Below are 226846 nucleotides of genomic sequence, written 5' to 3'. Positions count from 1 at the left end.
CGCCAGGCCGTGGACCTGTACGTCCACCCGCGGACGACGAGCCTCGACGGCCTCTCGCTCGGCCACCTGCGCGACCTCGAGGGCCTGCCGGCGCAGCACCTGTCCCGCGACGACGTGTCGTTCCACGCCCTGCGCGAATACCAGCCGGGCGATGACCTCCGGCATGTGCACTGGAAGTCGACGGCCCGGGTCGGCGAGGTCATGGTCCGCCAGTACGAGGAGACCCGTCGCTCGCACTTCGTCGTCGGCCTGTCGACGCACCCCGACGAGTACCGCGACCCGGAGGAGTTCGAGGTCGCGATCTCCGCCGCGGCGTCGGTGGGTCTGCGGGCGCTGCGCGACTCCCGCATCCTCGATGCGCGCACGCAGCACGGTCCCGTCCGCTCGATCACGGCGCGGCGCTTCCTCGACGAGCTGTCGATGCTCGAGCATTCACGTCCGCGCTCCGGCGGCGTCGTCGCGCTCGCCGGCTCGATCGCCGCGCACGCCCCGCAGGCGGCGGTCGTCGTGCTCGTGACCGGATCGAAGACGGATGCCGCGGACCTGCGCCTGGCGTGCTCGCGGCTGCCGCTGGGCGTGCGCGCGCTCGCGATCGTCGCGGACTCCCGCGTGGACGCGCCGGCCCTCAAGCGCATCGGCGAGGCCGACGTCGTCACGATCGGCGACCTCGACCAGCTCCCGCGTGCCGTGCGGAAGGTGCTGTCGTGAGAGCCGCCGCCCGCTCGACCCGCATCGTGCTGGTCGACCTGGCCGCCGCCGCGCTGATGCTGCTCGTGTCGGTCATCGGCTTCGCGCCCACGTTCGACTCGCCCCAGTACCTCGTGGCCGCCCTCGGCGGCCTCGCGCTGGGTCTCGCGCTGGCGTGGCTGGGCGCCCGTCAGCGGTGGGGGATCCTGAGCCTCGCCGGTGCGACGGTGGGCGCGTACATCGTCTTCGGCGGCGCGCTCGCGCTGCCCCACACCGCGCTCCTGGGCATCGTGCCCACCCTCGACACCCTGCAGCAGCTGGCGATCGGCACCGTCACGTCCTGGAAGCAGTTGCTGACCACGGTGCCGCCGGTCGCGGCAGCCGACGGTCACCTCATCGTCCCCTTCATCCTCACCCTCGTCGGGGGCGTGCTGACGGGCTCGCTCGCGCTGCGCGCGCGCCACGCCGCGTGGGCCCTGCTGCCGGCGGTCGTCGTGCTGGTGGCGACGATCCTGCTGGGCGTGGCGCAGCCGGCGGCGCCGATCGTGCAGGGCGTGCTCCTCGCCGTCGTCGCCATCGTCTGGCTCGCGCTGCGTCGCTCGTGGGAGCACGACCGCGCCGCCGTCCGCGTCGAGTCGGCAGGGGCGTCGGATGCCGAGTCGGTGCGGAGCTCCCGCACGCGCCGCCTCGTGGCCGCCGGTGCCGTGCTGGCCGTCGCGACCGGCGTCGGCGTCACGACCGCCGCCGTCGCCGCGCCGCCGGTGCCGCGCTACATCCTGCGCGACTTCGTCGTGCCGCCGTTCGACATCACGCAGTACCCGAGCCCGCTGCAGAGTTTCCGCGGCTACGTCCGCGACGACGCCGACACCACCCTGTTCACCGTGACCGGGCTCCCCGAGGACGGCCGGGTGCGGCTGGCGACGATGGACGCGTACGACGGCATCGTCTACAACGTCTCCGACGACGGCGCCGGCTCGTCCAGCGCCTTCACCCCGATCCGCTCGAACATGTCGCCGGCCGCGGAGGGCACACCCGCCACGGTGCGCGTCGAGATCGGCGAGCTCGCCGGCGTGTGGGTGCCCGATGTCGGGTCGGTCCGTTCGTTCGCCTTCGACGGTCCGCGCGCCGCGGAGCTGGCCCGCACGACGCACTTCAACGACGCGACCGGCACCGCCGTGGCCCCCGGCGGCCTCGCCGCCGGCGACGCGTACACGATGACCACCGTCGTGCCCGAGCAGCCGTCCGACGCGGCACTGGCCGACGTGCCGTTCGCCGCGCTGAAGATGCCCAAGCAGACCGGCATTCCGGAGAAGATCGCCGATCTCGCGTCGAAGGCGGTCGCCGACGCCGAGACGCCCATCGAGCGGGCGCGGGCGCTGGAGAGCTGGCTGCACACCGACGGGTTCTTCAGCCACGGTCTCGCCGACGACGTGCTCTCGCTCTCGGGGCACGGGGCGAGCCGCATCACGACGCTCTTCGGCGGCGACCAGATGATCGGCGACGACGAGCAGTACGCCGTCGCGATGGCGCTCATGGCGACCCAGCTCGGCATACCGGCGCGCGTCGTGATGGGGTGGCACCCGGGTGAGGACGGCCAGGGCGGCGCCGTCTTCACGGCCACCGGCGACAACCTGCACGCCTGGGTCGAGATCGCGTTCGAGAACGTCGGGTGGGTCACGTTCGACCCGACGCCCGACGAAGACAACCAGCCCAACGACCAGACCACGAAGCCGCGGGCCAACCCGAAGCCGCAGGTGCTGCAGCCGCCGCCGCCCGCGCAGGAGCCCGCCGACCTGCCGCCCGCGATCGCGGAGGACCGCGAGCAGGAGGACGACGAAGCCGCCGGCATCGACTGGCTCGGCCCGGTGCTGCTGTACGGCGGAATCGGCCTGGGCGTGCTGCTGCTGCTTGCCGCCCCCTTCATCGTGATGGGCGTCGTCAAGGGCGCCCGCCGCGCCCGCCGACGCAGCGCCGCACGCACCGCCGACCGCATCTCGGGCGGCTGGGACGAGCTCGTCGACTCGGCCGTCGACCTGCGTGCCCCCGTCGTCGCCGGGGCGACTCGTAGCGAGAGCGCCGCCGTCGTGGGGGCGGCGTTCGCCCAGCCGCGGGTCACCGAGCTCGCCACCCGCGCCGATCTCGACGTCTACGGTCCGGGCGATCCCGCGCCCGAGGACGTGGAGGCGTTCTGGCGCGAGGTGGACGATATCGTCGGTGAGATGAGAGGGTCCACGTCGCTGTGGCAGCGCCTGCGCGCGCGGCTGAGCCTGCGGTCGCTGCGCCGCGGTGGCACGGCGGGTGGACCGGCCGCGCTGTGGCGCGCGGCGGGGAGCGGCATCGGCGGGGCGATCGGGAGCCTCCGCACCCGCGTGCAGGGGACGTGGGCGGCGCGGAAGGGCAGCCGATGAGCGCGGCGCCGGATCTCGCACGCCGCCCGGCCCTGCTCGGCCGGCGGATCGGGGCGTACCTCATCGACGGTGCGGTGGCCCTCATCGTGCTGCTGGTGGCGGCCGCCGTGCTCGGCGGCATCTCGCTGGGCACCGAGGGCGGATTCCCGCTCATCGCCGCCAGCATCGGCGCCTACGCCGTCGCGATCGGCTGGTTCTTCGTCTACTCGCTGATGCAGGGCGGCGGCGGGTCGATCGGCATGCGGGCGCTCGGCCTGCGTCTCGTGCGCGACAGCGACGACGCCCCGCTCGGGTTCAGCCGTGCCCTGCTGCGCAACGTCATCTGGGGCCTCGGCTCCGCCATCATCGTGGGCATGTTCTCGCCGCTGTTCGACCCGACGCCCTGGCGTCGCGGCTGGCACGATCAGGTCTCCGGCGCCGTCATGGCCGACATCGCCGGTCACGGCGCGGTGGTCGCGGCGCCGGCGACGACGGCGAGCGGAGCGGGAGCGACGACGGATGCCGGGGCCACCCCGCGCACCGGCATCCCTGGTCCCCTGGGAAAGCCCGCCTCGTACCCGGCGCCGTACCCCGCCCCGGCGATCGCAGCGGATCCCGCGGCCGAGCCCGACGAGCGCACCGTCATCAGTCCCGCCACGGCCGCCGCCGCACCCCCGGCCGGTGTCATCTCGTTCGTGCCGGGCGTCACCTCGCCGGGACGGCCGGCGGCGGTGCCCGGCGCGGCCGTGCCCGGCGCGGCAGGGTCCGGTGCGGCAGGGCCCGTCGTCCCGACGGTGTCGGCTCCCGCCGCGACACCCCCGGCGGCGCCCGTCCCGCCGGCTCCCGCCCCGGCATCCGCCCGGCACCCCTCGGTCCTGCCGGATCTCGTCGACCAGACGCGCTTGTCCACGGGCGAGAAGGTCCTCGCGCGACTGGCGTGGGACGACGGCGCGACGCAGGCCGTCTACGGTCGCACGCTGTTCGGCCGCAACCCCGTGCCCGAAACCGGCGCCATGGTCTGTCCGATCCGCGACGAGACGCTGTCGCTGTCGAAGACGCACTTCGAGCTCCTCCCCGCGCCCGACGGCGACGTCGATCCGGCGCTGTGGGTCATCGACCGTCACTCCACGAACGGCGTCGTCGTGCGCCGCGGCGCCGAGCGTCGGCCGGCCGTGCCGGGTGAGCCCACCCGGGTGCGGATGGGCGATGTGCTCGAGTTCGGCGACCGGCAGGTGCGGATCGAGGTCGCCCCATGATCGATGCGCCCATCCACGTGCGCGCTGCCGCCGCCTCGCACACCGGGCTCCGGCGCCGCGTCAATGAGGACTCCTTCCTCGCCGACGCCCCGCTGTTCCTCGTCGCCGACGGCATGGGCGGACACGACGCGGGGGACCGGGCCAGCGCTGCGGTCGTCGCGGAGTTCGCGCAGCTCGTGGGTGCGCCGAGCCTCGGCATCGACCAGGTGCGCGCGGCGCTGCGCCGGTCGCGCGTCCGCGTCGAGGCGATTGCGAGCGACGGGCGAGCCGCCGGCACGACCCTCACCGGTGTCGCCATCGCCGAGGTCGGCGGCGTCGGATACTGGCTCACGGTCAACGTGGGCGACTCCCGCACGTACCGATTCGCGAACGGCCTGCTGGAGCAGATCAGCGTCGACCACTCCGTCGTGCAGGAACTGCTCGACGCGGGGCTCCTCTCCGGAGAGGATGCCGTCACCGACAGTCGGCGCAACGAGATCACCCGGGCGATCGGGGCGGGCAGCGACGGGCAGGCGGACTACTGGATGGTCCCCGCCGAGCCCGGCGACCGCATCCTGGTGTGCTCCGACGGTCTGTCCGGCGAGCTGTCGGCCGCGCGGCTGCGCGACATCCTCGCCGACGAGGCCGACCCGGCCGATGCGGCCACCCGGCTGATCCACGAGGCGCTCGTGCACGGCGGCCGCGACAACATCACGGCGGTCGTCGTCGACGCGCTCGCCGTCACCGGCTACGACGACGTGTTCGACACGGCTCCCGCCGGTGCACGCCGCGGCGACGCCGACAGCGACACCCGGCCGCGCGCCGGGACGAGGGGAGACGGTCGATGACCGAGCGAACGCTGGTGCGCTACCGCCCGGCCGCGACCGGATGGTGGGTCGCCGCCGAGAACGGCGCGGTCGCGGTGCTCGCCCCGGCGGTGTCGGCGGGGACAGCGACGGCGGTGTGGCGCAAGGTCGGCGGAGGTGGCATCGGCGCGGTGATCGAAGCCCTCACCGGAGCGTTCGGCACGTCGCTCAGCGCGATCCCGCCGTTCGCGCTGGCCGTCGCCGAAGCCGGCGGCGTGCGCGTCGCGGTCCGCGGCGCCGTCGAGGTGGTCGTCGAGGGCGACGGCGGAGCCGAGTCGGTCTCCGGCGAAGGCGTCGCGACGTGGACGGAGCGGTTCCTTCCCGGCGCGACGCGCATCACGATCGTCCCTGAGCCCGCGGCCGACGCGGGCGGGGACGCGGGCGTGGGCGGGGGCGCCGACGCGGCCGATGAGAACGTGCCGCTGCGCTCCGGCGTCGTCCGCGCCGTCATGATCGTCGCGGACCTGCCCGCGGTACCGGCCGGGGCGGGCGCGACGGGTGCGGGCGCGAGCGCGTCGTCGGCGGACGGGACGTCGGCGTCTGCGCCGCGCGACGCAGAGGTGCCGGCGGATGCTGCGGTGGCGGCCGATGCCGCAGGGGCGGATGCCGCCGTGCCGGCGGATGCCGCAGCAGCGGCGGACGCCGCGACGCCCGAGGGCGAGACCACGACGGAGACCCTGAGTCAGACGCAGGATGCCGCCGACACGCTCCTGCCCATGGCGACCCAGCAGCCGAGCGACGCCGCCGATGATGAGCGCGTGCTGTGGAGCGAGACCGTCGCCCGGCCGTCCGCGGTCCTGCCCGCCGCCCTGCCCGACGACGGCGGCGACCATGACGATCAGGTCGGCCTCGATGACGGCGACCACGACGGCGAGACCATCGCGGCATCGGGCCGTCCGCGCGGCCTTCCGCCGGCCCCCGTCTACGCCGCATCCGCCCCCGCACCTGCGCCGGTGTCCGCGCCGGCGCCGCCGTCCGCGGGGAGCGTGCTGGGCGACCACGACGGCGAGACCATCGCGGTCGCCGACATGCGGGCGATGCGCGCCGCGGAGCCCGACCGCTACGAGTCCACCGACAGCGTTCCCGCCCGGCATCCCGCGCGCGGCCGCATCCGGCTGTCGACCGGGCGGGTCGTCGAACTGGAGCGCCCCGTCATCATCGGTCGCCGCCCCAAGTCGACGCGGACCTCGGGTTCCGACCTTCCGACGCTCGTCGCCGTCGACAGCCCGGAGCAGGACATCTCGCGCAGTCACGTCGAGATCCGCGCCGAGGGCGAGCACGTGCTCGTCACCGACCTCGACACGACGAACGGCACAGTGCTGCTGCGCGGCGGTCAGGAGCCGGTGCGGCTGCATCCGGGGGAGCCGACCATGGTGATCACCGGGGACGTGCTCGACCTCGGCGACGGCGTCACGGTCGCCTTCGAGGATCTGCCGTGAGTGCCGCGAAGCGTCCGCCCGCGCCGCCGCCGGCACTCGCGGGTTTCACGTACCTCGACGTTCTCGGGTCCGGCGGCTTCGCCGACGTCTACCTCTACGAGCAGCATCTGCCGCGGCGCCGCGTCGCGGTGAAGGTCATGCTCGAGGGACGCATGGCGGGAGGCGCGGCAGAGCAGTTCGCCGCCGAGGCGAACGTGATGGCGCTGCTGTCGACGCATCCGGCGATCGTCACGATCTATCAGGCAGGGGTCTCCGACGACGGCCGGCCGTACCTCGTGATGGAGTACTGCCCGCGCCCGAACCTGCAGGTGCGCTCGCGCGCCGCGGCGTTCTCGGTGGCCGAGGCGCTCCGCGTCGGGGTGCAGGTCGCGGCGGCCGTCGAGACGGCGCATCGCGCCGGCATCCTGCATCGCGACATCAAACCGGCGAACATTCTCGTCACGGAATACAACCGTCCCGCGCTCACGGACTTCGGCATCGCAACCACGGCGGATGCCGTGGAGTCGTCGGCCGGCATGTCGATCCCCTGGTCGCCGCCGGAGTCGTTCACCGACCAGCCGGAGTCGGGCGTCGCGACCGACGTCTACGCCCTCGGCGCGACGGTGTACACCCTGCTGGCCGGCCGGTCGCCGTTCGAGCAGCCCGGCGGCCGCAACGGCGGCGCCGATCTCATCCAGCGGATCGAAAGCCAGCCGGTGCCGCGCCTGGAGCGCGCCGACGCCCCGGCGTCGCTGCAGGCGGTGCTCGAGCGAGCGATGGCCAAGCGCCCCGGCGACCGCTTCGAGTCCGCCGTCGCGTTCGCCCGCGCCCTGCAGCGCGTGCAGATCGAGCTCGCGCACTCCGTCACCCCGATCGACATCCTCGACGACGCTCCGGACGAGGACACCCAGGACCCGGATGTCGACGGCGAGCTGACCCGCGTCCGCGGCATCGTCTCGATCGAACCGCAGACCGGTCCGGCCGCGGGCCCTACCCGGCGGCGCGACCACCCCGATGCCCACGCCGCCGCGACGGCATCGTGGGCGCCGCCCGTGACCGACGCCGGCGACACGGCCGACCCGACGGTCCTGCGCGGTCCGGTCTCGATCGTGCCGGAGGCGACCGTCGCGGACACCGGGTTCGCTCCCACCTCCGCGGCCACCGACGCCGTCGACACCGCGACGGTCCGCCGCCGGCCGATGGAGACGCCGCAGGCCCCGGCGACCCCGGCCGCGCCCGGCGGCCCGGCAGCCGGCGGTGCCGGCGCCCCGGGTGCGCCGACCGTTCCGCCGGCCCACGGCGGTGACGCCGCGGGCGGGTCCGCGGGCGGAGGCCCCGCGGGCGGGCCGGCCGCGCCGCGGTCGCGTCGCGGCCTGTGGATCGGCGCGGGCATCGCCGCCGCCGTCGTCGTGGTCGGCGGCATCGCGCTCGGCGCGAGCCTCATCGCCCCGGCGGTGCAGGAGCCGGTCGAGAGCCCCCCGGCATCCGTCGCCCCGCAAGACCCCATCGGCGACGTCGTGCCGGCCGTCGCCGATCTCACCGGCTCGGTGCAGGGCGCCGACGCCGTGTTCACCTGGACGAACCCCGATCCGCAGGAGGGTGACGCCTACCTCTGGCACGTCGTCACGCTCACCGGCAACGGGCAGGACGAGCGCGTCGAGGCGACGACGGTCACCCTGCCCGCCGACCCCGGCGGCACCACCTGCATCGAGGTCACCCTGCTTCGTTCGACCGGGCGCGCCGGCCCGGTGACCCGGGAGTGCACATCGTGACCGACGTCGAAGACACCGTTCCCCCCGCAGGCGTCGCCGAGCCCGGTCCCGGCAAGACCGACGTGACCGTCGAGTTCGCCGGCGAGTACGTCACGGTCCCCTCCGGCACCCGGTTCACGATCGGTCGCGAGGGCGACCTCGCGATCGACGACAACCGGTTCCTGCATCGTCACTTCCTCTCCCTCGAGCAGGCCGGCGGGCTGTGGTGGCTGATCAACATCGGCGCGCGACTGTCGGCGACCGTCACCGACACCGAGGGGCGCGTGCAGGCGCAGCTCGCGCCGGGCGCGCGGCTGCCGATCGTCTTCGGCGTGACGACGGTGGTCTTCTCCGCCGGCGCGACGACCTACGAGTTGTCGGTGCACTCCGCGCAGCCGGCGTTCCGCGAGACGCCGCGCCAGGTCGACGACGGCGGGCTGTCCACCATCGGGGCGGTGCCGCTGACGCCGAGTCAGAAGCTGCTCATCGTGGCGCTCGCCGAGCCGGTGCTGCGGCGCGAGGGCACCGGCATGAGCGAGCTGCCGACCTCGGCCGCGGCGGCGCAGCGCCTGGGGTGGAGCATCACCCGCTTCAACCGCAAGCTCGACAACGTCTGCGACAAGCTCGACCGTCAGGGCGTGCCGGGGCTCCGCGGCGGCGTCACGTCGTCGGCGACCAACCGCCGCGTGCGCCTGGTGGAGCACGCCGTGTCCTCGCGTCTGGTGACCCGCAACGACCTCGTGATGCTCGACGATCCGGAGCGCTACGCCTCCGAGACCCCCGCCGCCTGCCGCCCCTGACCCGCGCCCGTCGCCCCTCGCCCCGCTGACCCCGCGCCTCTCTTCTTCGCCGAGTGCGCCCATTCCCGCCGAGAGGGCCCGGTGCAGACCGTCCATAGCGGGCGCACTGGGCGACAACGGGCCCGCTCGGCGGGACCCGCGACCGCGAGGCCGCGCACCCCAGCCCCGCACCCTTCTTCTTCGAGTGCGCCCTTTCCCGCCGAGAGGGCCCGGTGCAGACCGTCCATAACGGGCGCACTGGGCGACAATGGGCCCGGTCGGCGAGACCCGCGAGCGCGAGACCCGCGCAGCGCGCCAGCCGCGCAACCCGCGAGCCCGCGCACCCCAGCGCCGCACCCGTCAGCCGCGGGAGTGGCCGAGCACCTTGACGATGATGCCGCGGCGGCGCAGCTCCGCGATGGCGTGCGTCTCCTCGTCCACGGTGCGCCCCAGCGCGTGCTTGTCGGCGACGACCACGACATCGCCGGCGGTCAGGCGGCCGAACAGGCGGGTGAGGCGCTCGGACCACGTCTCGCCGGTTTCCGGGGCCGGATGCCGGAACCCCTCGATCGGCACCCCGAACCCCGCGAGAGCGTCGCGCTGCGCGATGACCGAGGGCAGGTCGTCGCGCGCGACGACGAGGCCGACCAGGCGCGATCCGGCGGGGCGAGCCGCCCACCAGTCGTTCTCCGACACGATGACCGGAACGGCCTCGGTCGTCGCCGGCAGCGCGACCGATTCGGCGTAGTCCGCCGGTGCGCGGCCCCCGGCATCCGCTGCAGGGGACGTCGAGACTGGTCCATCGGTCATGAAAGCTCCTTCGCCCGGGATCCCATTCTGACCTATGCCCCGTCGTCGTCGCGCAGGCGCAGCTCGAGGCTCAGCTGGTCGGCGTCGAGCTCGGCCATGCGGTGGCGGAGCGCCGCCGTGCTGAAGGTCCCGCCCGTCGAGACCGCGATCAGCCGCGTGCGCATGACCTCGATGACCGCGAGCTGCAGCTCGAGCAGCTCGCGGGCGTGCGCGCTCCAGTCCTCGCTGGGCGGCTCGGCGTAACGCAGCCCCGTCTGCTGCAGCAGTTCAGCGTCGAAGGGCGTCCCGTCGCGCCGCGGGAGGTGCGCCCCCGTCGCGACGGCCGCGGCCGCCGCGGTGCGCAGCTCGTCATCGAGCCGCTCACGCTCGTCGCTGTCGGACGCCTCGGCGGGGTCGCTCAGCCGCAGCTTGCGCACGACCCACGGGAGCGTGAAGCCCTGCAGCATGAGACTGACCAGTGCGACGACGAAGGCGATGTAGATGAGCTCGGGACGCGATTCGACCGTCCGCGGGATGGTCTGCGCGGCCGCGAGGGTGACGACCCCGCGCATCCCCGCCCACACGATGACGGTGCCGTGCTTCCAGCCGAGCGGCGACGACTGGTAGTAGTCCAGGTCGGCGAGGGCCCGCGACACGCGCCCCCGCATCGAGGTGAGCCGGCGCTCGGCCTGCTGCGGGCTCGGCGTCTTGCGCAGGCGTCCGCGGGGTGCCGGGCGCTCCGGCCACCCCTCCTCCGCGATCTGATCGAGGCGCGCATCGAAGCTCTCCAGCCGCGAGCGGTCGGCGCGCTGTCCGACAGGCGCTGCTCGGGGGTGAACCAGCGCTGCGCGCCCTGACCGGCGACGAGCCCCGCGACGACGGCGGCGACCAGGCCCGACCCGTTCAGGTGCTCCACGGGAAGGTACGCCACGAACGGCACCGTGAAGCCGATGGCGGTGGATGCCGGGGAGTTGCGCACCCACGAGCGCAGCCGCATCGCGAGCCACCCGATGACCGCGCCGATGGTCACGGCGATGAACACCGCCCACGCGAACGCGCCCACGGCCGAGCCGAACGAGAATACCCCGGCGGCGACGGCCAGCAGGGCCGTCCGCAGCAGCACGAGGGCCGTGGCGTCGTTCAGCAGGCTCTCGCCCTCGAGCATCGTGACGACGCGCGGCGCGATGCCGAGGCGTTTCGCGATCCCTGTGGCCACGGCATCCGTCGGACTGAGGATGGCGCCGAGGGCGATGCCGAGCGCGAACCCGACTCCCGGCAGCAGCAAGGAGAAGAAGAGGCCGAGGACGAGCGAGGTGACGACGACGAGAACGACGGCGAGTCCCGCGATCGGCGTGAAGTCGCGCCGGAACTCGATCGCCGGGAGGCGCACCGCCGCGGCGTACAGCAGCGGTGGGAGCACGCCGACGAGGATCCACTCCGGGTCGATCTCGGGGACGTCGATGAACGGCACGAGCCCGATCGCGAGCCCCAGCGCGACGAGCAGCAGGGGGCCGGCGACGCCGAGCCGCTGCGCGAGGGTCGTGACGACGGCGACCGCGACCACGCCGACGAGGATGACCAGCAGCAGGTCCATCGGGTCAGATCACGCCCAACTCGCGCACGGCGTCGCGCTCCGCGAGGAGCTCGGCGACCGACGCGTCGATGCGGGCGCGGGCACGGGCGTCGATCTCCAGCCCGTCGACGATGCGGTATCCGCCGCCGTCACTCGTCACCGGGAAGGACGAGTACACGCCCTCCGCGACGCCGTACTCGCCGTGCGAGAGCACGGCGGCGCTCGTCCAGCCCGCACCCGTGCCGAGCACGCTGTCGCGGACGTGGGCGATGGCCGCGTTCGCCGCCGACGCCGCGGACGACGACCCGCGGACGGCGATGATCTCCGCGCCGCGCTTCGCGACCCGGGGGACGAACTCGTCATCGAGCCAGGATGCCGCGGCATCCGCCCCGCCGAAACGCTCGGCGAGCGCGTCGGGCACCGGCCGTCCGTCGACGGTCGCGTGCGACACGTCGGGGAACTGCGTGGCGGAGTGGTTGCCCCAGATCGTGACGTTCTGAATGCCGGCGCTCGCGGCGCCGAGGGCGGCGGAGAGCTGTCCGACGGCGCGGTCGTGGTCAAGGCGTGTGAGGGCGGCGAAGCGGTCGCCCGGGATGTCGGGGGCCGCCGCCGCGGCGATCAACGCGTTCGTGTTGGCGGGATTGCCGACCACGACGACGCGGATGTCGTCTGCGGCATGTGCGTTCAGCGCGGCGCCCTGCGGGCCGAAGATGCCGGCGTTGGCGGCGAGCAGGTCGGCGCGCTCCATGCCGGCGGTGCGGGGGCGCGCGCCGACGAGCATCGCGATGTTCGCGCCGTCGAAGGCGGTGGCCGCGTCGTCGGTGATCTCGACGGACTGCAGCAGCGGGAACGCGCAGTCCTGCAATTCGAGCGCGGCGCCCTCGGCCGCCTTGAGTCCCTGCGGGATCTCCAGCAGGCGCAGCCGCACCGGACGATCGGCTCCGAGCATGTCGCCGGCGGCGATGCGGAACAGCAGCGCGTAGCCGATCTGGCCGCCCGCGCCGGTGACGGTGATTGTCGTGGCATCCATGGATCCGAGCCTACGGCCGTGCTGTCACAGGCGGTACGGTGAGCGTATGACGTTCAACAGCAACGCCGACGTGAGCGGGAGCGGCGCGAAGCGGCGCGGCCCCGGCGGCGGAGCGATCGCCGGCGGCGTCGGCGGGCTCGGCGCGATCGCCGTCATCCTCCTGCAGCTGTTCACCAGCGGTGACTTCACCAGCCTGCTGGGAGGGTTCGGCGGGCAGGCCGCGCCGTCGCAGGAAACCGAGCTGACGAACTGCGAGACCGGAGCCGACGCCAACGCCGACGATGCGTGTCGCCTCGCGGCCGGCTCGAAGTCGATCAACACGTTCTGGTCGTCGGTCGTGCAGGGCTATCGGCCCCCGCAGCTGATCATCGTCGACGGCTCGACCCCGACATCTTGCGGCACGGCCTCCAACGCGACGGGCCCGTTCTACTGCCCGCCGGAGGAGACCGTCTACATCGACCCGACGTTCTTCGACGTGCTCGAGCAGCAGTTCGGCGACGAGACGGGGCCGCTCGCGCAGCTGTACGTGCTGGCCCACGAGTACGGCCACCACATCCAGCAGATCACCGGCACCTTCGACCAGTACCCGAACAACGGCACCGGACCGACGAGCAACGGCGTCCGCACCGAACTGCAGGCGGACTGCTTCGCCGGCGCTTGGGTCGCCAATGCCGCGCAGACGACGGATGCCGAGGGTGTGCCGTTCTTGCAGGCACCCACCGAGGATCAGATCCGTGACGCGCTCGAGGCGGCTGCCACCGTCGGCGACGATCACATCCAGGCGCAGTCCGGTCAGGTGAACCCGGAGAGCTGGACGCACGGCTCCAGCGAGCAGCGGCAGCGCTGGTTCGCGACCGGCTACAAGAGCGGCGTCTATGCCTGCGACACCTTCGCAGTGGGGAGCAACCTGTGAGCTCATCCTCCGGACCGGCGCACCTCGACGGCATCCTCTATCCCGAGATCGAACCGTACGAGACCGGCTTCCTCCTCGCCGGCGACGGGCAGCGGGTGTACTGGGAGCAGTCCGGCAACCCCGACGGCAAGCCGGTGGTGTTCCTGCATGGCGGACCGGGCGGGGCACGTCGCCGTGGCAGCGGCGGTTCTTCGACCCGGAGCGCTACCGGATCGTGCTGTTCGACCAGCGCGGCTGCGGCCGCTCGACGCCGCACATGAGCGCGCCCGACGCCGACCTGCGCTTCAACACGACGTGGCATCTCGTCGCCGACATCGAGCTGCTGCGGCGCAACCTCGGGATCGAGCGGTGGCAGGTGTTCGGCGGGTCGTGGGGCTCGACCCTGGCCCTCGCGTACGCGCAGAGCCACCCCGAGGCCGTCACCGAGCTCGTGCTGCGCGGGATCTTCACCCTGCGCCGGCACGAGCTGGAGTGGTTCTACGAGGGTGGTGCGGCGGCCCTGTACCCCGACCTGTGGGAGGACTACCTCGCCCCGATCCCCGTGCTCGAGCGGTCGCGTCTCATCGAGGCGTATCACCGCCGGCTGTCCGACCCCGATCCGGCGGTGCATGAGCCCGCGGCGGTCGCCTGGACGACGTGGGAGGCCTCGACGCTCACCCTGCTGCCCGATCCGGAGCTCGTCGCCTCGATGGCCGAGCCGACGGCTGCGGTCGCGTTCGCCCGAATCGAGAACCACTACTTCATGCACGGCGGGTGGCTCCGCGAGGGGCAGCTCATCGAGGAGGTGGGGGCGATCCGCGGCATCCCGGCGGTCATCGTGCAGGGCCGCTACGACGTGTGCACCCCGATCATGACCGCGTGGGACCTGCACCGGGCGTGGCCGGAGGCCGAGTTCGTCGTCGTGCCCGACGCCTCGCACTCGGCGACCGAGCCCGGGATCGCCCGCGCGCTGCGCGCGGCGACCGACCGCTTCGCCTCCTGACCGCCGCTGCGCCCCTCAGGTCCCGCCGAATCCTCACGTCTCGGCCGACCCCTCATCTCTGTGCGCGCGTGGACGCGAGGGTTCGGCGCAGGGATGAGGGCTCGGCGACCTGGGACCGCCGTGCCCGCCCGGCACGCTAGACTGGACGGACTTGCCGCACCGATTCCGGTGCGCTCGCGTCGTAGAGCGCTTCCCTCGCCGCCCGGCCCCGTCCGGATGATCGGCTGACATTCCTTGTACGGCGACCCTGTGCGCATCCGCGCAGAGGCCACCGATCCGGGCACTCCTGCCCAGAAATCCCCTTATGTCTGACATCACTTTCGGCGCGCTCGGCGTGCCCGCCCCCCTCCTCGACGTCCTCGCGAAGGACGGCAAGGCCACGGCCTTCCCGATCCAGGTCGACACCCTGCCCGACACGCTCGCCGGACGCGACGTGCTCGGCCGCGGCAAGACCGGCTCGGGCAAGACGCTCGCCTTCTCCATCCCCATGGCCGCGCGCCTCGGCGGCGCTCTCGCCGGCGGGTCGCGCCGCGCCGGCCGCATCCTCGGTCTCGTCCTCGCCCCGACCCGCGAGCTCGCGACGCAGATCAATGCGACCCTCGAGCCGCTCGCCGCGGCGTATGGCCTCAAGACCACCACGGTCTTCGGCGGCGTCAACCAGAACCGCCAGGTCGCCGCCCTGAAGGACGGCGTCGACATCGTCGTCGCGTGCCCGGGGCGGCTGGAAGACCTCATGAAGCAGGGCTTCGTGAAGCTGGATGCCGTGGAGATCACCGTCATCGACGAGGCCGACCACATGGCCGACCTCGGCTTCCTCCCGTCGGTCACGCGCATCCTCGACAAGACCCCGCAGGGCGGTCAGCGCCTGCTGTTCAGCGCCACGCTGGACAACGGCGTCGACAAGCTCGTGGGCCGCTTCCTGCAGAACGAGGTGCTGCACTCCGTCGACGAGGCCAACTCTCCCGTCGCCGCGATGACCCACCACGTCTTCCACGTCGCGGGAGCCGACGAGAAGAAGGAGCTCGTCCGCACGCTCGCGTCGGGCACGAGCCGCCGCATCCTCTTCATGCGCACGAAGCACCACGCCAAGAAGCTCGCCCAGCAGCTGACGGCGCAGGGGATTCCCGCGGTCGATCTGCACGGCAACCTGTCGCAGCCGGCGCGCGACCGCAACCTCGCCGCGTTCAGTTCGGGCGCCGCGAAGGTGCTCGTCGCGACCGATGTCGCCGCCCGCGGTGTGCACGTCGACGACGTCGAGCTCGTCATCCACGTCGACCCGCCCATGGAGCACAAGGCGTACCTGCACCGCTCGGGCCGCACCGCGCGTGCCGGCGCCGAGGGCTCGGTCGTGACGATCGTCATGCCCGGCCAGGAGAAGGACGTCAAGGACCTGCTCCGCAAGGCCGCCATCTCGGTGGCCCCGGTGCGGGTGTCGGCGACCTCGTCCGAGGTGACCGAGCTCGTCGGCGAGGTCGCCGCGTACGTCAAGCCCGCCCCCAAGGTCGAGCAGCCCGCTCGCGGTCAGGGCGGCGGCCGCAGCCAGGGTGCGAACGCCCAGCGCAAGCGCGCCGCGCGCGAGGGCCAGGGTGCCGCCCGCGGCGGTCAGGGCGCCGGCCGCGGCGGTCAGGGCGCCGGCCGCGGCGGTCCGTCCGCGCAGCGCGCCGACCGCTCGGGTCGCCCCGCCGCCGCTCGCGACCAGGTGCGCCACGACGGCTCCGGTCGTCCCGCCGACCGCACGCACGGCTCGGGCCGCGCCGCGGCGCAGCCCGCCGCCGGCAACGCCCGCACCACCGGCCGCCGCGCCTCGCACGGCGGCGCATCGGGCGGCAAGCTCATGGTCGGCTCGGTCGTCCGCACCAACGGCGGAGGCCAGCGCCGGGGGCGCTGACCCCGGCCCGGCCGCCGGCTGACCCCGGCGCGCGCGCCGGCCGACCCCGCCCCGGCCGGCGGCTGACCCGGCCCGGGCGCCGGCTGACCCCGCCCCGGCCGCCGGCCGACCGGACCGCCCGCCGAAACTCCACGGATCTGTGCCGCGCCGCCCGGATTCCGGGCGCTCCGCGCCGTTCCGACCGCGGATCCGTGGAGTTTCTGCGCGTCACCGACGCGAGCGAGCGAGCAGCCGGGGCGATCAGGCACCGAACGCCTTCATGAGCGTGACCGCCATCTTCGCCCAGTCGCCGTCGATGCGAAATCGCGTGAACCCCTCGCACACCGCCGCGCCGGTCCGAGACGTGACGAACCACGGCGGCTTCGGCAGCACCGAGCCCTGCGACAGCGCGCGGCCGCCGATCATCGACGACACCGACCGCGGGAACGGTCGGAAGGGACCGCGGACCACCGTGCGCTCCACGCCATCGAGTAGGAAGGCGTTGTGGACGACGCCCATGCCGCTCGGGGCATGTTCCAGCGTGCCGCCGGGGTAGGCGCCCCATGTGGCGGTCGGGGTGAGGAAGCCGAACGCGGTCCAGGCGTTCAGGGCGACGGTCCCGTAGCGCAGTTCAGCGATCGCATGCTCCACGCCGTCGCCGAGCGCGGCCTGCGTGACCGGGTCGATCAGGACGTTCGCGCCCAGCGTCCCGGTCAGCCGGTCGTTGGCGTGGTGGACCGCCGCGTCGAGGAACTCCTGCCCCGTGCCCGGCAGGGTCACAACTCCCAGCACCGGCGCAAAGTACTCGGTGGTCTCCAGGTCGGCGGCGTCGGTCTCGGTGGTCTCCACGAGCGCGCGCGTCCCGCCGCCGCACCACGCGGCATCCGGATACGAGGCGCGCGCGGCGTCGAGCCGGCTCTGGCTGTGCGGGTACCAGACCGGGCGCGAGGGGGCCCGGTCGTACGCGGTGCGCAGCTCATGCAGGAACTCCCGCCGCTGCGGCCAGTCCGCCGAGATCAGCACGACCTGGCCGGCGATGCAGTTGTGCCCGCTGTTGTGCAGACGCATCGTCACGATGTGCTCGGCCTGGAAGCGCAGGTCGGCACGCGACCACGATCCGGGCACCACGATGATGGGCGAGACGCCGCCGAGCTCCGCCGAGATGGGCGCCTTCAGCAGGGGTCGCCCCTCCCGCCGCCGACGGGTCGCCGCGCCGCCGGTTCCCCAGACGATGGCGCGGAAGGTCGCCTCCGATCCGGTGATGTGCACGTGCGAGATCGACGGATGCTGCGTGAGATAGGCGCCGACGTCGCCGCCGCCGCGAACGATGCGCAGGAACCCCGGCTCGATGAGCGGCGCGAGCGCCCGCTCGAAGATCGGCACCATCGCGTCCTGCGTCGGGTTCACCTTGAGGATCGACACGCGGTTGAAGGCGACCAGCTCGTACAGCACGTCGAGGTACGGGATCGAGGTGATGTTGCCGGCCCCGAGCACGAGGCCCACGCCGCCGGAGGCGGCGGGCTCGCGCTGTCCGAGCCCGGCGGTGCGTCGCGCCTCGGCGGCCGTGACGCCCGGCTGCAGCCAGACCTCGGTGGAGTAGCCCGACAGCAGCAGCCGGTCGGTCGCCGTCAGCGGCGACGTGTGGACGACCGTGCGCCCGCCGGGGGCGGTGCCGAGCCGTGCCTTCTCGATCGGCGAGCGGCCCGCCGCGAGGGCGCCGAGCGTGTCGGCATACGCGTCGAGCGCGACGAGCGCCGCGTACGGCCCCGACAGCCACTCCTCGCCGCGCAGCGGATGTCCGGGGGCGAGTCCCTTGGACGTCGCCGCGGTATCGACCCACTCCGCGGCGACGGCCCCAGTGGACACACGCAGCCGCTGCATCAGCGTGCGGCGCTGCCCGAGGCTCAGCAGGCTCCAGGCGCGGGCGCCGGTCCGCAGCTCGGTGATCGCGGCGTCCAGGGGTGCGCGCACGTCGGCCGCGAGTCCCTCGTCCGCCGCGGACTGGGGTGCCTTCGTCGTGTGTCCGCTCGTGGCCACGGCTTCTCCTTCGATTCCGTTCGCGCCGCTGCCGGCGCGCTCAGTCTATGTCGGCGGCACGCCGTGTCAGCCGGCGTGCGACTCGATGTCGTCCCGCCGCAGCCGGTACCGGGCGAGGGGGATGAGGCTCAGCAGCACGAGGGCGGCCGGCAGCACGCTGAAACTCAGCACGATGCCCGCGACCGCGGCATCCGGCTGGGTCACGTTCTCGCCCGCGGTCCGCTCGACGTAGCCGGACGCCGCCAGCACGACGGCGAGGACGGTCGCGCCGAGCGCGAACCCGGTCGTCTCGCCCGCCGTCCACACCCCGCCGAACGCCCCCGCCCGACCCGGGCCGTGCAGGCGCGCGTCGTGGCTGATGACGTCGGGGAGCATCGCCATCGGCAGCGACTGCATGCCCGCGTAGGCGATGCCGGCGACGGCGACCGACGCGTAGAGCCACGTCCCCGGCGCCCACAGCGCGACGACCGTGGAGCCCGCCGCGACGAGGAAGAGCGTCGCCGCGAGCGCGAACGCGCGCTCCTTGCCGATACGGCGCGCGAGCACGCCCCACGCCGGAGCGGCCACGAGTGCCGGCGCGATGAGCGCGACGAACAGCAGCGTGACGGCGTCTTCGCTGCGCAGCACCCACGTCGCCAGATACTGCGCCCCGGCGAGCATGAGACCGGTGGCGAGCGCCTGCAGGACGAAGGTCAGCAGCAGCGCACGGAAGGGCTGACTGCGGCGCAGCGTCTCGAAGGCGGCGCGGAAGTTATCGCGGATGCCGCCACCCGGCGTCGAGGCATCGCGCCCGATCGGGTGCACCGGGGGCTCCCCGACGCTGTCCGCGACGAGGCTCGCCTGCTCGGCGGCGCTCGTGCCGGCGGCGGCCATCGCGGAGCGGGCACGGAGCCCGCGCCGGGCGACCGCGGTGGCCACCAGCATCCCGAGCCCGATCGTGACGCCCGCGACGACGCCCATCAGCAGGTATCCGGTCGTCGGGTCGCCGGTCGCCTTGCGCAGGAGCGGGCCGCCCGCGCCGAACAGCAGGATGGCGAAGGTCAGCACCACGACGCGCCAGGTGAGCAGCCGGGTGCGCTCGTCGTAGCGGTCGGTGAGCTCGGCCGGCAAGGCGATGTAGGGCACCTGGAACAGGCTGAACGCCGTCGCGGTGAGGACGAACGCCACGAGCACCCAGACGGCGCCGGCGGCCGGGGCGAGGGCGGGCGGCACCGCGAAGGTGAGGGCGAAGAGCACCGGCAGGCTGATCGCGCCGACGAGCATGAGGCGCCGGCGAGAGCCGTGCCGGGCGAGGTCGGCGTCGGACAGCGCGCCGACGACGGGGTCGATGACGACGTCCCAGACCTTCGCGACGGTCACGATGACGCCGGCCATGAGGGCGGCGACGCCGAGGCTGTCCGTCAGGTAATAGGTGAGGACGAGGCCGGGCAGGGTCGCGAACCCGCCGGTGCCGATCGAGCCCGCGGCGTAGGTCGAGATGGTCGCGCGCGAGAGCCTGCCCCCGCGCAGGACCGGTGCATCGATGCCCATGCGGCCACCCTAACGGTCACCGCGCGGGCCGCCGCGGTCAGATGAGGGAGAGCTCCCGCAGCTTCGCCTCGACGTCGGCGTTGGTCGGCTCGACGTGGTGCGACGCGTCGGGGTACACGACGACGGGGATGTTGGTGCGCCCGGAGATCTCGCGTGCGACGTCGGCGGCGGCCGGCTCGGCGACGAGGTCGACGTACGTGTAGGCGATGCCCAGGTCGTCGAGCTGCTTCTTGGTGCGGATGCAGTCGCGGCACCAGTCCGCGCCGAACATCGTGATGGGGGTGTCGGAGGTCATGACTCCAGCGTACGTCCGCCCGCCTGGGCGACGGCCGGTTCGGCGGCCGCGACCGCCGCCATGCGCTTGGGGGCGTAGACGACGAGGGCGTGGAAGACGAAGCGGACGACGAACGCGGCGAGGAGTGTCAGGGCGGCGGCCAGGACGCTCGGCACGTGCGCGCTCTCGACGAGGACGCTCATCACCGGGATGCGCACGAGGGCCTCGATGTTGTTGAACGTGAACGACTTGATGAACCGCGACCGCATGCGACCGGACTCGGCGCGCATGTCGGCGAAGACGAGGTACTCCAGCAGCAGGAAGTTCGCGATGATCGTGATCTCGCTCGCGATGATCGCCGCGACGACGTACTCCATGCCGAGGCGGATGAGCCCCCACATGATGATGAGGTTGGCGATCGCCCCGACGCCGCCGACGAGCGCGAATGCCGACATGCGGCCGAACCGGAGCATCGCGAGCTGCGTGAGGAAGCGGATGCCCTGCCTGAACGACGCCTTCGACTCGCCGGCGAACCGGGTCGCGAACGCGAAGGGGATCTCGCCGACGCGCATCTGCCGGCGGGCGAGGATCTCCAGCAGGATCTTGAACCCGCGCGGGCGCAGCTGATCCAGCTCCACCGCGTCGCGGTCGACGAGGAAGAACCCCGTCATCGGGTCGGAGCAGCCGTGCAGCTTCCGCGGGAACATCGACTTCGTCAGCGCCGTCGAGGCGCGCGAGACCGCCGTGCGGGTGGCGCCGGCGAGGCCCCCCGAGGTGCCGCCGGCGATGTAGCGGCTGGCGACGACGACGTCGACGTCGCCGCGGGCGGCGCGGTCGACCATGCGGGGGATGTCCTCGGGCGGATGCTGCAGGTCGCCGTCCATGACCAGGCACCACCGCGCCCGCGCGGCCTGGAAGCCCTCCAGGACGGCTCCGCCGAGGCCCGCGTCGGGGGCATCGCGGTGGATGAGCCGGACCGAGAAGTCCGCGGCATCCGCCACCTGAGCGATGACATCGGGGGTCTCATCGGTGGAGTCGTCGACGAAGACGATCTCGAAGTCCGTCCCGGCCAGGGCCGCTCCGATGCGACGGACCAGCTCGGCGACGTTCGGCCCCTCGTTGAAGGTGGGGACGATGACGGACAGTTCCATGTCGGCGGCTCACGATCGTCTGGGGGACGGGATCGTCTCAGCGTAACGGCCGGTCTTACGGCCTGTCCTGTGTGTGATCTGTCAGTTCGTTATGCGACATACAGGTGTCACGTGTCGTTCACCCACGGCCGCGGCGGGTGCCGCGGCTCACCCGATGAGGTCCTTCAGAGCGGCCACGCCCATGCCGAAGTTGATGCGCACGCACGGCAGCGCGAGCTTGTCGGAGCCGACCGAGACGTAGCCCTGCTCGATCGTCCGCGCCATCTCGAACCCGGCCATCGTGAGGCCCTGCTTGGATCGGTCGTCGTAGTGCCCGTACGGGTAGGCCATGATCTCGGTCGCGCCGGCGGTGACGCCGATGCCGCGCAGCGCCTCGGCGGAGGCGGTCATGTCGGCGGCGATCTCCTCGGGGGTGAGGTTGACCATCTGGCCTTTGCCGTTGGCGCCGGCGGTGTGCATGTTGTTCGTGTGCGAGCGGGGCAGGATGAACCGGTTCTGCGGCACGGCCCCGTCGCCGGTGATGTCGAAGGAGGTCGCCATCACCTGGAGCTGCTCGTTGATGGGCGAGGCCATCGTGAGCCACGTGGGGTCGGCGTCGTCGTCGGTGATGATGACGGAGTGGTCGGGCAGGTACAGGGCGCCGTCGATGAACGCGCTCAGCTCGTCCCACGTCGGGAGGTAGAACGCGGAGTCCTTGATGTACTGCATCGAGGCGCGGTAGTCCTCGATGTAGGAGTAGTTGCCGCGCAGCCATCCGCTCTCGCCCTCGGGCTTGTCGGTGAACTGGTGGTACATGAGGATCGGGATCCGCGCCTTCGCCGCGGTCACCGCGTCCGGCGTCGTCCACGCGCCGTACAGCGTCACCTGCTGATCGGTGCACGCAACGAGGTCGGAGCCGTTGACGCGCGTGGCGGGGTTGCCGGCGCCGGTGGCGGGGTCGGCGGATGCCGCGGCCGCCGTCGCCGCATCGGCGTACCAGCCGGCGAAGGCGCGCCCGTCGGCGCGGGGGATCGGCAGGTGGTCGTAGAGCCGGTCCTGGATCTGCAGCTGCGGGTCGAGGGTTGCCCCGTCGAGCGTGAAGCTCACGGCGCACGCCCCGGGTGTGGCGGCGTTGTCGGCGAGCAGCTGCTCGACGGGGGTCAGCGGCGTCGGGGTCGGGGTCGGCGCCTCGGACGGGGTCTGCGTCGAGGCATCCGTCGTCGCTCCTGCCGTGCCGCAGGCCGTCATCGTCGTCGCGGCGACGACGATGAGCGCCGCCCATGCGGTGCGCGTCCACGGCGTGAGGTGTCCGCGACGTGTGCCCATGTTCGTCCCCCGGTTCGCGGCGCATGCGGGCGCCGCGCTCATCATAGGGGTCGGGGGCGACGAATCACCGTCAGGCCGGGGGGTTCCTCACGTTCGTTGATTCAGGATGCCTCGCCGGAATCGCCCGTGTCGGCAGCGCCGGTCAGGGGACGAGGACGATCTTTCCGGGGTGGATCGCGGCGCACAGGGCGTCGACCGCCTGCGCCGCCTGCGCGAACGTGTACGTCGCGGTGCGGGTCGAGCGGAGGGTACCGCCCCCGAGAGCAACGGCGGCGATGTCGTCGCCGTTGCTCGTCGCCACGAGCGTGGTGGCCTTGAGCCCCCTCGTGAACGGGGCCTGCAGGGAGCGTGCCAAGGGGCCGAGCACGGGGCCGCCGTTCTCCGCCCCGCCGAGGACGAGCCGTCCGCCCGGCGTGATGCCGCGCCGCCAGCGCGTGAGGGGGAGGCCTCCGGCGAAGTCGAGGACGGCGTCGAAGTGCCGCGTAGCGCGGCCCGGATCGGTGGGGTCGGTCGTCGTGTAGTCGATGACCTCGTGGGCGCCGAGGTCGCGCACGAACTCCGCCTTCGCGGCGCTGCAGACGGCCGTGACGTGGGCGCCGCGCGCTGCCGCCAGCTGGACGGCGTACGAACCGACGCCGCCGCCCGCGCCGGTGATGGCGACCGATCGACCTTCGACGTCACCCACCGCCCGGAGTGCCTGGAGGGCCGTGTAGCCCGACATCGGCACCGCCGCCGCCTGCTCGAAGCTCGTCGCCGGCGGGAGGGGCTGCAGGAGGTCGGCGTTCGCGGCGGCGCGCTCTGCCCACGATCCTTTCGCCGAACCGAAGACCGCGTCGCCGACGGCGAACCGTGTGACGCCTTCGCCGACGTCGCTCACGACGCCCGCGACATCCTGCCCCAGCACCGGTAGTTTCGGGCGGCGGATGCCGAGGGCGAGGCGTGCGACGCTCGGCCGCCCCGCCATGAGGTGCCATTCGGCCATGTTCACGCCGGCCGCGGCGACGTCGATGATGACGTGGCCCGGCTCGAGGGCGGGTTCGGCGACGTCTTCGACGTGGAGGACGGAGGTGTCACCGTACTCCCGGCGGACGACTGCTCTCATTTCGGGGTCTCCTGATCGTGGGGGTTCGGGCCGTAGTGGAAGACGTCGTCGAGGCCCACGCCGAAGACCTGGGCGATCTGGAACGCCACCTCGAGCGAGGGCGAGTACTTGCCCTGCTCGATCGCGTTGACGGTCTGTCGGGTGACGCCGATGCGGTCGGCGAGCTCAGCTTGGGTCAGCTCGCCCGCTGCGGCGCGGAGGGCGCGAATGCGATTGCTCACTCGTGTCGGTTTGACCACGTCAGAATCCCCTGCGGTAGATCACGATCTTCGTGGTCGTCTCGAGGATCGCGGCGAGCACGAAGCCGAGGTAGAGCGTGTTGGCGATCAGGACGTGCGGCGCGTCGACGAAGCACAGGATGAGCGCGCCGATGCCGCCGATGACGATGAACGAGTTGCCGACGCGCGAGCCGGCCCAGCCGATCTCTCGGTCGCGCCGGTCGCTCATCGTCGCTCCGCGTCGCATCGAGCCGCCGCTCGCCATGCCGATCAGGATGCCGGCGACGATACCCGCGACGATTCCGCCGCCGATCGCCCACACCATCGGCCACATGTAGGTGTCCGGGTCGAGAGGGCCGTCGCCGACGACGAACGCCATGACGAGGTACGCCGCGTAGCCGAGCACGGCGATGATGCCGAGCGACCACGTGTTCTTCTCTTCGTACGACATGAGCCCTCCTCCGTGTGTCAAGTTTTCTTGACATGGCTAAGGTAGGGCAGGTGATCGAGACGTGTCAAGAATCTTTGACAAGCGCAGTTGCCGCGCGGTCGTGATCGCGGGCTCTCGTGCCACGATCGGTGCATGGCCTTCACGATCCGAGCTCCCCGCGCGGCCGACGCGCCGGTCATCGCCGACCTTCACGTCGCGACGTGGAAGGAGGCCTACGCGCATCTGCTCCCCGCGGACTACTTCTCCGAGGAGTACGTCGCGCGACGGCACCGCATGTGGCAGCACGTGCTGGCCGACCGGCGAGACGAGATGACGATCCGGGTGGCGGAGGTCGACGGCACCATCGTCGGGTTCGCGTGGTCGGGGTCGGGCGAGGGGCGCGAGGGTGAGGGGCCCCACGCGACCGTCTGCTGTACGCGATCTACGTTCTGGCCTCGCAGTACGGGTCGGGTGTCGGTCAGGCGCTGCTCGACGAGGTGCTCGGCACGGAACCCGCGATGCTGTGGGTCGCGAAGGAGAACCCGCGCGCGACGGCGTTCTATCTGCGCAACGGGTTCCGGTTCGACGGCGTCGAGCAGACCGATCCGCATGCGCCGCTGATCACCGACGCCCGGATGGTGAGGTAGCGCGCCGGTCGGCGTGGCGGCTCAGCTCGCGCGGCGCTCGGCGAGGAGGGCGCCGACGTCGCGGTGACCGCGCTCGGTGCGCCGGTGCGTCTCGACGATGTCGAAGCCGGCGGCACCCAGAGCTGCGCTCAGTTCGCCCGCGGGCCAGCGGTACGCGCGCACGACGGCGTGGTCGAAGGGTTCGATCGCGGCGCCGTCGAAGTAGCCGAGCAACAGCGTGCCGCCGGGGCGGAGGACGCGCGCGAACTCGGTCAGGGGAACGTGGATCCGCTCCGGCTCGTGATGGATCGTCGAGAACCAGGCCAGGATGCCGCCGAGAGACCCGTCGCGCTCGCCGATCGCGTCGATGTCACCGCGCTCGAAGGTGGCGTCCGGATAAGTGGCGCGGGCATGATCGACGAACTCCGGCGCGAGGTCGATGCCGCTCGAGTCATAGCTGGCGCCGGACAGCACGTGTGCTTCCCTCACCGGGGCAGTGCCCGTTCAGGGATCCCTGCGTGCACTGTGCACGGAGGGATCGTCGGCGTCGCTGGGAGGCTCCGCGCGACGCTGCTAGGCGACGACGAGGGGCTGGACGTCGTGGGGCTTGTCGTCGAGTTCGCGGGCGAGGTCGTAACTGGTCTGCATCGCCATCCAGGCGCGGGCCGTACCGACGCCAGCACGCTCGAGGCGGATCGCGAGGTTCGGGCTCACTCCGGCGTGCCCGTGGATGACTCGGCTGAGAGTGACTCGAGAGACGCCGAGTCGTGCTGCGGCCTCGGCGACGGTGAGCCCCAGTTCGCCGAGCACGTCCTTCCCGATGATCTCGCCGGGGTGCGGGGGGTTGTTCATCATGGTCAGCTCCTCATTCAGTGATCGTCCTGATGATCGACGAGTTCGACATCTTGCCCGACGAATCGGAAGGTCACCCGCCAGTTCCCGTTCACCCAGATCGACCAATGGCCGGCGAGGTCACCCTTCAACTCATGCGTGCGAAATCCCGGGATCGTGAGATCGGCCGGTCCCTGTGCGACGTCAAGGAGACCCAGAATGCGGGTGAGTTTCGGGACGTGCGCCGGCTGCACGCCCTTCTTCGATCCCGTCTCATACAGAGCCTGGAGGCCCTTGTGTCGGAAGCTCACGATCACCACGAGAGTGTATCGCGTATCGCATCACGATACAAGCGCATCCGCGGAGCTCGTCATGAGGACAGCGGCCCGTGACGTGTGAGGCGTTGCGATTCCCGCAAGACCCCGTTGGCATCCGATAGCGACGTTTCGTCTCGCTGCGCTCGCTCAACGGCCGGGACTGGAAAACAGCCGCTCACCGGGGCAAAGCAAAACCCTCGCCATGTAGAAGCTAGTGTGTTGCACCGCTAATTCATTTCTAGTTTTGTAGAATGGAGTATGTCGCGACGAGGACCTGTGCTTCCCGAGCTGACCCTCTCGGATGTGGAGCGTGATCAGCTGGAGCGGTGGGTGCGTCGCCGCAAGTCGGCGCAGGATCTCGCTCTGCGTTCGAGGATCGTGCTGGAATGCGCGACGGGCAGCTCCAACTCCGAGGTATCCAGGCGGCTGTTGGTGTCATTGCCCACGGTGCGCAAGTGGCGGACCCGGTTCCTTGAGCAGCGTCTCGATGGGCTCGTCGACGAGCCGCGGCCGGGACGGCCGCCGCTGATCGGAGTGGACCGGGTTGAGCAGGTCATCGTCGACACTCTGGAATCGACCCCGAAGAATGCGACGCACTGGTCGAGGGCGAAGATGGCCGAACGTTCCGGGCTGTCGCGCTCGACGGTGGGGCGGATCTGGAAGGCATTCGGACTCAAGCCCCATCTGGAGGAGGGTTTCAAGCTCTCCAACGACCCATTGTTCACGGAGAAGGTCTACGACATCGTCGGGCTCTACCTGAACCCGCCGGAGTCTGCCGTCGTGCTCAGCGTCGACGAGAAGAGCCAGGTGCAGGCGTTGGCCCGCTCGCAGCCCGCGTTCCCGCTGATGCCGGGCGTCCCCGAGCGGCGCACGCACGACTATGTCCGGCATGGCACGACGAGCCTGTTCGCCGCGATGAACGTCGCCGACGGCACGGTGATCTCCTCGGTGCATCGCAAGCACCGCTCGGTTGAGTTCAAGAAGTTCCTGACCAAGATCGACAAGAACGTTCCCGAACACCTCGACGTGCACGTCGTCTGCGACAACTACTCCACGCACAAACATCCGACTGTGAAGGCGTGGCTGGAGAAGCATCCCCGGTTCCACATGCACTTCACCCCGACGTACTCCTCCTGGATCAACCAGGTCGAGCGGCTCTTCGCCGAAGTCACCCGCGACCTGTTGCAACGCTCCGACCACCGCAACGTTCAGTCCCTGGAGAGAGACCTCCGCGACTGGGTGAAAGCCTGGAACGAGAACCCGAAACCATTCATCTGGACCAAGACCGCCGAAGACATCCTCGACTCCATCGCCCGATACCTGAAACGAATTAACGGATCAGGACACTAGGCGAGGGTTTCTGGGACCGTTGTAACGACGGTCCGTGTGGCTCCGACGGGCGTCGATCCCGTGACCTCACGATTTTCAGTTGTATGCGCCGAGTCGGTGGGTGCTCACGAGTGCTCGTTTGCCGCGTGATTCCGCGGAAGTCGTGCTCGTTGGTGATGGCTGGTCGTGGGTGGTTTCAGCCGGACTCCCGGCCCGGGACCGGCCCATACGGCGCGACTAGATACCTTCGACGAGCCGCTCGGGCGGTACTCCGTCGGCTTCAGTGCAGAGAGTTCGTAGTTCGTCCGAAATGAAGAATCGGCCGGAGTAGGACTGCACCATGTGGGGCGCCCGTCGGAGGATGACCCCTAGGACGGCGCTCGTCGGATCCAGTGAGTTGGCTCCAACTAGATCGGGGTTGGTGGTCAATGCATCGTTCAAGTCGTCACTCGAAAGGCCGCCGGCGCGTAGCCATCCGTGGATAGTATCAGCAAGCCGTCGCCGATCCTCGGGCAACCTGCTCTCGAAGTGATTCTCGAGTACCTCGAGCACCGACCCCGCTTCAATCATGGGTTGCGGAGTAGCCACGGTCCGATCATCGGGTAGCGCGACTGAATCGATGTCGTCAATCGTGCGATCGATCATCTCCAGAATCCCGCGCAGCTGTGCTACTAGCCGGAAGTTGCTCCATGAGTAATTCCGGCCCTTGTAATCGAAGTCATGCGTTGCCACATCAAGCGCATGTTGGAGCACTGTCGTGAACTGCACCTCGCACTCCTGGACAAGAAGCGGGTGCCGCTCGAGATAGCCGGATGGCGGCCGGACAAAGATCTTCGGCTCGTGGTAGCGGAAATCGCTAGGGCTAACTTCGATCGGTCCCGGGTCGTCCACGTTGAGTTCGCTCGACTTCAGCAGTTCAATTGCGGCTGGAATCTCGTGGCGATACAGCACGACGACCGTAAACCCAAGCAGATCGCGAATGCCATCCGCCGAGGAAATCTTGCCGGTCTGAAGCTTTTGGTGGATGCTCTTGGCTTGCTTCTTCCGAAAGGTAATTCCCTCGACATTGAGGCCCTGGAGCGCCGCGCGCAGTTTCGGTTCAATAACCTCTCGGAGCGTATCGAGGTCTTGCTCCAAGTTCGCGCGCCAGATCGTGACTTTCGCGGGAATCATGCTGGTTGCGACATGACCTGTGCGAGAGTCTTGGCTCGCGCAGTTCGATTGGCCGCTTTATTGGATCCCTGTCGCGCCGATAGAACGTACTGCACTGCCCGCTCGGATTCGCCGCGTTCGAGCTCGGCGGCGAACTCGGAGAGCCGCCCGGCTGTCACCGAAGCACCAGGAAGCGCGTCCCGGTCTCGGAGATCGATCAGCGCCGACCAGAGTGAGTAGAAGTCGGCCACGTTAGAGAATCGAGTCGAGGCTAGCGGGAGAAACTTGTCGAGTTCCACAAGGTAGGCGAGCGTGTCCGCGAACCGCTTGTTGACTCGACGCGCCTCGGGTATCTCCTCATCCCATGCCGCGTACTTCTCGTCCAGGTAGTCCTTACCGTCTTGAATGCCGGCCGCGGCGACGATATAGAACTCCGATACGTACTCCACGTCGAGCATGCGCCGTCGCCGGGCGTCGGTTACGAGACCGATCTGCTCCCAGAATGAGTCCTCGGCGAGTTCTTCCACCTTTCTGATGAATGCTCCGTCGAACTGCGCGTGCCGTAGCTCTTGCTTGTTGAGTCGTGCGACGTTGCGGTTGAGTCGATCGAACGCTTGATTCAGTTCTGCCGATGTGGTGTTCGTGACCATCTCGACGGTGAACAGGTACTCGAGAATTCGTAGCTTGTCTTCCTTTGGAAAGTCCTCGTAGTACTTTCCTGCCAGGCCCATGTCTTCGAGCGAGTCCGGTGCAGCGAACTCATTCCGCACGAAGAGCAATATCGTGGTGAGACGTTGCTTTCCATCCAGGACCCGATACTCGGTGGGCCGATCGGGATCGACCACTCGATCGATGAATATCGATTGAGTGGGGTAGTTGCGAAGTACGGAGTCGATGAAGAAGCGTCGGTACTGCGAACTCCAGACGCTGCGGCGTTGATAGGGGGGATCGAGATTGAGTCGTCCTGCGTCCGCCAGGTCCAGAAACCAACTGACGGTCTGAGGGCTTGGGGTGCGTTCAAATCGCTTGGTGGTCATTCGGGTGCCTCTTGCTAGTGTCCAGCCGCTGTTAACCTCCACTATGGCGTAGGACTGACGACGGGGCGGAAGTGGTGCCTGGAGTCATATACGCGGCTCTGACCTGGATCGTGTCACCGTCGGGTGATTTCGCGGGTTGAGGATCGTTGAGGCTTGATTTTCCGGGGGTGTTGGTGCCTCGTGCGGGGCACTAACGGCGTCGATCTAGACTCGCTCGGTGGGGTGGTTCGTGCGGAAGGTGCGCACCGCGTCGGGTGCGACGGCGGTGCAGATCGCGTCGAAGACCCGTGGTGTGCGGACGATCGTGGAGCACCTCGGCTCCGCGCACGACGATGAGCAGCTCGCGGTGCTGGTCGCGATCGCGCGGGAGCGGATCGCGGAGCTGGCCGGGCATGTCCCGTTCGATCTGGACGGGCTGGGCGCGACGCCGCCGGCCACGACCGCGCCGACGGTGACCGGGTCGAGGTCCAGGTTGTTGTGGGATGTCCTCGAGGACGCCTACGCCCGTCTCGGGTTCGACGCGGTCGGCAACGACACATTCAAGAAGCTGGTCCTGGCCCGCGTCGTCGAGCCGACCAGCAAGGCGGACACGCTGCGGGTGTGGGACGAGCTCGGTGTCCCGGGTGCGCCGTCGCTGTCGACCGTGTGGCGGACCCTCGCCCGCAGCGTTGAGCAGGACTGGCGGTCGAAGATCGCCGCCGCAGCCTACGCGCATGCGACCCGATCTGGCCCGCTCACCGTCGTGCTCTACGACGTCACCACCCTCTACTTCGAGGCGGAGCGTGAAGACAAGCTCCGCAAGGTCGGGATGAGCAAAGAGCGCCGCGTCGACCCGCAGATCCTCGTCGGCCTCCTCGTGGACCAGGGCGGGTTCCCCCTCGAAGTCCACGAGTTCGCGGGCAACAGGGGCGAGACTCTCACCCTGCTGCCCGTCCTCGACCAGTTCCGCGAACGTCACTCCGCGACCGAGGTCGTGGTCGTCGCGGACGCCGGCATGCTGTCCGCAGCGAACCTGAACCGGCTGGAGGACGCCGGGTTCGGTTTCATCGTCGGCTCCCGCACCTCCTCCGCGCCATACGATCTCGCCGAGCACTACGCGACCGTCGGGAACATCGTCACCGATGGGGAGACGGTCGAGACCACCCGAACCATGGGTGCGGGTGTGAACGCGCGGGAGCGGCGAGTGGTGTGGCAGTACTCCCACAAGCGGAAGATCCGCGACAACATCACGTTGAACAAGCAGATCGAACGCGCCGAGCAGATCGCTGCCGGCACCCGCCCGGCGAAGAAGGACCGGTTCGTCACCCTCGGCACCAAGCCCGGCGTGAACTGGGCAAGAGTCGAGAAGGCCCGCGAATACATCGGCCTCAAGGGGTACGTCACCAACCTCAGCACCGCGACGGCTTCCGCTGCAGAGATCGTGGCGGCCTACCATGACCTGTTCCAGGTCGAGGCGACGTTCCGGATGGCAAAGACCGACCTGCGGGCGAGGCCGATGTTCGCGTCGACCGCGGACTCGATCCACGCGCACCTCACCGTCGTGTTCTGCGCTCTCGCGATCAGCCGGCACCTCTACAAGACCACCGGCGTGACGGTCCGCCGTATCGTCCGCGCGCTGCGCCCGCTGCGTGACGTCACGATCACCATCGACGGACACGAACTCACCGCGACCACCCCGCCAACGGGGGAAGCCGCCGACATCATCGCCGCACTCCGGCCGGGCGTGGGGCACTAAACTGACACGATCCAGGTCTGATGACCCGGGCGCCGCATAGTCTCAACCGCGGCAAGACGACGAGTGGGACGAGCTTCGCCAACGACCAGCCGCTGTCGGACGAGTCAGGGGCTGAGGTCGAGGTCAGCGAATGTCAGCCCACGCCCCGAGCTGAACAGCTCTCGAAGCTCCGAGTGCGAGTACGGCCGCGACTTGCTCCGCTCGACCATCCGGATGATGTCGCGGGCGGTGATCGCTGAGCCCGCCACGCCGGCCTCGCCTTGGATGGCCTGCAGTTGGCCGGTCAAAGTGGTCTTGAACTCACTCACGACGTAGGCGAAGAACGCGAGAGGATTGTCGTCGATCGCGTACGACGGATAGTTCTTGATGTAGGCAATCATGCGGTTGCGGTGATCATGCGATGCGGAGTAGCTCTCGCCGTACGCCTTGGCATCGATGATCCCGGCATAGGCGTCGCTCTTCGACGAGATCACTACGTCCGGACGGATGCCCTGTTGCCCGATGTGCTTGGTCTTGAAGCCGAAGACGTCCCTGAATATCGACTCAGTTGCCTTCTCGAACTCCGTGGCGCGGTCGCGCGACCCGAATGCCAGCACTGCGTACTCGGTCATGAAGGTGTCGATGCCACCTGCAGGGAACTTGCGGGCGAGGATGCGATCGACGACCGTCTCTGGCAGGCCCGTCGATGTGGCGATAGCAGACGTCACCTGGGGGGTGATGCTCGTGATTATCTCGGACGTAGAGAGCGTCAGGAACGCCGTGAGGATTTGCCGTTCGGCGATGGCGGATCCGGTCACGCTCCGTGCGAGTGGATCCAGCGCGCGCGTGTCCTTCTGCTTGCCCGGCGGGAGCCCGAATCGGCGCTGATACTTCTCCTCGTCCTCGTGGTCGCGAAGAAGTGGTTTAGCCGAGTACTCGTCGATCGCGTCCTGAACGCTCTGCTCGGCGCCGGGGGCTATCTCCCAGCGGCCGCCTCGAAGCACGGTCACGAGTTGCGTGAAGCTGAGCTGGTTTCCGAACGTATTCGCGATATCGCCGAAGTTCGCCACCACCGCGTCGAAGGAGTTGGCTTTCATGCGACTCGACTTGAACATGTGCACGTAGTCGGAGGGAAGCGAGTCGTCGCCGGATGCGCGATGAGCAAGAATTCGCTCCACAACCGAGTCAACGCAGCTTTGCGCGTTGCTCTCGCCGTAGCAGATGACGATCTTGGCGATCTCCTCGGTTTCATCCAGGTAGCCGTCGAGGCGGGGGTCTGCCAGCAGTTGCAACAGGAAGACGAAGGGGCGCACTCGGAAACGCGGGTGCACGGCGGACGCCCCCGAGCCGCTGAACGCAGACGGGAACTGCGTCGACAGCACAAGCTTCGACATGATCGGCAGAGGGGGCTCTCCCTGCAGAATCGCGTCGCCGGCAAGCGTGGGCCACAGGCGGTCCTGATCATCCATGAAGATGAGGCCCAAGGACTTGAGCCATGCCCGATAGGTGCGAGCCCCGCCGCCTCGGCCGTCGCGACGCTTGCCAGGCCGCTTCAGGCCGGCGTCCTCCAACCCGGATTCGATTGCAAGCTCAATCCGCTTGTCGGGGTAGCTCCATTTTCGTGCCTCAGCATGGGTGGAGACGACTGAGAGGATCGACGCCAGTCCGCGGATGTCTCGCTTGGGCCGCGTGGCCCACCAGGTGTTGATCAAGTTGCTGACGCTCTCATGTCGGGACACTCTGCTACGAGGCTATGGGATGGCCTCCTGGAGTTCCGCAAGCTGACGCTCAATCTGGTCGGCGACGTCGTCCGGTGCCTGGTGCTCCCAGAATCGCATGACCGTCCATCCGGCGTCACTCAACGCACGATCCGTCACGCGGTCACGGGCTACGTTGCCTTCGATCTTCGGACCCCAATACCCGGAGTTGGTCTTCGGCGCGACGAAGTGCTGTGGACAACCGTGCCAGAAACAGCCGTCCATGAAGACCACAACCTTGAGGCGCGTGAAGGCAATGTCGGCCGTGCGTCTCAGCCCCGGCACGGGTCGATAGTGCGTGCGGTAGCGGCGACCGCGAGTGTGAAGGAGTGAGCGGACCGCAATCTCTGGGCCCGTGTCGCGTGCTCGGTTGGCGCGCATGGTGAGCCGGGCGTGCTCGCTGGAGGCCCAGGAATCGGGCATGTTCTGGATGCTAGGCGATTGGGGTCGGACGGGCCAATGCCATCGAACACCAACTAGCACATTTGTACGACTCATTGGAAGCATTGTCGGCAACACGCCGTAAGGTTCGATTATCTCCGGGATGCGACGCCTAGTCTCATCCCAGAAGCATCAACCGAGAGGCCGAACAGCGTGGCAGACATCGAATCCGACCAGACCGTCTTCCGACTCGGAGAGCTGTTCAGCGGCCCGGGGGGCATTGCTGCAGGCGCTCGGGAAGCGTCCAAGTCCGTGCCTGGTTACTCCATCGCTCATGCCTGGGCCACCGACTACGACAAGGACACCTGCGCGACCTACAAGCACAACTTCCAGGGCGCTAACGTCATCCACGAGGACGTCCGAAAGCTTGACATCAAGAAGCAGCTGGGTCCGATTGACGGTCTCGCCTTCGGCTTTCCCTGCAACGACTTCTCTGTGGTCGGTGAGCGGAAGGGCATCGACGGCACCTTCGGCCCGCTCTATGAGTACGGCGCACGAGTGATTGATGAGTATGCCCCGCAGTGGTTTGTGGCTGAGAACGTGGGCGGGCTGAGGAACTCGAACGACGGTATGGCGTTCGAGATGATTCTCGATCGCCTCCAGCACGCGGGAGGTCAGCGGGGCGGGTACAAGCTCTACCCTCACCTCTACAAGTTCGAGGAGTACGGGATTCCTCAGCGCCGGCATCGCATCCTCATCGTCGGTATCCGAGACGATATCGATCTCGAGTTCACGGTGCCTTCGCCTGAGCCGTATCGCGATGCGGACAACTCTGTGGAGACCGCGCTCGCCGGAATTCCGGGGTGGGCCGAGAACCAGGAGCGCACGAAGCAGAGCGACGACGTCGTCAGACGACTCAAGCACATCCTTCCCGGTCAGAATGCATTCACGGCCGACATTCCCGCGGAGCTCCAGCTCAACGTTGGTGGTGCCAAGATCAGCCAGATCTACAAGAGGCTCGAGGCGAAGAAGCCGTCCTACACGATCACGGGATCAGGTGGCGGTGGGACGCATGTCTACCACTGGGAGGAGCACCGCGCGTTGACGAATCGCGAACGTGCTCGTATTCAGACGTTCCCTGACACGTTCGAGTTCAAGGGCGGCAAGGAGAGCGTGCGTAAGCAGATCGGGATGGCGGTTCCGGTCGAGGGCGCGCGAATCGTGTTCGAGGCGGTCCTACGTACGTTCGCGCGTATCCCTTACGAGGGGATCGAGCCCAACCTGCAGCACATCGTGCCGGCTCGTCGCGTTGAGGAGGAGCGGCTGAGGGGCGCCACGGCCTAAGGTCGAGGCGTGGGAGGATCCGCGCTTCATTCCGGTCAACTGTTCGACACGGTGCTCGCCCGTTACATCGATGCGGGTGCTGACGAGATCCGCATCGTTTCGGGTTATGCCTCTCCGGAGATGTGCACGCGGTTGCTGTTGGCCGCCCGTGACCGAGGCCGGGAGATCACCATCCGATTGGTGGTCGGCATGACTGGTTACGAGGGCGTCACCCTCGACACGCATCAGGGGTTCCTCAGCGTTCAGGCCGCGCCGCCCGACGGATCGGGGCGACTGGGCGTGCAGTACGTCACTGGCGGGGTTAGCGTGCACTCCAAGCTCTTTGTCTGGATGAGGGGTCGCGACCCGCTCGATGCCTGGATGGGATCCGCCAATTTCACACAGAACGGCTTCGGCGTCGGCTTCCGAGCGGGTCGTCACCACGAGATCATGATTCCGACTGATGTCGAATCGGCGCTTCGCTACTTCGATGAGATCGAGTCGCAGTCGCTGTCGATCGATCATCCTGAAGTCGAGAACGAGATCGCTATTCACAATCGGCCGCTTCCGACATCGATCTCAATTGCGTCGTCCGAAGGGGCACAGGAGCCAGACGAAATCGAGAGGGAGTCCGTCGTGCTTCCGCTCGTCGCGCTCCGAGCGAGTCCCGAAACGAAGCGGGGTGAGGTCCATCGGCGCAGCGGACTGAATTGGGGGCAGCGGCCGGAGTACAACCGCGAACCCAATCAGGCGTATATCCCAGTGCCCGCGCAGGTCCGTCGGATGGACTTCTTCCCGCCAAAGGGAGTCGTCTTCCGAGTCAGCACGACCGACAATAAGCAGTTCCTGATGACGGTCGCGCAGGACAACAGCAAAGCTCTGGAGACTCCTCAGAACAACGCGTTCATCGGTGAGTACTTCCGTATGCGACTCGGCGTCGCGAACGGGGCGCCAGTGGGCCCGATCGATCTGTCCAACTTCGGATCTCGCTTTGTGGTGTTCTACCGCGTTGACGACGGGGATGAGGAGCCGACCTACATCATGGACTACTCGCCGGAGCACGATGCTCGGGGCGCGGAGTTCTACAACCTGTAGTCGCGCCGGGCCACGACTGACTTCCTACGTCGTGACTGCCGCGCGAACGCCGAGGAGCGCCCGGACCGGAGCGAAGCGAGGACCGGACGCACCGCAGAGCGGGCGCCCGGCAGTCACGCGCCGGCCGGAGGCCGGCCTTGAACGAGTAAAGAAAGTTCTCACAGCTCGGCGCCGCGGATGCCCTCGCCAACGTGCGGCTCGACGTTGAGGGCCTCTAGCGACGCGATCATTGTGACGCCACGCGCACCAATCCCGATACTGCTACCGGTTACCTGAATCGCGATGACGGAATCGACTATCGGTCGATTGTCTCTTCGCTAATCGGAAGCACCCGCGTCGCAGCGGAGTGGACTACCGCACGTTCTCAGGCTTTCGAACCGCGGGAATCCGCGGTTGCACCAACAGATCCTGGTTCTTTGATGGCCGCAGCGGGTGCTCGTTGCCCCGACGAGACCCTGATCGTGTCGTGGCCGCGCCGGAACCTGATGTCATCGCCCGGATCCACCGGGCCAGGACACAGGAGTTGGCAATGGCACTTCAGACAGCAATCCCGGTGAGCTTCGAGGCGTACTTCCCGCGCGGAGCGTTCGCGGTCGGCTCGGTCGAGCCCGTCGTCAAGTGGTCGGATGACGGCGAGAGGCAGGGACAGGATCTCGACAAGAACTCGGGTCATCCGCTCTGGCAGGTCCGGGTGATCGACGCCGACCCGGATGCGAAGAAGGGCCAAGGCGAGGTCACCGTCAAGATCGCGAGCATCTCGGAGCCGGTTCTGCCGCCCGAGGCAAACGGGCTACCGTTCCGGCCGGTCTACTTCGAGGGCCTGTCCGTGATCCCCTACGTCAAGGAGGGAGCTGGTCGGCCCCGCGTCGCGTACTCGCTCCGCGCAACAGAGATGAAGCCGGCTGCCAAGTCCCGCGGGGCCGAGTGATGTCGACCAATCGCGTCCCGCTCACCTGGATGGAGCTGGGTGGCCTCATTCTCAAGCGTTGGTGGTGGATGGGGCTCCTCGTGGTGCCGTTCGCTGCGATGACGCTGGCGGTTGCTCTTCAGAACCCCTCCGTCGCTGATTGGCTGGTCCTCCTGCTGGTCGGTGGGATCGTCGTCGACACGGTGCGCCTCGCACGTCATCTGCCGTCGACTTCGACTCAGCGATGGCAACGCGCGGTCGACCGTCATATCGCCGACTCGTGGCCGTCGGTCGCGCAGCATCTCGGCCTCACGGTGCGTTCAGATGGCGGAGCCGTTGCCGTAGCCGGCATCAGCCCGACGGCCTGGCAGGGGTCCACATGTGCGTTGACGGTGCGGCTTCCGGTCGGCCTTGGCCGTGACCACCTCGTCGCCCAGGCGTCTCTCATCGCTGAGGCTTTCGGAGCGCTCAGAGCGACGGTCACCGGCACCCGTATCGACGCGCTCACGTTGCGCCTCGACTATGCCGACCCGCTCGCGGAACCGTTCTCCCTCACGCCCGGCGCGAGCTGGGATGGCCGCAGTGTTCTCATGGGCCGCACCGGCGACGGGCAATCCTGGCGTCTGCGACTGGGCCCGCACACCCTCGTCGCCGGCTCGTCGGGAAGCGGCAAAGCTTCCCTTGTCTGGGGACTGCTCCTTGGGCTCGCCGACCCCATCCATCGTGGGCTGGTCGAGGTGCACGGCATCGACCGCAAAGGAGGGATGGAGCTGGCGATGGGTCGTGATCTCCTCACCCGATTTGCGACCGACGCCCCGACATCCGTTCAGCTACTCGAAGAAGCGGTCAGCGCGATGCAGGAGCGCGCCCGGGCGCTGGCAGGGACGACGCGTCAGCACGTCGCGACGTCGGACTCGCCACACATTGTGGTGCTCATCGACGAGCTCGCGGCACTCACCGCCTACGAGACAGATCGCGAGATGCTTCGGCGCGCGAACTCTGCCATCGCAACGCTCGCATCACAGGGCCGTGCTGTCGGTTACACGGTGTTCGCCTGCCTCCAGGATCCTCGGAAGGAGACGATCCCTTCTCGAGGACTCTTCACTCAGACAGTCGCGCTTCGCCTTCGGGACGCGATTGAGACAGCGATGGTGCTCGGGGAGGGGTCGGTTGCCAACGGGGCCGCCTGTCATGCGATCACTGCGTCGACGCCCGGTGTGGCCTACGTCCTACCCGATGAGGGCGGGATGCCCGTCCGCGTCCGTGCCGGCCTCGTGAGTGACCAGATGATCCGGGATGCCGCAAGCCGCTACGCGGCACCTCGTCACATCGCGGTGACCGTACCCGCAGCCCCGGAAGAAGCCCCGTCTCGAGCATCGACCCCGCGCCGCCCGCGGCGCACTACAAGAAAGGAAGCAACGTCATGAACGCTCGAACCGTTACCGCGGCCATCGTCACGGTCGCACTCACCTCGCTCACCGCGTGCACCGCCGCGTCGACCGGAGGCGCTGTGGGGAGCCAGTCTGCGCGGCCCGACGCCGCAGCGGCCAGCTGCAATCTGACGTTGGAGTGGGATCCCGGTCTGGCGCGGTATGAGGCCGGCTATGTCCCGACCGTCACGTTCCTCTCCGCGGATGATCTGCCTCGAACTCGGTACGTCGCGAGCGACGCGTGCGATCTCGCCGACATCGTCCGCTGGACGGAACTCCGCGCGGCGCGCTCTCAGCCAAGCGACGTCTGCCAGTTCGCGTGGCGGTACGACGAACTCGGCCAGGTCGACGTGTTCGCCTGCGTTACCGTCCAGAGGGTGTCATGACCTACGCCGAGGCGGCGGCTCGACGGCTGCGCAGCCCGGAGTTCGACCGATGGATGCGGGGCGCCGCGTCTACGGGCTTCTGCCACAACCCGGTACGCCTCGTCGGCGCGTCGACGACCCTCCGTCAGGACACGGGCGAGGTGCTCGGCCAGTACGCCTCAGCGAGCGAGCCCGATGGACTGACGTTCACCCGTTGCGGCAACCGCCGTGCCACGCGCTGTGCGTCCTGCAGTCATGAGTACAAGGGCGACACCTGGCACATGATCATGGCCGGCGCCGCGGGAGGGATGAAGGACGTTCCCGAGGACGTCGCCGAGCATCCCATGGTCTTCCTTACGCTGACGGCGCCGTCCTTTGGTGCGGTCCATTCGATGACCAAGGGCCGGCGCTCTGGCCGTTGTGCGCACGGCGTGCCTCTCGCCTGCCGCTGCGGGCATGACGCCGGCGACGGATGCCTCGGTGACGCCGTTTGCCCCGAGTGCTACGACTATCGCGGCCACGTCGTATGGCAGTACTACGCGCCAGAGCTGTGGCGCAGGTTCACGATCCGGCTTCGCCGCGAACTGGCACGCAGCATGGGCATGACCCAGCGGGCCGCATCCTGCATCGTCAAAGTCCAGTTCGCGAAGGTCGCCGAGTTCCAACGCCGCGGAATCGTGCACTTCCACGCGATCATCCGTCTCGACGGCGTCGACCTCGACCGTTCATACCCGGCACCACCGGCGACCGTCACGGTCGACCACCTCACGGTCGCGATCCGTGCTGCTGTTAATCGAACGTCGACTCTCGCGGAGCCACTCCCGGGGGAGCGCGAGCGACGACTCCTCACCTGGGGGCGCCAGTTCGATGTGCGGGACATCGTGCGACGCGAAGGACTCGACGGCTCCCTCTCGGATCGCGCCGTTGCCGCCTACATCGCGAAGTACGCGACCAAAGCGACGGAGGAACTAGAACCCACTGGCGGCGGTCGCGAGCACATCGCGCGCATCAAGTCCACGGTTCGGGAGTTGGCAGCTGACGTCGATCCCGACGGAGCATTCGGTCAGCTGCACCGCTGGGACGGGATGCTCGGCTTCCGCGGGCACTTCTCCACGAAGTCGCGGCGCTACTCCGTCACCCTCGGCTCGCTTCGCGGCGCTCGCCGTGCATGGCGAGTCCGTCGCCTCTTGGAGAGGGCCGCGCCGATGGACGACCTCCAAGAAGACAGCATCCTCGTCATCGGCTCGTGGGCGTATGCCGGCATGGGCTGGCTCAACGAGGGTGACCGAGCCCTCGCGACGGGGGCCGCCGACGCGGCACGTCAGTGGAGAGAAGACCGCACCCGAGATCGCAGAATCCAACCCACCGAAAGGAGTACATCATGACCATCCACGATCAGCTCGAGATCGAGCCCGCGAACGCTGACACCGAGGCGCTCGACTACCTCACGCGCCGGGAGGCTGCCGCGCTGTGCCGCGTACCGTTGTCCACCTTCGACAGCTTGCGCCGGCAGAACCGGTTCCCGTTCCCCGACGCACACATGGGCAAGCACATGCTGTGGCGTTCGGCTACCGTCCACGCGTTCCTGCAAGCGGGTGGCACTCGTGTCGCCTGAAGAGCCGCGGCGTGCCCGGATCGACCCGAAGACGCGTCGTCAGCTGCCTGAGGGCGTGCGCTTCCGTGCCGACCGCGGCAAGTATCAGGTGCGCGTCTGGGCCGTCGGCCAGAACGGCGAGTGGCGCGAGCGCAGCTTCTACGTCGAGACACTCGCCGAGGCCAAGAAGCTGAGATCTGAGACGCTCGCACGCCGATTCCCGGAGGGCAGCACGACTCTGACCGATTGGCACGCGAAGCACTGGCCCGTGATCGCGGGTAGCGTCCGCCCATCGACCGCGCGTGCGTACGAGCGAGGGTGGCGCCTCAGGGTGAAGCCGTGGCTGGGCCACGTCAAGCTCGAGAAGCTCACCGCCGGCGTGATCGAGGAAGCGATGTCGGAGTGGTCCGGGAACACCTCGACCCGGATCGACGCCTTGTCTGTCCTCAGCCGGCTCCTCGACGGAGCGGTGAGAGCGCGAATCGTCCCACTCAATCAGGCGCGGCTTGCCCGCCGACCGAGAGTCGAGTCGTCGTCGAGTCTTCGATCTCGGGCGCTGACCGCTTCAGAAGTGCAGCTTCTTCTCGCATCCGTAGAGGACGCGCACTACCGTCGGTATGTCGCCGGCCTCGTCTACACCGGAATGCGCGCCAACGAGGCGACCGCACTGCGCATCGAGGACGTCGATCTCGACCACCGCACGATCCACGTTCGACGCGCGTACAGCATCGGGGCCGACGGGAGGGGAGTGGAATTGACACCCAAAAGTCACAAGGAGCGGGATGTACCGATTCCCACGCCGCTCGTTGTGCCCCTCGTCGAAGCGATGGCGGGGAAAGCGCGGGGAGAGCTCGTCTTCACGGGTCCGCGTGGTGGGCGGATCAATGCCTCCAATGTGCGCCGCGCCCTCGACTGGAACACGCTGCGCAAGAAGCTCCGCCGTGACGACTTGCGGCTGCACGATCTGAGGCACACCCTGGCCACCCTCCTGTTCGATGCCGGCGCGTCTGCCAACGATGTCCAGGCGATCCTCGGGCACTCCAGCATGCAGATGACGGAGCGGTACAGCCGAGCGCGGTCAGACGTCGCTAAACGTGCGGCCGCGGCGATCGACTCACTCTTCGGTGGGGGTGATTCGCGGTGAGCAATACGAAATCACTCCATGAGCTGCTCGTGAGCCCGGAACACTACGCCGTCCTCGATGGCGCCCTCAGCGAGTATCGCGCGCTCGTCCTCGGGCACTGCGACGCCTTCGCGGATATGCACGAGGTCGCGTACTTCGAGCGCATGATTCGCATCGTCGACGAGCTGCGCGCGGCGCTCGAGGAAGGCTGAGGAGCCTACAGTGACCGTCGTCATTGAACGCAGGGCAGATGGAGAGTGGATCGCGCTCCGAGCGGATCGGCTGCCATCGACCGTCTGGGGCTCGAACCTTCGGGCATTCCTTCCTCGCGCGGGTTGGCAGTCGCTCAGCCGGCAGACCACCGAGCGTGCTGGGCGACAATGCGAGGTGTGCGGAATGCAGGCACCTGCGGCGCGAACCTTGGACTGCAACGAGCTGTGGTCCTTCGACGCCGAGACATCGACCCAAAGTCTGGTCGGGGGCATCGCGCTCTGCGAGTGGTGCCACCTCACCCAGCACTCCGGCCGCGCTGCCAATCTAGGCCGAGCAGAGCACGTCATCGACGTTCTCGCCCATATCAACAGATGGTCGCGTCAGCGCGCGTGGCGGGACTTCGACGAATCCGCTGAGCGTTTCCGTTCTATGTCGCGCATCGAGTGGGACCTCGATGTATCACTGCTGGCGGGTTGGATCTCTCTGGCTGAGTTTCCGGATCTCCACGTTCCAACCAGGGATAGGCGCCGCCTGGGCAACTCCTTCAACAAACAGCGCCCTTTGACGCCCGTCGAGATCGTGGGCGATACGCCCGCCGTGATCTGGGATTGGGACTCTCGCGTCGAGGTGATCGACGATTGCTGACTGGACGTGACCTGACCGCAATTGGGCAACGGGCTGTTGCGCAATTGGCTGGATGCCAATCGTCCAACGCTCCATTGGGCAATTCCGGCGGCTCTCCAACGATCACGGTCGAATCTGATGCGATGGTGATCGTCGAGCGGCCTGCTGGACAATTGTGCAACGGCCCGTTGCACATGGATCCCTCCGGCTCGACTCGCGGTGTCGGGAGCCGGCGGTAGCGTCTCAAGTGAGGGGGTCGAGCGTATGGATGCCTCGCGTTCTGAATCCGGTCAGCTGCACGCGGGCGGCGACCCTGTGCTCGTCGTCGCTCGTCAATGGGAGCGCGGTTGGGAGCTGTTCCTCGATCGCCGCGTCGTGACACAAGTGGCCAGTCTCGGCAGCGCCGAACAGCAGATCCGGGACTATCTCGACACCGTCGATCCCGAGGCTGATCACGCTCACTGGGAGATCACCGTCGCCGTCGAGAGCCATCCCAAGGGAGGCGTCGATGATCGAGCTTGAGCGACTCATGAAGCAACTCCATCGGGAGGCCAACCCTGACGCGATCTCGCGCTCCACGTCCGATGTCGAACGGGTGCGTCTTGCCCAGTCTCGAGACCTCGCCAGCGAACGCGGGGAAGCGCTGCTTCGGCGCCTCAATATCGCTGCCACCGCTGGTGCCGCCGAAGTCACGCAGGCTCACCTTGACGAGTGCCAGCTTCACCTCGATGCTGCCCGAGGTTTCGGCGAGCTGATCGGTGATATCGATGAAGCTGCGGGCTAAACCACGCAGGCATCGAGCTCGGCGAGCTGGTCGCTGATCTTCATGACTCTACGGAGTTCCAGGTACACGCCGAAGAGCGAGATCAAGACCGCCGCACCCGCCGCGACCACGCCGAAGAGGCTCCTGATATTCATTGACAGCGTGAAGAGCGTGATGACGATTGCGATCAGCGCGATTCCCGGCCCATAAAGCGCTCTCGCGTTCGCCAGGTCTCGCTCACGGACGTTGCGAACGTAGTTCAGATCGTCCGCAGATGGTGTGCCGGAACAGAGCCACTCACGCGTCAGCTTGAGGCGCTTGCCCGAGCCGGCCCGCGCGAAGTCGCGACGGTTGAGTGTGGTGTGGGGTGCGGGTTTCCGAGTGCGCATGCGCCGAACGTAGAGGTCGCTTGTCAACGGCCAGTAGGAATTGCCCATAGGCGGCCAGCGGAAGTGCCCGCTGGTGGCCAGTGGAACTGCCCATTCGCGGCCAGGAGTTCTGCCCACCGGGTTGTGGTGGCCCTGGCCGCGTGAGGCAGTCCCGCCGGGTCAGGTCATGGGGGTCACCCCCGTGCCGGCGAGGGCCTGCGCGAGGCGGATGGACTCGCCGGTGGTCTGCGCGAGGTGGGCATGGTGGAGGAGCCGGTCGACGGTCGCGGTCGCGAGGGTCTTGGGCATGAGCTCGTCGAACCCGGAGGGGTGCAGGTTCGAGCTGATCGCGATCGATCGTTTCTCGTAGGCGGCGTCGACGAGCCGGTAGAGGCCTTCCGCGGCGTCGTCGCCGACGCCGAGTAGACCGATGTCGTCAACGACGACGAGGTCGGCGCGGAGGATCCGGGCGACGGTGCGGGTGACGGTGTCGTCGACGCGGTGCGCGCGGATCAGCGCGCCGAGGTCCTCGAGCCGGAACCACGCGACGCGGAGGCCTTGTTCGACGGCGTGCTGGCCGAGCGCTTCGAGGAAGAACGTCTTCCCTGTCCCGGCGGGCCCGCAGATCACGAGGTTCTCCCGCCGGTGCACCCATTCCAGGGTCCGCAACGCCTGCTGGGTCGGCGCCGGGATCGTCGACAGGGACTGGTCCCAGGAGTCGAAGGTCTTCCCGGTGGGGAACCCGGCGGCCTTGCGGCGGGCGGCGAGCATGGACCGGGACCGGCCGGCGATCTCGGCGTCGAGGAGTGCTTTGACAACCTCCGCGGGTTCCCAGCGTTGTGCCCTTGCGGTCGCGAACACGTCGGGTGCGATGCCGCGGGCGTAGGGCATCTTCAGCTGCCGCATGGTCTGCTCCAACTCGGCCGGGATCGGCGGGGCGGCAGGGGTCGCGACGCTCACAGCTCGTCCTCCTCGTCCGTCGCGATGATCTCGACGACGGGGACGATCACACCCCGCGGCTGGCCGATCGCGGCCCACCCGGACGTGCCCTGCGCGAGCGACCGGGTCTCCGACGCCGCCCTCGCCGGCGTCGCGGTGATCCGGCTGCCGAGGATCGACGTGAGATCACCGGTATCGAACCGGCCATACGCGGCTGCGGTGCCGAGGGTTTCGTCGACGACCTCGATCCCGTGGATCCGGGCGAGCTGGACGGCTTCCCGCATCTTCTGGTTCATCCGCTGCGTCCCGGCCGCTGCGGCCTCGAGCAGCCAGGCCGCGGCGCCGTGACCGATACCGAGGAACTCCGCCTCCTCGGTGCTGCGGGCCTTGATCGTGTAGTCGCCGGGAACCTTCACCCCGGCTGGGCGGGGAAGTGGGCGTCGTCGATCCTGGGGGTCCCGGGGCGGGCGCGGTCGTGTCGGGCGACCTCGACGGGCCCGTCGATGCCGTGGTGGACGATCACGACCCGCTCGGAGTCAGCGGCGCCCTGGACACGGACGAACACCTCCGCGCCCATCAGCAGGTGCGGGACGGAATACTGCCCGTTCTCGAACGCGACCATCGGCGTGTTCTCCCCGACCCGCCGGGACACTCCGAACGCGATGGTGTGAGCACGACCCGGGACCGGGTGCAGCCGCTGCTGCTCCTCAGCGAGCATCTCGACCGGGCGCCGCTTGGTGACCCGGTGCTCCCGCCCGTTGACGTCGTCCATGAACGCGTCGCAGGCCGCCTCGAGTTCGCCGAATGAGGCGTACTGGTCGCGGAGGTTCGCATCGGTGGGCACCAGGTCCGCTTTCGCGAGCTTCACCGACGCTTCCGCGCCACCCTTCGAGGCCGGGTCCGCGGGCTGACAGGTCAGCACCGTGACCCCGTAATGCGCGGCGAACGACACCGTCTGCGCGTTGCGGACCGGGACCCCCGCGATATGCATCGTGGTGACCGTCTTCTCGTTGTCGGTGAGGACATACGTCGGCGCGCCCCCGACCGCCCGGAACGTCCGATCCAACGCGGCGAACACGCTCGGGAGGGTCTTGTCGCGGATCGGGATCACCACCCGGAACCGACTGAACGCGAGCCAGGCGACGAACAGCACCGTCTTCACCCCGCCGACCACGGGCCCGTCGCCGAAGTCGTACTGCAACCACAGCCCCGGCTCGGTGACCCACGGCCGATGCACCCGACGGTTCCCCGCCCGCCACGACGCCTTCACCGCAGCGACCGCCCGCCTGGTCGACCGCTCCGACCCTTCGAACCCGATCGAGGTCAGCACCTCGTGGACCTTGTCGGCCCGAACCTTGCCCTTCGTCTTCTCGACCAACTCCTCGACCTTCGGCAGGAACTCGTCGATGACGCGCGGCCTGCGCGCCGCAGCGCCGACAGGCCGGCCCGCGTCCCGCGCCGCGACATACGCGGCGACCGTGTGATGAGAGCAACCCGCGAGCTGCCCCGCAGCCCGATACGACCCCGTCGCATCGAACGCTTCCAGAATCTCCATGACTTCTCCGTCAGACTTCAACACAGCCCCTTCCCGGGCGACGACGACCTAAGCACCCGTCATCGAACCGGGAAGGGGCCCCACCATCGCGACGACGCGCGGGGCGGAACCATCAGACGTGGGCAGAACTCATGGCCACCAACGGGCAGTTCTCCTGGCCACCTACGGGCAGGTCTCGTGACCGCCTACGGGCAGTTTCCCATGGCCACCGACAGTCGCTTCGGACATCGGAATCGCGGACTCCCGGCCCATTCCCGGCCCAACGGCGTCGCGAGCGAAGGTCGTTGGCATCCGCCACAGCCGTTTCGACTCGCTGCGCTCGCTCAACGACCAGGCGATCGAGGCCGGACGCAGGAGCAGAAAAACCTCCCCTCATCAGGGCAAAGCAAAACCCCCGCCATGTAGAAGCTAGGCGAGGGTTTCTGGGACCGTTGTAACGACGGTCCGTGTGGCTCCGACGGGCGTCGATCCCGTGACCTCACGATTTTCAGTCGTGCGCTCTACCAACTGAGCTACAGAGCCGCATGGCGAGAGCCATGTCCTAGACGAAAGGCCCTCTTCAAAGAAAGGGCCCGTCGCTTCAGAGCGACCCTGACGGGACTTGAACCCGCGACCTCCGCCGTGACAGGGCGGCACGCTAACCAACTGCGCTACAGGGCCATGCATATTCAATTGTGTGTCGGAGAGTGACCCCAACGGGATTCGAACCCGTGCTACCGCCGTGAAAGGGCGGCGTCCTAGGCCGCTAAACGATGGGGCCGAGCGAACCCGGAGGCTCATTCTTACCGACGCTCAAGCATACGAGATAGTCCACTGATTCGGAAATCGAGGGCGTGGGATGCCGGTGGAGAGACAACCGGCGACGAGGATGGCCAGGCGGATGCCCCGTGCCGCCGCCCGAATCGACCCTGGGCGGACGTGACGAATGTTGTTAGTGTGGCGTGTGTTGTCCGTGTGACAAGTGCGACCCGACACCGCGACGAGAGGGAGCGACGACGTGCAGCTCGACGAGCAGATTTCGCCCGAGGACTGCGGCTGCGCGCCCACCCCCCGTGAACAGCGCGCCCTCCGCAACCCGATGAGCCGCCGCATGGCGCTCGGCCTGGGTGGCGTCGGCATCCTGAGCCTCGGTGCGCTGGGACTCACCGTCGCGCCCACCGCGTTCGCCGCCGACTACCCCTCGTGGGACGACGTGCAGCGCGCCAAGAACAACGAGGCCGCGAAGGCCAGCGAAGTCTCCCGCATCGAAGGGCTCATCGCCTCGCTGCAGGCCGACGTCGCCGCCAAGCAGGCCGAAGCCGAGCGCCTCGCCGGCGAATACCTCGCCGCCCAGGAGGCGTACGAGACCGCCGCCGCCCAGGCCGAAGAACTCCAGGCCCAGGCCGACGCCGAAGACGCCCGCGCGAAGGAGACCGCCGGCAAGCTCGGCCGCCTCGCCGCGCAGCAGTACCGCTCCGGCGGCGACGACGCCGCCCTCGAGCTCTTCTTCTCCGGTTCCGCGGCGACCGCCGACGACCTCCTCGCCAAGCTCGGCACCATGGACCGCCTCGTCGCCGCCAACCAGGGCGTCTACGCCGACGCCGTGGGCGCGCGCGACAACGCCAAGAACCTCAGCAACCAGGCCCAGGTCGCCCGCGACGAGCGCGACCGGCTGCAGAAGGAAGCCGAGCAGAAGATGCTCGCCGCGCAGGATGCCGCGGTCGCAGCCCAAGCCGCACTCGACGCCCAGAACGCCAACCTCGATACCCTGCAGGCGCAGCTCGCGGCCCTGAAGGACACCACCGCCAAGACGATCGCCGACTACCAGACCGGCGTCGAGGTGCGTCGTCGCGAAGAAGAGGCCCGCAAGGCCGCCGCCGCAGCGGCCGCCAAGAAGGCCGCCGAAGAGGCCGCGGCGGCAGCCGCCGCGGCTGCCGCAGCCGGTGGCGGTGGCGGCGGCGGAAGCAGCGGCGGATCGGGCGGCCAGGCCGGCACCAGCGGCTGGGTGCGCCCGGCATCCGGATACATCAGCTCCTGGTTCGGCAACCGCGGCACCATCTGCGGCAACGGCTACTGCACCACCGGTCACCGCGGCATAGACTTCGCGACCAGCTGCTGGTCGCCGATCTATGCGGCCGCCTCGGGCCGGGTCATCGTGGCGCAGAAGCTCAGTTCGTGGGGCAACTACGTCAAGATCCAGCACGGCGACGGCACCGTCACCGCCTACGCGCACATCGCCGACGGCGGCTACAACGTCGGCGTCGGCCAGTCGGTCGGCGCGGGCCAGGTCATCGCCTACGTCGGCAACACCGGCGCGTCCAGCGGCTGCCACCTGCACTTCGAGGTGTGGATCGGCGCGGACCGCATCGACCCGGCACCGTTCCTGCGCGCCCGCGGCATCTCCGTCTAGGCCCGGCGCCTGGGCGCATCCCCGCTTGCCGCCCGAGAAACGACGAAGGGCGGATGCCACGGCATCCGCCCTTCGCGTCGACGTGACGTCAGATGGTCTTCGGTGCGTGGCCCTCACCCTGCGTGGCGGTCTGCGCGCCCTCGGCCTGGAAGCGCTCGAACGCTTCCGACACGAGACGCTCCGCCTCGGCGGCCCCGGCCCACTGGTCCACCTTGACCCACTTGCCCGGCTCGAGGTCCTTGTAGTGCTCGAAGAAGTGGTTGATCTCGCCCTTGGTCCACTCGTCGAGGTCGTCGACGTCCTGGATGTGCGCCCACCGCGGGTCCTTCGCCAGCACCGCGACGACCTTGTCGTCGCCGCCGGCCTCATCGAGCATCTTCAGCACGGCGACTGGACGGACCTTCGCCATGACGCCCGGGTACAGGTCGCGGTCGAGCAGCAGCAGCACATCGAGCGGGTCGCCATCCTCGCCCAGAGTGTCCTCGAAGAAGCCGTAGTTGGCGGGGTAGCCCATCGGCGTGAAGAGCACGCGGTCCAGGAACACCCGTCCGGTGCCGTGGTCGACCTCGTACTTGACGCGGCTGCCGCGCGGAATCTCGATGACGGCGTCGTATGCGCCCATGCTGGTGCTCCTTCGGAAGAACGGGTGGATGCCGGGAATAGCCTAGTCGCGGCGCCCGCGCGGGCCGTATTCAGTCTGGCCGCGTGCGGGGGCGCGCGCCGGCCGCGTGGTTCCGGGGTCGCCGCGCCGCCGGGCCCGCGTCCAGACTGAGTTACGCCCGCCCGCCCGCGCCGCCCGCCGCCAGCCCGTCGCCGTTACGCCCGCCCGCACCGCGGCACTTGCCGGTAGCTCGCGCCGCCGCCGCACCCCCGCGCACCCCCGCGCACCCACCGGTAGCCCAGCCCGCCCCGCCCCGCGCACCCGCCGGTAGCCCACCCGCCGCCGGTACCGTGGAGGTATGGACCACCGCCCGAGCCTCGACCCCGCCGTCGCTGCGATCCGCCGGGCGGTGCGCGCGGCTCTCGCCACCGTCGAGGGACCGGTCCTCGTGGGGCTGTCGGGGGGAGCGGACTCGCTCGCGCTCGCGGCGGCCGTCGCCTTCGAAGCGCCGAAGGTAGGGCTCCCGGCATCCGCCGCGGTCATCGACCACGCCCTGCAACCCGGCTCGCACCGCGTCGCCGAGCGGGCCGCCGAGGCGGCGGAGTCGCTGGGGCTTCCCGCCCGCATCATCCGCGTCGACGTCGGCACGGAGGGCGGGCCCGAAGCCGCCGCCCGCGCCGCCCGCCGGGTCGCGCTTCTCGACGCCGCCCGTGACGCCGGCGCCGAGGCGGTGCTCCTCGCGCACACGCTCGACGACCAGGCCGAGACCGTCCTCATCGGCCTCGCGCGCGGATCCGGCGCCGCGAGCCTCGGCGGCATGGCCCCCGACCGCACCGAGGACGGCATCCGCATCCTCCGTCCCCTCCTCGACGTGCGTCGCGCCGCGACCCGCGCGGCCTGCCTCGCCCAGGGTCTGCCGCCGTGGAGCGATCCGCACAACCTGGACCGGCGGTTCCTCAGGGTGCGCGTCCGTCAGGACGTGCTGCCGGTCCTCGAGGCCGAGCTCGGCCCCGGCGTCGCGGAGGCGCTCGCGCGCACCGCGGACCAGTTGCGGGAGGATGCCGAGGCCTTCGCCGACATGATCGACGAGACCATCGAGGACATCGTCGAGCACGCCGAGGCCGGCATCGCCGTCTCCGTGCCCGCCCTCGCCGCCAACCCGCCGGCGCTGCGGCACCGCATCATCCGCCACGTCGTCGCCAGCGAGTTCGGCGAGAGTCTGAGCCGCGCGCAGACCCTCGAGGTCGCGCGCCTCGCGACCGACTGGCACGGCCAGGGACCGATCGACCTGCCCGGATGCCGCGCGCACCGTGCCGGCGCTCGCATCGTCTTCGCGGCTCGCTGACGGCGTCGGGCAGGCGATGCCTCGCCTAGACTCTGTGCATGCGCGCCGCCGAGATCTCGGACCAGCTGACCACCGTCCTCGTCACCGAGGAGCAGATCCACGCGAAGCTCGAGGCGCTCGCCCGCCAGGTCGAGAGCGACTACGACGGCAAAGAGCTGCTGCTGGTCGGGGTGCTCAAGGGAGCGGTCATGGTCATGGCCGACTTCGCCCGGCAGCTCAAGCGCGAGGTCACCATGGACTGGATGGCTGTCTCGTCCTACGGCGCCGGCACGAAGTCGAGCGGCGTCGTGCAGATCCGCAAAGACCTCGACACCGACCTCACCGGCAAGCACGTCCTGATCGTCGAGGACATCATCGACTCCGGCCTCACGCTCTCGTGGCTGCTCGAGAACTTCGCCTCCCGCGGTGCGGAGTCGATCGAGATCCTGGCGCTGCTGCGCAAGCCCGAGGCCGCAAAGGTCGAGATCGACTGCCGCTACGTCGGCTTCGACATCCCCACCGACTTCGTCGTCGGCTACGGGCTCGACTACAACGAGCGCTACCGCAACCTGCGCGATGTCGCGGTGCTCGCCCCGCACATTTACAGCTGACGCTGGGCGGTCCCTGAGCTTGTCGAAGGGCGGTCCCTGAGCCTGTCGAAGGGCGGTCCCTGAGCCTGTCGAAGGGCGGTCCCTGAGCCTGTCGAAGGGTTCGCCTGTGGCGAATGCACAGACCCCACATAGTCGCGCCGCGATAGCCTGAGCGGATCATGGACTTCAAGAAGCTCACGCGCAACCCGTTCCTGTACGTGTTGCTCATCGGCGCCCTCCTGCTGATCGGCATGTCGCTGATCTCGACGCTCACCGGCGCGAAGCAGATCACGACGCAGGAGGGTCTCACGCTCCTCAAGGGCGGGACCGTCACCGAGGTCACCAACACCGACGGCGATCAGCGGGTGGACATGACGCTCTCCGACGCGTACGAGGGCGCGACGCAGGTGCAGTTCTACTACGTCGGCGCCCGCGCCGACGAGGTGCTCTCCGCGATCGACGCGGCGGCCCCCACGGACGGCTTCAACGACGTCGTGCCGCGGACGACCTTCTTCGAGTCGCTGCTGTCGCTGCTCATCCCGATCCTGCTGCTGGGCGTGCTGTTCTGGTTCTTCTTCTCGGCCGCGCAGGGCGGCAACAGCAAGGTCATGCAGTTCGGCAAGTCGCGCGCGAAACTCGTCACGAAGGAGACCCCGACGGTCACCTTCGGCGACGTGGCCGGTGCCGACGAGGCCATCGAGGAGATGCAGGAGATCAAGGACTTCCTGAAGGATCCCGCGAAGTTCCAGGCCGTCGGCGCCCGCATCCCGAAGGGCGTGCTGCTGTACGGCCCTCCCGGAACCGGCAAGACCCTGCTCGCCCGCGCCGTCGCAGGCGAAGCAGGCGTGCCGTTCTACTCGATCTCGGGCTCCGACTTCGTCGAGATGTTCGTCGGCGTCGGCGCCAGCCGCGTGCGTGACCTGTTCAATCAGGCCAAGGAGAACGCCCCGGCGATCATCTTCATCGACGAGATCGACGCCGTCGGCCGCCACCGCGGCGCCGGCATGGGCGGCGGCCACGACGAGCGGGAGCAGACGCTCAACCAGATGCTCGTCGAAATGGACGGCTTCGACCCCAAGGCATCCGTCCTCGTCATCGCGGCGACGAACCGTCCCGACATCCTCGACCCGGCGCTGCTGCGCCCCGGCCGTTTCGACCGCCAGATCGGCGTCGACGCGCCGGATCTGAAGGGCCGCCAGAAGATCCTCGAGGTGCACGGCCGCGGCAAGCCGCTCTCGCCCTCGGTCGACCTCTCGGTCATCGCCCGCAAGACCCCGGGCTTCACCGGCGCCGACCTCGCCAACGTCCTCAACGAGGCGGCGCTGCTGACGGCCCGCTCCAATGCGCAGCTGATCGACATGCGCGCGCTCGACGAGGCCATCGACCGCGTCATCGCCGGTCCGCAGCGCCGGACCCGCGTGATGAAGGACAAGGAGAAGCTCATCACCGCCTACCACGAGGGCGGCCACGCCCTCGTCGCGGCGGCGATGAACCACTCCGACCCGGTCACCAAGATCACGATCCTGCCGCGCGGCAAGGCCCTCGGCTACACGATGGTCATGCCGCTGGAGGACAAGTACTCCGTCACCCGCAACGAGCTGCAGGACCAGCTCGCGTGGGCGATGGGCGGCCGCGTCGCCGAGGAGATCGTCTTCCACGACCCCACCACCGGTGCCAGCAACGACATCGAGAAGGCCACCGGCATCGCCCGCAAGATGGTCACCGAGTACGGCATGACCACCGAGGTCGGGCCCGTCAAGCTCGGCCAGTCCTCCGGTGAGGTGTTCATGGGCCGCGACATGGGTCATGGCCGTGACTTCAGCGAGCGCGTCGCCGAGCGCGTCGACCAGCAGGTGCGCGACCTCATCGAACAGGCGCACAACGAGGCGTACGAGGTGCTCAACGCCAACCGCGACATCCTCGACAAGCTCGCCCTCGCGCTGCTCGAGAAGGAGACGCTCGACCACCTCGAGATCGCCGAGATCTTCACCGACGTCACGAAGCTGCCGCCACGCCCGCAGTGGCTCTCGAGCCAGGAACGCCCGGTGTCGATGCTGCCCCCGGTCGACGTGCCGCGTCGCCACGAAGCGGGGCTGGCCGCCGCATCCGTCGCCGATCCGGCTCCGCAGCCGGAATCCGCGCCGCAGCGGCGCCCGAGCGGGCAGGCGCGACCCGCGACCGCCTAGGCTCGAGACGTGGCCGTCGATCGAGACCGCGTCGCCGCAGCCGTGCGCGACATCCTCGCGGCGATCGGGGAGGACCCCGATCGTCCGGGGTTGAAGGCGACCCCGCAGCGCGTCGCGGACGCGTACGCGGAGTTCTTCGCGGGGGTGGGGGAGGATGCCGCGGCCCCACTCGCGCACACGATCTCCGTCTCCCGCGGGCCGGCGCCGGACACGCTGCCCTCCGGCGCGGTGCTGCTGCGAGACATCCGCTTCCGCTCGGTGTGCGAGCACCACCTGCTGCCGTTCGCGGGCCGGGCGCACATCGCGTACCTCCCGGGTGAACAGGTCGTCGGGCTCGGCGCGCTGCCGAAGGTGGTCGACACCCTCGCATCCCGCCCGCAGGTGCAGGAGCGCCTCGGCGAGCAGGTCGCCGACACCATCGCCGGCGCGCTCGACGCGCGCGGGGTGCTCGTGGTGCTCAGCGCCCACCACGAGTGCGTCACAATGCGGGGCGGACGTCAGCCGGATGCCGCGACCGTCACGATCGCCGCACGCGGCGACCTGGCCGAACCCGCCGCCCGCGCCGAGATCATGATGCTCCTGACCGGAGCCGGGTCATGACGGCGGTGCGACCGTGACGCTCATCATGGGCATCGTCAACGTCACCCCCGACTCGTTCAGCGACGGCGGACGCTACCTCGACGCGGATGCCGCGGTCGCCCACGGCCGCGCGCTGCGCGCCGCGGGGGCCGACCTCCTCGACGTCGGCGGGGAGTCCACGCGCCCGGGCGCGGCGCGCGTCGACCCCGACATCGAGCGCGCGCGGGTGCTCCCGGTGGTCGCCGCGCTCGCCGCCGACGGCGCCGTGGTCAGCATCGACACGATGAACGCCGCCACCGCCCGCGCGGCGGTCGACGCGGGCGCACGCATCGTCAACGACGTGTCAGGCGGACTCGCCGACGCCGACATGCTGCCGGTGGTCGCGGCTTCCGGCGCCGACGTCGTGCTGCAGCACTGGCGCGGGCGCTCCGCCGACATGTACGCCGATGCCGACTACGGCGACGTCGCGCGAGATCTCACCGTCGAGCTCGGCAATCGGATCCGCACGGCGGCCGCCGCCGGGATCTCACCCGACCGGGTGATCCTCGATCCGGGCATCGGCTTCGGCAAACGCGGCCCCCAGAACTGGCAGGCGCTGCGGGGACTTGACCGCATCGTCGCGCTCGGGCCGCGGGTGCTCGTCGGCACGAGCCGCAAGCGCTTCCTCGCGGAGGCTCTCGACTCCGACCCCGCCGCGGTGTCGCGCGAGCGGCGCGACCTCGCGACCGCCGTGACGAGCGTGCTCGCGGCGCAGGCCGGGGCGTGGGCGGTGCGCGTGCACGATGTCGCCGCGACCCGCGACGCGCTGCGGATCGCCCGCGCCTGGCGAGAGGGAGGGGAGTGAGCGATGGATGCCGCCGATGAGATCACGCTGACGGGGGTGCGGGCCTTCGGGTACCACGGCGTCTACGACGAGGAGCGTCGGCAGGGGCAGGAGTTCACCGTCGACGCGACGCTGCACCTCAGCACGACGCGCGCTGCCGAGACCGACGACGTGGCCGACACGATCCACTACGGCGAGGCGGCCGAGCGGATCGCGGCCATCGTCTCGGGCGCGCCCGTCAACCTCCTCGAGACCCTCGCCCAGCGCATCGCCGACGAGCTGCTGAGCCGCGACATCGTGCGCATGGTCACCGTCACCGTCCACAAGCCCCAGGCGCCCATCCCGGTGCCGTTCGGCGACGTGTCCGTCACGATCCGCCGCGCGCGGCCCGCGGCGCCGTCCGCTCCGATCGGGGCTGCCCGGTGAGCCGCCGCCTCGCGCAGGGTTACCACGGCGTCGCCCCGGCATCCGCCCCCGTCGAGACCGTCGCCGTCGTCGCGCTGGGCGCGAACCTCGGCGACCGGGCCGCCACGCTCGACGCCGCCGTCGCCGACCTCGCGCGGATGCCGCTGACCACCGGCATCCGCGTCGCCGAGCCGATCGAGACGGTCGCCCTCACGCCGTCGGGGCCGGATGCCGCCGCGCCCGCCTACCTCAACACCGTCGCTCTCGTCACGACGCGGCTCGCGCCGTCGGTGCTGCTGTCGTTCCTCCACGCGATCGAGGAGCGCCACGGCCGTCCGCCGCGCCGCGCCGGCGATGCGCGCTGGCAGGACCGCACCCTCGACCTCGACCTCATCGCCTACGGCGACGTCCGCTCCGACGATCCCGCGCTGACCCTGCCGCACCCCCGCGCGGCGGAGCGCGACTTCGTGCTGGAGCCGTGGCTGCGTGTCGACCCCGACGCGGTGCTCCCCAGCGCCGGGCGGGTCGCCGACCTGCGCGCGCGCCTGGCCGGTCACGACGAACCGAGGTCCTCGTGAAGCGCACGGGTGCGGGGGTCCTGATCGCCGCCGTCGCGATCGGGGTCATCGTCGGCTTCGGCATCGACCAGCTGCTCACCGCGGTCGGCCGGCCGACGTTCACGCCGTCGCTGCTGCTGCCGGTGCTCCTCGTGCTGCTCGGCGTCGCCCTCGTGCTGTTCGCCCTGCCGATCCGCCGCGCCATCGTCGGCACCCACACGCGACCGCTCGACCCGTTCCGCGCCGTGCGCGTCGCGATGCTCGCGAAGGCCTCGAGCATCGTCGGCGGCATCGTCGCGGGTGTCGCCGGCGGGCTGCTGGCGTTCCTGCTGACGCGGCCGGTCGCCCCCTCGTTAGGCTCGACGGGTGCCGTGATCGCGGCGATCGTCGGCGGCCTCGTGCTCGTGGCCGCCGGGCTCTATGCCGAGCACCTGTGCACCATTCGGAAGGACGACGATGACGACCAGCCCGGACCTCCCTCACCCCCCGAGCCCGGACTCGGCCTCTCCCACCACGACTGACGCGCTGGAGACGGCGCCCGACGCCGCGGGCGCCGCGACGGCGCTGGATGCCGGGACGTACGACACGATCCTCGAGCCGCGCGGTGCGGGACGTCTGCCGCTCGGAGACGGGGTCTGGCACCAGATCTCGCGCAACTACGTCATCGTCCAGCTCATCTCGACGGTCGCCTTCCTCGCGCTGATCGTCGCCGTCGCGCTCGTCGTCGGCCTCGTGCTGCATCAGCCGTGGGTGTGGATCCCCGCCGGCGTCGTCGCCGTCATCACGCTGTGGACGCTCGCGATCCTGCCGCGTCAGGCGCGCTCGATCGGATACCAGCTGCGCGAGGACGACCTGGTCTTCCGCCGCGGCATCCTCTGGCAGCGCATGGTCGCCGTCCCGTACGGCCGCATGCAGCTGGTCGACATCACGCACGGCCCGCTGGATCGCGGGTTCGGGATCGCGCAGCTCAAGCTCGTCACCGCCGCCGCCGCGACCGGCGTCACCATCCCGGGCCTCACCCAGGCCGCGGCCGAACAGCTGCGCGACACGCTCATCGCGGTGGCCGAGACCCGACGGACCGGGCTGTGACCGACCCGTCGGCCGTCGCCGACGTCCGCTCGCCGCTCAGCGACGGCGAGTGGCACCGCCTGCACCCGCTCACCCCGGTGCTGCGCGGGGGACTGTTCCTCGTCGTCGTGATCGGCATCGTCATCGCGAACCTGCGCGACCGGGTGATCGGGTGGCTCATCCCCGGCTTCAGCGACTTCGAGCAGTACGAGGGCGACCCGGTGGACTACGTCGTGTCCAACAACCTGATCGTCGTGGCGGGGCTCGTGATCCTCGCGGTGCTCGCGCTGCTGCTCGGCTGGTTCTACGTCTCGTGGCGATTCCACACGTTCCGCATCACCGGTGACGACGTGGAGGTGCGCACCGGCATCCTGTTCCGCACGCATCGCCGGGCTCCGCTGGATCGTGTGCAGGGCGTCAACCTCACCCGCCCGATGATCGCGCGACTGCTCGGCGCGGCCAAGCTCGAGGTCGTCGGGGCGGGGCTCGACGCGAACGTCAAGCTCGAGTACCTCTCCACGCCCAACGCCGAGGCGGTGCGCGCCGACATTCTGCGCCTCGCCTCGGGCCGCCAGCTCGCCCAGGCCCAGGCCGCGCACGAGTCCGGCGCGCTGCCGCGCACGCGTGCCGCCGCTGCGGCCGTGACCGCGGGCCTCACCGGGCTGATCGATGGCGCCGAGCAGCCGGTCGAAGAGCCGGCATCCGTCGTGCACATCCCGCCGGGACGGCTGATCGCCTCGCACCTGCTGTCGGGCGCCACGATCGGGCTGCTCGTGCTGATCACGATCGTCATCGTCGGCGCGGTCGTCGGAACGCCCTGGGTGCTCTTCACCATCGTCCCGACCATCATCGGTTTCGGTGCGTACTGGTTCCGCTCGATCACGCGGTCGCTGCGGTACTCGATCGCCCCGACCTCGTCGGGCGTGCGCATCACGTTCGGCCTGTTCACGACGATCACCGAGACGTTGCCGCCGGGCCGTGTGCACGCGTTCGAGATCCGTCAGCCGGTGATGTGGCGCGGCTTCGGATGGTGGTCGATCCGCGTCAACCGGCTGTCGGGACGGTCGGCGACCGACACGCAGTCGCAGCAGTTCGCCGAGGTGCTGCCCGTCGGCACGCAGGCCGATGTGGAGCGGGTGCTGCGTCTGTTCCTGCCGGGGATCTCGCCCGAGCAGTGGCAGGAGCTCGTGACCAACGGACTGCTGGGGCCGGCGGCGGGCGACCCGTACACCACGACGCCGCGACGCGCGCGCTGGCTGCGGCCGCTGTCGTGGCGGCGCAACGGGTTCCTCCTCACCCCCGACGCGCTGCTGCTGCGTCACGGCGTGTTCTGGCGGTCGCTGGTCATCCTGCCGCTCGCGCGACTGCAGTCGGTGCGGATCTCGCAGGGGCCGGTCGATCGCGCTCTGCGGGTCGCGAACCTCACCGGCCACACGGTGCTGGGCCAGGTCTCGGGCACGCTCGGGATCGTCGACCGCGACGACGCGTACGCGGTGTGGCAGCAGGTGGCGAAGGATGCCGTGGCCGCCGCGGCCGGCGACCGCTCGCACCGCTGGGACGCGGAGGTGGAGGTCGGCGCGGATGCGGCGGCTGCGGGGGTTGCGGGGGTTGCGGGTGCGGCGGGGGTTGCGGGAGCGGATGCCGTGGACTCCGGAGCGGGCGCATGAGCGGGGCGAGCCGGCTCGGGGTCGGGGTCATCGGCGCGGGACGCGTGGGACCCGTGATCGGTGCGGCGCTCGCGGGCGCGGGCCACGCCCTGCTGGGCATCACAGCGGGATCCGACCCGGAGCGGGTCGCGGCGATCCTGCCCGGGGTGCCGGTGCTCGACGCGGACGAGATCGTCCGCCGCAGCGAGCTGGTCGTCATCGCGGTGCCGCATGACGAGCTGCCGGGGCTCGTGGCGGGCCTCGCCGAACTCGACCAGTGGCAGACCGGTCAGCTGGTGCTGCACACCGACCCGTCGTGGGGGACGGACGTCCTCGCGCCGGCGGCGCGGCGAGGGGCGATTCCGCTGGCGGTGCACCCCGCGGTGACCTTCACGGGAACGAGCATCGATCTGCGCCAGCTGCACGACGCCTTCGCCGCGGTCACCGCGCCGCCGGCCGTGCTGCCGATCGCCCAGGCGCTCGCCGTCGAACTCGGATGCGAGCCCGTCGTGATCGCCGAGGCCGACCGCCCCGCCTACGGCGAAGCCATCGCCACGGCGGCCGAGTTCTCGGCATCCATCGTCCGCCAGTCCACCGCGCTACTGCGTCAGGCCGGAGTGGAGGAACCGGGGCGATACCTCTCCGCGCTCGTCCACTCCGCCGTGGACCGCGCGCTGCAGGACGGCGCCCCGCCCGTCCCCGACGTCTGACTCGGCGGCGCGTGAGGGGCGTGCAGGCCCGCTCGGTAGAATCGAACGTCGATTCCGAGGAGCCCCCGTCACCATGAGCGAGACCACGTCAGCAGTGTCCAGCGAACAGGCGGGCGACCTCGCCGCCGAGGACGTGCACGAGCAGAAGGCCGTGCGGCTGGCCAAGCGCGAACGGCTGCTGGCCGAGAGGGCGGATGCCGCCGGTGGCGCCTATCCCGTCGCGGTCCCCGTGACCGACACGATCGCCCAACTGCGCACCCGCTACGCGGAGCTGGAACCGGGCGCCGAGACGGGTGTCACCGCCTCCGTCGCGGGACGCGTCGTCTTCAGCCGCAACACCGGTAAGCTCTGCTTCGCATCGCTGCAGGCGGGCGACGGCAACCGCATCCAGGCCATGGTGTCCCTCGCCGAGGTCGGTGAGGAGTCGCTGCAGGCGTGGAAGGACCTCGTGGACCTCGGCGACCACGTCTCGGTCACCGGCCAGGTCATCTCCAGCCGCCGCGGCGAGCTGTCGATCATGGTCACCGACTGGGCCATCGCGTCGAAGGCGCTGCTGCCGCTGCCGAACCTCTACACCGAGCTCAGCGAGGAGAGCCGGGTCCGCTCGCGCTTCCTCGACCTCATCGCCCGCGATCAGGCCCGCGACACCGTGATCGCCCGCGCCAAGGTCAACGCGAGCCTCCGGCAGACCTTCGCCGCGCACGGCTTCCTCGAGGTCGAGACGCCCATGCTGCAGGTGCAGCACGGCGGCGCGGCGGCGCGTCCGTTCGTCACGCACTCCAACGCCTTCGACGCCGACCTCTACCTCCGTATCGCGCCCGAGCTGTTCCTCAAGCGCGCCGTCGTGGGCGGCATCGACCGGGTCTTCGAGATCAACCGCAACTTCCGCAACGAGGGCGCCGACTCCACCCACAGCCCCGAGTTCGCGATGCTGGAGGCCTACCAGGCGTACTCCGACTACAACGGCATCGCCGACCTCACGCAGGAACTCATCCAGCAGGCCGCCGTCGCCGTCGCCGGGTCGACCACCGTCACATGGGCCGACGGCGCCGAGTTCGACCTCGGCGGCGAGTGGGACCGCATCTCGATGTACGACTCGCTGTCCGCGGCATCCGGTCGCATCATCGCGCCGGAGACGTCGATCGACGAGCTGCGCGCGCTCGCCGCCGAGGTCGGCGTAGAGGTCCCCGAGAAGGTCGCGACGCACGGCAAGTACGTCGAAGAGCTGTGGGAGCACTTCGTCAAGGACGGGCTCGAGCGCCCGACGTTCGTCATGGACTTCCCGCTCGACACCAGCCCGCTCGTCCGTGAGCACCGCTCGATCCCGGGCGTCGTGGAGAAGTGGGACCTCTACGTCCGCGGCTTCGAGCTCGCCACCGGCTACTCCGAACTCGTCGACCCGGTGATCCAGCGGGAGCGGTTCGTCGAGCAGGCGAAGCTCGCCGCGCGCGGCGACGACGAGGCCATGCGCGTGGACGAGGAGTTCCTGCGCGCGCTCGAGCACGGCATGCCGCCCACGGGTGGCATGGGGATGGGCATCGACCGGCTGCTCATGGCGATCACGGGCCTCGGCATTCGGGAGACCATCCTCTTCCCCCTCGTGAAATAGCCGCGGGTGGCGTTCTCGCTCTGGCTCACGCTGGTGCTGGCGTGCGTCGTCATCAGCTTCACGCCGGGCGCCGGTGCCATCAACACGATGGGCAACGCCCTGACGCACGGGTTCCGCCGCGCGATCTGGGGGATTCTGGGGCAGCAGGCCGCGCTCGTCGTGCTGATCGCCGTCGTCGCGCTCGGCGTCGGCGTGCTCGTGGCCTCATCGCCGCTGCTGTTCGCCATCATCCGGTACGCCGGCGCGGCGTATCTGGCCTACCTCGGTCTGCGCCTGTTGCTGCGCCGTCCCGTCGTGGCGGTGGCGGATGCCGGCGACGCACCCGCCCCGGCCGAGTCGCGCTGGTCGATGTTCCGGCGCGGATTCTGGGTCAACCTCCTCAACCCGAAGGCGATCGTCTTCTTCCTGGCGTTCCTCCCGCAGTTCATCCGCCCGGGTCAGCCGCTGCTGCCCCAGTACGCGACCGTCGTCGTCACCGTCGTGGCCGTCGACATCGCCGTCATGTGGGGCTTCTTCGCCGTCGCGGCGCATGGATTCCGTCGCTTCACGCGCACGCCGCGCGGGCAGCGCGTGGTCGATCGCGTGTTCGGGAGTCTGTTCGTCGGGGTCGCGCTCCTCCTCGCCTTCATCCACTGACGGCGGTCGCCGCTCGGTCTCACTCGGGCCGGAATGCCCAGTCCGGCAGGTGCCCGGCCGCGACGAACGACCGCACGATCTCGGCGAGTCCGTGGCGGCGCTCGATGCGCAGCGCCTGCGCCGCATAGCGGTCGGCGTGGGTGGAGCGACCGAGCGCCCACGCCAGCCAGCCGCACACCGCCAGCGCGCCGGCGCGCCGAGCCTTGGGCAGCAGCGCCGCGACCACGCGGGCGAGCTCCAGCGCCCCCTCCAGGCGCTGCGGGTAGGGACGCCGCCCCTCACCCCACATCACCGAGGCGAGATCCGACGGATACTCCGCGCCGTCCTCCCACTTGCGCTGCGCGTCCATCGCGACATCGCCGCCCGCCTGGTCGCTCGCCCACTGCACCAGTGCGACATCCCGCAGGGCGGGCCGGCCCAGGCACCAGCCGATCATCGCGGCGCGCATCGGCGCGAGCGACACCGGGTTCCACTCCAGCGCCTGCTCGAACAGCGAGGGCAGGTCGTCCAGCTCGCACGCCGCTTCCAGCGCCGCCGGGTCGATGCGCGGCGACGCGGAGCGACTCGCCGCCGCGGACGGCGCGATCCCGCAGATCGCCGTCAGCGCCGCGTCGAGAGCGCGCGCCGCCTGCGCGACCGCCGCGCGTGCGGCGCCGTCCGGCTTCGGCAGCGCCGCGCCGCTCGCCTGGTCACCGACCGGTGCGGCGGTGCCGCCCGGTCGGTCGTGCGTGACGAGCTCCGTCAGCGGTCGGCCGCCGGGCACGAGGTCCCGGTCGAGGTAGGACCCCCACCCGTCCGCCGCGACGACGAGGGCATCGGCGATCAGCAGCCCGCAGGCGTCGGCGCGGTCGCACAGCGACTGAACGAGCGCGCGATGGGGCAGGATGCCGGTGACCGCGGCATCCGTGTACACCACCACCATCGCGCCGTCGGCATCCGCGATGCGGCACGCCATCCCGACGACGGTCGCGGCGACCGCGTCGGAGGCTGCGCCGGCCGGGTCGGCGGGCAGATCCACGCGCATCGCGCCGAGGCTGCGTCCGCGGCACATCGGCACGACGACAAGGCTGCGTGACGGGACGAACCCGAGCAGGTGCGGGACGAGGGACAGGAACTGGGCCGCGTCGGCGGCTCTGACGATGGTCGGCATGACGAGATCCTGCTCGCGTCGGCGGAGCGATGGGAGCCGGGAAGGCCGAACGGTGTACAAGTCGTCGAACCGGCCGCCTGGGGAGAGGGCGATGAACCCCGCGTACCATGGAGGCATGGATGCGTTCTGGACCGCTGCCGCGTGGTCGCTCTTGCCGACCGTCGTCGTGCTGGGTCTGTTCGTGTTCGTGTTGCGCTCGATCCTGCGCATGGACCGCACCGAGCGCCGCGTGTATGCGCGGATCGAGGCCGAGGAGCGCGCCAAGCGCCGTCCGGCGTCGGCGGCGGGCACCGACACCACCGCCTGAGCTCGCCGCGTCGGCGGCACTGGGTACGCTGAACCCGGGGCGACGTGCGCGCCCGGGCTGAGGAGTGCGGGTGCTGAACATCACCGTCGACTGGACGTGGACCTGGTGGGTCGTCCTCGTCATGATCGTCGACATCACGATCCGCGTCCTCGCGGTCATCGTCGTTCCCCGCAATCGGCGCCCGACGGCGGCGATGGCCTGGCTGCTTGCGATCTACTTCATCCCCATCATCGGCGTCCTCCTGTTCGTGATGATCGGCAACCCGCGCCTGCCGCGGGCGCGCCGCAAGAAGCAGGAGCAGCTGAACGACTACATCCGCCGCACCAGCGACGGACTCGACCTCGGCACGCTGCGACCGAACCCGCCCGTGTGGTTCGTGCAGCTCGTGCGTCTGAACCGCAATCTCGGCGCCATGCCGCTGTCGGGCGAGAACGACGCGAAGCTCATCGCCGACTACGAGGACAGCCTCGCCGCCATGGCGCACGCCATCCGACAGGCCCAGCGCTACGTCCACGTCGAGTTCTACATCCTGCAGGCCGACGCGACCACCGACGACTTCTTCCGTGCGCTCGAGGAGGTCGCCGCCCGTGGGGTCACGGTGCGCGTGCTGCTGGACCACTGGGCCAACCGCAGCAAGCCGTTCTACAAGAACACCTGCCGGCGCCTCGACGCGATGGGCGCCCAGTGGCACCTGATGCTGCCGGTGCAGCCGCTCAAGGGCAAGTACCAGCGCCCCGACCTGCGCAACCACCGCAAGCTCCTCGTGGTCGACGGCCACGTCGCGTTCACCGGGTCGCAGAACATCACCGATTCGACGTACAACCTGCGCAAGAACATCAAGCGGGGACTGCACTGGGTGGACATGATGGCGCGCCTGGACGGCCCCGTCGTGGCATCCGTCAACGCGGTGTTCCTCAGCGACTGGTACAGCGAGACCGACGAGGTGATCGAGGGCATCGAGCTGTTCGACGTGCGCACCGGCACGGGCGTCCTCGACTGCCAGGTCATCCCGTCCGGCCCTGGGTTCGAATTCCAGAACAACCTGAAGCTGTTCATGACGCTGCTGTTCGCCGCGCGCGAGAAGATCATCATCGTCTCGCCGTACTTCGTGCCCGACGAGGGGCTGCTGCTGGCGATCCAGACGGCGTGTCAGCGTGGCGTGCACGTCGAGCTGTTCGTCTCGGAAGTGGGCGATCAGGCGATGGTCTACCACGCGCAGCGCAGCTATTACGAGGCCCTGCTGCGCTCGGGCGTGAAGATCTGGATGTACAAGCGGCCGTTCATCCTGCACTCCAAGTCGATGTCGATCGATGACGAGGTCGCCGTCATCGGTTCGAGCAACATGGACATGCGCAGCTTCGGTCTCAACCTCGAGATCTCGCTGCTCGTGCGCGGCGAGGAGTTCGTCTCGCAGCTGCGCTCCGTCGAGGATCACTACCGCGCGCTCAGCCGTGAACTGACCCTCGAGGAATGGATGCAGCAGCCGCTGCGCTCGACGGTGCTCGACAACCTGGCGCGGCTCACCTCTGCGCTGCAGTGACTGCTCCGCAGCAGCGATTCGTTATCGGCGCGTGGTCGGTTCCGCGGGACCTTTCCAGGGCATCGGGGCAGGATGGGCATCATGAGCACCCGTCGCACCCTCGCCCTGTTCGCCCTCATCGGTGCCGGAGCGCTCGCGCTCGCCGGCTGCGCGTCGTCGCCGGCCACGCCCTCCTCGTCGGGATCCGGTGCGCCGGTGGTCGGTGGTGAACTCGAGGTGGATGCCGGGTGGCTCGACGGCGGTCGCATGATCGCCCTCGTGACCCAGGGATCGTCGACCTGTGTCCCGACCGCGACGGACGTCACCCTGCAGGCCGACGGGTCGGTCGCGGTGACGCTCGAGGACCCGGCCGGCAACGTCGCGTGCACGCGCGACTACGTGCCGCGCGCGTCGCTGGTGGCGCTCCCCGACGGGGTGAACGCCGGTGCCGAGCTCGACCTCGTCGTGACCTACGGCGAGGCCCGCGGCGACACCGACCTCGACGCCTACTCCGGTGCCGCGGTGGCGGAGTTCTCGCCGTCGGCAGGCTGGATCGACGACGACCAGTTCGCGATCCTCACCTGGGGTTCGTCCTCGTGCCTGCCGGTCGTGGAGTCGGTCGCGGCAGACACGGCGTCGAGCGCAACGGTGGTCTTCGCCGAGCCGGCCGCCGACCAGGTCTGCACGATGGACATGGCCCCGCGCGTGACCCTCGCGCAGGTCGACGGGGTCGACGATGACAACGCGACGGTGACCCTCACCGGTGGCGGTGCCGAGTTCGCGACCCCCGTCACCATCCCCATCGCCGGCGACTGACCCGCGGCATCCTTCGGGTGCCGGCGGTCCTGCCGGCGACTGCCTGACGCGGCTGCCTCACGCAACTGCAAGGGATTCGCGCCAACACGCCGCATCAGGGCGGTGATCAGCGGCGTGTCGCCCGCGATCCCTTGCAGTTGGCTCCCGCCGGCCCAGCCGTCGTCAGTCGGCGCGCACCAGCAGCTCGCCGACCTCGCAGTCCAGCACGCGGCAGATCGCCGAGAGCGTCGAATAGCGGATCGCGCGGGCGCGGTCGTTCTTCAGGATCGACAAGTTCACGACGGAGACGCCGACGAGCTCGGACAATCGCGCGAGCGTCATCCCACGTTCGGCGAGCAGTTCATCGAGCCGACAGTGGATGCCGGTGGCCTCGTCCTCTTCGGCAGGCGTCACACGAGCCCCTCGGTCTCGCGCTGCAGCGCCTCGGTCTGGTGTTGCAGGGCAGAGCCGTAGCGGAACACGACAGCGAGGGCTGCGAGGGCGAGCGCGACCGCGGCCGGCCACAGCGGAACGGTCAGATAGAAGATGCCCTGTGTCGTCAGTTTGCCACCCTCTTCGGGAGCAGGAAGCACCTCGAACGCCGCGAGGGCGCGCCCGATGCCGACGACGAGGTCAGTGACCGTCCCGAGCACGAGGATGCCGACCGCCGCCCACGCGAACGACCGTGCGGCGACGCGGCTGAACGGCGAGCCCTTCCGCGCCTGCCCCACCAGCACCACGATCAGGACGGCGGGAAGCGCCATCAGCAAGACCCCGAGCAGCTGCCCGAGCGCCATCACGACGCGCGTGCCGAGCGTCAGGTGCGCGACCGTCGCGTCGACCGAGTCGGCCGTGGCGCACAGGAGGACGGGTGTGTCGCCGCCGGGGTCGTCGCATCCGGGGGTGCCGATGCCCGGCCAGTTCGCAAGCGCCACGGGCATCCCCGAGACCGAGATCTCGGTCTGTGTGAACCACTGCCAGATCGTGAGCCCGAGGCCGAGCGCCATGAGGAAGAGCCATCCCTGTGCGACCGAACTCGCGGCATCCAGCGCCACTGTCGTGCTGCCGCGGCGGCGTGCGATCCATACGGTCACGGCGCACAGCACGGCGACCACGGCGACAAAGACGCCGATCCACAGCAGGCCCTCGCCGAGGTTCTGGGTTCCGATGCTCACGACATCCTCCATATCGAGAATCGTTGTTATCGACAAACGATATGTATTCCGCCGGCTGGTTGTCAACGTTGGCGCCGGCGCGCGTTCCGAAAGCAGGCTCGATCGCCCGTTTCGGGTCCGTTGGAGCGCGAACGTATCGATCCAGCCTGCTTTCGGACGAGGAATGACGGTGTCCGCGGCGGGGAGGGGCGCTGCGCGCCGACGCCACCCCATCCATCACGCCGACGGCGAACACGGGCATACCGGCATCCGCGGCTCGTTAGCCTCTACGTAGGCGCCAGAAGACTCGGCGCCGTGAGGAGTTGACGATGTTCGAGAGATTCACGGACCGTGCCCGTCGCGTGGTTGTGCTCGCCCAAGAAGAGGCGAAGATGCTCAACCACAACTACATCGGCACCGAGCACATCCTGCTCGGTCTCATCCACGAGGGCGAGGGTGTCGCCGCCAAGGCGCTCGAGTCGCTCGGCATCTCGCTCGATGCCGTCCGCGAGCAGGTCCAGGACATCATCGGTCAGGGCCAGCAGCAGCCGACCGGGCACATCCCCTTCACGCCCCGCGCGAAGAAGGTGCTCGAGCTGTCGCTGCGCGAAGCGCTGCAGCTCGGCCACAACTACATCGGCACCGAGCACATCCTGCTCGGCCTGATCCGCGAGGGCGAGGGTGTCGCCGCCCAGGTGCTCGTCAAGCTCGGCGCCGACCTGAACAAGGTCCGCCAGCAGGTCATCCAGCTGCTTTCGGGCTACCAGGGCAAGGAGCCCGCGGGCGTCGCCGCCGGTGCCGGTGAGCAGAACGCGCAGTCCGCCCAGGGCGGCTCCGCCGTGCTCGACCAGTTCGGCCGCAACCTCACCCAGGCCGCGCGCGAGAACAAGCTCGACCCCGTCATCGGGCGCGAGAAGGAGATCGAGCGCGTCATGCAGATCCTGTCGCGCCGCTCCAAGAACAACCCCGTCCTGATCGGCGAGCCCGGCGTCGGCAAGACCGCCGTCGTCGAGGGCCTCGCGCAGGCGATCGTGAAGAACGACGTGCCCGAGACGCTCAAGGACAAGCAGGTCTACTCGCTCGACCTCGGCTCGCTCATCGCCGGTTCGCGCTACCGCGGTGACTTCGAGGAGCGCCTGAAGAAGGTCACCAAGGAGATCCGCACGCGCGGCGACATCATCGTCTTCATCGACGAGATCCACACCCTCGTGGGCGCGGGCGCCGCCGAGGGCGCGATCGACGCGGCATCCATTCTGAAGCCCCTCCTCGCGCGTGGCGAGCTGCAGACCATCGGCGCCACGACCCTCGACGAGTACCGCAAGCACTTCGAGAAGGATGCTGCGCTGGAGCGCCGCTTCCAGCCGATCCAGGTCGCCGAGCCGAGCCTGCCCCACGCGATCAACATCCTGAAGGGCCTGCGCGACCGCTACGAGGCGCACCACAAGGTGCAGATCACCGACGGCGCGATCGTCGCGGCGGCGAACCTCGCCGACCGCTACATCAGCGACCGGTTCCTGCCTGACAAGGCGATCGACCTGATCGATGAGGCCGGCGCCCGCCTGCGCCTGTCGATCCTGTCGAGCCCGCCGGAGCTGCGCGAGTTCGACGAGAAGATCGCCAAGGTCCGCGAGCACAAGGAGCTCGCCAGCGAGGAGCAGGACTTCGAGAAGGCCGCGTCGCTGCGCGACGAGGAGAAGTCCCTGCTCGCCGAGCGCCTGCGCCTCGAGAAGCAGTGGCGCTCGGGTGACGTCGCGAGCCACGCGGTCGTCGACGAGGGCCTGATCGCCGAGGTGCTCGCGCAGGCCACGGGCATCCCCGTCTTCAAGCTCACCGAAGAGGAGACCAGCCGCCTGGTCTTCATGGAGAAGGCGCTGCACCAGCGCGTCATCGGACAGGAGGAGGCCATCGCGGCCCTGTCCCGCACGATCCGCCGCCAGCGCGCCGGCCTCAAGGACCCGAAGCGCCCCTCCGGCTCGTTCATCTTCGCCGGCCCCACCGGCGTCGGAAAGACCGAGCTCGCCAAGGCGCTCGCCGAGTTCCTCTTCGATGACGAGGGCGCGCTGATCTCGCTCGACATGAGCGAGTTCGGCGAGAAGCACACCGTCTCGCGGCTGTTCGGTGCCCCTCCCGGGTTCGTCGGCTTCGAAGAGGGCGGCCAGCTCACCGAGAAGGTGCGCCGCAAGCCGTTCTCGGTCGTGCTGTTCGACGAGATCGAGAAGGCCCACCCCGACATCTTCAACTCGCTGCTGCAGATCCTCGAAGAGGGTCGCCTGACCGACGGTCAGGGCCGCGTCGTCGACTTCAAGAACACCGTCATCATCATGACGACCAACCTCGGTTCGCAGGCCATCGCCGGCGGCCCGGTCGGGTTCCAGGTCGAGGGCAACGCGCAGACGACGTACGAGCGGATGAAGGGCAAGGTCGACGAGGAGCTCAAGCGGCATTTCAAGCCCGAGTTCCTCAACCGCGTCGACGACGTCATCGTCTTCCCGCAGCTGAACAAGGAGGAGCTCCGCCAGATCGTCGGCCTCTTCACGAAGCGCCTCAGCGAGCGCCTGCTCGACCGTGACATGACGGTGGAGCTGACGGATGCCGCGAAGGACAAGCTCATCGAGATCGGGTTCGACCCGACGCTGGGTGCCCGGCCGCTGCGCCGCGCCATGCAGCGCGAGGTCGAGGACCAGCTCTCGGAGCGCATCCTGCACGGCGAGCTCAACGCGGGCGACCACGTGAAGGTCGATGCCGAGAACGGGAAGTTCCTGTTCGAGCACGGTCCGCGCGGTGAGAAGGTCGCGGTCGGTGTGGGAGCCGCCGGCGCGATCGAGGCCACGCCCGACATCGTCGCGGGGAGCTGACCCGGTCGGCGGACCACACGGAAGGGCGGATGCTGCGGCATCCGCCCTTCGGTCGTCTGCCCGGCTGGGCGCCCGGCTGGCTGCCCGGCTGGGCGCCCGGCTGGGCGTCCTGCTGGCCGTCGTGCGGCCGGATGCCAACGCCGGGTGTCGGCCGATTCTTGTTGTGAAAGCAGGCTGGATCGCGCGGTCCGGGCCCGCTCGGGCCCGAGAAGGCCGATTGAGCCTGCTTTCAGAACGCCGAACGCCCGGCGGCAGTCAGGGGATCTGGTAGATCCGCACGGTCGAGTTCTGGTGCTCGACGTACAGCGCGTTGGTCAGCTCCCGGTACTCGCCGTCGTAGTTGTGGCTGATGAAGTACACCTTCGGCGGCCCGTCGGGGACGTACTCGACCTTCGACACCGTCATCGTGTGATCCAGGCCCGCCTGCGTCTCACCCCAGCTGAACACGCCGACGTCGCCGACGCGCACGCGGTCGAGGTCAGCCTCGGTCGCGTACGTGAAGCCGAGCTTGTCGAAGTAGGCGGCCATGGGAGCCGTGGCGATCCAGGGCTTGGAGGCCGTCCACATCGCGCCGTCGGAGTACCACGTGCCGTCGGTGTGCCAGCCGCGTGCGATGAGCCCCTGGCTTGCGAAGTTCGTGCAGTCGCCGCCATACGGGTTGTAGTCGCCCCACTCGGCGCTGTTGTAGTCGAAGACGTACTGGTGCAGGTAGGCCATCTGGGCGGCGACATCGCCGCCGGTCGGCTGCGTGTTGGTGCCCGCGGATGCCGCGATCAGCCCGGCCCGGTACGCCTCGGCATCCGCCTTCACCGCCTCGACGGCCTGCTGGGTCGCGGCCATGGCCGCGTCGGCCTCGGCGGCGGTCGTCGCCCCGCGCAGTGTGACCGTGGCCTGGTAGAGCGCGTCCTCGACGGACCGGGCGGCGTCGCTGTACTCGCCGAGCACGGCGAGCGCCTGGTCGGCCGCGGCGCCGGTGTCGAAGCTCGGGCCGTCGGCCGCCGGGGTGGGCTGCGGAGCCGACAGCGCGGCGCCCGCCTCGGGGGCGCTGGACGTGGTCGGATGCGGCCGCTCGCCGAGCGAGCGGACGAAGCCGAAGACGCCGACCGTCAGTGCCGCGATGATGATCACCGAGATCAGCACAGCCGCGCTGCGGCGCCGTCGCATCATCCTGCGGCGCCGTCGCATCATCCTGCGGCGGCGCGCGGCTCGGGTGATCGGCGCGGTGGGCACGGCCCCGAGACTAGCAAGACCGCTGGGAAGCAGCCTGACGCCGGCCCCGACACCCGAAAGACCGCCGCGGCCGGCTCACGCGTCGTGGCGCGGCGCGACGTCGACGGAGACCCGCAGCGTCGAGCGTTTCGCCTTCGTGAAGATGATCCCCTTGACCGGCGACACGTCGCCGTAGTCACGGCCCCACGCCACCGTGACGTAGCGGTCGTCGGCCCACTGGTCGTTGGTGGGGTCGATCGCGAGCCACTGGTCGGTGCCGGGCAGCCACACCGCGAGCCACGCGTGGGAGGCGTCCGCACCGAAGACGCGCTCCTTGCCCGGCGGCGGCTGCGTCGCGAGGTAGCCCGAGACGTAGCGGGCAGCGATCCCGTGCGACCGCAGGCACGCGAGGGCCACATGGGCGAAGTCCTGGCAGACCCCGGCGCGGGCGGCCATGGCGTCGGCGACCGAGCTCGTCACGGTCGTGGCGGTCTTGTCGTAGTGGAAGTCGCGGAAGATCCGCTGCATGAGGTCGGTCGCCGCCTCGCCGATCGGCCGGCCCGGGGTGAGCGAGACGGCGCCGTACTCCGCCGCCGCCGGCACGTGCCGCACGCGGGGCGACTCCAGCGCGTACTCGACCGCCCGCCACGCCCCCGGCGTCTCGGGGTGCAGGATCGGCCGGGCGTCCTCCCACGGACGTGCCAGCGCGTCGGGGTCGTAGGCCGGGTCCTCGACCGTGACCTCGCTCGTCGCCGTGATCGTCAGTGCGTCGTGCGGGTCTGTCAGGTGGAAGAACGTCGCGGCGTTGCCGAACGCGTCGACGTCCGGCGCGATGTCGCCGGGAACGGGGTCGAGCTCGACGGCGGATGCCGACACGCGCTGCCATGGCAGATCGCGGGCGACCAGGTGGAACTGACCGACGCTGTCCTGCACCGGCTTGCTGTAGGTGTAGGCCGTGCGGTGCCACACGCGGTACGACCTCATGCCCGGCTCTCCATCAGCTCGATGAGCGACAGCTCCGACATCGGGACGGCGGGCGGCCCGCTCTCGAAGTGCAGGTGCGTGACCGCGACCGACAGCTGTTCGAGTTGTGCGGTCACCCCGCCCAGGAACTCCACGAGCGCGTCGCGTCGGCCGTCGGAGACCGCCCCCAGGGCGCCGATGTCGGCCGCCGCCAGCTCGGTCTCGAGGTGGTCGAGCAGCCGCTCGGCGCGCGTGGACCCGGTCGAGGCGGGCATGGCCGCCAGGTGATCGCGCAGCGCCGCCAGCGCGAACGCCAGCGAACGCGGGTTGCTGGGGTCCACCAGCAGCAGGTCGAGCACGTCGGCGGCGCGCACCGAGCCCCGGTACCGGCGCCGATGCGTGACGACGCTCTCCGATGCCACCAGCAGCCCCTCCAGCACACTGCGGGTGGCCCGGGCATCCTGCCGCTGAGCCAGACCTGTCGACAGCAGCACGCACAGCTGGAGTCCGCGCTCGAGGAAGCGCCCCGCCTCGATCATGTGCCAGCCGGAATCGCGGATCATGTTCGCCGTCACGCCGTACAGCGACAGCATGGCCGCGAGCATGCGGCCGGCCGACTCGGACGTGCGGTGCGGGTGTGCGGAGGTGCGCAGCGCCCGCAGGGCGCGGTCGATCGTGGCGAACACCCGCCACGTGTCGCCGGACAGCTGGTCGCGCACCCCCTCCATCGCGTCGCGCAGGCGCGCGATGGAGTGCGCCGCCGATCCGGGACGACTGGCGTCCAGCAGCAGCGAGCGGAACTCCGCTTCGGGATCGAGCGAGCGCATGCCCGCCAGGCGCCCCAGCACATCGAGGAGCACGCGGGGGCTTGCCGCCACGGCGCCGGCGGGGCCGTACGCGCCGGGCTGGTCGAGCTCGGCCTGCGCCGTCAGCAGCAGGCGCAGCAGGTCTTCGGTGCGCTCGGCGTAGCGCCCGGTCCAGAACATGTCGGCGTGGGCGCGCGGGGAGAGCGGGGGGATGCTGCGCGCCGCGGGCAGCGGCGCGATCTCGCTGAGGTTCTGATCGGCGTCGTCGGATGCCGCCTTCAGCACCCACACGTCCTTCGTGCGCGGCAGGGCGTCGGTCGATTCGCGCACCGTCGCGAGCCCGCCGACGAGCGGCCGGTAGGCCGAGCCGTAGCGCAGTGTGAACCCCCGCAGGGTGAGCGGCATGGCCGCCGCGCGGGCGCCCACGCCGGTTCCGCCCGCCGCGCCGTTCCACACCGGAGTCTGCGACAGGGGCAGCTGCGTCTGGCCGACGAACCGGTGCGGGGCCGCCTCGATGCGAGCGGTGAGCTCACCCCGGTCGAGGTCGGCGAACGCCTTGCGCGGCTCATCGATCGTGCGCACCAGCAGCGTGTCGTCGCCGGCGCGCAGCCGCGCCTGCACCTCGCGGAGCGCTTCGGGCTCCCCGCACCACAGAGTCGGCACCGAGGGGATGCGCAGCTGTTCGCCGAGCAGCCGCTCGCACGCGGCCGGCAGGTAGGGGAGGAGCCCCGGGTTCTCGAGCACACCGGCGCCGAGCCCGTTCACGAGACGCACGTTCCCCCGGCGGACGGCCTCGACGAGGCCCGCGACGCCGAGCCGCGAATCGCCGCGCAGCTCCAGGGGGTCGCACCACGCGGCATCCACGCGTCGGATGATGACGTCGATGCGGTCGGCGGGCCGGGTGCGGGGCCAGCCGGCCGGCTTCATCCACACGTACCCGTCGCGGACGACGAGGTCGCTGCCCTGCACGAGCGGAAAGCCGAGCGCGTTGGCGAGGAACGCCTGGTCGAACGCCGTTTCGCTGAGGGTGCCGGGCGTGAGGATGACCACCCGGGGGTCGTCGATCGCCTCGTCGACCGAGGAGAGCAGCGCCGCCCGCAGCGCCGAGAAGTACGGGTCGATGCGGTGGAGGTCTCCCTCCTGGAACAGGTCAGGCAGCACCTGCGAGATCACCCGCCGGTTCTCCGCCGCGAAGCCGAGACCCGACGGCGCCTGCACCCGGTCGGCCAGCACGTGCCAGTCGCCCCCGGCGTCGCGGCCGAGGTCGGCCGCCGACAACAGCAGCGGGTGCGGATCGACCGCGCTCGCGCGCGCGAGCGGGCGGGTGAAACCGGAATGGCCGAACACGACGGCCGCCGGCACGATGCCCTCGCTCAGCAGCGACTGCGGGCCGTACAGGTCGACGAGGAGGGCGTTCAGCAGCTCGGCGCGCTGCGCGAGACCGACCTCCAGCGGCGCCCAGGCTGCCGGATCGAGCACGAACGGCACGGGATCGAGCTGCCAGGGCTGTGCCCCCGACTCGCCGCGCACGTACGAGACGCCGTCGTCGGCGAGGAAGCGCGCGATCTCGCCGTCCACGCGGTGCAGGTCGTCGGACGTCAACGACAGCGCGTGCGCGGCGAGGGCCTTCCAGCCCGGACGCAGCGCGCCGTCGGCATCCACGAACTCATCGAACCGGGACACGTCGCCGGCGGCGGCGAACGGCAGCGTCGGCTGCGACATCGTCGCGGCGTAGTCACGCAACACACTCACGCTGGCGTCCCCTCCCGGGTCCAGCGTAGGGGGCAATACAGTGGGTCGGTGACCTACAACGTGCGCGCTGCGCGGACCTCGGACGTGCGCGGCATCCTCGCCCTGCTCGACCCGTGGGTGCAGCGGCGCGTGCTGCTGGGCAAAGAGGTCGTGACGCTCTTCGAAGCGGTGCAGGAGTTCGTGGTCGCCGAGAGCGACGGCGAGCTGATCGGATGCGGTGCCCTCCACGTCATGTGGGAGGACCTCGGCGAGATCCGCACCCTCATCGTCGCCGACGGCTGGCTGCACCACGGCGTGGGGGGCGCGATCGTCGCGAGCCTCGAGGCCCGGGCGCGCGAGCTCGGCCTCACGCGCCTGTTCTGCCTGACCTTCGAGGTCGACTTCTTCGCCCGGCGCGGGTTCTCCCCCATCGGCGAGCAGATCGTCGAACCCGACGTGTACTCGCAGCTGCTGCGCAGCCCCGACGAGGGCGTCGCGGAGTTCCTCGACCTCGCGCACGTGAAGCCCAACACCCTCGGCAATACACGCATGCTCAAGCACCTGTAGCGCCCCGGTCCGCGTGCCACGGGAGTGCCGGCGGCGCCGCGGCCTAGCCTGGAGGGGTGAGCACCCCGAAGCGCCGCTCCTCGCCCGCCGTGTACCGGCGCCGGCGGCTGGTGGCGCTGCTGATCATGCTGGCTGTCGTCGCGGCCGTCGTGCTGGCGGTCTGGCAGCCCTGGAACGGGACGGCGGTGCCCGCGGCATCCGGCACCCCCGGCGCCACGTTGGCGACCTCGGCAGCGCCGGCGACGACGGATGCCGCGGCCACCCCGCAGTCGACCACGCCCGTCGAGACCTCACCCGCGCCGGATCCGTCCGAGGAGACCGAGCCGGTTATCGCCGCGTGCTCGACGGCGGACATCTCGGTGCAGGCCGTCACCGACAAGGACGCCTACGGCTCGGGCGAGCTGCCGCAGCTGTCGATCACGCTGTCCAACGAGGCTGCCGTGCCGTGCCTGATCAACGTCGGCACCGCGAAGCAGTCGTTCGTCATCACGAGCGGCAGCGACACGTGGTGGAGTTCCACGGACTGCCAGAGCGAGTCGAGCGACCAGGTCGTGCAGCTCGCCCCCGGACAGACGGTGTCGAGCGTGACGCCGCTGACGTGGGATCGGACGCGCTCGTCGGTGGACACGTGCGCGAGCGCGCGGCCGCAGGCGCCCGCGGGATACTTCCACCTCTCGGTGTCGATCGGGGGCATCGAAGCGGCCGACACGAAGGTGTTCCAGTTGCGCTGAGTGTCCATTCGGACGTCAGCCGCGGCGCGCTCGCCGGGTGCGTGCGGCTGGTCGCCGAAGGTGGAAGCGGAAATATACCCGCTTCTGAGAGGATTCTCACGATTTGTCCGCCGAGAAGGGGACACAGATCGACAAGATCGTGCGTAACCTTGTAGTCAGCTCCTGAATGCGAGTCCCCCGTCGTCCCCAGCGGCGGTCACCGGCGCCAACCCCAGTGGCACGGTTTTCGGACATTCCGCTCGGTGAGCTTTGGCCCTCTCGATCCTCCCAGTCCCCAATGTGGGGATCGAGAGGGCCCCCCTTTTGGGGCGGTCGGTGGGAGCCGTGCTCGCGGCGGTGATCCGAGTGCGGTTCTAAGCTGGAGCGATGGCCGGTAAGAAGCGCTCGAGGTCGTCGGAGCCCCTGGAGTTCCGCAACACCCAGCTGGCCGATGCGCTGCAGACGCAGGACATGGCCGCGCTGGCGTTCGCGTTGCGGCATGGACCCACCGTCGTTCCGCTGCTGCGTCCCGGGCAGCGCGACGACCCCCGCGACAGTGGCGAGGTGTGGACCTACCGCGACCCGAAGACCGGCGACGTGGCGCTGCTGCTGTTCAGCGACGCGGTGCACAAGCCGGCGGCACTCCCGCCCGCCGTCGCGCTGCAGTCGCCCGCGTGGCTGCGTGCGTTCCTCAGCGCCCACGAGGCGGAGATCACCACGGTCTTCTTCGACATCGCGGGGCCTCACCCGATGCAGGCCACGCCCGCCGACCTCATCGCGGCGCTCGACCTCGACGCCTGACGGCCGCGCCCGTGGCGGCTACTCCGCCGCCACGATGTGGGAATGGGTGGCGCGAACGGTGGGTTCGGGGGGCGCGAGGTGGTCGTTTGCGCCACCTCGATTTGGGCGCCACCGGAGTCGGCGACGCGGGGCCTCGGGCGGCGGGGGCTCAGAACCCTGGCTCGTCCCCGGGGTCGGCCGCATGCCGGCGCGGCAGGTCGCGGAGCGCACCGCTCAGGGTGCGGGATGCCGTGTCGATGACGTTCCGGTATCCCAGTCGCGCCGCCTCGGCCTTGCGCTGATCGTGCTGCGTCACCGCGCGCACCTCGCCCGCGAGGCTGAGTTCGCCGATCGCGACGAGACCGGCAGGATTCGCGCGGTTCGAGACGGCGCTCGCGACCGCGAGGGCGATGGCGAGGTCGGCCGCGGGCTCTACCAGGCGCACCCCGCCCACCGTGGAGACGTAGACGTCCTGATCGGACACCCGGATCTTCGCGCGCTTCTCGAGCACCGCGAGCACCATCGCGACGCGGGCGGCGTCGACGCCGCTGACGATGCGCCGAGGGTTGGGGCTCGCGGGCTGGAGGGTGAGCGCCTGGACCTCCACCGGGAGGGCTCGCCGCCCTTCCAGCGCGATCGTCACGCACGTGCCCGGTTCGCGGGAGCCGTGACCGAGGAACAGCGCGCTGGGGTCGGGCACCTCGACGATGCCGCGGCTGGTCTGCTCGAAGCATCCCACCTCATCGGTCGCGCCGAAGCGGTTCTTCAGCGCACGGACGAACCGCAGCGCCGTCTGCCGGTCGCCCTCGAAGTGGCACACGACGTCGACGAGATGCTCCAGCACGCGGGGACCGGCCACCTGGCCGTCTTTCGTGACATGGCCGACGATGATGACGGGGAGGTTCCGCTCCTTGGCGACGCGGATGAGGGTCGAGGCGACCTCGCGCACCTGGCTGGGGTGGCCGGGAGCCCCGTCGACGAGGCTCGAGGCGACGGTCTGCACCGAGTCGACGATGAGCAGTTCGGGGCGGGTCTCGTCGACGTGGCCGAGGATCGTGGCGAGGTCGGTCTCGCTGGCGAGATAGAGCTCGTCGTGCAGGGCGCCGGTGCGCTCGGCTCGCAGCCGCACCTGTCCGAGTGACTCCTCGGCGCTGACGTACAGGACGCGCCGGCCGGCGCGGGCGCTCTGCGCCGCGACCTCCAGCAGCAGGGTCGACTTGCCGACGCCCGGCTCCCCCGACAGCAGGATCGCGGCCCCCGGCACGATGCCGCCGCCCAGCACCCGGTCGAACTCGCCGACGCCGGTGGTGCGGCGCGGCGTCTCACGGGTGTCGATCGCCGTGATCGGGCGGGCCGAGCGGGCAGGGGCAAGCGGTGTGACGGCGTGCGCGGGCGCGGCGGCCGTCGCCTCGACGACGGTGCCCCACTGCTGGCACTCGCCGCAGCGACCCACCCACTTGGCGCTCGTCCAGCCGCACTCGGTACAGCGATACGCACTCGTGGTCGCCGCGCGCTTGGATGCCATGCCTTCAGGCTAACCGCGGCATCCGACACCCGGCCCCACGGGGCGGTCGCAGCGCCCGGTCAGCGCAACGAGTCGGCGACCTCGCGCAACGCGTCGGCGGAGTGGCGGAACAGCCCCAGCTCCTTCTCGTCGAACGAGGTCGCGCGGATCGGCTCCGCCCCGGCGGCCGACACCACCGACGGCACCGACAGGGCGACGCCGCTCACGCCGTGGAAGCCGTCGAGGACGGTGGAGACCGGCATGACGGCGTGCTCGTCATCGAGGATCGCCTCGACGATGCGCGCGCTCGACAGGCCGATCGCGTAGTTCGTCGCGCCCTTGCCCTGGATGACCTTGTATGCGGCATCCCGCACATCCACCGCGATCTGGTCGAGCTCTGCGACGGTGAACTTCGGCTGGCCGTCCAGCGGCTGCCAGTCGAGGATCGGGACCGTGCCGATCGTCGCGTGCGACCACAGCGGGAACTCGGTGTCGCCGTGCTCACCCACGATGTAGGCGTGCACGCTCGAGATCGACACGCCCGCGCGCTGCGCGATCTTCCAGCGCAGGCGCGAGGTGTCGAGCACCGTTCCGGATGCGAAGATGCGCTCGTACGGCAGATCGGTCGCCTCCTGCGCGAGCACCGTGAGCACGTCGCACGGGTTGGTGACGATGACGAAGACCGCGTCGGGTGAGGCTTCGAGCAGCTGCGGCATCATCGACTTCAGGATGTTCGCGTTGACGCCCGCGAGCTCGATGCGGGTCTGCCCCGGCTTCTGCTTCGCGCCGGCGGTGATGACGACGACGTGCGACCCCGCGGTGACCGAGATGTCGGCCCCGCCGGTGATGTCGCTCGATCCGGTGAACTGGGCGCCGTGGGCGAGGTCGAGCACCTCGGCCTCGGTCTTTTCGGCGGCGATGTCGTAGAGGGCGACGTGGCGGGCGGATTCCCGGATGAGGGCGGCGTACGCGACGGACGACCCGACCGCTCCGGCACCGACGACAGTGAGTTTCGAGTTCTCGATAACGCTCATGGGTTCAGTCTGGCAGTGACCGGATGCCGGGGCTACCGCGGCGGGGAGATCTGGTGCTCGCGCGGATTGCGGATGCCGACGAGCGACACCACGCCGCCGATCGCGAGGAGCACGGCGGTCACGATCGCCGCGCGATGGAAACCGGCGAGGTCGAGCGCACCGCCGGTGATCGCCGCGAGCGCCGCGATCGGCAGCAGCCCGGCGACGCGGGCGACGGCGTTGTTGACGGCCGAGGCGATGCCTGAGCGCGCCGGGTCGGCGGCACCGAGGATCGCGGCTGTGAGCGGCGACACGGTGACCGCGAGGCCCAGGCCGAAGACGATCATCGCGGGCAGCACCTGCCACCAGTAGTCGAAGTCGTCCCCGACGAGCAGGAGCAGGAGGGCGCCGACGGCCATGACGATGGGACCGACCGCCATGAACAGGCGCGGCCCGAACCGGCCGGCGAGGGCGCCGCTGCGCGAGCTGAGTGCGATCATGAGGAGCGTCGTCGGCAGGCTCGCGAGGCCCGCGAGGGTCGCGCTGAGCCCGGCGCCCTGCTGCAGATAGACCGCGAGGACGAAGCCGTTCAGCGACAGGGCCGCGTAGACGAAGAGGGTCGCGAGGTTGCCGGCCGAGAAGTTGCGGCTGCGGAAGAGGTCGAGTGGCAGGATCGGGTGCGCGACGCGGCGCTGTCGCCACACGAAGCCTGCGAGGAGCAGGATGCCGGCGAGTCCCGGCATCCAGATCCACGGCGCTGTCCAGCCGGCGCTCGGCTGCTCGATGAGCGCGAAGACGGCGGCGCCCAGGCCGAGCGTGCACATGAGGGCGCCGAGGATGTCGATGCGGGCGCCGGGCGCACGCTCGTCACGATGCGCGAGGCGGGGCAGCAGCCACAGCGCGAGCGCGATGGGAACGACGTTGATGACGAACGCCCAGCGCCACGACAGGTAATCGACGATGAGCCCGCCCACGAGCGGCCCCACGATCATGGCGCCGGTCGTGGCCGCGGTCCAGATGCCGATCGCGCGGGAGCGCACCGGGTCGCGCATCGTCGCGGTGATGAGGGCGAGCGAGCTCGGCACGAGGAAGGCGCCGGCCGCGCCCTGCATGGCGCGGGCGATGACGAGGAGCAGCGGGTCGGGGGCGAGCGCGACGGCGAGCGAGGCGATGCCGAACCCGATGAGACCGATGCGCAGCACGAGGATGCGGCCGAAGGCGTCGCTGACGGCTCCCGCGACGAGGATGAGTGCGCCGAGCGTGACGAGGTAGGCGTCGACGGTCCACTGCTGCGTCGACAGGCCGCCGCCGAGGTCCCGCGCGATGGCGGGGAGGGCGACATTGACGATCGTGGAGTCGAGGAAGGCGACGAAAGAGCCCAGGATCGCGACCGTCAGCACGAGGCGCTGCGGCGGCGTCATCCGGTCGGTCATCCACCCACGCTACGCGCAGGGTCGGACGCGCGGGCCGTCGGATTCCGAGGAGAAAGCACGATGACGAGGACGGGATGCCGGGTGCGCTCCTCGGCATCCGCCATCTCCTCGGGATCGTGCGCGTGTCGCGGCCGACGGCGATGGTTCGCGGCATCGGTCGGCGTGTCGTAAACTGGACGACGGTGACGTGTCCGAGCGGCCGAAGGTGCAACTCTCGAAAAGTTGTGTAGGGTAACCCCCTACCGTGGGTTCAAATCCCACCGTCACCGCCAGAAAAACACCATATCAGCGCTCCTTTCGAGGGGCGCTGATTGGCGTTTGGGTAAAGAATGGGTATGAATTCTTTACCCATTCCCGCTCGCAGAGGCCCGAGATCGCCGCCGAGGCTTCGCGTATTCCCGCCTGTCACCAGGACTTTCCTACGACTGGCAACCCTCACTTACGGTGGGAATCTCGCCCACGGTAGGTGACGTGCATTCGATCGGCGGTCAAGTCCCCGGTAGTGGATGCTCCTATTGCTGTCAAGCGGCCAGTGGTGGGCCGATCTGTTCCAGGACGGCGGTCGCTCGGGCTTCGAGTTCAGGGTCGGCGCGGGTGCCGATCTCGAGTCGTCGGAGCCGCTGGTAGGGGACGTCGAGAGTGGCGGCGAGAACGCTGATCGGGATGCCGACCGCCTGTCGGCGTGCTCGGAGTTCGCGTCCGATGGGATTGTCGGTGGCGGGGTTGAGCAGGGCGGCGTAGATCTCGTTCGCGACGTGGCGTTTGAGGCAGCGCATGATGTCGCGGTCGGTGAGTTGCTCCGAACGACGCCTCTCGAAGTAGGCCATCGTGCGAGGCTCGCGGTGCCGCATGCGTAAGAGCACGATCCTGTGCAACGCGGCGTTCGCGTGGCGGTTACCGCCGCGGGAGAGCCGGTGCCGGGTGCGTTGCCCGGAGGAGGCGGGGATCGGGGCGACGCCGGCGAGAGCGGCGAAGCTGGCGCGGGTGCCGAGCCGCTCGGGGTTGTCGCCCGCGGCGACGAGGAGCGTCGCCGCGGTGACGGGACCGACGCCGCTCAGCGACAGCAGCGTCGGATTGACCTGTCGGACGAGCACCTCCAGCTGTTGTTCGATGAGGTCGATCTCGGCTTGCATGGTGAGGTGCCGGACCGCGAACCGTCGCAGTGTCTGCCGGGCGACGACCTCAGGATCGGGGGACATGATTGTCCCGGGACGGGTTTTGGCGAGCGTGTTCACCAGACGCTGCCCACTGAGCGCCCGGAACGCCTGTCGCACGAGCTCGGGGGCTGTGATCAGTAGCGCATGGATCTGGTTCATCACTTGCGCCCTGGCCTTGGCCGCTGAGCGGCGCTCTGCGAGGAGGATCCGCATCGACTCGACCGCGCCATCACCGGACTTCGGGATCGCGGTGTCCGTCCCCGCGAGGACAGCGACCGCTGCCTGGTGGGCGTCGAGCGGGTCGGACTTGCCGCGACGACGGCGGGCTTGCCGGTCCTGCCTTGCGACTTCGACGACGGTTAGCCCCGCCGCGGTCAGCGCGCGTGCGAGACCAGCCCCATACGACCCTGTTCCCTCCACCCCGACGCGGACGACATCGCCGTGGGCGTGGAGGAACGTGACGATCTGCGCGTATCCGCGACCGTCGGCGCGGAACTCTCGGTCCGCGACGGGTCTGCCGACGAGATCGAGGATCGCGACGTGATGCGTGTTCTTGTGCGTGTCGACCCCGGCAACCAGCTCGGCGTCTGGTGGTAGCAGGTTGGTGAGCGGCGGGTCGAGTGTCATGCTCGTCATTGACGGGATTCCCTTCCAACGGTGATGAACGTCACCGCGGGTCGGGTGAGTGCAGACAGCACAAAGGTGAGACGACTTCCCGGTCAGGCTCCTATCAAGTCATGTGCCCGCCCGGCCCGCAGCGACCCCGGCGTCGACGGACAGATCCACAAAAAGACAGCCGCGAACGGCGTCCGTGTAATTTCGGGTCACGCCGGCGCCGGAGCCGAATCCATCATCTCTGTGTAGATCTCGGTGCTGAGTGTCACGTCGTTGACGTGGTGAGCCATCGTGCGATGGTCAGTGAGAACCGACTAAAGCTACTCACAGAAAGACACAACGCACGATGGCTCTTGACCAGTCTGCCCTCCTCGAGCTCCTCGGGGAACTGAAACTCACCGACGTCACCGACCGGATTCGGGTCGCGACCGAGACGCTCTATCAGGAACTGATCGACGCGGAAGCTGCCGCGTTCATCGGCGCCGCCCCGTTTGAACGCACCCCTGAGCGGGTGACGCAGCGCAATGGCACCCGCTCGAAGACGGTGTCGACCACGGCCGGGGATCTCGAGCTGCGGATCCCGAAACTGCGGGCGGGGTCGTTCTTCCCATCGTTGTTGGAACGGCGCCGGCGGGTCGATCAGGCCCTGTTCGCGGTCGTGATGGAGGCCTATGTTCACGGCGTCTCGACCCGGAAGGTCGATGACCTCGTGAAAGCGCTCGGTGCGGGCACGGGGATCAGCAAGAGCGAGGTGTCGCGGATCTGCAGCAACCTCGACGAGGACGTCGCCGCGTTCCGTGACCGCCCGCTCGCGGACACCACCTACCCGTATGTGTTCCTCGACGCCACCTACTGCAAAGCAAGGGTCGGCCGGCGGGTCGTCTCCCAAGCGGTCGTCGTCGCGGTCGGGGTCGCCGCGGACGGGCGCCGGGAGGTGCTCGGGTTCGAGGTCGGGGAGACCGAGTCGCAGCCGTTCTGGACGACGTTCCTGCGCTCACTCAAGGCCCGCGGCCTCGGCGGGGTGCGCCTCGTGATCTCCGACGCGCACACCGGGCTCGTCGCCGCGATCCAGACCGTGTTCCAGGGCACGGCCTGGCAGCGGTGCCGGGTCCATTTCATGCGGAACGTGCTCACCGCCGTCCCGAAAACGGCGGGCCCGATGGTCGCGTCGATCATCCGCACGATCTTCGCGCAACCCGACACCGAGCACGTGTTCACCCAGTTCCACGAGGTCGTTCGCATGCTCACCCGCTCGCACCCGAAGGTCGCCAGCATGCTCGAAGACGCCGAGGACGACCTCCTCGCGTTCTGCCACTTCCCGTTCCAGCATTGGCGTCAGATCTGGTCCACGAACCCGCTCGAACGCGTCAACAAGGAGATCAAACGCCGCACCGACGTCGTCGGCACGTTCCCAAATCCCGCGGCCCTGCTCCGCCTGGCCGGCCACGTCCTTATCGAGCAGCACGACGAATGGGACGGCGCCGACCGCCGCTACTTCAGCGAGCACTCCATGGCACTCCTGCTCGCCGAACCCGAGGAGGTGAGCATCCCCGAACTCACTGCGGCATAATCAGAACAACTGACCCGCACGGTGTTGAGAAACTCCACAGAGATGATGGATTCGGCTCCGGCGCCGGCGTGACCCGAAATTACACGGACGCCGTTCGCGGCTGTCTTTTTGTGGATCTGTCCGTCGACGCCGGGGTCGCTGCGGGCCGGGCGGGCACATGACTTGATAGGAGCCTGACCGGGAAGTCGTCTCACCTTTGTGCTGTCTGCACTCACCCGACCCGCGGTGACGTTCATCACCGTTGGAAGGGAATCCCGTCAATGACGAGCATGACACTCGACCCGCCGCTCACCAACCTGCTACCACCAGACGCCGAGCTGGTTGCCGGGGTCGACACGCACAAGAACACGCATCACGTCGCGATCCTCGATCTCGTCGGCAGACCCGTCGCGGACCGAGAGTTCCGCGCCGACGGTCGCGGATACGCGCAGATCGTCACGTTCCTCCACGCCCACGGCGATGTCGTCCGCGTCGGGGTGGAGGGAACAGGGTCGTATGGGGCTGGTCTCGCACGCGCGCTGACCGCGGCGGGGCTAACCGTCGTCGAAGTCGCAAGGCAGGACCGGCAAGCCCGCCGTCGTCGCGGCAAGTCCGACCCGCTCGACGCCCACCAGGCAGCGGTCGCTGTCCTCGCGGGGACGGACACCGCGATCCCGAAGTCCGGTGATGGCGCGGTCGAGTCGATGCGGATCCTCCTCGCAGAGCGCCGCTCAGCGGCCAAGGCCAGGGCGCAAGTGATGAACCAGATCCATGCGCTACTGATCACAGCCCCCGAGCTCGTGCGACAGGCGTTCCGGGCGCTCAGTGGGCAGCGTCTGGTGAACACGCTCGCCAAAACCCGTCCCGGGACAATCATGTCCCCCGATCCTGAGGTCGTCGCCCGGCAGACACTGCGACGGTTCGCGGTCCGGCACCTCACCATGCAAGCCGAGATCGACCTCATCGAACAACAGCTGGAGGTGCTCGTCCGACAGGTCAATCCGACGCTGCTGTCGCTGAGCGGCGTCGGTCCCGTCACCGCGGCGACGCTCCTCGTCGCCGCGGGCGACAACCCCGAGCGGCTCGGCACCCGCGCCAGCTTCGCCGCTCTCGCCGGCGTCGCCCCGATCCCCGCCTCCTCCGGGCAACGCACCCGGCACCGGCTCTCCCGCGGCGGTAACCGCCACGCGAACGCCGCGTTGCACAGGATCGTGCTCTTACGCATGCGGCACCGCGAGCCTCGCACGATGGCCTACTTCGAGAGGCGTCGTTCGGAGCAACTCACCGACCGCGACATCATGCGCTGCCTCAAACGCCACGTCGCGAACGAGATCTACGCCGCCCTGCTCAACCCCGCCACCGACAATCCCATCGGACGCGAACTCCGAGCACGCCGACAGGCGGTCGGCATCCCGATCAGCGTTCTCGCCGCCACTCTCGACGTCCCCTACCAGCGGCTCCGACGACTCGAGATCGGCACCCGCGCCGACCCTGAACTCGAAGCCCGAGCGACCGCCGTCCTGGAACAGATCGGCCCACCACTGGCCGCTTGACAGCAATAGGAGCATCCACTCAGCGGGACGTCACCATGCCGTGCTAAGCAGCGCGGCATTTTCGGCTTCTCACCAGGTGTTTTCTTAGTGCACTTGGGTCGTTCTGGTGAGAAAGAATTGAGAAAGCATTGTTTACTCACTTCTTGCTCACGGAGCGTGGTCGGGTCTCGGAGCTCGAAGAAAAGTCCTGATCGTTGCGAGTTCAGTCGCCGCACTTGCGGTGGGAATCTGCCCCACCGTAACCACTGTGGGTTCCACGGGGATCACTGGTCCCGCAAGTCGGCGGGTCGGCACTACTTCGCGACGATGCCTTCCAGCGCGAGGTCGAAGCCGGCTCGCATTGTCTCGGGGTCGAAAGAGCCTTCCTGGAAAAGGAGCTTGAAGTAGATCGGGGCGTAGATGCGCTCGGCGATCTCATCCGGCGTGCGGTCGCCACGGATCGATCCCTCCTCAATCGCGCGTTCGATCACGCGATTGACGACCTCACGGCGGGGCCGCCAGAACTGCGCCTTGAACTCCTCGAGCGTTGCGGCGTCGTACTGGCTCTCCGCGAGCAGTTGAGCCATGAGGCGTCCCTCGTGCCCTGCGTACACGGCCGCCAGAGCGACGACATGCTCGCGCAGAGCCTCGATGGGCGGCAGATCCTCGCGCATGGATGTCATGAGGATGTGGTTCTCGAGGAACGTGTCGATGATGACCGCCGCCTTGTCAGGCCACCAACGGTAGATCGTGGTCTTGCTCACACCCGCTTCGCGTGCGATGCGCTCGATCGACAGCTGCTGGACCGACATCGAGCCGGGCTCGCGCTCGTCGAGCAGCTTCATCGTCGACTGGAGGATCGCCTGTCGGCTCTGTTCACTGCGTATTGCCATGAGTTGACTCTAGATCTTGTGAATCGATACGAAACGTACACTTTGCGTGTGTCTCATCCGGCGGCATCCGCATAGCCGCGCATTGCACTGAAGCGGTCTCTCGCGAACTGCGCGTAGGTCTGCAGCAGCGCGGGATCATCGACGGCGCCGAGATCCGCGACCGTCTCCAGCGCTGCCCCCTGGAGCATGCGCTTGACGGGCACCTCGAGCTTCTTGCCGGTTCTCGTATGGGGGATGCCGGCCATCACGACGATGTCGTCGGGCAGGTAGCGGGCCGACAGGCTCGTCCGGATCGCGGACTCGATTGCCGCGCGCGCATCGTCGGCATCGGCTCCAGGGGCGAGCGTGACGAAGAGCGGCATGTAGTAGTCCGTCCCCAGTTCGGCGCCGACCACCATGGCCTCCGCGACCTGGGGGAGTGCCTCGACCGCGGTGTAGATGTCGGCGGAACCGAGCCGGATCCCGTTGCGATTGAGCGTCGAATCCGAGCGCCCGTGGATGAGGATGCCGCGACGGCCGAACTCGATGAAGTCGCCATGGCGCCATACCCCCGGGAACGTCTCGAAGTAGCTCGACCGGTATCGTTCCCCGTGGTCGTCGCCCCAGAAGAAGAGCGGCATCGAGGGAATGGCGTCGGTGACGACGAGTTCTCCGCGGCCCAGCGTTGGATCGCCATCGTCATTCCATGACTCGACCCGGACACCCAGTGCCGGGCACTGGATGTAGCCGACGCGCACGGGCAGAGTCGGCACTCCACCCACGAAGATGGATGCGATGTCGGTCCCCCCGCTCTGCGAGGTGAGCCAGACATCGCCGACTCCGCGGTAGACCCATCGGAACCCGTCTGCGGACAGCGGCGAGCCGGTGACGGTGATGGTCCGCAGGGCGCTGAGATCATGAGCCCGACCGGGTTCGAGCTCGGCCTTCGCGCATGCGTGAACGAAGCCCGCGCCCACGCCCAGGACGGCGACGCGCTCCTCGGCGGCAATCCGCCAGACGCGGTCGAGCGACGGGAACGTGGGGTTGCCGTCGATCAGCACCGCGGTCGCTCCGACACCGAGAGCGGCGACCAGGCCGTTCCAGACGACCCAGCTGGTCGAGGCGACCGTCACGACGCGATCGCCGGCGCGGATGTCGTCATGGATGCTGCACAGCTTGAGCTGTTCCAGCAGAGCACCTCCGTGTCCGTGCACGATGCCCTTCGGCATCCCCGTCGTTCCCGAGGAGAACAGCACCCAGAGGGGGTGGCTGAACTCGACATCCGTGAACTCCAGGCGACTGGGAGTGGCGGTTGCCCACGACCAGTCCACCGACGGTACATCCAGAGGAATCGGCTTCGCGTCCGTGTGCGCTGTCACCCACACCACGGTCTGGACCGTGGGAAGAGCGGCGAAGACCTGCGCAAGCTCGGCACCGCGGTCTCGATCCTTGCCTCCGAGGCGATAGCCGGGAGCGGCGATGACGACCTTCGGCTCGAGCTGGCCGAACCGGGAGATGATCGCGCCCGACCCGAATTCGGGTGCGCACACGGACCAGATCGCACCTACGGATGCCGTGGCGAGCAAGGCGACGACCGCTTCGCTGATGTTCGGGAGGATGGCCGCCACGCGATCGCCGTCCTCGACGCCGACCGATCGGAGATAGGCCGCGAAGGCACCCACCTGGGCGCGAAGTTCGGCGAAGGAGAACTCGCCCCGGGCACCGTCCTCGGCGAGGGTGATGAGGGCGACCCCGTCGTGGCCCTCCAGAAGGTGCCGTGCATAGTTCAGCGTGCGTCCGGGGAACCACTGCGTGTGCGGCATGGGGGAGGCAGTGCGAACCGCTCCAGGAGTGCCTCCGAGCCTCACCCCGCAGTACTCCGCCCACAGCGACCAGAACTTCTCCGGCTCATCGACGGACCACTGCCACAAGCCGTCGTATCCATCCTCGGGGTGCACTCCATGACGGCGGACGAAGTCCGAGAACCGCGCGATGTTGGTGGCCGGTTCGAGGTCTGAAGCGAGGTTCCAGATGACCTCGCCTTCGACGGCATCCGGGTCGACGATCATCGCGACGTCCGCAGGGCGAGGTTGCGGCGCTGCTGCGCGATCTCATCGGCCGACATCGGCTCCGTGCCGATGAGGACGAACGCGACACGGGCCACGCGGTCGGTGCGGTTCGACCAGGCGTGGCTGGTCGCCCGCTGGATAGCGACGTCGCCCGCCCTGAGCGTCGCCTCTCCGTCGTCAACGAGAAGCGTGATCTCGCCTTCCAGGACGATGGCGTAGTCGAGGGAGTCCGTGCGGTGGAACCAGAAGTGCTTGCCGTCGGAGTGCTTGGCGCCGTCCGCAGCCTCGGCTCGGCCATCGATCTCGTCGAAGATCGCATCCTTCGCGCCCTCGGGGTACGCGGAGTCGGGGGGGAATTCCGCGATGCGGAACACCGTCTCGCCGGCGCGGGGGAAGGTCGGCACCGGGGATCCCTCACCAACCGGATCGTCGTCGGTGACATGGTCGATCGGATGTCCACTGAGCCAGGGCACGGCCGCACCGAACCCGGGGATTGTCGGTGAGGAGAAGGTGTTTGGTGCGGTGTCGTCGATGAGGATGACGGCGTGCCCGCGGTCATCATGACCGGTGACGACACGGCGGATCTGGGGCCCGTGGGTCACGTGCTACGCCTCCTCGAACGGGAAGGGCTGAGGTTCCGGCCACCAGGTCGGCGTCTCCTTCTCTGCGGCGATCGGGGAGCGCAGGACGCCGACCCGTTCGAGCTCGAGTTCGAGGACGTCGCCGGGCTGGAGGAACCTCTGCAACTCGGCTCCAGCGCCGAACGCCATCGTTCCAGAGCCGATGAGGTCGCCCGGCTGCAGTCCGTCGAACTGTGACACGTAGGAGACGGTTTCCTCCGGCGTCCAGATGAAGTCCTCGACGCGAGTGTTCGACCACACCTCGCCGTTCACCCGTACCTGGCCTTCGAGACCGATCACCGTGGGGATTTCGTCCAGAGTCACGATCCAGGGCCCGATACCGTAGGCGAAGTCCTTGGAGTGCTGGGCACCCATGCCGATGGGGCTCTCCTGCACCTGCACATCACGCAGGCTCCAGTCGTTGAAGATCGTGATGCCGAAGACGTGGTCGAATGCGTTGTCGGGGGTGACGTTGCGGCCGGGCTTGCCGATGATGTACCCGATCTCGAGCTCGTAGTCGAGCTTCTCGGTGATGCTCGGGTAGGGGATGGTCTCGTTCGTGCCGTACAGCGTCGCGGTCGATCCTTTGAAGAATCCCGGGCGCTCGTACACGGCCCGGCTGGGCAGGGTCTTCATCACGTTGCCGAAGAAGTTCTTGATGTGGCCGTTGAAGGTCAGGCTGTCACGGAGGACCGGAGGCTTGATCGCCGCGCGGAATTGCGCTTGCTCGAGGGGGATCGATGCGTCGTCTGCGGCATTCAGCGCCCGATGAGCGGCGTCGAGGAAGAAGTCCCCGGTGGAGATTCCCATCGTGAGATCGCGGAACGTCGCGTGTGCGAGGTGTCGTGAGCCCTCGACGGTGGCCCCGCCTTTCTGCAGTGCGAGCGCATACGCGCGCTTGAGGTCGATCACGCGCCCGTTCTCGGGTTCTGCAGCGATGACTCGCAGCTCTTCGCCGTCTGGGCCGTTGACTGCGATGCGTCCGAGCTTCATTGGGGGCCTTTCCTTCAGTGCGATCAGGTGAGTGCGATGTGGCTTTGGTGGGCGCGGGGTCAGGTGCGGAGCCGCTTGGCGAGCCCGCACCTGACCCTGTGCCGCTTACTCGGGCGACTGCGGGCCGAGTTCGGGGCTGTTGAAGAACTCGGCGATCTGCTCGTCGGTGAAGTAGACGCCGTCCGGCGCGAGGTCGGTGCCGTCTTCGGGAACCCACGAGGGATCGACGATCGACGACAAGTCGTCCGCGGTGACGAGGTACGGCTCCCACACGATGTGGTTCAGCTTCGGGCCGGCGCCGGAAAGCACCTTGACGCCGATCTGCGCCGCGGACTGCGCCATGGGAACCGCAGGTGTCGACGTACCGACGTAGGGGTAGGCGGGGTCAGCCGCAGCCCAAGCCGCGAATCCCTGCGAGGCGCCGATGTCGGCGATGGGCGGTACGGGGATGCCGGACTGCTCGAACGCATCGCGGATCGCCCAGCCCATCGTCCCGGCCTGGAGGACGGCATCGACTCCGGCGGGGTTGGTGGCCAGGTACTGGACGACGGCCTGCTGCGCGACCGGCGGCTGGAACATGCCCTGCGCCTGTCCGGCGACGGTCACATCCGGGCACAGGGCGAGAGCCTTCTCGGTGCCGTCCTCCCAGGCGATCTCGTTCGAAATCCCCGGGATGCCGGTGACCTCGAGGATGCTGCCCTCGCCGCCGATGTTCTGGAGCGTGTAGGCCGCGCCGACCATGGCCTGGAGATTGGCGTTGTACGTGACACTGATCGCGTACGGGCTGTCGATCTGCGACACCATCGAAATCACCGGGATGCCGGCATCGTGGGCCTGTGAGACGAGATCGAGAGCTGCCTCAGGTGCGGCGGCGTTGAAGAAGATGATGTCGGGCTTGAGCGAGAGTGCCTGGCCGAACTGCTGCAGCTGCCCGGGCACGTCGGTTGGGTCGTTGGGCGCGACATTGAGCACGACGTCGACCCCGTACGCCTCGAGGGAGTCAGCGAGCGCACCCTGGTAGGCGGCGATGAACGGAGCGGCAGGTGCCTGCCCGACGATCGCCGCAGTGAAGCCCTCGGTCTTGTCGGGCTTCCAGTCGGACCACGCCGACTCCTGGATCTCATAGGGGTAGGCGTTGTACCCGGTTTGGACGTCACTGCTGAATCCCGACAAGAGGTCTCCCGGATCGATTGCACCGATCTGGGGCACCGACCCGCACCCGTCGGCTGCGGGGGTCTGGCCCGCGTCGGGGGTGTTGTCGGGCGTGCTCGACGTCGCCGAGCAGCCCGCGAGGCTGAGAGCTCCGACGGCCGCCAAGGCCGTTGCTGCGACCCTGATCCGGCGGAAGCGAGTGGACTTCACCATGATTGCTACTCCTCTTTGAGCTCGCGCGAAGTTGCGCGACTACAGACTAGACACATTCGATACGATACGTCTAGTTTGGAATAACCAACGCAGATCTGCGCACGACTCAATGAGGAGCGACGGCATGTCCGAACCCGGGGAGGGCCTCCGGCTGGCCAACGTCAGCAAGCGCTTCGGGGCGACCCGAGCGCTCGTCGACGCGTATCTGCACATCCAGCCGGGCGAGGTGCACACGCTTCTGGGCGAGAACGGCTCGGGCAAGTCGACGCTCGTCAAGATCATCGGCGGTGTGCACCGACCCGACGACGGGGAGTTCACCCTCGACACCGCGGTGGTCGAGCCGCGTGGTCCCCGCCACATGAACACGCTCGGCATCGCCGTGGTCTTCCAAGAGGTGCTCACTGCGGCCAGCCAGTCGGTGCTGGACAACATCTGGCTGGGCTCGGACGGGCTCTTCGCTCGAAACCTCAGCAGGTCGAAGCAGCGCCAGATCGCCGCTGAGACCCTCGGGCGGCTCGTCGACGGCATCGACCTGGATTCCGCCGCCGGGCAGCTGTCGCTCTCGGATCGGCAAGCCGTCTGCATCGTCCGTGCTCTCGTGCGCGAGCCGCGCACTCTGATCCTCGACGAGTCGACCGCCGCCCTCGATGTCCGGACGCGCGATCGACTGTTCGCCGAGATGCGCCGCCTCACAGCTGCGGGTGTCGGCATCCTCTTCATCTCCCACCGCATGGACGAGGTGCAGGAGATATCCGATCGGGTGACCGTGCTGCGCTCCGGCCGCACGATATCCAGCGTCGACCGTGCCGACCTTTCGATCGCGCAGCTCATTGCAGACATGACCGGCACCTCCGGCCACTTCGAGCGCTCGCAGCGAGATCATGCTCTCGGCGATACAACGCTGCGCGCGGGGAAGGTGCGACTGCGTGCCGATGCGGCGCCGATCGATTTCGAGCTGCGTTCCGGCGAGCTCGTCGGACTCGCCGGTCTCGAGGGACAGGGGCAGGATGCGTTCCTCAAGCGCCTGTCGGGGATCACCGGGGGCGCCGGGATGGTCACGCGCGTCCTCGGCCCCGACATCGATGTGCGTCAGGGCAACGGGGCCAAGCTCGGGGTGGCCTATCTGCCACGGGAGCGCCGGGGCGAGTCGCTGTTCGAGTCGATGTCGATCCGCGAGAACTTCGCGTTGCCGACGCTCCGCCAGGATCGGCGCGGCTTCTTCATCAACGCGAAGCGCATGCGCGAACGGTTCGGCGAGTACGTCTCGTCGCTGGGCATCCGCATCGGCAGCCAGGACAATCCGATCTCGAGCTTGTCGGGGGGCAGCCAGCAGAAGGTGCTCCTGGCGCGCTGGCTGGCCACCGACCCGAAGGTGCTGCTGCTCAATGACCCGACGCGCGGCGTCGACATCATGACCAAGCGCGAGATCTACGCGACGTTGGATCGGCTCTGCGCGAACGGCATGAGTGTCGTCATGCTCTCCAGCGAGGTGGAAGAACTCGTCGAACTCGTCGACAGGGTCCTCGTCTTCCGCGACCAAGAGGTCTTCGCCGAGATCCCGCGGGAGCGGCTGAGCACTGAGGCCGTCGTCGCCGCCTACTTCGGCCAGCGAGCGGAGAGTGCGGCATGAACCGGTTCCTTGATCTCCTGCGGCGTCACTCCTGGGCGTTCGCATTCGTGCTGGCGCTTGTGCTGCTTATCGCGAACCTGCTGGTGAGCCCGAACTTCCTGTCGCCGGCGCGACTGCCTGCGACTCTCGCCACACTGGCGCCCTTCGTTCTGGTCGGCTTCGCCTCGACGCCGTCGATCCTCTCCGGCGGGATCGACGTGTCGGTGGGTCCGCTCGCCACGTTCATCAACTGCCTGTTCATCGCAGTCCTCCTCCCCTCTGGATTGGGCGACTGGTACGCGGCCATCCCGATCCTCCTTCTCACCGCGGCGGGCATCGGCGCGGTGACCGGAGTGCTCGTGGGCGTCGTCCGGCTGCATCCCGTCGTCGCATCGACCGGTGTGCTCTTCGTGCTCATCGGACTGTCGATCACGATCTCGAAGTCACCGGTATCGGCGACGCCTAACTGGACCGACCCCCTCGCACAGGCCTTCGGCTGGTTCCCCGGAGCGATCGTCACGATCGGCGTCGTCGCGATCGCGTGGTTCTTCCTCAAGCGCACGGCATTCGTCGCGAACCTGCTCGCAACGGGGGAGAGCGACGTGTCGGCGTACGGCTCCGGCGTGAACGTCACCGCTGTGCGGATCCTCGCCTACGCGCTGGGCGGGCTCTTCGCCGGCGTCGCAGGCATCGCGCTCTCGGCCCTCCTGCAGTCTTCGCAATCATCGCTCGCGACAACCTATGCGCTCCTCGGCCTCGCCGCCGCGGTGCTGGGCGGCACCGCGCTCGGCGGCGGAAAGGGTGGCTTGCTCGGCACGTTCTTCGGCGCCCTCGTCATCTTCCTGCTGCAGCAGCTGCTCACCGCGGCCGGCGTGCAGCCCAGCCTGATCCAGTTCGCCTATGGCCTCGCCCTCGTTGTCGGCGTGCTCGTCGGAGCGACGCTGCTGAGTTCTCGCCGTGTAAGGAGCCGTGCATGACCGAGCCGACCACGGGTGTCACCCGTACACTCACGCTGCCCCAGCCCGGCCCTTCCGGCTGGCCGAAGTTCCGCGCCTGGGCGCTGCGCACGCCGTTCGTCCAGGTCGTGGTGCTGGTCGCGCTCTCGGCCCTCCTCGTCGCGACCATCCCCGCTTTCCTCGTGCGACCCCAGGCGGCGATCGCCGTGATCACGATCGCCGCGCTGCTGGCGCTCGCCTCGATGGGTCAGACCCTCGTCGTGATCATCGGCGGCCTTGACCTCGCCGTCGCCGGATACATCACGTTCGGCGCTATGATCGCCTCCAACGCGACCAGTCGCCTCGGCTGGCCGGTCCCCTTCGCCTTCCTTGTGGTCATGCTCGTGTGCGGAGCGGTCGGGGCGAGCGTCGGCTGGCTCTGCCATCGCTTCCGCATCCAGCCGCTCGTGATGACGCTCGGCGTGGGGGCGATGCTCACCGGCGGGTCGATGTTCCTCGCCAGCGGCGACTACAACGGGCAGCCACCCGCCGAGCTGCGCGCGCTCGCCCAGCTCAACGGCACGACGTTCGGTCTGCCGTTCCCGCCGGTCATCGCGATCGTCGCGGTGCTCGGCGCAGCGCTGTGGCTCTTCCTGGCCAAGACCGCCTCGGGCCGCAGACTCTACGCCACGGGTGTGAACCCCGTCGCGGCGAACTTCGCGCGCGTCAAGACCTCCGTGGTGTGGACGTCGGTGTTCGCGGCATCCGGCGCGCTGGCCGGCCTCGCTGGTGTATTCATCGCTGCCTTCGGAGCGGGATGGTCCCAGGCGGTCGGCGACCCATATCTGTTCGCAGGGCTGGCAGCCGTCCTGGTCGGCGGCACTACGTTCGGCTCCGTGCACGGCGGATTCACCCGCACCGCACTGGGCGCACTCATCCTCACCGTGCTGTCGACGCTCATCGTGAGCCGTGGGCTCTCCGAGGCGCAGGGCAGGATCGTCTACGGCATCATCATCCTGGCCGTCGTCGCACTGTACGGCCGCGAGCGCCACGTGCGGGACCGGTTCTGAGAAGACCGAACCACGGCCAGCGAGCCCTGCTCAGAAGGGCGCGGATCAGGCCAGCGAGATCTCGCGGGTGAGCAGCGCGGCTGATGCCGCCGGGTTCGTGAACCGCAGCTCATCGGGTGCAAGTGTCGAGCGGTAGTAATCGCTTCCGAACTCGGCGCTGAGGGCGTCGAGCGAGGCGAAAGTGATCGCGCCCACCCCGTCGTAGAGCCCGCGCGCGAGGCGAGAGGTCGCGGATGCCGGGGCCGGAGTGTCTTCGAGACGCAGTAGCCGCTCTTTCGTGTGCGGGCCCCCGAGGGCCAGCCGCGAATGCTCGCCGGTCCAGTGTTCGGCGAACTCCTGGAATCGCAAGCGGCGCGCCGCCACCGGCAGGATCAGGACCTTGACCGCGCTCGCGGGGATCGGCTGGTCGCTCTGCCAGATGACTTGCGGGATGCCGCCGATTCCGGTCGGGCGTGCAGCCAGGAGCTCGCGCCTGCGCTGAAGCCAGGCGTCGAACATCGGCGAGACGACCCAGTCGGCCGCGCTGTTCTTCTTGTCCCACCAGGTCTCCACGGCAGCATCGAACGGAGCGGTAGGTGCGTTCGCGATGGGCGAGGCTCCTGCAAGAGGTGCGTCGAACGCGTAGCGCAGCATCCCCGCCGACGAGGCAGGGTATTCGCGTTCGAGCTGCGCCCACGCGTCGGTGAACGCAGCGGGAGAGAGATCGCCGCCAGACTTCACGAGGATGACGAGCTTGTAGCCTGCATCCGCCATGACGGGACCTCCTAATGCTTCGGCTTCGGGGCCGCCTTGGCCGCCTTGTCGGCGATCGCCATCAAGAATGCGTTGCCCGCGGCCCAGACGAACATGTTCTGGAGCGGAGTGGCCCGTTTCGCCTCGGGGTCTTCGTGGCCCATCTCGGGGTTCTTGTGGCACGCCACCGGGATATTCGTCATCAGGCGTCGCAGGCAGGAGTTCGCGTGATCGCACCAGACGATCTCGGCCTCGCGCCCTCCGATGACCTTCTTCGCGTAATCGGGATCTGCCAGTAGTTGCCGGGCCAGCATTGTGGCGTCGGCGTGGCCGGCGGTGATCGCGTCCGCCGCCTGCTGAGGATCGGGCGTGCTGGACAGGAAGAGCGGGATGCCGCCCACCGCGGCCCGGAACGCCTGCGGCTCGCCGTGCGCCAGCATGTTGCCGGACTGCGACGGCACGTTCTGGCCCATCGATTCGTAATTGCCCTCGGTGAGCGAGATGAAATCCACACCTGCCGTGACGATGTGTCGGGCGACCTCGGCGAACCCGTCGGCGCCCTGCCCGCTGGGGAGGTGGTCGTTGACGCTCATGCGGATGCCGACCGGGTAGTCGGGGCCGACCTCGGCGCGTACGGCCGCGACAGCATCGCGGAGGGCGCGTGCGCGGTTCTCAGCGCTTCCGCCGTACTCATCGGTGCGCTGGTTGGCGAGGGGCGAGAGGAACGACGAGTAGAAGTAGCACATGTGCGCGCCGATCTCGACGCCGTCGAAGCCGGCTGCCTTCGCGCGGCGCGCGGCGGAGACCACGTCGGCTTCGACCGCCTTGATATCTGCCGCTGTCGCTGCGTCCGGCGGCGGGGTGACGCGGCCGCCTGGCACGTACACGTGGTCGGGAAAGCCCGTCGCCCCCATCACCACGGGCTTCGCGCTCGCCGCGATGGGATGGGCTCCGTTTCGCGGCACGCCCATTCGGCCGAAGCTCGGGAAGAGCTGTGCGAAGATCGCCGCACCCTCTTCCTGCACCGCGACGACCATGCGAGCGAGGTCGGGAACGAATTCGTCCTTGTCGAATCGGATGTTCGGGAAGAAGGGCGACTCGTTCCATGCGCGCTCGCTCGCCACCGCTCCACCGACGAACACCAGGCCGACGCCCCCCTCGGCGCGTCGTCGGAGGAACGCGATGGACTGGTTGCTCGGTCGTCCGTCGTCGGTCGGTCGCAGGACCGCCATCGGGCCGAGGACGATGCGGTTTTTGATCTCCAGCGAGTTGATTCGCAGGGGCGATCCGAGTACCGCACTCGCACTGGTTTCGGTCTTCATGGACGAACCCTCCTTTGGGTTACTTCGCATTCTAAATATGCGCTACGCACCGTATCGAACAAGAGGTGCGGCGACTACATCATCGAGCTGGCGCCACCGTCGACGTTCAGGTTCACGCCGGTCACCCATTTCGCCTCGTCGGAGGCCAGATAGAGACCGGCGTACGCCACGGCCAGCGGGTCGCCCGGTCGGCCGTCGATCGTGCGCTCGATCACCGGCGTGACCGGTGCGCGGTCGCCGAGCTCCTCGAGCATCGCGAGGACCGGGGGTGTCGCCATGACTCCGGGACTCACGCAATTGATCCGCACTCCGACAGCCACGCCCTCGGCAGCGAGCTGTCGCGTCAGGGCGATCACGGCACCCTTCGCCGCTGCGTGCGCCGCCTGCGGCAGGGAACGCACGCCCTGGATCCCGGCGCCCGAGCCGATATTGACGATCGCTCCGCCGGTCGCCGCGAGGTGGGCCCACGCGACCTGTGACGCGAGCCAGACGAGGTCGAGCTCATTGCGGAGAGTGAACCGGTAGTCCTCGTCGCTCATCTGCCCGAACGGCGCGAAGCGGGGCAGGCTCGCATTGTTGTAGAGGACGTCGATCCGCCCATGCCGCTGCACCGCGTCGCCGATCCAGTGCTCGATCGCCGGGCGGCTGCCCAGATCGACCGGCGCGGTCCAGTCGATCGCGTTGCCCTCCGCCTCGACCATGCGAGCCGTCTCCGCCGCGCTCGCGGCGTCGAGGTCGCAGCCCACCACGACAGCGCCCTCGGCGGCGAACAAGCGCGCGGTCACGCGCCCCATCCCGCCGCCGATTCCCGTCAGCAGGACGACTTTGCCCTCCAGGCGACCTTCAGCCATGACGTGTACTCCGCTCACCTCGTCGTGTCTCTGAGCCGTCATGCAACCACTCCTGGCCAGGCATTCGGCAGTGTCGTCGCGCGGTGGTGCAGTTCGTGCACAGTTCTGTGCCGTGACTGCACGGTCGAGCCCGAAACCACCAGCTGCGGCGAAGGCTGAGCACACATCCCGCATCCAGACCACATCGAAGGAGATGATGACCATGAGCGACACCACTGCGGCCACCCGGCCGCTCCCGCCCGGCGTCCAGGAAGCTGAGCTCGACGACGCGCTTGCGGCGTTCGCCGAGGCGATCGGCGCTGACAAGGTCGCCACCGACGCCGAATCTCTGCAGGACTTCCAGGACCCGTTCCAGGTGCCCGGCGACGCCACCAACCTGCCGTCGGCAGTCGTCAGCCCCACCAGCGTCGAGGACGTGCAGGCGGTCGTCCGCATCGCCAACCAGTTCCGCATCCCGCTGTGGCCTATCAGCCGTGGTAAGAACAACGGCTACGGCGGCGCCGCACCGCAGGTGCGGGGCTCGGTCATGCTGTCATTCCGCAACATGAACAAGGTCCTCGAGATCAACGAGGAGCTCGGCTACGCCATCGTCGAACCGGGCGTAAGCTGGTTCGATCTGCACGACGCGATCGAGGCCGGAGGTCATGACCTGGTCGCCTCGATCGTCGACATCGGCTGGGGCGGCGTCGTCTCCAACACGCTCGAACACGGCCTCACCTACATGCCGTACTCCATCGACCAGGCCGCGCACTGCGGGTTCGAGGTGGTGCTGCCCGATGGTGACCTGATGCGCACCGGCTCCGGCGCCATGGACGACAACCCCACCTGGCCGCTGTACAAGCGCGGTCTGGGCCCGACGTCCACCGAGATGTTCATGCAGTCCAACTTCGGCATCGTCACAAAGATGGGCTACTGGCTCATGCCGAAGCCCGAGGTCTACATGCCGCTCTGGCTGCGGCTGTGGGACGACGCGCAGATGCCGGCCGTGGTCGACGCGCTGCGCGAGCTGATGCTTGCCGGAACGATCGACATGCGCCCTCAGCTGTCGAACACACTGTGCATCGCGTCCATGCTCACCGCTCGCTCCGACTGGTACGACGGAGAGGGCCCCGTGCCCGACGCAATCATCGAGACCATCGGCAAGGAACTCGGCATCGGACGCTGGATGATGCGATTCGCGCTGTACGGCGACGAAGCGATCGTCGATCATAATTTCGCGAAGCTGAAGGCGCGGTTCCTGCAGATCCCCGGTGTCGAGCTGTGGGGCGAGAAGCACGCGGCAGACGCCTGGGAGACGCTCCCGAACCCGCACGAGCGCGTGCAGATTGGCGTGCCGAGCCTCGATCTGTACAAGATGGCCGGCTGGTCGGGCGGCGAGGAAGGCGGTCACGTCGACTTCTCGCCGGTCATTCCGCTGACCTCTCAGCACGCGAAGGCGGCGCAGGACCTGCTCTCCTCGATGTGCGCCGAAGCGGGCCTGGACTACCTCGGCGGGATGCTGCCGATCAACGCGCGGGCGACGACCTTCATCAACGTCATCCCCTTCGACACGAAGAATCCGGCGCAGGTCGACAAGGCCTACAGCGTGGCCAAGCGCATGGTCGCTGAGGCAGGCAAGCGCGGCTACGGCGAGTACCGCGCCCACCTGTCCTTCATGGATCTCGCGGCAGACCAGTTCGGCTTCAACGACCACGCCCTCCGACGCTTCAACGAGACGATCAAGGACACACTCGACCCGAATGGCGTCATCGCCCCGGGCAAGTCCGGCATCTGGGGCACCCGGATGCGTCACGCCGGCTTCCCGCAGTCCTGATGCATGCGAGAGGCGTCCCGTCTGCTCAAGCCGGCGGGGCGCCTCAGGCGGACTGGCGCATGCCGCGGAGTTCCCGCGGCGCGCACCCGTACCGGTCGCGGAAGGCCCTGCTGAAACTCGCGGGGTTGCGGTACCCCCATCGCGCGGCCACGACGGCGATGGCGGTGCCGGGCGATTCACGCAGCTCGGCGGTGGCTCCCTCCAGCCTGCGATCGCGAATCCACTCGGACACGCCTGTGCCCGAGGCCGCGAACAGCTTGTGAACATATCGCGTCGACACGAAGTGGGCTCCCGCGAGCCGCTCCGGTCCGAGATCAGGCTCGTGGAGATGCTCGATCGCGTACCGCTGCATGCGGGCCAGGAGCGCACTCGACGGTGCAAGCGTCTCGGAGGGCGTCTCTTCCCCGAAGACATTGCGCAGCAGCGGCAGGATCATCTCCGCTGCGCCCTCGGACTCGATGCCGGAGAGCCCATCGCCCTCGACGGCCGTGCGGGCGATCCCGGCGAGGAACGGGGCGGCGAGACCGGCGAGTGACGCGCCCGCACGTGCGGGGCGCGTGGCGCTGCGGCGCGCGATGCTCTCCGCGCGCACCCCGATGAACCAGCGTGGGACGCTGAAGATGAGCACCTCGAATGCTTCCTGTCCCTCGAAGGTGGAGGGCTTCGAGGTGTCGTGACAGGCCATGTCTCCCGGGCGCAGCAGGCAACTGCGCTCGTCCTGCTCGAGGCGGACGCTTCCCCGCATGAGGAGGTAGAGCAGGATGCTCTCCGGGTCTGCGACGGCGATCATCTTCTGTGTGCGCACGACCCGGTGCGGGCGACCTTGGATCGCGCCCACGGCGATGGGGCCGACCGCGCCGGACACGAGGCGCGCGTCGAACGACGGGCTGGCACTCGTGTCGACCTGCATGGGGAAGAAGCGCTCGGCGATCCCGGTAGACCAGTAGTCCGGGCGATCCGAGGGCGCGACACGGCGGGTGTCGAGCGCGGTCAGGTGGGACATGTGACTCCTCATCGAGTCGGAAGACGTGACGCCGCCAGGCGCAGCGGTGCGGGGTCGTAAAGATCTTCGAGCCGGATGCCGGGCGGCATGAGCCCGAGATGGGACCGGATCTCGGCAAGCAGGGTCAGCCCGTCGGGATCGACTTCCAGCGTACGCGGGCGGGTCGCCCAGGTCGCCGCGGCTGCCGCGCCGAAGCCGGCGCGCTCGAGCAGTCCCTCGCCCTCGGCATGCGTCATTCGCTCCCCGGCGTCCACAGCCAGACCGAGCGCGTGCAGGTAGGCCGTGAGTTCGTCCGAGCCGATGAGCTCAGATGGCACCATGAGTCCCTGCCCGGGAAATGCGGGCAGCGTCTCGGCCACCGTCGCCAGCAGCGTCGCCCCCGCGTCCCGCGCCGCCGCATCGAACGGCGGCCCGAGCAGGGTGGCGGCCACATCGCCGGCGAGCAGCGAGTCGAGACGTTCTTTGACACCGCCGACCTCGATGTAGTCGACGGTGACGCCTTCGCGGCCGAGCAGGTACCGTGCCACGAGCGAGAAGCCATTGGTGGCGGCATCCACCGCGAACCGGCTTCCCCCGAGATCCGTGAGTCGATCCGCCGCGGGTCTCGCGTAGACGCCGAGCGGGGTGGTCGCCTCCACCTGCGCCACGAGCCGCAGGTCGGCTCCGGCGGCAGTCCACGCGTACAGGTTGTCGATGGAGGTGATCGCGATGTCGATGTCGCCCGCGAGCAGCCCAGTGAGCTGCGCGGGGCTCCCCGTGGTGCGGCTCGTTTCGAGGCCGATGCCGGCGAGTAGTCCGCACTCTCGCGCGACGATGAGCGGCACCGGCGGCACGAACTGGCTCTGTCGGAGGGTCATGGCCGGCCAGCCTGCCACGGGGGAAGCACGCCGCTCGGACTGCGCACGAGGTTGCGCTGGCCTCCGAGGCCCGAGATCGTCGACTCCACGAGGTCACCGCCTCGCAGGAATCGCTTCCAGTGCGAGCCGTTTCCCGCGGGTGACCCGGTGATGAGGATGTCGCCCGGCTGCAGGATCGCGACCGACGACGCGTAGCTCAGCAGAGCGGGCACGTCGAATGCGAGATCGTCGGTGGTGGCATCCTGCATCACCTGCCCGTTCAGCGTGAGTAGCATCTGGAACGCCGTCGGGTCGGGCAGGAACCGCGCGGGCACGAGCAACGGACCGGTGGGGAAGAATCCGGGCTGATTCTTGGCGCGGAACCAGTCCGTGCCGATCTTCGCCATGTCGTTGCGCGGCACGAGCGATCGGGCAGTCAGGTCGTTCACGATCGTGTAGCCGGCCACGTAGTCGAGGGCGTCGTCGACCGACACGCGGTGGGCCGTGCGGCCGATCACCACGCCGAGCTCGAGTTCCCAGTCGACGTCTGTCCCCACGTCGGGCAGCGGGATGTCGTCGTACGCACCCGAGACGGCCGAGGGGATACCGGTCCAGACGTACGGATCACCGGAGCGAACCCGCTCGTCGATTTCCGCCGCCGCTTCGTCTCGCAGCAGTTCGGGCGAGGCGCCGTCGGAGCCGAGGCCGTGAGCGACGCTCATCTGGATGATGTGCTCGCGGTAATTCGCGCCGGCGGCGATGACCTGGCCGACCGGCTGCACGGGGGGCAGCACGCGTGCGGCGACTGACGTCCGCAGTGCTTCGAAGGAGCCCAGAGGCTGCGCTCCGTCGACGATGTGCTCCGCAATCCGGTCCAGGTTCGCGTCCCACTCGGTGAACAGGTCACCGGTTCGATGGACCGCGGGCAGTACATCACGGATGTCGTAAACGTCGTCACCGGCGACGACGACGGGGATCTCGACTCCGTCTAGCTCGAGGGAGGCGATGGCGAAGGAATCCACAGGGGCCGCCGATCAGACCGGGGGGGCGACGTACAGGCTCTTGTTGTCCGAGTCGTTGAACATCTCCTTGGTGATGAACTCGTCCATGTCGCCGCCCGTCCCCCACTGGTCGGAGGTCTCTGGTTCCTGGACGTCGTAGATGTGGGGATGCCAGGTATCCTCTTCGATCGTTTCGAGCTCGGTCGTCATCTCCATCGTGTTGCCGTTCGGGTCGACGAAGTAGGTGAACGTATTGTCGCCGGCGCGGTGGCGCCCCGGTCCCCAGATCTTGCGGTAGCCAGCACGGATGATCCGGCCGCTGCCGCGCATGTACTCGTCGATGCCGCGCAGTTCGAAAGACGCGTGCTGGAGCGATGCGTGCGGTCCGCGGGCGATCGCCATCGAATGGTGCTGCGTGCTGCAGCGCATGAAGTAGAACAGGTCGCCGACGTGCGGGTGGTTGAGGGTGTCGGACAGCCGGAAGCCGAGGTTGCGCTCGTACCAGTCACGCATCTTCTCCGGCTCGGCGGAATTGAGGACGACGTGAGACAGGCGCACAGGAATGGACTCCCGTTCCTCGATCTTGCGGTGCTCTCGGACCTCGACATCGGTCGACACCTCGATCGTGCGCCCTTCGAGGTCGAAGAAGCGGAAACCGTACCCCCCGCCCAGTGTCTGCAGGTCGGTGGGCTCGAAGACGAGCTTGACGCCGGTGCTCGCCAGATTGTGCGCCAGGGTGTCCACCGACTCCCGGTCGGCGGCGCCGAATGCGACGAGGTCGAGGCGCTTGTCGGCCGAGCGGCGCACGCGGGTCACGTACTGCTCGGGCGATCCCTCTGCGGCGAAGTAGACGACGTTGCCGTCATCGTGCTGGACGGTCAGACCCCAGTGGTTCTTGTAGAACTCGACCTGCTTGTCGAAGTCCGGGACGGCGATGTCGAAGTGGCGGATATGGGTGATCGGACGGAATGACATTGCGTACTCCTAGCGCGATTCAGAGGTGAGTTGGGTGGCATGTGCGATCGATGGGATGGTCCCGATGAGACGATCCAGTGCGGTCGCGGAGTCGGCGGTGCCGAGGATGTAGTGATCCGGTCGGAGGACCACCGCGGGGGCGCCGACGCGTGTCAGGAGCTGATCCACCTTCGCGGGATCCAGCAGTGTGACGGTGTCGTCGTCCTCGTCGAGGGCGACTTTGGTCGCGCGCGGAAGGGCCTCGTATACGGAACGGTTCGCGGCGACCAGGAAGTGGGCGCCCACCATGTCGTCCAGGCGGGTTCCGTCCGCGAGGATCGGCTGCGGTCCGAGGTGGCCGGCGCGCGGGTCGGTGCTCCCCGAGTGCAGGCCAGGCCCGAGCGCCGGGGGCGGCGGGACCGCTGTCGCGCCAGGGTTGGCCCTGATGTACTCGTCGCGACCGCGCGCAACATCGGGATCCGTGGTCTGGATGATCACGGCCTGATTGGCGGCCGTCTCCACCCAGGCCGTCGCGTGCGGCTTGCGCTCGTTCTCGTAGGTGTCCAGGAGCGAAGAGTCGGCGATACCGCGGCGTACGAGATCGAGCTTCCAGACGAGGTTGGCGGCATCGCGAATTCCCGCGCAGAGGCCCTGGCCGAACAGTGGGGGCGCCTGGTGGGCCGCGTCACCAGCGAGGAAGATGTCGCCGCTTCGCCACCGCTGCGAGATCCGTCCGCGGAAGGTGTAGATCGCCTGGCGGTCGGGCGTGAACTTGTCGGCGGGCAGCACGCCACGGCTGAGCCGCTCGACCGCGGCCGGAGTGACGATCTCTTCGGGATCGTCGTCGGGCATGAGCATGAACTCCATACGGACGCGGTCGCCGGGGAGCCTCAGCCACAGCGCGGGTCGGGTGTGGCGTCCGAATTGGACCATATCCGCGTCATATCCCGGTGCGTCGACCAGCTGACCGTCGACGACGAGCCACTGGGCGTCCGCTCCGTACTTGTCTGTCGAGATACCGAGCGCGTGCCGGATCTCGGAGCGCCCACCGTCGGCGGCGATCGCCCAGCGTGCGCGCGTCGTGGACTCGATCCCGCGCGCATCGACACTTGTCACCTCCACGCCGCCTTCGACGTTCACCACCGACGTCACGCGCACGCCGCAGCGCAGCTCGATGCCGGGGGTGTCCGAGACGACCTCGCGGATCAGGTGCTCGATGTCGGGCTGGTGGAAACTGATGTGGTCGTTCCAGGCCTGCTCGCCGATCCCTCCGGTCGGAGCATGCACCAAAACCTCGCCGGCCTCATTGACGATCTCGACGTCCTTCATCGGAATGACGACCTCTTGAAAGCGCGACGCGATACCCAGGCCCTGCAGCGTGCGCATGGTCTCGCCGTCGAAGTGGACGGCACGCGCGGTGGGCCACAGGTCGGAATCCTTCTCGAATCCGATTGCGGTGAGCCCTGCCCTGCCGCAGAGAGCCAGTGCGGTGGACCCGACCGGGCCTCCCCCGATCACGACGACGTCGACATCGATGCTCACAAACACTCCTTCGTGTTCAGTACGGTTCGTATCGAATGATACTCCTGCCCGTTCCTCTTCAGCTTGGCCGCCGGCCCGCCATAAAGGAATGGCGAGAATGGCATAGCCTCTATCGGAAATTCAGATGACCTCGGCCGCGACCCGCGTGAGCACCTGCCGGAGCCAGACGTGTTCCGCGTCATGTTCGCGGTCAGCCGACCACCAGAAGGCGTCGTGGACGGGGTCGAGATCGAGCGGGGGGATGACCATTCTCAGACGCGGGTGCATCGTGATCGCGATCACTGCCATGCGCTCCGGCACGATTGCGATCCGATCGGTGCCGAGAACCAGTGACGGCATGACGAAGAAGTGCGGGGTCACCGCTGCGACGGAGATGTCGATGCCGCGGAACTGCAGTTGCGTTCGTGCGGGGTTCATGCCTTCTCGGGCCGCTAGGTTCTGGACCCAGGGCCGCGTGAGCAGTTCGTCTTTCGTGGGCCGTTCGGGAATCCCCGATGCGCCGTCGACCAAGCAGACCCAGCGTTCGACGGGAATGTCAATGTGCGGGAGATCGAAGATGTAGCCGTGTGGCAGGATCACCGCGTCGAGCGCTCGCATCGACTCGGGCAGGCCGCTAACGAGCCGTGCGTCGACCGTGGGGAATTCGAAGCGCACATTCGGCGCTTCACGCTCGACGATTCTCGTCAGGGCGGGCGCGATCCGAGCCACCGCGTAATCCACCCCGGCGATCGAGAAGGACCGAGTGCTGGTCACCGGGTCGAAGCGCGATTGCAGCCGGAAGATCTGGTCGGTCTCCGCGATCACTTGCGGCAGGGCCAGGAGCAGTCGTTCACCGAGGGGCGTCAGGACATGCTGGTTGCCCCGGCGGATGAGGAGCACATCCTGGTAGTGGGCACGCAGACGGGAGAGAAAGCTCGACATCGTCGGCTGCGAGACGTGTAGCCGCGCTGCCGCCCGGGTGACGCTCCGCTCTTCGAGCAGTGCGCGCAGGGGCTTCAACAGGTTGTAATCGGTCGCTGCCATGGGGCCGTCGTCTGCCCCCTCTCGCGCGCCAAGCCGTCACTCTGAACGAACTGCAGTCAGGTTATGCCTTCCAGACCGTCTTGAGATTGCAGAACTCACGTTGCCCCACTGCGGCGAGCTCGCGGCCGAACCCGGAGCGCTTGATGCCACCGAAGGGGAGTTCCTGGTACGACACGGTCATTCCGTTGATGAACACGGCGCCCGCGTCGAGATTCGCGACGAACCATTCCTCCTCTTCGGGGTCATTCGTCCACACCGCGCTCGAGAGGCCAAAGGTGGTCTGGTTCGCGATGCGGAGTGCGTCCGTGTTGTCCGTTGCCCGATAGAGCGAGGCGACGGGGCCGAAAGTCTCCTCCTGGACGAGTCGGGCGTCGTCGGGCAGATCCGCGATCACCGTCGGCTCGTAGTACCAGCCGGGCCGGTCGGGCACCGAGCCACCGGTGAGGATCGTCGCGCCCTTGGCGCGGGCGTCTTCCACGAGCTCGATCAGGTCATTGCGCCCTGACTCGGTGGCGACCGGCCCCACCTCGACGGCAGGGTCGAGGGGGTCGCCCACCCGGAGGGCAGACATCAGGTTCGTGAACTCCGCCGCGAACTCGTCGTAGACGTCGGTGTGAACGATGAAGCGTTTGCCGGCGATGCAAGACTGGCCGTTGTTGTTGATGCGGGCGCGGACGGCGGTTGCCGCGGCGGCCTTGACGTCCCCCGAAGCCAGGACGACGAACGGGTCTGAGCCGCCCAGTTCGAGGACCGCCTTCTTGACGTGATCACCGGCGATCGCCGCCACCGAACGTCCCGCGGGCTCCGAGCCCGTCAGCGTCACCCCCGTGACTCTGGGGTCCGCGATGACCGCTCCGACCTCAGCGCCGCCGATCAGAAGCGCGCGAAATGAGCCCACGGGAAAGCCGGCGCGTTCGAACAGTGTGTCGAGGAACAGTGCGGACTGCGGCACGTTCGAGGCGTGTTTGAGAAGGCCCGCGTTCCCCGCCATGAGCGCGGGTGCCGCGAAGCGGATGACCTGCCACAGGGGGTAGTTCCACGGCATGACCGCGAGCACGACTCCGAGCGGCTCGTAGCGCGTCCAGGCGCGGGATGCGGACACCGTCGACGGGTCTGCCAGCGTCACATCGGCGAGGAACTGCTCCGAATTCTCGGCGTAGAAGCGCATCGCCTTGGCGCACTTGTGCACTTCGGCGACCGATTGCGCGATGGGCTTGCCCATTTCGACCGTGATGAGCTCGCCGAGTCCTTCGGCCTGGTCGTCGAGGATCGCTGCGGCAGCCCGCATCCACTCGGCGCGCTCCGCAAAGCTCGTTTGCCGAAGAAGTTCCGCGGCGGACGCAGCCTCGCTGATCCGCTGGTCGACCTCCTCGCGGCTGTGCGGCTCGATGATCATCTCCGTTTTTCCCGTCGCCGGGTTCACTGTCGCGATCGCCATATCTTCATCTCCTCGTCGAAATGTGTACCGTTCAGGAGTATAGTTAAAAATAGATACGAAACGTACCGTGCAGAATATGTTTCCCCTCGCACGTTCACCACGACGATCACGAAGGAGTGACCTGTGAGCACGGAAGCCGAGCTTCCCGCACGTCTGCCCCTCTTCCTCACCGATGCGGATGTCGCGCAACTGTCCGATCTTCCCCGCGCCATCGCAGCCATTCGCGAGGCCTACTCGGCGCCGGTCGACGACCGACGTAACCCGGGAAGGATCTTCGCCGACAGCACCCGCGAGTGGATGCGGGTCATGCCGTCCGTTCCCGCGAGCGGGAACCTGTTCGGAGCGAAATCGATCAACGGGTCCTTCGCCGACGGCCTGCGTGTCAGCTACCTGATCTCGCTGTTCGATAAGGACACGGCCGACCTCGTCGCGCTCGTCGACGGCAATCGCGTCACGGGCCTGCGTACCGCGGCGACCACCGCGGTCGGCGCCGAGGTCATCGCACCGAAGCGGCCACTCAAGGTCGGCATCATCGGCTCAGGTTTCGAGGCGCAATCCCACACGATCGCGCTTTCCCTCGTGACCCGATTTGCTTCGGTCGCCGTGTTCAGCCCGACGCAGGTGAACCGAGAGTCCTTCGCAGAGTCGTTCTCACAGAGCCTCGGAGTGCCGGTGGATGCCGTCGACTCGGCCGAGCGCGCCGTCCTTGGAGCAGACCTCGTGCTGTGCGCCGCACGGTCGCGGGACGAGAGCCCGACCCTCCAGGCGGACTGGGTCGGCGAGGACGCCACGGTGGTCTCGATCGGCTCGACGACGCCCGCTCAGCGCGAGCTCCCGGCCGAACTCATCGCCCGGGCATCCCTCGTCGTCGTCGACGGCGTTGAGGAGGTGCTGCACGGCAGCGGAGACATGATCGCCGCACGCGCCGCCGGCGTCGACGTCGACAGGCTCACCGCATCGCTGAACGATGTGCTGCTCGGAGACCGCGCCGTGGACCTCGAGCGCGGCATTCGAATCTACAAATCCACCGGCGCGGGCCTGCAGGACATCGTCGTGGCAGAGGCCCTCGTCGACCTCGCCCGTCTGCGCGGCATCGGCACAGAGCTGCCCGTCGGCATTGTCACCACCCGCAAGTAGAGGAGCAAGAATCCCCATGGTCGACTACACGAAGAGCCAAGCCCGCGAATGGGCGAAGGAGCACTGGCAGGGCGCCATTGCGGTGACTATGCCCTCCTATTCGGCGGACTTCGCCCGGATCAACGAGAACGCGATCCGCCACGACATCCTCAAGCTCAAAGAGCTCGGCTTCGCGGGGACGCTGCTCGTCGCCGAGCTGAACATCACGCCGGAGGAGAACGCGCGGGTGACGGCCATCGCCCGCGATGCCGGAGGAGCCGACTTCCAGCTGTTCTTCCACGCGGCGTTCAACACCCTCGAAGAGAACATCCACGCCCTGGCGCTTGCCGAGAACGAGGGCGTCGACAGCGTACTGCTGTCGTACCCGACCGCCTTCTGGCCGACCTCGCTCGACGAGGTGTTCGACTACACGAAGCAGCTCGCCGATTCCACGGATCTCGGCGTCATGCTCTTCGGCCTGCCCGCGTGGGGCTTCGAGCGGATCGACAACGCGGGGATGCCGGTGTCGTGGGTGCGGCACGTGCTCGATGAGATCCCCAACATCGTGGCCATCAAGGCCGAGCAGGGTTACCCCAGCATCGGGGGAATCATGGAGATGTATCACCACTTCGGCGAGGACGTCATCATCTCGTGCCCCATCGAGGGCGAGACGATTCCACTCATGTCGGTTCTGGACTTCCAGTTCTCCGGTACGAGCAACTCGAACTGGATGAGCGACTACTTCCCCCGCGCCTTCCAACTGGCGCGGTCCGGACAGTGGGAGGAAGCCATGAAGCTGTGGTGGCAGGTTGCCCCCGCACGTGCGGCGAACACCGCGATCCTTACCGGTTCTGCAGTAGGCACCACCGTCATCAACCGCACCGGCTGGAAGTATCAGGAGTGGCTCGCCGGCTTTAACGGAGGGGCCCTCCGCGCTCCCGCCCCGCGCATCCCCGATCGCCTGATGAAGCAGGCGCGCCAGGCCCTCGTCGCGTCGGGCCTGCCGGTCACCGACCTGCCTGACAGCGAGTTCGTGAAGGGACGCACGAGGGCCTGATCGTGGTCGTCCGGTCCGGTCGCCTCAGGGAAACCGGACCGGACGCGTCATTGCCGCCGGCCCGCTCGTGCGGTTCCGCGGAACAGGGCGATCGTCCGGTCGCGGCTGGTGACATCCACGTCGATCACGACGCGCCGCTCGTCGCGGAAGGACGTCCGCGCGGTGGCAGTCAAAACGTCGCCCGCATTCGTGGGAGACAGGTACTGGATTGCGGCATCCGCCGTCACGGCGTAGTGCACGACGGTGTTCGCCGCCATGGCGAAGGCCTGATCGGCTACCGCGAACACCACGCCGCCGTGTGTCGCGCGACTCGCGTTGACCTGGTCCGCGCTCACCCTGACCGTCACGACGGCGCTCCCCTCGTGAGCCTGCTCGACATTCAGCCCGAACCAGTCCATCGCGGGCTCATCCGAGATGAGCGAAAGCACGAAGGGGTCGATCATGCCCATCCTCACGCCAGCCGCTCGAGCACGAGAGCCATGCCCTGGCCACCGCCGACGCACAGCGTCGCGAGTCCCAGGCGCCCGCCGCGGTCGTGCAACGCGTTGATCAGCGTGCCGACCAGCCGGGTGCCGGTTGCGCCGAACGGGTGCCCGATTGCGATCGCACCGCCATTCACGTTGACGCGTTCCGGGTCGAGCCCGAGTTGACGCACCACCGGCACCACCTGCGCGGCGAATGCCTCGTTCAGCTCGATGAGATCGATATCGCCGATGCTGAGCTCGAGCCGGGACAGCAGTTTCTGTGTTGCGGTGATCGGCCCCAGGCCCATGACCTCGGGCGAAATCGCGGTGGCTGCCGAACCGAGAATCCGCGCGAGCGGAGTCAGGCCGAGTTCCGAGGCGCGCGAGGCGCTCATCAGGACCACGGCCGAGGCTCCGTCGTTGAGAGGGCTCGCATTTCCCGCGGTCACTGTGCCGCCCTCTCGGAACACGGGCCTCAAGGCGGCGAGCCCTTCCATCGTGGTCCCTCGACGCGGTCCGTCATCGGCGCTCACGCTGCTCCCGTCGCGGCGTGTGTGGGGGGCGATCTCGCGGTCGAAAAACCCGGCGTCAATCGCGGCGGCCGCGCGCGCCTGTGAATGCAGCGCCCATTCGTCTTGCTCGTGACGGGTCGTGCCGGTGAGTCGGGCGACCAGTTCCGCCGTCTTTCCCATCGACACGTAGACGTCTGGCGTGAGTCCCTCCGATCGAGGATCGCTCCATTCTTCGCCGGCCGCGAAGATCGCGTCGACACGGAGGGCAGAAACCTCTGAGCCCGGATAGACGTTCGTCGAGTTCGGGGGAGTCGTGGAAGTCGACTCCATCCCGCCGACGAGGAAGGCGTCGCCGTCTTCCGCGCGGATCGCGCGAGCCGCGCCGGCAATGGCTTGCAGGGAAGAAGCGCAGAAGCGGTTTATCGTCGCGCCCGGCAGGCTGTCGTATCCCGCGTAGACCGCCACACGGCGGGCGGCGTTGTCGCCCTGGGCGCCCTCGGGCAGGGCGGTCCCGAGGTAGAAGTCGTCGAAGTTCGGAGGGTCTGCCTCGGGGATTGATCTGAGCACGGCGCGGACTGCCGTCAGCGCGAGATCCTCCGGTCGTTCACCTGCGAACGAGCCCTTCTGAGCTCTGCCGAAGGCGGTCCGCCGGTAGGCCACCACGACGGCATCATTGGGCGCTATCTCACTGGCCACGGTTCGGGGTCCTCTCGCAGGCGAAGCACCTTATTCAGGTCCGACTCGTATCGTATCGCATTCGGGTCCACGTCTGCCGGGACGCTTGAACTGGACGCTCCACCAATCGCCTTTGCGCAGTCGGGGATGGCGGAATCGATGCCATAGATGGGGATCTAGCCTCCGAGGGCGTGAGTAGCCTACGCACGGACGTTGGAGCCGGAATCACGCGGATTCGGCCGGAAAATCTACCGGGGAATGCGCCCCACCGTAGCCCGTACTGGGCTACGAGTCTTCGGGTGTGGCGATCAGGCGCATGAATGTCTCGAGCAGCGGTAGCGTTTCGCGCGTCGGGTCCAGGAGCGCCTGAATCCGAAGGCCATCCACCATCGGCCTTCCCACTGCGGAGATCGCCGGGCTGGTGGCGATCATCGGGCTCCTCGGCATCGCCGCCGCGGTCATCGGCGCGATCGGCGGCGGATGGCTGTCCGACAAACTCGGACGCCGCAAGCTCTTCGTGGGGATAGGCGCCGGACTGTTCGCCGCCGGCGCGATCGTCGAAGCGACCGCCTATTCGGTCCCCACCCTGATCGTGGGCGCAGTCCTTATGAATCTCGCTCTCGCCGCGTTCGGCGCCGTCGACCAGGCCATCGTCATGGCGATCCTGCCGGACCGCAGCGAAGCAGGCCGCTACATGGCCGTCGTCCAGTTCGCGCAGAAGATCCCCAGCGCGTTCGCGCCGATCCTGGCCGCGGCGATCATCACGATCGGTGCCGCTGAGGGCGTCAAGAACTACACGCTCGGGAATGCTGAGCCTTTGGTTGACTCGTTTCCTTATCCCGCCAGGCAGGCGGGGTGTTTCATGATGGTCTCGAACTCGATGGGCGTCAACTTCCCGAGTCTTCGTTGACGGCGGCATCGGTGGTAGCGTGCCTCGATCCAGTACACGATCGCGAGGCGAAGCTCGTCACGGGTGGTCCACTGCTGCTGGTTGAGGACGTTCTTCTGCAGCAGACTGAACCAGTTCTCCATGGCCGCGTTGTCCGCGCATGCGCCGACTCTGCCCATCGATCCGCGCAGCCCGAAGTGTCGAAGGGCACGCCGGAATCTACGGCTTCGAAATCGACTGCCTCGATCGGAATGCACCGTCACCCCGGCTGGCTTACCGCGCCGGTGGAACGCGTCGGTGAGCGCGTCAACGGCCAGTCGGGCCTTCATCCGGTCGCTGATCGAGTAGCCCACGATCCGGTTGCTGAACACGTCCTTGACCGCGCACAAGTACACCTTGCCCTCACCGGTTCGGTGTTCGGTGATGTCGGTGAGCCACAACTCGTTGGGCCGGTCGGCGGTGAAGTCACGTCTGACATGGTCGTCGTGCACGGCAGGACCCGGCCGGCGATGCTTCCGAGAGCCCTTGCGGCGGTGCGCGGCCGAGAACATGCCCTCCTGCGAGCACACCCGCCACACGCGACGCTCAGACACCTGCCAGCCGTCGTCGACGAGTTCGTCGGAGATGAGCCGGTACCCCTGACAACGGTCCTCATCCCACACGTCCCGGGCAGCGTTGATCAGATGCGCCTCGTCCCAGTCGCGATCGCTGACCGGATTGGCCAGCCACTGGTAGTACGCCTGCTTGGAGAAGCCGAGGACCCTGCACGCCACCGCGACCGACACCCTCACGGGGGCGCCGGCCGCAGCCAGTTCACGGACGAGCGGGAACACTATTTTGGGGACGCAGCACCGATCCGAAGGTTCGCTTGCGAAAGATACGCCGCGGCCTTCCGGAGGATCTCGTTCTCCATCTCCAACTCGCGGATCCGCTTGAGCATCTTCGCCTGCTCACGCTGCCCGTCCCGATCGCTCGACGCCGCCGGCGCGATCCCGCGGCCGGCCAGCTCGACGTTACGCACCCACGCCTGCAACGCCGACTTCGAGATCCCCATATCCGCGCAGACCTGCTTCTGCGACATTCCCTGCGTGAGCACCAGAGCGACCGCGTCGCGCTTGAACTCCTCCGAAAACTTCACCGGCATGACTTCATCCTTCCCGCCCCGAACCTTCAGATCAAAGCAGTCCCAGAGTCAACCAAAGCTTCAGCATTCCCGAAGACCACGATCCCGGACCAGTCCGGACGGAAGTTCCCCGACCTGATCGGGCGGGACTTCAGCACCGGGGAGCCGAACCGCAGGTATGTCGGCGATATCACCTACCTCCCCATCGCGGACGGCAGCAACCTGTATCTGGCGACCTGCATCGACCTCGGGTCGCGCAAGCTCGCCGGCTGGCAGGTCGCCGACCACATGCGCACCGAACTCGTCGAAGGCGCTCTCCGCGGCGCGCACCGCGACCGCGGATCGCTGGCCGGCGCAGTGCTCCACAGCGACCACGGCTCGGTCTACGCGTCGAAAGCCTACGCAGCACTCTGCGAGCAGCTCAAGGTGACCCAGTCCATGGGCGCGGTGGGCACGAGCGCCGACAACTCGCTGGCCGAGAGCTTCAACGCCGCGCTCAAACGCGAGCTCCTCCAAGGCGCGTCGGCGTTCCCCGATCAAGCCACCGCCTACCGGGCCGTGTTCCGGTGGACGAACCGATACAACACGCGCCGACGCCACTCCGCGATCGGCCAGATCACCCCGAACAGCTACGAGAACACCTACGCGGCCGCGAGATCAGCTACCCTCACGGAAGCGGCATAACCGAAATGACACCGTGTCCACGATCCGGGGTCAAGGCCCGTGCTACCCTCCCGGGACTAGTTGTCATTCAGGGTCGGCAAGTCTCGGGTCGAGCGTCCTTGGCGTCGGTGGCGACGATCCAGGTCCCAGGTCTTGCACATCGGGACGTGGAACTTCCCGAGCCTCCTTGCGCGTAGCTTCGCGCCGTCGAACTTGGCGAACCCTCCAGCTCCGCTGACAAACAGATCCTTCTTCGGCCGCCAGAGGTTCAACGTCGTGTGCGTCGTGTAGGCGATTGCTTCGCCCGGGTAGATCGCTGCCCAGTAGTCCGCCGCCGACGTTCGCATCCAACGGCGCGGCATTCCTTCTTTTCGAAGCCACAGCGTCACGGACAGCGCGGGTGCGTCGCCGTGATTCACGACGATCGCCTTCACCCGGACCACGTCAGACTCGCTGTGCCACGCCGAATCATCAATGACGAAGTGGGACAGCTGCAGGTTTGGCTTCGGTCGCTGCAGCCAAGCGAAGAGCGCGGCGAAGAGTGCAATCACAGCAGCGCCCGCCGAAACAAGAGCAGCAATTCCTTCGGGCGTCATGATCGAAACTTACAGTGCGGTTCAGAAGTGGCCGGCGCTCCCGGCGCTCCGTGACCGACGGCGCCGAGCGGCCCCTCGTGATCCTCAAACGAGCAGTGCTCGTAGAGGGGACGTCAGCGCACGGTCGTGAGATCCAGGCGATCATCCCGGACGGCGGCATCGGCGGGCGACTCACCCCCTAGGTTCACGCCACCGAAGTGGCTGAGACGCCACCCCGCGGCGCCTGGGCGACGCGCCACCCACCCACCCCACACCTGCCCGAGTCGGCCACCGCCGAACCGGTTCCCGAATGAGGAAGGAGTAAAGCATGAAGAGCTTCGTCGTAGAGACACTCGACTCGAGCCGCCTCGTCGAGATCGAAGCGCCGGAACCGGCGCCCGCATCCGGGGAGGCCGTCATCGACGTCCGCGCCTCGACGGTCAACCGAGGTGAACTGAGTCTCCTCGCGTCCCGAGACAAGGGGTGGGCGCCCGGTCAGGACGTCGCGGGAGTCGTCATCAGCCAGGCGGCCGACGGATCCGGTCCGCGCATCGGAGAACGGGTGGTCGGCTTGGCGGAGCAGGGATCGTGTACGAGCTATCAGTATCCGCGGGAAGGTGCCATCGGAGGCGATGGGTCAACATGAGACTTAGCGCGGGGTCTCGTAGAGATATCTCAAGCGGGTACACGCGTGGGTAAAGACGAACGCAGATGAAGGGAGGCGAGTGGAACCGGGAACGAGGTCGAACCGCGGGATTATGCGGTCACGGCATTGAAGCGATGGCGACTGCGCTCGCGATACATGGGTTCAAATCCCACCGTCACCGCCACCTGAAACCCCCGCAGATCCCTTGAAAACACTGGGATCGCGGGGGTTCTCTCTTGCCCGAAACGGCCAAACGAGAAAGAATTGAGAAAGAACGTGGTCTCAGCGCGTTTCTCGGGTCTCGAAGTCGAATGCCGGGCGCCTGTATCAGGACATCGGTGACAGTGGTCGCGGGTCGCTGTACGGTGGCCATCGGGCGACCGTACAGCGGGCTCCGCTGATCAGTCCTCCGCGGGCTCGAGTTCCGGCTGCGGCTCGGGGATATCCGATGCCGTGCGCCCTCGATCACTCGGCGACACGTGGGCGACTCCGGATGGGCGAACGCGTTGTCGCTGGATCACCGGTTCGCGGGTGGCTCCGAGGGGCGCCAGTCGCACGAGCGAGGCATCGCGGGAGGTTTCTGGGAATCAGCGGCGCGTCGGCGCGGTTCTCCCGTTCCGCCGTGACGGCGAGCAGTCGGCTCAACGCAGGTAGGATAAATGTCGGACAACTATCTGGGTTGACTGACCAAGTTGGGCAAGTGAGAGGATGCGCAGGCGTGATTTCATCGACTTCGGTGGTCGGCGGCGGGATCGAAGGCGTCATCTTCGACTGCGACGGGGTGCTCGTCGACAGCGAGCCGTTGTCGATGCGGGTCACACAGCGAGTCGTGGCGGATCTCGGTTGGCACGTCGAGCTCGACGTGCTGGGCGAGCTGCTGACGGGATGCTCCCACGAGTTCTACGTCGAGCAGGTCGAGAGGAACATCGGCCGCCGTCTCGAGCCGGGGTGGGACGACCCCTATCGAGGCTGGCTCGAGCGCGAGTTGCATGCGGCGCTGACCGCCGTGCCAGGCATCCACTCCGCTGTCGCCGGAATCGACCTGCCCACTGCTGTCGCTTCGAACAGCACACAGGCGCGGATCCGGCTGAGTCTCGAGATCGTAGGACTGCTTGCGCAGTTGGACGGAAGCATCGTGAGTGCGGACGACGTCGCTGAGGGCAAGCCGGCGCCTGACGTCTACCTGGAGGCGGCAGACCTGATCGGCGTTCCACCGGACAGGTGCGTCGCGATCGACGACAGCCCCTTCGGGGTGCTCGCCGCGCAGCGGGCCGGCATGTTCGTCCTCGCGTTCGCCCGGAGCACGCAGCCCGGCAGGCTCCCGACGGGGGATCGCACTCACGTGTTCGACGACATGAGCCAGTTGCCCGAGCTCCTCCGACGTCTGCGGGTCGGTGGCGGAATCGGGACTTGACCTTCAAGGTCATCCTTCGATAGCGTCCAATCATCAGACAAGTAGTTGAAGAGTCAGATGAGCGGAGTGAGATGAACGGATCCCAGCGCACGCGGGTGCGGGTTCTCGGCAACCTCAACCACGATCTCCTGCTGACCGGTGTCGACGAGCTCCCGCAGTGGGGGCGCGAAACCCTGGGCGAATCGCGCTCGCTTCTCGTGGCGGGCCAGGCAGGCTACATCGCCTCGGCCCTCGGTCACTTGGGTGCGACAGTGGCCGTGTGCGGTGTCGTCGGCGACGATGCCGACGGCGCCCAGCTGCGCGATGAGCTCGGTCGAGTGGGCGTCGACGTTTCCGGCGTCCACGCCGTGCCCGGACGGACAGGACTCACCATCGCCCTCATCCGCGCCGACGGAGAGCGGGCGTTCGTCTCCGACCTCGGTGTCTCGGCACTCGCGACACGCGAGATGTTCCTCGACTTTCTCACCATGACACGTGCGGATTTCACGATTGTGGCGGGAACTTCGAACACTCCCGGACTCACGGCCGCAGATCTCGCCGCCGTCTTCAGCGAAGCCGCCGCGGACTCGCGGGTCGTCTTCGACCCAGGTTGGGATCCCAACGGCTACTCCGCGAAGACTCGTGCGGAGTCGCTCGAGCTGCTCGCACTCGTAGATCTCTACCTTCCCAACGAGGACGAGGCCGTCGCGGTGACGGGCGCCGACCGTGTCGAGGACGCGCTGCGGATGCTCGACGCCGCGACCCGCGGACACGTCGTCGTCAAGCGAGGTGCCGCAGGGTCCGCGACCCTCATCGACGACGCAGTGCACACCGTGCCGACACGTCGGGTCCGCGCGGCGAACGCGGTCGGCGCCGGCGACACCTACGACGCCGCCCTGCTGGTGGCGCTCGGCGAAGGCCGCCCCCTCGCGGGTGCCATGGAGTTCGCTTCGGCCGCCGCCGCACATTTCGTCGAGCGTGCGGAGGACCGCTATCCGCGTCGCTCCGACCTCGTCTGACCCCTTCCCCATATGAGAGGTGCATCTTCATGACCGTGATCGATTTCCGCACGTATCCCGTGCAGACGGAGGAGTTCTTCGAACGCTCTCCGGAGGCTCGGGCTGCCGTCCGTGACGTGTTCGGCTTCTACTGCGCGACCCAGCCTCTGACGACGCTGATCCACCAGCTCGACGAGGCCGGCGTCGATCAGACGGTGCTCTCGACGCTCGACTGCACGAGCGCTCACGGCACGGTGATCGCCCGTAACGAGAGCATCGCTGAGCTCGTCGAGCAGGGGAACGGGCGTCTGCTCGGATTCGCGTCGGTCGACCCTTCGGCCGCGGATGCTGCGGAGCGGCTTCGCACCGCCGTCGAGCAGCTCGGACTCGCGGGACTGAACCTCGACCCGGCGCTGCAGTCGTTCTCGTTCGCTGACGACGCCGTGCTCGATCTGTTCGCCGCGGCGGACGAGCTGCAGATCCCCGTCACGGTGCAGATGGGACTCAACTGGGCGCCGATCGCGCGTACCGGCGCCTCGCGTCCGACCGATCTCGAGGAGATCGTGCAGCGCCACCCTGAGCTCGACGTGGTGATCGCGCACTGCGCCTGGCCGTGGGTCGACGAAGCGCTGGCGATGGCGATCAAGTACCGCAACATCCTGCTGGACACGGCGGTGCTATGGGGCGGGCGGCCGGAATCGTCGGTGCGGCGGGTGTTCGCGGAGCAGATCGGCACCGATGTCGTCGAGGCCAGCCTGCGCGACCAGATCGTCTTCGCATCCGACTACCCGCGGGTCGACCCCAAGCGCGTCGCGCGCGGCATCCGCATGCTCGAGCTGCGCCCGCTGACCGAGCAGAGAATCCTCGGCGGCAATGCCGAGCGGATCATGAACCGAAAGGGCAACCGATGAACTCCATCGTCGTGCGCAAGTCGCTGGACACGCTGCGAGACGTGGAGGTGATCAACATCACTGACGTGGTGCGTGACACCGTCCGCGAGTCGGGCGTGTCGGACGGCATCGTCTACATCACGACGATGCACACCACCAGTGGCATCTCGGTGAACGAGGGTCTTCCGGACGTCGAAGACGACCTCGTCGCGATGCTCGAGCGCCTGGCGCCCGAGATCGGCGACTACCGTCACCAGCGCTTCCTGCCGAGCGACGGCCAGATGGCGGTCAACTCGGTCTCGCACCAGCGCAGCCACCTCACGGGGATGCAGGTGTGCTTCCCGATCGAAAACGGCTCGCTCGTCATGGGCTCGCGTCAGACCATCTACTTCGATGAGTTCGACGGACCCCTGCGCCGCGAGTACGTCATCCACATCCTCGGCGTCTGAGCCGACAGACAGCGGACCGATGGTGATCCCTGTACTCGAGGCGAAAGGAGTCGTGAAGAGCTTCGGCAGCGTCCAGGCTCTTCGCGGCGCCGACTTCGCCGTGAACGAAGGTGAGATCGTCGCCCTGGTGGGCGACAACGGTGCCGGCAAGAGCACCCTCATCAAAACCCTCGCCGGTGTCATCACGCCCGACCAGGGCGAAGTGCTCTTCGACGGCACGCCGGTTCACCCGCACACGCCCGAGCGGCTGCGTGAGCTGGGTGTGGAGACCGTGTACCAGGACCTGGCGCTGGCTCCCACCCTCGATCCGACCGAGAACCTCTTCCTCGGCCGGGAGGTGCGTCGCCCGGGCCTTCTCGGAGCGCTGGGTTTCATCGATCGCAAGACGATGCGCGCAACCAGCGCCGACCTGTTCCGCGATCTCGGAGTGCGCATCCAGGACGTGACCTCCGAGGTCTCGCGGATGTCGGGCGGCCAGCGGCAGGGCATCGCTGTGGCGCGCGCCGCGGCGTGGGCGAGCAGGGTGATCTTCCTCGACGAGCCCACCGCGGCTCTCGGCGTCGTGCAGACGCGGAACGTGCTCGACCTCGTGCGGCGCATCCGCGACAGCGGGATCGGCGTGGTGCTCATCAGCCACAACATGCCGGATGTCTTCTCTGTGTCCGATCGCATCGATGTGCTGCGGCTGGGCTCACGTGTCGCGCAGTTCACCACCGCCACCACGAGGCCCGATCAGGTCATCTCCGCCATGACGGGCGCCGATGTCGCGGGCTTCCAGGACGACGGTCCTCAGACGAAGGAGGAGGGATGACCATGGTCACGACCGACAGTGACGCGCGAGCGTCGAAGTGGTCGATGAGGTCCCTGATGGCGGGACAGTCCATCTGGATCGGGCTGATCTTCGTCGCCCTCGTGATCCTCTTCACGGTGATCTCCGGTGATGCCTTCGCCTCGCTCCCGAATGCGCGGAACATCCTCGCGGGCGTCGCGATCATGATCATCATCTCCCTCGGGCAGATGATGGTCATCCTCACGGCTGGGATCGATCTGTCCATCGGGGGCGTCCTCGTCTTCAGTGGTGTGGTCGCGGCGATGACGATGAACGCGTTCGCCGGATCGATCGCGGGGATCCTCCTCGGACTGCTCGCCGCCATCGTGTCGGGCGCCGTGTGGGGTCTCATCAACGGCTTCCTCGTCACGAAGGCCCGCATCCCTCCCATCATCGCGACGCTCGGAACGCTCGGCATGTCGATGGGCCTCGCTCTCGTGCTCACGAGCGGGATCGATCTGCGCGCGCCGCTGCCCCTGGTCGAGGGACTCGGCTCCAGCACGGTGCTGGGCTTCATCCCGTGGATCGCGATCATCGCGCTCGCGCTTGCCGGAGTAGTCGCGCTGGTGCTCAGCCAGACCGTCTTCGGCCGCCACACCTACGCCATCGGCGCGAGCGCCCCCGCCGCCGAACGTGCGGGCATCAGCGTCACGCGCCACCTGATCACGGTGTACGCCGTCGCCGGCCTCCTCGTCGGTATCGCGAGTTTCGTCTCTCTCGCCCGCTTCGGCACGACGACGCTGTCGGGGCATGCGGAGGACGCGCTGAAGGCGATCACCGCCGTCGTCCTCGGAGGCACCTCCCTCTTCGGCGGAATCGGCGTCGTCCGGGGGGTCGTGCTCGGCGCGTTCATCCCGGTCATCCTGCTCAACGGATTCGTCATCGCCGGTGTGCAGGCTTACTGGCAGCAGTTCGCCATCGGTCTCGTCCTGGTCGTGGCCGTCTACATCGACCGCCGGCGGCACGCCACGACCGGGCCGCGTCGTCGTACGAAGAAGCAGCAGTCCAGCCCCACCCCCATCGATACTCACCAAGGAAGGTGACACTCATGTCGAAGTCCCGAAAGATCACTCTCACTGCAGGCGGATTCCTCGGCGCAGCGCTGCTGCTGGCCGGATGCACATCCTCACCCGGCGCGACGCCCGGCTCGTCGGCCGCCCCGAGCGGCGAGGGCGGTCCCTCGATCACGTTCGTGGCCGGCGTCAAGGGAGACCCGTTCTACATCACCATGGCGTGCGGCGCCGAGAAGGCGGCAGCGGAAGCCGGGGCGTCGTTCGATTTCCAGGCGCCGAACTCGTTCAGTCCCACCGATCAGATCCCCATCGTCGACGGCGTCTCTGCCGCGGCACCCGATGCACTGCTGATCGCGCCCACCGACGTGGAGTCGATGTTCGCACCCATCCAGCGCGTGCGCGACGCCGGCACCAAGGTCGTCCAGGTCGATACGTCCCTCACCGACACGGAGGGGATCAGTGCCTCGATCAAGACAGACGACTACGCCGGCGGCCAGGAGGCCGCGCGGGTGCTCGCTGATCTCGTCGGAGGCGAAGGCGAGGTCCTGCTGCTGAACTTCCAGCCGGGCGTGTCGACGACGGAGGCGCGAGGTCAGGGCTTCGTCGACGAGGCCGAGAAGCTGGGACTCACCGTCGTCGGATCGGAGTACGGCGGCACCGAGGTCGAGAAGAGCGCGCAGATCGTCGATGCGACGCTCCAGCGCCATCCCGAGCTCGCGGGCATCTTCACCACGACGGACTACGGCGCGCAGGGCGCCATCACCTCTCTGCGCAATGCGGCCAAGCTGAAGGATGTCGCACTGGTCGGCTTCGATGCCTCACCCGTCATGGTCGAGGAGCTCCGCGCCGGCAATCTGCAGGCGATCGTGAGCCAGCAGGCGAGCAAGATCGGCCAGCTCGCGGTCGAGGCCGCGCTCCTGGCACTCGAGGGCGAGGAGTCCGGCGAGACGGTCGAGGTTCCGACGATCACGATCCTGCTCGAAGATGTGGACAGCCCGAGCGTTCGAGACGCGCTTCAGACCGACTCCTGCGGCTGACGCCGCAGCCAGGGCGGACTCATCCGACGTATTCAAGATATGGTCGGAGGAGTAGTCGGAGGGGTCCGGCCGTGGGCGGCCGTGTCGTGAAACGGAGGCGATATGCCGAACCAGCGCCCGCCGCGCAAGGCGTCGACGGCGGAGAGGCTCCGTCACAGCATCGAGGCGCTGATCCGCAGCGACGACCTCGCGCCCGGAGACCAGATGCCGACGGAGCAGGTGCTCTCCGAGCGCCTCGGCTTCTCGCGGTCGACGGTGCGCGAGGCCTTGCGCTTGCTGGAGCAGGACGGATTGCTGCGGGCGGAGCAGGGCAGAGGCAGGTTCGTCTCCGGCGCGGGCGCTCTGCGCGTGGAGCGCCCGGTGACCAAGTACGAGAGCATCACCGAGATGCTCGAGGGTCTCGGCTACCGCGTCACGAGCGCGGTCCTCGAGGTCGGCGAGTCCATCGCGACGGCCGAGGAGGCGCAGGCGCTGCAGCTGGAGGAAGGCGATCCTGTCCTGCGTCTCGTGCGTCTGCGATGCGGCGACGACATCCCTCTCGTCTTCAGCGTCAACGTGATCCCCCGTGACTGCCTGCCCGGTCCGGTCGGGCACCGCGACTGGAGCGGCTCCCTCTCGCGCGCGCTCGAGGCGCACGGACGCACGATCGTCTCCTCGGTCGCCCGCATCAGCGCGGTCGACGTGCCCGCCGAGTACGGCGAGCGGTTCTCCTTGTCGCAGTACGATCCGTGGCTGCTGGCGACCGAGACGTGCATCACCACCGACGGATCGCCCGTGGTCTACGCACAGGAGTACCACCGCGGCTCGGAGATCGCTTTCAACGTCCTCCGGCGCTCCTGAAGATCCCGGCCAATGAGCGCGCTCTTCCGCGGTCCCTTCTGATATCGTTATCATCACGAGTCTCAAGGGGGAACCGCCATGACGTTCGTCGCAATCGGCGACAACTGCCTTGATGTCTACATCAGAACGGACCAGACGTTCGTCGGCGGCAACGCCCTCAACGTTGCGGTCAACTGGGCGCGCGCGGGGCGGGGCGCCCGGTATATCGGCGCCGTGGGCGATGATCCGGCCGCGGCGCTTGTCGTCTCCGCGCTCGAGGGTCAGGGTATTGCGTCGTCCGACGTGACGACCCTCGCAGGCCGCACGGGCGTCACCCTCGTCGAGTTGAACGACACCGACCGCCGCTTCGTCCACGAGGAGTTCGGAGTCGGCGCGAACTGGGTACCGACGCAGCTGCAGCTGAACGAACTGACGGATGCGGATTGGGTGCATCTCGCGGGCATCACGCGCAGCGGCGGCATCGTGGAGGAAGTGAAGCGCCGGGGTGCGAGGGTGAGCGTGGACCTGTCGACGCAGGCGGACCTCGCCGGTCTCCACGGCGTCGACGTCTGCTTCGCCTCCGCTCCTGACTCCCTCGATGCGGCGGAGACCCTCGGCCGGCGGATCCGCGCAGCCGGCGCGCGCACCGCTCTCGTCACCGCAGGCGCCGCCGGCTCCGTCGCCGTCGACGCGGAGGGGTCGCGGCGGCAGGCTGCGCAGCCCGTCGCGGTGCTGGACACCTGCGGCGCCGGCGACAGCTACATCGCCGCGACGATCGGTGCCCTCGCGGATGGCCGCGATCTGGGCGACGCCATGCGCGTGGGCACGCGGGCCGCCGCCACCACCTGCACTCACGCGGCGGGCTTCCCGCAGATGCCGACCCGCACGCTTCCCTGGATCATCGACACCTACTACGGCTACGCCGACGCGACAGCCGAGGCCCACGACCGCCGCACTCCGGAGCACACCACATCATGACCAAGACCTACCGCCTGCGCCCTCCCGTCCCGGCCGAGCCGGGGGAGCGGTCCTATTGGATTCAGACGGCCTCCCCCGACGGTGTGAAGCGCCTCCGCGGCCTGGCCAGTGCCGTCACGGCATCCATCGCCATCGTGGGGGGAGGGCTCACGGGACTCTGGACCGCGTGGCGGATCCTCGAGAACGACCCGACCGCCGACGTCGTGATCCTCGAAGCCGACTTCTGCGGATCCGGTGCGTCGGGCCGCAACGGCGGGCAGGTGCACACCTGGTTCGGCAACCTCGACTATCTTCGAGCCGTCACGGGACGCGCCGAGGCGATTCGGCTGGCGCGGGCCACCCGCGACGCCATCGCGGAGATGGCGGAGCTGCAGCGCGATGGCGTGCTCACGATGGATCTGCGCCTCGACGGCTTCGTGAGCTACTCGGCCGCGCCCGCGCATGACGGGAATTGGCGTCCCGCCTTCGCGCTGCTGGCCGAGCACGACGAGACGCCGTACCGCGAGCTCGACGCGCGGGAGATCGTCGAGGTGACGGGAACGGCGACGAGCCGCGGCGGGATGATGGAGCAGGATGCGGGGACGATGAACCCGTTCAAGCTCGTCATGAGCCTGCGGGAGCGGCTCGTCGAGCGCGGTGTGCGCATCTACGAGTCCACGCCGGTCACGTCGATCGTGGCGGGCGAGCCGGCGACGCTGCAGACCCCGGGCGGCTCGGTGACGGCGAAGAAGGTGCTGATCGCGACGAACGCGTGGGCGAGTTCCATCCGCGAGATCAACCGGGTGATGTACGCCGTCGACGGGCAGGTCATCACGACCGAGCCCGTGCCCGACACGCTTGCGGCGACCGGACTGGTCGACGGGAAGGCGCTCGGCGACAGCCAGATGCAGGTGCTGTACTACCAGCGGACGGTCGACGGTCGACTGCTGCTGGGCCAGGGGTCCGGCCTCCCCATCTACCGCGATCGACTGACCCGTCGCTCGAACAGCAATCCGGCGCTCGAGCCGGGTGTCGTCGCGGAGATGGAGCGCATGTATCCGTCGCTGAAGGGCGCTCGCGTGGATTACGCGTGGGTCGGTCCGATCGACATCTCGGCGAGTCACCTGCCCGTCATCGATACCCTGCGCGGGGCGGACAACATCCTCTATTGCGTCGGCTACACAGGCACGGCCCTCGCACAGATACCCGTGGTGGCGCGGATTCTCGCCGCTCAGCTGCAGGGTATCGACGATGAGTGGTCGCGCAGCGCGCTCGGTCACCAGCGCGGACGGATCACGAAGATCTTCCCGGAGCCGTTCCGGTTCATCGGAGCCACGATCGTGCGCCGCGCCGTCATGCGGCGTGTCCGCATGGAGATGGCGGGGCGCCGTGTCGGGCCTCTCACGAAGGGCCTCATCGCCCTCATGCCCCGCTACCGCGGCCCCGGCGACAGCCTCGGCGAGTAGCGGGCATTCCTTCCCTCTGTGTGCACCCCCTGACATCCGTCCATCTCCGAAGAAGGAACTCACGTGCTCTCACTCGCATCGGTCACCGGTACGAACTTCGCCTACCAGCGTTTCCCCCTCGACTATTGGCTGGACGACATGGTCGCCCTGGAACGGCAGCAGCTGGAGATCTGGGGGATGTCTCAGCATGTCGATCTCTTCGAGCTCCGCAAACGCGACGTCGACGCCCTGCGTGGCAAGCTCGAGGACCGTGGGCTGAGCGTGGCGTGCATCACGCCGGAATCGCTGATGTATCCCGTCAACTTCGCGAGCGACGACCCCGTGATCCGGGAGTACACGTTCTCGATGTTCCGCAACGCCGCCGACCTCGCGGCCGACCTGGGTGCGAGCTACGTGTTCGTGACACCGGGCTGGGGATGGGAGAACCAGCCGGTCGCCGACGCCGTGGCGAGGGCCGCAGAAGGCATCCAGGCGCTCTGCGCGTACGCGGACAGGAAGGGACTGCGCTGCGTGCTGGAGGCGCTGCAGCGGCACGAGTCGAACCTCGCCGTCGACGCCGGGCAGCTCGATACCGTCTTCCGGGCCGTGGATGCGCCCAACCTGGGAATCGCGCTCGACACCGTCGCGATGGCGACCGCGGAAGAGAACATGGGCGACTACTTCGACCGTTTCGGAGATCGCGTCTGGCACGTACACCTCGTGGACGGCAACCCGTCGGGGCACAAAGCCTGGGGCGACGGGAACCTGCCGCTGGACGATTACTTGCGGGATCTTCGACGCTTCGGATATGACGGTCTCATGACCGCGGAGATCTTCGGCCGGCCGTACATCTACGAGCCCACGGCCGCCCACCGCAAGAATCTCACTGCGATCGGCGCGGCATTCGATCGGATCGATGCCGTGTCCAGATCGGAACACGCCTCGTGACGCCGTGGCGCTGACGATCAGGGACGTCGCCCAGGCGGCCGGCGTCTCGCAGGCAACGGCTGCGCGTGCGCTCAGCAACTATGGATCCGTGAGCGCGGCAGCGCGCGAGCGCGTTCTCATGGCCGCGGCAGAGATCGGCTATCAGCCCAATCACATCGCGCAGGCCCTCCGCAGCGGCTCGGCGAAGGTCGTGAGCTTCGTGCCGGGGAACATCGACGTCCCCTTCTTCGCGCGGGTGGCTCACGTGATCGCGGACCGCCTCGAGCAGGCGGGGTTCGTCCTCATGATGGCGAGCTCCTACGAGAGTCTCGACAGGGAGCGCGGCATCGTCGAGGCCATGCGGTCGCGTCTGACCTCCGGCCTCGTCATCGCACCGACGTCGTCGATGGAGATCGCGCACCTGGTGTCGCTGCATGAGTCCGGGACGCCCGTCGTCTCGATCGACCGGTCGCTTGCGCAGCACGGCATCGACTCCGTCAGCGTGGACAACCTGGATCTCAGTCGTCAGGCCGTCGGCCACCTCCTCGAGCTCGGCCACCGACGCATCGCGACGCTGTACGACAGCGAGACGATCGAGTCCAGCGCCCAGCGACTGGCCGGCAGCGCGGCGGCGATCGAGGGCGTGGGCGAGCTGGTTCCCGTCCGCGGGGGACTCACGGTCGATGAGGCGGTCGCGGCCGTCTCCGCTGCGCTGAGCGCACGCGATCGGCCCACGGCAGTGTTCGCGGCCGACTCACTCATGACGGAGGCGACGCTGTACAGCGTCCGCCGACTGGGACTTCGCATCCCGGGCGATGTCTCTCTCGTCGGCGTCGACGACCACAGCCTTTCGCCCCTGCTCGACCCGCCGTTGACCCTCGTGTCGCAGCCGGTGGACGAGATCGGCAACGCCGCCGTCGACATCCTGCTCGGACGACTCCAGGGCACGGCGACGGCGCGACCTCGCGATCTCACCCTTGAAGCGACGCTCATCGTCCGAGAGTCCACTGCGCCGCCGCCCGCGCTCTGACGCGGGTCCGGCCGCTTTCAGGCGGGCGCTCCGCATCGGAGCCCGGGCAGCGATCGTGCCGCCGACCCGGGCCTGCCGGGCGGTGTTCGGACGCCACGGCGTCAGAACACCGACGGGAGCCAGATGGTCAGCAGCGGAACGAACGTCACGAGCATGAGCACCGCCACGAGCGCGATGAACAGCGGGATGAAGGCCTTCACGAACGCGGGAATGGAGACGCCCGTGATCGCCGCCACCGTGTAGACGACGGTGCCGACAGGCGGTGTCAGGGCGCCGATCGTGAGGTTGAGCACGATGATCACGCCGAACTGAACGGGGTCGATCCCCGTCATGACGGCGATCGGCGCCAGCACGGGCACGAGGATGATCATGAGGCTCGAGGACTCGAGGAAGATGCCGAGGATGAGCAGGATCACGTTGATCACGAGCACGATCACGACGGGGTTGTCGGAGATCCCGTAGAGGAAGGAGCTGAGCTGGTCGGGGATCCGCTCGTACGCCACCACGATGCCGAAGACACTCGCCGAGGCGATGATGATCATGACGACGGCGGTCGTGAGGACGGCCTCGCGCAGCAGGCGAGGGATGTCCCGCCAGGTGATCTCCTTGAACACGAACAGGCCGAGGACGAGCGCATAGATGACCGCCACCGCGCCCAGCTCGGTCGGGGTGAACACGCCGAGGCGGAGGCCGACGAGAAGCAGGACCGGCATCAGCAGGGCGAAGAAGGCCTTGCGGAAGCTCATCCAGATCTCGCGGAAAGGCGGGAACTTGTCGTTGGCGCGTGGGAAGTTGTGGATGCGCGCGAGGATCCAGACGGTGATCGACAGTGCGACGGCGATGAGGATGCCGGGGATCACGCCCGCGATGAAGAGGTCTCCGATCGAGACGCCTGCGAGCACACCGTAGAGGATGAGGCCGATGCTCGGGGGCAGGATCGGGGAGATCCCGCCGGAGGCGACACTGATGGCGGAGGCGAAGGCGTTGGTGTAGCCCTGCTTGCGCATGATCGGCACGAGGATCTTGGCGTCGATGGCGGCGTCCGCGTTGGCCGATCCCGACATGCCTCCGATGAGGAGGCTGTTGAGGACGTTGACCTGAGCGAGGCCTCCGCGGAAGTGACCGACGAGCGAGGTCGCGAAGGCCATCATGCGCTCGGCGATCCCGCCACCGGCCATGATGATGCCGGCGAAGATGAAGAACGGCACCGCGAGCAGGGGAAAGGAGTCGAGACCACTCGTGAGCCGTTGTACGACCTGCGGTCCGCCGCCACCGCCTTCGAAGAGCATGTAGCCCAGCGAGATGGCGAGCAGCGTGATCCAGACCGGGACCCGGATCGCCAGCAGCACGAGCATGATCAGGATGAGGATCGCGATGGTCATGATCGGTGTCCGTTCTTCCGCTGCGAGCCGCGGTCACCCTTGCGGGGTCGCTTCATGAAGATGGTCGTCGTTACAGGCTCCGCCGGCAGCTGAGGGTGCTCGTCGCGGGGGGTGACGACGTCGTCGTCTTCGACGGCCTCGTGGATGGGGGCATAGATCCCGGTGATCGCGCCCCGTACGGCGAGGAAGAAGTCCCTCAGGCAGTAGAGCGCCATCAGGCAGAATCCGACGAGGAGGGCCATTGTGAGCACACGTCGGCTGACGCCCAGCCCAGGGAGGTCGACGAAGCGGTTCGTGAGGACGGCGACCCAGATCCAGTAGAGGCAGAAGCCGACGACGCCTCCGACGATGAGCTGGACGACGATCTCGCAGGCTGCCTGCCATCGCGGCGAGAAGCGGCCGACCATCACATCGATCGTGATGTTGCGCCCGCGCCGTGCCGCTGCAGCTGCGCCGAGATACGTGAGCCAGACGAAGCACACCATGGCGATCGACGGCGCGCCGGGGATCGGGTGGTGGAACACGTAGCGACCGACGACGTCGGAACACAGCACGACGACGGCAACGGCGAGGAGGATCGCGCTGACGTCTTCCTCGATGAAGATCAGTACCCGCGTCACGGCTCGCCGCAGCCGTCCGGATTCCGGTGGTGCACTCACGTTGATCGTTCCTGTCTGTCCCGCTGGGGAACACGGAAGCCGGCTTCTTCGACCGGCGCCGTAAAGTATGTTTGAGAACGTTACCACTTTGTGGTCCGGGTACGACAGGGTGACTCGCCGGTTTGAGCGGCGTCGCCTTCCGATGGAGGAGGTCCTGCATGAGTTCACCACGTTTCGCATTCCCCGACGCCTCTCCCGACGACGAGGCGCTGCTGGCGCGAGGGCTCGAGGCGGCGGGCGTGGATCGCGACCGGATCGACGTGTCCTACGGAGTCCCGTCCGACGCGGACGAGTGGGTCGAACGGATCGGGGAGGCCGAGGCGACACTGCTCGGCTGGTCGATTCCGAACGAGGCGCTGCGGCGGCTGCCACGCCTGCGTCGCATCTCGTTCCTCGGCACAGGCGCGGCCGACAACGTCGATCTCCGGCTCGCTGAGGAACTCGGCATCGAGGTGCGAACGGTCCGTGGGTATGGCGACGACGCCGTCGCCGAGCACGCTCTCGCCCTCCTGCTGGCGGCGGCTCGCGGCATCCCGCTGCTCGACCGTGAGATGCGCGAGGGCCAGTGGGCGGCGCGCCCCGGCGTGCAGCTGGCGGGCAAGACGCTGGGCATCGTCGGTCTCGGGGGGATCGGCATGCGCATGGCGACGCTCGCTCAGGGGATCGGCATGCGCGTCGTGGGGTGGAATCGCTCGGTGCGCGATGGCGCGACGCAGTACGGATCGATCCCGCTGCTGGATCTCCCGGAGCTCTTCGCCAGGAGCGCCGCAGTCTCTCTCCACCTCGCGCTCACGCCGGAGTCGACGGGAATCATCGACGCCGCCCTCATGGACGCTCTCGCACCGGGCGCCATCCTCGTCAACACCGCGCGGGCGGCCATCGTCGACCGTGAGGCGCTGATGGCGCGATTGCACAGGGGTGACATCGTCGCGGCTCTCGACGTGTTCGATCCCGAGCCGCTGCCGGCCGACGATCCGCTGCGCTCAGCCCCCGGCACCGTGCTCACACCGCACGTCGCGTATGACACCCCCGAGGCCGCGGAAGCCCTCTTCCGCCTCGCCGTCGCCAACCTCGTCGAGTCCGCCCCGTGAGCGGCCGACGCACCGAAAGGAGCGTGCCCGTGGGCACCAGAGCCGGACACCTCGTCGTCGAAGCGCTTCTCGCGCAGGGACTGGACCGCTACACCTGCGTCCCTGGTGAGAGCTTCCTCCCCGTCCTCGACGCGATCGTCGACCACGGCGATCGCGCCGAGATGATCGTCTGCCGCCACGAATCGCCCGCCGCTCACATGGCCGAGGCCTACGGCAAGCTGACAGGCCGTCCCGGAGTCTGCTTCGTGACCCGCGGCCCCGGCGCTCTTCATGCCGCCATCGGCGTGCACACCGCGGACCAGGATGCCACGCCCCTGCTGCTGTTCGTGGGCCAGATCGCACGCAAAGACCGTGGGCGCGGCGCGTTCCAGGAGTTCAACTCGCACGAGGTCTTCGGGTCGATGGCCAAGTGGGTCGCGACGATCGACGAGGCCGCACGGATCCCGGAGACGATCGCGCGCGCGGTCCGCATCGCGACGTCGGGCCGGCCCGGTCCCGTCGTCATCGAGCTCCCAGAGGACATGCTGTACGACACCGTCGAAGACGCGGTGATTCCGGTGGTCGCCGCGCTCTCGACATCCGTCGGCGCGGACGTGGTCCAGCAGGTCGAGGCGGAGCTGCGCGCTGCACAGCGGCCGCTCATCGTCCTCGGTCGCGGCGGGTGGGGTGCGCCGCAGAGCGAGGGCATCCGTGAGTTCGCGGAGGCCAACAGCATCCCGGTCGTGGCGGCGTGGCGGTGCCAGGACCACATTGACAACGACTCCCGGATCTACATCGGCCACCTGAGCCTCTCGACCGAGCCTGATCTCGTGCGCACGCTGGAGGAGTCCGACCTCATCCTGGCGATCGGCGGTCACTTCGGCGACGTCGAGACCGGCGGATACGAGCTGCTCGCTCCCGGCGCGCACCGGCGCGTCATCCACTTCGCCGTCGACGGATTCGATCTCGACCGCTATGTCCATGCCGATTTCGCGGTGCAGGCGGACTCCGCCGCCGCTGTCGACGCACTCGCGCCGCTTCGGGTCGATGGCGCACGATGGGAGGAGCGCACGGCGCGGGCGCGGGCAGCCTACATCGAGCGCTCGACTCCCGCTCCCGACGATGAGCTCGGCACGATGATCGCAGGACTCTCGGCTGCGTTGCCGGCAGATGCCGTCGTCACGAACGGCGCGGGGAACTACGCCGTCTGGGTCCACCGCTTCCACAGGTACCGGCAGTACGGCACGCAGCTGGCGCCCGCAAACGGCGCCATGAGCTACGGGCTCCCGGCAGGCATCATGGCGGCGGCTCTCGACGGCACACGGCCCACGATCGTCTTCGGCGGGGACGGATGTTTCCTCATGAGCTCGATGGAACTCGCCACCGTCGCCGCGCTCGGCGTTCCCGTGGTGATGGTCGTCGTCAACAACTCGTCCTTCGGCACCATCCGCATGCACCAGGAGCGCGAGTTCCCCGGTCGCCAGAGCGCCACGACGCTCGGCAACCCGGACTTCGCGGCCCTGGCGCGAGCGCACGGCATCCCGGGTGCGACCGTCCGCACTGCGGAGGAGTTCCGCCGCGAGTTCGCGGAGGCGGTCGGGTCGGGTGCGCCGCGACTCATCGAGATCGTCACCGACGTCGCGCGGATCTCGCCCACACGGAGGATCACAGAGCAGGGTCTGGTGTGACGGCTCCGTGCTCGGAGCGGTGACAGTGCCCTGACGACATCGCGCCCCCGACGACCGCACGGTCTTCGGGGCGCGATGCGTTCGCGTCGCGCCTCAGCCGTCCGATGCGTCGAGCCTGTGGAGCACGCCCGTCGCCACCTCGACCGCCATGCGCTCGAGCGCCTCGGCCGTCATCGCGGCCATGTGCGGCGTCGCGATGATGCCCGGCGTGTGCAGGATCGCGGCATCCCGCGCCGGTGGCTCCGGGTCGAAGACGTCGACCGCGGCGCCGGCGAGCGACCCCGTCGTGACGGCGTCGATGAGAGCGTCGATGTCGACGAGCTCGCCGCGCGCCGCGTTGATCAGCACGGCCCCGGGCGGCATGAGCGAGAGCCGGTCAGCCGAGAGGATCCCGCGCGCCTCCGGACCGCCCGGCAGATGCAGGCTCACGACATCGCTTCCCGCCAGCAGGGACTCGAGGCTCTCGTGGGCCGTGATGCCCAGCTCGGACATCGCAGCGGCGGAGACGAACGGGTCGTATGCACCGACCGTCATGCCGAGAGCGCTCGCGCGACGGGCGACGGCGCGGCCGATCGCGCCGGCGCCCACGAGCCCGAGACGCAGACCGCTGATCTCCCTTCCGACCAGGCCGAGGCGATCCACCTGGCCCGGGAGCGAGGAACCGGGGGAGAACGCACCCGCTCGCAGTGCACCGCGTACGTCGTCGATGCGCTTCACGAGCTGGAACATCGTGCCGATCACGTACTCGGCCACCGACTCGGTGTTCGATCGGGGAGTGTTGACGACCGCGATGCCGGCGGACTCCGCTGCGACGAGATCGATGTTGTCCAGTCCGGCGCCGTGGCGCCCGATCACGCGCAGGCGCGGGCCTGCTGCGATCAGACCGGCGTCTACTCGCGTCGACCGCACGATCAGGGCATCTGCTTCCGCCACGGCGTGGCGGAGCCGCGGGTCGTCGGTGCCGCCGAGGACTGTCACGTGGGTGACGGCCTCGAGCAGCGCGACACCGGCCGGATGGATCGGCTCGAGGAGGACGACACGGTCCGGAGTCATCAGACTTCACCTGCCACCGTGTAGACGGTCGCCGTCTCGGTGAAGAACTCACGAGCGGCCGTGCCCTGCTCACGGCCGCCGTAGCTCGACGCCTTGGTGCCGCCGAACGGCACGTGGTAGTCGGTGGATGCCGTGGACTTGTTGACGGTGATGATGCCCGCCTGTGCGCGCCGTCCGAAGTCGCGCGCGCGGGCGAGGGAACGCGTGCAGATCCCTGCCGAGAGGCCGTACTCGACCCCGTTCGCGACGGCGACGGCCTCGTCATAATCCGACACCTTGAGCACGGCGGCGACGGGCCCGAAGATCTCCTCCTGGCTGATCCGCATCTCCGGCGCCGCTCCAACGAACAGGGCGGGGCTGAGGTAGTTGCCCTGTCCGCGATCCTGCAGACGCTCGCCGCCGACGGCGAGGCGGGCACCCTCGGACACGCCGACCCCGATGTACTCGAGATCCTGCGCGAGCTGACTCTCGCTGACGACCGGACCCATGGTCGTGCGGACGCCCCGCGCGTCCCCCACCTGGATCTTGTCGACGGCCGCGACCATCCGTTCGACGAACTCGTCATGGATCGCCTCGTGCACGACGAGCCGACTGGACGCCGTGCACCGCTGCCCCGTGCTGCCGAATGCGCCGTCGAGTCCTGCGGCCACGGCGATGTCGAGGTCGGCGTCGTCCATCACGACGAGCGCGTTCTTCCCGCCCATCTCGAGCTGGACGCGCTTGAGGCTGCCTTCCGTTGCAGCGGCGGCTACCTGGCGCCCGACGCCGGTCGATCCGGTGAAGCTGACTGCGTGCACGAGCGGCGAACCGGTCAGACGCTCTCCGACGACGCTTCCCCGACCCATGGCGAGGTTGAAGACCCCCGCCGGCAGACCGGACTCGGCGATGACCTCCGTCATGAGCCACGCTGTTCCGGGAACGATGTCGGCAGGCTTGAGCACGACGGTGTTGCCGTAGGCCAGGGCGGGAGCCGTCTTCCACGCCGGGATGGCGATCGGGAAGTTCCAGGGCGTGATGATGCCCACCACTCCCACGGGCCGCCGCTGCGTCTCGATGGTCATGCCCGACGCGAGCCCGTGGAACGTCTCGCCGTGAGAGGCGAGCACCTGACCTGCGTAGTAGCCGAAGGTCGCGGCCGCCCTGCGCACCTCGCCGAGCGACTCGACGAGCGTCTTGCCCTCCTCGCGCGCGAGCATGTCGGCGATCTCCTGTTCGCGGGCCGTGATGCCCGCGCTGATCCGCTGCAGGACGGCTGCGCGCTCCCCGGCGGATGTCGCGGCCCAGAGCGGCAGCGCCTCAGCCGCAGCCGCGATGGCGTCGTCGACGTCGCCGGCGCTCGCCTGAGCGTATTCACCGATGTGGTCACGGACGTCAGAGGGGTTCGTGTTGGGGCGGTAGTCGTCGGCGGGGACGAAGCGTCCGCCGATGAAGTTGTCGTGCCTGGTCATGCGTGCTCCCGTGTGATTCCATGAGCGATGCGCCTGGGCGGCGACCCGATAGGTCGGCACCCAGGCGCATCGCGGTTCGGCGGTGATTACTTGGCTGCGTCGCGGACGCGGTCCAGAAGGTCGCCGTACTTGTCATAGAAGGGACGCGTCGCCTCCTGGTACGCCTCGATGTCCGCTTCGACGAAGGTCACGCCGGACTCGGACTCCATCTTGGCCATCGTCTCGTCGATGGCCGCCGCATACCGCTTCTGCGCCTCGACGCCGCCGGCGATGAACTCCTCCTCGAGGATCGCCCGCTGTTCGTCGGTCAGTCGCTGCCACAGCACCTCGCTCGTGCCGAAGCCGATGAGCGTGCGGAAGTGCTCCGTGAGGGTGGCGACATTCGCCACTTCGTGCCAGCCGAGCGCGTAGGTGCCGTTGATGGGGCCTTCCGCGGCGTCGACGACGCCCTGTTCCAGTGCGCTGTACGTCTCTGTATTGGCGATCTCGGTGGGGACGGCGCCGAGCAGGGAGAACGTCTCAGTCCACACGTCGACGGGAGGCGTGCGGAAGCGCAGGCCCTCGAGGTCAGACGGCTGGGGGGCTGGCTTCTTGGCCCAGATGTGACGCGGGCCGTCCAGCCAGTTGAACGCGAGGATGCGGATTCCCAGGTCGGATGCCGCCTCCTCCGCCATCTCGGCGAAGACCTCGGACTCGAGGAAGGTGTTCGCCTCGTCGGCGTTGGCGAACAGGAACGGGCCGCCGAGGATGCCGAAGTCCTCGGCGCCGAGCTGGGCGATGATGCTGGCGTCCATGTAGGCGATGATGTCTTCGCCGTTCGCCGCCTGCTGGGCGGTGTCGCCCGTGGTGCCGATCTGGCCGGAAGGGTAGAGCTCGATGACGATCTCGCCGTCGGTGCGCTCCTCGACGGCGGCTGCAACTTCCTCGAGGATCTGCCCGTCGATGCTCGTCGGAGGGTTGACGTAGCTGAGCTTGATCGTCATCGGGTCGGCGGCACCGCCCGAGCCGGCGTTGTCGCCGTTGCCTGCGCCGTTGGCAGAACAGCCGGCGAGGAGGAGGGCCGCGGCCGTGGCGACCACGGCCGTGCGGAGGAGCTTTCGAGGCCTGTTCATGCTGTGCCTTTCTCTGGCGTTCGCGGGACCGGGACTGCGGTGGCTCTCACCTCTGCAGCCACGATGCTGACGGGTTTGGTAACGGTATCACCTGTCATCCGACAATTGAAGAGATAGTTTCCAGATCTTGACATTTCCGTGCGACGTCGGGTGTCACCTCACCGGTGTTGCGGCCCTTCCGGATGCAGAGAAGCGCCCTGGACTGGCGCGAACCGGCTGACGTTGATGACGTCATCGCGTGTGTTCTGATGTGTGAAAGAATCATCAGACAAGTTGAACGGCTGATCGGGCGGCGGACGGCCGTCCTGTGCTCCTCACCCACTGGATACCCTCGACCTGGGACCTGCCGGGTCGATATGGCAGTCGGAGGAGGATCGTGATGGCTGTGTCCGAGGGTCATGCTTCCACTGCGGAACGTCTGCGCGGGGAGATTCTCACGCTCATCGCCGAGCGTGGACTCGTCGCGGGGGACCAGCTTCCCACGGAGCAGGTGCTTTCGGCGCACTTCGGGGTGTCGCGGGCGACCGTTCGCGAAGGGCTGCGGCTGCTGGAGCAGGACGGATCCGTCAGGGCGGTGCAGGGGAGAGGGCGGTTCCTCTCCGCTGTCGGAGATCTGCGCGTCGAACGCCCCGTCACGCGATACGAGAGCATCACGGACATGCTGGAGGGCCTGGGCTACTCCGTCACCAGCGCTGTGCTCGACCTGCAGGAGGCGGCGGCCGATGAGACCGAGGCGGCTGCGCTCGGGATCGCGGTGGGCGATGACGTCATCCGCATCACGCGACTGCGCTGCGGCGACGAACGTCCCCTCGTCGTGAGCGTCGACACGGTGCCCCGACATCTGCTCCCCGGGCCGATCGGCCACCGTGACTGGAGCGGCTCGCTGACCCACGCGCTGAAGATCCAGGGGCACGAGATCGTCTCATCGCTGGCGCAACTCAGCAGCGTCATGATGCCGGAAGGGCTGGCCGATCGTTTCGGCCTGGCCGACTACGACCCGTGGCTCCTCGTCACCGAGACGTGCATGACGGTGGACGGCACGCGGGCGCTGTTCGCGAAGGACTACCACCGGGGCGAGGACATCGCCTTCAACGTGCTGCGTCGCGCGTGAGAGCCACGAAGACGCGGCCCTCGCCGCGGAGCCGCAGGCTCGCTGCTGTGGCGAAGGCGATCTGACCGCGCTCGAGCTGGAGCGAGTCCTCGCAGCTCTCCGCCTCGAATCGTCCCTCGAGACAGAGCGCGATCGCCGGGCCGCTGAGCGAGAGCTCCGTGTCACCCGTCACTTCTACCAGTTCGAACCCGACCTCGTCGGCGGGTGCCGGGGGGCGATAGAGGTTGACGTGCGGTGCGACGGCGACGGGGAGCAGCCGCGGGGGCTCCCCGGGTGTGAGGTCGACCACGGCAGTCAGTTCCGCCACATCGATGTGCTTGGGTGTGAGGCCGCCGCGGAGCACATTGTCGGAGGGGCCCATGATCTCCACCGCTCGACCGGCCTGGTAGGCGTGCAGCACTCCGGCGGCGACCCACAGCGCCTCGCCCGCCTGCAGCGTGAGACGGTTCATCATCGATGCGACGAGGAGCCCGGCGTCGTCGGGGAAGTGTCGACCGATCGTCGCCAGCAGCGGGAAGCTTGCGGCATCCCCGGCTCCCGCTCGGGTGAGGGATGCGGCGGCGGCGCGAGCCGCCGAATCGTCGGACACGGCCCAGCGGAACGCGTCATCGAGACGGTTCTCGGCGACCATCGTCCGCCAGTGCTCCAGTCCCTGGCGTGCGCTGTCGTCCGTTTGCTCGGCTTCGATGAGGCGGTCGATCATCGCGACGGTCGCGGAGATCGGCGCGATGCCGCACAGGGCTTCGAAACCGTCCTCGAGGGCGAGGATCATCTCGGGCTTCGCATGCGGGTCCTTATAGTTCCGGTGTCGCGCGTCAATCGGCACGCCGCGTCGCTCCTCGTCCGTGAAACCCGACCGTGCGCGCGCCGGATCCGGATGCGCCTGGATCGACAGCGGCACAGCGGCGGCGAGCACCTTGAAGAGGAAGGTCAGCGGAGCGTTCGCGGCACTCCAGCTGCGCAGATCCTCCTCGCCGCTCTCGAACCGGCTGGGGGACAGTGGGTGGTCGCCGAGCCACAGCTCCGCCTCCTTCTGCGCTGACGGCTCCCAGCCGAGCAACTCGGAGATCCCGCCGGGGACTCCCCACTGGTAGCTGCGGGGGGTGTTGGTGATGCGTGCGAGCACGATGCGCTCCTTCGAGTCTGCGGCTCTGAGAAGTCTAGGCCGGACCGAGGACGTGCTATTGTCGAGTCACGCAGTCAATTGTCGAACAACTAAGGAAGATGAATGCTCAACTTCGATCCCGAGCGCTATCTCGCCGTCGAGAACGGTGCTGCCCAGCTCGCAGGCCCGATCGACGCGGCCATCAAGGCCGAGCTGGACGCCGGCATGCGCAACATCGCCTTCTGGGGTGCAGGGGGTGTCGCATTCCTGACGCTGCCGGCTGTGCGCCTCCTGCAGACGCGCTCGAGCTTCCCGACCATTCACGACATGGCGGCGGAGGTCGTGCTGACCGACAACGCAAACGTGGGTGAAGGAACCCTCGTCGTCTTTCCGTCGGTCTCCGGCACGACGAAGGAGGCGATCGCCGCCCTCGAGTTCGCAAAGGCGAAGGGCGCGCGTGTGCTGACTCTCACGGGGAAGGCGGGTACGCCGCTCGCCGATCTCGCCGACATCAACTTCCAGAACGACTGTGCCGACCCCACGTCGAGCGAGAACTTCTACCTCCAGACCCTCTTCATCGCGCTGTCGATCATGCATCACCGGGGTGAGCTGCCCGACTACGAGCGCATCGTCGCCGAGGTGCAGTCGCTGCCCGCGCTCCTGGTTGGAGTCAAGGAGCAGTTCGAGTCGCGAGCAGAGTCCTTCGCCGACGAGGTCGCGAACGAGCAGCACCACATCATCACGGGTGCTGGCAACGTCTGGTACGAAGCCTGGTACTACGCGATGTGCATCCTGGAGGAGATGCAGTGGATCTGGACGCGCCCCGTCCACGCGTCCGACTTCTTCCACGGCACGCTCGAGCTCCTCGAGAGCGACACAAGCTTGTGGCTCGTCAAGGGTGAGGACGAGTGCCGTCCGCTCGCCGACCGTGTGGAGCGTTTCGCGCCGACTGTCACATCGAAGCTGCGAGTGTTCGACACCCGCGACTTCGATCTCCCCGGCATCTCCGGCGATGTGCGGGCCCTCGTCAGCCCCATCGTCATCGCGGCGGCCTTCGAGCGTCTGAGCGTGCACCTCGAGCGGGCTCGCAACCACGATCTCACGACGCGCCGGTACTACAAGAAGGGCGACTTCTGACCGACGCCTCCAGGCGGCGGCCGACAGACATGTCGGTCGCCGCCTGCGTTTCCGCCGGTTCGTCCCGTCGGACGGAGGCGGGGCCGCGACGCCCCGTAGCCTAGGCACGTGGAGGTACACCAGGCGCGCGCATTCCTCGCTGTCGCCGAGGAGCTGCACTTCGGCCGCGCCGCGCAGCGTCTGCACATGACTCAGCCCCCGCTGAGCAGGCTGATCCGCGGTCTCGAGGAGGAGCTCGGTGCGGAGCTGTTCGATCGAAGTCCCCGACGTGTCGTGCTCACGCCCGTTGGCGAGGCTCTCGTGGATCCCGCCCGCGAACTCGTCATGCAGTCCGAGCGCATGCCGCTGCTGGCGCGGCGCGCACAGCGCGGCGAGACCGGCCGCGTGCGCGTCGGCTTCTCCGGCGCATCGGTGAACGCGGTCGTCAGCGCATTGGCACGATGTGTGCGTCAGAAGCGTCCTGAGCTCGCCCTCGAACTCTACGGATCCCAGCTGTCGGAGCCGGGCATGGAGCGCTTGCGGTCCGGCGATCTCGATGCGCTCGTGGGCCGCTGGGACCATCTCCCGTCCGGTATCGATTCCTGCGTCATGGCGGAAGAGGAACTGTTCGTCGCGCTCGCGGAGGATCACCCGCTCGCAGCGAAGAGCTCCGTGAGGCCGGCGGATCTCGCGGAGGAGCCGTGGATCGTCCTTCCGGGCGGAACCAGCGCTACGCTCTCGGCGCGACTCCAGCAGCTCGGGCGGGTTGGCGGGTTCGCCCCGCGAGTCGTGCAGGTGGCCGCCGACTCCGCGACGCAGCTTCTCCTCGTTGACGCCGGACTCGGCAGTGCGCTGATCTTCTCCGGAGTCCGCGAGAACTTCCCGGCGCACTCGGTGGTCTTCCGTCCACTCCAGCCCGGCCTGGGCGCGGTGGAGGTTCGCCTGGCGTGGCGACGCGATCACGTCAGCCCTGCTCTTGCAAGCCTCGTGGACATCGCGCAGTGCTTCCCGCGGGCGGGCTCCGCACGAAGCTCAGCAATACCGTAGCGGTATCTTGGGTCGCCAATATCGGAACTTCCCGTCATCGAACGGACTGCGCAGACTGGAGTCATGCTTCCGCTCGAAGGCGTCCTCGTCGCAGACTTCAGCCGTGTCCTGGCCGGTCCCCTCGCGACAGCGACGCTCGCCGATCTCGGCGCCCGAGTCGTCAAGGTCGAGCGCCCCGCCGGGGACGACACCCGCAATTGGGGGCCGCCGTGGACGGAGAACAGTGCTTCCTATTTCGAGAGCGCCAATCGCAATAAGGAGTCGGTGGCACTCGACCTGACCGATCCGGAGGACCAGGCCGCCGCTCGGGAGCTCGCGCGACGGGCTGACGTCGTGGTCGAGAACTTCCGGCCGGGAGCGCTCGATCGGTTCGGTCTCGGCTACGAGCAGGTGAACGAGGCGAACCCCGGCGTCGTGTACTGCTCCGTGACAGGGTTCGGGAGCGACGGCGGTGCGCATCTGCCCGGCTACGACTTCATCGTGCAGGCCGTCGGAGGACTGATGTCGATCACGGGCGACGCCGACGGCGACGGCGGATCGCCGATGAAGGTCGGCGTCGCGCTCGTCGACGTCCTGACAGCGAAGGATGCGACGATCGGAGTCCTCGCGGCACTGGAAGCCCGCCGTGGCACCGGTCGTGGCCAGAGACTCGAGGTCAATCTGCTCTCGAGCCTCCTGGGCGCGCTCGTCAACCAGGCGTCGTCGTATCTCGCCACGGGCGTGTCACCGGGGCGCCTCGGCAACGCACACCCTTCCATCGCGCCGTACGAGTCGCTCCCCTGCGCGGACGGCTCGATCGCGATCGCATGCGGCAATGACGGACAGTTCCGCAAGCTCGCCGCTGTCCTGGGTGACGAGTCGCTGGCAGACGACATCCGCTTCACCACGAACGCCGCACGGGTACGGCACCGGCCGGACCTCGTGACGGCGCTCGCCGCCCGGCTCGCCCACGATGGCGTCGACGCGTGGGTCGAGCGGCTCTCAGCCGTCGGCGTACCCGCGGGCCGCGTCGGCACCATCGCCGACGGATTCGCCCTCGCCGAGAAGCTCGGCCTCGAGCCCGTGGTGGACGTGGGTCCCGGCCGCCCCGCACAGGTGCGCCATCCCATCACCTATTCCGATACACCGATCACCGAGTACGCCGCGCCGCCGCGCCTGGGCGAGCACACCCAGGCGATCCTGCGCTGGTTGCACCAAGAGGAGCCCCGATGAGCCACATCGACCCGATGTCCCTGCCCGCCCCCGACCCCGCCGACCCGGCGGGGCTCGACGATCTCCTGAGCGAGGACGAGAAGGAGGTGCGCTCGGCGGTTCGCCAGATGCTGGATGCATCGGCGGAGCCGTACATCGCCGAGTGGTTCGAGAACGGCGGTATCCCGAACATCCGCGAGCTCACGAAGGAGCTCGGGTCGCTCGGGGTACTGGGAATGCACCTGGAGGGCTACGGGTGCGCGGGCATGTCCGCGGTCGAGTACGGCCTCGCGTGCCTCGAGATCGAGGCGACGGACTCCGGTCTGCGCTCCCTCGTGTCGGTGCAGGGGTCGCTGGCGATGTTCGCGATCTGGCGCTGGGGGTCGGAGGAGCAGAAGCAGGAGTGGCTGCCGCAGATGGCAGCGGGAGACGCGATCGGATGCTTCGGACTGACCGAGCCCGATGTTGGCTCCGACCCGGGCAGCATGCAGACCCGTGCGCGCCGCGACGGCGACGATTGGGTGCTCGATGGTCGGAAGATGTGGATCTCGAACGCTCCGTACGCCGACGTCGCCGTCGTGTGGGCCAAGACCGATGAGGGGGTCCGCGGGTTCATCGTGCCGACCGGAACCCCCGGGTTCTCCGCACCGGAGATCAAGCACAAGCTGTCCCTTCGCGCGTCGGCCACGGGCGAGCTCGTGCTTGACGGCGTGCGACTTCCTGCTTCGGCGATGCTCCCCGAGGCGCGGGGACTGAAGGGGCCCCTGGCGTGTCTCAACGAGGCGCGCTACGGCATCGTGTGGGGATCCCTCGGCGCTGCACGCTCCAGCATGGAGACCGCTCGTCGGTACGCCCGCGAGCGTGTGCAGTTCGGCAAGCCGATCGGCGCCTTCCAGCTCACACAGCAGAAGCTGGCAGACATGTCGCTCGAGTACACGAAGGGCTACCTCCTCGCGCTGCACCTGGGACGTCGCAAGGACTCCGGGCTGCTGCGCCCCGAGCAGGTCAGCATCGGGAAGCTCAACAACGTGCGGGAGGCGATCGAGATCTGCCGCACGGCCCGCACCATCCTCGGGGCGAACGGCATCTCTCTGGAGTACCCGGTGATCCGTCACCAGAACAACCTCGAGTCCGTTCTGACGTACGAGGGAACGGTCGAGATGCACACGCTCGTGCTGGGCCAGCTGCTCACGGGAGAGCCTGCCTTCCGCTGACGCGCCGGAGGGCATCCTGCGGCGACGCCCGCCATCCGTTCCATCTCTCACGCGTGAGGAGCGCAACGGTGTCTCTGACCGCGCGACGCAATGCGCTCTTTCTGCTCTTCGCGCTGCCCGGAGTGACGATCGCATCGTGGATCACTCGCACGCCGGACATCCGGGAACTGCTGGACGCCGGACCAGCGGTCATGGGTCTCGTGCTCGCCGGGTTGTCGATCGGATCGATGGCGGGCATCCTCGTGTCCGGGCCACTCATGTCCCGCTTCGGCACTCGTGCGGTGATCCAGTCGGGCACGGTGGCGGTAGCGCTCGGCGCCGTGGTCGTCGGCGTCGGGTCTGCCGCGGGGCTGGCGTGGGCGGCGTCACTCGGACTCTGCCTGTTCGGGCTCGGAATGGGCGGGGGTGAGATCGCGCTGAACGTGGAGGGCGCGGAGATGGAGGCGCTCTCCGGAAAGTCCACTCTGCCGGCGCTGCATGGCTTCTTCAGCCTCGGAACCGTCGTCGGCGCCCTCGCGGGAATGGTGCTGACTGCCGCGCGGGTTCCCGTGGACATCCACCTCGGGGTGATTGGCGCTCTAGTCTTCGCGGCGCTTCTGCTCGCAATCCGTCACGTGCCTGCGCAATCTCGGGCGGAACGTGCAACGACAGCTGCGGCGGGCCGGCCGAGGGGCGCTCGAGTGTGGCGTGACCCTCGGCTTCTCCTAATCGGATTCGTCGTGCTGGCACTCGCGATGGCCGAAGGCACGGCGAATGACTGGCTTCCGCTGATCATGGTGGATGGCCATGGGTTCTCACCAACGATCGGCTCGGGCGTCTATGTGGCCTTCGCCGCGGCCATGACTGTCGGGCGGCTCTTCGGGGGTACGATCGTCGACCGCTGCGGCGCGGCGATCACCCTCGGCGCGAGTGCGGTGGTGAGCGCCGTCGGCATCCTTCTGGTCTCCGTCATCGACGCCCCGGCCGTCGCTGCCGCCGCCGTTCTGCTCTGGGGGCTGGGGTCAGCCCTGGGGTTTCCCGTCGCCCTGTCCGCTGCCCGTTCTTCGGGAGCGGACTCCTCCGCCCGCGTTTCGCTCGCGGCCACGCTTGGCTATGTTGCGTTCCTGGTCGGTCCACCTGCGCTCGGGTTCATCGGAGAACAAATGGGACTGCGTACTGCACTCCTCTTCGTCCTCGGGTTGGTTGCCGCAGCTGTCCTTGCCTGCCCAGCGGCGGTACAACGAACGGCGACGGCGCGTCGCTAGGGCGAGGCGATCGGATCGGTTTGTCCGTGATCGTAGGGGTGTTGAAGGAGGGCGCCATGGAAACCCAGTCGCAGGACGACGCTGTGAATATCTCGACCGAGGAGGCTCCGACGGATGCTGTGACCGACGAGGTCAAGCGCTCCGAAGTCGATCAGACCTGGCAACTCGAGGCGGCCGAAGAGTTGGCCGAGGAGCAGACCGAGGGATCGGACGAGACGTGAGCGCCGATGTGGTGACCTGGTCCAACCGCGGTCAGTGGGAGGTGGTCGTCGAGGGACGGCCTGAGCTCGACCGCAGGTTCTCGAGTCGCGAAGAGGCCGTCGACCAGGGTCGTGCGCTTGCGGATGAGCTGGGGGTGGCGCACCGGGTCGAGGAGAGCGACGCGACGGGCGTGATCACCGACCCGCAGGAGTGACGCGGATCTACAGCAGCTCGTCGCCGCCCGTTGTCGATCCTGCACGAACGCGCGAGGAACTCGGGCGCACCGTCGCCTGGTGCCGACCACCGCAGTCCCGCCGTACCCGGCCTCAAGGTCCACATCGCGGCGCTGATAGAGGGTCCCGCGGTGGGAACGGTTTGGGAACAGTCGAACGCAGATCAACCGCGGTGAACGTCGCCACGAGTGCATACGAAGCGCGGAATCACGCGGCCAACGCGCCCGTCGGCACCCCAGTGAGCCCCAGATGTTTGAGTTCAAATCCCACCGTCACCGCCAGATCAAAGGCCCCGACTCTCCTAGAAAACACTGGGAAGTCGGGGCCTTCGTCATGCCCGGGGGACGGGTTGCAGTAACGCAGCAGTAACGAAACATCTCGTTGCTCGTGCTAAGCCGTGGAGGAAGGCGGCTCCGACCTGCTCACCCGCGCACGTTTCACCGGCTCAAGAAGGGTGGTCAGTTGAGGGTGTCACCGACGCTGAGTGTCTGCGTGTATGTGGCGTGGGGGTAGAGCTCGACGGCGGGCAGCTCTCTGAGCCGGTCGGGGAGCTGTTCGATGACGGCGGCGACAGCGGCCTGGAGGCCCGCGGCGACCTGGACCGCGAACTCGCGCAGGTGTCCTTCGGGTACCCCGGCGTCCGCTTCGAGGCGGCGGATACTGTCGGCATTGAAGGTGCCGAGAGTGTTCGCCCCATTGACGGCGAAGGCGAGCTCGACGTTGTTGAAGACGGCGGGGTCGTGGGCGAGGATCTGCTCCCGCTGCTTGAACGGGAGCGAACTGTTGAGGTCGTAGAACGGGGCAAGTACGCTCCGACCGGGTACGTGGGTGAGGGAGTAGTTCTTGGAGTGGCCGTCGTTGTGGCCGATGATCCAGGAGAAGACGAGCAGCTTCGCCAACCGCTCTTTGGCGGTCCTGGCGTCGGGGGCACTGAGGTTGCGGTCGAAGACGGCGAAGATGTCGCGGTAGCCGGGGCCGCCGTCGGACTCATACTTCTGGACGTGCGAGGTCCCGGTGGCTTGTGCAAGGTCTTCCTGGTGGAGCCGACCGATGGCACCGTTGTCGTCGAAGCGGTCGAAGCGTTCCACGATGAGGACGTGCTCGCCGTCGAACTCGGCGATCACGGAGGCGGCTGCGTCGATCCCGAGCAGGCGCGCGACGTGCAAGGTGATGTGCTCGGTGACGTCTGAGCCGTACAGCGACTGGATGCCCGGTTTGAAGATGTGTGTCGACGGCTGACGGCCGGACGGCTCGAACCACTGACCGTCGCGGAGGGTGAGCGCGAACTTCCCCTGAGCGCCGCCGAGCGAGAACCCTTCTTCGACGGCGCGGTGCTGGAGCCAGTCCGAGTCGTCTCGACGGATCTGCCGGATCCGGTCGCCTACCTCCTTCTCCGTGAGCGGCGTCAGGTTCTCCTCCTGCTTGGGCGATGCGCCTGCGGGGTAGAACTCGAGTGCGCCGGCGACATCGGCTCCGTAGATGGAGAGCAGGTCGAAGGTGCTGTCGCTGGTCAGCTTTGCTTCCCGCGCCCAACGGGAACGGACATCAGCACGGTCGGGAAGGAGGTTGTCGAGGAACCGCTTGGTGTCGTCATTCCCGAACGGGGTCGTGACGACGGGGAGCGTCACGGAGATAGGGACGGGGTTCTCCGACTCGACGTACTCGGGCAGGTAGCGCAGCTGCAGGTTCTCGCCTCGCCGGGTGATCGTGGCGACGTGGGCGTCGTAGAGGTACACGTCGAGGGCGCGGATCATTCGACACCCCCTGGGGCATCCGGGTCGGCCTCCGCGTCGGCCTCCACGATGGCCGAAGGGCGGGCTTCCACCGCTCGCGGGGGATTGATGAGGACGGAGCCGGGGATGGTGAGGCGCTCGGTGAGTCCGCGGGAGGCTTCGCGGATGGAGGCGAGTCTGGCGGGGTCGAGGTTGGCCTCAACCTGCTTGAGAATGCCAGAGGTGTCGATCTTGGGCAGGAGCGAGGGGTCGATCTCGGGGAGCGAGCCGAGGATCTGCTTGTTGAGCGCTTCAAGGGCGCCCGAGCCGATCAGCGGTGTGATGCGTTTGGCGAGTGCGTCGGCCGCAGCCTGGGCGGCACCCCTTGTGGCGACTGCGGCGGGAGCAGTGTTGCGACGTTCGGTGGTGGCGTCCAGGTGGATGCCGATGTGGTCGAGGATGAGCAGCACCGTGTCGAAGGAGGTGCCACCGTTGCCGCGTTCAAGGCGGGCGAGGGACTGACGGGTGATGCCGACTGCGTCGGCGACGTCCTGCTGTGTGAGGTTCCGCTGGACGCGGGCGTTCTTGACCACGCGGGCGAGGTCTGATGGTGTCTGCAGCTTCACGTCGATCGCCCCTAGTCGTGTTCGAAAGATAGCACCGCAAGGTTCTGTTAGGAAAATCTACCATTACATCGATGTGAGGTAAATAGAACATCAGACCGATGTCAGCAAAATATGACACCGACCAAGTATCTGTGACACCTGCGCGGCCGCGATGGTCGACCGGTCGCACGCCCCCCACTGAAGCTGTCCGTGGAGCTGAAGCTGCAGCGGCTCGACCTGAACCGCTACTGGTTGGCGACCGAAACCGGCTCGTGCCACACATGCCTTCCCGCTCGGGTTGCGGCGGGCCATAATTCGCCTTTCACGTGCCCGGCTTGCCGTCTTCGGAGCTGGGCCTTGACACCCCTGCACCGGGTACCCCCGCATCAGTACCGCACCTGCCGCTGGGCAGTCGATGCATCACCTGTCCGAACGGAATCGACCGGCCCCACGCTGATCACTGCTCCCACACCGCCGAAGCACTTCAACCGATCCGTCACTGCAGCATCATCGAGAAGCCGTCCTCGACACCGGCAGGTCCCGGGCCCGCTGGCTGTGATGTCTTCGCGCTGGCGGCGTCGGCGGGGAGAGGATTTCGCAGTGAGCAGCACCGCTCTTTCCGGGATCGAGGCGACCACCGAATCCGGCCCGCGGTGCTGCACGAAACCTCGGGGGCTCCATCGAGCCAGTGGCAATCCGACCCGTGGTTGCCTCACCATGGAGGGGTGACTGCTGAGCGTAGCCGATCCACCGCCGATCCTGCCGAACCCCTTTCCGATGCCGAGCTGCTCATCGGCCTGGTGGTCTCACCATCCCTGAGTGCGGTGCTCGGCCCCGAGGTCACCACCTCGGTGCGCAAGATGTTGGTGCAGCGGTATCCGGGAGTGCGCTGGCAACTGAAGATGGCCGAAGACCGGCTGGTCGATCCACCCACCGAGACCTTGGACCTGCTGGAGGCGGCCCGAAACCGCGTGCTGGAGGAGAACTGGGATTTGGCCGTGGTGCTCACCGAGATCCCCATGAAGACCGGCCGACGTCCGGTGCTCGCCCAGCTCAGCCCCGTGCACGGGGTAGGACTGGTCTCCGTCCCAACCCTGGGAGCCGTGCACGTGCGGCAGAAGGCGCAAGAGACCACCGTGCACGTGGTCGGGCAGCTCCTGGGCTACGACGCCGAAGACCGCAACGCCCAGCGGGATCTTGCTCGAAGAGCCCACCAGCTGTCCACCGATCTCGACGAACGCCCGGACGACAACGTCGTGCAGTTCACGGCCCGAGTGCTGAGCGGCAACGTGCGGTTGCTGCTGGGCATGATCCGCGCCAACCAGCCTTGGGCCTTCGTGGCCCGGCTCTCCCGGGCGATGGTCGTGGCAGCGGCCACCGGCATGCTGACATTGGTGGCCTCGGACCTATGGGTACTGGCCATGGACTACGGGCCGGTGCGCCTGGTCCTGCTGGCGGTGATGGCGATCGGGGCGGTGAGTGCCACCCTGATCCTGGGAGCCGGCTTGTGGGAGCGCCCACGGCGGCGAGCCCAACGTGAGCAGGTGATCCTGTTCAATTTGGCCACCACCGCGACCGTGGCCATCGGGGTTGTGGTGTTCTACCTCGTCTTATTCATCCTGTCCTGGGCCGGCGCGCTGCTGCTCATCGACGAGCAGGTACTGGCCGATGTCGCCGGTCACCCAGTGAACGCTTTGGACTACGCGAAGATCAGCTGGCTCACCGCCAGCCTGGCCACCGTGGGCGGAGCTCTAGGAGCTGCACTGGAGGACGACGATGTGGTGCGCGCCGCTGCCTACACCCGGTCCAGCACCTGACACAGCCCCAGCACAGAAGAAGTCGGCTGCGGCTTCACCAACATGGACAACTACCGAAGGCGCATCATGGTCCACATCGCCCTCACCCGAGGGCAGAGACCAGCAGCATGAAATCAGCACACGCCCCGCTCAAATGCGGAGAGCCCCGAAACCGAGGCGGAACTGCAGAATGCGCGGGACGACTTCGTGGAGAGGATCGCCCCATCCAAACGGGCCTGTCCGAACGGCGGCGACCACCGTGGCGACTAAGCCGGCGCGTGCGAACGCGTTGAGCGCGAGCGTGGCATCGGCGTCAGCATCAGCATCAGCATCAGCATGAAGATGATGATGAGCAGATCAGCGCCTCTTTTTAGGCGCGCTGATCTGCGCTCGGGGCGTCATCCCGGCCGCTCGTATCCAGATGTCGACCTGCTGCGCGATCCTCGCCGGCGGACTGGATCGACCTCGCCGAGCACCGGCGCGGTCGCGACGCTGGAAGACGTCGTTCCGTAGGGCCTCGACCGTGGATATAGTGCGTCACGTGGGGCCGACGGCGGTCGGCGTCCGAGCGACGAATTGACCAACCTGCGGCATCCACAGACGATGCGGTGCTCGGCCGGGCGGCCGCGACCGGCATCGCGGGGATGCGCGAGGAGGCCCCGATGAAGGTGCTGCTGCTGACAGCCGACTTCGGCGGGAACGTTCCGCCGACCATCGCGGTGGCCGACGCGCTGGCCCGCCGCGGAGCGCAGGTGGAAGTCGCCGGGCTGGCGCCCGGGCGCACCGCGCTGACGCAGGTCCCGTTCCCTCCGGCGACCGCGATCGATGCGCGCGAAGCCGGGAGGGGCCTGCGCAGGGCACGTCCCATGGCGCGCCTGATGCTGGGGCGTTCCACCTCTGAGGCTGCGGTCGCACTGGTCGCCGAGCGGCGGCCGGATGCGGTTGCGGTGGACTGCATGACCCTGGCTCCGCTGCGCGGAGCACTGGAGAGCGGTGTCCCGGTCGCGGTGCTGTTCCACACGTTCAGCACCTTCTGGACGGGCTCGTTCGATCGCGGTGCTGTCGCCGCGCTGTTCAGGATGCTGGGGCTGCGTCCGCACACGCTGTGGGACAGAGCCGCCGCTCGCCTCGTGCTGACCGATGCGGAGCTCGACCCCGGCCGAGACGACCCTGCATCGGCCGGGTTCGAGTGGACGGGTACGACGGAGACGGGCGTCGCCGCGCGGGGTGGAGGCGGTTCTCGGCCGAGGGTCCTGGTCGCGCTCAGCAGCACCGATTGGCCGGGGATGCTGCCGGTGTACCGGCGCATCGTCGAGGCCCTCGGCTCCCTCCCGGTCGACGCGGTCGTCACCACCGCTGGCGTCGACCTCGGCGGCGAGCTCGTCGGCCGCGCCAACGTGGAGGTGCGCGGCTGGGTCGCTCACGAGCAGCTCCTGCCCGAGATCGACCTGGTGATCGGCCATGGCGGGCACTCCACGACGATGAAGGTGCTCGCCCACGGCATCCCCCTGTTGATCCTTCCGATCAATCCGACCGCCGATCAGCACTTCATCGGCGGGCTGATCGAGGATGCCGGACTCGGCCGTCGGCTGGCGAAGTCGGCGAGTCCCGCTCGCATCCGTGAGACGGTGACGGAGATGCTCGGCGACGATGCGATCAGCGCCCGCGCGGCGCAGCTCGGTCGTCGCCTGCGCGCTCAGCCGGCGGGCGCGGACGTGGCCGCGGGGCGGATCCTCGCCATCGGAGGCTGACCCGGTCCGTGCGTCAGAGGGACGCGTTCGCGGGCGTGGCGACGAGGCGAAGGATCATCGCCGCCTCGTTCATCGGCGGACACATCGCTCGATCCTTCGGAGGACGAGGCGGCCAGCGCGTGCAGCACAAGCTCGCCGCCGATCATGACCACGCTGAGCGTGCGCACCAGAGCGGCGCTCGGAGCCGCGATCCCTCCGCGCTCGGCGGCGCGATCGAACAGAGCCGTCGCCCGCCGTGTCGTCGCATCGACGACCTCGTGCCGCAGGATGTCGCGGAGCTCATCATCGTGGCGGGCTTCGGTCAGCAGCGAGAGCAAGCGCGATCGAGTTGCACTCATATTGATCACGTGGTTAATACCTGCCCACGGACTTCTGCCACAGGAACTCCTGCCCCACCCACTCCTGCTCCATCTCTCTGTCCAGCGGTGCGCTTCTGCAGGCGCCACCATCGAAAGGCGAGCACGGTGAACGGGTTCTCTACCAACGCGATCCACGGCGGCTCGTTGCGCGACCAGTACGGATCGCACGTCCTGCCCGTCTACCGCACCGCGGCGTTCGACTGGGAGAGCACCGACGCCGCCGCGCGCACCATGGCGTCGTTCCTCGACGGCAGCAACGCCGGCGAGAGCTACGTGTACTCGCGGGTGTCCAACCCCACCGTCACCGATTTCGAGCACCGGGTCGCCTCCCTGTACGGCGCGGGCGGCGCGGTGGCCTTCGCCTCCGGGATGGGCGCGATCGCGGGACTTCTCTTCTCGGTGCTCAAGGCCGGGGATCACGTCGTCTACGGCGAGTCGCTGTACTCGGCGACGACGCATCTCATCGGCAGCCGCCTTCCTCCCTTCGGGATCGAGACGACGGCCGTCGACACGATGTCGCTGGATGCCGTGCAGCGCGCGATCCGACCGAACACCCGTCTGATCTACTGCGAGACCCCCGCCAATCCGACGATGGGACTGACCGACCTGAGCGGGATCGCGCGGCTTGCGGCCGAGGCGAACGCGCTGAGCGTCGTCGACAACACCTTCGCGACGGCCTTCAACACGCAGCCGCTCGAGCTCGGTATCGACGTCGTGGTGGAAAGCGCCACCAAGTACATCGAGCAGCAGACCGCTGCGCTCGCGGTGCTCCACGGCGCGTAATGGTCGGAGCACATGGCGCCGTCGAAGCCGGCGGCCTCCGCCCGCTGGACGCAGGTCAGCAGGGCGCTCGGTGGCTCTGCTCGTGCGACGCGTGGTAGCCGATGAACATCGTGTCAGGTGTTCCTCTCCTGCGGGTTGTCGTCCCGGTCGTGGTCCTCGTCCTGATCGGCAGCGCGCGCGGCGTGCGGTGCGATCTCGGTCAGCGCCGCGGGGAGTTCCCGCACGAGCTCGCGCGCGAGGAAGCCCAGGCCGAGGCGGGCGCTCAGCCGGTCGCCGGCGCGGCCGTGGCACCACGCGCCGAACACGGCGGCACGCTCCGGCGTCACGCCGCGGGCGGCGAAGCCGGCGATAGCGCCCGCCAGCACGTCGCCGGAGCCGGCCGTGCCGAGGCCCGCGCCACCGACGTCCAGTCGCCACACCTGCCCTGAGGGCGCCGCGACGGCGGAGTAGCAGTGCACCACGGCATCCCATGTCTGCGCGATCTCGACGGCGTCGCGCATCGGGTCGTCCACCTCGCGGCCGAGCACCAGCGCGGCCTCGTCGAGGTTGGCGTTGATGATGAGCGTCTCGGGCAGGCGCCCGCGGTCGATCTCGGGCAGCGCCCCGACGGCGAAGGCGTCGACGACGAGGCAGCGCACCTCGCGAGCGGCGATCGCCTCCAGGCGCGCCCGCGCGTGCGCGGCGTCGTCGAGCCCGGGCCCGACGAGGACCGCGTCGGCGGCGTCGAGCTCAGCCTCCCACCCCCGGGGCGCCCGCTTGGTCCCGGCGGGCCACTCGTACACACCGGCCTCGATGAAGGTCGTGCGCACGACACCCGCGACGTCCGGCGTGGTGGCCACGCCGACCTTGCCCGCACCGACCCGCAGCGCCGCCTCGCCCGACAGGACGACGCCGCCGGGCGAGACCATCGACCCGCCGACGACGAAGCCCCGTCCGCGGGAGTTCTTCGACGCGCCCGGGTCGGGAAGTCCCCAGCCTCGCAGCAGGTCGGGGGTCACGGGCACCGGCTCACTCCGGTTCGACATCGGCGCTCCCGGGATGGACGGTGACCTCGGCGCCCTCGCGCTGCAGGTGTCGCACGTCGGAGAAATCGGCGAGCTCCCACGGGGCGCCGTGGCGCCGCAGCGTCGTCACCGACGCGTTCAGCACCGTGTGCCGCGACGCGAAGTCGAGCAGAGCCTCCTCATCCCACCGCAGCAGCAGCGCGATCAGCAGCATGACGACGGCGTCGTGCGCCACGACGAGCCCGACCTCGGCGGGGGCGTCGGCGGCGTCGCGCAGGAACGAGCGCAGCCGCAGCGCGACATCGGCCCACGACTCGCCGCCCGGCGGCCGGTGGTAGTACTTGCCGAGGTGCGCGCGGCGCTCCGCCTCCTCAGGGTGGCGGGCGGCGACGCCGCGCCGCGTCAGCAGGTCGAGGATGCCGAGTTCGCGATCGCGCAGCCGCTCGTCGCTGACCACGGTGTCGATGACCGGGCCGTCCGCCGTGGCGATGGCGAACGTCTGCTGCGCGCGCAGGTAGGGCGACACCCACGCGATCTGCGGAACCGGATCGGCGTCCCGCAGCCGCGTCGCGAGCGCCTGCGCCTGCTCGACACCGGTGTCCGAGAGCGGCACATCGGCATCGCGGATGCCGAGGGCGATCGCCTCGGCGCCGGCGAGCTCGGCCGCGGTCGCCGCGACGTTGCCGACGCTCTCGCCGTGCCGTACCAGCAGCAACTCCTGCAACGCCATCGTCAACTCTTGTCGATGAGTTCCAGGAGCGCACGCAACGCGTCGCGGATCTCGTCGTGGCCGTACTGGCCGGCACGGCTCTCGCCCGAGATGACGCCCGAACGGTGCACCCGGCGGAAGTCGCCGAAGGGGAACGAATATGCGCCCTTGGTCTCGCGGTTCTCGCTCTTGTCGATCCCGAGGTGCCAGTGGGAGTACTCCGTCCACCCCTTGTCCTCGATGAACGCGTTCTCCTCGTCGGGCGTGGGAGCCGCCTCCGACCACGCGTCGCGCTCGTCGCGGACGACCTTGCCGTCGCGCACCAGGGCGCGCGCATGCTCGAGAGCGGGCTTGTTCAGTTCGATAGCCATGGCGCCACGGTAGGCCGGGCGTGAACCCGCGGACAGGGGGTTGACGCGTGCGGAGCCCGGCGTCTCAGCGTTCGATGCCGACGGCGTCGGAGCAGCGCGAGACCTCGTCATCGGTGAGAACGAGGTCGGCGGCGGCCGCGGAGTCGGTGATGGATGCCGCGCGTCGCGCGCCGGGGATCGGCACGACGACGGGGCTCAGCGCCAGCTCCCACGCCAGCACGACCTGCTGCGGGCTCACCCCGTGCGCGTCGCCGATCTCGCGGAAGACGCCGAACCGCTCGCCGACGGTGCGTCCTCCGCCGCCGGTGCCGCCCAGCGGACTCCACGGCAGGAACGCGATGCCGTGCTCGTCGCAGTAGCGCAATTCCCCGTAGCTTCCCGGATGCCGGGGCGAGAACTCGTTCTGCACGCTGACGAGGTTCCCCTCGCCCAGCACCTCGCGCGCGATGGCGATCTCCTCGACGCTGGCGTTGGAGATGCCGATCGTGCGGATGAGCCCCTCGTCCTGCAGCGTCTTGAGGTTCTGCATGATCTCGCCGTAGACCATCCAGCGGTCGGGTCGGTGGTACTGGTACAGGTCGATGACGTCGACGCCGAGGTTCTCCTGCGACCGCAGCACCGCGGACCGGAGGTAGGCCAGCGACCCGTCGCGCCCGAAGTCCTTCTCGGCGGTGCGCGTGATCCCGCCCTTCGTCCCGACGAGGATGCCGTCGGCATCCCCATTCCACGATGCCAGCGCATCGCGGACGATCCGCTCGTTGTGTCCCATCTCGTCCCACGACGGCGCATAGATGTCGGCCGTGTCGATGAAGGTCACGCCGGCGTCGAGCGCCGCGTGCACCGTGGCGATGGCGTCGTCCCGCGAGGGGAGTTCGCGGTCGTTGTTCATCGACACCGGCATGGCGCCGAGCCCGATGGCCGAGACGGTGAACGGCCCGATCGTGCGCTGCTGCATGAGACTCCCTCGTAGACGCGGTCCATCCGAGTCTGCCCGAGCCGTCCGCGCCGGCCAAGGGGCGCCCCGGGCCCGCCCCACGCCCCTGCCCGCGCCGTCAGCGCCCGCGGAAGACCTGCGGCCGCTTCTGCTGGAAGGCGGCGAAGCCCTCGCGGTAGTCGTCGGTGTCGCCGAGCGCCACCTGCGCCCGGGTCTCGAGCGCCAGTGCCTCCCAGAACCCCAGCCGCTCGTCGCGCAGCGCCGCGACGATGCGCTTGCTCGCCACGAAGGCGGCGGTGGGTCCGGATGCGGCGGCCACCGCGGCATCCCTCGTGCGCTCCTCGAGCGCACCGGCGTCGACGACCCGCGAGAACAGTCCCGCTGCGACGGCCTCATCGCCGCTGAGCAGCCGGCCGGTGTAGACGAGGTCGAGTGTCCGATGCGTCCCGAGCCGCTCGACGAACAGGGCGTGCCCGCCGGAGTCGAGGGCCGCGCCGAGCGCGGCGAAGGGCGAACCGATCTTCGCGTCCGGGGCGACGTAGACGACATCGGTCGCGATCAGCAGCCCGAGCCCGACGCCCAGGCAGGCGCCGTGCGCCGCCGCGAAGGTCGGTGCAGGGAACGCCGCGATCCGGTGCAGCAGGGGCGTCAGCAGTCCGTCGAGATACCCGGCCGCGTCATCGGTGCGCGGATCGACGCCGGCGATGTCGCGGCCCGCGCAGAACGCCCGGCCCTCGCCGCGCAGCAGCACAGCGCGCGCGCCGTCGGCCTCGGCGCGAGCGTAGGCGGCGTCGAGGTCGCGCAGCGCTTGCTCATCGAGCGCGTTGCGCGCCGCCGGGCGGTTCAGAGTGATCGTCGCGAGGCCGGAGCCCCCGGCATCCGTCCCCACCTCCTCGAACACGTACTCGATCACGGTCCGCCCCTCACCCGTCGTAGTCCACGACGACACGGTCGCTCGTCGGGTGCGACTGGCACGTCAGGATGTACCCGCGCTCGATCTCGTCCGGCTCGAGCGCGTAGTTCTCGGTCATCTGCACCGCCCCCTCGCGCAGCCGCGCGCGGCACGTGCCGCACACCCCGCCCGCGCAGGCGAATGGCACGTCGGCGCGCACCCGCAGCGCCGCGTTCAGGATCGTCTCGTGTGCGCTCACCGGGCTCGTCACCCGGGACGAGGTGCCGTCGAGAGTGACCTCGATCGTCCGCACCGGCTCGTCGGCCCGCACCGTGACCGGGCGCCCGCCGTCCGATCCGGCCGTCGGCGTCGCGCCGGTCGAGAACAGCTCGAACCGCACCCGATCGGCCGGCACGCCGACGTCGGCGAGCACGTCGCGGCACAGCTGCACGAGCGGGAACGGCCCGCACAGGAACCACTCGGCCACGCTCTCCGGCGGCACGAGCGTGGCCAGCAGCCGGCGCAGCCGCGCCTCGTCGATGCGCCCGCTCAACACGGGCGCCGTGCGCTGTTCGCGCGAGAGCACGTGGTGGATCGCGAGCCGAGCCGGGTAGCGGTCCTTCAGGTCTGCCAGCTCGTCGACGAACATGACGTCGGTCGAGGACCGGTTGGCGTACACGAGGGTGAACGATGAGGTGGCGGATGCCGCGAGCACCGCGGCGGCGAGCGACATGATGGGCGTGATGCCCGATCCTGCCGCGATCCCCACGACGTGGTCGGTCGGGGTACCGGTGCGGGTGGAGACGAACGTGCCCTGCGGGCTCATGACGTCGATCTCGTCGCCCGGGCGCAGCTGCGACTGCGCCCACGACGAGAAGCGGCCGTCGGGGTCGCGTTTGATGCCGACCGACAGGCGTCCCGGGGTCGGCGGGCGGCAGATCGAGTACGACCGTCGCACCTCGGCGCCGTCGATCCGCGCCCGCAACGCGACGTACTGTCCCGGGGCGTAGTCGAAGGCGTCGGCGAGCTCGTCCGGCACCGCGAAGGTCACCTCCACGGCATCCGCGGTCAGCGGGCGCACCTCCACCACCCGCAGCCGGTGGAACCGGGCGCGACGCCGCCCGGTGCGGGCCCCGAGCGCCTCGAGCGCCTCGTCGGTGAGCGTCATCAGTGCACCTTGAAGTGGTCGAACGGCTCGAAGCACGCGGCGCACTCGTACAGGGCCTTGCACGACGTCGAGCCGAACCGCGAGACCTCCCGCGTGCGCAGCGACCCGCACTGCGGGCAGGCCACGCCGAGCGTGACGGGGACAGGACCAGGCGCGCGCCGCCCGGTCGGCGGCGCGATGCCGTACGCGGCGAGCGTGCGCTTGCCGGCATCCGTCATCCACTGCGTCGTCCACGCCGGCGACAGCACCGTCCGCACCCGCACGTCGGCGAACCCCGCCCGCGTCAGCGCCAGCACGAGGTCGTCACGGATGGCGTCCATCGCGGGGCAGCCGGAGTAGGTCGGCGTGATCGTCACGACCACGGCATCCTCTTCCATCGCGACCTCCCGCAGCACGCCGAGGTCGTCGATCGTGAGCACCGGGATCTCCGGATCGCAGACGGATGCCGCGATCGCCCGGGCCGTTTCGAGGTCGCTCACCATGTCGCCCCCGGATGCCGGCGCGCGAGCGACTGCATCTCGGCGAGGATCGGGCCGAGCGTCGGGAAGTGCCGCCCCGCCCGCCCGCCGCCGGCGGCGATCGGGCCGGCGGGCACGTCGAGATCCTCCTCGGCCAGCACCGCCGCCACGACGGCATCGAAGCGGGAGCGCAGCGTCGCGGGTCGCACCGCGACGCCGCCCAGCCGATCGACGAGGTCATCGTCGCGGAACAGCTCGTCCACGTACGGCCAGATGTCCGCGAGGGCCTGGACCATGCGACGGCGCGACTCCGCGGTGCCGCCCGCGAGCCGCAGGGTCCACTGCACGGCGTGGTCGCGGTGGTACTCGACCTCCTTCACGGCCTTGCCGGCGATCGCGGCCAGGGCGGGGTCGGTCGAGCGCTGCAGGTCGGTGTACAGCTCGAAGAGGTACCCGGACGCGACGAGCTGCCGGGCGATCGTGTGGGCGAAGTCGCCGTTGTCCTGCTCGAACAGCCAGGCGCAGCGGAACTCCGCCTCGTCGCGGAAGTACGCCAGATCGTCCTCGCTGCGCCCGTCGTATGCTCCGGAGAACCGCAGCAGCGACCGCGCGTGGCCCAGCAGGTCGAGGGCGATGTTGCCGAGCGCGACGTCCTCCTCGAGCTCGGGGGCGCGCGCGATCCACCGCGACAGCTGCTGCGCGAGGATCAGCGCGTCGTCGCCGAGCCGCAGCGCGTACGCGGCGACGTCGGCGCTCGCCGGGCGGGCGTCGTCGCCCTGCAGCTCGGCGGCCAGCATCCGCTCGTCGACGACGATCTGCGCGTGCGGCTCGGTCACAGGTGCGGCACCCCCTCGGATGCGGTGTAGTACACCGCGTGACGGTAGTTCTTGCCGGCGGGGGACTCGAAGTACGCGCCCTTGGCGGCGGGGTCGCTCGTCGTCACGGCATCCGACGGCACAACCCAGATCGACACGCCCTCGCCCCGGCGCGTGTAGAGGTCGCGGGCGTTGCGGACGGCGAGGTCGGCGTCGGGAGCGTGCAGCGAGCCGACGTGCACGTGGCTGAGCCCGCGGCTCGCGCGGACGAACACCTCCCACAGCGGCCACGGCTCGGCCGGGGACCCGCCGGGAGTGGTCATGACGCCACCGCCTCTCGCGGCAGGGGGTCGGACGCGGGGTCGTGCTCGGGGGTCGTCGTGGCGGTCTGCTCGGCCCGTTTCTTGGCGGCATAGGCCGCGGCGGCCTCGCGCACCCACGCGCCGTCCTCGTGCGCCTCGCGGCGATGCCGGAGGCGTTCGGCGTTCAACGGTCCGCGGCCGGCGAGCACCTCGGCGAACGCGTCCCAGTCGATCTCGCCGGTGTGCCAGCGCCCGGCGGCGTCGTCCCAGCGCAGCTCGGGATCGGGCAGCCGCACGCCGAGGACCTCCGCCTGCGGCACGAGCATGCCGATGAAGCGCTGGCGCAGCTCGTCGTTACTGAACCGCTTGATCTTCCACGCCATCGACTGCGCGGAGTTCGGCGAGGCCTCATCGGGCGGACCGAACATCTGGAGCGACGGCCAGTACCAGCGGTCCACGGCATCCTGCGCCATCTCGCGCTGCGCGTCGGTGCCGCGCATCAGCGTGAGCAGGATCTCGAAACCCTGGCGCTGATGGAACGACTCCTCCTTGCAGATGCGGACCATGGCGCGACCGTACGGGCCGTACGAGGCGCGGCACAGCGGCACCTGATTGCAGATCGCCGCGCCGTCGACGAGCCAGCCGATCGCGCCCATGTCGGCCCAGGTCGGCGTGGGGTAGGTGAAGATCGACGAGTACTTCGCCCGTCCGTCGATGAGCTGCGCCGTCATCTCGTCGCGCGTGATGCCGAGAGTCTGCGCCGCGGAGTACAGGTACAGGCCGTGGCCCGCTTCGTCCTGCACCTTGGCCATGAGGATCGCCTTGCGCTTGAGGCTCGGTGCCCGGGTGATCCAGCTGCCCTCGGGCTGCATGCCGATGATCTCGGAGTGCGCGTGCTGCGAGATCTGGCGGATGAGGGTGCGCCGGTACGCCTCGGGCATCCAGTCCCGCGGCTCGATGCGCTGGTCGGCCGCGATGAGGGCGTCGAACTCGTCCTGGCGCTCGTCGCGCAACGCGGTGTCCGCCGTCGTCATCGTCGACTCCTTTTACAGACCGTTCGTTCAGTAAAGTGTAGATCTCGTGGAGGAGCGGCGCAATCGGGTCGGTGACGCTCACTCCTTCGCGACGAGCGTGAGCACGTCGTAGCTCGCGACCACCTCGTCGCGGTCGTTGTGGATGACGGCATCCCATCGCACCTCGCCGTACTCATCGGTCTCGCGCGGCGTGATCTGCTTCGCCGTGAGGGCGACGCGGATGCGGTCGCCCGGCGACACCGGCGTGACGAACCGCAGGTTCTCGAGGCCGTAGTTGGCGAGCACCGGACCGGGATCGGGATCCACGAACAGCCCCGCGGCGAACGAGACCAGCAGGTATCCGTGCGCGACCCGGCCCGGGAAGAACGGGTTGGCGGCGGCGGCCGTCTCGTCCATGTGGGCGTAGAACGTGTCGCCGGTGAAGCGGGCGAACGTCTCGATGTCGGCGAGGGTGACCTCGCGCTCGGCGGAGTCGATCCGGTCGCCCAGCCGCAGGTCGGCGAGGGTCTTGCGGAAGGGGTGGATGCCGCCCGCCTGCGCCGGTGCACCGGCATGCCAGACCCCGGTCAGCGCGGTGAGCATGCGCGGGGAACCCTGCACGGCCGTGCGCTGCATGTGGTGCAGCACCGCGCGGATGCCGCCGAGCTCCTCGCCGCCGCCGGCCCGGCCGGGGCCGCCGTGGACCAGGTGCGGAACGGGAGCGCCGTGGCCGGTCGAGGTGCGCGCGTCATCGCGGTCGAGGAACAGGATGCGGCCGTTGTACGCCCCGATCCGGTCGAGCAGCCGCGTCGCCACCTCGGGATCGGCCGTCGCGACGCTCGTGACGAGCGACCCGCCGCCGCGCGCGACGAGGTCCGCCGCCTCATCGACCGTGCGGTAGGTGAGCAGGCCCGCGACCGGGCCGAAGGCCTCGACGGTGTGCACGGCGGCATCCTGCCCCGCGTCTTCGGGGCGGAACCGCAACAGCAGCGGCGCCAGGAACGCCCCGTCCGGCGCGGCGCCGGTGCTGCCGTCGGTGCGGCGGACCTCCGGTGCGTCGAGCGAGCCGAGCACGATGCGGCCGCCGCCCTCCTGCAGCCGCGCGACCTGTCGGCGCACCTCGTCGCGCTGCATCAGCGAGACCAGCGGGCCCATCGTGACCCCCTCGGCGCGCGGGTCGCCCAGCACGGTGCGCGCCGCGATCATCGCGCGCAGCGCGTCGACGACGGCGTCGGCGGCGCCCTCCGGGACGATCGCCCGGCGGATCGCGGTGCACTTCTGGCCGGCCTTGGTCGTCAGCTCGACGAAGAGCTGCCGCACGTACGCGTCGAACTCGGGAGTGCCGGCGACGGCATCCGGGCCCAGCACCGACGCGTTGATCGAGTCGGTCTCGGTCGTGAAGCGCACGCCCGGTCGCGCTCGGGCGCGCAGGCGCGCGGCGGTGTCGGCGCTGCCGGTGAACGCCACGAGATCGCCGAGGCCGAGCAGCTCGAACAGGTCGGGAACCGGACCGCTCACCAGCTGCAGCGTGCCGGCGGGCACGAGGCCGGCGTCGACGAGGATGCGCACCCACGTCGCCGCCAGATACGCCGTGGGGGTGGCCGGCTTCACGATCGTCGGCACGCCGGCGAGGAACGCGGGCGCGAGCTTCTCGAGCGCACCCCACACCGGGAAGTTGAACGCGTTGATCTGCACGGCGACCCCGGGCAGCCGCGTGTACACGTGCCGCCCGAGGAAGGAGCCGTCCTTCGACAGCGGCTCGGCGGGGCCGTCGACGACCACCCGCGCGTTCGGCAGTTCGCGCCGGCCCTTCGAGGCATAGGTGAACAGCACACCGATGCCGCCGTCGACGTCGGTCGCGCAATCGCGCGCCGTCGCGCCGGCGCACGCGGACAGCGCGTAGAGCTCGTCCTTGCGGTCTTGCAGGGCGAGGGCGAACTGCTTGAGCAGCAGGGCGCGCTGGTGAAAGGTGAGCGCGCCGAGGCTCTCCTGCCCGACGGTCCGTGCGTGCGCGACGGCGCCGGCGAGATCGAGCCCCGCGGTGCCGACCCGCCAGATCTCCTCGCCCGTCGCTGCGTCGCGGATCGTGGTGGTCTCGGCATCCGGCGCCGGAGTCCACCACCCCTCGCGCACGAAACTGGCCACCGTGGGGATCTCGGACATCGGCGTCCTCTCCGAGCGCTGCGCGCCCTTGCATTGCAGAACGATCGTTCAGTAATAATGACAGAGGGACGGGATGCCGGCAATGCGCGTCCGGCGCCCGCGCACCGTGATCGCCGTCGGGTCGTCAGGCCGTCGGGTCGTCAGTTCTGGGAAGGTGGAGGCATGGCGACACCCGACCTCGACTCCCCGCCGCCGCGCCGCGGCCGGCCGGGGTACGACCGTGAGCAGGTGGTGCGCATCGCGGTGCAGCTGTTCAACGAGCAGGGCTACGACGCGACCTCGGTCGCCGACCTCGCCGCCCGGCTGGGCCTGACGAAGTCGGCCCTGTACCACCACGTCGCCTCGAAGGAGGCGATTCTGCAGAGCGCCCTCGACGACGCGCTGGGTGCCCTGGAGGGTGCGCTCGCCGAGGCCCTCGCGACGCAGGACGCCGCGATCGACCGGCTGCGCCACGTCGTGCGCGGCGCCGTGCGCGTGCTGACCGAGCGGCTCCCCGAGGTGACGCTGCTGCTGCGAGTGCGGGGCAACAGCGACGCCGAGAGGTCCGCCCTCGAGCGGCGGCGCGCGTTCGATCAGCGGGTGACGGCGATCGTCCGCGACGCGCAGCGCGAGGGCGCGCTCGCCGACGACATCGACGCCGCCGTCGCGACGCGGCTCGTATTCGGCATGGTCAACTCCCTCACCGAGTGGTATCGCCCCGGCGGCGCGGTCGACCCCGACCGCCTCGCCGACGACGTGCTGCGTGTCGCCCTCGACGGACTCGATCGCCCCGCCGCGCCGTAGCGCGCGTTCGGCGCGCGGGGCGCGCGCGGTGCCGGGTGCCGGCTCAGTCGCGCAACGTGACCCGCAGGCGCGCGCCGCCCAGCGGGGAGTCGTCGATCGCGATGCGCCCGCCGTGGATCTGCACGATGCGGCGGCAGGTCGCCAGTCCCAGACCGAGTCCCGGCACGTCGCGCTCGTCGCCGCGCTCCATCGCACCGAACACGCGGTCGCGCTGATCCGCGGGTACCCCGGGACCGTTGTCGTCGACCGTGAGGCTCCAGCCCTGCTCGGTGCGGACGGCGGTGATCTCGACGAGTGGGCGGATGCCGGTGGCGAGCGCGAACTTCACCGCGTTGGCGACCAGGTTCTGCACCAGCAGGCTCAAGAGCATCGGGTCGCCGACGACCGTGTCGGTCTCCTCCGCGATCGTCGCCGTCACCGAGGCCTCGGCGGCGGCGATGGCCGCCGAGAGGTCGTCGAGGGCGGTCGCGACGATCTCTCGCAGGGACGAGCGATCGCGGCGCGGCTGCGCGCCGCCCGCACGGGCGTAGGCGAGCAGGTCGGTGATCATCCCCTCCATCCGCGTGGCGGCGGCTTCGGCCTGGTCGACGGCACGGGCGATGCGCGGCAGCGCGCCGGATGCGGCGGCCTCGGCGGCGAGGTCGAGGTGGCCGACGAGAGCGGTCAGCGGATTGCGCAGATCGTGGCTGACCTGTCCCGCGAAGTGGGCCAGCTCGCCGTTCGAGCGCTCCAGTTCCTGCGTCAGCCGGCGCAATTCCAGCACCTCGACCGCCTGATGCGCGAGCAGATCGAGCGCCGCGCTCTGCTCCGCGGTGAGCGACCCCGTCGCCTCATCGAACACGCACAGGGTGCCGATGGAGATTCCCGCCGGGGTGATCAGAGGGCTCGAGGCGTAGAAGCGGACGCGTCCCAGCTCGCCGGTGACGAAGGGGTTGTCGGTGAAGCGGCGGTCCCGCTGCGCATCGGGAACGAGCACGTGACGGGCATCCTGCAGCACGACGGCGCACATCGAGTCCTCGCGCCCGCACACCCCGGCGTCGAACCCGACGGCCGCGACCTGATGCTGCGCGCGGTCGTCGATGATGTTGACCACCGCGGTGGGCACCTGGCACAGCGTCGCCGCAAGCTGGGCCAGAGACACCAGGCTGGGCTCGACGGGCGCGCCGACGATCCCGTAATCGGCGATGGCCTCGACCCGCGCCCTGTCCTCGACCGTCTGCACGTGTGTCCTCCCCAGGTGGCTGCCGCAACAGGATATCGGGGCGGGCACGTAGGCTCGAGGGATGGCCGCAGGCGCAGTGATCCACACCTTCGACGTGCAGCTCGCGGACCTCGACCGCGGGGTGTACGAGGATCTGTCACTGCGCATGGCCCGGCATCCGTCCGAGACCGACGCCTTCATGGTGACGCGCCTGCTCGCCTACTGCCTCGAGCACGCCGAGGGGATCGCGTTCACGGAGGGGATCTCGGCGACCGACGAGCCCGCGGTTCTGGTGCGCGACGCGACCGGGGCGATCACGGCGTGGATCGAGGTGGGCGCGCCGGATGCCGACCGGCTGCACCGCGGCAGCAAGCTCGCGGACCGCACCGTGATCTACAGCCACCGCGACCCCGCGAAGCTCCTGCCGCTGTGGGCGGGCAAGAAGATCCACCGCGCCGACGAGATCGTGCTGCGCACGTTCGACGCCGGATTCGTGGATGCCGCGGCCGCCGCCGTCGCGCGGCGCAACACCCTGACGCTGTCGGTGACCGAGGGTCAGCTGTACCTCGACCTCAACGGCACGAGCCTCAGCTCGGCCGTGCACGACCACCCGCTGGCGTAGCGCCGCGGCGCCCGCGCGTCAGGCCGGCAGGAAGTTCTCGCGCGCCAGCGGCGCGACCTCCAGAGTGTGAGCCTCGGCGCGCGACACCCACCGCAGCTCGGCGATCTCCGCAGCCGCGGCGGGCCGCTGCCCACCGATGTCGACGGCGAAGACGTCGGCGACCACGACGAATCCGGGCTCGTTGGCCGCGGCCGCCTCGAATCGGCCGAGGGGCGCGAGCGCGGCGGCATCCACCACCAGGCCCAGCTCCTCGGCGAGTTCGCGGCTCAGGGTCTCGGCGGGCGTCTCGCCGGCCTCGGGCTTGCCGCCGGGCTGCATGAACGAGGTCGTGCCGGCCTTGCGCACGAGCAGCAGCCGGTCATCCGCATCGACGATGACGGCGGCCGAGACGTGGATGCGGCGGGTGATGGTCACGCTGGCACGGTAGCAGGCGGGGAGTTCCCCAGCCGCGGCGAATAGAATCTCGTGTGCCCGAGACGCCCCCGACCGCCCCCGCGACCCCCGTCGACCCTGCCGGCGACCGCCGTCCGAGCGGCATCGATCCGGCGGAGCTCGAGGTGACGCTGCGTGTGCTCGCACAGTTGGATGCCGTCGACCAGACCCATCCCGACTTCATCGCCGTCCGCCAGGCGACCGCGAAGATGTTCAAGGCCGCGAAGATCGCCCGCCGCAAGCAGCTGCGCGAAGAGGAGGCCGCTGCCGACCGGGCCGTGGTCGCCGCGACGGCCACCGGGGCGCCGGACCGGATCGACGACGAGACCCGCGGCATCCCCATCAGCACGTCCACCACCGCGCCGACGGCGGGGACGCTCCGCAAGGCCCGCGCCTGCTACATCTGCAAGCAGCCGTACACGCTCGTCGACGCGTTCTACCACCAGCTCTGCCCCGCCTGCGCGGCGATGAGTCACGCCAAGCGCGACGCGCGCACCGACCTCACCGGCCGGCGGGCCCTGCTCACCGGCGGACGCGCCAAGATCGGCATGTACATCGCGCTGCGGCTGCTGCGCGACGGCGCGCACACCACCATCACGACGCGGTTCCCGCGCGACGCCGTGCGGCGCTTCTCGAGCCTGCCCGACGCGGCGGACTGGCTGCACCGGCTGAAGGTCGTCGGCATCGATCTGCGCGACCCGGCCCAGGTTCTCGGGCTCGCCGACGACGTCGCCGCGGCCGGGCACCTCGACATCCTCATCAACAACGCGACGCAGACGGTGCGGCGCTCGCCGGGGGCGTACCAGCCGCTGGTGGATGCCGAGTTGGCACCCCTTCCGGACGGTCCGCTGCCCGAGCTCGTGACCTTCGGGCATACCAACGACCAGCATCCGCAGGCCCTCGAGCGCTCGGTCACCGCCCATCCGATCCTCGCGGCGGCCGCCTCGCGCGCCGACGAGCTCACCGAGCAGGCGATGGCCGCCGGATCCAGCTCGCTAGAGCGTCTCGCCGCCGGCACCGCGATCGACGCGGGCGGGCTCATCCCCGACCTGCACCACACCAACTCGTGGGTGCAGTCGGTCGACGAGGTCGACCCGCTGGAGATGCTCGAGGTGCAGCTGGCGAACACGACGGCACCGTTCCTGCTGATCTCCAAGCTGCGCGCGTCGCTCGCGGCAAGCCCCGCCCGCCGCACCTACATCGTCAACGTCAGCGCGATGGAGGGCGTGTTCAACCGCGGGTACAAGGGACCGGGGCATCCGCACACCAACATGGCCAAGGCGGCCGTCAACATGCTGACCCGCACGAGCGCGCGGGAGATGTTCGAGTCCGACAGCATCCTCATGACCAGCGTCGACACCGGCTGGATCACCGACGAGCGCCCGCATCCCACGAAGGTCCGGCTCGCGGAGGAGGGCTTCCACGCGCCGCTCGACCTCGTCGACGGTGCCGCGCGCGTCTACGACCCGATCGTTCGCGGCGAAGCGGGCGAAGACCTGTTCGGTGTGTTCCTGAAGGACTACAGACCCGGCGCGTGGTGACCCGCGGGCGCTAGTCGGCGGGATCTAGTCCTCGCCCCGCGGGCGGGCTCGGGGGGTCGACGGGGGGCTGGGGTCGGCGGGCGGGGCGGGGCGGGGCGGGGCGATGCGAGGATGGGTGCCATGACGACGCACGTGATCACCGGCGCCGGCTCGGGTATCGGGCGGATCGTCGCCGAGCGGCTGCACGCCCGCGGCGACCAGCTCGTCGTCGTGGCCCGCGACGCCGCGCGCGCCACGGAGCTGACCGAAGTGTTCCCCGGCAGCATCCCCGTCGTCGCGGACCTCGCCCGTCCGGAGACGATCGCCGAGGCAGTTCAGGATGCCGGGGTCCCGGCATCCGTCGACGCGCTCATCCACGCGGCGGGCATCGTGGAGCTCGGCGCCGTCGCCGACCTGCCGGTCACGGCCTGGACGAGCCAGCTCGCTGTCAACCTCGTCGCCCCCGCCGAGCTCACCCGCGTGCTGCTGCCGCGCGTGCGCGCCGCGCGCGGCCAGGTGCTGTTCGTCAACTCCGGCGCGGGGCTCACCGCCCACCCCGACTGGGCGGCGTACGCCGCGTCGAAGCACGGCCTGAAAGCGCTCGCCGACGCCCTGCGCGGCGAGGAGGCGCGCCACGGCGTGCGCGTGACGACCGTCTACCCCGGCCGCACCGCGACGCCCATGCAGGAGAAGGTCCACGCCCAGGAGGGCGCGGACTACGACGCCGACCGGTGGATCGACCCGGCATCCGTCGCCACGGCCATCATCACGGCACTGGATCTGCCGCGCGACGCCGTCATCAGCGACCTCTCGGTTCGCCCCGGGCCGCGCGCGTGAGGCGGGCGCTCGCGCGCGCCGCCCGACGACGAGAGCGCGACGCTATCGTGTGAGCCGTGGAGCATCTGGACACCGCGATCGTGCTGATCCCGCTGCTCGCGGTGATCGCGCCGCTCGCCGCCCGGGCGATCGGGCCGCGGCTGCGGGTGCCGGTGGTCGTGTTCGAGCTCGCTCTCGGGTTTCTCGTGCCACTGTTCTTCATCTACACCGGCGTGACCTTCGACCTCGCGTCGCTGCTCGACGACCCGGGAATGCTCTCCGTGCTGCTGTTCCCCCTCATCGGCATGGCTCTGCGCGGCGACCGGGTGTCGTCGACGACTGTCCGCGTCGACGACGAGGTGTGAGGCGCGGATGGATGCGGAGACCGACGTGAAGGCGCTGTTCGATGACGCACGGCGCCGCCTGGCCGGGTCGCCGCGCGAGCGACTGGGCGACTGGGCGCACGCACGCCGGCTGCTCGGGTTCGGCCGGGCGCCGCGCATCGTTCCGGTCGGCGAGGCGTGGCACGTCGGAGTGCTCCTGATCGCGGATGCCGCGGTCTACGCCACCGGCGAGATCCTCCGCGCCCGGACCGAGGCGCCGCGCGGCTACACGGCGCAGGCGCAGCGCGAGCGGTCTGAGCGCGCCGCGGCCGCCGCGCGCGGCGGCTTCGCCGACGGCGAGACGCTGCACCTGGGAGCCGTGGAGATCGACGTGGACGCGGTGTCCCGGGGCGGCGCCTCCGGCCCGCTCGCGATTGTCGGCGGCATCCCGTCGGTGGTGTGGAACGCCGCCGGCGCGAGGCGTCCGCTGGCCGAGTACCTCGACGAGCAGCTGTCGCTGCGCTGACCCGCGGTGCGTCGCCCTGCGCCGCGTCCGGCGTCGAGCCGCGAACCCGGGGTGCCTCGCGGCGAGACGCGGTCCCTGCACCGAGACACCGCCCCTGCACCCGTGTCTCGGTGCAGGAACGGTGTCTCGCCGCCGTCGAGGGGATGCTGGGGGGCTTGGCCGCGGGCCTCGACGCCATCCGCGCGCTCGGGGTGCCGATCGAGCGGGCGCATCCCACCCCCTCACCCCACCTCACGACGCCGAGTGCGCCTCTTCTCGCCGAGAGGGCCCGCTGTGTACCGCTGCGAACAGGCGCGGTCGGCGAGAACAGGCCCGCTCGGCGAAACGGCGCGTCGGCGCGGCGACGGATGCCGCATAGCAAGTGCGCGGGCGCGCGTCCAGGCCCCCGCGACGACATCCCCGCGTAACCTCCGGGGTTCTAGGCTGAGGGTACTGAACAGGGGAGAGCACATGCAGGTGTGGCCGGGTTCCGCGTATCCGCTGGGGGCGACCTTCGATGGCAACGGCACGAACTTCGCGCTGTTCAGCGAAGGGGCCGAGAAGGTGGAGCTGTGCCTGTTCGACGATCGGGGCAAGGAGAGCCGCGTCGAACTCGTCGACGTCGACGCCCACGTGTGGCACGCGTACCTGCCGACGGTCCAGCCGGGGCAGCGCTACGGCTACCGCGTGTACGGGCCCAACGATCCCGAGAACGGGCAGCGGTTCAACGCGAACAAGTTGCTGCTCGACCCCTACGCGAAGGCCGTCGATGGCCAGGTCGAGTGGGGCCAGTCGGTGTTCGGCTACAACTTCGGCGATCCCGACTCGCGCAACGACGACGACTCCGCACAGGCGATGATGAAGGGCGTCGTGATCAACCCGTTCTTCGACTGGGCGGGCGACCGGCAGCCGAAGACGCCCTACGCCGAGAGCGTCATCTACGAGGCGCACGTGAAGGGGCTCACCGAGCGGCACCCGGACATTCCGGAGGAGATCCGCGGGACGTACAGCGCGATCGCGCATCCGGTCATCATCGAGCACCTCAAGCGCATCGGCGTGACGGCGATCGAACTCATGCCCGTGCACCAGTTCGTCAACGACTCGACGCTCCAGGAGAAGGGGCTGTCGAACTACTGGGGCTATAACACGATCGCCTTCCTCGCACCGCAGAACACATACTCCTCGGCCGGCCAGCGCGGCCAGCAGGTGCAGGAGTTCAAGGGGATGGTGCGGGCCCTGCACGCGGCAGGCATCGAGGTCATCCTCGACGTCGTGTACAACCACACCGCCGAAGGCAACCACCTGGGGCCGACCCTGTCGATGCGCGGCATCGACAACGAGGCCTACTACCGCCTCGAACAGACCGACAAGCGCTACTACACCGACTACACCGGCACGGGCAACAGCCTGAACGTCGGCAACCCGCACACGCTGCAGCTCATCATGGACTCGCTGCGGTACTGGGTGCTGGAGATGCACGTCGACGGCTTCCGGTTCGACCTGGCGGCGACCCTCGCGCGCGAGTTCTACGAGGTCGACCGCCTCGCGGCGTTCTTCGAGATCGTGCAGCAGGATCCGGTGGTCAGTCAGGTCAAGCTCATCGCCGAGCCGTGGGACCTCGGCCCCGGCGGCTACCAGGTCGGCAACTTCCCGCCGCAGTGGACGGAGTGGAACGGCAAGTACCGCGACACCGTGCGCGACTTCTGGCGCGGCGAGCCTTCGACGCTCGGCGAGTTCGCGTCGCGACTGACGGGATCGGCCGATCTCTACGAGCACGACGGCCGCAGCCCCGTGGCATCCATCAACTTCGTCACGGCGCACGACGGCTTCACGCTGCGCGATCTCGTGTCGTACAACGAGAAGCACAACGAAGCCAACGGCGAGCAGAACAACGACGGCGAATCGCACAACCGCTCGTGGAACTGCGGCGTCGAAGGCCCGACCGACGACCCCGCCGTGTTGACGCTGCGCGCGCGGCAGCAACGCAACTTCCTCGCGACGCTGCTGATCAGCCAGGGCGTCCCGATGATCAGCCACGGCGACGAGCTCGGCCGCACGCAGGGCGGCAACAACAACGGCTACGCGCAGGACAACGAGATCACATGGGTCGACTGGGAGCACATCGACCAGCCGCTCATCGAGTTCACCGCCGCCCTCACCCGCCTGCGCCGCGAGCACCCGACGTTCCGGCGCAGCCGGTTCTTCAACGGCCGCCCGATCCGCCGGGAGGAGGGCGCGCCGGTGCCCGACATCGCGTGGCTGCGGCCCGACGGCACCGAGATGCAGCCCGAGGACTGGGATTCCGGGTTCGGCCGCGCGATCGGGGTGTTCCTCAACGGCAACGGCATCCGCGAGCGCGATCGCCGCGGCGAGCCCATCACCGACCGGCACTTCTTCGTGCTGTTCAACGGGGGCGACGAGCCGATCGACTTCACGATCCCGACGGCGCAGTACAGCCCGCGGTGGGACGTCGTGGTGGACACCGCCGGGCATCTCGCCGACTCCGGGCCGCGCTCGGGGGGCGATGTCATCGCGCTGGACGCGCGTTCGCTCGTCGTGCTCCGCGACCACGAGGACGACACGCCCGAGACCGATCACTCGGTCGCCGCGTCGCTGGCGGCGCTGACGACGCCGATCGATCTCGTGCCGGCCCAGGCGCCGACCATCGAGCTGCCCCACTGAGGCCCTCGTGACCTCGACGCCCCGACCCCGCTCGACGTATCGCCTGCAGGTGCGGGCGGAGTTCGATCTGGATGCCGCGGCATCCGTCACCGACTACCTCGCCGCGCTCGGGGTCGACTGGGCGTACCTGTCGCCGATCCTGCAGTCGGCCACGGGCTCCGCGCACGGGTACGACGTCGTCGACCCGACGCGCGTCGACGAGGCGCGCGGGGGAGCGGCGGCGCTGACCCGGTTCGTCGACGCGGCCCGGGCGGCGGGTCTCGGCATCCTCGTCGACATCGTGCCGAACCATCAGGGCGTGGCCGATCCGGGGGAGAACCCGTGGTGGTGGGACGTGCTGCTGCGCGGAGAGGCGTCGCCACACGCCGCCGCGTTCGACATCGACTGGGAGTTCGGCGACGGGCGGGTCGTGCTGCCCGTCCTGGGCGGCGACCTGGACGAGGTGCTCGCGGCCGGTGAGATCACGGTGGCGCCGGCGGATGCCGGGGCATCGGATGCCGGGGCGCGCGCGCCCTTCGGGACGGCGCGGTACTACGACCTCGTGCTGCCGTTGGCCGAGGGGACGGCGCCGCAGCAGGAGACGACGGATGCCGCGGTCGTGCGCGACGTGCTCGCCCGCCAGCACTGGCGGTGGGAGAACTGGCGACGGGATGCGCAGGCTCTGAACTACCGGCGATTCTTCACGGTGACCTCGCTCGCGGGGGTGCGCGTGGAGCTGCCTGAAGTGTTCGACGCGTCGCACGTCGAGATCCTGCGGTGGCTGCGCGAGGGGCTCGTGGACGGTCTGCGCATCGACCACCCCGACGGTCTCGCTGACCCCGGCGGCTACCTCGACCGCCTCGCCGCCGCGGCGGCCACCGCCCGGTCGTCGAGCGAGCGAGGAACCCCCCGGTCGTTGAGCGAGCGAGGAACGAGCGAGACGAAACGCCCCGACCCCTCCGCCGATCATCGCCCCGAGTCCCCCCTGTCCCACCCGATCCCCGTCTACGTCGAGAAGATCCTCGAGCCCGGCGAGCAGCTGCCCGGCTGGTGGGAGACCGAGGGCACGACCGGGTACGACGCGCTCGGGGAGATCGATCGGGTGCTCACCGACCCCGGCGGCGCGCTGGTGCTCGCCCAGCCGCCGCAGCCGCACGAATCCACGCCGCACGACCTCCCGCGCGTCGGTCCACTGACCCATGCACCCGACTGGCACGAGCTGATCGCCCGGACCAAGCGCGAGGTCGCCGACACGTCACAGGCCGCGGAGGTGGGCCGGATCATTCGGGCGATCCCCGACGGTCAGGGCAGCGCGTTCGAGGACGACGACGAGGCGCGCGACGCGATTGCCGAGCTCCTCGCCGCGTTCGGGGTCTACCGCGCGTATCTGCCCGCGGGGGCGGAGTACCTCGCGGAGGCGGTGGCCGCGGCATCCGCCCGCCGGCCCGACCTCGCGGTGCCGATCCGCACCGTGGCGCGCCTCATCCGCCGCGATCCGCGCGGCGAGTTCGCGACGCGGTTCATGCAGACGACCGGGCCGGTGATGGCCAAGGGCGTCGAGGACCGGGCGTTCTACCGCTACAGCCGGCTGACGTCGCTGAACGAGGTCGGCGGCGACCCGTCGCAGTTCTCGCTTGCGCCGCAGGCGTTCCACGACGCGTTCGCGCGGCGGCAGGCGTCGTGGCCGCACGCGCTGACGACGCTGACCACCCACGACACGAAGCGGTCGGAGGACACCCGCGCCCGCATCACCGTCATTGCCGAGGTGGCGGAGCGGTGGGTGGCGACCCTCAACGACCTGCGGGCGATCGCGTCGACCGGCGACAGGTCCCTCGACGACCTGCTGTGGCAGGCGGTCGTGGGGGCGTGGTCCGAGGACCCCGCCCTGCCGGAGCGGCTGCACGCCTACGCCGAGAAGGCGGCGCGCGAGGGCGGCGTCGGCACGAGCTGGGAAGACCCGGATGCCGACTTCGAGACGCGCGTCCACGCGTTGATCGACGCCGCGTTCGGCGCGGCGCGGCCGACGATCGAGACGATCGTCGCAGCGGTGGCCGGCCCCGGGCGCTCGAACGCGCTGTCGGCAAAGCTGCTCCAGGTGGCCGGTCCCGGCGTGCCGGATGTGTATCAGGGCACCGAGCTGTGGGACCACTCCCTCGTCGACCCCGACAACCGCCGCCCGGTCGATTTCGCGGCTCGCCGCGCGCTCCTAGCGCGCCTCGACGAGGGGTGGCTGCCGGGGGTCGACGACGAGGGGGCGGATGCCGGTGCCGCGAAGCTTCTCGTCACCTCGCGCACGCTGCGGCTGCGCCGCGACCGCCCGGACCTCTTCACGCGGTACACGCCGCTCGAGGCGGTGGGCGCGGCATCCGCTCACGCGATCGGCTTCGACCGCGGCGGGGCGATCGCCGTCGCGACGCGCCTGCCGGTCGGGCTCGCCGCCGCCGGCGGCTGGCGCGATACGGCCATGCTCGTGCCCTCAGGACGCTGGCGCGACGCATTCACCGGCGCCGAGTTCGACGGCGGTGGAGTGCCGTTGGCCGCGCTGCTGGCGCGGTACCCCGTCGCGCTGCTCACCGCCGCCGACTGAGCCGACGGCGCGCCGCGCGACCCGACATCGTTACGGCGCATGACCCCTCGTTACGGCGTGTGACGGACGCTTACGCCGCGTGACCGGCGGTTGGCGGCACCGCCGCCGCCAGTGGTGGGCTGGACTCTCCCGACCACAGCACCCGCCTCACTTGGAGTCCCCATGTCCCGTACCACTCGCGCGGTCCTCGCGGCGGCATCCGCTGTCGCCGTCGCCGCCCTCGTCGTCGGATGCTCGTCCGGCGGCGGCACCCCGGCATCCACCGCCGCCGGCGAACCGACCACCGGCGGCACCCTCACCTACCTCGAGCCGCAGGCGTGGGGCACGCTCTACCCGCCGTCCGCGGGCTTCTACCCCAACGGCGGCCTCGTCAACAACATCACCGACCGGCTGCTGTACCAGAACCCCGAGACGCTCGAGCTCGAGCCGTGGATCGCGACCGACTACACGGTCAACGACGACGCCACCGAGTACACGTTCGACCTGCGGACCGACGTCACCTACTCCGACGGCACGCCGCTGACGGCCGAGAACGTCGTCAAGAACATCGACCTCTACGGCAAGGGCGACACCGACCGCGCCCTCCCCGTCTCCGAAGCGATCAACAACTACGACCACGGTGAGGTGGTGGATGCCGACACCGTCGTGTTCCGCTTCACCGCACCCTCCCCGGGGTTCGCACAGGCCGTGTCGACCATCAACTCCGGTCTGCTCTCCGACGCGACCCTCGACCGCACCAGCGAGCAGTTCGGCCCGGGCAACGCGACCGAGATCATCGGCAGCGGCCCGTTCGTCGTCTCCGCCGAGGAGATCGGCACCAAGACGAGCGTGAAGGCCCGCGAGGACTACGACTGGGCCCCCGCCTCGCTCGAGCACCAGGGCCGCGCCTACCTCGACGGCATCGACTACGTCGTCGCCGCCGAGGACAGCGTCCGCGTCGGCACCGTCGTCGCCGGCCAGGCCGACATCGCCCGCCAGATCGAGGCGCCCGACGAGGCGCAATTCACCGCCTCCGGCCTCTCGCTCGTCGCCGCATCGACCAACGGCGTCAACAACGGCCTCAGCTTCCGCTTCCGCGAGCCGCGCCTGAGCGACATCCGCGTGCGTCAGGCGATCATCGCGGGCATCGACCGGCAGCAGATCGTCGACACCCTCTTCACCGAGAACTACCCGCTCGCGACCGGTGCGCTCGCCAAGACCGCGCTCGGCTACGTCGACACGTCCTCGTACTACGCGTACGACCCCGACAAGGCGTCCGAGCTCCTCGACGAGGCCGGCTGGACCCTCGGATCCGACGGCGTTCGTGAGAAGGACGGCCAGAAGCTGGCGCTCACCTTCAACGAGGCGCTGCCGCAGCCGCGCTCCAAGGAGGTCGTCACCCTCATCCAGGAGCAGCTGGGCAAGATCGGCATCGACGTCGAGCTGTACGCCGGCGACCAGGCGGCGCAGACCGCGGCATCCGCCGACCAGAGCGTCGTGCAGGTCTACCACTCCATGGTCGGCCGCGCTGACTTCGACGTGCTGAAGTCGCAGTACTTCTCGAAGAACCGCAACACGCTGCTGAACTTCAGCAAGGCCGACGGCTCGGTCGGCGACCAGGAGCTCGACACGCTGCTGCAGGCGATCGCCTCCGAGCCCACCACCGACGAGCGCACGGCGGCCTCCGCCGCGGCGCAGCAGTACCTCGCCGAGAACGCCTACATCCTGCCGATCTTCGAGGAGCCGCAGGTGTTCGGTCTCACCGCGAAGGTGCAGGGCTTCGCCACCGAGTCGGTCGGCCGCCCGTCGTTCTACTCCGCCTGGCTCGCGAACTGAGCCGCCGTCGCCCGGCGGGCGGGGCACGACGCCCCGCCCGCCGGGCGACCGAGAGGATCCCCATGTCGTACGTTCTGCACCGCGCCGGGCAGGCGCTGCTCGTGCTGGCGCTGGCCTACACCGGCGCCTACCTGCTGTTGGCCGCCCTCCCCGGCGACGCCATCATCGCGCGGTACGCCAACCCCGACCTCGGCCTCACCGACGCGCAGATCCAGGCGATCCGCGAGGCCCTCGGCGCCGACCAGCCGCTGATCGTCCAGTACGTGAAATCTATCGCCGGGTTCCTCACCGGCGACTTCGGCTACTCGGTCGCCAGCGGCGCCGCCGTCTCCGACCTCATCGCGACGGCGCTTCCGGCGACCCTCACCCTCGCCGTGCTGGGACTGGGGCTCGCGATCTTCCTCGGCGTCGTCATCGCCTTCACCGCGACCTACGGGCGCGGCACGTGGCTGCGGCGCTTCTTCCGCGGGCTGCCGCCGTTCTTCGTGTCGCTGCCGGTGTTCTGGATCGGCATCATCCTCATCCAGATCTTCTCGTTCCGCCTCGGCCTCGTGCCGGTCATCGGCGCCAACCCGGTGCAGGCGCTCATCCTGCCGGTGATCACCCTGTCGATCCCGATCGCCGCGCCTCTCGCGCAGGTGCTCATGCGCTCGATCGACGAGGTGCGCGAGCAGCCGTTCGTGACGGTCGTGCGCGCCCGCGGCGCCAGCACGTCGTGGCTGCTGTGGCGCAACGTCGCGCGCAACGCGCTCCTGCCGACCCTCACGATGGCGGGGCTCCTCTTCGGCGAGCTCGTCGGCGGCGCCGTCGTCACCGAGACGGTGTTCGCACGCCCGGGCATCGGGCAGCTGACGGCGCAGGCCGTCGCGAACCGCGACACCCCCGTGCTGCTTGCGGTCGTGGTCATCTCGACCGTCGCCTTCGTCGCGATCAACCTCATCGTCGACCTGCTCTACCCCGTGCTCGATGCCCGCCTGCGCACGCCCCGCGCCGCGAAAGCCGTGCGCGCCGACCCGATCGGAGTCCCGGCATGACCGCCCTCGCCTCGCTCCGGCTCCCCACGCGGGCCCCCGGCGGCGCCCGCGCCGACGGCCGGCGCGCCCTGCTGCAGCCGGGTGTGCTCATCCCGCTCGTCGTGCTCGCCCTCGCGGTGCTCTGGGCGGTGGCGCCGGGTCTGTTCACGTCGCAGAGCCCCACCGAGACCGTCGCGCCGTCCCTCCTCGCCCCGAGCGCCGAGCACTGGTTCGGCACCGACGCCACGGGGCGCGACCTCTATGCCCGCGTCGTCTACGGCGCCTCGCAGTCGATCATCGGCGCAATCGTCGCCGTCGCCGTCGGCCTCGTCGTCGGCACCGCGCTGGGCGTGACGGCGGGCGCCGTCGGCGGCGCGCTCGACGAGGTGCTCATGCGCCTCGTCGACGTGCTGCTGGCGATTCCCGGGCTGCTGCTGTCGCTCAGCGTCGTCATCCTGCTCGGGTTCGGCACCACCAACGCCGCGATCGCCGTCGGCGTGACCTCGATCGCCGTCTTCGCGCGCCTCGCACGCTCCCGCGTCGTGAGCGTGCGCGTCAGCGATTTCGTCGAGGCCGCGTACGGCTCGGGTGGCACGTTCTTCGGCGTGCTGTGGCGCCACGTGCTCCCCAACTCGCTCACTCCCGTCATCGCGCTCGCCGCCCTGCAGCTGGGGTCGGCGATCCTGCAGATCTCGACCCTCGGCTTCCTCGGGTACGGTGCGCCGCCGCCCACCCCGGAGTGGGGACTGCTCATCGCCGAGGGCCGCAACTACGTCGCGACGGCGTGGTGGCTGACGGTGCTCCCGGGCGCCGTCGTGGTGCTCGTCGTCCTCGCCACGAACCGCCTCAGCCAGGCGATCGGCCGAAAGGATGCCGCATGACCGCGCCCCTGCTGTCGATCCGCGACCTCGCCGTGCAGTACCGTACCCGTCGCGGCCCGGTCGACGCCGTCCGCGGCGTCTCGTTCGACGTCGAGGCCGGCAAGGTCACCGCCCTCGTCGGCGAGTCCGGCTCCGGCAAGTCCACCGTCGCGCAGTCGGTCATCGGCCTGCTCGCCGCCAACGGCCACGTCGCCGCCGGCAGCATCGAGCTGAACGAGCGGACCGATGGGCTCACCCCGCTCGTCGGCCTGTCCGAGAAGCGCTGGCGCCACCTGCGCGGACGCTGCATCGCCCTCATCCCGCAGGATCCCGGCAACTCGCTGAACCCCGTCACCACGATCGGCTCGAGCGTCTCCGAGGCCCTCCGCATCCACGGCTGGCACGATGCCCGCAAGATCCAGGCGCGCGTGATCGACCTGCTCGACCGCGTGGGCATCGACGATCCCGAGCTGCGCGCCCGGCAGCATCCGCACGAGCTCTCCGGAGGCATGCGCCAGCGGGTGCTCATCGCCGCGGCGCTCGCCCTCGAGCCCGAGCTCATCATCGCCGACGAGCCCACCAGCGCGCTCGACGTCACGGTGCAGCGCACGGTCCTCGACCTGCTGGACACGCTGCGAGAGGAGAGCGGCACCGGCATCCTGTTCATCACGCACGACCTCGCCGTCGCCGCCGACCGCTCCCACGAGATCGTCGTCATGCGCGGCGGCCAGGTGCAGGAGAAGGGCGCCACGGCCGACGTGCTCGCCGCGCCCGCCGCCGACTACACGCGCACCCTCCTCGCCGACGCCCCGTCGCTCGCGAGCGTCGTGGAGCGCACCCCTCCCGTCGTGGATGCCGCCGCCCGCCCCCTCGTCGAGGTCACGGGGCTCCGGCAGGAGTTCCGTCGCGCCGGGCGCGACCCGCTCGTCGCCGTCGACGACGTCTCGTTCACGATCGCCCGCGGCACCACCCACGCCCTCGTCGGCGAGTCCGGCTCGGGCAAGACGACGACCGGGCGCAGCATCGCCGGGTTCAACCGACCCACCGCCGGATCGATCCGGGTGGAGGATGCCGAGGTCACCGCGCTCCGCGGCAGCCGAGCGCGCCGCGCGTTCCACCGCAGCACCCAGCTCGTCTACCAGAACCCGTACGCGTCGCTCGACCCCCGGCAGAGCATCGCCGCGATCCTCGCGGAGCCGCTGCGCAACTACGGGCTGGGCACGCGCGCCGAGAGGGCGGAGCGTGTGGCGCACCACCTCGAGCTCGTCTCGCTCGCCCCGGAGATCGGGGCACGGCATCCGCGGGAGCTCTCCGGCGGTCAGCGCCAGCGCGTCGCGATCGCCCGCGCCCTCATCGTCGAACCTGAGCTCGTCGTGCTCGACGAGGCCGTGTCGGCCCTCGACGTCACGGTGCAGGCGCAGATTCTGCGGCTGCTCGCGCGCCTGCAGTCAGAGCTCGGCCTCACGTACGTGTTCATCTCCCACGACCTCGCCGTCGTGCGGCAGATCGCCGACACCGTCTCGGTGCTCCAGCGCGGTCGCCAGGTCGAGCACGGCACCGCGCGCGCGGTGTTCGACGCGCCGCAGCACCCGTACACGCAGCAACTGCTGGCCGCGATCCCCGGCGCCTCGCTGCGCGGTGGCGGGCCCGCCACCGGCACCGGCGCCACCGACCACACCGGGCAGAGCCCGGCTCAGAAGGAAGAGGTACCCGCATGAGTGGACCCAGGCTCGGGTTCTTCACCCGGCTGCTCGAGGACGCGTCCGCCGCCGACCGCTACCGCTTCGCGCTGGAGCAGATCGATCAGGCCGAGCGCAGCGGGTTCGCGTCGGCGTGGATCGCGCAGCACCACTTCGGCGAAGACGAGGGCGGCCTGCCGTCGCCGTTCGTGCTGCTGGCCGCCGCCGCCGAGCGCACGAGCCGCATCGCGCTGGCGACCGGCGTCGTCACCCTCCCGATCGACGATCCGCTGCGCGTCGCCGAAGACGCCGCCGTCCTCGACCAGCTGAGCGGCGGGCGGGTGCAGCTGGGGCTGGCGACGGGGGGCACTCCGTCGTCGTTCGCGGCGTTCGGGCGCGAGTCCGACCGCCGTCGCGAGATCTTCGCCGAACATCTCGAGGTGCTGCTCGACGCGCTGGGGGGTCGCGGCATCCGCGGCACCGACTCGCGCATCTATCCCGCCGCCGGCGACCTCGACCAGCGCATCTGGCAGGCGACGTTCTCGGCCGACGGCGGCCGGCGCGCCGGCGAACGCGGCGACGGCCTGCTGCTCTCGCGCACGCAGCCCCGCCCCGCGGACGCGCCCGACGCGCCGCTGCACGACCTGCAGCTGCCCATCATCGAGGCCTACCGCGAAGCGCTGCCCGACGGGGCGCCGGTGCGCGTGCTCGCCTCGCGCACCGCGCTGGTCGTCGACCCCGAGAACCGCACCCGCGCCCTCGAGCTCGCCGACGCGGGCCTGCGGCGCCTCGCCGAGACGATGTTCGGGCTCGACACCACCGGCCTCGGCATCGACGAGCTCGCCCGCGTCACCGACACCCACGTCGGCACCGTCGAGGAGGTGGTCGCCTCGCTCGCTCGCGACGAGACCCTCGCCGCCGTCAGCGACGTGTCGTTCCAGGTGCACTCCATCGCCGCGACCCACGAGCTGACGCTGCGCTCGCTGCAGCTGCTCGCCGACGAGGTCGCCCCGCGGCTCGGGTTCGCGACAGGACCGCAGGCCGCCGCCGACCTCCACCACGCGCACCGCACCCTCGTCACCGCCTCATCGGAAGGACTGTCATGACCACCGACATCATCGATCTGCTCGCCGGGATCTCGCCCGGCGACGCCCTCGACGCGGTGCGCGACCAGCGCCCGCAGGCCCGCGAGAACGCCCAGCGCAGCTTCGAGGCCCTGCTCGAACCGGCCGACCCCGGCACCTTCCCGCTCGCCGAGCGGTACGCGGTCGCCGCGTTCACGGCCCGCCTGCACGCGTTCGCCGAGGCGACCGCGTTCTACGACGACCTGCTCGCCGACGAGGCGCCGGAGCTCGCCGCCGCGGTCGTGACCGCGGCATCCGCCGCCGCGACGAGCGGCCCCTACGGCGACTACCGCGAGCCGGGGCTCGCCGCGGAGTCCCGTGCGGGGCTGCGCTGGGCGCCGGATGCCGAGACCATCGCCGCCGCAGGTCCCCGGCTGGCCGCGGCGCTCGCCCACACCCACCTGCTCGTCTTCCGTCCGCGCGAGGCGCGCCCCGATGCCCTGCAAGAGCTGACGGACGCCGGGTGGAGCCCCGACGACATCGTCTCGCTGTCGCAGCTCGTCGCGTTCCTGAGCTTCCAGCTGCGGCTCGCGTGGGGCCTGCGCGCGCTCGCCGCGGCATCCGTCCCCGCGCTCGCCACCTCGGCCACCGCGGCCACCGAAGGAGCCTGACATGACCGTCGTCACCGACTACCCCGACCTCGCCCGTCCCGACGCGTTCACGCAGCAGGGCCTCGGCTGGGTGCCGTGGCTGGCCCCCGTTGCAGAGGAGGAGCTCACCGACCTCCAGCGCGATGCCCTCATCGAGCCGGCGCGCGCCAAGATGCCCTACTTCCGGCTGCTCGCGCGCGACCCCGAGGCGCTGCGTGCGCGCACCCTCACCGACCTCGACATCTTCTTCAACGTCGACGGCGGCATCGGCCGCGCCGAGCGCGAACTGGCCGCGGCGGCCACCTCGCGCCGCAACGGCTGCGTCTTCTGCGCGTCGGTGCACGCCGCCGCCGCGACCCGCGAGTCGGGGCGCCGCGACGACGTGCAGCGGCTGCTCGACGAGGGCGTCGACGCCGATCTGGGCGACGAGACGTGGAACGCGGTGGTCGCGGCATCCGTCGCCCTCGCGGACACCCCGCTGGACTTCGGGGCCGACGACATCGCGCGGCTGCGCGGCGTGGGCCTCGGCGACGCGGAGATCGTCGACGTCATCGGCGGTGCGGCGTTCTTCAACTGGGCGAATCGCCTCATGCTCTCCCTCGGCGAGCCCGAGGTGCCGGCGCGCCGCGCCGGCGAGGGGGTGGCCGCATGAGCATCCCCACGCTTCTCGACCACATCGTCATCGCCGGGCCCGACCTGCAAGACCTCGTGGACTGGTTCGCCGAGCGCACCGGTGTCGTCGCCGCGCCCGGCGGGGCGCATCCGACCGGAACGGCGAACGCGCTCGTCGCGCTGACGATCGACGGCGCCCGCGGTCCGCAGTACATCGAGCTCATCGGGCCGAACCCGCGCCGGTCCGAGCCCGAGCTGCCCGCGACGTTCGGGATCAGCGGGTTGCGGGAGCCGCGCGTGCAGGCCTACGCCGTCCATCCCGACGACATCGAGGCGACCGTCGCGGCCGCCCGCGCGCGCGGCTACGATCCGGGTGACGTCAGCGACCTGTCGCGGCGCACCCCCGACGGCACGCTGCTGCAGTGGCGGCTCACGCGCGGGGAGGACCGGCGCCTGGACGTCCCCTTCCTCATCGACTGGGGCGCGACGGCGCAGCCCGGACTCGGCGACATCCCCACGATCGAGCTCGTCTCGTTCGTGCGGGTCGAGCCCGACCCGGAGCCGCTGCAGCGGGTGCTGGACGCGTATGGTCTGGGCGACGGCGCGGCCGAGGTCGTCGCCGCAGCCCCTGGGGAGGCCGCGGGCTTCCGCCTGACCCTCCGCACCGCCGACGGGGCGGTCGTCGAGCTGTGACAGCCGCGGGCGGTGCGGTGTCGCGGGCGGACGCCCGTCGGTCGCGGGCTGATGCCCGTGGGTCGCGGGCGGACGCCCGTTGGCTGGGCAGTAGTGGCGGCTTCGCGGGGGAGGATGCCGCCACAACCGCCCACGGAAGGGGTCACCGTGGCTGAGGACATCGAGCTGGCTCAGCGCGTCGACGCCCTCCGGCCCGACCTCACGGCGCTGGTGCGCGATCTCTACGCCCACCGGGAGATCGGGTTCGAGGAGCACGCCACCGTCGCCCGCATCGCGGCGCTGCTCGCGGCGCACGGGGTCCCCGCCGAGGTGGGAGCATACGGGCTGCCGACGGCGTTGCGCGCGACCGTTGGGCCGGACGGCGCGACCGTTGGGCCGGACGGCGCGAGTGACCCCGGCGCGGCTGAGGGGGCGGGGGAGGATGCCGCGGCATCCGCCCCGCACTTCGCGATCATCGCGGAGTACGACGCGCTGCCGGGCGTCGGGCACGCGTGCGGCCACAACATCATCGCCGGGATCGCAGTCGGGGCCTTTCTCGCGGCGGCGCCCGTGGTCGCGCGCCTTAGTGGCCGACTGTCGCTGATCGGAACCCCGGCCGAGGAGAACGGCGGCGGCAAGGAGCTGATCATCCGCGCCGGCGGATTCGACGACGTCGACGCCGCGGGGATCGTGCATCCAGCCAGCGGATCGGGGACGAGTTCGGTGCTCGGCCAGCGCACGACGGGCGTCCGCCGCATCGGGGTGACCTACCACGGGCGTGCCGCGCACGCCGCGGGGGCGCCCTGGCTCGGCCGCAACGCGCTCGACGGCGTCGTGACGGCGTATCCAGCGAAACCCGCGACACCCGCCAGATGTACGTCGGCGTCGCCATCGCCTTCGCCGTCATGGCGATCGGGATGGGAGTGGCGCTGCACAACTGGGCCATCGCCCTCCCGTTCGGAGTGCTCGCCCTCACCTTCTTCGTCATCGATCACCAGAAACGCACGGGCGACGCTCCCGACGCCGACTCGTAGCCGCAACCTCGCTGTTCGCGCCGGGGAGAAGTGGGCGCATGTCGTCGTTTCCGCCCGGGATTACCGCCACCTGCGCCCACTTCTCGGGCGGGCAGGACCCTGCAGCCCCGGGCGCAGGCGGGCAGGATAGGTCCATGACCATCGAGGTGTGGGCGCCGCGCGCGGCGCGGGTGCGGCTACGGCGACCGGGGCGGGACGACGTCGAGCTGACGGCGACGGATGCCGGGTGGTGGCGCGCCGAGGCGACGCTCGCACCCGGTGACGAGTACGGGTTCGTCCTGGGCGGCGCCGACACCGCCCGACCCGACCCGCGGTCGCGGCGCCAGCCGCGCGGGGTGCACGACCTGTCGGCGTGGGACGACCCGGCATCCTTCGCCTGGAGCGACGAGGCGTGGACCGGTCGTCCCCTCGCGGGCGGCCTGATCTACGAGCTGCACATCGGCACGTTCACTCCCGAGGGGACCCTCGACGCGGCGATCGGCAAGCTGCCGCACCTCGTCGAGTTGGGCGTCAGCCACGTCGAGCTGCTGCCGGTCAACGCCTTCAACGGCACCCACAACTGGGGGTACGACGGCGTGCTCTGGTACGCCGTGCAGGAGACCTACGGCGGCCCCGAGGCGTACCGCCGGTTCGTCGACGCCGCGCACGCGGCGGGGCTCGCCGTCATCCAGGACGTCGTCTACAACCACCTCGGCCCGTCCGGAAACTACCTCCCCGAGTACGGCCCCTATCTCCGCGACGGGCAGAGCAACACGTGGGGGGCGAGCGTCAACCTCGACGAGCCCGCCGTGCGCGCGTTCATCGTGGACAACGCCGTCATGTGGCTACGTGACTTCCACGTCGACGGGCTGCGGCTCGACGCCGTGCACGCGCTGCACGAATCGGCATCCCGACCCGTGCACATCCTGCAGGAACTGTCCGAGCGGGTCGATGCGCTCTCGGCGCACCTGGGCCGGCCGCTCACCCTCATCGCGGAGAGCGACCTCAACGACCCCGTCATGATCCTGCCCCGCGAGGCCGGCGGCTACGGGCTCGCGGCGCAGTGGGTCGACGACTGGCACCACGCCGTGCACGTCGCGCTCACCGGCGAGACGGCCGGCTACTACGCCGACTTCGCCGACCCCGGAGCGCTGCCGAAGACCTGGGCCGGCGGCTTCTTCCACGACGGCACGTTCTCGTCGTTCCGGGAGCGCGACTGGGGGCGGCCCGTACCGGCGGAGGTCGCCTCGTGGCGATTCGTGGAGTTCGCGCAGGACCACGACCAGATCGGCAATCGCGCCGCCGGCGACCGGCTCTCGCAGACGCTGAGCTTCGACCGCCTCGCCGTCGCGGCCGTGCTGACCCTCACCGCACCCGGCACGCCGATGCTGTTCATGGGCGAGGAGTGGGGCGCGTCCACCCCGTGGCAGTTCTTCACCTCGCACCCCGAGCCCGAACTCGCCGAGGCGACCCGCCGGGGCCGGCGCGCCGAGTTCGCGGCGATGGGCTGGGACGAATCCCTCGTGCCCGACCCCAACGACCCCGCGACGTTCGAGCGCTCGAAGCTCGACTGGAGCGAGACCGAACAGGGCGACCACCGGCGCCTGCTGCAGCTGTACCGCGCGCTCGCGCGGCTGCGCCGCGAGCAGCCCAAGCTCACCGATCCGAGCCGCGCCGGCCAGCAGGCCGAGTGCGCCGGGCCGGGCCGGTGGGTGCTGCACCGCGACGCGGCGACCATCTACGTCAACCTCTCCCCGCAGGAGTGGGCCGTCGATGACATCGGCGATGAGCGTGAGGTGTGGATCGCGACGACGACCGCGAACGGCGGGCAGCCGGTGGAGGAGGGACCGGTCGTGCTGAGCCCCGACTCGGCCGCCGTCATCGGCGGTCGTCGCAGGCCGCGCCTGGAGCGCCGGTTCGCCCAGTACCGCCCCGTCGACTGACGGCGACCCCGCTCCGCGCGGGTTGTCAAGGCCCTGACGAGACCGGCGCCACGTCACATACCGTTCCGGGTATGAACCGCTCACCGTCCCCCGAGCCCACCCTGCACGGCGACGCCGCAGCGCGCTCCGAGGTGCGTTCCGAAGCGCCGACGGGGGCGGATCTCGCCCGGCAGATCGTCGTGATCTCGGCGGTCGTCTTCATGATCATCGCCGCGATGGTCGGCACGGGATTCTTCGGCGGCACCAACGTCCGCGACCTGCAGGGCGGGGCGCTTGACGCCGACGCCACGGTGCTCGCGCCCGCGACGCCGGCGTTCTCGATCTGGAGCGTCGTGTACCTGCTGACGATCGGCTACGCCGTGTGGCAGGCGCTGCCCTCCCAGCGCGGCCGGGCACGGCAGCGCCGCGCCGGCTGGTGGATCGCCGCCACCGCCGTGCTCAACGGCGGGTGGCTGCTCGCCGCGCAGTTCCTGACGCTGCCACTGACGGTCGTCGCGATCGTGCTGCTGCTGGTGGTGCTCGGCGTGACGCTGCGCCGACTCGTGGCGCAGCGTCCCGAGAGTCCGGTCGACCTGCTCCTTATGGACGGCGCCGTCGGCATCCATCTGGGCTGGGTGTCTCTCGCGGCGGTCGCGAACATCACCGCCTGGCTCGCCGCGGATGTCGTCGCGCCGATGGATGCCGATGCCCAGCAGCTGTGGGGCGTGCTCGTCCTCGTGGTGGTCGCCCTCGTCGGCGCCGCGATCGCATTCGGCACGGACGGGCGCATCGCGCCGGCCCTCGCAATGGCGTGGGGCCTGGTCTGGATCGGGATCGCGCGATCCACGGGCGAGCCGCACGCGCCGGCCGTGGCGACGACGGCCTTCATCGTCGCCGCCGTGGTGCTGGCGGCGGCCATCGGGTTGCGCGCCCGCGCGCTGACCCGCGCGCGCTCCGCCGGCTGACCCCCCGCCCGCGGCCCCGCCCGGGATCAGAACGCGGTGGCGAAGGCGCGCAGGATCCGCGCGGGCTCGGTGAGCGATGCCGCGAGCACGAGCGCGGCGATGCGGTCGTAGTCCCCGGCGGCGAAGTATCCGTCGTCACGGTAGACGGCCATCCGCTCGGTGAAGGCCTGGCCGGTCGGCTCGGGGTGGAACTGCGTCGCGTACAGGCGCTCGCCGACCCGATACGCCTGCACGGGGCACGCCTCGTTGGTCGCCAAGAGGGTCGCACCCGCCGGCATCCGTCCCGTGCCCTCCTTGTGCGCCGTGAGGGCCGTGAACGTGTCGGCCAGTCCGCCGAAGAGGGGGTCGCGTCGCCCCTCGTCGGTGAGCGTCACCCGGGTCGGGCCGGTGTCCTCGGGGTACGCGCGCGTCACCTCGCCGCCCAGGGCACGCGTGGCGACGCCGATGCCGTAGCAGGTGAACAGGGCCGCCACGCCGCCGGATGCCGCGGTCTCGGCGAGCCGGGCGAGTCCCGCCTCGAGGCGACGCTGCACGTCCGTCTTCGCCGATTCGGGGTCGGCGACGTTGAAGGGGCTGCCGCCCACGACGGCGCCGCGCCAACGGCTCGCGAAGTCGGCGGGCAGCTCGTCCTGCACGAGGTCCCAGCGCTCCAGCTCACCGGCATCCAGATGCATCGCCGTGCGGAACGACTCGTACTCCGCCGCCGCGGCACCGGCCTGCGGACGAGCGCACAGATACACGAGCGGGGCCATGCCGAGAAGTCTAGGCGGCCACCGCGAGACCCGCTCCCCGCGCCGACACCCCGCGAAAAAACGCGGGGTCTCGGCGCGCAGACGGGGTCTCGCTAGGACAGGTCGGATGCCGGCCGAGACCCGCCCGAGAAGCCCACCCGATCGGATGTATCACCAGCCCCCTCGCCCGCCTCTTATCGGTATGGCCAGAATGGGCGGTATGACCGATGCCGACCCCTCGACCTCCCCTGATCAGGCCCCGGATTCCGTCTCGGCGGCCGGCGCCGCGGGAGCCGAGGGGGCTGGCGGCGTGCCCGCCACCATCTGGGACCACGCCGCCGACCTGTTCACCCAGTGGCGTGAGGGACGCACCCGCGCGATGGACGACCTGGTGCGGCTGATGACGCCGGTGCTCTGGCACGTGGTCCGCGCGTACGGTCTCGACGCCCAGTTGAGTGAAGACGTCGTGCAGGTCACCTGGCTGACGCTCGTGCGACGGCACGACACGATCCACGACGCCCGCGCCGTCGCCGGCTGGCTGACCACCTGCGCGCGGCGCGAGGCCTGGCGGGCGGGCCGGGCGCAGCAGCGCGTGCGCGCGACCGACGACGCCGACCTCGAGCCGCAGCTCTCCGCGGACGACTCCGCGGAGAGCCGCGCCCAGATCGCCGACCGCGACCGCCGCCTCTGGTCGGCCGTCACCGGGCTCGACGCGCGCTGCGGGCGGCTGCTGCGCGTCATCGCGTTCGAGGAACGCCCCGACTACGCGCATCTCGCGCGAGACCTGAACATGCCGATCGGCTCGATCGGACCGACCCGGGGCCGCTGCCTCGGGAAACTGCGCGCCGCTCTCGAAGCGGCGGGATGGAACGGGGACGACCGTGACCTCTGAATCGATGATCGACGACACGGCGCTGTTCGCCGCGATCCGGCGCGCCTGGCGGGCGATCGACCCGGCGCCGGCCCATCTCGCCGACGCGATGATCGCCGCCGTCGCGACGGCCGACCTCGCCCGCGAGTACGCGCTGCTGAGCCTCATCGACAGCGACGCCACCGCCGCCGTCCGCGGTGACGCCGACATGCTGACCCTGCAGTTCAGCGACGGCCGCACCAACATGCTGGTGCACGTCACCCCCGCCGAGCGCGACGCCTGCCGCCTGGACGGCTGGGTCGACGGGGACGTCGCCGAAGTGCGCCTGATCCAGGATGCCGGGGAGCACCTCGCCGACCTCGAGGGCGGCCGCTTCTCGTTCGACGGCGTGCCGCACGGCCTGTCACGGCTGCGGGTGCTGCTGGCCGCGGCATCCGAGCCCGACGGCGCCACCGACCTGCAGACGCCCCGCTTCGAGATCTGACCCGCGCCGCCGCGCCCCGCACCTGCCGCCCCTGCCCGCCGCCTGACCTGAGGAGATCGCATGAGCCCTGAAGAGTACGACGCCGCCCCGCAGCCCAAAGGGTGGTCGTGGCGCGACCGCGCCCGCGGCTCCGTGATCTCCGCCACCGTGCTCGACCCCGGAGCCGAGCCCCTCGACGGCGTCGAGGCGTTCCAGACGGCGTACGTGCCCGATCGGCTGCTCGTCTCGGACGGCGCCGGGGCGGGCCTGCTGGAGGGCAACCTCGATCGCGTCCGCGAGGCGGCCGCCGTCTTCGGCTGGGGCGTCGTGCGCGAGCGCCTGGACGGCAGCGAGCTCGGCGAGGGGGAGCGTCCCGAACCGCGACTGCCCGGTGCGGGGGTAGTGATCCGCGTGCGGCTGACGACGCCGGAGGCGAAGGATGCCGTCTCGCCCGCGCTCCCGGATGCCTGGCGAGTGCTGCAGCAGGTGCGCCGCCGCATCCTCGCTGGTCGTGACGTCGTGCGCCGCCGCGACGGCCGCATCGACGCGCCGGCGTCGCTGCGGGCGGCGGGAGTCGATCGCATCGGCCTGGACCACGTGCTGACGGTCGACCCGATCGGGGTCAATCCATACACCAAATCGAACCCGTACACGAAGTCGAATCCGTACACCCGGTCGAACCCGTACACCCGGTCTAACCCGGTCGGCGAGTACGGCGAGTGCGGATCCGGCGGCCGCCAGCCGGTCGCCTGGGTGGGTCCGCCGCCCGTCTGCACCGAGGTCGCGGACGGTCGGCGTCGCGCGGTCGTGGCGGTGCTCGACACCGGCATCGGCGCGCACACGTGGCTGCCCGACGACCTCGTCACCCGGGACGTGCGGCTCGACGGGCATCCGGTGGGGCTGGACGACGAGGCCAACCCGGAGGTGTACCCCGACCTGTTCGGCCCGCTCGACGGCGAACTCGACCCGGTCGCCGGGCACGGCACGTTCATCGCCGGCATCGTGCGTCAGATCGCGCCGGATGCCGAGATGCTCGGCATCCGTGTCGCCGACGCCCGCGGGATCGTGGAGGAGTCGAACCTGCTGCGCGTCGTGGAGGACCTCGGCGTGCTCGTGCAGCGCTACCGCGACGGCGTGCGCGGCGGGCGTCCGATCGACGTGCTGAACATGTCGCTCGGCTACTACCACGAGACCCCGGAGGACGGCCTGTACACCCGCGACCTCTACGACCTGCTCGCGGTGCTGCGCGGGCTCGGGGTGACCGTCGTGGTGTCGGCGGGCAACGACGCGACCGACCGACCGTGCTTCCCCGCGTCGCTGTGGCCGTGGCCGGGGTCGGACAACGGCCTCGTGCCGGACGACCTCGCCGCCCACGTCTCCGTCGGCGCACTGAACCCGGACCGGGCGACGACGGCCCTGTTCTCCAACGTCGGCCCCTGGGTGCGCACCTTTGCGGTGGGCGCGGCGGTGCTGAGCACGCTTCCCGACTTCCGCGGTGGCCTGCAGGCGTCGGCCCGCGACGACCAGTACGCCCGGCGGCGGCTGACGATCGCCCCCGAGGATTACCGCGGCGGCTTCGCCGTGTGGAGCGGCACGTCGTTCGCGGCGCCGCTCGTGGCGGGGCTGATCGCCGCCGGCCTCGGCACCCCACCGGACGGGAAGGACGGGAAGGAGCACGTCGCCGACGCGATCGCCGCTGCCCGCGCGGCGGCCGAGAAGGCCCTCGCCGCGCTCGGGTGAGCGTGGTCGGCTGACGCGCCGGGCGGCGCGTGTTCCCCTGGCCGCCCGGGAACCGGCATGCTGGGGGCGTGACCTCCGACCCGGCCGGCCTCTACACCGCCGCGCTCACGCTCACCAATGAGCGGCGGTACCGGGAGGCCGAGGCGGCGCTGGATGCCGCGGCATCCGGCGCTGACGACAACCTGCGCGCCCGCATCGCGGGCACGCGTGCCTTCGTCCTGGACCAGCTCGGCCGTCCCGACGAGGGTGAAGCGCTGTGCCGGCGCGTGCTTGCCGGCGATGCGCTCACGGCGCACACGCGCGGGGTGATCGAGGGGCAGCTCGGCAGTATTCTCATGCACCGCGGCCGCCTCGATGAGGGGCTGGAGTGGCTCGGCCGCGCGATCGACACCATCCCCGACGACCCGCTGGCGGTCGCCAACCTCCGGATGAACCGCAGCCTCGTCGCGATGCAGCGCGGCCAGCTCGCCGCGGCGACCGCGGACCTCGAAGCGGCGGTGGACGCCTATGAGCGGCACGGCGATCCCGTCGAGGTCGCCGAAGCCCGCCACAACCTCGGCTACACGGCGCTGCTGGGCGGCGACCTCGTCCGCGCGATGCGCGAAATGGGCGCGGCGCGTCCCGTCATCGCGGCCGCCTCCGCCGCCAACGCCGCGATCGGCGACGTCGACATGGCCGAAGCGCTGCGGGAGGCGGGCCTGGTGACCGAGGCCGAGCGCCTGCTGCGCGAGGCCGCTCGCGCCTTCCACGCCAACGGCATGCCGCAGGCGCGCGCCGAGGCCGAACTCCACCTCGCGCGCTCCCTGCTGCGCCACGACCCCGCCGAAGCCGCCCGCGTCGCGGGGCGTGCGGCACGGCACTTCACGGCGCTGGGAGCGCGGTCGTGGGCGCATCGAGCACGGGGCGTCCAGCTGCGCGCCCAGCTGTCGGGAGGCACGATCGATCGCGCCGGCCGCGCCGTCGCGGACCTGCGTGTCGACGAGCGTGACGTGGCACCGGTGGCGGCGTCGCTCACGCGCGCCGGACTGCGCTCCGACGCGATCGCGTTGCGACTGACGCGGGAGCTCTGGCGCGCGCGCCATGGCCGCAGCGCGGGGCGGGTGCCGACGCCGGGTGAGACGGCGCCGCTCGAGGTGCGGATGCTGGCACACGAGGTGCGCGCGGAGCGCGCCGCCCGCGCGGGTCGTGACGCGCAGGCGCGCCGGTACGCGGCATCCGGGATCGACGAGCTCGCGACCTGGCGGGCGTCCTTCGGCAGCCTCGACCTGCAGACCTCCCTCGCGATGCACGGCAGCACGCTCATGCTGACCGGGCTGCGGGCGGCGGTGCGGTCGCGGCGGCCCGACGTCGTGTTCGAGTGGTCCGAGCGGGCGCGGCACCTCAGCGTGCAGGTCGTGCCGCTGCGCCCGCCGCCCGACCCTGAGCAGGCCGCCGATCTCAGCGAGCTGCGGCTGCTGCGCGCCGACGCCGCCGGCGACGACTGGACGAGCGACCCGCGCGCGATCGCGCTCGGCGAACGGCTGCGCCGTCGGCAGTGGACGACGACCGGAGCGGCGGACCTCGAGCGTCCCGTCGACCTGCCCGCGGCCGCCGGCGCGCTGGATGCCGAGACCGCCCTCCTGTCCTACGTCTTCACCGGGGACGGGGTCTCGTGCGTCGTCGTCACCGCCGCCGGCGCAGCGCTCGGCGACCTCGCCGGCTGGGCGGAGGCGCGCACCTCGCTCCCCGCGCTGCGCTCCGACCTGGACATGTCGGCCGCGGTGCGGTCGGGGCCCATGGCCGGCGTCGTCCGCGCGTCGCTGCAGAAACGGCTCGAGCGGCTGTCCGCCCTGATCGTGGACCGTCCGCTGGCGGTGGCCCCCGGTGCGGTGTCGCCGCGGCGCGTCGTGATCACGGCGCCGGGCGTGCTGGCGGGGTTGCCGTGGGCGATGCTCCCCGGGCTCGAGGGTCGCGCCGTCACCCTCGCGACGTCGATGTCGCACTGGGTGCGCGGCCGCGGAGAGGGAGGTCTTGCGGGGGTCGAGGGCTCCGCCGGCCCGGTGGCGCCCTCCGCGCCGGGGGCTGCGACCACGGTCGTCGCCGTGGGGCCGCGCGTCGCGCGCGGCATGGAGGAGGCGACGCTCGCCGTCGCGGCGTGGGATGCCGGGATCGTCCTGTCCGGCGCGGAGGCGACCGTCGATGCCGTCGCGGCCGCCGCAACGACATCGGAGGTCCTGCACATCAGCGCGCACGGCCGCCATGCCCTCGACAACCCGCTGTTCTCCGGTCTGCAGCTGGCCGACGGCGCGCTCTTCGGCTACGACATCGACCGGATGCCGACGGTCCCTCGGGCCGTCGTGCTGTCGGCGTGCGAGTCGGGCCGCTCGGCCGTGCGCTGGGGAGAAGAGGCCGTCGGCATGACGCGGGCGTGGCTGCACGCCGGTGCCGGCGCGGTCGTCGCCGCGCCGGTGGTGGTCGCCGACGACGACGCCTGCGAGCTGCTCGCCGCGCTGCATACCGGCCTCGCCGCGGGCGAGGCGCCGGCGGTCGCCCTCGCCGCGGCGAGCGCGCGCACCGGCATCCGCTCGCCGTTCCTCGTGCACGGCAACGGATTCTGACCCCGGCGTGTATCACCGCGGCCGTTCGGCGCTCTTCATCGGTGAAAGGGCCGAGCAGATCCAACGGGGGCTGCTTCTGGGGAGCGGGGATCGGCGCTTTCGCAAGGACGGTTGTCCGGGGGGATTCTGCGTCCGTCCAGGGGCCGGTGGGTGGGGACTCGCCGGCCCCTCGCCGTGCCCCGGGGGTGGCGGTGTGCGCGGGGTGGCCGCTGTCTGGCGGCCTCCGCCGGCGGGGGTGCGCGGGATTCAGCGGGACGAGTTCGCGGTGCGCCCGCGCACGATGCCGATGAACGCGTCGACGAGCGGCGAGGTGTCGCCGGTCGGCCAGGCGAGGACGACGGGCGAGGTGGGACCGTCCACGAGCGGGCGGTGCGCGGCGTCCTTGCGATGATGCAATCGGGCCAGTGACAGCGGGACGATGACGACCCCGACGCCGGTGGCGGCGGTGGCGATCGCGTCGCCGACGGTCTCCGGCGGGTCGAACCGCGGCGCGAGCGCTCCGGGGACGTGGAGCTGCAGCGGGGCGTCGTGCGGCGTGATCACGACCTCGCCGACCAGGTCGGCAAGGGTCAGTTCGTCGGCGGCGGTGAGGTGGGAGTCCGCGCCGCAGACGACGACCGCGACCTCCTCGTAGAGGGGGATGACGTGCAAGCCCGCCTCATCGAGCGGCCGGCGGACGAGTGCCGCGTCGACGGATGCCGAGGTCAGCGCCGCGCGCTGGCCGGCGATCGTGAGGGGTGTGAGTTCGAGGGTGACGCCCGGCATCCGCTCCTGCCAGATGTCGATCCACTTGCCCGGCGTCGCACCCTCGATCGCGCCGAGGCGGAACGGGCCGCGCGGGGGCGGGGTCGCGGCGGGGCGGTTCGCCGATGCGCCGGTCTTGCCGCCGGGGGTCTTGCCCGTGGGCGTCTTGGCACCGGGGGTCCTGCCACCCGTGCCCTTGCCGCCGCGCGGGCGGCGTGACGGGGTTCCGCCCCGCGGTGACGCTCGACCGGCCATCCGGCCAGCGTACCCGCGGTAGGGTGCGGACATGGTGCCGATCATCGCGACCGCTGTGGCGGCTCTCGCCGCTCTCCTGCACGTGTACATCTTCGTGATGGAGTCGATCCAGTGGACCCGGCCCCGCGTCTGGCGTCGCTTCGGGGTGGCCGATCAGGCCGCCGCCGACGTGACGAAGCCGATGGCCTACAACCAGGGGTTCTACAACCTGTTCCTCGCGATCGGCGTGGTCATCGGGCTCGCGCTGTTCTGGGCGGGCGATGCCGGAACGACCGCCGAGGTGGCGGGGCGCGCGCTGGTCCTGTTCAGCCTCGGGTCGATGCTCGCGGCGGCACTCGTCCTCGTCACGAGCGGCGCGAAGTACCTGCGCCCCGCGGCGATCCAGGGGACGCTGCCGCTGATCGGCTTCGTGCTCTTCCTGTTCGCCTGACGCCGCCGCCCCGGCCTCAGCCCGCCCCGGCTCGCGCGCCCCGGCGTCGCGAAAGCAGGCCGGATCGACCGTTTCGCGCCCCGGGGACCGGGGAATGTGCGATTCAGCCTGCTTTCGCGACAGTCAGCCGCCGAGACGCCGCGGCCCCGGCCTCAGCCCGCCCCGGCGTCGCACGCCCCGGCGTCAATGCGCGTCAGGGTCCGCGCGCGTCAGCCCTAGCTGTACTGACCTCGCGCGCCCCGGCTCGCGAAAGCAGGCCGAATCGACCGTCTCGCGCCCGGGGGACCGGGGAATGTGCGATTCAGCCTGCTTTCGCGACAGTCAGCCGCCGAGACGCCGCACCGTGACGGCCGGGCGGGCGCCCATCGCCGCAGCGCCGTCCGAGGGGGCGAGGCCGGTCAGGCCGCCAGACGCAGTCCGCGGCGGTCGGTCGCGACCTGCTCGCCGTCGCCGATCTGCTGGTCGTCGCCGATGAGCGAACCGCCGGCGACGCGCGCGTGCGCGCCGACGACGGTGCGGACGCCGATCTTGGCGCCGCGGCCGATCGCCGCGCCGGAGCGGATGTGGGCGTGCGGTGCGATCTCCGCGTCAGGGCCGATGACGGCATCGGGTTCGATCCACACGCCGCGGCCGATGTGCGCGCCCGCGGCGATCTGCACTCCCGGTTCGATGTAGGCCCCCGCCTCCACGAGCGCGCTGGAGTGGACCTTGGCGCCGTTGGCGACGAGGCCGCGACCATTGACGTGCTTGCGGTAGCGCAGCGTCTGTCCCTGGTCGTCTTCGATGTCGATGTAGTTCTTTCCCACGAAAAACCCTCCGCCTTCTGCAACGACCGCAGGGGAGGGATCATTCCCGTCGTGGACGCATGGACGAGGATGGATGCCGTGACCACGCCCGACGCCGATGACCCCACGACCGGGCCGTCGCTCGTGTTCGACGAGAAGGCGCATGCCCACTCCGTCGCCGAGGACGTCCTCGGCATCCTCACCGGGACGTTCCTGGTCTCGCTCGGACTGCACCTGCTGCACGCGGCGCACGCCGTCACCGGCGGCACGGCCGGGCTCTCGCTGCTGCTCGGGTATGCGACGGCCTGGCCGTTCTGGCTGCTGTTCGCGGTGATCAACGTGCCGTTCGCGCTGCTCGCGGTCTGGCGGCGCGGGTGGGACTTCACCATCCGCACGATCATCGCGATCGCGCTCGTGTCGGCATGGGCGCTCGTGCACGACGCGCTCTTCCCGATCACGCAGATCGAGCCCTGGTACGGCACCCTCGCGGGGAACCTGCTCGCCGGCGTGGGCGTGCTGATCCTGTTCCGCCACCGCTCGAGCGTCGGCGGCGTCAACATCATCGGCCTCGAGGTGCAGGACCGCACCGGCTTCCGCGCCGGCTGGACCATGATGATCTTCGACCTGCTGATCATCCTCGCCGCGGTGCTGGTCATGCCCTGGCCGAACGTCGTGATGAGCGCCGTCGGGGCCGTGCTGTTGAACCTCGTGCTCGCGCTGAACCACCGTCCTGGCCGCTACCTGGGTCACTGACCCCGCGGCGACGAACGGCGCCGCGGGTGTGCTGCCCGCGGTCATGTACCACGCGTGCCGGGTCGGCGGCTTCGACCCGGGTGATGTGCAGACGTTCCTGCTGACGGGGCATGACGTGCGATCCCGTCGGCGGTCTCGTGCAGATCCTCTGCATCGAGCGCAACGCCGTCGCCGCGTCGACCGCGTTGACGGCGTCGCGGCTGGCGCTGCTCGGCGACGGCACGCACGTCGTGACCCTCGACACCGTCATCGAGACGATGCGCCAGACCGGCGCCGACATGTCCGCGCGGTACAAGGAGACCAGCGAGGCCGGCCTCGCTGTCAACGTTGTGGAGTGCTGACCCGACGGGCGTCGAGGGAGCCGTCCCCCCTCGCCGCGGCGTCAGGCTGCGGTCACCTCTGGCAGCGCGGGCACCAGAACACGTTGCGTTCGCTCGTGTCGGTCGCACTCAGTTCCGCACGCCGGATCAGCGTGCCGCAGCGTCGGCACGGCCGCCGGTCGCGTCCGTACACCCACGTCTGCCGACCGCGTCGGGTATCGCCGGTGAAGGTGCGGCCCGAGCGGTCACGGTTCGCGAGGATCATGCGGGCGGCAGTGTCGACGAGACCGGCGACGTCGACCTCGGTCGCGGGCCGCATGGGCAGGATGCCGCGGACGAACAGCAGCTCATTGACGTACTCGTTGCCGAGCCCGGCGAGGTGCCGCTGATCCAGCAGGGCCACGTGCACGGGGCGGGCGTCGGCGTGCAGCCGCCGTGCCGCCTCGACGGGATCCCAGTCCGGGCCGAGCAGGTCGGGTCCCAGGTGCCCGACGAGCCGATCCTCCTCCTCGGTCGGCACGAGATCGACCATCGCGATCTCGAAACCCACGGCATCCACCCGCGACGTTCCGACGATCGCGCGCGCCTGATGCGCGGGGGTGCGCCACGGCTCGCCGTGCGCGAACACCAGCCAGCGCCCCTCCATCTTCAGGTGCGAGTGCAGCGTGAACGCGCCGATCCGCATCAGCAGATGCTTGCCGCGCGGCACGACCTCGTGGACGACCTCGCCGGTGAGGTCGGCCGTCGCATGCCGCGGCACGCGGATGTCGAACCGCGTCACCTCCTCGCCCGCGAGCGCCTCGTGCAGCCGCCGCGCCGTGCGGAAGACGGTGTCGCCCTCAGGCATGGTCGCTCCGCTCAGGCGCGATCGGCGCGGTCGGCAGGCCGGGGGTCATCGCGCCCGCCGCAGGGTCAGTCCCCGGCTCGCCTCGACGAACCCGGCGGCCTGCAGCGCCCGGCCCGCCGGTGTGCCGTAGACGAACGCGCCGGAGACCTGCTCGATCGTCAGGGTGTCGAGCCGCCGCGCGCGGGCGGTCTCGACGAGACTGCGCGCCGCCGCCGCGAGCACCTCTTCGTCGTCCGTGAACGCGAGAGCGGAACGGCCGCCGCGCTCGAGATACAGCACCAGCGCGCCGTCGACGAGGGTCACGAGACCGCCCGCCTTGCGCCCGGGCCGGTGCGCCACGCCGTCCAGCGCCGGCCACGTCAAGGCGGCACCGTACGGGTTCGCCGGATCGGTCGCCGCGAGCGTGATCGCCTGCAGGGGCGCTGGGTCGGGCAACGCCGCGAACTCGCGAATGCGGTCGACCGTCGCGGATGCCGCGAATTGCGCCGCCCCGAGCCGCTCGATGAAGTACCCGCGACGGCAGTGACCGGCATCCTCGAAGCCGGCGAGAATCCGGTACGCCTGCGCGAACCCCCCGGCATCCCCTCGGCCTGCACCGATCCCCGCGTCACGATGCCGTACCGCTCCAGCAGCAGCCCGGCGCCCGCCGTCGCGCGCAGCGTCGCATCGGTGGAGGGCTCGGGCAGCAGCGACCAGCGACCGCCGATGAGCGGCGGGCGCTGCGGGGCGGCGCGGGGGACGGATGCCGCGAGCGGCGTTCCGCGGAACATCCGCGCCCGCGGTGTGCGTCGCGCCGTGCGGTGGGCCTGCGACCCGCCGGCGAGGAGCGCCCGCACCGGCGCGAACGTGTCGTTCGTGATCCGCCCGGTCCAGGCGAGGTTCCACAGGGCGTCGACGACCGACTGCTCGTTCTCCGCCTGCGTCATCGCCGTCAGCTGCGCGGCGAAGTACGCCCCGCCGGCGGCGAGCACGTCGAGGACGCGCTGCTCCAGCTCTGTGGGGGGTTCGGGGTCGTCCGGCGGGGTCAGCGTGAGCGGGACGGCGTCGGCCGGATGCAGGGCGATCCAGCCGTCGCGGCCGGGCAGCGACCCGTGCCCGGACCACACCACCTCGCCCGTCGCGGTCAGCTCGTCGAGCATCGCGGGGGAGTAGTCGCGCACCCGCGCGGGAAGGATCAGCGACTCCCACGCACTGGCCGGCAGGGGGACGCCGGCGAGCTGCTCGATCACGGCGAGCACGCCGTCGATCCCGTCGAGGGGTCGCGTCAGGTGCTGCCACGTCGGCAGGAACCGGGCGAACGCCTCGGGCGACACCGGCTCGACGGCACCGCGGATAGCGGCGAGCGACCGCAGCCGCAGCCGCCGCAGCACCTCGCTGTCGCACCATTCCAGATCATCCGCGCCGCTCCCGGCCTGAGCCCCAGGGCCCGAGCCGGCCGCCGGGTCGGGCAGGAAGAAGCCGCTCGCCAGGCGACCCTGCGACTCCAGCCGCTGCAGCGTCTGCCGCGCGACGGCCGCGCCGATCCCGAGCCGCGCCGCGACATCGGACGTGCGGAACGGCCCGTGCGTGCGGGCGTGCCGCGCGACGAGGTCGGCGAGCGGGTCGACGACGGGCTCGAGGAACGCGGTGGGGATGCCGACGGGGAGTGCCGCACCGAGGGCGTCGCGCAACCGACCGGCATCCTCGATCGCCGCCACCCGCTCGGCCCCGCCGACGCTCACCCGGATGGCTCGCCGCGCACCGACCAGCTCGTCCAGGAGCGCCGCGGCGGCCTCCGGCGTGGCATGCGGCGGTTCGTCCCGGTCCGCCGGCGCGGCGGTCGGAGCCGGTCCGACGGCCGGAGCCGGCCCGGCGGCCGGAGCCGGCCCGGCGGTCGAACCCTCGCCGGCGGTCGCAGCGTCTCCGGCGGTCGATGCCTCCCCGGCGGTGTCGGCCGGCTGCAGCCGCGCCGCGACCTCCGCGGCGGTCAGGGGACCGAGCAGACGCAGCAGGTCCGCGACGCCCTCCACCCCGCGTGCGCGACGGGCCGGATCGAGTCGCTGGGCCTCACGCTCGAACTGCGCGATGATCGCCGGGTCGAGCAGTTCCCGCATCTCGACCTTGCCGAGCAGCTCGGAGAGCAGCGCCGGATCGACCGACAGCGCGGCGGCGCGGCGCTCGGCCAACGGTGAGTCGCCCTCGTACATGAACGCACCGACATATCCGAACAGCAGGTCGCGCGCGAAGGGCGATGGCTGACTGGTGGTGGTCTCCACGAGGCGGATGCGGCGGTCACCGATCGAGCGCGCGATCCGCAGCAGGGCGGGCAGGTCGTAGACGTCCTGCAGCACCTCGCGGAGGGTCTCCAGGATGATCGGGAACGTCGGGTGATTCTTCGCGACCTCGAGCAGCTGAGCCGATTTCTGCCGTTGCTGCCACAGCGGCGACCGCTTGTTCGGATTGAGCCGCGGCAGCAGCAGCGCCCGCGCCGCGCACTCCCGGAACCGGGAGGCGAACAGCGCCGAGCCGCCCACCTCGTCGGTGACGAGCTGCTCGAGCTCGTCGGGCTCGAAGACGAACAGCTCGGCGCCCGGGGGTTCGCTCTCGGCATCCGGCACCCGCGCGATGATGCCGTCGTCGCTCGCGACCGCCGAACCCTCCACCCCCAGCCGTTCGCGGATGCGGGCGTTGACCGCCAGCGCCCACGGGGCGTGCACGTGCATGCCGTACGGGGAATGAAGGATGACCCGCCAATCGCCGACCTCGTCGCGGGAGCGCTCGACGGTGAGGGTGCGGTCGGTGGGGAGGCTGCCGGTGGCCTCCTTCTGCTCCGCCAGATAGGCCAGTAGGTTCTCGATGGCGTTGTCGTCGAGACCCGATTCGCGCAGTCGCGCGACCGCGGTGTCGGGGGTGGCCCCCGACACCTCACGGGAGAACCGGCCGAGCGCCTCACCGAGCTCGGCGGGCCGGCCGAGGCCGTCGCCGTGCCAGAACGGCAGCTTGCCGGGCTGCCCGAAGGCGGGCAGCACGTTCACGCGGTCGTGGGTGATCTCGACGATGCGCCAGCTCGTCGTCCCGAGCGTGAACACATCGTTCACGCGCGACTCGTAGACCATCTCCTCGTCGAGCTCGCCGACGCGGGCGTTGCGGGTCTCGCCGGCCACGAAGACCCCGAACAGGCCACGGTCGGGGATCGTCCCGCCGCTCGTCACCGCGATGCGCTGCGCGCCGGGGCGGCCCGTCAGCGTGCCGTGATCGCGGTCCCAGACGACCCGCGGCCGGAGCTCGGCGAACTCGTCCGACGGATACTTCCCCGCCAGCAGATCGAGCGTCGCCTCATACGCGGAGCGCGGCAGCGTCCGGAACGGCGCGGAGCGACGCACGGTCTCGAACCATCCCTCGACATCGACCGGTTCGAGCGCGCACGCGGCGATCGTCTGCTGCGCGAGGATGTCGAGCGGATTCTGCGGGATGCGCACCGCCTCGATCTGGCCTGCCAGCATCCGCTCCGTGACGACCGCCGTGTGCAGGACGTCGCCGCGGTGCTTGGGGAACAGGGCGGCGCGGCTGACCTCGCCGACCTGGTGTCCGGCGCGCCCGACACGCTGCAGGCCCGACGCCGCCGAGGGCGGCGCCTCGACCTGGATGACGAGGTCGACCTCGCCCATGTCGATGCCGAGCTCGAGCGAACTGGTCGCGACGACGCAGCGCAGGATGCCGGATTTCAGCTCGTCCTCGACCTGCGCGCGCTGCTCCTTGGACACCGAGCCGTGGTGCGCCTTCGCCAGTTCGGGCGGCGCCCCGGCCGACGCTCCCGCCTGCGCCATCATCGCAGCGGGCGGCTTTGCGCCGCCCGTCCCCGACGCCGCAGCCGGGTCGAGACGCTCCGCGTAGATCTCGTTGAGCCGTCCGGTGAGCCGTTCGGCGAGCCGACGCGAGTTCGCGAACACGATCGTCGACCGGTGCGCGAGGATCCGATCGACGATCGCCTCCTCGACGTGCGGCCACACCGAGCCGGTGATCTCGGACGGCTGCGATGGGGCGAACCAGTCGCCGTCGCCGTCCGGGTCGCCGCTCCCCCCGGCATCCGTCGCCGTCTCGTCGGCGGCACGGGGAGGCGGCGGCGGATTGAGCATGTCCGCCATCGGCACGACGACCTTCAGGTCGAACGCCTTGGTCGCGCGCGGCGCGACGATCTCCACGGGAGCGGACCCGCCGAGGAAGCGCGCGACCTCGTCGATGGGGCGGACGGTCGCCGACAGTCCGATGCGCTGCGCCGCCGGGACGTCGGGATCGTCGGCGCGACGCAGCGCGTCGAGGCGCTCGAGGCTGACAGCCAGGTGCGCACCCCGTTTGGTGGCGGCGACGGCGTGCACCTCGTCGACGATCACGGTGTGGACGCCTCTGAGGGTCTGCCCCGCCTGCGAGGTGAGCATGAGGTACAGCGATTCCGGCGTCGTGATGAGGATGTCCGGCGGGTCGGTGACGAGTTTGCGCCGGTCGGCCGAGGGCGTGTCGCCCGAGCGCACCCCCACGGTGATCTCCGGCAGGGGGATGCCGAGGCGTCGCGCGGCCTGTCCGATGCCGACCAGAGGCGAACGCAGGTTGCGCTCCACGTCGACGCCGAGCGCCTTCAGCGGAGAGATGTAGAGGATGCGGGTGCCACCGGCATCCTTCGTCGCACGCTTCTTCTGCGTCGTGCCCGTCGTGGCCGCGCCGGCGTCGGCTGCGGGCGCCGCCGCCTTCTCGTGGAAGACCCGGTCGATGGCCCACAGGAACGCCGACAGCGTCTTGCCCGACCCGGTGGGCGCCACCACCAGAGCGTGCCGGCCCGCCGAGATCGCCTCCCACGCGCCGGTCTGGGCGGTGGTGGGCTGCGCGAAGGCGCCACGGAACCAGTCCTGCGTCGCAGGACCGAACCGCTCGAGCACATTCGCCATCGACCCATCTTCCCGCGGGCCACCGACATCGGGGCGGTCGCTCGCGCCGGGCGAACAGCCCGCGTAGGATCACCCGACCTCCGTCAACGTCCCCTCCCGCAGCTCGAGCACGAGATCGGGCACGATCCGGCGCAGAAAGCCGTCGTCGTGACTGACGACGAGCACGGCACCGCGGTAGGCGGCGAGCGCCTCGACCACCTGGTCGACCGTGTCGAGGTCGAGGTTGTTCGTCGGCTCATCGAGCACCAGCAGCTGCGGGGGCGGGTCGGCCATGACGAGGCAGGCGAGGGCCAGCCGGAACCGTTCCCCGCCCGACAGCGCCCGCACAGGCCGCAGCACGGTGTCGCCGCGCAGGAGGAACCGCGCCAGCCGGTTGCGCAGCTCCACATCGCCGATGCCCGGCGCTGCGCGGCGCAAATTCTCCAGCGGCGAGGCGCCGTCGTCCAGCCCGTCCACCCGTTGCGAGAGATACCCGATCCGGTCGGTGTGCGCCTCCGCGCGTGCCGAAAGCAGGCTGAACCGGCCCGTGGGGGTGTCATCCGGGCCCGACGAGTCGATCCGGCCTGCTTTTGGAACACCGGATGCCGGAGACTCAGCCCCCGCAGCCGCGGCCCCCGCGGCCCCCGCCACGAGTCGCTCCAGCAGCGTCGTCTTGCCGGCGCCGTTGGGGCCGATGAGCGCCACGCGCTCCGGACCCTGGATCACCCAGGACCGCTCGTCGTCGCCGATCGTCGCGATCCGGCGCCCGGCGGCGACCCCCGGGTCGGGCAGCTCGATGTGCACCGACTCGTCGTCGCGCACCCGCCGCTCGGCGGCGTCGAGCGCCGCCCGCGCGCTGGCCTCCTTGCCGGCGGCTTCGATGCGCAGCCGCCCGGCCGATACCTGCGCCGCCCGTTTCTTGCCGCCCATGATGATCTTCGGCTCGCGCTTCTCGATGGCGGCCTTCCGGCCCATGGCGGCGCGGGTGGCGAGCACCTGCTCCTGATGGATCCGGTCGCGCTTCTCGCGGCGCACGAGCTGCCGGGCGGCCGACTCCGCCTGACGGGCGGCGGCCTGTTCGACATCCAGCGCCTCGCGCCAGGCGGAGTAGGGACCGCCGAACGTGGCGAGCGTGTTGGCGTACAGCTCCGCCGTCTCGTCCATCAGCTCGAGCAGCTGCGTGTCGTGACTGACGACGATGAGGGTGCCCCGCCACGTGCGCACGAGGTCGTACACGCGGGCGCGGGCGTCGCGATCGAGGTTGTTGGTGGGCTCGTCGAGGAGGGCGATGGGGTGCGCCCGCAGGCGGACACCGACGATCGCCGCGAGCATGGCCTCGCCGCCGGAGAGGTCGCCGACGTGCCGGTCGAGCGCGTCGTGGGGGAGCCCGGCTTCGGCGAGCGCGGCCGTCGCGCGCGCCTCGACGTCCCAGTCGTCGCCGACCGCGTCGAAATGGCGCTGGTCGACGTCGCCCGCGGCGATCGCGCGCACGGCGTCGAGCGCCCCGGAGACGCCGAGCACGTCGGCGACGCGCTCGGTGGCGTCCAGGCGCTGCCGCAGCAGATCGACGGTGCCGGTGCGCACGAGGGTGCCGGATGCCGGGGTCTGTGTGCCGGCGATGAGCGCGAGCAGTGTCGATTTGCCCGACCCGTTGCGGCCGATGAGCCCGGTGCGGCCGGCGCCGAACGCGCCCGTGACATCGGTCAGGGCGGGCGTGCCGTCGGGCCAGGTGAAGGTGATGCGGTCGAGGGTGACCGCGGAAGTGGAGATCGGCATGACGTGCCTCCCGAAGGTTCGGGCGCAGGCGCGAACGGCACCGAGGCCCCGCGAGCGCACGACAGCGCAAGGCGGGAGGGTCCGACGAGCCGGCGCGGATGGGGTGCGCCGAACGTCGGAAACCCTGGCGTCCGAAAGGAGCGGAGGGTCGACGGCTCAGCGCGGGATCACAGCGCGGCGTCGAAACCCTTCAACGGTCTTCCTCACACTCGGGACGGGGACCGGCACAGTCTACCGCAACACTCCCGGGCGGATGCCGGCGCACACCCCGCGGCGCGCGAGTCGATCGCCCGGCATCCCTCGGCATTCATCCCTCTGCGTCAGGGCCGCTGTGCGGCCAGCTGCTTCTCCAGGAAGGCGCGCACGTCGACGAGCTCCTCCTGCGACACGCTGTGGGTGAGCCCCGCATAGACCCGGCCGCTCAACTCGACATGATCGGGAAGCCACTGGATCGTGTGCTCGACCCGAGCCGCCGGGATCACCTCATCGCGGGCACCCCGGCCCCAGAACACCGGCGGGCGCACCTCGGCGAGGTGCTCGTCGGTGGGCAGGGCCCCGCTGTCGACGTACCCGGCGAGGTTGACCACGAACGCGAATCGGTCCGGCTGCAGTCGCAGCGCCTGCAGCGCCACGGCGGCCCCCTGCGAGAAGCCGAGCAGGCCGACCGTCCCTTCAGCCGGCGTCGCCGCGTCGAGCCAGTCGATGAGGCTCCGCGCGGCGGTCGTCACCGCGTCACCGCCGGGCGCATCCAGGCCCTCGATCGGATACCACGACCAGCCGGGCGTCGGAAAGGGCGGCGACAGCGGAGCACGCACGGCGGCGACCACGAACTCCGCCGGGAGAAACGGCGCGAGCCCGAACAGGTCGCGCTCGTCCGAGCCGTAGCCGTGCAGCAGCACGAGCAGCGGGCGACCCGCGCGCTCGTCGGCGGGAGCGGACCAGAGCACGGCATCGGCATCCACGGGCACCATCTCACTCATCCGCCCATCTTCTCAGCAGCGCCCGACACCGCGCGGTGGCCCTCTCACCACCGGGACGGTTCGCGTGCGCGTCGCCGCACCGGGGTATACATGGAGCATGGCCGTTCGCACCCCCGACCCCGACCCGAACGAGCAGGGCGACGACGGGACGCCCCGCGACCCGCTGGCGGGATTCGGGTCCTCGCTCGGCCAGGGCGGGCGCCCCGGGCATCCCGTCGGGGACGGCTCCTTCGGCTCGCCGACACCCGGCAGCGCCGCGAATCCCGGCTGGCTGACCGAGATCGAACTGGCTGAGGCGCGGCGACGGCTGCCCATCCTCTACGTCGAGGCCGTGCCGGTGCGCACCGACGGGGTCGGTACGGTCACTCAGGTGGGTGTGCTGCTGCGCGCGACGCCGATGGGGGAGATCACGCGGTCGATCGTGTCGGGGCGGGTGCGCTACGGCGAGACCGTGCGTGATGCGCTCTTCCGCCACGTCGAGAACGACCTCGGGCCGATGGCCTTCCCCCAGCTGCCGCCGCAGCCGGTGCCGTTCACCGTCGCGGAGTACTTTCCGATCCCGGGCATCAGCGCGTTCCACGACGACCGGCAGCACGCCGTTTCGCTCGCGTTCGTCGTCCCCGTGACGGGCACCTGCGAGCCGCGCCAGGATGCTCTCGAGGTCACGTGGATGACTCCGGAGGAGGCGTCGTCGGCGTCACTGGCCGAGGAGATGGAGGGTGGCCGCTCGACGCTGCTGCGCCTCGCCCTGGCGAGCGTGGGTGCGCTGCGGTGACGCCGCAGAGCTCCGCCCTCGTCGAGTTCGCGATCGCTCTCCCGCTGACGCTCCTCTTTGCGTTCCTCATCGCGGTGGTGCTTCGCCGCCTTTTCGGCGCGCGACTGTCGCTGCCGGTCTCGATCATGACGATCGTGTCGCTCGTCGGCGTCAGCGTCGGGCTGCTGATCACCGGTCTTTTCTTCTACGGACAGCGATTGTGGATGCCGACGACGCTCATGCTGGCGGTCGGATGCAGCCTGGGACTGTCGCTCCTGGTCGCCGCCGTCGCCGCCCTCGTGCGCAGCGACCCCGGCGGCGTCGACGTCGCCGCGCTCATCGCGGCTGGTGAGAGCGAAGGCGTGGAGTTCAAGGAGACCGCCCGCTGGAACGTCCGCGAGGACAAGAAGGACCCGCGGATGGAGCAGGTGGTGGCGAAGACGGTCGCCGCCTTCCTCAACAGCTCCGGCGGCACGCTCGTCATCGGCGTCGACGACGCCGGGCGAGCGCTCGGACTCGACCGCGACTACGCGACGCTGCGCACCCCCGATGCCGACCGATTCGAGCTCTGGCTGCGCGACATGCTGTCCACCAGCCTCGGCAAGAACGCCGCAGCGCTGCCCCGCATCCGCTTCGCGGACATCGACGGTCACGAGGTCTGCGCCGTGCGGTGCCCGCGCTCGCCGGAGCCGGTGTTCGTCGCGCAGGGCGGCAGCACCGATCTGTGGGTCCGGGTCGGCAACTCCACGCGCGCATTCGGCGTCGACGAGGCCGTCACCTATGTCGCCCGCCACTTCAAGCCGAGCCTCGGCGACCTGCTGCGCCCGCGCCGCTGACCGCTCGCGCCCCGCGAGACGGCACATCCGCGACGAGACGGGACGCCACGCGTTCCGTCTCGTCGCGGATTCCCCGTCTCGGCGATCGGGTGCCCGCGTAGGCTCGAGCTCATGACCACGCCCGAGCCCCTCGCCTTCCCGACCGACCCGGCCGGCTGGACCGCCTTCGCGACCGAGCGGCCGACGGCGGCGGTTGCTGTCGTCGCCGACGTCGACGCCCGGCTGGTGGCCGGGACCGACCTCGACGCCGCCGCGCGGCTGGAGCTGTGGAACGACGCCGAGATCGCGCTCCTCGCAGCCACGAACGAGTCTTACCTGCTCAGCGAGGCCCATCCGGATGCCGCGGTGCGCGCGATCGCTGAAGAGCAGGTCCAGCGGCTCGAAGCCCTCTCGGCATCCCGCCTGCTCGACCGCGATCTCTTTCAGGCGATGGCCGCCGCCGACGCCGCTGCCGAACCCGCCGACGCCGCCGCAACCGCCGCCGACCTCGACGACCAGCAGCGGCGCCTGCTCGCGAAGGTGCTCCAGGATTTCCGCCGCGGCGGCGTCGACCTCCCCGACGCCGAGCGCGAACGCGTGCGCGAGCTCACCGACCGCGACACGGAGCTGAGCCTGACCTTCTCCCGCAACATCCGCGACGGCCGCCGTGAGATCCGCGTGACGCCCGAGGCGCTCGCGGGGCTGCCGCAGGACTTCCTCGACGCGCATCCCGTCGGCGACGACGGCCTCGTCGTGCTCACGACCGACTACCCCGACCTCATGCCGGTGCGCGAGTACGCCCGCGACCGCGCCACCCGCACGGCGATCGTCGCCGCCTACAACGACCTCGCCTGGCCGGAGAACGACCCCGTCCTGGCCGAACTCCTCGCCGTCCGCGCGGAGCGGGCCGGTCTGCTCGGCTACGGCGACTGGGCCGACTACGAGACCGAGCCGCGCATGATCGGCGGCGGCGGCAAGAACGGCGGGCGCGCCATCGCCGAGTTCCTCGACCGACTGGACGAGGCCTCCGCCGACGCCGCGCAGCGCGAGTACGGCATCCTGCTCGCGCGCCTGCAGCAGGACGACCCGGACGCCACCGAGGTCACCATCGCCGACCTCTTCTATCTGCTGAGCACGCTGCGCGGCGAGCGTCACGACGTCGACGCGCAGCTCGTGCGCTCCTACTTCCGCTTCGACCGCGTGCTGCCGGGACTGCTCGCCACGACCGGCCGCCTGCTCGATGTCGAGTACGTGCCGGTCGACGTCCCCACCTGGCACGCCGACGTCCACTCCTACGATGTCGTGCGCGCCGGGGCGCGACTCGGCCGGATCCACCTCGATCTGCATCCCCGTGACGGCAAGTACACGCACGCCGCCTGCTTCGGCCTGGCGCAGGGCGTGGCGGGGCGCGTGCTCCCCGAGGCCGTGCTGCTGTGCAACTTCGCGCGGGGACTCATGACGCACGACGAGGTCGTGACGTTCTTCCACGAGTTCGGCCACCTCGTCCACGACATCCTCGGCGGCGCGCAGCGCTTCGCCCGCTTCACCGGCGTCGCGACGGAGTGGGACTTCGTCGAGGCGCCGAGTCAGCTGCTGGAGGAGTGGGCGTGGGATGCCGGTGTCCTCTCGAGCTTCACCGCCAACGCCGACGGCGAGCCGATCCCCGCCGACCTCGTCGAGCGGATGAAGGTCGCCGACGGCTTCGGTCGCGCCCTCGAGGTGCGCCGCCAGCTCGGTCACGCCCAGGTCTCCTACCACCTGCACGTGGACCGGCCCGCCGACCTGCAGGCGGCGACCGAGCACTGGTACGACGCGACGAGTCCGGTGAAGCCGCTGCGCGGGCGGCACCCCTACGCCGGGTTCGGTCACCTCACCGGCTACGGCGCCTGCTATTACACGTACCAGTGGTCCCTCGTCATCGCACGCGACCTGCTCTCGGGCTTCGGCGGCGACCTCATGAACCCCGACGCGGCCGCCCGCTACCGCCGCGAGATCCTCGAGCCCGGCGGCAGCCGGGACGCCGCCGATCTGGTGCGAGCCTTCCTCGGCCGGGACTACGGATTCGACGCCTACCGGGAGTGGCTCGCCGGGCGCTGAGAACCCGCCCCGCTTCCGGTATCCTTCCCCCTGTCGGCTGCCCGAGCCGACGATCCCCCACCCGGAGTCGCCCCCGCGCCGCCCGCGCCGAAGCGGAGACCCCCGTGTCCCATGTGCCGTCCGAGTCCGACCAGCAGCCCACCCGCGACGACAGCGCCGACACGTCGCCGTTCGACGAGCTCATGGCAGGACCTCCCGCCGCATCCGGGTCGTTCACGACGACCTTCCGCGGCTACGACAAGGCCGAGGTCGACGCCGCGATGGCCGAGCTCACCGCGGCCCGCAGCGGTCACTCCGAAGAGCTCGCGCAGCTGAAGGACAAGTACCGCCGCGCCGTCGCGACGATCAAGACCCACCTCGCCACGATCGACGATCTCCACTCCCGCGTCGCCGCGCTCGAGGCCGACCTCGCGGTGGAGGCCGCCAAGGCCAGCAATGCCGAGGAGAAGGTCGCGACCCTCAGCGATGAGCTGGTGAACGCGGCCGACGAGTCCACGAAGGGCCGAGAGCGGTTCGAGGAGGTCCTCCGCGTCGCCGAGGAGCAGGCGAGCGTCATCATCAAGAACGCGAGCGTACAGGCCGACCGGCTGCTCGAGGCTGCGCGTGAGGAGATCGCGACCCGGCGTGCGCAGGCCCAGGCGGATGCCGATGTGCTGCTGTCGCAGGCGGAGTCCGACGCGCAGCAGGCCCGGCTGCGCATCGAGACCGAGCTGACCGCGCACCAGGCGCAGCTTGAGCGCGAGCGCGCCCACGCCGACGAGAAGGTGACGCAGGCCGAGCAGGAGGCCGCCGCGATCCGCACCGAGGCGGAGAAGGGTGCGGCGGCGCTGCGCTCCCTCGTCGCGCGCGAGACCGAACAGGCGCGTGCCGAGGCGGAGGAGGCGGTGCGCGAGCAGCGGATGCGCGCGCTGGAGTTCGAGGAGTCGCTGACCCGCCGCCAGGACGACGCGCAGCAGGAATTCCTCGTGCTGCACAACCAGGCCGTCGCCCACGCCGAGCGCATCACGCAGGACGCCAACGACCAGGTGGCCGCCTCGCTCGAGCACGCGCAGCGCATCACGGCGAAGGCCGATGACTTCGACAAGCTGATGCGCGCGCAGTCGCAGCAGCTCGAGGCGGATGCGAAGCTGCGCGCCCGCGAGATCCTCGACCGCGCCGGCACCAAGGCGCAGAAGATCATCGACACCGTGACGGCGCACTCGCAGTCCGTCCTGCGCGACGCGGAGGACCGGACGCGGCAGCTGCGCTGGCAGCAGCAGCAGCTGACGAGTTTCATGAGCGAGGTCAAGGAGCTGATCCGACCGGATGCCGCGGCCCCGGCATCCGCCGACGACGCCGCGGAGGCACCCACCGCGGACTGACGAGCTCGGCCGCACCGGGGTCGGCGCCAGCCGCGCGCTCGTGCGCGGGCAGGTGCTGCCCGGCGTCTCGGTGTGGGACCTCGTCTCAGCCGAGGGCGAGGAGCGCCTCTACGTCGTGGTGCCCGGCAACGTCGGCGGCCCGGAAGCCCTCATCGACGTGCTCGCCGCGCTCCGCCGCTGATCGCGGCGCGGCGGGGCGGCGGCCGGGATGGGCCCGCCGCGGCGGGCCCGGCGTCAGGTGAGGCGCGCGAGCTCGGCGACGAAGGCGTCGACGTCGTCCGCGGTGGTGTCGAACGAGCACATCCAGCGGACCTCGTTCTTCGCCGCGTCCCAGTCGTAGAACCGGAACGCCTTCCGCAGCTCATCGGCGACACCGTCGGGCAGCGTCGCGAACACCCCGTTGGACTGCGTCGGCTGGCTGAAGGCGACGCCCGAGATCGACCCATCGGCAAGGCCCGCCTCGACGCCGGCGCGCAGCCGCTGCGCCATCGCGTTGGAGTGCCGGGCGTTCCGGAGGTACAGGTCGCCGTCCGGATGGCTTGAGGGCTCGAGCAGGGCGATGAGCTGCGCCGAGACGAACCGCATCTTCGAGCTCAGCTGCATGTTGAGCTTGCGCAGATACGTCAGACCCTCGGATGCCGCGGGGTCGAGCACCACGACGGCTTCCGCGCCGAGCGCCCCGTTCTTGGTGCCGCCGAAGCTGAGCACGTCGACCCCGGCATCCGTCGTGAACGCGCGCAGCGGCAGATCGAGCGCGGCGGCGGCGTTGGAGATGCGCGCCCCGTCCAGGTGCAGCCGCATGCCGCGCGCGTGCGCATGGTCGGCGAGCGCGCGGATCTCGTCGGGCGTGTACAGCGTGCCGAGCTCGGTGGACTGCGTGATCGACACGACGAGCGGCTGCGCGCGGTGTTCGTCGCCCCAGCCCCACGCCTCGCGGTCGACGAGGTCGGGCGTGAGCTTGCCGTCCTCGGTCGGCACGTTCAGGATCTTGATCCCCGCGACGCGCTCGGGTGCCCCGCCCTCGTCGACGTTGATGTGGGCGGTGGATGCCGCGATCACCGCGCCCCAGCGGGGGAGCATCGACTGCAGCCCGGTGACGTTGGCGCCGGTGCCGTTGAACACCGGGAACGCCTGCACGCCCTCGCCGAAGTGGTGGGCGAACACCTCCTGCAGGCGGGCGGTGTACGCATCCTCGCCGTAGGCGATCTGGTGGCCGTCGTTCGCGGCGGCGATGGCCGCGAGCACCTCGGGGTGGACGCCGGAGTAGTTGTCGCTCGCGAAGCCGCGGACGGCCGCGTCATGCAGGGTGGTCACGGCATCCAGCCTACTTTCCGCGTCGCCGGCGGGCGCTTTCGCGGTCGTGGGTGGGTGCGCCTCCGGCGTCGCGGGTGGGTGCGGCTTCCGCATCGCGGGTGGGTGCGGGTCCCGCGTCCTCGCTTCGCCCCGTATCGGATGTCGGCGGTCTCCCGTACCCTCGCCGTATGTCCGAGCCACCGGCATCCGCTCGCACCGTCCCGCCGCACGGCATGCGCACGTTCGTGCACGTGCTCGTCAACACGGCCGTGGCGAACATCACCACGAGCTACCTGTGGTTCGCGCTGACGTTCTGGGTGTATCTGCAGACGCGGTCGGTGCTCGCGACCGGCATCATCGGCGGGGCGTACATGCTGCTGCTGGCGATCTTCGGCATGGTGTTCGGCACGGTCGTGGACCGCCACCGCAAACACCGGGTGATGGTGCTGTCGGCGCTCATCACGCTCGCCGCCTTCATCCTGGCCGCCGCGCTGTACCTCGTGCAGCCTGAGTCGGCACTGCTCGATCTCGGCGGCCCGTGGTTCTGGCTGTTCTCCGGCATCATCCTCGCCGGCGCCGTCATCGAGAACCTGCGCAACATCGCCTTGTCGACGACGGTGACGTTGCTCGTCCCCACCGAGCGCCACGCCAACGCGAACGGCATGGTCGGCACTGTGCAGGGGCTCGCGTTCCTCGTCACGAGCGTCTTCTCCGGCCTGTCGATCGGATTGCTCGGCATGGGATGGACGCTCGTCATCGCGGTGGCACTGACCGCCGTCGCGCTCGTGCATCTGCTGATGCTGCGCGTGCCGGAGGACGAACCCGAGCGCGACCCCGAGGCGAAGTTCATCGATGTGCGCGGTGCGGCGGCGGCCATCCGTGCGGTGCCGGGGCTGTTCGCGCTCATCATCTTCTCCACGTTCAACAACCTCATCGGCGGCGTGTACATGGCGCTGATGGATCCGTACGGGCTGACCCTGTTCCCGGTGGAGTGGTGGGGTGTCGTGCTCGGCGTGACCTCGACCGGGTTCATCGCGGGCGGGGCGATCGTGGCGGCGAAGGGGCTCGGCCGCAACCCCATCCGGACGCTCTTGATCACGGTCATGGTGATGGGTCTCGTCGGAGCGCTGTTCACGATCCGCGACTGGTGGTGGGTGTACGTCCTCGGGATCTGGATCTACATGGCGCTCGTTCCGGCGGTCGAGGCCGCCGAGCAGACGGTCATCCAGCGCGTCGTGCCGTTCGAGAAGCAGGGGCGCGTGTTCGGGGCGGCGGCGGCGATCGAGGTGTCCGCGGCGCCCATCACCTCGTTCCTCATCGCGCCGATCGCGGAGTTCTGGATCATCCCGTACATGGAATCCGACGCCGGACGCCGCACCTGGGGATGGCTGCTCGGCGACGGCGTCGGCCGGGGGATCGCCCTCGTGTTCCTGTTCGCGGGGATCATCATGATCGTCATCGGCGCCCTCGCGTTCGCGACCCGGTCCTACCGCATCCTCTCCGCCGAGTACGCCGTCGCGCCGACGACGCTCGAGGGTGACGAGGGTGCTGCGGGTGCGGGTACGGGGGCTGGTGCTGCGGGGACCATTTCGCCGGCGTCGGCAGCCCAGGTTCGCGGCGGGTCCGCGGACCAGCCCGGCTCGTAGCCGCGGGCCCCCCTCCCGCCGGGGCTGTGGGGTTGGCTGGGCAGTTGTGGTGGTTTCCCGCCCGGGGTAGCAGCCACGACTGCCAAGGGAATGCGCGGCGCGGCGCCTACGCCCCGAGGGTGATGACCTGGTCGTTGACGGCGGACGCCTCGGCATCCCACAGCCCGACGAAGGCGGCGGCGAGATCGTCTTCGAGCCCCGCGAGACTGCGCACCCGAAAGATGACGGATGCCGCGCGCAACGCCGCGGCCGAGGCGCCGGCATCCGCGGCCTTCGCGAAGCCCTGCGCCATCGCGCGCGCCCAGGCCTCCTCGGCGGCTTTCACGGCGGCGTAGTTCGCGCCGCCGGCGAGGGGACGCGCCACCGCGGTCGACGAGACGATCGCGGTGCGCGCGGCGGGCGCGGCGACGAGATCGTCCCAGAACGCCCGGCTCACGTGCCGGAGCGCCGTGAGCCCTCCCTCGAGTGCGCGGTAGTCCGCGTCGCTCTGGCCCGCGATCCCGCCGCCCCCGCGCCACCCGCCGACGAGGTGCAGGATGCCGTCGACGCGCACCCCGTCCGCGCGCAGCGCCGCCGAGAGCGCGGCGACGGCCGCCTCATCGGTCAGGTCGCACACGGCCGTCCGCGCGCCGAGCGCGCCTAGCGGGCCGAGCCGCGCGGCATCCCGGCCGACCGCGACCACCGTCGCCCCGGCGGCGCGCAGCGCTCGCACCGCGGCATCCCCGCTCGCGCTCGTCGCCCCCGCCACGAGCACACACCGCCCCCGCACGCTCACGTCCGCCCCCGCGCCGCCGCGGCCGCGGCGCGAAGCCCCTTCGCCGACTGCGCCCGTTGCCGCCGAGACAGCCCCTTGTCGCCGTGCCATAACGGGCCCCCTCGGCGCGAAGGGGCCCGCTCGGCGATGGCGCTCGGCCTGCTCCCCGCGGCCCCCGCCGCCCCGGCCCCCGCCCCCGCAGCCCGCGCCGCCGCCGCGGCCCCCACCCCGGCGGGCTCAGGCATCGCGACCCGTGATGCCGCGGGTGGAAGAGATGACCTCCCGCATCTTCTTCTCGAGGGCTTCGAAGAACATCGACAGGGGGAACTCGTCGTCCATCACGGCATCCGTGTACCCCTTCGGCGGCCCGGCGAGCACGTCGCCCGGCAGGCCGCGCGCCCACTGCGACGCCGGGTGCGGGGTCAGCACGCTGCGCACGAGCTCGTACGCGGCGAGCCAGTGCGCGACCTTCGGCCGGTCGATCGACTCCCAGTACAGCCGGTCGATCGCGTCGCCGAGCGCGACCACCGCCGCCGGCACCTCGTCCCAGTCGAAGGCGAGCGCGGTGTCGGTCCAATGCAGCACGCCGCGCTGGTGCAGCCACGCGAACAGCAGCTGACCGCCGAGCCCGTCGTAGTTGCGCACGCGCGAGCCGGTGATCGCGAACCGGAAGATGCGGTCGAAGATCACGGCGTACTGCACGAGCCGCGCGTGCTCGCCGATGGCATCGTCGCGCGCGCCGAGCGCGACGCACTCGCGGAACGCCGTCAGGTCGCACCGCAGCTCCTCCAGCGAATAGAGGAAGAACGGCATCCGCTGCTTGATCATGAACGGGTCGAACGGCAGATCGCCCCGCATGTGCGTGCGGTCATGGATGAGATCCCACATGACGAAGGTCTCCTCCGCCAGCTGCTGGTCGGCCAGCATCCGCGCCGCCGGTTCGGGAAGCGCGAGCTTCGTGATCTCGGATGCCGCGGCCACCACGCGCCGGTACCGCGCCGCCTCCCGGTCCTGGAAGATCGCGCCCCACGTGAACGCCGGAATCTCGCGCATCGCGACCGTCTCCGGGAACAGCACGGCGGAGTCGGTGTCGTAGCCGGGGGTGAAGTCGATGAACCGCAGCGAGACGAACAGCCCGTTGGTGTAGGTCTGCTCGAGCTCCGCGATGAACTCGGGCCAGATTACTTCGCACAGCACGGCCTCGACGTGGCGGTCGCGCGACCCGTTCTGCGTGTACATCGGGAACACGACGAGGTGCTGCAGGCCGTCGACACGGTGCTGCTGCGGTTGGAACGCGACGAGCGACTCGAGGAAGTCGGGCACGCCGAGGCCGGAGTCGACCCAACGCTCGAAATCGTGGACGGATGCCGAGAGGTATTCGGCATCGTGCGGGAACAGCGGCGTCAGTGCGCGGATCGCGCCGACGATGGTCTCGATGAGGGCGCGGGCCTCGTCGTGGGAGTCGGCGTCGGCGATCGACCCGTCCTGCGCCTGCAAGTCCTGGAGGGCGGTCGCGGCATCCTTCAGCCTCAGCCAGGCCGGCTGCTGCGCGATCGGAGTGCCGTCCTCGACGACCTCGGGCTCCCCGATGATGGCCGCGCGGGCGGTCGTGATCATGCTCATGTGAACCTCCGATCCTCGATTACAGGAATATTTACGGCGTCGCCGTCTTCTGTCCGATATTCTTCCATGTATGGAAGATGCTGTCGACCAGCGGATCATCGCCGAGGTCTCCCGCGACGGGCGGGCCACGCTCGCCGACCTCTCGGCGGCGGTGGGGCTGTCGGTTTCGGCCGTGCAGGCTCGGCTCAGGCGCCTCGAGGCGCGCGGCGTCATCGTCGGCTACCGTGCCGTCGTCGACCCGGAGCAGGTCGGCCGCCCCTTGGCGGCGTTCATCGAGATCACCCCGCTCGACCCCGCGCAGCCCGACAACGCCCCCGAGTTGCTCGAGCACCTCGATGCGATCGAGGCGTGCCACTCGATCGCCGGCGACGCGGCGTACATGCTGCTGGCCCGAGTCGCCTCGCCGCGCGCGCTGGAGGACCTCGTGCGCGACATCCGCCTCGCCGCGAACGTCCGCACCCGCACGACCGTGGTCCTGCAGACCTTCTACGAGCACCGCCCCGTCGTCCCCGCGGCCTGACCACCGACCCCATCTCGCCGCATCCGCCGCCGAGGTCGCCGGTTGCGCGCCGAGGTTGCCGGTTTGGTGCCGAGGTCGCCGGTTTGGTGCCGAGGTCGCCGGTTTGGTGCCGAGGTCGCCGGTTTGGTGCCGAGGTCGCCGCGGCGACCTCGCGGCCGGAGGGACGACCTCGTGGATGAAGCGGCGACTTCGTGGAGGACACGGCGACCTCGCGGCCGGAGGGACGACCTCGCGGGCGAAGCGGCGACCTCGCGGGCGAAGCGGCGACCTCGCGGCCGGAGCGGCGACCTCGCGGATACATCTCGCGGTGGATGCCGCCCCACGCCCGGTCGCGTAGCGTCGAAGCGTGTTCCGCCGGCTGACCCGCACGCAGCTCGTCATCGACATCGTCGTGGCGGGACTGTTCGCGCTTGTCGCCCTCCCCTTCGACCTGTCGATCGGCCGCTTCTACGACAACAACGCGCTCGGGACCGTGCTGGTCGCCCTGCTGATGGGCGGCGCGCTCGCGCTGCGCCGGGCCGCGCCCGGGCTCGCGTTGACGGTCGCCTGGGTCGGCGCGATCGTGCAGATGGCGATGGCGCGCCCGCCGAGCACCGCGGACATCGCCGTCTTCGGGGTGCTGTACGCCACGGCCGCCTACGGCAGTCGCCGTACCTTCTGGGCAGGGCTCGCGTCGACGTTCGTCGGCGCGCTCGTCATCACGATCTACCTGTTCGCTCCGCTGACGGATGCCGGTCTCAGCGCCTCGACGATCACGACGGCCCTCGCCGTCGCCCTCGCCGCGATGTTCGGCCTGGGACTGGCCTGGACGGTCGGCGCGCTCGTGCGCACCGGCATCCGGGCCCGCGAGAACCGGCGCGCCCAGGAGGTCGCCGAGGCCGAGGCGGCGGCGGAGTCCGAGCGCACGCGGATCGCCCGGGACATGCACGACGTCGTCGCGCACTCCCTCGCGGTCGTGATCGCGCAGGCCGACGGAGCCCGCTACGCCAGTGCGTCCGATCCGGATGCCGCGGCATCCGCCCTCGGCACCATCTCCACGACCGCGCGGGCCGCGCTCTCCGACGTGCGCATGCTGCTCGCGCAGCTGCGACACCGGCAGGCCGACGGCCCGCAGCCCACGCTCGCCGACCTCGAACAGCTGTATGCCCAGGTGCGCGCGGCGGGCATCGCGCTGCGGGTCGACGTCGATCCGGCGCCGGCGGTCGAGGTCCCGACCGGGGTGCAGCTCGCGGTCTATCGGATCCTGCAGGAGGCGCTCACCAATGCGCTCCGGCACGGCGCCGGCGCGCCCGTCGACATCGCGCTGGCGTGGCATGCTGACCGGGTGGAGTTGAGCGTGCGCAACGAGACCACGGCGCCCGGCGCCCCAGCGTCGGGGACACCCGCCGGTGAGGGTGAGGCGCCCCGCGGGCACGGCGTGATCGGCATGCGGGAGCGTGCGCAGCTCGTCGGCGGCGCACTCGACGCCGGTCGCGAGGGCGGCGACTTCGTCGTCCGCGCCACGCTCCCGATCGGCGGCGGCGAGTGAGCGTGCCGATCCGCGTCGTTCTGGTGGACGATCAGGCGCTGTTCCGCGCCGGCATCCGGATGGTCGTCGCCTCGCAGCCCGATCTCGAGGTCGTCGGCGAGGCCGGTGACGGCGCCGAGGCGCTGCGGGTGATTCGCGCCACCCGTCCCGACGTGGTCCTGATGGACATCCGGATGCCGGTGATGGACGGCCTCACCGCGACCGCCGAGCTGCTCGCCGACACGTCGTTCGCCGACACCCCGCCGCGCGTTGTCATGCTGACGACGTTCGACCTCGATGAGGCCGCCGCGCGCGCGATCCGGCAGGGGGCGAGCGGGTTCCTGTTGAAGGACGCCGATCCGGAGTTCCTGCTGGCCGCGATCCGCACGGTCCACGCCGGGTCGGCCGTCATCGCGGCATCCGCCACCCGCGACCTGTTCGCCCACTTCGCCGCACCGGCGGTGCGCCCCGCGCCCCCGGCGTTCGAGGAGCTGACCGACCGTGAGCGGGAGATCTTCGCGCTCGCCGCCCGCGGACTGTCGAACGCGGAGATCGCGCAGCGCGAGTTCCTCTCCGAAGCGACCGTGAAGACGCACATCAGCCGGATCCTCGCCAAGCTCGCCCTGCGCGACCGCGTCCAGCTCGTCGTCTTCGCCTTCGAGCACGGCCTGGCCTGACCCCGCCCCGGCCCGCCGCCGTCTCGGCGGCCCCGTCCGCGCCGTCCCCCGTCCAGCGTGTCTCGAAAGCAGGGCGAATCGACCGAAACCGGCCGCCGCACGCCCCGATGAGCCGGTTCAGCCTGCTTTCGCGACGGCGGGACGGGGTGACGCGGGACGGGGTGGGCGACCAGGCCGAGCGACCGGCCGACCGCGGCCGGCAGACCGTGGCCGGCGACGGCCGGCCGACCGCACCGGGCGGATCATCCTCGCGATGTACGCGGGCGCGACCCGCGGCGGACGCGGCCGGCGCCGCGCCCTCCGTAGCGTCGACGGCATGGAGATCACGACGACAGAGCTCGGCCTCGCGGCGCGGGTGCAGGGCCTCAGCAAGACGTACGGCGCGGGCGAGACCGGGGTGCGGGCGCTCGACGACGTCACCGTCGGCATCCGCCGCGGGGAGTTCACCGCGATCATGGGGCCGTCGGGGTCGGGCAAATCCACCCTCATGCACATCATGGCGGGCCTGGATGCGCCGACCAGCGGCCGCGCCTGGATCGGCGACACCGAGATCACCGGCCTGTCCGACCTCGAGCTGACGATCCTACGGCGACGCCGCGTCGGCTTCGTCTTCCAGGCGTTCAACCTCGTGCCGACCCTCGACGCGCTCGGCAACATCCTGCTGCCGTTCGACCTCGACGGTCGCACCCCGAGCGCGCTGGAGCGTGCGCGCATCGACGGCCTCATCGACTCCCTCGGCCTGCGGCCGCGGCTGCGGCACCGCCCGCACGAGCTCTCCGGCGGCCAGCAGCAGCGCGTCGCGATCGCCCGCGCCCTGGCGACGGCGCCAGACCTCGTCTTCGCCGACGAGCCCACCGGCAACCTCGACTCCCGCTCCGGCCGTGAGGTGCTCGCCCTGCTGGCCGCCGCCAGCCGTCAGCACGGGCAGTCGATAGCGATGGTGACCCACGATCCGGTCGCCGCGAGCCACGCCGACCGCGTCCTGTTCCTCGGCGACGGTCGCGTCGTCGCCGACAAGCCGCGCCAGAGCGCCGAACAGGTCTCGGCCTTCATGCTCGCCGCGGAGGTGGCGGCATGACCGCCGTCGCGACGCCGGCGACGCCGGAGACGACATCGGAGACGGCGACCCGGATGCCGCGGCGCACCCGGTCCGCGGCGTGGCTGCGCGAGCGCGGGATGGGCGCGACGATCCTCGTGTCGGCGATCTCGGCCGCCTTCGGCGTCCTGCTGCTGAGCGCGACCGGATACATCGCGGCGTGGGTGGATGCCGATCCCTATCTCGGCGGTGGCGAGACGGTGACGGTGGTCCTCGGCATCCTGAGCGTGCTGCTCGTCGGCGTCGCGATCTACGTCGCCGCGATCGTGACGGCCAACACCTTCGCGACGATCGTGGCCGGCCGCGTCCGCCGCATCGCGCTGATGCGCCTGATCGGCGCGTCGGCGCGATCGCAGCGGGGTGAGGTCGCCCGGCAGGGCCTCATCGTCGGCACGCTCGGCGCCGCGGTCGGCCTCGTCGCGGGTGTCGCGGCGGCCGCGCTGCTGCTGTGGTGGGGTGGGAACGCGCTCGGCCTCGACGTCGCCTACGACATCCTGCAGCCCGTCCTCGTGCTCCCCGCGGCGGTCGTCGCGCTGACGACGTGGGCGGGCGCGTGGAGCGGGTCGCGCCGCGTGCTGTCGGTGACGCCGCTGCAGGCGATTGCGGGCTCGACGCCCCGTCGGCATGACGAGGCGGCCGCGTCCCGCGGGCGCAACGTCGCCGCAGTGGCGCTGTTCGTCGCCGGTGCCGCGCTTCTCGCGCTCGGCGTCGTGGTCGGGATGCTGAACCCGCTCGGCGTCGTGGTGGCGTTCGTCGGCGGCATCCTCTCGTTCACCGGCCTCGCGCTCGGTGCGGTGCTCATCATGCCGCCGCTGCTGCGGCTGACCGGCCGGCTGTTCGGACGCTCCGCGCCGGCGCGACTCGCGGCCGAGAACGCGCTGCGCTACCCGGAACGCGCCAGCCGCATGGCGATCGGCGTCGTCATGGGCGTCACCCTCGTCGTCATGTTCGCCGTCGCGAACGAGTCGGTCAAGGCCGTCATGACGGCCTCCGCCGGCGGCGAGCCGCCGGCGGAGATGATGCGGGTCATGGATACCTTCGCCGCCATCATGATGGGGCTCGTCGCGGTGTCGGCGGTCATCGCCGGCGTCGGCCTCGTGAACCTCCTGACGATCGGGATCGTCCAGCGGCGGCGCGAGCTGGGGCTGCTGCGCGCGCTCGGCCTGACCTCCGCGCAGGTGCGCCGCGTCGTGCTGCTCGAGGCCGTCCACGTCACGATCACGGCGCTGCTGTTCGGGCTCGTGCTCGGGGTCGTCTACGGCTGGGTCGCGGCGCAGTCTCTGCTCGGCTCGGTGTCGGTGCCGCCCGCGTGGTCGTCTCCGACGCTCGTCGCCCCGGCGATCCCGTGGCTGCCGGTGCTCGTAGTAGTCGTCGCCACCGCGCTGCTCACCGCCGTGGCCACGGTGGTCCCGACTCGGCTCGCGACCCGCGTCACCGCGGTCGAGGCCCTCGCGGAGTAGCAGTACCGCGGCGGCCGCGTGCGCCCAGCCCCACCTCGCGTCAGGCCGGATCGGCCGGGGCGGATGCCGGGTCGTGCGCCCAGGTGGGCGCGAGGGCGCGCAGCCGCGCGCCGCGCCACTGCCACGTCGCCCACAGCATGGGCCACAGCGCGGGAGCCGCGGCACCGCCGATGACGAGCCGGTCCCGCCACAGGGTCTTGCCGTCGTCGCCCGGCGCGGGGGAGACCGCCATCTGGTGGTCCCAGACGTCGAGTGCGGACAGCGGGCCGGTGAGCGGGATGCCGCTGTCGCGGAGGATCCGCACCGGCCCGCGCTCGTCGCGGGCGGAGCGCTCGCTGATGTGGATGAGCTGCTGACCGAGCGGCACCGCACCGGCCAGCCGCAGCGCGACCGGTACGTCGACGCCCGGGGCCAGCCGGGTGGGCAGGCCCGCGGCGTCCATCGGCGCCATGTCGACGAGCGGGCCGTAGAGCTCCGCGATCGCGCGGGGGGAGTGCAGTGCGCGCCACGCGGCGTCGGCGTCGCAGTCGAGCACGAGCTTCAGCATGATCCGCATGCTCCAGTGTCGCACTCGCCGCCCGCGCCGCCGCATGCTCGCCGCCGCGCACTCCACCTCGCACGCGGCATCGTGCGCTACTGTGGGAGCGCTCCCATTCGTCACGACCCCCGAGGTGCTCCATGCCCCAGCCCGCCGCCATCGAGTCCGGTGACCGGTCCCACGCGCTGCCGCCGGTCGAATCGGTCGCGCAGATCTCCAGCATCCTGCAGGACGCCGATCCCACCCTCGACCCGGCGCTCGCCGCCCTCGCCCGCCAGGCCGCGGCGGAGGGCGTGGTGCTGCTGCGCAACGACGACGGCATCCTGCCGCTCGGAGACCGTCCGACGGCGGTGTTCGGCCGGGTGCAGTACGACTGGTTCGCGGTCGGCTACGGCTCGGGCGGGGACGTGAAGGTCCCCTATGTCTGGAATCTCACCGCGGGGCTGCGCGACGCGGGTGTCGCCGTCGACGAGGTGGTCGCCGAGCAGTACCGGCAGTGGTGCGCGGCGCATCGGCCGAGCTTCGACGGCACGTGGGGCAACTGGCCGCACCACTTCCCGGAGATGCCGCTGGATCCCGCTGTCGCGACGGATGCCGCGACGCGCGCCGACACGGCCGTCGTGGTTATCGGGCGGGCCGCCGGAGAGGCGCGCGAGAGCACGCTGACGCCGGGGAGCTACTTCCTCACCGCCGACGAGCGCGCCATGCTGGACGCCGTCACCGCCGCCTTCGCCCGCACGGTCGTCGTCGTCGACGCCGGCAACGTCATGGACCTCGGCTGGCTCGCCGACTACGGAGACCGCATCGGCGGCGTGCTGTACGCGTGGCAGGGCGGCATGGAGGGCGGCCGCGCCGTCGCCGCCGTCCTCGCCGGAGAGATCGCGCCGAGCGGGCGCCTCACCGACACGATCGCGTGGCGCTACGACGACTATCCGAGCGCCGGCAACTTCGGCGATCCCGACGTCGGCGTCTACGCCGAGGACGTCTTCGTCGGCTACCGCTACTTCGAGACGTTCGCCCCCGAGCGCGTCCAATTCCCCTTCGGCTTCGGCCTCGGGTACACGACCTTCGCGGTCGAGGTCGCCGAGGTTTCGGACGGTGCCGGTCGCCGGGGCGAGGCGGGCGACGCGGGCGGGGCGGATGCCGAGATCGTCCGCATCCTCGTCGACGTGCGCAACACCGGTGCCGAGCACGCCAGCAAGGAGGTCGTGCAGGTCTACGTCGGTGCGCCCGAGGGTCTGCTCGCCCAGCCCGCGCGCCGGCTCGCCGCCTTCGCGAAGACGCCGCTGCTGGCCCCCGGCGAGATCGCCCGGCTGGAGCTGACTTTCGACCTCCGCGACCTCGCGTCGTATGACGACGGCGGGGTGACCGGTCATCGCAGCGCATACGTGCTCGAACCGGGTGCGTACCCCGTCTTCGTCGGCACGGACGTGCGCACCGCGACCGAGGTCGCCGTGCGCCGCGTCGACCGCCTGCGGGTCGTCCGTCAGCTCAGCGAGGCAGCTGCCGTCGACCCCGCGCACGCCTTCGCTCGCATGACCCGCGGCCGCGACGGAGCGGGCCGCCCCATGCCGGCGTGGGAGGACGTGCCCACCCGCACGGTCTCCCGGCGCGCCCGCGTCCTCGACGCCCTGCCCGCCGAGATCGCCCCGACCGGTGACCGCGGCATCCGTCTGGACAACGTCGCCACCGGCGACGCGACGCTCGACGCGTTCATCGCGCAGCTCTCTGACGACGAGCTGGCGCTGCTCGCCCGCGGCGACGTCACGATGCACAGCCCGCTGGGGGCTCCCGGCAATGCCGGTGTGCTGGGCGGCGTCTCCGAGTCGCTGCGCGAGAAGGGCGTGCGGCCGATCACGACGACCGACGGGCCGAGCGGACTGCGGCTCGCGTCGTACGCCTCGCTGTTGCCGTCGGGCACCGCGCTCGCCTCGACGTGGAACGCCCCGCTGGTGCGCGAGCTCGCGGCGCTGCACGGCCAGGAGATGGTGCGCAAGGGCTCCGACGTGCTGCTGAGCCCCGGCATGAACATCCACCGCGACCCGCTGTGCGGTCGCAACTTCGAGTACTACTCCGAGGATCCACTGGTCACCGGGCGGATGGGCGCGGCGGTCGTCGCGGGAGTGCAGTCGGCGGGGGTGTCGGCCTGCCCGAAGCACTTCGCGGCGAACAATCAGGAGACCAACCGCACCCGCCACGACTCCCGCGTGTCGGAGCGCGCGCTGCGGGAGATCTACCTGCGCGGCTTCGAGATCTGCGTGCGCGAGGCGGCGCCCCGCACGCTCATGACCTCGTACAACAAGATCAACGGCGTGTGGGCGCACTACCACCACGACCTCGTCACGACGATCCTGCGGGGCGAGTGGGGCTACACCGGCTGCGTCATCACCGACTGGTGGATGGAGGATGCCGTCGACCCCGATTTCCCGGACCTCGCCGACAACGCCTACCGCGTCCGGGCGCAGGTCGATGTGCTCATGCCCGGCGGCGTGAAGACGGATGCCGGCCCCCAGGCCTACGCCGACGACTCGATCCTCGCCTCGCTCGCCCGGACGGACGGGCTCACGCGCGGGGAACTGCAGCGGGGCGCCCGCAACGTGCTGGGGCTGGTCCTCGCGCTCGCCCCCGTCATCGACGCCCGCGCCTGACCGCGGCTCCTGCCCCGCCTCGCCCGTGATGTCGAACCCTCATCTCCCCGCCGAACCCTCATTCCTGGGCGCGCTGGGGCGTAAGGGTTCGGCCCGGGGGTAAGGGGTCGGCGATTGTGCCGCCGGCGATGGTGCCGGCGGCGATGGTGCCGGCGGCGGCCGGCCCCGGGGCGGTCGCGGCAGCCGCCTACGCTGGAGGGGTGAGCACGCCGTTCGACCAGTCCCGCTATCAGATCCGCTTCGAGTGGGGAGTCGACGGGCTCGACCGGCTCGCGGCATCCGACATCGTCGTCGTCGTGGACGTGCTGCGGTTCTCGACCTCCGTGACCGACCGCATCGCCGCCGGTGAGACGGTCGCGCTCGACGATGCCGCACACGCGGTGTCCCTCAACGGCGCCGCCGTCGCCGCGGCAGCGGGCGAGACGGATGCCGTGGTCCTGCTCGGCTGCCTGCGCAACGCCGCCGCGGTCGCCGCCGCGGTGCTCGCCGAGCAGCAGCGCCGCGGCGCGCGGACGAGCGTCGCGGTCATCGCGGCCGGCGAACTCGCCTCCCGCGAGCCCGACGCCCCGCTGCGGTTCGCCGTCGAAGACCTCCTCGGCGCCGGTGCGATCATCGACGCCCTCGGCACGCTCGGCCTCGATCACACCTCACCCGAGGCTGCGGCGGCCGGCGAGGCGTTCCGCGGACTGCGGGGCGCGACACGGCATCTGCTGACGGCGAGCGGGTCAGGGCAGGAGCTGCTGGAGCGCGATGCGCGGGCCGACGTCCTCGCCGCCGCCGAGGTGGATGCCGCGGCATCCGTCCCCGTGCTGCGCGACGGGACCTTCGCCACATACGACTGAGGGCACGGCGCTCGGCGTGAAGCCCGCTACCGCGGGGTCATCGCCGCGAGCCGTGTCGCGGGGGTGATCTCCCGTCGGGTCCATGTGAAGAGGAACCGGTCGTCGAACGTCGGGCGGCAGCGGGCGCAGGACGTCGGTCGTGTCGCGCGGCGATGCCGGTAGGCGACGTGCCCAGCGGGGCAGACGCCCACCCAGGGCGCGAGTTCGGTGGCGGTCTCGCCGTCGTGCGTCGTCCCCCCGACGTACCCGAGCGCGCGCGCCGTGCGCTTCCAGCTCGCGCCATGGCCGGCGCGAGGACCGGCGAGGGCGTGCGCGACCTCATGCAGCAGCGTCTGGCGGTTGGTCTCGTCGTCGTAGCGCGCCGCCAGGTAACGCGAGACCGTGATGCGCTTGCGGGTGTAGTCGCATGCCCCGGCCCGTCGTTTGGCGTTGTCGAACGCGAACGACCACGACGGGTCGAGGTGGGTCGCGATCAGCTCCTCCGCCGCACGGCGGACGGTCACCAGTTCGGTCATGCCGACACGGTAGGACGGGCCTCCGACACTCAGCTGGCGACCGATGCGCTCGCACGGCGACGCTCGGCCGCCTCGATCGCGAGGAGCGTCGACTCGAGCTGGTCCTCGGGGGCGCCGGCCTCCTGGCGCAGGAACAGTGCGCGCTTGAAGTCGGCGCGGGCGTCGGCGTAGTCGCCGGCGTCGTAGCTCACCTTGCCGCGGTGCTGTAGCGCGAACGCCGCCAGAGCCGTCCAGCCCTGCCCGTCGGCCTCTTCGGCGCACGTCGTCAGCTCCTGGTGCGCGGCCGCGTAGGCGCCACGGAACTGCAGCACGCTCGCGTGGAGGATCCGTGCCCGCAGCAGGTCTTTGCGCGTGCCGCCCATCCGCGCGACGCGCACGGACTGCTCCGAGATCACCAGTGCGTCCTCGAGCTTGCCGAGCACCTTCAGCAGCCACACCCGCTCGAGCAGGGCCGGCAGGCTCCGCTGGTCGCCCAGCTCGGCGAGCCGCTCGGTGCACTCGTGCGGGTCGATGATCTCGCGCAGTGTCTCCGGGTCGTGCCCCTTGATATCGCTCACCGGCATCCCCTTCGTCGTGCGGCTCAGGCCCCTCCAGTCTCACCCGGGTCCCGCCCGAACCGGGCCGTACACGCCGCGGCGGCGCCGGTCAGCGGTCGAAGATGGATGCCGCGGGCTCGGGCGACGCGGTCGCGTCGGCATCCGTCGCGACGCTCGCCCCACGTACGAACTCGTCGATCTCCGCGCCCTGCGCGACCTTCGCGGGGTGCGGCCCGGCGGCCATCAGCCGGGGCAGCCACTCGGTGGGCAGCGGCGCGGCGGATGCGGCGATCACGAGGTTGCCGAAGCGTCGGCACTTGAGGGTCTGCACCTCCGCGAGCACGATCACCTCGGGGAGCACGGCGCGGACGGTCGCGACCTCCCGGCGCGCGAAGGCGAGACCGGCGCCGTCGGCGACGTTGACGAGCAGCACACCGTCGGGGGCGAGCAGCCCCGCCAGCACGCGGAAGTACTCGACCGTCGTGAGGTGAGCGGGGGTCTGAGATCCGGCGAAGACATCGGACACGACGAGGTCCGCGGCGCCCTGCAGGCCCGCCGGGAGCCGTGCGGCGACGTCGCGCGCGTCGCCGATGCGCACGCGCACCTGCGCGCCGCGGGGGAGGGGCAGCTCGGCGCGGACGAGGTCGACGAGCGGCTGCTCGAGCTCGATGACCTGCTGACGCGAGCCGGGGCGGGTGTGCTCGACATACCGCGGCAGCGTGAGTGCGCCCGCGCCGAGGTGGATGGCCGTCAGGGGCTGCCCCGGCATCCGGAGCCTGTCGATCACCGCGGCCATGCGGGCGACGTACTCGAAGTGGAGGTGCGTCGGGTCGTCGAGGTCGACGTGCGACTGGGGCGTGCCCGCCACGTCGAGCTCGTACCCGCCCGTGAAGCGGCTCGGGATCACGCGGGCCAGGGACCCGTCCGACAGGCGCGCCTGCGGCGCGGCATCCTCTACTCGCGCGCGCGCCATACCGCAACGCTACCGGCCCGGCTGGGCCACAACTCAGGCAGAACCCGGCCCGGCCCCGCAACCCGCCCCCACCCACCCCTTCTGCCTGAGTTGTGCGCCCGCGCCGCGGGTGAGCCCCCGCCCCCCACCACCCGGCCCGTGTCCGCAATTCAGTCCCCGCGGGCCGCATCCGGGGCGCCCACCCCGGAATTCCGGGGCGTGGCGCCCGGCCCGGGCCCCACGGAGACTGAGAACCGAACACGGCCGCGCCCGGTACGGTGGCGAGATGATGGCGATCGACCTCAACGCCGACCTGGGTGAGACGGTCGCCGGCGCCTCGACGGCCGACGACGCCGGCCTGTTCGAGCTGATCTCCAGCGCCTCGGTCGCGTGCGGCGGGCATGCGGGCGACACCGCCTCGATGCGCGAGGCGGTCGCGCGGGCGCTGGCGCGCGGGGTCGCCGTCGGCGGCCACCCGTCCTACCCCGACCGCGCCGGATTCGGGCGCGTGCGCCTCGCCATGCCCGCCGCCGAGCTCCGCGCGGCCGTCACCGACCAGCTCGGCGCCCTCGTCGCGGCGGGTGCCGACCTCCGCTACGTCAAGCCGCACGGCGCGCTCTATCACGCGGTCCGGGATGACCCGGCGCACGCGGGGGCCGTCGCCGCCGCCGTCGCCGACGTGTCGGCCAGGCTCGGCCGTGCCCTGCCGGTCCTGGGCCTCGCGGGGGAGATCGAGGGCGCGGCCGCGCGGGCGGGGCTGGGCTTCCGCCTCGAGGCGTTCCTCGACCGCGGCTACCTGGCCGACGGCTCGCTCGTGCCGCGGGGGGATCCGGGCGACCTGCTGCACGACCCGGCGGAGGTCGCGTCCCGCGCCGTGCACCTCGCGACCGACGGTGTCGTGGTGGCCGTCGATGGGATGCGGGTGCGCACCGACGCCGTGTCGTTGTGCGTCCACGGCGACTCGCCCGGTGCCGTCGCGATGGCGCGCGCCGTGCGCGACGCGCTCGTCGCGTCGGGCGTGGAGATCCAGGCACCCTGGTGACCGGATCCACGCCGGTTCCGGTGCCCGCGCCGCAGGTCGACCCGACCGCGCCGCGCATCCTGCCGTTCGGGGATCGCGGCCTGCTCGTCGCCGTCGACACCCTCGACGAGGTGCTCGCCGTCCACGCCCGGCTCGCGCAGACCCGCCGCGACGGGGTCATCGACCTCGTCCCGGCGGCGCGCACGGTGCTGGTGCACGTCGATCCCCGGAGGTTGAGCCTCCCGGCCGCGCGCGCGTGGATCGCGCAGGGCGGATCCGTGCGCGCCGCGGTATCCGCCGCCGCCCCGATCGTCGAGTTGCCCATCGTCTATGACGGGCCCGACCTCGAGGAGCTTGCGCGCGCCCTCGGCATCCGTCCCGCCGACCTCGCGGCGCTGCACGCGGCGTGCACCTGGACGGTCGCCTTCACGGGGTTCGCGCCGGGGTTCGGCTACCTCGTCAGCCCGGACTGGCCGCACGACGTCCCGCGCCTCGCGACGCCGCGCACGCGCGTGCCGGCCGGGGCGGTCGGGCTCGCGGCGGGGTTCACCGGCGCGTACCCGCGCGAGACGCCCGGCGGCTGGCAGCTCATCGGCACGACGCCCGCGCCCCTGTTCGACCCCGGGGCAGACCCGCCGGCGCTGCTCGCCCCCGGCGCCCGCGTGCGCTTCGCCCCTACCCCCACCCCCACCCTCGCCCCCGCTCCGACCCCCGCTCCCACCCCCGCCCCCGCTCCCACCCCCGCACCCGCACCCGCCCCGCCCGCGAGACACCACCCCTGCACCGAGACACCGGATGCCACGCGGTGTCTCGGTGCACACAGGGTGTCTCGCGGTCAGGGGTGGGGGATCCAACACGGGGCGCTCGCGGTGGTCGAGCCGGGGCTGCTGGCGACGGTGCAGGATCAGGGGCGGCCGGGGCACGCGGCGGAGGGCATCGCGGCATCCGGAGCCGCCGACCGCGCCGCGCTGCGCACGGCGAACCGCCTCGTCGGCAATCCCGAGGATGCCGCCGGCGTCGAGATCACGATGGGCGGATTCCGCGCCGTCGCCCGGGCCGACCTCCACGTCGTCGTCACGGGCGCCTGGGGCCCGATCACCATCGGCGGCCGCGCCGTCGATCCCTACACGGCGCACCCGTGGCCGAGCGGCGCCGAGCTTCATGTCGACTGGTTCGCGCACGGCGTGCGCGGCTATCTCGCCGTCCGCGGCGGACTCGCGACGGCGGATGCCCGTGCCTTCGCCGGCGCGTTCGCGACCGACACGCTCTCGGGGCTCGGCCCCGCGCCGCTGCGCCCCGGCGCCGTGCTCGCGCTCGCCGACGCGCATCCGCTTGCGCCGATCCCGCCCGACACCCTGCACCCGTGGAGCCCGCCCGACGACGCCCTCCTCGAGGTTCCCCTCGCGCCCGGTCCGCGGCAGGACTGGTTCGCGGATGCCGCGGCCCTCTATGACACCGTCTGGACGGTCTCCGCGCGGGCCGACCGCGTCGGCATCCGCCTCGACGGACCACCGCTCGCGCGGCGCGCACCGCTCGCGCACGCCGAGCTCCCGAGCGAGGGGATGCTCGCGGGCGCCATCCAGGTGCCGCCCGACGGGCATCCGGTCATCCTCGGCCCCGACGGTCCCGTCACCGGCGGATACCCCGTCATCGCCGTCGTGACGGATGCTGCGCGCGACCGGCTGGCGCAGGCCCGCCCCGGCACCCGCCTGCGCTTCCGTCACGCCCGCCCCGCCTGACCACCGCGCCTGACCCGACCGCCGCGCGGTTATACCGCAGCATCCGAAACTCGTCAAGGATCGGGCTTGCCATGGCGCGTCGCGCGGTCTATAGTGGGTAGTTGCGCTCCCTTCCCCCATGCCCTCATATGGTGGTCGGCTTGTGCCTGCGCCCCCGCCCCGTCGCGGGGTGTGCGCAGGAGTGGAACGGAGCACTCCACCTGACGACAAGGAAACCAGCCCCCGCCCGGGCTCATGGAGGTAATCCCCTTGGCTGCTGCGCGCAACGCAACCAATTCCACCACCACCCCCAAGAACGGCCGCGGCGCTTCGCGCCTCTCGTTCGCCAAGATCACGGACACCCTCGAGGTTCCCGATCTGCTCGCTCTGCAGACGGAGTCCTTCGACTGGCTCGTCGGCAACGACGCCTGGAAGGCCCGTGTCGCAGAGGCGAAGGCCGCCGGCCGCACCGACGTGCCCGAGATCAGCGGTCTCGAGGAGATCTTCGAGGAGATCTCCCCGATCGAAGACCTCGGCGAGACGATGCAGCTGAGCTTCACGAACCCGTACCTCGAGCCCGAGAAGTACTCGATCGAGGAGTGCAAGGAGCGCGGCAAGACCTACGCCGCCCCGCTGTACGTCGAGGCCGAGTTCATGAACCACCTCACGGGTGAGATCAAGACCCAGACCGTCTTCATGGGCGACTTCCCGCTTCAGACCGGCAAGGGCACCTTCATCATCAACGGCACCGAGCGTGTCGTCGTCAGCCAGCTCGTCCGCTCGCCCGGCGTCTACTTCGACAAGACGCCCGACAAGACCAGCGACAAGGACATCGTCTCGGCGCGCGTCATCCCCTCCCGCGGCGCCTGGCTCGAGTTCGAGATCGACAAGCGCGACCAGGTCGGCGTGCGCATCGACCGCAAGCGCAAGCAGTCGGTCACCGTCTTCCTCAAGGCCCTGGGCCTGTCCAGCGAGGACATCCTCAACGAGTTCGCCGGCTACGAGTCCATCGAGGACACGCTGAGCAAGGACACGATCCTCACCAAGGAGGACGCGCTCCGCGAC

Annotated in this window: 206 protein-coding genes, 4 tRNA genes and 8 pseudogenes (1 of these 218 cut by a window edge); 126 read left to right on the top strand and 92 right to left on the bottom strand. The window is 70.1% G+C overall.

The window, feature by feature from the left end:
- The 7 genes in view from JOD60_RS01080 to JOD60_RS01050 are tightly spaced (each overlapping or abutting the next) and all read left to right on the top strand, a layout consistent with a single transcriptional unit that may run on beyond the window.
- Positions 1–708 carry the 3' portion of a DUF58 domain-containing protein gene (locus JOD60_RS01080; protein WP_232321660.1) on the top strand. Its footprint begins 615 nt before the window's first position, so 708 of the gene's 1323 nt are visible here — the last part of the coding sequence; its start codon lies off the left edge, out of view; its stop codon occupies positions 706–708.
- Complete coding sequence (locus JOD60_RS01075; protein WP_232321659.1) at positions 705–3095, top strand: transglutaminase TgpA family protein; 2391 nt, start codon at positions 705–707, stop codon at positions 3093–3095. The genes JOD60_RS01080 and JOD60_RS01075 overlap by 4 nt, the downstream gene beginning before the upstream one ends.
- Positions 3092–4330 carry an RDD family protein gene (locus JOD60_RS01070; RefSeq protein WP_076692302.1) on the top strand — a complete coding sequence of 413 codons (1239 nt, stop codon included), beginning with the start codon at positions 3092–3094 and terminating at the stop codon, positions 4328–4330. Before JOD60_RS01075 ends, JOD60_RS01070 begins: the two co-directional genes overlap by 4 nt.
- Complete coding sequence (locus JOD60_RS01065; protein WP_076691840.1) at positions 4327–5157, top strand: PP2C family protein-serine/threonine phosphatase; 831 nt, start codon at positions 4327–4329, stop codon at positions 5155–5157. The genes JOD60_RS01070 and JOD60_RS01065 overlap by 4 nt, the downstream gene beginning before the upstream one ends.
- Positions 5154–6614: an FHA domain-containing protein gene (locus JOD60_RS01060; RefSeq protein ID WP_076691839.1), complete on the top strand. Its 1461-nt coding sequence runs from the start codon at positions 5154–5156 to the stop codon at positions 6612–6614. The genes JOD60_RS01065 and JOD60_RS01060 overlap by 4 nt, the downstream gene beginning before the upstream one ends.
- On the top strand, positions 6611–8365 hold the full coding sequence (locus tag JOD60_RS01055) for a serine/threonine-protein kinase (RefSeq protein ID WP_076691838.1): 1755 nt from the start codon (positions 6611–6613) through the stop codon (positions 8363–8365). Before JOD60_RS01060 ends, JOD60_RS01055 begins: the two co-directional genes overlap by 4 nt.
- Positions 8362–9144 (top strand): hypothetical protein, encoded by a 783-nt coding sequence (locus tag JOD60_RS01050; protein ID WP_076692301.1) that lies wholly within the window; start codon positions 8362–8364, stop codon positions 9142–9144. Before JOD60_RS01055 ends, JOD60_RS01050 begins: the two co-directional genes overlap by 4 nt.
- Before the next feature lie 339 nt (positions 9145–9483).
- On the opposite strand, the gene JOD60_RS01045 is transcribed toward JOD60_RS01050, so the two are convergent.
- From JOD60_RS01045 to JOD60_RS01035, 5 genes and pseudogenes are all read right to left on the bottom strand, one after another.
- Positions 9484–9933, bottom strand: coding sequence for a recombinase family protein (locus tag JOD60_RS01045; RefSeq protein WP_076691837.1), 450 nt, complete (start codon positions 9931–9933; stop codon positions 9484–9486).
- A gap of 32 nt (positions 9934–9965) precedes the next feature.
- Positions 9966–10379, bottom strand: a complete 414-nt coding sequence (locus JOD60_RS16585) for a cation:proton antiporter (RefSeq protein ID WP_232321802.1) — start codon at positions 10377–10379, stop codon at positions 9966–9968.
- A gap of 21 nt (positions 10380–10400) precedes the next feature.
- Positions 10401–10484: pseudogene (locus tag JOD60_RS16580) on the bottom strand (hypothetical protein); the annotation flags it as partial.
- A gap of 335 nt (positions 10485–10819) precedes the next feature.
- A pseudogene (locus tag JOD60_RS16575) lies at positions 10820–11506 on the bottom strand (cation:proton antiporter domain-containing protein); the annotation flags it as partial.
- A gap of 4 nt (positions 11507–11510) precedes the next feature.
- Positions 11511–12515, bottom strand: coding sequence for a malate dehydrogenase (locus JOD60_RS01035; RefSeq protein WP_076691836.1), 1005 nt, complete (start codon positions 12513–12515; stop codon positions 11511–11513).
- A gap of 46 nt (positions 12516–12561) precedes the next feature.
- On the opposite strand from JOD60_RS01035, the gene ypfJ reads away from it, so the two are divergent.
- The 3 genes and pseudogenes from ypfJ to JOD60_RS01020 all read left to right on the top strand — a co-directional run bounded on the left by ypfJ (position 12562) and on the right by JOD60_RS01020 (position 16298).
- The gene (ypfJ, locus tag JOD60_RS01030) at positions 12562–13428 is read left to right on the top strand and encodes a KPN_02809 family neutral zinc metallopeptidase (protein ID WP_076691835.1); all 867 of its coding nucleotides are present in this window, start codon (positions 12562–12564) and stop codon (positions 13426–13428) included.
- Positions 13425–14410, top strand: a pseudogene (gene pip / locus JOD60_RS01025) (prolyl aminopeptidase). The gene ypfJ and the pseudogene pip overlap by 4 nt, the downstream one beginning before the upstream one ends.
- A 304-nt stretch (positions 14411–14714) precedes the next feature.
- A complete protein-coding gene (locus JOD60_RS01020; RefSeq protein WP_076691834.1) occupies positions 14715–16298 on the top strand; it encodes a DEAD/DEAH box helicase in 1584 nt (527 codons plus the stop codon).
- Positions 16299–16538: 240 nt separating this feature from the next.
- On the opposite strand, the gene JOD60_RS01015 is transcribed toward JOD60_RS01020, so the two are convergent.
- The 8 genes from JOD60_RS01015 to JOD60_RS00980 all read right to left on the bottom strand — a co-directional run bounded on the left by JOD60_RS01015 (position 16539) and on the right by JOD60_RS00980 (position 24345).
- Positions 16539–18314: an aldehyde dehydrogenase family protein gene (locus tag JOD60_RS01015; RefSeq protein ID WP_076691833.1), complete on the bottom strand. Its 1776-nt coding sequence runs from the start codon at positions 18312–18314 to the stop codon at positions 16539–16541.
- Between the two features lie 66 nt (positions 18315–18380).
- Positions 18381–19844: an MFS transporter gene (locus JOD60_RS01010; RefSeq protein ID WP_076691832.1), complete on the bottom strand. Its 1464-nt coding sequence runs from the start codon at positions 19842–19844 to the stop codon at positions 18381–18383.
- A gap of 37 nt (positions 19845–19881) precedes the next feature.
- Entirely contained in the window at positions 19882–20139 is a 258-nt protein-coding gene (locus JOD60_RS01005) for a glutaredoxin family protein (protein ID WP_076691831.1), read from the bottom strand.
- Complete coding sequence (locus JOD60_RS01000; protein ID WP_076691830.1) at positions 20136–21269, bottom strand: glycosyltransferase; 1134 nt, start codon at positions 21267–21269, stop codon at positions 20136–20138. The genes JOD60_RS01005 and JOD60_RS01000 overlap by 4 nt, the downstream gene beginning before the upstream one ends.
- Positions 21270–21416: 147 nt before the next feature.
- Positions 21417–22574, bottom strand: coding sequence for a polysaccharide deacetylase family protein (locus JOD60_RS00995; protein ID WP_076692299.1), 1158 nt, complete (start codon positions 22572–22574; stop codon positions 21417–21419).
- A 142-nt stretch (positions 22575–22716) separates the two neighbouring features.
- A complete protein-coding gene (locus tag JOD60_RS00990; RefSeq protein WP_076691829.1) occupies positions 22717–23676 on the bottom strand; it encodes an NAD(P)-dependent alcohol dehydrogenase in 960 nt (319 codons plus the stop codon).
- Positions 23673–23915 carry a helix-turn-helix transcriptional regulator gene (locus JOD60_RS00985; RefSeq protein WP_076691828.1) on the bottom strand — a complete coding sequence of 81 codons (243 nt, stop codon included), beginning with the start codon at positions 23913–23915 and terminating at the stop codon, positions 23673–23675. The genes JOD60_RS00990 and JOD60_RS00985 overlap by 4 nt, the downstream gene beginning before the upstream one ends.
- A gap of 1 nt (position 23916) precedes the next feature.
- A complete protein-coding gene (locus JOD60_RS00980; RefSeq protein ID WP_076691827.1) occupies positions 23917–24345 on the bottom strand; it encodes a hypothetical protein in 429 nt (142 codons plus the stop codon).
- A 407-nt stretch (positions 24346–24752) separates the two neighbouring features.
- Here JOD60_RS00980 and JOD60_RS17265 point away from each other — a divergent pair, with 407 nt between their 5' ends.
- The gene (locus tag JOD60_RS17265; protein WP_338039534.1) at positions 24753–24971 is read left to right on the top strand and encodes a GNAT family N-acetyltransferase; all 219 of its coding nucleotides are present in this window, start codon (positions 24753–24755) and stop codon (positions 24969–24971) included.
- Positions 24972–24992: 21 nt separating this feature from the next.
- Here JOD60_RS17265 and JOD60_RS00970 read toward each other — a convergent pair whose 3' ends face one another.
- The 3 genes from JOD60_RS00970 to JOD60_RS00960 all read right to left on the bottom strand — a co-directional run bounded on the left by JOD60_RS00970 (position 24993) and on the right by JOD60_RS00960 (position 26098).
- On the bottom strand, positions 24993–25439 hold the full coding sequence (locus tag JOD60_RS00970) for a class I SAM-dependent methyltransferase (protein ID WP_084202089.1): 447 nt from the start codon (positions 25437–25439) through the stop codon (positions 24993–24995).
- Positions 25440–25523: 84 nt separating this feature from the next.
- Positions 25524–25805 carry a HigA family addiction module antitoxin gene (locus JOD60_RS00965; RefSeq protein WP_084202088.1) on the bottom strand — a complete coding sequence of 94 codons (282 nt, stop codon included), beginning with the start codon at positions 25803–25805 and terminating at the stop codon, positions 25524–25526.
- A gap of 14 nt (positions 25806–25819) precedes the next feature.
- Positions 25820–26098: a type II toxin-antitoxin system RelE/ParE family toxin gene (locus JOD60_RS00960; RefSeq protein ID WP_076691826.1), complete on the bottom strand. Its 279-nt coding sequence runs from the start codon at positions 26096–26098 to the stop codon at positions 25820–25822.
- A gap of 258 nt (positions 26099–26356) precedes the next feature.
- Between JOD60_RS00960 and JOD60_RS00955 the strand changes: the two genes are divergently transcribed.
- On the top strand, positions 26357–27448 hold the full coding sequence (locus JOD60_RS00955; protein WP_076690049.1) for an IS630 family transposase: 1092 nt from the start codon (positions 26357–26359) through the stop codon (positions 27446–27448).
- Between the two features lie 216 nt (positions 27449–27664).
- Here the strand turns inward: JOD60_RS00955 and JOD60_RS00950 are convergent, their stop codons facing one another.
- Positions 27665–28600, bottom strand: a complete 936-nt coding sequence (locus JOD60_RS00950) for a nucleotidyltransferase family protein (RefSeq protein WP_076691825.1) — start codon at positions 28598–28600, stop codon at positions 27665–27667.
- Positions 28597–29616 (bottom strand): DUF262 domain-containing protein, encoded by a 1020-nt coding sequence (locus JOD60_RS00945; RefSeq protein WP_076691824.1) that lies wholly within the window; start codon positions 29614–29616, stop codon positions 28597–28599. Before JOD60_RS00945 ends, JOD60_RS00950 begins: the two co-directional genes overlap by 4 nt.
- Positions 29617–29833: 217 nt before the next feature.
- On the opposite strand from JOD60_RS00945, the gene JOD60_RS00940 reads away from it, so the two are divergent.
- Positions 29834–31351, top strand: coding sequence for an IS1634 family transposase (locus tag JOD60_RS00940; RefSeq protein ID WP_076689818.1), 1518 nt, complete (start codon positions 29834–29836; stop codon positions 31349–31351).
- Between the two features lie 104 nt (positions 31352–31455).
- Here JOD60_RS00940 and JOD60_RS00935 read toward each other — a convergent pair whose 3' ends face one another.
- Both JOD60_RS00935 and JOD60_RS00930 read right to left on the bottom strand, forming a co-directional pair.
- A complete protein-coding gene (locus tag JOD60_RS00935; protein WP_076692294.1) occupies positions 31456–33042 on the bottom strand; it encodes a restriction endonuclease FokI C-terminal domain-containing protein in 1587 nt (528 codons plus the stop codon).
- 39 nt (positions 33043–33081) lie between these two features.
- Entirely contained in the window at positions 33082–33510 is a 429-nt protein-coding gene (locus JOD60_RS00930; protein ID WP_076691823.1) for a very short patch repair endonuclease, read from the bottom strand.
- A 171-nt stretch (positions 33511–33681) separates the two neighbouring features.
- On the opposite strand from JOD60_RS00930, the gene JOD60_RS00925 reads away from it, so the two are divergent.
- The 12 genes from JOD60_RS00925 to JOD60_RS00870 all read left to right on the top strand — a co-directional run bounded on the left by JOD60_RS00925 (position 33682) and on the right by JOD60_RS00870 (position 42926).
- Positions 33682–34812, top strand: a complete 1131-nt coding sequence (locus JOD60_RS00925; RefSeq protein WP_232321658.1) for a DNA cytosine methyltransferase — start codon at positions 33682–33684, stop codon at positions 34810–34812.
- A gap of 9 nt (positions 34813–34821) precedes the next feature.
- Positions 34822–35886: a restriction endonuclease PLD domain-containing protein gene (locus JOD60_RS00920; RefSeq protein WP_157127996.1), complete on the top strand. Its 1065-nt coding sequence runs from the start codon at positions 34822–34824 to the stop codon at positions 35884–35886.
- 529 nt (positions 35887–36415) lie between these two features.
- Positions 36416–36814: a hypothetical protein gene (locus tag JOD60_RS00915; protein WP_076691822.1), complete on the top strand. Its 399-nt coding sequence runs from the start codon at positions 36416–36418 to the stop codon at positions 36812–36814.
- Entirely contained in the window at positions 36814–38220 is a 1407-nt protein-coding gene (locus JOD60_RS00910) for an FtsK/SpoIIIE domain-containing protein (protein ID WP_076691821.1), read from the top strand. The genes JOD60_RS00915 and JOD60_RS00910 overlap by 1 nt, the downstream gene beginning before the upstream one ends.
- Positions 38217–38609, top strand: a complete 393-nt coding sequence (locus tag JOD60_RS00905; RefSeq protein WP_076691820.1) for a hypothetical protein — start codon at positions 38217–38219, stop codon at positions 38607–38609. Before JOD60_RS00910 ends, JOD60_RS00905 begins: the two co-directional genes overlap by 4 nt.
- Positions 38606–39973: a replication initiator gene (locus JOD60_RS00900; RefSeq protein WP_076691819.1), complete on the top strand. Its 1368-nt coding sequence runs from the start codon at positions 38606–38608 to the stop codon at positions 39971–39973. The genes JOD60_RS00905 and JOD60_RS00900 overlap by 4 nt, the downstream gene beginning before the upstream one ends.
- On the top strand, positions 39970–40203 hold the full coding sequence (locus tag JOD60_RS00895) for a helix-turn-helix transcriptional regulator (RefSeq protein WP_076691818.1): 234 nt from the start codon (positions 39970–39972) through the stop codon (positions 40201–40203). Before JOD60_RS00900 ends, JOD60_RS00895 begins: the two co-directional genes overlap by 4 nt.
- Positions 40193–41326, top strand: a complete 1134-nt coding sequence (locus tag JOD60_RS00890) for a tyrosine-type recombinase/integrase (protein ID WP_157127995.1) — start codon at positions 40193–40195, stop codon at positions 41324–41326. The genes JOD60_RS00895 and JOD60_RS00890 overlap by 11 nt, the downstream gene beginning before the upstream one ends.
- Before the next feature lie 29 nt (positions 41327–41355).
- Positions 41356–41517 carry a hypothetical protein gene (locus JOD60_RS00885; RefSeq protein ID WP_157127994.1) on the top strand — a complete coding sequence of 54 codons (162 nt, stop codon included), beginning with the start codon at positions 41356–41358 and terminating at the stop codon, positions 41515–41517.
- Between the two features lie 10 nt (positions 41518–41527).
- The gene (locus JOD60_RS00880) at positions 41528–42163 is read left to right on the top strand and encodes a hypothetical protein (RefSeq protein WP_157127993.1); all 636 of its coding nucleotides are present in this window, start codon (positions 41528–41530) and stop codon (positions 42161–42163) included.
- A gap of 243 nt (positions 42164–42406) precedes the next feature.
- The gene (locus JOD60_RS00875; protein WP_076691814.1) at positions 42407–42664 is read left to right on the top strand and encodes a hypothetical protein; all 258 of its coding nucleotides are present in this window, start codon (positions 42407–42409) and stop codon (positions 42662–42664) included.
- A complete protein-coding gene (locus tag JOD60_RS00870; protein WP_076691813.1) occupies positions 42651–42926 on the top strand; it encodes a hypothetical protein in 276 nt (91 codons plus the stop codon). Before JOD60_RS00875 ends, JOD60_RS00870 begins: the two co-directional genes overlap by 14 nt.
- Here JOD60_RS00870 and JOD60_RS00865 read toward each other — a convergent pair.
- From JOD60_RS00865 to JOD60_RS00840, 6 genes and pseudogenes are all read right to left on the bottom strand, one after another.
- On the bottom strand, positions 42923–43342 hold the full coding sequence (locus tag JOD60_RS00865; RefSeq protein WP_157127992.1) for a hypothetical protein: 420 nt from the start codon (positions 43340–43342) through the stop codon (positions 42923–42925). The two genes, JOD60_RS00870 and JOD60_RS00865, sit on opposite strands and share 4 nt — an antisense overlap.
- A 111-nt stretch (positions 43343–43453) precedes the next feature.
- Positions 43454–44233, bottom strand: a complete 780-nt coding sequence (istB, locus tag JOD60_RS00860) for an IS21-like element helper ATPase IstB (RefSeq protein WP_198159083.1) — start codon at positions 44231–44233, stop codon at positions 43454–43456.
- A pseudogene (istA, locus tag JOD60_RS00855) lies at positions 44230–45788 on the bottom strand (IS21 family transposase). The gene istB and the pseudogene istA overlap by 4 nt, the downstream one beginning before the upstream one ends.
- Before the next feature lie 428 nt (positions 45789–46216).
- A tRNA-Phe gene (locus tag JOD60_RS00850) sits at positions 46217–46289 on the bottom strand.
- Positions 46290–46353: 64 nt separating this feature from the next.
- A tRNA-Asp gene (locus tag JOD60_RS00845) sits at positions 46354–46427 on the bottom strand.
- A 27-nt stretch (positions 46428–46454) separates the two neighbouring features.
- A tRNA-Glu gene (locus JOD60_RS00840) sits at positions 46455–46527 on the bottom strand.
- A 318-nt stretch (positions 46528–46845) separates the two neighbouring features.
- On the opposite strand from JOD60_RS00840, the gene JOD60_RS00835 reads away from it, so the two are divergent.
- Positions 46846–48156, top strand: coding sequence for a peptidoglycan DD-metalloendopeptidase family protein (locus JOD60_RS00835; protein WP_084202195.1), 1311 nt, complete (start codon positions 46846–46848; stop codon positions 48154–48156).
- 88 nt (positions 48157–48244) lie between these two features.
- On the opposite strand, the gene JOD60_RS00830 is transcribed toward JOD60_RS00835, so the two are convergent.
- A complete protein-coding gene (locus tag JOD60_RS00830; protein WP_076691811.1) occupies positions 48245–48778 on the bottom strand; it encodes an inorganic diphosphatase in 534 nt (177 codons plus the stop codon).
- 337 nt (positions 48779–49115) lie between these two features.
- Here JOD60_RS00830 and tilS point away from each other — a divergent pair, with 337 nt between their 5' ends.
- The 13 genes from tilS to JOD60_RS00765 all read left to right on the top strand — a co-directional run bounded on the left by tilS (position 49116) and on the right by JOD60_RS00765 (position 60890).
- Positions 49116–50102: a tRNA lysidine(34) synthetase TilS gene (tilS, locus tag JOD60_RS00825; protein ID WP_076691810.1), complete on the top strand. Its 987-nt coding sequence runs from the start codon at positions 49116–49118 to the stop codon at positions 50100–50102.
- A 38-nt stretch (positions 50103–50140) separates the two neighbouring features.
- Positions 50141–50692: a hypoxanthine phosphoribosyltransferase gene (gene hpt, locus JOD60_RS00820; protein WP_076691809.1), complete on the top strand. Its 552-nt coding sequence runs from the start codon at positions 50141–50143 to the stop codon at positions 50690–50692.
- A gap of 158 nt (positions 50693–50850) precedes the next feature.
- A complete protein-coding gene (gene ftsH, locus JOD60_RS00815) occupies positions 50851–52857 on the top strand; it encodes an ATP-dependent zinc metalloprotease FtsH (protein ID WP_076691808.1) in 2007 nt (668 codons plus the stop codon).
- Between the two features lie 9 nt (positions 52858–52866).
- A complete protein-coding gene (gene folE / locus JOD60_RS00810; protein ID WP_076691807.1) occupies positions 52867–53457 on the top strand; it encodes a GTP cyclohydrolase I in 591 nt (196 codons plus the stop codon).
- A 13-nt stretch (positions 53458–53470) separates the two neighbouring features.
- The gene (gene folP / locus JOD60_RS00805; RefSeq protein ID WP_076691806.1) at positions 53471–54280 is read left to right on the top strand and encodes a dihydropteroate synthase; all 810 of its coding nucleotides are present in this window, start codon (positions 53471–53473) and stop codon (positions 54278–54280) included.
- 3 nt (positions 54281–54283) lie between these two features.
- Complete coding sequence (gene folB, locus JOD60_RS00800) at positions 54284–54685, top strand: dihydroneopterin aldolase (RefSeq protein WP_076691805.1); 402 nt, start codon at positions 54284–54286, stop codon at positions 54683–54685.
- Positions 54682–55242 (top strand): 2-amino-4-hydroxy-6-hydroxymethyldihydropteridine diphosphokinase, encoded by a 561-nt coding sequence (gene folK / locus JOD60_RS00795; protein WP_076691804.1) that lies wholly within the window; start codon positions 54682–54684, stop codon positions 55240–55242. The genes folB and folK overlap by 4 nt, the downstream gene beginning before the upstream one ends.
- Positions 55239–55742, top strand: a complete 504-nt coding sequence (locus JOD60_RS00790; protein ID WP_076691803.1) for a DUF3180 domain-containing protein — start codon at positions 55239–55241, stop codon at positions 55740–55742. Before folK ends, JOD60_RS00790 begins: the two co-directional genes overlap by 4 nt.
- A complete protein-coding gene (locus JOD60_RS00785) occupies positions 55678–56310 on the top strand; it encodes a PH domain-containing protein (protein WP_076691802.1) in 633 nt (210 codons plus the stop codon). Before JOD60_RS00790 ends, JOD60_RS00785 begins: the two co-directional genes overlap by 65 nt.
- On the top strand, positions 56307–57956 hold the full coding sequence (locus JOD60_RS00780) for a PH domain-containing protein (protein WP_084202085.1): 1650 nt from the start codon (positions 56307–56309) through the stop codon (positions 57954–57956). Before JOD60_RS00785 ends, JOD60_RS00780 begins: the two co-directional genes overlap by 4 nt.
- Positions 57953–58645 carry a Rossmann-like and DUF2520 domain-containing protein gene (locus tag JOD60_RS00775; RefSeq protein WP_076691801.1) on the top strand — a complete coding sequence of 231 codons (693 nt, stop codon included), beginning with the start codon at positions 57953–57955 and terminating at the stop codon, positions 58643–58645. Before JOD60_RS00780 ends, JOD60_RS00775 begins: the two co-directional genes overlap by 4 nt.
- Positions 58646–58718: 73 nt before the next feature.
- On the top strand, positions 58719–60254 hold the full coding sequence (gene lysS / locus JOD60_RS00770; protein WP_076691800.1) for a lysine--tRNA ligase: 1536 nt from the start codon (positions 58719–58721) through the stop codon (positions 60252–60254).
- A 6-nt stretch (positions 60255–60260) separates the two neighbouring features.
- On the top strand, positions 60261–60890 hold the full coding sequence (locus tag JOD60_RS00765; RefSeq protein WP_076691799.1) for a LysE family transporter: 630 nt from the start codon (positions 60261–60263) through the stop codon (positions 60888–60890).
- Positions 60891–60909: 19 nt separating this feature from the next.
- Here the strand turns inward: JOD60_RS00765 and JOD60_RS00760 are convergent, their stop codons facing one another.
- A complete protein-coding gene (locus tag JOD60_RS00760; protein WP_076691798.1) occupies positions 60910–62040 on the bottom strand; it encodes a DUF4192 family protein in 1131 nt (376 codons plus the stop codon).
- 115 nt (positions 62041–62155) lie between these two features.
- Between JOD60_RS00760 and JOD60_RS00755 the strand changes: the two genes are divergently transcribed.
- The 3 genes from JOD60_RS00755 (at position 62156) to JOD60_RS00745 (ending at position 64682) form a co-directional block, all read left to right on the top strand.
- Positions 62156–62347, top strand: coding sequence for a hypothetical protein (locus JOD60_RS00755; RefSeq protein WP_076691797.1), 192 nt, complete (start codon positions 62156–62158; stop codon positions 62345–62347).
- Positions 62348–62468: 121 nt separating this feature from the next.
- Positions 62469–63887, top strand: coding sequence for a cardiolipin synthase (gene cls / locus JOD60_RS00750; protein WP_076692288.1), 1419 nt, complete (start codon positions 62469–62471; stop codon positions 63885–63887).
- An 81-nt stretch (positions 63888–63968) separates the two neighbouring features.
- The gene (locus JOD60_RS00745) at positions 63969–64682 is read left to right on the top strand and encodes a hypothetical protein (protein ID WP_076691796.1); all 714 of its coding nucleotides are present in this window, start codon (positions 63969–63971) and stop codon (positions 64680–64682) included.
- 162 nt (positions 64683–64844) lie between these two features.
- On the opposite strand, the gene JOD60_RS00740 is transcribed toward JOD60_RS00745, so the two are convergent.
- Together JOD60_RS00740 and JOD60_RS00735 are read right to left on the bottom strand one after the other, a co-directional pair.
- Entirely contained in the window at positions 64845–65075 is a 231-nt protein-coding gene (locus JOD60_RS00740) for a helix-turn-helix domain-containing protein (protein WP_076691795.1), read from the bottom strand.
- Positions 65072–65836: a hypothetical protein gene (locus JOD60_RS00735; protein WP_157127991.1), complete on the bottom strand. Its 765-nt coding sequence runs from the start codon at positions 65834–65836 to the stop codon at positions 65072–65074. The genes JOD60_RS00740 and JOD60_RS00735 overlap by 4 nt, the downstream gene beginning before the upstream one ends.
- Before the next feature lie 308 nt (positions 65837–66144).
- Here JOD60_RS00735 and JOD60_RS00730 point away from each other — a divergent pair, with 308 nt between their 5' ends.
- Positions 66145–68670, top strand: coding sequence for an ATP-dependent Clp protease ATP-binding subunit (locus JOD60_RS00730; protein ID WP_076691793.1), 2526 nt, complete (start codon positions 66145–66147; stop codon positions 68668–68670).
- A gap of 255 nt (positions 68671–68925) precedes the next feature.
- On the opposite strand, the gene JOD60_RS00725 is transcribed toward JOD60_RS00730, so the two are convergent.
- From JOD60_RS00725 to JOD60_RS00715, 3 genes are all read right to left on the bottom strand, one after another.
- The gene (locus tag JOD60_RS00725; protein WP_198159082.1) at positions 68926–69837 is read right to left on the bottom strand and encodes an amidase domain-containing protein; all 912 of its coding nucleotides are present in this window, start codon (positions 69835–69837) and stop codon (positions 68926–68928) included.
- Between the two features lie 138 nt (positions 69838–69975).
- Positions 69976–70863, bottom strand: a complete 888-nt coding sequence (locus JOD60_RS00720) for a transglutaminase family protein (RefSeq protein WP_076691791.1) — start codon at positions 70861–70863, stop codon at positions 69976–69978.
- Entirely contained in the window at positions 70860–73400 is a 2541-nt protein-coding gene (locus tag JOD60_RS00715) for a circularly permuted type 2 ATP-grasp protein (protein ID WP_076691790.1), read from the bottom strand. Before JOD60_RS00715 ends, JOD60_RS00720 begins: the two co-directional genes overlap by 4 nt.
- 48 nt (positions 73401–73448) lie before the next feature.
- Between JOD60_RS00715 and JOD60_RS00710 the strand changes: the two genes are divergently transcribed.
- The 3 genes from JOD60_RS00710 to JOD60_RS00700 all read left to right on the top strand — a co-directional run bounded on the left by JOD60_RS00710 (position 73449) and on the right by JOD60_RS00700 (position 75457).
- Entirely contained in the window at positions 73449–73946 is a 498-nt protein-coding gene (locus tag JOD60_RS00710) for an amino-acid N-acetyltransferase (RefSeq protein WP_076691789.1), read from the top strand.
- Positions 73947–74002: 56 nt separating this feature from the next.
- A complete protein-coding gene (locus JOD60_RS00705; protein WP_232321657.1) occupies positions 74003–74677 on the top strand; it encodes a hypothetical protein in 675 nt (224 codons plus the stop codon).
- Positions 74678–75043: 366 nt separating this feature from the next.
- Entirely contained in the window at positions 75044–75457 is a 414-nt protein-coding gene (locus tag JOD60_RS00700; protein WP_076691788.1) for a dehydrogenase, read from the top strand.
- A 148-nt stretch (positions 75458–75605) separates the two neighbouring features.
- Here JOD60_RS00700 and radA read toward each other — a convergent pair whose 3' ends face one another.
- The 3 genes from radA to JOD60_RS00685 are packed head-to-tail and all read right to left on the bottom strand — an operon-like array spanning position 75606 to position 79386.
- Entirely contained in the window at positions 75606–76961 is a 1356-nt protein-coding gene (radA, locus tag JOD60_RS00695) for a DNA repair protein RadA (RefSeq protein ID WP_076691787.1), read from the bottom strand.
- Between the two features lie 59 nt (positions 76962–77020).
- The gene (locus tag JOD60_RS00690; protein ID WP_076691786.1) at positions 77021–77974 is read right to left on the bottom strand and encodes an L-lactate dehydrogenase; all 954 of its coding nucleotides are present in this window, start codon (positions 77972–77974) and stop codon (positions 77021–77023) included.
- Positions 77975–78006: 32 nt separating this feature from the next.
- Entirely contained in the window at positions 78007–79386 is a 1380-nt protein-coding gene (locus tag JOD60_RS00685; RefSeq protein WP_076691785.1) for an MFS transporter, read from the bottom strand.
- A 181-nt stretch (positions 79387–79567) separates the two neighbouring features.
- Here JOD60_RS00685 and JOD60_RS00680 point away from each other — a divergent pair.
- Positions 79568–79658 (top strand) — tRNA-Ser (locus tag JOD60_RS00680).
- Positions 79659–79907: 249 nt separating this feature from the next.
- On the opposite strand, the gene JOD60_RS00675 is transcribed toward JOD60_RS00680, so the two are convergent.
- Positions 79908–81179, bottom strand: a complete 1272-nt coding sequence (locus tag JOD60_RS00675; protein ID WP_076691783.1) for an IS110 family RNA-guided transposase — start codon at positions 81177–81179, stop codon at positions 79908–79910.
- A 325-nt stretch (positions 81180–81504) separates the two neighbouring features.
- Here JOD60_RS00675 and JOD60_RS00670 point away from each other — a divergent pair, with 325 nt between their 5' ends.
- On the top strand, positions 81505–82728 hold the full coding sequence (locus JOD60_RS00670; protein ID WP_076691784.1) for an IS256 family transposase: 1224 nt from the start codon (positions 81505–81507) through the stop codon (positions 82726–82728).
- A 260-nt stretch (positions 82729–82988) separates the two neighbouring features.
- Complete coding sequence (locus JOD60_RS00665) at positions 82989–84260, top strand: IS110 family RNA-guided transposase (protein WP_076691783.1); 1272 nt, start codon at positions 82989–82991, stop codon at positions 84258–84260.
- A gap of 293 nt (positions 84261–84553) precedes the next feature.
- Here JOD60_RS00665 and JOD60_RS00660 read toward each other — a convergent pair whose 3' ends face one another.
- The 5 genes from JOD60_RS00660 to JOD60_RS00640 all read right to left on the bottom strand — a co-directional run bounded on the left by JOD60_RS00660 (position 84554) and on the right by JOD60_RS00640 (position 90158).
- On the bottom strand, positions 84554–85132 hold the full coding sequence (locus JOD60_RS00660; RefSeq protein WP_076691782.1) for a TetR/AcrR family transcriptional regulator: 579 nt from the start codon (positions 85130–85132) through the stop codon (positions 84554–84556).
- A gap of 53 nt (positions 85133–85185) precedes the next feature.
- Entirely contained in the window at positions 85186–87180 is a 1995-nt protein-coding gene (locus JOD60_RS00655; protein WP_076691781.1) for an acetoacetate--CoA ligase, read from the bottom strand.
- Positions 87177–87782 (bottom strand): cupin domain-containing protein, encoded by a 606-nt coding sequence (locus JOD60_RS17085; protein ID WP_076691780.1) that lies wholly within the window; start codon positions 87780–87782, stop codon positions 87177–87179. Before JOD60_RS17085 ends, JOD60_RS00655 begins: the two co-directional genes overlap by 4 nt.
- A 3-nt stretch (positions 87783–87785) precedes the next feature.
- Entirely contained in the window at positions 87786–88793 is a 1008-nt protein-coding gene (locus JOD60_RS00645) for a fumarylacetoacetate hydrolase family protein (RefSeq protein ID WP_076691779.1), read from the bottom strand.
- Between the two features lie 105 nt (positions 88794–88898).
- Positions 88899–90158: a substrate-binding domain-containing protein gene (locus JOD60_RS00640; protein ID WP_076691778.1), complete on the bottom strand. Its 1260-nt coding sequence runs from the start codon at positions 90156–90158 to the stop codon at positions 88899–88901.
- Between the two features lie 124 nt (positions 90159–90282).
- Here JOD60_RS00640 and JOD60_RS00635 point away from each other — a divergent pair, with 124 nt between their 5' ends.
- Genes JOD60_RS00635 through JOD60_RS00625 form a run of 3 tightly spaced genes read left to right on the top strand, consistent with a single transcriptional unit; the run spans position 90283 to position 93772 of the window.
- Complete coding sequence (locus JOD60_RS00635; protein WP_076691777.1) at positions 90283–91788, top strand: sugar ABC transporter ATP-binding protein; 1506 nt, start codon at positions 90283–90285, stop codon at positions 91786–91788.
- Positions 91785–92744 (top strand): ABC transporter permease, encoded by a 960-nt coding sequence (locus JOD60_RS00630; protein WP_076691776.1) that lies wholly within the window; start codon positions 91785–91787, stop codon positions 92742–92744. The genes JOD60_RS00635 and JOD60_RS00630 overlap by 4 nt, the downstream gene beginning before the upstream one ends.
- Entirely contained in the window at positions 92741–93772 is a 1032-nt protein-coding gene (locus tag JOD60_RS00625) for an ABC transporter permease (RefSeq protein ID WP_076691775.1), read from the top strand. The genes JOD60_RS00630 and JOD60_RS00625 overlap by 4 nt, the downstream gene beginning before the upstream one ends.
- Positions 93773–93817: 45 nt before the next feature.
- Here JOD60_RS00625 and JOD60_RS00620 read toward each other — a convergent pair whose 3' ends face one another.
- The 3 genes from JOD60_RS00620 to JOD60_RS00610 form a co-directional block, all read right to left on the bottom strand.
- Positions 93818–94525, bottom strand: a complete 708-nt coding sequence (locus tag JOD60_RS00620) for an EthD domain-containing protein (protein ID WP_076691774.1) — start codon at positions 94523–94525, stop codon at positions 93818–93820.
- A gap of 11 nt (positions 94526–94536) precedes the next feature.
- Positions 94537–95826 (bottom strand): oxidoreductase, encoded by a 1290-nt coding sequence (locus tag JOD60_RS00615; RefSeq protein ID WP_076691773.1) that lies wholly within the window; start codon positions 95824–95826, stop codon positions 94537–94539.
- A gap of 74 nt (positions 95827–95900) precedes the next feature.
- Entirely contained in the window at positions 95901–96719 is an 819-nt protein-coding gene (locus JOD60_RS00610; protein WP_204981583.1) for an SDR family NAD(P)-dependent oxidoreductase, read from the bottom strand.
- A 160-nt stretch (positions 96720–96879) separates the two neighbouring features.
- Between JOD60_RS00610 and JOD60_RS00605 the strand changes: the two genes are divergently transcribed.
- Positions 96880–98490, top strand: a complete 1611-nt coding sequence (locus JOD60_RS00605; protein WP_076692286.1) for an FAD-binding oxidoreductase — start codon at positions 96880–96882, stop codon at positions 98488–98490.
- A gap of 43 nt (positions 98491–98533) precedes the next feature.
- Here the strand turns inward: JOD60_RS00605 and JOD60_RS00600 are convergent, their stop codons facing one another.
- The 7 genes from JOD60_RS00600 to JOD60_RS00570 all read right to left on the bottom strand — a co-directional run bounded on the left by JOD60_RS00600 (position 98534) and on the right by JOD60_RS00570 (position 106287).
- Positions 98534–99493, bottom strand: coding sequence for a helix-turn-helix domain-containing protein (locus tag JOD60_RS00600; protein ID WP_076691771.1), 960 nt, complete (start codon positions 99491–99493; stop codon positions 98534–98536).
- An 8-nt stretch (positions 99494–99501) separates the two neighbouring features.
- Entirely contained in the window at positions 99502–100350 is an 849-nt protein-coding gene (locus JOD60_RS00595) for an ABC transporter substrate-binding protein (RefSeq protein WP_076691770.1), read from the bottom strand.
- Complete coding sequence (locus JOD60_RS00590; protein WP_076691769.1) at positions 100347–101351, bottom strand: fumarylacetoacetate hydrolase family protein; 1005 nt, start codon at positions 101349–101351, stop codon at positions 100347–100349. The genes JOD60_RS00595 and JOD60_RS00590 overlap by 4 nt, the downstream gene beginning before the upstream one ends.
- Before the next feature lie 12 nt (positions 101352–101363).
- Positions 101364–102305 (bottom strand): VOC family protein, encoded by a 942-nt coding sequence (locus JOD60_RS00585; RefSeq protein ID WP_076691768.1) that lies wholly within the window; start codon positions 102303–102305, stop codon positions 101364–101366.
- Positions 102306–102314: 9 nt separating this feature from the next.
- Positions 102315–103826, bottom strand: coding sequence for a bifunctional 3-(3-hydroxy-phenyl)propionate/3-hydroxycinnamic acid hydroxylase (locus tag JOD60_RS00580; protein WP_076691767.1), 1512 nt, complete (start codon positions 103824–103826; stop codon positions 102315–102317).
- A 120-nt stretch (positions 103827–103946) separates the two neighbouring features.
- Positions 103947–104849: a LysR family transcriptional regulator gene (locus JOD60_RS00575; protein WP_076691766.1), complete on the bottom strand. Its 903-nt coding sequence runs from the start codon at positions 104847–104849 to the stop codon at positions 103947–103949.
- Positions 104850–104910: 61 nt separating this feature from the next.
- A complete protein-coding gene (locus tag JOD60_RS00570) occupies positions 104911–106287 on the bottom strand; it encodes an aldehyde dehydrogenase family protein (protein ID WP_076691765.1) in 1377 nt (458 codons plus the stop codon).
- Between the two features lie 123 nt (positions 106288–106410).
- On the opposite strand from JOD60_RS00570, the gene JOD60_RS00565 reads away from it, so the two are divergent.
- Entirely contained in the window at positions 106411–107424 is a 1014-nt protein-coding gene (locus JOD60_RS00565; protein ID WP_084202077.1) for an ornithine cyclodeaminase family protein, read from the top strand.
- Positions 107425–107440: 16 nt separating this feature from the next.
- Positions 107441–108460 (top strand): dihydrodipicolinate synthase family protein, encoded by a 1020-nt coding sequence (locus JOD60_RS00560; protein ID WP_076691764.1) that lies wholly within the window; start codon positions 107441–107443, stop codon positions 108458–108460.
- A gap of 47 nt (positions 108461–108507) precedes the next feature.
- On the opposite strand, the gene JOD60_RS00555 is transcribed toward JOD60_RS00560, so the two are convergent.
- The 3 genes from JOD60_RS00555 to JOD60_RS00545 form a co-directional block, all read right to left on the bottom strand.
- Positions 108508–108903 (bottom strand): PaaI family thioesterase, encoded by a 396-nt coding sequence (locus JOD60_RS00555; protein ID WP_198159080.1) that lies wholly within the window; start codon positions 108901–108903, stop codon positions 108508–108510.
- A gap of 8 nt (positions 108904–108911) precedes the next feature.
- Positions 108912–110099: an acetyl-CoA C-acyltransferase gene (locus tag JOD60_RS00550; protein WP_232321656.1), complete on the bottom strand. Its 1188-nt coding sequence runs from the start codon at positions 110097–110099 to the stop codon at positions 108912–108914.
- A 297-nt stretch (positions 110100–110396) separates the two neighbouring features.
- The gene (locus JOD60_RS00545; RefSeq protein WP_157127990.1) at positions 110397–110543 is read right to left on the bottom strand and encodes a hypothetical protein; all 147 of its coding nucleotides are present in this window, start codon (positions 110541–110543) and stop codon (positions 110397–110399) included.
- Between JOD60_RS00545 and JOD60_RS00540 the strand changes: the two genes are divergently transcribed.
- Entirely contained in the window at positions 110533–111021 is a 489-nt protein-coding gene (locus JOD60_RS00540) for an MFS transporter (protein ID WP_076691762.1), read from the top strand. The two genes, JOD60_RS00545 and JOD60_RS00540, sit on opposite strands and share 11 nt — an antisense overlap.
- Here JOD60_RS00540 and JOD60_RS00535 read toward each other — a convergent pair.
- Positions 110946–112144 (bottom strand): IS3 family transposase gene (locus JOD60_RS00535; RefSeq protein ID WP_372431318.1). Its coding sequence is split into 2 segments (ribosomal slippage): positions 110946–111872 and positions 111875–112144, totalling 1197 coding nucleotides; the frame shifts between segments, so codons are not numbered across the junction. The two genes, JOD60_RS00540 and JOD60_RS00535, sit on opposite strands and share 76 nt — an antisense overlap.
- Before the next feature lie 72 nt (positions 112145–112216).
- Between JOD60_RS00535 and JOD60_RS00530 the strand changes: the two are divergent.
- Positions 112217–112807 (top strand): annotated as a pseudogene (locus JOD60_RS00530) (IS3 family transposase); the annotation flags it as partial.
- 56 nt (positions 112808–112863) lie between these two features.
- On the opposite strand, the gene JOD60_RS00525 reads toward JOD60_RS00530, so the two are convergent.
- On the bottom strand, positions 112864–113382 hold the full coding sequence (locus JOD60_RS00525) for a hypothetical protein (protein WP_157127988.1): 519 nt from the start codon (positions 113380–113382) through the stop codon (positions 112864–112866).
- Between the two features lie 50 nt (positions 113383–113432).
- On the opposite strand from JOD60_RS00525, the gene JOD60_RS16945 reads away from it, so the two are divergent.
- The 14 genes from JOD60_RS16945 (at position 113433) to JOD60_RS00460 (ending at position 125794) form a co-directional block, all read left to right on the top strand.
- Complete coding sequence (locus tag JOD60_RS16945) at positions 113433–113564, top strand: hypothetical protein (protein WP_269746938.1); 132 nt, start codon at positions 113433–113435, stop codon at positions 113562–113564.
- Between the two features lie 125 nt (positions 113565–113689).
- Complete coding sequence (locus JOD60_RS00520) at positions 113690–114007, top strand: alcohol dehydrogenase catalytic domain-containing protein (RefSeq protein WP_076691759.1); 318 nt, start codon at positions 113690–113692, stop codon at positions 114005–114007.
- Positions 114008–114725: 718 nt separating this feature from the next.
- A complete protein-coding gene (locus JOD60_RS00515; protein ID WP_198159079.1) occupies positions 114726–115421 on the top strand; it encodes an HAD family hydrolase in 696 nt (231 codons plus the stop codon).
- 71 nt (positions 115422–115492) lie between these two features.
- A complete protein-coding gene (locus JOD60_RS00510) occupies positions 115493–116419 on the top strand; it encodes a carbohydrate kinase family protein (RefSeq protein WP_076691757.1) in 927 nt (308 codons plus the stop codon).
- 29 nt (positions 116420–116448) lie between these two features.
- The gene (locus JOD60_RS00505; protein WP_076691756.1) at positions 116449–117309 is read left to right on the top strand and encodes an amidohydrolase family protein; all 861 of its coding nucleotides are present in this window, start codon (positions 116449–116451) and stop codon (positions 117307–117309) included.
- Positions 117306–117737 carry a secondary thiamine-phosphate synthase enzyme YjbQ gene (locus JOD60_RS00500; RefSeq protein ID WP_076691755.1) on the top strand — a complete coding sequence of 144 codons (432 nt, stop codon included), beginning with the start codon at positions 117306–117308 and terminating at the stop codon, positions 117735–117737. The genes JOD60_RS00505 and JOD60_RS00500 overlap by 4 nt, the downstream gene beginning before the upstream one ends.
- Before the next feature lie 19 nt (positions 117738–117756).
- Positions 117757–118548: an ATP-binding cassette domain-containing protein gene (locus JOD60_RS00495; RefSeq protein ID WP_076691754.1), complete on the top strand. Its 792-nt coding sequence runs from the start codon at positions 117757–117759 to the stop codon at positions 118546–118548.
- Positions 118545–119609, top strand: coding sequence for an ABC transporter permease (locus tag JOD60_RS00490; protein WP_084202074.1), 1065 nt, complete (start codon positions 118545–118547; stop codon positions 119607–119609). Before JOD60_RS00495 ends, JOD60_RS00490 begins: the two co-directional genes overlap by 4 nt.
- A gap of 5 nt (positions 119610–119614) precedes the next feature.
- Positions 119615–120616, top strand: a complete 1002-nt coding sequence (locus tag JOD60_RS00485; RefSeq protein WP_076691752.1) for an ABC transporter substrate-binding protein — start codon at positions 119615–119617, stop codon at positions 120614–120616.
- Between the two features lie 102 nt (positions 120617–120718).
- Positions 120719–121456 carry a GntR family transcriptional regulator gene (locus JOD60_RS00480; RefSeq protein ID WP_076691751.1) on the top strand — a complete coding sequence of 246 codons (738 nt, stop codon included), beginning with the start codon at positions 120719–120721 and terminating at the stop codon, positions 121454–121456.
- 78 nt (positions 121457–121534) lie between these two features.
- On the top strand, positions 121535–122413 hold the full coding sequence (locus tag JOD60_RS00475; RefSeq protein ID WP_076691750.1) for a PfkB family carbohydrate kinase: 879 nt from the start codon (positions 121535–121537) through the stop codon (positions 122411–122413).
- Positions 122410–123858 carry an NAD(P)/FAD-dependent oxidoreductase gene (locus JOD60_RS00470; RefSeq protein WP_076691749.1) on the top strand — a complete coding sequence of 483 codons (1449 nt, stop codon included), beginning with the start codon at positions 122410–122412 and terminating at the stop codon, positions 123856–123858. Before JOD60_RS00475 ends, JOD60_RS00470 begins: the two co-directional genes overlap by 4 nt.
- A gap of 63 nt (positions 123859–123921) precedes the next feature.
- A complete protein-coding gene (locus JOD60_RS00465; RefSeq protein WP_076691748.1) occupies positions 123922–124785 on the top strand; it encodes a sugar phosphate isomerase/epimerase family protein in 864 nt (287 codons plus the stop codon).
- Entirely contained in the window at positions 124754–125794 is a 1041-nt protein-coding gene (locus JOD60_RS00460; protein ID WP_084202073.1) for a LacI family DNA-binding transcriptional regulator, read from the top strand. Before JOD60_RS00465 ends, JOD60_RS00460 begins: the two co-directional genes overlap by 32 nt.
- Positions 125795–125895: 101 nt before the next feature.
- Here JOD60_RS00460 and JOD60_RS00455 read toward each other — a convergent pair whose 3' ends face one another.
- Positions 125896–127176, bottom strand: a complete 1281-nt coding sequence (locus tag JOD60_RS00455) for a TRAP transporter large permease (RefSeq protein ID WP_084202072.1) — start codon at positions 127174–127176, stop codon at positions 125896–125898.
- Positions 127173–127835, bottom strand: a complete 663-nt coding sequence (locus tag JOD60_RS00450) for a TRAP transporter small permease (RefSeq protein ID WP_198159077.1) — start codon at positions 127833–127835, stop codon at positions 127173–127175. The genes JOD60_RS00455 and JOD60_RS00450 overlap by 4 nt, the downstream gene beginning before the upstream one ends.
- 158 nt (positions 127836–127993) lie before the next feature.
- On the opposite strand from JOD60_RS00450, the gene JOD60_RS00445 reads away from it, so the two are divergent.
- Both JOD60_RS00445 and JOD60_RS00440 read left to right on the top strand, forming a co-directional pair.
- Positions 127994–128926: an NAD(P)-dependent oxidoreductase gene (locus JOD60_RS00445; RefSeq protein ID WP_076691746.1), complete on the top strand. Its 933-nt coding sequence runs from the start codon at positions 127994–127996 to the stop codon at positions 128924–128926.
- Positions 128927–128955: 29 nt separating this feature from the next.
- Entirely contained in the window at positions 128956–130593 is a 1638-nt protein-coding gene (locus JOD60_RS00440) for a thiamine pyrophosphate-dependent enzyme (protein ID WP_198159076.1), read from the top strand.
- Positions 130594–130686: 93 nt separating this feature from the next.
- Here the strand turns inward: JOD60_RS00440 and JOD60_RS00435 are convergent, their stop codons facing one another.
- The 3 genes from JOD60_RS00435 to dctP form a co-directional block, all read right to left on the bottom strand.
- Entirely contained in the window at positions 130687–131646 is a 960-nt protein-coding gene (locus JOD60_RS00435) for a hydroxyacid dehydrogenase (protein ID WP_076691744.1), read from the bottom strand.
- The gene (locus tag JOD60_RS00430; RefSeq protein WP_076691743.1) at positions 131646–133094 is read right to left on the bottom strand and encodes an aldehyde dehydrogenase family protein; all 1449 of its coding nucleotides are present in this window, start codon (positions 133092–133094) and stop codon (positions 131646–131648) included. The genes JOD60_RS00435 and JOD60_RS00430 overlap by 1 nt, the downstream gene beginning before the upstream one ends.
- 86 nt (positions 133095–133180) lie before the next feature.
- On the bottom strand, positions 133181–134206 hold the full coding sequence (dctP, locus tag JOD60_RS00425; protein ID WP_084202070.1) for a TRAP transporter substrate-binding protein DctP: 1026 nt from the start codon (positions 134204–134206) through the stop codon (positions 133181–133183).
- 379 nt (positions 134207–134585) lie between these two features.
- Here dctP and JOD60_RS00420 point away from each other — a divergent pair, with 379 nt between their 5' ends.
- Entirely contained in the window at positions 134586–135317 is a 732-nt protein-coding gene (locus JOD60_RS00420; RefSeq protein ID WP_157127987.1) for a GntR family transcriptional regulator, read from the top strand.
- On the opposite strand, the gene manA is transcribed toward JOD60_RS00420, so the two are convergent.
- Positions 135295–136443 (bottom strand): mannose-6-phosphate isomerase, class I, encoded by a 1149-nt coding sequence (gene manA / locus JOD60_RS00415; protein ID WP_076691742.1) that lies wholly within the window; start codon positions 136441–136443, stop codon positions 135295–135297. The two genes, JOD60_RS00420 and manA, sit on opposite strands and share 23 nt — an antisense overlap.
- Before the next feature lie 102 nt (positions 136444–136545).
- Here manA and JOD60_RS00410 point away from each other — a divergent pair, with 102 nt between their 5' ends.
- The 7 genes from JOD60_RS00410 to JOD60_RS00380 all read left to right on the top strand — a co-directional run bounded on the left by JOD60_RS00410 (position 136546) and on the right by JOD60_RS00380 (position 142649).
- On the top strand, positions 136546–137559 hold the full coding sequence (locus JOD60_RS00410; protein ID WP_076691741.1) for an SIS domain-containing protein: 1014 nt from the start codon (positions 136546–136548) through the stop codon (positions 137557–137559).
- Between the two features lie 108 nt (positions 137560–137667).
- Positions 137668–138585 (top strand): LysR substrate-binding domain-containing protein, encoded by a 918-nt coding sequence (locus tag JOD60_RS00405; protein ID WP_076691740.1) that lies wholly within the window; start codon positions 137668–137670, stop codon positions 138583–138585.
- 63 nt (positions 138586–138648) lie between these two features.
- Positions 138649–139797 carry a CaiB/BaiF CoA transferase family protein gene (locus tag JOD60_RS00400; protein ID WP_076691739.1) on the top strand — a complete coding sequence of 383 codons (1149 nt, stop codon included), beginning with the start codon at positions 138649–138651 and terminating at the stop codon, positions 139795–139797.
- Positions 139794–140990 carry an acyl-CoA dehydrogenase family protein gene (locus JOD60_RS00395; RefSeq protein WP_076691738.1) on the top strand — a complete coding sequence of 399 codons (1197 nt, stop codon included), beginning with the start codon at positions 139794–139796 and terminating at the stop codon, positions 140988–140990. Before JOD60_RS00400 ends, JOD60_RS00395 begins: the two co-directional genes overlap by 4 nt.
- 68 nt (positions 140991–141058) lie before the next feature.
- On the top strand, positions 141059–142234 hold the full coding sequence (locus tag JOD60_RS00390; RefSeq protein ID WP_232321655.1) for an MFS transporter: 1176 nt from the start codon (positions 141059–141061) through the stop codon (positions 142232–142234).
- A gap of 56 nt (positions 142235–142290) precedes the next feature.
- Positions 142291–142455, top strand: a complete 165-nt coding sequence (locus JOD60_RS00385; protein WP_198159207.1) for a hypothetical protein — start codon at positions 142291–142293, stop codon at positions 142453–142455.
- A complete protein-coding gene (locus tag JOD60_RS00380; protein WP_076691736.1) occupies positions 142452–142649 on the top strand; it encodes a DUF2188 domain-containing protein in 198 nt (65 codons plus the stop codon). Before JOD60_RS00385 ends, JOD60_RS00380 begins: the two co-directional genes overlap by 4 nt.
- A gap of 477 nt (positions 142650–143126) precedes the next feature.
- On the opposite strand, the gene JOD60_RS00375 is transcribed toward JOD60_RS00380, so the two are convergent.
- Both JOD60_RS00375 and JOD60_RS00370 read right to left on the bottom strand, forming a co-directional pair.
- Positions 143127–144422, bottom strand: coding sequence for a HipA domain-containing protein (locus JOD60_RS00375; RefSeq protein ID WP_076691735.1), 1296 nt, complete (start codon positions 144420–144422; stop codon positions 143127–143129).
- Positions 144419–145006, bottom strand: a complete 588-nt coding sequence (locus JOD60_RS00370; RefSeq protein WP_076691734.1) for a helix-turn-helix transcriptional regulator — start codon at positions 145004–145006, stop codon at positions 144419–144421. The genes JOD60_RS00375 and JOD60_RS00370 overlap by 4 nt, the downstream gene beginning before the upstream one ends.
- Before the next feature lie 704 nt (positions 145007–145710).
- On the opposite strand from JOD60_RS00370, the gene JOD60_RS00365 reads away from it, so the two are divergent.
- The 3 genes from JOD60_RS00365 (at position 145711) to JOD60_RS17260 (ending at position 149674) form a co-directional block, all read left to right on the top strand.
- Entirely contained in the window at positions 145711–146802 is a 1092-nt protein-coding gene (locus JOD60_RS00365) for a hypothetical protein (RefSeq protein WP_076691733.1), read from the top strand.
- Positions 146803–147389: 587 nt separating this feature from the next.
- Positions 147390–148532, top strand: coding sequence for a glycosyltransferase (locus tag JOD60_RS17080; protein ID WP_076691732.1), 1143 nt, complete (start codon positions 147390–147392; stop codon positions 148530–148532).
- A gap of 464 nt (positions 148533–148996) precedes the next feature.
- Complete coding sequence (locus JOD60_RS17260) at positions 148997–149674, top strand: trans-sulfuration enzyme family protein (RefSeq protein WP_076691730.1); 678 nt, start codon at positions 148997–148999, stop codon at positions 149672–149674.
- Between the two features lie 113 nt (positions 149675–149787).
- On the opposite strand, the gene JOD60_RS00345 is transcribed toward JOD60_RS17260, so the two are convergent.
- The 11 genes from JOD60_RS00345 to paaZ form a co-directional block, all read right to left on the bottom strand.
- A complete protein-coding gene (locus tag JOD60_RS00345) occupies positions 149788–150699 on the bottom strand; it encodes an ADP-dependent NAD(P)H-hydrate dehydratase (RefSeq protein WP_084202065.1) in 912 nt (303 codons plus the stop codon).
- On the bottom strand, positions 150683–151408 hold the full coding sequence (locus JOD60_RS00340) for a histidine phosphatase family protein (protein WP_076691728.1): 726 nt from the start codon (positions 151406–151408) through the stop codon (positions 150683–150685). The genes JOD60_RS00345 and JOD60_RS00340 overlap by 17 nt, the downstream gene beginning before the upstream one ends.
- Before the next feature lie 2 nt (positions 151409–151410).
- On the bottom strand, positions 151411–151758 hold the full coding sequence (locus JOD60_RS00335; RefSeq protein WP_076691727.1) for a hypothetical protein: 348 nt from the start codon (positions 151756–151758) through the stop codon (positions 151411–151413).
- Positions 151759–151822: 64 nt separating this feature from the next.
- A complete protein-coding gene (locus tag JOD60_RS00330) occupies positions 151823–152713 on the bottom strand; it encodes an aldo/keto reductase (RefSeq protein ID WP_076691726.1) in 891 nt (296 codons plus the stop codon).
- Positions 152714–152810: 97 nt separating this feature from the next.
- Positions 152811–153605, bottom strand: coding sequence for an enoyl-CoA hydratase/isomerase family protein (locus JOD60_RS00325; RefSeq protein WP_232321654.1), 795 nt, complete (start codon positions 153603–153605; stop codon positions 152811–152813).
- 10 nt (positions 153606–153615) lie between these two features.
- Complete coding sequence (gene paaE / locus JOD60_RS00320) at positions 153616–154752, bottom strand: 1,2-phenylacetyl-CoA epoxidase subunit PaaE (protein ID WP_076691725.1); 1137 nt, start codon at positions 154750–154752, stop codon at positions 153616–153618.
- The gene (gene paaD / locus JOD60_RS00315; RefSeq protein ID WP_076691724.1) at positions 154752–155234 is read right to left on the bottom strand and encodes a 1,2-phenylacetyl-CoA epoxidase subunit PaaD; all 483 of its coding nucleotides are present in this window, start codon (positions 155232–155234) and stop codon (positions 154752–154754) included. The genes paaE and paaD overlap by 1 nt, the downstream gene beginning before the upstream one ends.
- Positions 155228–156007 carry a 1,2-phenylacetyl-CoA epoxidase subunit PaaC gene (gene paaC / locus JOD60_RS00310; RefSeq protein WP_084202191.1) on the bottom strand — a complete coding sequence of 260 codons (780 nt, stop codon included), beginning with the start codon at positions 156005–156007 and terminating at the stop codon, positions 155228–155230. The genes paaD and paaC overlap by 7 nt, the downstream gene beginning before the upstream one ends.
- A 35-nt stretch (positions 156008–156042) precedes the next feature.
- A complete protein-coding gene (gene paaB, locus JOD60_RS00305) occupies positions 156043–156348 on the bottom strand; it encodes a 1,2-phenylacetyl-CoA epoxidase subunit PaaB (RefSeq protein ID WP_076691723.1) in 306 nt (101 codons plus the stop codon).
- Positions 156345–157361 (bottom strand): 1,2-phenylacetyl-CoA epoxidase subunit PaaA, encoded by a 1017-nt coding sequence (gene paaA, locus JOD60_RS00300; RefSeq protein WP_076691722.1) that lies wholly within the window; start codon positions 157359–157361, stop codon positions 156345–156347. Before paaA ends, paaB begins: the two co-directional genes overlap by 4 nt.
- A gap of 78 nt (positions 157362–157439) precedes the next feature.
- Positions 157440–159503: a phenylacetic acid degradation bifunctional protein PaaZ gene (paaZ, locus tag JOD60_RS00295; RefSeq protein ID WP_076691721.1), complete on the bottom strand. Its 2064-nt coding sequence runs from the start codon at positions 159501–159503 to the stop codon at positions 157440–157442.
- Positions 159504–159665: 162 nt separating this feature from the next.
- Here paaZ and JOD60_RS00290 point away from each other — a divergent pair, with 162 nt between their 5' ends.
- On the top strand, positions 159666–160286 hold the full coding sequence (locus JOD60_RS00290; RefSeq protein ID WP_076691720.1) for a TetR/AcrR family transcriptional regulator: 621 nt from the start codon (positions 159666–159668) through the stop codon (positions 160284–160286).
- A gap of 43 nt (positions 160287–160329) precedes the next feature.
- On the opposite strand, the gene JOD60_RS00285 is transcribed toward JOD60_RS00290, so the two are convergent.
- Complete coding sequence (locus JOD60_RS00285; protein ID WP_232321653.1) at positions 160330–161508, bottom strand: sensor histidine kinase; 1179 nt, start codon at positions 161506–161508, stop codon at positions 160330–160332.
- A 61-nt stretch (positions 161509–161569) separates the two neighbouring features.
- Here JOD60_RS00285 and JOD60_RS00280 point away from each other — a divergent pair, with 61 nt between their 5' ends.
- The gene (locus JOD60_RS00280) at positions 161570–162109 is read left to right on the top strand and encodes a YaeQ family protein (protein ID WP_076691719.1); all 540 of its coding nucleotides are present in this window, start codon (positions 161570–161572) and stop codon (positions 162107–162109) included.
- Positions 162110–162127: 18 nt separating this feature from the next.
- Here the strand turns inward: JOD60_RS00280 and JOD60_RS00275 are convergent, their stop codons facing one another.
- Positions 162128–162523, bottom strand: coding sequence for an NUDIX hydrolase (locus JOD60_RS00275; protein WP_076691718.1), 396 nt, complete (start codon positions 162521–162523; stop codon positions 162128–162130).
- Positions 162524–162576: 53 nt separating this feature from the next.
- Between JOD60_RS00275 and JOD60_RS00270 the strand changes: the two genes are divergently transcribed.
- The 17 genes from JOD60_RS00270 to JOD60_RS00190 all read left to right on the top strand — a co-directional run bounded on the left by JOD60_RS00270 (position 162577) and on the right by JOD60_RS00190 (position 183218).
- Positions 162577–164082, top strand: coding sequence for an SDR family NAD(P)-dependent oxidoreductase (locus tag JOD60_RS00270; RefSeq protein WP_076691717.1), 1506 nt, complete (start codon positions 162577–162579; stop codon positions 164080–164082).
- Between the two features lie 120 nt (positions 164083–164202).
- Entirely contained in the window at positions 164203–164898 is a 696-nt protein-coding gene (locus JOD60_RS00265) for an SDR family oxidoreductase (RefSeq protein ID WP_084202064.1), read from the top strand.
- A 56-nt stretch (positions 164899–164954) separates the two neighbouring features.
- Positions 164955–165242, top strand: a complete 288-nt coding sequence (locus JOD60_RS00260; RefSeq protein WP_076691715.1) for a hypothetical protein — start codon at positions 164955–164957, stop codon at positions 165240–165242.
- Between the two features lie 7 nt (positions 165243–165249).
- Entirely contained in the window at positions 165250–165726 is a 477-nt protein-coding gene (locus JOD60_RS00255) for a glutaminase (protein ID WP_076691714.1), read from the top strand.
- A 450-nt stretch (positions 165727–166176) separates the two neighbouring features.
- On the top strand, positions 166177–168387 hold the full coding sequence (gene glgX, locus JOD60_RS00250; protein WP_076691713.1) for a glycogen debranching protein GlgX: 2211 nt from the start codon (positions 166177–166179) through the stop codon (positions 168385–168387).
- 7 nt (positions 168388–168394) lie between these two features.
- Complete coding sequence (gene treY, locus JOD60_RS00245; protein WP_076691712.1) at positions 168395–170953, top strand: malto-oligosyltrehalose synthase; 2559 nt, start codon at positions 168395–168397, stop codon at positions 170951–170953.
- 162 nt (positions 170954–171115) lie between these two features.
- A complete protein-coding gene (locus tag JOD60_RS00240; protein ID WP_076691711.1) occupies positions 171116–172768 on the top strand; it encodes a TIGR04028 family ABC transporter substrate-binding protein in 1653 nt (550 codons plus the stop codon).
- Between the two features lie 62 nt (positions 172769–172830).
- Positions 172831–173802: an ABC transporter permease gene (locus JOD60_RS00235; RefSeq protein ID WP_076691710.1), complete on the top strand. Its 972-nt coding sequence runs from the start codon at positions 172831–172833 to the stop codon at positions 173800–173802.
- A complete protein-coding gene (locus JOD60_RS00230) occupies positions 173799–174662 on the top strand; it encodes an ABC transporter permease (protein WP_076691709.1) in 864 nt (287 codons plus the stop codon). Before JOD60_RS00235 ends, JOD60_RS00230 begins: the two co-directional genes overlap by 4 nt.
- Entirely contained in the window at positions 174659–176359 is a 1701-nt protein-coding gene (locus JOD60_RS00225; RefSeq protein ID WP_084202063.1) for a dipeptide ABC transporter ATP-binding protein, read from the top strand. Before JOD60_RS00230 ends, JOD60_RS00225 begins: the two co-directional genes overlap by 4 nt.
- Positions 176356–177426: a putative FMN-dependent luciferase-like monooxygenase gene (locus JOD60_RS00220; protein WP_076691708.1), complete on the top strand. Its 1071-nt coding sequence runs from the start codon at positions 176356–176358 to the stop codon at positions 177424–177426. The genes JOD60_RS00225 and JOD60_RS00220 overlap by 4 nt, the downstream gene beginning before the upstream one ends.
- Positions 177423–178055 carry a CMD domain protein gene (locus tag JOD60_RS00215; protein ID WP_076691707.1) on the top strand — a complete coding sequence of 211 codons (633 nt, stop codon included), beginning with the start codon at positions 177423–177425 and terminating at the stop codon, positions 178053–178055. The genes JOD60_RS00220 and JOD60_RS00215 overlap by 4 nt, the downstream gene beginning before the upstream one ends.
- A gap of 1 nt (position 178056) precedes the next feature.
- A complete protein-coding gene (locus tag JOD60_RS00210) occupies positions 178057–178686 on the top strand; it encodes an alkylhydroperoxidase domain protein (RefSeq protein ID WP_076691706.1) in 630 nt (209 codons plus the stop codon).
- A complete protein-coding gene (locus tag JOD60_RS00205) occupies positions 178683–179339 on the top strand; it encodes a VOC family protein (RefSeq protein ID WP_076691705.1) in 657 nt (218 codons plus the stop codon). The genes JOD60_RS00210 and JOD60_RS00205 overlap by 4 nt, the downstream gene beginning before the upstream one ends.
- A gap of 147 nt (positions 179340–179486) precedes the next feature.
- On the top strand, positions 179487–180482 hold the full coding sequence (locus tag JOD60_RS00200; protein ID WP_232321652.1) for a M20/M25/M40 family metallo-hydrolase: 996 nt from the start codon (positions 179487–179489) through the stop codon (positions 180480–180482).
- Between the two features lie 4 nt (positions 180483–180486).
- Positions 180487–182274, top strand: coding sequence for a malto-oligosyltrehalose trehalohydrolase (gene treZ / locus JOD60_RS00195; protein WP_076692276.1), 1788 nt, complete (start codon positions 180487–180489; stop codon positions 182272–182274).
- Between the two features lie 71 nt (positions 182275–182345).
- Positions 182346–183218, top strand: coding sequence for a TspO-related membrane protein (locus tag JOD60_RS00190; RefSeq protein ID WP_232321651.1), 873 nt, complete (start codon positions 182346–182348; stop codon positions 183216–183218).
- Positions 183219–183244: 26 nt separating this feature from the next.
- Here JOD60_RS00190 and JOD60_RS00185 read toward each other — a convergent pair whose 3' ends face one another.
- A complete protein-coding gene (locus JOD60_RS00185; RefSeq protein WP_076691704.1) occupies positions 183245–183970 on the bottom strand; it encodes a glutamine amidotransferase-related protein in 726 nt (241 codons plus the stop codon).
- A gap of 199 nt (positions 183971–184169) precedes the next feature.
- Here JOD60_RS00185 and JOD60_RS00180 point away from each other — a divergent pair, with 199 nt between their 5' ends.
- From JOD60_RS00180 to JOD60_RS17075, 4 genes are all read left to right on the top strand, one after another.
- Positions 184170–184841, top strand: a complete 672-nt coding sequence (locus tag JOD60_RS00180) for an RNA polymerase sigma factor (RefSeq protein WP_084202062.1) — start codon at positions 184170–184172, stop codon at positions 184839–184841.
- Positions 184831–185304 carry a hypothetical protein gene (locus JOD60_RS00175; protein WP_232321650.1) on the top strand — a complete coding sequence of 158 codons (474 nt, stop codon included), beginning with the start codon at positions 184831–184833 and terminating at the stop codon, positions 185302–185304. The genes JOD60_RS00180 and JOD60_RS00175 overlap by 11 nt, the downstream gene beginning before the upstream one ends.
- A gap of 60 nt (positions 185305–185364) precedes the next feature.
- The gene (locus JOD60_RS00170) at positions 185365–187023 is read left to right on the top strand and encodes a S8/S53 family peptidase (RefSeq protein WP_076691702.1); all 1659 of its coding nucleotides are present in this window, start codon (positions 185365–185367) and stop codon (positions 187021–187023) included.
- Positions 187024–187091: 68 nt separating this feature from the next.
- Complete coding sequence (locus JOD60_RS17075) at positions 187092–189620, top strand: CHAT domain-containing protein (protein ID WP_084202061.1); 2529 nt, start codon at positions 187092–187094, stop codon at positions 189618–189620.
- Positions 189621–189866: 246 nt separating this feature from the next.
- Here the strand turns inward: JOD60_RS17075 and JOD60_RS00160 are convergent, their stop codons facing one another.
- Positions 189867–190619 carry a LysR family substrate-binding domain-containing protein gene (locus JOD60_RS00160; RefSeq protein ID WP_076691701.1) on the bottom strand — a complete coding sequence of 251 codons (753 nt, stop codon included), beginning with the start codon at positions 190617–190619 and terminating at the stop codon, positions 189867–189869.
- A gap of 31 nt (positions 190620–190650) precedes the next feature.
- Between JOD60_RS00160 and JOD60_RS00155 the strand changes: the two genes are divergently transcribed.
- Positions 190651–191049, top strand: a complete 399-nt coding sequence (locus JOD60_RS00155) for a DUF1304 domain-containing protein (protein WP_198159075.1) — start codon at positions 190651–190653, stop codon at positions 191047–191049.
- Between the two features lie 398 nt (positions 191050–191447).
- On the opposite strand, the gene JOD60_RS00150 is transcribed toward JOD60_RS00155, so the two are convergent.
- The gene (locus JOD60_RS00150) at positions 191448–191855 is read right to left on the bottom strand and encodes a transferase (RefSeq protein ID WP_076691700.1); all 408 of its coding nucleotides are present in this window, start codon (positions 191853–191855) and stop codon (positions 191448–191450) included.
- A 69-nt stretch (positions 191856–191924) separates the two neighbouring features.
- Here JOD60_RS00150 and JOD60_RS00145 point away from each other — a divergent pair, with 69 nt between their 5' ends.
- Together JOD60_RS00145 and JOD60_RS00140 are read left to right on the top strand one after the other, a co-directional pair.
- Positions 191925–192587: a YitT family protein gene (locus tag JOD60_RS00145; RefSeq protein WP_076691699.1), complete on the top strand. Its 663-nt coding sequence runs from the start codon at positions 191925–191927 to the stop codon at positions 192585–192587.
- Between the two features lie 107 nt (positions 192588–192694).
- Positions 192695–192928: pseudogene (locus JOD60_RS00140) on the top strand (L-serine ammonia-lyase, iron-sulfur-dependent, subunit alpha); the annotation flags it as partial.
- Between the two features lie 52 nt (positions 192929–192980).
- Here JOD60_RS00140 and JOD60_RS00135 read toward each other — a convergent pair.
- The 4 genes and pseudogenes from JOD60_RS00135 to JOD60_RS00120 form a co-directional block, all read right to left on the bottom strand.
- Positions 192981–193754 carry a DNA-formamidopyrimidine glycosylase family protein gene (locus JOD60_RS00135; RefSeq protein WP_076691698.1) on the bottom strand — a complete coding sequence of 258 codons (774 nt, stop codon included), beginning with the start codon at positions 193752–193754 and terminating at the stop codon, positions 192981–192983.
- A 45-nt stretch (positions 193755–193799) separates the two neighbouring features.
- Positions 193800–198673, bottom strand: a pseudogene (locus tag JOD60_RS00130) (Lhr family ATP-dependent helicase).
- A gap of 69 nt (positions 198674–198742) precedes the next feature.
- On the bottom strand, positions 198743–200428 hold the full coding sequence (locus JOD60_RS00125; protein ID WP_076691696.1) for an ABC-F family ATP-binding cassette domain-containing protein: 1686 nt from the start codon (positions 200426–200428) through the stop codon (positions 198743–198745).
- A 320-nt stretch (positions 200429–200748) separates the two neighbouring features.
- The gene (locus tag JOD60_RS00120; protein ID WP_076691695.1) at positions 200749–201408 is read right to left on the bottom strand and encodes an alpha/beta hydrolase; all 660 of its coding nucleotides are present in this window, start codon (positions 201406–201408) and stop codon (positions 200749–200751) included.
- 97 nt (positions 201409–201505) lie between these two features.
- On the opposite strand from JOD60_RS00120, the gene JOD60_RS00115 reads away from it, so the two are divergent.
- The 5 genes from JOD60_RS00115 to JOD60_RS00095 all read left to right on the top strand — a co-directional run bounded on the left by JOD60_RS00115 (position 201506) and on the right by JOD60_RS00095 (position 206616).
- Entirely contained in the window at positions 201506–202183 is a 678-nt protein-coding gene (locus JOD60_RS00115) for an NUDIX hydrolase family protein (protein ID WP_076691694.1), read from the top strand.
- Positions 202180–202998 carry an AlbA family DNA-binding domain-containing protein gene (locus tag JOD60_RS00110; protein ID WP_076691693.1) on the top strand — a complete coding sequence of 273 codons (819 nt, stop codon included), beginning with the start codon at positions 202180–202182 and terminating at the stop codon, positions 202996–202998. Before JOD60_RS00115 ends, JOD60_RS00110 begins: the two co-directional genes overlap by 4 nt.
- A gap of 111 nt (positions 202999–203109) precedes the next feature.
- Positions 203110–205074, top strand: a complete 1965-nt coding sequence (locus JOD60_RS00105) for a M3 family metallopeptidase (protein WP_076691692.1) — start codon at positions 203110–203112, stop codon at positions 205072–205074.
- Between the two features lie 104 nt (positions 205075–205178).
- The gene (locus tag JOD60_RS00100; protein ID WP_232321649.1) at positions 205179–206435 is read left to right on the top strand and encodes a DivIVA domain-containing protein; all 1257 of its coding nucleotides are present in this window, start codon (positions 205179–205181) and stop codon (positions 206433–206435) included.
- 40 nt (positions 206436–206475) lie between these two features.
- Positions 206476–206616, top strand: a complete 141-nt coding sequence (locus tag JOD60_RS00095) for a hypothetical protein (protein ID WP_157127985.1) — start codon at positions 206476–206478, stop codon at positions 206614–206616.
- A 53-nt stretch (positions 206617–206669) separates the two neighbouring features.
- On the opposite strand, the gene JOD60_RS00090 is transcribed toward JOD60_RS00095, so the two are convergent.
- Positions 206670–207749: a threonine aldolase family protein gene (locus tag JOD60_RS00090; RefSeq protein ID WP_076691690.1), complete on the bottom strand. Its 1080-nt coding sequence runs from the start codon at positions 207747–207749 to the stop codon at positions 206670–206672.
- Positions 207750–207916: 167 nt separating this feature from the next.
- On the opposite strand from JOD60_RS00090, the gene JOD60_RS00085 reads away from it, so the two are divergent.
- Positions 207917–209374, top strand: coding sequence for an MFS transporter (locus JOD60_RS00085; protein ID WP_084202060.1), 1458 nt, complete (start codon positions 207917–207919; stop codon positions 209372–209374).
- Between the two features lie 106 nt (positions 209375–209480).
- Here JOD60_RS00085 and JOD60_RS00080 read toward each other — a convergent pair whose 3' ends face one another.
- Both JOD60_RS00080 and JOD60_RS00075 read right to left on the bottom strand, forming a co-directional pair.
- A complete protein-coding gene (locus JOD60_RS00080) occupies positions 209481–210149 on the bottom strand; it encodes an SDR family NAD(P)-dependent oxidoreductase (protein WP_076691689.1) in 669 nt (222 codons plus the stop codon).
- A 216-nt stretch (positions 210150–210365) separates the two neighbouring features.
- A complete protein-coding gene (locus tag JOD60_RS00075; protein WP_076691688.1) occupies positions 210366–211751 on the bottom strand; it encodes a DUF6421 family protein in 1386 nt (461 codons plus the stop codon).
- Positions 211752–211821: 70 nt separating this feature from the next.
- Here JOD60_RS00075 and JOD60_RS00070 point away from each other — a divergent pair, with 70 nt between their 5' ends.
- The 5 genes from JOD60_RS00070 (at position 211822) to JOD60_RS00050 (ending at position 217011) form a co-directional block, all read left to right on the top strand.
- The gene (locus JOD60_RS00070; protein WP_076691687.1) at positions 211822–212271 is read left to right on the top strand and encodes an Lrp/AsnC family transcriptional regulator; all 450 of its coding nucleotides are present in this window, start codon (positions 211822–211824) and stop codon (positions 212269–212271) included.
- A gap of 346 nt (positions 212272–212617) precedes the next feature.
- Positions 212618–213799: a sensor histidine kinase gene (locus JOD60_RS00065; protein ID WP_076691686.1), complete on the top strand. Its 1182-nt coding sequence runs from the start codon at positions 212618–212620 to the stop codon at positions 213797–213799.
- The gene (locus tag JOD60_RS00060; RefSeq protein WP_076691685.1) at positions 213796–214455 is read left to right on the top strand and encodes a response regulator; all 660 of its coding nucleotides are present in this window, start codon (positions 213796–213798) and stop codon (positions 214453–214455) included. The genes JOD60_RS00065 and JOD60_RS00060 overlap by 4 nt, the downstream gene beginning before the upstream one ends.
- 316 nt (positions 214456–214771) lie before the next feature.
- A complete protein-coding gene (locus JOD60_RS00055) occupies positions 214772–215533 on the top strand; it encodes an ABC transporter ATP-binding protein (RefSeq protein WP_076692270.1) in 762 nt (253 codons plus the stop codon).
- Positions 215530–217011, top strand: a complete 1482-nt coding sequence (locus JOD60_RS00050) for an ABC transporter permease (RefSeq protein ID WP_076691684.1) — start codon at positions 215530–215532, stop codon at positions 217009–217011. Before JOD60_RS00055 ends, JOD60_RS00050 begins: the two co-directional genes overlap by 4 nt.
- Before the next feature lie 40 nt (positions 217012–217051).
- Here JOD60_RS00050 and JOD60_RS00045 read toward each other — a convergent pair whose 3' ends face one another.
- Positions 217052–217567 (bottom strand): hypothetical protein, encoded by a 516-nt coding sequence (locus JOD60_RS00045; protein ID WP_076691683.1) that lies wholly within the window; start codon positions 217565–217567, stop codon positions 217052–217054.
- Between the two features lie 122 nt (positions 217568–217689).
- Here JOD60_RS00045 and JOD60_RS00040 point away from each other — a divergent pair, with 122 nt between their 5' ends.
- Both JOD60_RS00040 and JOD60_RS00035 read left to right on the top strand, forming a co-directional pair.
- On the top strand, positions 217690–220197 hold the full coding sequence (locus JOD60_RS00040) for a glycoside hydrolase family 3 protein (protein WP_076691682.1): 2508 nt from the start codon (positions 217690–217692) through the stop codon (positions 220195–220197).
- Positions 220198–220397: 200 nt separating this feature from the next.
- Positions 220398–221039, top strand: coding sequence for a 2-phosphosulfolactate phosphatase (locus JOD60_RS00035; RefSeq protein WP_084202058.1), 642 nt, complete (start codon positions 220398–220400; stop codon positions 221037–221039).
- Positions 221040–221065: 26 nt separating this feature from the next.
- Here JOD60_RS00035 and JOD60_RS00030 read toward each other — a convergent pair whose 3' ends face one another.
- The 3 genes from JOD60_RS00030 to JOD60_RS00020 all read right to left on the bottom strand — a co-directional run bounded on the left by JOD60_RS00030 (position 221066) and on the right by JOD60_RS00020 (position 223063).
- On the bottom strand, positions 221066–221554 hold the full coding sequence (locus JOD60_RS00030) for a SprT-like domain-containing protein (RefSeq protein WP_076691681.1): 489 nt from the start codon (positions 221552–221554) through the stop codon (positions 221066–221068).
- A 29-nt stretch (positions 221555–221583) separates the two neighbouring features.
- Positions 221584–222111: a hypothetical protein gene (locus tag JOD60_RS00025; RefSeq protein ID WP_157127984.1), complete on the bottom strand. Its 528-nt coding sequence runs from the start codon at positions 222109–222111 to the stop codon at positions 221584–221586.
- An 88-nt stretch (positions 222112–222199) separates the two neighbouring features.
- Entirely contained in the window at positions 222200–223063 is an 864-nt protein-coding gene (locus JOD60_RS00020; RefSeq protein ID WP_076691679.1) for a spermidine synthase, read from the bottom strand.
- 265 nt (positions 223064–223328) lie between these two features.
- Here JOD60_RS00020 and JOD60_RS00015 point away from each other — a divergent pair, with 265 nt between their 5' ends.
- The 3 genes and pseudogenes from JOD60_RS00015 to JOD60_RS00005 form a co-directional block, all read left to right on the top strand.
- Entirely contained in the window at positions 223329–224084 is a 756-nt protein-coding gene (locus JOD60_RS00015; protein ID WP_076691678.1) for a LamB/YcsF family protein, read from the top strand.
- On the top strand, positions 224081–225802 hold the full coding sequence (locus JOD60_RS00010) for a 5-oxoprolinase subunit B/C family protein (protein WP_232321648.1): 1722 nt from the start codon (positions 224081–224083) through the stop codon (positions 225800–225802). The genes JOD60_RS00015 and JOD60_RS00010 overlap by 4 nt, the downstream gene beginning before the upstream one ends.
- 249 nt (positions 225803–226051) lie before the next feature.
- Positions 226052–226846, top strand: a pseudogene (locus tag JOD60_RS00005) (DNA-directed RNA polymerase subunit beta); the annotation flags it as partial.

Source organism: Microbacterium aurum (genome assembly GCF_016907815.1).
Lineage (GTDB): Bacteria > Actinomycetota > Actinomycetes > Actinomycetales > Microbacteriaceae > Microbacterium > Microbacterium aurum.
Note: the sequence above shows the minus strand (reverse complement) of the source record. Positions and strands in the feature narration are given on the sequence as shown.

What these genes read in the sequence shown, in the direction of transcription:
- JOD60_RS01020 (WP_076691834.1), top strand. Translation starts at nt 14,715, where the DNA reads ATGTCTGACATCACTTTCGGCGCGCTCGGCGTGCCCGCCCCCCTCCTC.
- JOD60_RS00495 (WP_076691754.1), top strand. Translation starts at nt 117,757, where the DNA reads ATGGTGATCCCTGTACTCGAGGCGAAAGGAGTCGTGAAGAGCTTCGGC.
- JOD60_RS00905 (WP_076691820.1), top strand. Translation starts at nt 38,217, where the DNA reads ATGAACGCTCGAACCGTTACCGCGGCCATCGTCACGGTCGCACTCACC.
- JOD60_RS00345 (WP_084202065.1), bottom strand. Translation starts at nt 150,699, where the DNA reads ATGTCGAACCGGAGTGAGCCGGTGCCCGTGACCCCCGACCTGCTGCGA.
- JOD60_RS01035 (WP_076691836.1), bottom strand. Translation starts at nt 12,515, where the DNA reads ATGGATGCCACGACAATCACCGTCACCGGCGCGGGCGGCCAGATCGGC.
- hpt (WP_076691809.1), top strand. Translation starts at nt 50,141, where the DNA reads ATGCGCGCCGCCGAGATCTCGGACCAGCTGACCACCGTCCTCGTCACC.
- JOD60_RS00555 (WP_198159080.1), bottom strand. Translation starts at nt 108,903, where the DNA reads ATGATCGACCCCTTCGTGCTTTCGCTCATCTCGGATGAGCCCGCGATG.
- JOD60_RS00420 (WP_157127987.1), top strand. Translation starts at nt 134,586, where the DNA reads ATGGCTGTGTCCGAGGGTCATGCTTCCACTGCGGAACGTCTGCGCGGG.
- JOD60_RS00215 (WP_076691707.1), top strand. Translation starts at nt 177,423, where the DNA reads ATGACCACCGACATCATCGATCTGCTCGCCGGGATCTCGCCCGGCGAC.
- JOD60_RS00995 (WP_076692299.1), bottom strand. Translation starts at nt 22,574, where the DNA reads ATGGGCACACGTCGCGGACACCTCACGCCGTGGACGCGCACCGCATGG.
- JOD60_RS00730 (WP_076691793.1), top strand. Translation starts at nt 66,145, where the DNA reads ATGTTCGAGAGATTCACGGACCGTGCCCGTCGCGTGGTTGTGCTCGCC.
- JOD60_RS00435 (WP_076691744.1), bottom strand. Translation starts at nt 131,646, where the DNA reads ATGACTCCGGACCGTGTCGTCCTCCTCGAGCCGATCCATCCGGCCGGT.
- JOD60_RS00105 (WP_076691692.1), top strand. Translation starts at nt 203,110, where the DNA reads ATGACCACGCCCGAGCCCCTCGCCTTCCCGACCGACCCGGCCGGCTGG.
- JOD60_RS00155 (WP_198159075.1), top strand. Translation starts at nt 190,651, where the DNA reads ATGGTGCCGATCATCGCGACCGCTGTGGCGGCTCTCGCCGCTCTCCTG.
- JOD60_RS00895 (WP_076691818.1), top strand. Translation starts at nt 39,970, where the DNA reads ATGACCATCCACGATCAGCTCGAGATCGAGCCCGCGAACGCTGACACC.
- JOD60_RS00645 (WP_076691779.1), bottom strand. Translation starts at nt 88,793, where the DNA reads ATGAAGCTCGGACGCATCGCAGTCAACGGCCCAGACGGCGAAGAGCTG.
- JOD60_RS00255 (WP_076691714.1), top strand. Translation starts at nt 165,250, where the DNA reads ATGGATGCGGAGACCGACGTGAAGGCGCTGTTCGATGACGCACGGCGC.
- JOD60_RS00240 (WP_076691711.1), top strand. Translation starts at nt 171,116, where the DNA reads ATGTCCCGTACCACTCGCGCGGTCCTCGCGGCGGCATCCGCTGTCGCC.
- tilS (WP_076691810.1), top strand. Translation starts at nt 49,116, where the DNA reads ATGGACCACCGCCCGAGCCTCGACCCCGCCGTCGCTGCGATCCGCCGG.
- JOD60_RS00185 (WP_076691704.1), bottom strand. Translation starts at nt 183,970, where the DNA reads ATGGCCCCGCTCGTGTATCTGTGCGCTCGTCCGCAGGCCGGTGCCGCG.
- JOD60_RS01010 (WP_076691832.1), bottom strand. Translation starts at nt 19,844, where the DNA reads ATGGGCATCGATGCACCGGTCCTGCGCGGGGGCAGGCTCTCGCGCGCG.
- JOD60_RS00330 (WP_076691726.1), bottom strand. Translation starts at nt 152,713, where the DNA reads ATGCAGCAGCGCACGATCGGGCCGTTCACCGTCTCGGCCATCGGGCTC.
- JOD60_RS00385 (WP_198159207.1), top strand. Translation starts at nt 142,291, where the DNA reads ATGGAAACCCAGTCGCAGGACGACGCTGTGAATATCTCGACCGAGGAG.
- JOD60_RS00115 (WP_076691694.1), top strand. Translation starts at nt 201,506, where the DNA reads ATGGCCGTTCGCACCCCCGACCCCGACCCGAACGAGCAGGGCGACGAC.
- JOD60_RS00075 (WP_076691688.1), bottom strand. Translation starts at nt 211,751, where the DNA reads ATGAGCATGATCACGACCGCCCGCGCGGCCATCATCGGGGAGCCCGAG.
- JOD60_RS00635 (WP_076691777.1), top strand. Translation starts at nt 90,283, where the DNA reads ATGTCCGAACCCGGGGAGGGCCTCCGGCTGGCCAACGTCAGCAAGCGC.
- radA (WP_076691787.1), bottom strand. Translation starts at nt 76,961, where the DNA reads ATGGCATCCAAGCGCGCGGCGACCACGAGTGCGTATCGCTGTACCGAG.
- JOD60_RS00830 (WP_076691811.1), bottom strand. Translation starts at nt 48,778, where the DNA reads ATGGGCGCATACGACGCCGTCATCGAGATTCCGCGCGGCAGCCGCGTC.
- JOD60_RS00180 (WP_084202062.1), top strand. Translation starts at nt 184,170, where the DNA reads ATGACCGATGCCGACCCCTCGACCTCCCCTGATCAGGCCCCGGATTCC.
- JOD60_RS00125 (WP_076691696.1), bottom strand. Translation starts at nt 200,428, where the DNA reads ATGCCGATCTCCACTTCCGCGGTCACCCTCGACCGCATCACCTTCACC.
- JOD60_RS00615 (WP_076691773.1), bottom strand. Translation starts at nt 95,826, where the DNA reads ATGAAGACCGAAACCAGTGCGAGTGCGGTACTCGGATCGCCCCTGCGA.
- treZ (WP_076692276.1), top strand. Translation starts at nt 180,487, where the DNA reads ATGACCATCGAGGTGTGGGCGCCGCGCGCGGCGCGGGTGCGGCTACGG.
- ypfJ (WP_076691835.1), top strand. Translation starts at nt 12,562, where the DNA reads ATGACGTTCAACAGCAACGCCGACGTGAGCGGGAGCGGCGCGAAGCGG.
- JOD60_RS00225 (WP_084202063.1), top strand. Translation starts at nt 174,659, where the DNA reads ATGACCGCGCCCCTGCTGTCGATCCGCGACCTCGCCGTGCAGTACCGT.
- JOD60_RS00340 (WP_076691728.1), bottom strand. Translation starts at nt 151,408, where the DNA reads ATGGCGTTGCAGGAGTTGCTGCTGGTACGGCACGGCGAGAGCGTCGGC.
- JOD60_RS00120 (WP_076691695.1), bottom strand. Translation starts at nt 201,408, where the DNA reads ATGAGTGAGATGGTGCCCGTGGATGCCGATGCCGTGCTCTGGTCCGCT.
- JOD60_RS00460 (WP_084202073.1), top strand. Translation starts at nt 124,754, where the DNA reads ATGCCGTGTCCAGATCGGAACACGCCTCGTGACGCCGTGGCGCTGACG.
- JOD60_RS00685 (WP_076691785.1), bottom strand. Translation starts at nt 79,386, where the DNA reads ATGACCGACCGGATGACGCCGCCGCAGCGCCTCGTGCTGACGGTCGCG.
- JOD60_RS00480 (WP_076691751.1), top strand. Translation starts at nt 120,719, where the DNA reads ATGCCGAACCAGCGCCCGCCGCGCAAGGCGTCGACGGCGGAGAGGCTC.
- paaE (WP_076691725.1), bottom strand. Translation starts at nt 154,752, where the DNA reads ATGACGCTCACCGACGAGGCGCTCGAGGCGCTCGGGGCCCGCACCGGG.
- JOD60_RS00335 (WP_076691727.1), bottom strand. Translation starts at nt 151,758, where the DNA reads ATGGCTATCGAACTGAACAAGCCCGCTCTCGAGCATGCGCGCGCCCTG.
- JOD60_RS00585 (WP_076691768.1), bottom strand. Translation starts at nt 102,305, where the DNA reads ATGTCATTCCGTCCGATCACCCATATCCGCCACTTCGACATCGCCGTC.
- JOD60_RS00745 (WP_076691796.1), top strand. Translation starts at nt 63,969, where the DNA reads ATGAGCACCCGTCGCACCCTCGCCCTGTTCGCCCTCATCGGTGCCGGA.
- JOD60_RS00020 (WP_076691679.1), bottom strand. Translation starts at nt 223,063, where the DNA reads ATGGCGCGCGCGCGAGTAGAGGATGCCGCGCCGCAGGCGCGCCTGTCG.
- JOD60_RS00290 (WP_076691720.1), top strand. Translation starts at nt 159,666, where the DNA reads ATGGCGACACCCGACCTCGACTCCCCGCCGCCGCGCCGCGGCCGGCCG.
- JOD60_RS00525 (WP_157127988.1), bottom strand. Translation starts at nt 113,382, where the DNA reads ATGACGCCCGAAGGAATTGCTGCTCTTGTTTCGGCGGGCGCTGCTGTG.
- JOD60_RS00040 (WP_076691682.1), top strand. Translation starts at nt 217,690, where the DNA reads ATGCCCCAGCCCGCCGCCATCGAGTCCGGTGACCGGTCCCACGCGCTG.
- JOD60_RS00400 (WP_076691739.1), top strand. Translation starts at nt 138,649, where the DNA reads ATGCTTCCGCTCGAAGGCGTCCTCGTCGCAGACTTCAGCCGTGTCCTG.
- JOD60_RS00980 (WP_076691827.1), bottom strand. Translation starts at nt 24,345, where the DNA reads ATGTCGTACGAAGAGAAGAACACGTGGTCGCTCGGCATCATCGCCGTG.
- JOD60_RS00675 (WP_076691783.1), bottom strand. Translation starts at nt 81,179, where the DNA reads ATGACGAGCATGACACTCGACCCGCCGCTCACCAACCTGCTACCACCA.
- JOD60_RS00455 (WP_084202072.1), bottom strand. Translation starts at nt 127,176, where the DNA reads ATGACCATCGCGATCCTCATCCTGATCATGCTCGTGCTGCTGGCGATC.
- JOD60_RS00875 (WP_076691814.1), top strand. Translation starts at nt 42,407, where the DNA reads ATGGATGCCTCGCGTTCTGAATCCGGTCAGCTGCACGCGGGCGGCGAC.
- JOD60_RS00050 (WP_076691684.1), top strand. Translation starts at nt 215,530, where the DNA reads ATGACCGCCGTCGCGACGCCGGCGACGCCGGAGACGACATCGGAGACG.
- JOD60_RS00640 (WP_076691778.1), bottom strand. Translation starts at nt 90,158, where the DNA reads ATGGTGAAGTCCACTCGCTTCCGCCGGATCAGGGTCGCAGCAACGGCC.
- JOD60_RS00280 (WP_076691719.1), top strand. Translation starts at nt 161,570, where the DNA reads ATGGCCGCAGGCGCAGTGATCCACACCTTCGACGTGCAGCTCGCGGAC.
- JOD60_RS00600 (WP_076691771.1), bottom strand. Translation starts at nt 99,493, where the DNA reads ATGTCCCACCTGACCGCGCTCGACACCCGCCGTGTCGCGCCCTCGGAT.
- JOD60_RS00445 (WP_076691746.1), top strand. Translation starts at nt 127,994, where the DNA reads ATGAGTTCACCACGTTTCGCATTCCCCGACGCCTCTCCCGACGACGAG.
- JOD60_RS00375 (WP_076691735.1), bottom strand. Translation starts at nt 144,422, where the DNA reads ATGATCCGCGCCCTCGACGTGTACCTCTACGACGCCCACGTCGCCACG.
- JOD60_RS00190 (WP_232321651.1), top strand. Translation starts at nt 182,346, where the DNA reads ATGAACCGCTCACCGTCCCCCGAGCCCACCCTGCACGGCGACGCCGCA.
- JOD60_RS00775 (WP_076691801.1), top strand. Translation starts at nt 57,953, where the DNA reads ATGAGCGGGGCGAGCCGGCTCGGGGTCGGGGTCATCGGCGCGGGACGC.
- JOD60_RS00950 (WP_076691825.1), bottom strand. Translation starts at nt 28,600, where the DNA reads ATGATTCCCGCGAAAGTCACGATCTGGCGCGCGAACTTGGAGCAAGAC.
- JOD60_RS00015 (WP_076691678.1), top strand. Translation starts at nt 223,329, where the DNA reads ATGATGGCGATCGACCTCAACGCCGACCTGGGTGAGACGGTCGCCGGC.
- JOD60_RS00135 (WP_076691698.1), bottom strand. Translation starts at nt 193,754, where the DNA reads ATGCCTGAGGGCGACACCGTCTTCCGCACGGCGCGGCGGCTGCACGAG.
- JOD60_RS00545 (WP_157127990.1), bottom strand. Translation starts at nt 110,543, where the DNA reads ATGATCGCCACCAGCCCGGCGATCTCCGCAGTGGGAAGGCCGATGGTG.
- JOD60_RS00605 (WP_076692286.1), top strand. Translation starts at nt 96,880, where the DNA reads ATGAGCGACACCACTGCGGCCACCCGGCCGCTCCCGCCCGGCGTCCAG.
- JOD60_RS00170 (WP_076691702.1), top strand. Translation starts at nt 185,365, where the DNA reads ATGAGCCCTGAAGAGTACGACGCCGCCCCGCAGCCCAAAGGGTGGTCG.
- JOD60_RS00030 (WP_076691681.1), bottom strand. Translation starts at nt 221,554, where the DNA reads ATGACCGAACTGGTGACCGTCCGCCGTGCGGCGGAGGAGCTGATCGCG.
- JOD60_RS00210 (WP_076691706.1), top strand. Translation starts at nt 178,057, where the DNA reads ATGACCGTCGTCACCGACTACCCCGACCTCGCCCGTCCCGACGCGTTC.
- JOD60_RS00755 (WP_076691797.1), top strand. Translation starts at nt 62,156, where the DNA reads ATGGATGCGTTCTGGACCGCTGCCGCGTGGTCGCTCTTGCCGACCGTC.
- glgX (WP_076691713.1), top strand. Translation starts at nt 166,177, where the DNA reads ATGCAGGTGTGGCCGGGTTCCGCGTATCCGCTGGGGGCGACCTTCGAT.
- JOD60_RS00575 (WP_076691766.1), bottom strand. Translation starts at nt 104,849, where the DNA reads ATGGCAGCGACCGATTACAACCTGTTGAAGCCCCTGCGCGCACTGCTC.
- JOD60_RS00630 (WP_076691776.1), top strand. Translation starts at nt 91,785, where the DNA reads ATGAACCGGTTCCTTGATCTCCTGCGGCGTCACTCCTGGGCGTTCGCA.
- JOD60_RS00570 (WP_076691765.1), bottom strand. Translation starts at nt 106,287, where the DNA reads ATGGCGATCGCGACAGTGAACCCGGCGACGGGAAAAACGGAGATGATC.
- paaB (WP_076691723.1), bottom strand. Translation starts at nt 156,348, where the DNA reads ATGACCACTCCCGGCGGGTCCCCGGCCGAGCCGTGGCCGCTGTGGGAG.
- JOD60_RS00520 (WP_076691759.1), top strand. Translation starts at nt 113,690, where the DNA reads ATGAAGAGCTTCGTCGTAGAGACACTCGACTCGAGCCGCCTCGTCGAG.
- JOD60_RS00560 (WP_076691764.1), top strand. Translation starts at nt 107,441, where the DNA reads ATGGTCGACTACACGAAGAGCCAAGCCCGCGAATGGGCGAAGGAGCAC.
- JOD60_RS00475 (WP_076691750.1), top strand. Translation starts at nt 121,535, where the DNA reads ATGACGTTCGTCGCAATCGGCGACAACTGCCTTGATGTCTACATCAGA.
- JOD60_RS00610 (WP_204981583.1), bottom strand. Translation starts at nt 96,719, where the DNA reads ATGACGGCTCAGAGACACGACGAGGTGAGCGGAGTACACGTCATGGCT.
- JOD60_RS00625 (WP_076691775.1), top strand. Translation starts at nt 92,741, where the DNA reads ATGACCGAGCCGACCACGGGTGTCACCCGTACACTCACGCTGCCCCAG.
- JOD60_RS00785 (WP_076691802.1), top strand. Translation starts at nt 55,678, where the DNA reads ATGACGACCAGCCCGGACCTCCCTCACCCCCCGAGCCCGGACTCGGCC.
- paaA (WP_076691722.1), bottom strand. Translation starts at nt 157,361, where the DNA reads ATGACGACGGCGGACACCGCGTTGCGCGACGAGCGCCAGGACGAGTTC.
- JOD60_RS00510 (WP_076691757.1), top strand. Translation starts at nt 115,493, where the DNA reads ATGAACGGATCCCAGCGCACGCGGGTGCGGGTTCTCGGCAACCTCAAC.
- JOD60_RS00990 (WP_076691829.1), bottom strand. Translation starts at nt 23,676, where the DNA reads ATGAGAGCAGTCGTCCGCCGGGAGTACGGTGACACCTCCGTCCTCCAC.
- JOD60_RS00945 (WP_076691824.1), bottom strand. Translation starts at nt 29,616, where the DNA reads ATGACCACCAAGCGATTTGAACGCACCCCAAGCCCTCAGACCGTCAGT.
- JOD60_RS00045 (WP_076691683.1), bottom strand. Translation starts at nt 217,567, where the DNA reads ATGCGGATCATGCTGAAGCTCGTGCTCGACTGCGACGCCGACGCCGCG.
- JOD60_RS00470 (WP_076691749.1), top strand. Translation starts at nt 122,410, where the DNA reads ATGACCAAGACCTACCGCCTGCGCCCTCCCGTCCCGGCCGAGCCGGGG.
- JOD60_RS00865 (WP_157127992.1), bottom strand. Translation starts at nt 43,342, where the DNA reads ATGGGCAATTCCTACTGGCCGTTGACAAGCGACCTCTACGTTCGGCGC.
- JOD60_RS00620 (WP_076691774.1), bottom strand. Translation starts at nt 94,525, where the DNA reads ATGGCGGATGCAGGCTACAAGCTCGTCATCCTCGTGAAGTCTGGCGGC.
- JOD60_RS00395 (WP_076691738.1), top strand. Translation starts at nt 139,794, where the DNA reads ATGAGCCACATCGACCCGATGTCCCTGCCCGCCCCCGACCCCGCCGAC.
- JOD60_RS00760 (WP_076691798.1), bottom strand. Translation starts at nt 62,040, where the DNA reads ATGCCGACCATCGTCAGAGCCGCCGACGCGGCCCAGTTCCTGTCCCTC.
- JOD60_RS01070 (WP_076692302.1), top strand. Translation starts at nt 3,092, where the DNA reads ATGAGCGCGGCGCCGGATCTCGCACGCCGCCCGGCCCTGCTCGGCCGG.
- JOD60_RS00055 (WP_076692270.1), top strand. Translation starts at nt 214,772, where the DNA reads ATGGAGATCACGACGACAGAGCTCGGCCTCGCGGCGCGGGTGCAGGGC.
- JOD60_RS00670 (WP_076691784.1), top strand. Translation starts at nt 81,505, where the DNA reads ATGGCTCTTGACCAGTCTGCCCTCCTCGAGCTCCTCGGGGAACTGAAA.
- JOD60_RS00690 (WP_076691786.1), bottom strand. Translation starts at nt 77,974, where the DNA reads ATGAGCGTTATCGAGAACTCGAAACTCACTGTCGTCGGTGCCGGAGCG.
- JOD60_RS00500 (WP_076691755.1), top strand. Translation starts at nt 117,306, where the DNA reads ATGAACTCCATCGTCGTGCGCAAGTCGCTGGACACGCTGCGAGACGTG.
- lysS (WP_076691800.1), top strand. Translation starts at nt 58,719, where the DNA reads ATGAGCGAGACCACGTCAGCAGTGTCCAGCGAACAGGCGGGCGACCTC.
- JOD60_RS00070 (WP_076691687.1), top strand. Translation starts at nt 211,822, where the DNA reads ATGGAAGATGCTGTCGACCAGCGGATCATCGCCGAGGTCTCCCGCGAC.
- folB (WP_076691805.1), top strand. Translation starts at nt 54,284, where the DNA reads ATGGATGCCGCCGATGAGATCACGCTGACGGGGGTGCGGGCCTTCGGG.
- JOD60_RS00725 (WP_198159082.1), bottom strand. Translation starts at nt 69,837, where the DNA reads ATGATGCGACGGCGCCGCAGCGCGGCTGTGCTGATCTCGGTGATCATC.
- JOD60_RS00220 (WP_076691708.1), top strand. Translation starts at nt 176,356, where the DNA reads ATGAGTGGACCCAGGCTCGGGTTCTTCACCCGGCTGCTCGAGGACGCG.
- cls (WP_076692288.1), top strand. Translation starts at nt 62,469, where the DNA reads ATGATCGTCGACATCACGATCCGCGTCCTCGCGGTCATCGTCGTTCCC.
- JOD60_RS00965 (WP_084202088.1), bottom strand. Translation starts at nt 25,805, where the DNA reads ATGATGAACAACCCCCCGCACCCCGGCGAGATCATCGGGAAGGACGTG.
- JOD60_RS00205 (WP_076691705.1), top strand. Translation starts at nt 178,683, where the DNA reads ATGAGCATCCCCACGCTTCTCGACCACATCGTCATCGCCGGGCCCGAC.
- JOD60_RS00410 (WP_076691741.1), top strand. Translation starts at nt 136,546, where the DNA reads ATGCTCAACTTCGATCCCGAGCGCTATCTCGCCGTCGAGAACGGTGCT.
- JOD60_RS01060 (WP_076691839.1), top strand. Translation starts at nt 5,154, where the DNA reads ATGACCGAGCGAACGCTGGTGCGCTACCGCCCGGCCGCGACCGGATGG.
- JOD60_RS00900 (WP_076691819.1), top strand. Translation starts at nt 38,606, where the DNA reads ATGACCTACGCCGAGGCGGCGGCTCGACGGCTGCGCAGCCCGGAGTTC.
- JOD60_RS00265 (WP_084202064.1), top strand. Translation starts at nt 164,203, where the DNA reads ATGACGACGCACGTGATCACCGGCGCCGGCTCGGGTATCGGGCGGATC.
- JOD60_RS00145 (WP_076691699.1), top strand. Translation starts at nt 191,925, where the DNA reads ATGGATGCCGTGACCACGCCCGACGCCGATGACCCCACGACCGGGCCG.
- JOD60_RS00595 (WP_076691770.1), bottom strand. Translation starts at nt 100,350, where the DNA reads ATGACCCTCCGACAGAGCCAGTTCGTGCCGCCGGTGCCGCTCATCGTC.
- JOD60_RS01005 (WP_076691831.1), bottom strand. Translation starts at nt 20,139, where the DNA reads ATGACCTCCGACACCCCCATCACGATGTTCGGCGCGGACTGGTGCCGC.
- JOD60_RS00870 (WP_076691813.1), top strand. Translation starts at nt 42,651, where the DNA reads ATGATCGAGCTTGAGCGACTCATGAAGCAACTCCATCGGGAGGCCAAC.
- JOD60_RS00485 (WP_076691752.1), top strand. Translation starts at nt 119,615, where the DNA reads ATGTCGAAGTCCCGAAAGATCACTCTCACTGCAGGCGGATTCCTCGGC.
- JOD60_RS00660 (WP_076691782.1), bottom strand. Translation starts at nt 85,132, where the DNA reads ATGGCAATACGCAGTGAACAGAGCCGACAGGCGATCCTCCAGTCGACG.
- JOD60_RS00505 (WP_076691756.1), top strand. Translation starts at nt 116,449, where the DNA reads ATGACCGTGATCGATTTCCGCACGTATCCCGTGCAGACGGAGGAGTTC.
- JOD60_RS01000 (WP_076691830.1), bottom strand. Translation starts at nt 21,269, where the DNA reads ATGGAACTGTCCGTCATCGTCCCCACCTTCAACGAGGGGCCGAACGTC.
- JOD60_RS16585 (WP_232321802.1), bottom strand. Translation starts at nt 10,379, where the DNA reads ATGCTGCAGGGCTTCACGCTCCCGTGGGTCGTGCGCAAGCTGCGGCTG.
- JOD60_RS00230 (WP_076691709.1), top strand. Translation starts at nt 173,799, where the DNA reads ATGACCGCCCTCGCCTCGCTCCGGCTCCCCACGCGGGCCCCCGGCGGC.
- paaZ (WP_076691721.1), bottom strand. Translation starts at nt 159,503, where the DNA reads ATGTCCGAGATCCCCACGGTGGCCAGTTTCGTGCGCGAGGGGTGGTGG.
- JOD60_RS00160 (WP_076691701.1), bottom strand. Translation starts at nt 190,619, where the DNA reads ATGGCCGGTCGAGCGTCACCGCGGGGCGGAACCCCGTCACGCCGCCCG.
- JOD60_RS00490 (WP_084202074.1), top strand. Translation starts at nt 118,545, where the DNA reads ATGACCATGGTCACGACCGACAGTGACGCGCGAGCGTCGAAGTGGTCG.
- JOD60_RS00955 (WP_076690049.1), top strand. Translation starts at nt 26,357, where the DNA reads ATGTCGCGACGAGGACCTGTGCTTCCCGAGCTGACCCTCTCGGATGTG.
- JOD60_RS01045 (WP_076691837.1), bottom strand. Translation starts at nt 9,933, where the DNA reads ATGACCGATGGACCAGTCTCGACGTCCCCTGCAGCGGATGCCGGGGGC.
- JOD60_RS00655 (WP_076691781.1), bottom strand. Translation starts at nt 87,180, where the DNA reads ATGATCGTCGACCCGGATGCCGTCGAAGGCGAGGTCATCTGGAACCTC.
- JOD60_RS00720 (WP_076691791.1), bottom strand. Translation starts at nt 70,863, where the DNA reads ATGAGGTCGTACCGCGTGTGGCACCGCACGGCCTACACCTACAGCAAG.
- JOD60_RS00235 (WP_076691710.1), top strand. Translation starts at nt 172,831, where the DNA reads ATGTCGTACGTTCTGCACCGCGCCGGGCAGGCGCTGCTCGTGCTGGCG.
- JOD60_RS00430 (WP_076691743.1), bottom strand. Translation starts at nt 133,094, where the DNA reads ATGACCAGGCACGACAACTTCATCGGCGGACGCTTCGTCCCCGCCGAC.
- JOD60_RS00910 (WP_076691821.1), top strand. Translation starts at nt 36,814, where the DNA reads ATGTCGACCAATCGCGTCCCGCTCACCTGGATGGAGCTGGGTGGCCTC.
- ftsH (WP_076691808.1), top strand. Translation starts at nt 50,851, where the DNA reads ATGGACTTCAAGAAGCTCACGCGCAACCCGTTCCTGTACGTGTTGCTC.
- JOD60_RS00700 (WP_076691788.1), top strand. Translation starts at nt 75,044, where the DNA reads ATGGCCGGTAAGAAGCGCTCGAGGTCGTCGGAGCCCCTGGAGTTCCGC.
- JOD60_RS00665 (WP_076691783.1), top strand. Translation starts at nt 82,989, where the DNA reads ATGACGAGCATGACACTCGACCCGCCGCTCACCAACCTGCTACCACCA.
- paaD (WP_076691724.1), bottom strand. Translation starts at nt 155,234, where the DNA reads ATGGTGAGCGACCTCGAAACGGCCCGGGCGATCGCGGCATCCGTCTGC.
- JOD60_RS00930 (WP_076691823.1), bottom strand. Translation starts at nt 33,510, where the DNA reads ATGCCCGATTCCTGGGCCTCCAGCGAGCACGCCCGGCTCACCATGCGC.
- paaC (WP_084202191.1), bottom strand. Translation starts at nt 156,007, where the DNA reads ATGCTGGCCGCCGAGCTGCAGGGCGACGACGCCCGCCCGGCGAGCGCC.
- dctP (WP_084202070.1), bottom strand. Translation starts at nt 134,206, where the DNA reads ATGAACAGGCCTCGAAAGCTCCTCCGCACGGCCGTGGTCGCCACGGCC.
- JOD60_RS00835 (WP_084202195.1), top strand. Translation starts at nt 46,846, where the DNA reads ATGAGCCGCCGCATGGCGCTCGGCCTGGGTGGCGTCGGCATCCTGAGC.
- JOD60_RS00085 (WP_084202060.1), top strand. Translation starts at nt 207,917, where the DNA reads ATGTCCGAGCCACCGGCATCCGCTCGCACCGTCCCGCCGCACGGCATG.
- JOD60_RS00915 (WP_076691822.1), top strand. Translation starts at nt 36,416, where the DNA reads ATGGCACTTCAGACAGCAATCCCGGTGAGCTTCGAGGCGTACTTCCCG.
- JOD60_RS01065 (WP_076691840.1), top strand. Translation starts at nt 4,327, where the DNA reads ATGATCGATGCGCCCATCCACGTGCGCGCTGCCGCCGCCTCGCACACC.